This window comes from Flavobacterium sp. ACN2, assembly GCF_002303885.1.
Classification (GTDB): domain Bacteria; phylum Bacteroidota; class Bacteroidia; order Flavobacteriales; family Flavobacteriaceae; genus Flavobacterium.
This window is the reverse complement of the sequence record NZ_MRCM01000003.1, coordinates 57,672-288,357: the sequence shown is the minus strand read 5'-3', so window position 1 is coordinate 288,357 and position 230,686 is coordinate 57,672. Positions and strand designations below refer to the sequence as shown.

At 33.4% G+C, this 230,686-nt stretch carries 229 protein-coding genes and 2 tRNA genes (2 of these 231 only partly in view); 123 read left to right on the top strand and 108 right to left on the bottom strand.

Annotation, left to right across the window (positions count from 1 at the left end):
- Positions 1-422, top strand: the final stretch of a protein-coding gene (locus BSF41_RS05240; protein WP_095928459.1) for a glycoside hydrolase N-terminal domain-containing protein. It extends 1,975 nt beyond the left edge of the window; only the last 422 of its 2,397 coding nucleotides appear in the window; its start codon lies beyond the left edge, outside the window; the stop codon is at positions 420-422.
- A 184-nt stretch (positions 423-606) separates the two neighbouring features.
- On the opposite strand, the gene BSF41_RS05235 is transcribed toward BSF41_RS05240, so the two are convergent.
- Positions 607-1,158: a CvpA family protein gene (locus BSF41_RS05235; protein WP_095928458.1), complete on the bottom strand. Its 552-nt coding sequence runs from the start codon at positions 1,156-1,158 to the stop codon at positions 607-609.
- Between the two features lie 243 nt (positions 1,159-1,401).
- On the opposite strand from BSF41_RS05235, the gene BSF41_RS05230 reads away from it, so the two are divergent.
- The 4 genes from BSF41_RS05230 to BSF41_RS05215 all read left to right on the top strand — a co-directional run bounded on the left by BSF41_RS05230 (position 1,402) and on the right by BSF41_RS05215 (position 3,969).
- Positions 1,402-1,758 carry a hypothetical protein gene (locus BSF41_RS05230; RefSeq protein ID WP_095928457.1) on the top strand — a complete coding sequence of 119 codons (357 nt, stop codon included), beginning with the start codon at positions 1,402-1,404 and terminating at the stop codon, positions 1,756-1,758.
- A 108-nt stretch (positions 1,759-1,866) separates the two neighbouring features.
- Entirely contained in the window at positions 1,867-2,379 is a 513-nt protein-coding gene (locus BSF41_RS05225) for a hypothetical protein (RefSeq protein ID WP_371610880.1), read from the top strand.
- Positions 2,380-2,463: 84 nt separating this feature from the next.
- Entirely contained in the window at positions 2,464-3,483 is a 1,020-nt protein-coding gene (locus BSF41_RS05220; RefSeq protein WP_095928455.1) for a phenylalanine--tRNA ligase subunit alpha, read from the top strand.
- A gap of 78 nt (positions 3,484-3,561) precedes the next feature.
- A complete protein-coding gene (locus BSF41_RS05215; protein WP_095928454.1) occupies positions 3,562-3,969 on the top strand; it encodes a hypothetical protein in 408 nt (135 codons plus the stop codon).
- A 151-nt stretch (positions 3,970-4,120) separates the two neighbouring features.
- On the opposite strand, the gene BSF41_RS05210 is transcribed toward BSF41_RS05215, so the two are convergent.
- The 3 genes from BSF41_RS05210 to BSF41_RS05200 all read right to left on the bottom strand — a co-directional run bounded on the left by BSF41_RS05210 (position 4,121) and on the right by BSF41_RS05200 (position 7,576).
- On the bottom strand, positions 4,121-5,116 hold the full coding sequence (locus tag BSF41_RS05210) for an NAD(P)H-dependent glycerol-3-phosphate dehydrogenase (protein ID WP_095928453.1): 996 nt from the start codon (positions 5,114-5,116) through the stop codon (positions 4,121-4,123).
- Positions 5,117-5,470: 354 nt separating this feature from the next.
- Positions 5,471-6,628 (bottom strand): iron-containing alcohol dehydrogenase, encoded by a 1,158-nt coding sequence (locus tag BSF41_RS05205; protein ID WP_095928452.1) that lies wholly within the window; start codon positions 6,626-6,628, stop codon positions 5,471-5,473.
- A 186-nt stretch (positions 6,629-6,814) separates the two neighbouring features.
- A complete protein-coding gene (locus tag BSF41_RS05200; RefSeq protein ID WP_172426848.1) occupies positions 6,815-7,576 on the bottom strand; it encodes a type 1 glutamine amidotransferase domain-containing protein in 762 nt (253 codons plus the stop codon).
- Positions 7,577-7,662: 86 nt separating this feature from the next.
- Between BSF41_RS05200 and BSF41_RS05195 the strand changes: the two genes are divergently transcribed.
- The 14 genes from BSF41_RS05195 to BSF41_RS05130 all read left to right on the top strand — a co-directional run bounded on the left by BSF41_RS05195 (position 7,663) and on the right by BSF41_RS05130 (position 19,075).
- Positions 7,663-8,568: a LysR family transcriptional regulator gene (locus tag BSF41_RS05195; RefSeq protein ID WP_095928451.1), complete on the top strand. Its 906-nt coding sequence runs from the start codon at positions 7,663-7,665 to the stop codon at positions 8,566-8,568.
- 67 nt (positions 8,569-8,635) lie between these two features.
- Positions 8,636-8,992, top strand: coding sequence for a PKD domain-containing protein (locus tag BSF41_RS05190; RefSeq protein WP_095928450.1), 357 nt, complete (start codon positions 8,636-8,638; stop codon positions 8,990-8,992).
- 107 nt (positions 8,993-9,099) lie between these two features.
- The gene (locus BSF41_RS05185) at positions 9,100-9,792 is read left to right on the top strand and encodes an NUDIX domain-containing protein (protein ID WP_095928449.1); all 693 of its coding nucleotides are present in this window, start codon (positions 9,100-9,102) and stop codon (positions 9,790-9,792) included.
- A 74-nt stretch (positions 9,793-9,866) separates the two neighbouring features.
- On the top strand, positions 9,867-10,700 hold the full coding sequence (gene prs, locus BSF41_RS05180) for a ribose-phosphate diphosphokinase (RefSeq protein ID WP_095928448.1): 834 nt from the start codon (positions 9,867-9,869) through the stop codon (positions 10,698-10,700).
- Positions 10,701-10,717: 17 nt separating this feature from the next.
- Entirely contained in the window at positions 10,718-11,557 is an 840-nt protein-coding gene (locus tag BSF41_RS05175; protein WP_095928447.1) for an ADP-ribosylglycohydrolase family protein, read from the top strand.
- Positions 11,558-11,704: 147 nt separating this feature from the next.
- Positions 11,705-12,040, top strand: a complete 336-nt coding sequence (locus BSF41_RS05170; RefSeq protein ID WP_095928446.1) for a hypothetical protein — start codon at positions 11,705-11,707, stop codon at positions 12,038-12,040.
- Between the two features lie 2 nt (positions 12,041-12,042).
- Complete coding sequence (locus BSF41_RS05165) at positions 12,043-12,912, top strand: hypothetical protein (RefSeq protein WP_095928445.1); 870 nt, start codon at positions 12,043-12,045, stop codon at positions 12,910-12,912.
- 165 nt (positions 12,913-13,077) lie between these two features.
- The gene (locus BSF41_RS05160; protein ID WP_095928444.1) at positions 13,078-14,160 is read left to right on the top strand and encodes an adenylosuccinate synthetase; all 1,083 of its coding nucleotides are present in this window, start codon (positions 13,078-13,080) and stop codon (positions 14,158-14,160) included.
- Between the two features lie 10 nt (positions 14,161-14,170).
- Entirely contained in the window at positions 14,171-14,698 is a 528-nt protein-coding gene (locus BSF41_RS05155) for an NADAR family protein (protein ID WP_095928518.1), read from the top strand.
- A 48-nt stretch (positions 14,699-14,746) separates the two neighbouring features.
- On the top strand, positions 14,747-15,295 hold the full coding sequence (locus BSF41_RS05150; RefSeq protein ID WP_095928443.1) for an RNA 2'-phosphotransferase: 549 nt from the start codon (positions 14,747-14,749) through the stop codon (positions 15,293-15,295).
- Between the two features lie 66 nt (positions 15,296-15,361).
- Positions 15,362-15,922: a 2OG-Fe(II) oxygenase gene (locus BSF41_RS05145; protein WP_095928442.1), complete on the top strand. Its 561-nt coding sequence runs from the start codon at positions 15,362-15,364 to the stop codon at positions 15,920-15,922.
- Between the two features lie 3 nt (positions 15,923-15,925).
- On the top strand, positions 15,926-16,657 hold the full coding sequence (locus BSF41_RS05140) for a metallophosphoesterase family protein (RefSeq protein ID WP_095928441.1): 732 nt from the start codon (positions 15,926-15,928) through the stop codon (positions 16,655-16,657).
- 1 nt (position 16,658) lies between these two features.
- Positions 16,659-17,594, top strand: a complete 936-nt coding sequence (locus BSF41_RS05135; protein ID WP_095928440.1) for an ADP-ribosylglycohydrolase family protein — start codon at positions 16,659-16,661, stop codon at positions 17,592-17,594.
- An 11-nt stretch (positions 17,595-17,605) separates the two neighbouring features.
- Positions 17,606-19,075: a nicotinate phosphoribosyltransferase gene (locus tag BSF41_RS05130; protein WP_095928439.1), complete on the top strand. Its 1,470-nt coding sequence runs from the start codon at positions 17,606-17,608 to the stop codon at positions 19,073-19,075.
- Positions 19,076-19,267: 192 nt separating this feature from the next.
- Here BSF41_RS05130 and nadD read toward each other — a convergent pair whose 3' ends face one another.
- The 6 genes from nadD to BSF41_RS05100 all read right to left on the bottom strand — a co-directional run bounded on the left by nadD (position 19,268) and on the right by BSF41_RS05100 (position 22,785).
- Positions 19,268-19,849, bottom strand: coding sequence for a nicotinate (nicotinamide) nucleotide adenylyltransferase (gene nadD / locus BSF41_RS05125; protein WP_095928438.1), 582 nt, complete (start codon positions 19,847-19,849; stop codon positions 19,268-19,270).
- Positions 19,850-19,881: 32 nt separating this feature from the next.
- Complete coding sequence (locus BSF41_RS05120; protein ID WP_253251758.1) at positions 19,882-20,241, bottom strand: four helix bundle protein; 360 nt, start codon at positions 20,239-20,241, stop codon at positions 19,882-19,884.
- A gap of 39 nt (positions 20,242-20,280) precedes the next feature.
- The gene (gene gmk / locus BSF41_RS05115) at positions 20,281-20,856 is read right to left on the bottom strand and encodes a guanylate kinase (RefSeq protein ID WP_095928436.1); all 576 of its coding nucleotides are present in this window, start codon (positions 20,854-20,856) and stop codon (positions 20,281-20,283) included.
- A gap of 26 nt (positions 20,857-20,882) precedes the next feature.
- Entirely contained in the window at positions 20,883-21,479 is a 597-nt protein-coding gene (locus tag BSF41_RS05110; protein ID WP_095928435.1) for a hypothetical protein, read from the bottom strand.
- 2 nt (positions 21,480-21,481) lie between these two features.
- Positions 21,482-22,342, bottom strand: coding sequence for a YicC/YloC family endoribonuclease (locus BSF41_RS05105; protein ID WP_095928434.1), 861 nt, complete (start codon positions 22,340-22,342; stop codon positions 21,482-21,484).
- A gap of 95 nt (positions 22,343-22,437) precedes the next feature.
- Positions 22,438-22,785 (bottom strand): arsenate reductase family protein, encoded by a 348-nt coding sequence (locus BSF41_RS05100; RefSeq protein ID WP_095928433.1) that lies wholly within the window; start codon positions 22,783-22,785, stop codon positions 22,438-22,440.
- Positions 22,786-22,865: 80 nt separating this feature from the next.
- Here BSF41_RS05100 and BSF41_RS05095 point away from each other — a divergent pair, with 80 nt between their 5' ends.
- Positions 22,866-23,321 (top strand): DinB family protein, encoded by a 456-nt coding sequence (locus BSF41_RS05095; RefSeq protein ID WP_095928517.1) that lies wholly within the window; start codon positions 22,866-22,868, stop codon positions 23,319-23,321.
- 29 nt (positions 23,322-23,350) lie between these two features.
- Here BSF41_RS05095 and BSF41_RS05090 read toward each other — a convergent pair whose 3' ends face one another.
- The 14 genes from BSF41_RS05090 to uvrC all read right to left on the bottom strand — a co-directional run bounded on the left by BSF41_RS05090 (position 23,351) and on the right by uvrC (position 40,840).
- The gene (locus tag BSF41_RS05090) at positions 23,351-23,839 is read right to left on the bottom strand and encodes a septal ring lytic transglycosylase RlpA family protein (RefSeq protein WP_095928432.1); all 489 of its coding nucleotides are present in this window, start codon (positions 23,837-23,839) and stop codon (positions 23,351-23,353) included.
- A 91-nt stretch (positions 23,840-23,930) separates the two neighbouring features.
- Entirely contained in the window at positions 23,931-24,353 is a 423-nt protein-coding gene (locus tag BSF41_RS05085) for a hypothetical protein (protein WP_095928431.1), read from the bottom strand.
- A 108-nt stretch (positions 24,354-24,461) separates the two neighbouring features.
- A complete protein-coding gene (locus tag BSF41_RS05080) occupies positions 24,462-27,206 on the bottom strand; it encodes a TonB-dependent receptor domain-containing protein (protein ID WP_095928430.1) in 2,745 nt (914 codons plus the stop codon).
- Positions 27,207-27,527: 321 nt separating this feature from the next.
- Positions 27,528-29,171, bottom strand: a complete 1,644-nt coding sequence (pgi, locus tag BSF41_RS05075) for a glucose-6-phosphate isomerase (RefSeq protein ID WP_095928429.1) — start codon at positions 29,169-29,171, stop codon at positions 27,528-27,530.
- A 112-nt stretch (positions 29,172-29,283) separates the two neighbouring features.
- Positions 29,284-29,616, bottom strand: a complete 333-nt coding sequence (locus BSF41_RS05070) for a hypothetical protein (RefSeq protein ID WP_095928428.1) — start codon at positions 29,614-29,616, stop codon at positions 29,284-29,286.
- Between the two features lie 28 nt (positions 29,617-29,644).
- A complete protein-coding gene (locus BSF41_RS05065; RefSeq protein ID WP_095928427.1) occupies positions 29,645-30,265 on the bottom strand; it encodes a hypothetical protein in 621 nt (206 codons plus the stop codon).
- Between the two features lie 33 nt (positions 30,266-30,298).
- Positions 30,299-31,519: a peptidoglycan DD-metalloendopeptidase family protein gene (locus tag BSF41_RS05060; RefSeq protein ID WP_095928426.1), complete on the bottom strand. Its 1,221-nt coding sequence runs from the start codon at positions 31,517-31,519 to the stop codon at positions 30,299-30,301.
- A gap of 26 nt (positions 31,520-31,545) precedes the next feature.
- The gene (locus BSF41_RS05055) at positions 31,546-32,487 is read right to left on the bottom strand and encodes a tryptophan 2,3-dioxygenase family protein (protein WP_095928425.1); all 942 of its coding nucleotides are present in this window, start codon (positions 32,485-32,487) and stop codon (positions 31,546-31,548) included.
- Positions 32,487-33,257, bottom strand: coding sequence for a DUF3108 domain-containing protein (locus BSF41_RS05050; RefSeq protein ID WP_095928424.1), 771 nt, complete (start codon positions 33,255-33,257; stop codon positions 32,487-32,489). The genes BSF41_RS05055 and BSF41_RS05050 overlap by 1 nt, the downstream gene beginning before the upstream one ends.
- Before the next feature lie 297 nt (positions 33,258-33,554).
- Entirely contained in the window at positions 33,555-34,715 is a 1,161-nt protein-coding gene (hppD, locus tag BSF41_RS05045) for a 4-hydroxyphenylpyruvate dioxygenase (protein ID WP_095928423.1), read from the bottom strand.
- Between the two features lie 79 nt (positions 34,716-34,794).
- A complete protein-coding gene (locus BSF41_RS05040; RefSeq protein ID WP_095928422.1) occupies positions 34,795-35,154 on the bottom strand; it encodes a four helix bundle protein in 360 nt (119 codons plus the stop codon).
- A gap of 138 nt (positions 35,155-35,292) precedes the next feature.
- A complete protein-coding gene (locus BSF41_RS05035) occupies positions 35,293-36,450 on the bottom strand; it encodes a homogentisate 1,2-dioxygenase (protein ID WP_095928421.1) in 1,158 nt (385 codons plus the stop codon).
- A 318-nt stretch (positions 36,451-36,768) separates the two neighbouring features.
- Positions 36,769-39,039 carry a patatin-like phospholipase family protein gene (locus tag BSF41_RS05030; protein WP_095928516.1) on the bottom strand — a complete coding sequence of 757 codons (2,271 nt, stop codon included), beginning with the start codon at positions 39,037-39,039 and terminating at the stop codon, positions 36,769-36,771.
- 7 nt (positions 39,040-39,046) lie between these two features.
- On the bottom strand, positions 39,047-40,840 hold the full coding sequence (uvrC, locus tag BSF41_RS05025) for an excinuclease ABC subunit UvrC (RefSeq protein ID WP_095928420.1): 1,794 nt from the start codon (positions 40,838-40,840) through the stop codon (positions 39,047-39,049).
- A 137-nt stretch (positions 40,841-40,977) separates the two neighbouring features.
- Here uvrC and BSF41_RS05020 point away from each other — a divergent pair, with 137 nt between their 5' ends.
- The 3 genes from BSF41_RS05020 to BSF41_RS05010 all read left to right on the top strand — a co-directional run bounded on the left by BSF41_RS05020 (position 40,978) and on the right by BSF41_RS05010 (position 44,361).
- A complete protein-coding gene (locus BSF41_RS05020) occupies positions 40,978-41,955 on the top strand; it encodes a succinylglutamate desuccinylase/aspartoacylase family protein (RefSeq protein WP_095928419.1) in 978 nt (325 codons plus the stop codon).
- Complete coding sequence (locus BSF41_RS05015; protein ID WP_095928418.1) at positions 41,942-42,511, top strand: 5-formyltetrahydrofolate cyclo-ligase; 570 nt, start codon at positions 41,942-41,944, stop codon at positions 42,509-42,511. Before BSF41_RS05020 ends, BSF41_RS05015 begins: the two co-directional genes overlap by 14 nt.
- Positions 42,512-42,813: 302 nt before the next feature.
- The gene (locus tag BSF41_RS05010) at positions 42,814-44,361 is read left to right on the top strand and encodes a VWA domain-containing protein (protein WP_095928417.1); all 1,548 of its coding nucleotides are present in this window, start codon (positions 42,814-42,816) and stop codon (positions 44,359-44,361) included.
- 75 nt (positions 44,362-44,436) lie between these two features.
- Here BSF41_RS05010 and BSF41_RS05005 read toward each other — a convergent pair whose 3' ends face one another.
- From BSF41_RS05005 to BSF41_RS04965, 9 genes are all read right to left on the bottom strand, one after another.
- Positions 44,437-45,054 carry a hypothetical protein gene (locus BSF41_RS05005; RefSeq protein WP_095928416.1) on the bottom strand — a complete coding sequence of 206 codons (618 nt, stop codon included), beginning with the start codon at positions 45,052-45,054 and terminating at the stop codon, positions 44,437-44,439.
- 41 nt (positions 45,055-45,095) lie between these two features.
- A complete protein-coding gene (locus tag BSF41_RS05000) occupies positions 45,096-45,842 on the bottom strand; it encodes a tetratricopeptide repeat protein (protein WP_095928415.1) in 747 nt (248 codons plus the stop codon).
- A 102-nt stretch (positions 45,843-45,944) separates the two neighbouring features.
- Complete coding sequence (locus BSF41_RS04995) at positions 45,945-47,693, bottom strand: BatD family protein (protein WP_095928414.1); 1,749 nt, start codon at positions 47,691-47,693, stop codon at positions 45,945-45,947.
- Positions 47,694-47,801: 108 nt separating this feature from the next.
- Positions 47,802-48,563: a tetratricopeptide repeat protein gene (locus BSF41_RS04990; protein WP_095928515.1), complete on the bottom strand. Its 762-nt coding sequence runs from the start codon at positions 48,561-48,563 to the stop codon at positions 47,802-47,804.
- 39 nt (positions 48,564-48,602) lie between these two features.
- A complete protein-coding gene (locus BSF41_RS04985; RefSeq protein WP_095928413.1) occupies positions 48,603-49,637 on the bottom strand; it encodes a VWA domain-containing protein in 1,035 nt (344 codons plus the stop codon).
- A gap of 206 nt (positions 49,638-49,843) precedes the next feature.
- Positions 49,844-50,845 carry a VWA domain-containing protein gene (locus BSF41_RS04980; protein ID WP_095928412.1) on the bottom strand — a complete coding sequence of 334 codons (1,002 nt, stop codon included), beginning with the start codon at positions 50,843-50,845 and terminating at the stop codon, positions 49,844-49,846.
- On the bottom strand, positions 50,845-52,482 hold the full coding sequence (locus tag BSF41_RS04975; protein WP_095928514.1) for a hypothetical protein: 1,638 nt from the start codon (positions 52,480-52,482) through the stop codon (positions 50,845-50,847). Before BSF41_RS04975 ends, BSF41_RS04980 begins: the two co-directional genes overlap by 1 nt.
- Before the next feature lie 64 nt (positions 52,483-52,546).
- A complete protein-coding gene (locus BSF41_RS04970) occupies positions 52,547-53,410 on the bottom strand; it encodes a DUF58 domain-containing protein (RefSeq protein WP_095928411.1) in 864 nt (287 codons plus the stop codon).
- Positions 53,411-53,490: 80 nt separating this feature from the next.
- Entirely contained in the window at positions 53,491-54,495 is a 1,005-nt protein-coding gene (locus BSF41_RS04965; protein ID WP_095928410.1) for a MoxR family ATPase, read from the bottom strand.
- A gap of 212 nt (positions 54,496-54,707) precedes the next feature.
- On the opposite strand from BSF41_RS04965, the gene BSF41_RS04960 reads away from it, so the two are divergent.
- The 4 genes from BSF41_RS04960 to BSF41_RS04945 all read left to right on the top strand — a co-directional run bounded on the left by BSF41_RS04960 (position 54,708) and on the right by BSF41_RS04945 (position 58,215).
- Positions 54,708-55,583 (top strand): aldo/keto reductase family oxidoreductase, encoded by an 876-nt coding sequence (locus BSF41_RS04960; RefSeq protein ID WP_095928409.1) that lies wholly within the window; start codon positions 54,708-54,710, stop codon positions 55,581-55,583.
- Positions 55,584-55,601: 18 nt separating this feature from the next.
- Positions 55,602-56,108: a GNAT family N-acetyltransferase gene (locus BSF41_RS04955; RefSeq protein ID WP_095928408.1), complete on the top strand. Its 507-nt coding sequence runs from the start codon at positions 55,602-55,604 to the stop codon at positions 56,106-56,108.
- Between the two features lie 96 nt (positions 56,109-56,204).
- Complete coding sequence (locus tag BSF41_RS04950) at positions 56,205-56,960, top strand: SDR family NAD(P)-dependent oxidoreductase (RefSeq protein WP_095928407.1); 756 nt, start codon at positions 56,205-56,207, stop codon at positions 56,958-56,960.
- A gap of 109 nt (positions 56,961-57,069) precedes the next feature.
- Positions 57,070-58,215, top strand: a complete 1,146-nt coding sequence (locus tag BSF41_RS04945) for an ATP-binding protein (protein WP_095928406.1) — start codon at positions 57,070-57,072, stop codon at positions 58,213-58,215.
- Between the two features lie 128 nt (positions 58,216-58,343).
- Here the strand turns inward: BSF41_RS04945 and BSF41_RS04940 are convergent, their stop codons facing one another.
- The gene (locus BSF41_RS04940) at positions 58,344-59,087 is read right to left on the bottom strand and encodes a DUF3298 and DUF4163 domain-containing protein (protein WP_095928405.1); all 744 of its coding nucleotides are present in this window, start codon (positions 59,085-59,087) and stop codon (positions 58,344-58,346) included.
- A gap of 104 nt (positions 59,088-59,191) precedes the next feature.
- On the opposite strand from BSF41_RS04940, the gene BSF41_RS04935 reads away from it, so the two are divergent.
- Positions 59,192-60,334: a cystathionine gamma-synthase gene (locus tag BSF41_RS04935; protein WP_095928404.1), complete on the top strand. Its 1,143-nt coding sequence runs from the start codon at positions 59,192-59,194 to the stop codon at positions 60,332-60,334.
- A gap of 171 nt (positions 60,335-60,505) precedes the next feature.
- Here the strand turns inward: BSF41_RS04935 and BSF41_RS04930 are convergent, their stop codons facing one another.
- On the bottom strand, positions 60,506-61,297 hold the full coding sequence (locus BSF41_RS04930) for a glutamate dehydrogenase (protein WP_095928403.1): 792 nt from the start codon (positions 61,295-61,297) through the stop codon (positions 60,506-60,508).
- A gap of 327 nt (positions 61,298-61,624) precedes the next feature.
- Between BSF41_RS04930 and gdhA the strand changes: the two genes are divergently transcribed.
- From gdhA to recO, 3 genes are all read left to right on the top strand, one after another.
- Complete coding sequence (gene gdhA, locus BSF41_RS04920; protein ID WP_095928401.1) at positions 61,625-62,968, top strand: NADP-specific glutamate dehydrogenase; 1,344 nt, start codon at positions 61,625-61,627, stop codon at positions 62,966-62,968.
- 125 nt (positions 62,969-63,093) lie between these two features.
- The gene (locus tag BSF41_RS04915; protein ID WP_095928400.1) at positions 63,094-65,376 is read left to right on the top strand and encodes a T9SS type A sorting domain-containing protein; all 2,283 of its coding nucleotides are present in this window, start codon (positions 63,094-63,096) and stop codon (positions 65,374-65,376) included.
- Between the two features lie 125 nt (positions 65,377-65,501).
- Positions 65,502-66,215, top strand: coding sequence for a DNA repair protein RecO (gene recO, locus BSF41_RS04910; protein ID WP_095928513.1), 714 nt, complete (start codon positions 65,502-65,504; stop codon positions 66,213-66,215).
- 82 nt (positions 66,216-66,297) lie between these two features.
- On the opposite strand, the gene BSF41_RS04905 is transcribed toward recO, so the two are convergent.
- The gene (locus BSF41_RS04905) at positions 66,298-67,086 is read right to left on the bottom strand and encodes a T9SS type A sorting domain-containing protein (protein WP_172426847.1); all 789 of its coding nucleotides are present in this window, start codon (positions 67,084-67,086) and stop codon (positions 66,298-66,300) included.
- 300 nt (positions 67,087-67,386) lie between these two features.
- Between BSF41_RS04905 and ileS the strand changes: the two genes are divergently transcribed.
- The gene (gene ileS / locus BSF41_RS04900) at positions 67,387-70,788 is read left to right on the top strand and encodes an isoleucine--tRNA ligase (RefSeq protein ID WP_095928398.1); all 3,402 of its coding nucleotides are present in this window, start codon (positions 67,387-67,389) and stop codon (positions 70,786-70,788) included.
- Positions 70,789-70,794: 6 nt separating this feature from the next.
- Positions 70,795-71,175, top strand: coding sequence for a TraR/DksA C4-type zinc finger protein (locus BSF41_RS04895; RefSeq protein WP_012022792.1), 381 nt, complete (start codon positions 70,795-70,797; stop codon positions 71,173-71,175).
- 262 nt (positions 71,176-71,437) lie between these two features.
- Here BSF41_RS04895 and BSF41_RS04890 read toward each other — a convergent pair whose 3' ends face one another.
- Both BSF41_RS04890 and BSF41_RS04885 read right to left on the bottom strand, forming a co-directional pair.
- Positions 71,438-71,818 carry a hypothetical protein gene (locus BSF41_RS04890; protein ID WP_095928397.1) on the bottom strand — a complete coding sequence of 127 codons (381 nt, stop codon included), beginning with the start codon at positions 71,816-71,818 and terminating at the stop codon, positions 71,438-71,440.
- A gap of 35 nt (positions 71,819-71,853) precedes the next feature.
- Entirely contained in the window at positions 71,854-72,210 is a 357-nt protein-coding gene (locus tag BSF41_RS04885) for a roadblock/LC7 domain-containing protein (protein WP_091494460.1), read from the bottom strand.
- 180 nt (positions 72,211-72,390) lie between these two features.
- Between BSF41_RS04885 and BSF41_RS04880 the strand changes: the two genes are divergently transcribed.
- The 7 genes from BSF41_RS04880 (at position 72,391) to BSF41_RS04850 (ending at position 83,292) form a co-directional block, all read left to right on the top strand.
- A complete protein-coding gene (locus BSF41_RS04880; protein ID WP_095928396.1) occupies positions 72,391-72,606 on the top strand; it encodes a hypothetical protein in 216 nt (71 codons plus the stop codon).
- Positions 72,607-72,725: 119 nt separating this feature from the next.
- Positions 72,726-73,322 carry a lipoprotein signal peptidase gene (locus tag BSF41_RS04875; protein WP_095928395.1) on the top strand — a complete coding sequence of 199 codons (597 nt, stop codon included), beginning with the start codon at positions 72,726-72,728 and terminating at the stop codon, positions 73,320-73,322.
- 142 nt (positions 73,323-73,464) lie between these two features.
- Complete coding sequence (locus BSF41_RS04870) at positions 73,465-76,623, top strand: exodeoxyribonuclease V subunit beta (RefSeq protein ID WP_095928394.1); 3,159 nt, start codon at positions 73,465-73,467, stop codon at positions 76,621-76,623.
- Positions 76,624-76,704: 81 nt separating this feature from the next.
- Positions 76,705-77,898 carry a glycine C-acetyltransferase gene (gene kbl, locus BSF41_RS04865; RefSeq protein WP_095928393.1) on the top strand — a complete coding sequence of 398 codons (1,194 nt, stop codon included), beginning with the start codon at positions 76,705-76,707 and terminating at the stop codon, positions 77,896-77,898.
- Positions 77,899-78,011: 113 nt separating this feature from the next.
- Positions 78,012-79,493 (top strand): OmpA family protein, encoded by a 1,482-nt coding sequence (locus BSF41_RS04860; RefSeq protein ID WP_095928392.1) that lies wholly within the window; start codon positions 78,012-78,014, stop codon positions 79,491-79,493.
- 63 nt (positions 79,494-79,556) lie between these two features.
- Positions 79,557-82,319, top strand: a complete 2,763-nt coding sequence (locus tag BSF41_RS04855) for a PD-(D/E)XK nuclease family protein (protein ID WP_095928391.1) — start codon at positions 79,557-79,559, stop codon at positions 82,317-82,319.
- Between the two features lie 298 nt (positions 82,320-82,617).
- The gene (locus BSF41_RS04850; protein WP_095928512.1) at positions 82,618-83,292 is read left to right on the top strand and encodes an ATP-binding cassette domain-containing protein; all 675 of its coding nucleotides are present in this window, start codon (positions 82,618-82,620) and stop codon (positions 83,290-83,292) included.
- A 6-nt stretch (positions 83,293-83,298) separates the two neighbouring features.
- Here BSF41_RS04850 and BSF41_RS23690 read toward each other — a convergent pair whose 3' ends face one another.
- Entirely contained in the window at positions 83,299-83,442 is a 144-nt protein-coding gene (locus tag BSF41_RS23690) for a hypothetical protein (RefSeq protein ID WP_172426846.1), read from the bottom strand.
- A 273-nt stretch (positions 83,443-83,715) separates the two neighbouring features.
- Between BSF41_RS23690 and BSF41_RS04845 the strand changes: the two genes are divergently transcribed.
- Complete coding sequence (locus BSF41_RS04845; protein WP_250834922.1) at positions 83,716-84,051, top strand: hypothetical protein; 336 nt, start codon at positions 83,716-83,718, stop codon at positions 84,049-84,051.
- 24 nt (positions 84,052-84,075) lie between these two features.
- Positions 84,076-84,450, top strand: coding sequence for a hypothetical protein (locus tag BSF41_RS04840; RefSeq protein ID WP_095928390.1), 375 nt, complete (start codon positions 84,076-84,078; stop codon positions 84,448-84,450).
- 85 nt (positions 84,451-84,535) lie between these two features.
- Here BSF41_RS04840 and BSF41_RS04835 read toward each other — a convergent pair whose 3' ends face one another.
- Positions 84,536-85,312 carry an alpha/beta fold hydrolase gene (locus BSF41_RS04835; protein ID WP_095928389.1) on the bottom strand — a complete coding sequence of 259 codons (777 nt, stop codon included), beginning with the start codon at positions 85,310-85,312 and terminating at the stop codon, positions 84,536-84,538.
- 167 nt (positions 85,313-85,479) lie between these two features.
- Positions 85,480-86,283 (bottom strand): TIGR00266 family protein, encoded by an 804-nt coding sequence (locus BSF41_RS04830; protein WP_095928388.1) that lies wholly within the window; start codon positions 86,281-86,283, stop codon positions 85,480-85,482.
- Between the two features lie 177 nt (positions 86,284-86,460).
- Between BSF41_RS04830 and BSF41_RS04825 the strand changes: the two genes are divergently transcribed.
- Both BSF41_RS04825 and BSF41_RS04820 read left to right on the top strand, forming a co-directional pair.
- A complete protein-coding gene (locus BSF41_RS04825) occupies positions 86,461-86,817 on the top strand; it encodes a hypothetical protein (RefSeq protein ID WP_095928387.1) in 357 nt (118 codons plus the stop codon).
- 89 nt (positions 86,818-86,906) lie between these two features.
- Positions 86,907-87,425: a ferritin gene (locus tag BSF41_RS04820; protein WP_095928386.1), complete on the top strand. Its 519-nt coding sequence runs from the start codon at positions 86,907-86,909 to the stop codon at positions 87,423-87,425.
- Positions 87,426-87,770: 345 nt separating this feature from the next.
- On the opposite strand, the gene BSF41_RS04815 is transcribed toward BSF41_RS04820, so the two are convergent.
- Positions 87,771-89,063, bottom strand: a complete 1,293-nt coding sequence (locus BSF41_RS04815) for an aminopeptidase P family protein (protein WP_095928385.1) — start codon at positions 89,061-89,063, stop codon at positions 87,771-87,773.
- A 509-nt stretch (positions 89,064-89,572) separates the two neighbouring features.
- Here BSF41_RS04815 and BSF41_RS04810 point away from each other — a divergent pair.
- Complete coding sequence (locus tag BSF41_RS04810; protein WP_095928384.1) at positions 89,573-90,208, top strand: hypothetical protein; 636 nt, start codon at positions 89,573-89,575, stop codon at positions 90,206-90,208.
- Positions 90,209-90,307: 99 nt separating this feature from the next.
- Here BSF41_RS04810 and BSF41_RS04805 read toward each other — a convergent pair whose 3' ends face one another.
- On the bottom strand, positions 90,308-90,715 hold the full coding sequence (locus tag BSF41_RS04805; RefSeq protein ID WP_095928383.1) for a helix-turn-helix domain-containing protein: 408 nt from the start codon (positions 90,713-90,715) through the stop codon (positions 90,308-90,310).
- Between the two features lie 177 nt (positions 90,716-90,892).
- Between BSF41_RS04805 and BSF41_RS04800 the strand changes: the two genes are divergently transcribed.
- The 9 genes from BSF41_RS04800 (at position 90,893) to BSF41_RS04760 (ending at position 96,510) form a co-directional block, all read left to right on the top strand.
- On the top strand, positions 90,893-92,224 hold the full coding sequence (locus BSF41_RS04800; RefSeq protein ID WP_095928382.1) for a polymer-forming cytoskeletal protein: 1,332 nt from the start codon (positions 90,893-90,895) through the stop codon (positions 92,222-92,224).
- Positions 92,221-92,820, top strand: coding sequence for a hypothetical protein (locus BSF41_RS04795; RefSeq protein WP_095928381.1), 600 nt, complete (start codon positions 92,221-92,223; stop codon positions 92,818-92,820). Before BSF41_RS04800 ends, BSF41_RS04795 begins: the two co-directional genes overlap by 4 nt.
- A 23-nt stretch (positions 92,821-92,843) precedes the next feature.
- Entirely contained in the window at positions 92,844-93,296 is a 453-nt protein-coding gene (locus BSF41_RS04790) for a hypothetical protein (RefSeq protein ID WP_095928380.1), read from the top strand.
- A complete protein-coding gene (locus BSF41_RS04785; protein WP_095928379.1) occupies positions 93,280-93,546 on the top strand; it encodes a hypothetical protein in 267 nt (88 codons plus the stop codon). The genes BSF41_RS04790 and BSF41_RS04785 overlap by 17 nt, the downstream gene beginning before the upstream one ends.
- Before the next feature lie 16 nt (positions 93,547-93,562).
- Positions 93,563-94,003 carry a GNAT family N-acetyltransferase gene (locus tag BSF41_RS04780; protein ID WP_095928378.1) on the top strand — a complete coding sequence of 147 codons (441 nt, stop codon included), beginning with the start codon at positions 93,563-93,565 and terminating at the stop codon, positions 94,001-94,003.
- A 151-nt stretch (positions 94,004-94,154) separates the two neighbouring features.
- A complete protein-coding gene (locus tag BSF41_RS04775) occupies positions 94,155-94,895 on the top strand; it encodes a LytTR family DNA-binding domain-containing protein (RefSeq protein ID WP_095928377.1) in 741 nt (246 codons plus the stop codon).
- Between the two features lie 101 nt (positions 94,896-94,996).
- The gene (locus BSF41_RS04770) at positions 94,997-95,545 is read left to right on the top strand and encodes a hypothetical protein (protein WP_095928376.1); all 549 of its coding nucleotides are present in this window, start codon (positions 94,997-94,999) and stop codon (positions 95,543-95,545) included.
- A gap of 53 nt (positions 95,546-95,598) precedes the next feature.
- Entirely contained in the window at positions 95,599-96,087 is a 489-nt protein-coding gene (locus BSF41_RS04765; protein WP_141248117.1) for a hypothetical protein, read from the top strand.
- Positions 96,088-96,138: 51 nt separating this feature from the next.
- A complete protein-coding gene (locus tag BSF41_RS04760; RefSeq protein WP_141248116.1) occupies positions 96,139-96,510 on the top strand; it encodes a hypothetical protein in 372 nt (123 codons plus the stop codon).
- 556 nt (positions 96,511-97,066) lie between these two features.
- Here the strand turns inward: BSF41_RS04760 and BSF41_RS04750 are convergent.
- Positions 97,067-98,428, bottom strand: coding sequence for a hydroxymethylglutaryl-CoA synthase family protein (locus tag BSF41_RS04750; RefSeq protein ID WP_095928372.1), 1,362 nt, complete (start codon positions 98,426-98,428; stop codon positions 97,067-97,069).
- Positions 98,429-98,784: 356 nt separating this feature from the next.
- Here BSF41_RS04750 and BSF41_RS04745 point away from each other — a divergent pair, with 356 nt between their 5' ends.
- From BSF41_RS04745 to BSF41_RS04735, 3 genes are read left to right on the top strand one after another with little or no spacing between them, the layout of a single operon-like run.
- On the top strand, positions 98,785-99,450 hold the full coding sequence (locus BSF41_RS04745; RefSeq protein ID WP_095928371.1) for a succinate dehydrogenase cytochrome b subunit: 666 nt from the start codon (positions 98,785-98,787) through the stop codon (positions 99,448-99,450).
- Between the two features lie 11 nt (positions 99,451-99,461).
- Positions 99,462-101,462: a fumarate reductase/succinate dehydrogenase flavoprotein subunit gene (locus tag BSF41_RS04740; protein WP_095928370.1), complete on the top strand. Its 2,001-nt coding sequence runs from the start codon at positions 99,462-99,464 to the stop codon at positions 101,460-101,462.
- 51 nt (positions 101,463-101,513) lie between these two features.
- Positions 101,514-102,260 carry a succinate dehydrogenase/fumarate reductase iron-sulfur subunit gene (locus BSF41_RS04735; RefSeq protein ID WP_095928369.1) on the top strand — a complete coding sequence of 249 codons (747 nt, stop codon included), beginning with the start codon at positions 101,514-101,516 and terminating at the stop codon, positions 102,258-102,260.
- Positions 102,261-102,318: 58 nt separating this feature from the next.
- Here BSF41_RS04735 and BSF41_RS04730 read toward each other — a convergent pair whose 3' ends face one another.
- The gene (locus BSF41_RS04730) at positions 102,319-104,610 is read right to left on the bottom strand and encodes a family 20 glycosylhydrolase (protein ID WP_095928368.1); all 2,292 of its coding nucleotides are present in this window, start codon (positions 104,608-104,610) and stop codon (positions 102,319-102,321) included.
- 157 nt (positions 104,611-104,767) lie between these two features.
- Here BSF41_RS04730 and BSF41_RS04725 point away from each other — a divergent pair, with 157 nt between their 5' ends.
- Positions 104,768-105,544 (top strand): DeoR/GlpR family DNA-binding transcription regulator, encoded by a 777-nt coding sequence (locus tag BSF41_RS04725; protein WP_095928367.1) that lies wholly within the window; start codon positions 104,768-104,770, stop codon positions 105,542-105,544.
- Here the strand turns inward: BSF41_RS04725 and BSF41_RS04720 are convergent.
- From BSF41_RS04720 to BSF41_RS04705, 4 genes are all read right to left on the bottom strand, one after another.
- The gene (locus BSF41_RS04720) at positions 105,541-106,611 is read right to left on the bottom strand and encodes a dipeptidase (protein WP_095928366.1); all 1,071 of its coding nucleotides are present in this window, start codon (positions 106,609-106,611) and stop codon (positions 105,541-105,543) included. The genes BSF41_RS04725 and BSF41_RS04720 overlap by 4 nt on opposite strands.
- Before the next feature lie 12 nt (positions 106,612-106,623).
- Positions 106,624-107,715, bottom strand: coding sequence for a D-TA family PLP-dependent enzyme (locus BSF41_RS04715; protein ID WP_095928365.1), 1,092 nt, complete (start codon positions 107,713-107,715; stop codon positions 106,624-106,626).
- Between the two features lie 195 nt (positions 107,716-107,910).
- Positions 107,911-108,378, bottom strand: a complete 468-nt coding sequence (locus tag BSF41_RS04710; protein WP_095928364.1) for a RidA family protein — start codon at positions 108,376-108,378, stop codon at positions 107,911-107,913.
- Positions 108,379-108,382: 4 nt separating this feature from the next.
- The gene (locus tag BSF41_RS04705) at positions 108,383-109,702 is read right to left on the bottom strand and encodes a GntP family permease (RefSeq protein ID WP_095928363.1); all 1,320 of its coding nucleotides are present in this window, start codon (positions 109,700-109,702) and stop codon (positions 108,383-108,385) included.
- A 182-nt stretch (positions 109,703-109,884) separates the two neighbouring features.
- Here BSF41_RS04705 and BSF41_RS04700 point away from each other — a divergent pair, with 182 nt between their 5' ends.
- Positions 109,885-110,652, top strand: coding sequence for a nitrilase family protein (locus BSF41_RS04700; protein ID WP_095928362.1), 768 nt, complete (start codon positions 109,885-109,887; stop codon positions 110,650-110,652).
- Here the strand turns inward: BSF41_RS04700 and BSF41_RS04695 are convergent.
- Positions 110,649-112,337 (bottom strand): Ig-like domain-containing protein, encoded by a 1,689-nt coding sequence (locus BSF41_RS04695; RefSeq protein WP_095928361.1) that lies wholly within the window; start codon positions 112,335-112,337, stop codon positions 110,649-110,651. The two genes, BSF41_RS04700 and BSF41_RS04695, sit on opposite strands and share 4 nt — an antisense overlap.
- Positions 112,338-112,540: 203 nt before the next feature.
- Here BSF41_RS04695 and BSF41_RS04690 point away from each other — a divergent pair, with 203 nt between their 5' ends.
- The 6 genes from BSF41_RS04690 (at position 112,541) to BSF41_RS04665 (ending at position 117,855) form a co-directional block, all read left to right on the top strand.
- Complete coding sequence (locus BSF41_RS04690; protein WP_172426845.1) at positions 112,541-113,506, top strand: hypothetical protein; 966 nt, start codon at positions 112,541-112,543, stop codon at positions 113,504-113,506.
- Positions 113,466-115,826, top strand: a complete 2,361-nt coding sequence (locus tag BSF41_RS04685) for a hypothetical protein (RefSeq protein ID WP_095928360.1) — start codon at positions 113,466-113,468, stop codon at positions 115,824-115,826. Before BSF41_RS04690 ends, BSF41_RS04685 begins: the two co-directional genes overlap by 41 nt.
- Positions 115,827-115,836: 10 nt before the next feature.
- A complete protein-coding gene (gene mce / locus BSF41_RS04680; protein ID WP_095928359.1) occupies positions 115,837-116,241 on the top strand; it encodes a methylmalonyl-CoA epimerase in 405 nt (134 codons plus the stop codon).
- A 146-nt stretch (positions 116,242-116,387) separates the two neighbouring features.
- A tRNA-Ile gene (locus BSF41_RS04675) sits at positions 116,388-116,461 on the top strand.
- 393 nt (positions 116,462-116,854) lie between these two features.
- The gene (locus tag BSF41_RS04670; protein WP_095928358.1) at positions 116,855-117,292 is read left to right on the top strand and encodes a DUF3592 domain-containing protein; all 438 of its coding nucleotides are present in this window, start codon (positions 116,855-116,857) and stop codon (positions 117,290-117,292) included.
- A 143-nt stretch (positions 117,293-117,435) separates the two neighbouring features.
- Entirely contained in the window at positions 117,436-117,855 is a 420-nt protein-coding gene (locus tag BSF41_RS04665) for a very short patch repair endonuclease (protein ID WP_095928357.1), read from the top strand.
- On the opposite strand, the gene dcm is transcribed toward BSF41_RS04665, so the two are convergent.
- On the bottom strand, positions 117,852-118,838 hold the full coding sequence (gene dcm / locus BSF41_RS04660; RefSeq protein ID WP_095928356.1) for a DNA (cytosine-5-)-methyltransferase: 987 nt from the start codon (positions 118,836-118,838) through the stop codon (positions 117,852-117,854). The genes BSF41_RS04665 and dcm overlap by 4 nt on opposite strands.
- A gap of 467 nt (positions 118,839-119,305) precedes the next feature.
- Here dcm and BSF41_RS04655 point away from each other — a divergent pair, with 467 nt between their 5' ends.
- Positions 119,306-119,587, top strand: a complete 282-nt coding sequence (locus BSF41_RS04655) for a hypothetical protein (RefSeq protein ID WP_095928355.1) — start codon at positions 119,306-119,308, stop codon at positions 119,585-119,587.
- Positions 119,588-119,616: 29 nt separating this feature from the next.
- On the opposite strand, the gene BSF41_RS04650 is transcribed toward BSF41_RS04655, so the two are convergent.
- Positions 119,617-120,207, bottom strand: coding sequence for a riboflavin synthase (locus BSF41_RS04650; protein ID WP_095928354.1), 591 nt, complete (start codon positions 120,205-120,207; stop codon positions 119,617-119,619).
- A gap of 57 nt (positions 120,208-120,264) precedes the next feature.
- Between BSF41_RS04650 and pdxA the strand changes: the two genes are divergently transcribed.
- From pdxA to BSF41_RS04590, 12 genes are all read left to right on the top strand, one after another.
- The gene (gene pdxA, locus BSF41_RS04645) at positions 120,265-121,314 is read left to right on the top strand and encodes a 4-hydroxythreonine-4-phosphate dehydrogenase PdxA (RefSeq protein ID WP_095928353.1); all 1,050 of its coding nucleotides are present in this window, start codon (positions 120,265-120,267) and stop codon (positions 121,312-121,314) included.
- A 105-nt stretch (positions 121,315-121,419) separates the two neighbouring features.
- Positions 121,420-121,962 carry a DUF177 domain-containing protein gene (locus BSF41_RS04640; RefSeq protein WP_095928352.1) on the top strand — a complete coding sequence of 181 codons (543 nt, stop codon included), beginning with the start codon at positions 121,420-121,422 and terminating at the stop codon, positions 121,960-121,962.
- A 9-nt stretch (positions 121,963-121,971) separates the two neighbouring features.
- Positions 121,972-122,166 (top strand): 50S ribosomal protein L32, encoded by a 195-nt coding sequence (rpmF, locus tag BSF41_RS04635; protein ID WP_008465217.1) that lies wholly within the window; start codon positions 121,972-121,974, stop codon positions 122,164-122,166.
- Positions 122,167-122,340: 174 nt separating this feature from the next.
- A complete protein-coding gene (locus tag BSF41_RS04630; RefSeq protein WP_095928351.1) occupies positions 122,341-123,339 on the top strand; it encodes a beta-ketoacyl-ACP synthase III in 999 nt (332 codons plus the stop codon).
- Positions 123,340-123,362: 23 nt separating this feature from the next.
- Positions 123,363-123,848 carry an acetyl-CoA carboxylase biotin carboxyl carrier protein gene (accB, locus tag BSF41_RS04625; RefSeq protein ID WP_095928350.1) on the top strand — a complete coding sequence of 162 codons (486 nt, stop codon included), beginning with the start codon at positions 123,363-123,365 and terminating at the stop codon, positions 123,846-123,848.
- Between the two features lie 110 nt (positions 123,849-123,958).
- Positions 123,959-125,305, top strand: a complete 1,347-nt coding sequence (gene accC / locus BSF41_RS04620) for an acetyl-CoA carboxylase biotin carboxylase subunit (protein WP_095928349.1) — start codon at positions 123,959-123,961, stop codon at positions 125,303-125,305.
- 350 nt (positions 125,306-125,655) lie between these two features.
- Positions 125,656-125,952, top strand: a complete 297-nt coding sequence (locus BSF41_RS04615) for a hypothetical protein (RefSeq protein WP_095928348.1) — start codon at positions 125,656-125,658, stop codon at positions 125,950-125,952.
- 75 nt (positions 125,953-126,027) lie between these two features.
- The gene (locus BSF41_RS04610) at positions 126,028-126,324 is read left to right on the top strand and encodes a hypothetical protein (protein WP_095928347.1); all 297 of its coding nucleotides are present in this window, start codon (positions 126,028-126,030) and stop codon (positions 126,322-126,324) included.
- 28 nt (positions 126,325-126,352) lie between these two features.
- Positions 126,353-126,643, top strand: a complete 291-nt coding sequence (locus BSF41_RS04605; protein WP_095928346.1) for a hypothetical protein — start codon at positions 126,353-126,355, stop codon at positions 126,641-126,643.
- Between the two features lie 18 nt (positions 126,644-126,661).
- Positions 126,662-126,955, top strand: coding sequence for a PepSY-like domain-containing protein (locus BSF41_RS04600; protein ID WP_095928345.1), 294 nt, complete (start codon positions 126,662-126,664; stop codon positions 126,953-126,955).
- Between the two features lie 14 nt (positions 126,956-126,969).
- Positions 126,970-127,266, top strand: coding sequence for a hypothetical protein (locus BSF41_RS04595; protein WP_095928344.1), 297 nt, complete (start codon positions 126,970-126,972; stop codon positions 127,264-127,266).
- Between the two features lie 137 nt (positions 127,267-127,403).
- Positions 127,404-128,759 (top strand): sigma-54 dependent transcriptional regulator, encoded by a 1,356-nt coding sequence (locus tag BSF41_RS04590; RefSeq protein ID WP_095928343.1) that lies wholly within the window; start codon positions 127,404-127,406, stop codon positions 128,757-128,759.
- A gap of 37 nt (positions 128,760-128,796) precedes the next feature.
- Here BSF41_RS04590 and BSF41_RS04585 read toward each other — a convergent pair whose 3' ends face one another.
- Entirely contained in the window at positions 128,797-131,235 is a 2,439-nt protein-coding gene (locus tag BSF41_RS04585; RefSeq protein ID WP_095928342.1) for an ATP-binding protein, read from the bottom strand.
- A 176-nt stretch (positions 131,236-131,411) separates the two neighbouring features.
- Positions 131,412-133,313, bottom strand: a complete 1,902-nt coding sequence (locus BSF41_RS04580) for a S9 family peptidase (protein WP_095928341.1) — start codon at positions 133,311-133,313, stop codon at positions 131,412-131,414.
- 314 nt (positions 133,314-133,627) lie between these two features.
- Here BSF41_RS04580 and BSF41_RS04575 point away from each other — a divergent pair, with 314 nt between their 5' ends.
- Genes BSF41_RS04575 through BSF41_RS04565 form a run of 3 tightly spaced genes read left to right on the top strand, consistent with a single transcriptional unit; the run spans position 133,628 to position 136,477 of the window.
- Positions 133,628-134,743, top strand: coding sequence for an FAD-binding oxidoreductase (locus tag BSF41_RS04575; protein ID WP_095928340.1), 1,116 nt, complete (start codon positions 133,628-133,630; stop codon positions 134,741-134,743).
- Positions 134,740-135,531, top strand: coding sequence for a monofunctional biosynthetic peptidoglycan transglycosylase (mtgA, locus tag BSF41_RS04570; protein WP_095928339.1), 792 nt, complete (start codon positions 134,740-134,742; stop codon positions 135,529-135,531). The genes BSF41_RS04575 and mtgA overlap by 4 nt, the downstream gene beginning before the upstream one ends.
- On the top strand, positions 135,506-136,477 hold the full coding sequence (locus tag BSF41_RS04565; protein WP_095928338.1) for a lipid A deacylase LpxR family protein: 972 nt from the start codon (positions 135,506-135,508) through the stop codon (positions 136,475-136,477). Before mtgA ends, BSF41_RS04565 begins: the two co-directional genes overlap by 26 nt.
- Positions 136,478-136,692: 215 nt before the next feature.
- On the opposite strand, the gene tnpA is transcribed toward BSF41_RS04565, so the two are convergent.
- The 3 genes from tnpA to BSF41_RS04550 all read right to left on the bottom strand — a co-directional run bounded on the left by tnpA (position 136,693) and on the right by BSF41_RS04550 (position 138,995).
- The gene (gene tnpA / locus BSF41_RS04560) at positions 136,693-137,145 is read right to left on the bottom strand and encodes an IS200/IS605 family transposase (RefSeq protein WP_095928337.1); all 453 of its coding nucleotides are present in this window, start codon (positions 137,143-137,145) and stop codon (positions 136,693-136,695) included.
- Between the two features lie 198 nt (positions 137,146-137,343).
- Positions 137,344-137,928 carry an SMI1/KNR4 family protein gene (locus tag BSF41_RS04555; RefSeq protein WP_095928336.1) on the bottom strand — a complete coding sequence of 195 codons (585 nt, stop codon included), beginning with the start codon at positions 137,926-137,928 and terminating at the stop codon, positions 137,344-137,346.
- A 35-nt stretch (positions 137,929-137,963) separates the two neighbouring features.
- Positions 137,964-138,995 (bottom strand): oxidoreductase, encoded by a 1,032-nt coding sequence (locus tag BSF41_RS04550; protein ID WP_095928335.1) that lies wholly within the window; start codon positions 138,993-138,995, stop codon positions 137,964-137,966.
- Between the two features lie 336 nt (positions 138,996-139,331).
- Between BSF41_RS04550 and BSF41_RS04545 the strand changes: the two genes are divergently transcribed.
- A complete protein-coding gene (locus BSF41_RS04545) occupies positions 139,332-139,580 on the top strand; it encodes a SymE family type I addiction module toxin (protein WP_095928334.1) in 249 nt (82 codons plus the stop codon).
- Positions 139,581-139,641: 61 nt separating this feature from the next.
- On the opposite strand, the gene BSF41_RS04540 is transcribed toward BSF41_RS04545, so the two are convergent.
- From BSF41_RS04540 to BSF41_RS04530, 3 genes are read right to left on the bottom strand one after another with little or no spacing between them, the layout of a single operon-like run.
- On the bottom strand, positions 139,642-140,073 hold the full coding sequence (locus tag BSF41_RS04540; protein ID WP_095928333.1) for a DUF4440 domain-containing protein: 432 nt from the start codon (positions 140,071-140,073) through the stop codon (positions 139,642-139,644).
- A 28-nt stretch (positions 140,074-140,101) separates the two neighbouring features.
- A complete protein-coding gene (locus tag BSF41_RS04535) occupies positions 140,102-140,692 on the bottom strand; it encodes a hypothetical protein (RefSeq protein ID WP_095928332.1) in 591 nt (196 codons plus the stop codon).
- Positions 140,689-141,132, bottom strand: coding sequence for a hypothetical protein (locus tag BSF41_RS04530; protein WP_095928331.1), 444 nt, complete (start codon positions 141,130-141,132; stop codon positions 140,689-140,691). The genes BSF41_RS04535 and BSF41_RS04530 overlap by 4 nt, the downstream gene beginning before the upstream one ends.
- Positions 141,133-141,286: 154 nt before the next feature.
- Here BSF41_RS04530 and BSF41_RS04525 point away from each other — a divergent pair, with 154 nt between their 5' ends.
- Positions 141,287-141,508, top strand: a complete 222-nt coding sequence (locus BSF41_RS04525; protein WP_095928330.1) for a hypothetical protein — start codon at positions 141,287-141,289, stop codon at positions 141,506-141,508.
- 109 nt (positions 141,509-141,617) lie between these two features.
- On the opposite strand, the gene BSF41_RS04520 is transcribed toward BSF41_RS04525, so the two are convergent.
- Both BSF41_RS04520 and BSF41_RS04515 read right to left on the bottom strand, forming a co-directional pair.
- Positions 141,618-141,866 carry a GIY-YIG nuclease family protein gene (locus tag BSF41_RS04520; RefSeq protein ID WP_095928329.1) on the bottom strand — a complete coding sequence of 83 codons (249 nt, stop codon included), beginning with the start codon at positions 141,864-141,866 and terminating at the stop codon, positions 141,618-141,620.
- A gap of 66 nt (positions 141,867-141,932) precedes the next feature.
- Positions 141,933-142,006 (bottom strand) — tRNA-Ala (locus BSF41_RS04515).
- Positions 142,007-142,195: 189 nt separating this feature from the next.
- Here BSF41_RS04515 and BSF41_RS04510 point away from each other — a divergent pair.
- The 4 genes from BSF41_RS04510 (at position 142,196) to BSF41_RS04500 (ending at position 144,549) form a co-directional block, all read left to right on the top strand.
- Positions 142,196-142,960, top strand: coding sequence for an enoyl-CoA hydratase/isomerase family protein (locus BSF41_RS04510; protein WP_095928328.1), 765 nt, complete (start codon positions 142,196-142,198; stop codon positions 142,958-142,960).
- A 90-nt stretch (positions 142,961-143,050) separates the two neighbouring features.
- Entirely contained in the window at positions 143,051-143,227 is a 177-nt protein-coding gene (locus tag BSF41_RS23685) for a hypothetical protein (protein ID WP_008465178.1), read from the top strand.
- A 33-nt stretch (positions 143,228-143,260) separates the two neighbouring features.
- Positions 143,261-143,713 (top strand): 6-carboxytetrahydropterin synthase, encoded by a 453-nt coding sequence (locus tag BSF41_RS04505; protein WP_095928327.1) that lies wholly within the window; start codon positions 143,261-143,263, stop codon positions 143,711-143,713.
- Positions 143,714-143,805: 92 nt separating this feature from the next.
- Positions 143,806-144,549 carry a UDP-2,3-diacylglucosamine diphosphatase gene (locus tag BSF41_RS04500; protein ID WP_095928326.1) on the top strand — a complete coding sequence of 248 codons (744 nt, stop codon included), beginning with the start codon at positions 143,806-143,808 and terminating at the stop codon, positions 144,547-144,549.
- Here BSF41_RS04500 and BSF41_RS04495 read toward each other — a convergent pair whose 3' ends face one another.
- The 10 genes from BSF41_RS04495 to BSF41_RS04450 all read right to left on the bottom strand — a co-directional run bounded on the left by BSF41_RS04495 (position 144,550) and on the right by BSF41_RS04450 (position 153,557).
- Positions 144,550-145,758 (bottom strand): cytochrome c3 family protein, encoded by a 1,209-nt coding sequence (locus BSF41_RS04495; RefSeq protein WP_095928325.1) that lies wholly within the window; start codon positions 145,756-145,758, stop codon positions 144,550-144,552. It lies immediately after the preceding gene.
- A gap of 83 nt (positions 145,759-145,841) precedes the next feature.
- On the bottom strand, positions 145,842-146,198 hold the full coding sequence (locus tag BSF41_RS04490; protein WP_095928324.1) for a hypothetical protein: 357 nt from the start codon (positions 146,196-146,198) through the stop codon (positions 145,842-145,844).
- 140 nt (positions 146,199-146,338) lie between these two features.
- Positions 146,339-146,695: a hypothetical protein gene (locus BSF41_RS04485; protein ID WP_095928509.1), complete on the bottom strand. Its 357-nt coding sequence runs from the start codon at positions 146,693-146,695 to the stop codon at positions 146,339-146,341.
- A 161-nt stretch (positions 146,696-146,856) separates the two neighbouring features.
- On the bottom strand, positions 146,857-147,771 hold the full coding sequence (locus BSF41_RS04480; RefSeq protein WP_095928323.1) for an alpha/beta fold hydrolase: 915 nt from the start codon (positions 147,769-147,771) through the stop codon (positions 146,857-146,859).
- Positions 147,772-149,055: an MFS transporter gene (locus BSF41_RS04475; RefSeq protein ID WP_095928322.1), complete on the bottom strand. Its 1,284-nt coding sequence runs from the start codon at positions 149,053-149,055 to the stop codon at positions 147,772-147,774. It lies immediately after the preceding gene.
- Entirely contained in the window at positions 149,042-150,745 is a 1,704-nt protein-coding gene (gene recJ / locus BSF41_RS04470; protein WP_095928321.1) for a single-stranded-DNA-specific exonuclease RecJ, read from the bottom strand. The genes BSF41_RS04475 and recJ overlap by 14 nt, the downstream gene beginning before the upstream one ends.
- A gap of 15 nt (positions 150,746-150,760) precedes the next feature.
- On the bottom strand, positions 150,761-151,255 hold the full coding sequence (locus BSF41_RS04465; RefSeq protein ID WP_095928320.1) for a hypothetical protein: 495 nt from the start codon (positions 151,253-151,255) through the stop codon (positions 150,761-150,763).
- 26 nt (positions 151,256-151,281) lie between these two features.
- Positions 151,282-151,626: a HopJ type III effector protein gene (locus BSF41_RS04460; RefSeq protein ID WP_095928319.1), complete on the bottom strand. Its 345-nt coding sequence runs from the start codon at positions 151,624-151,626 to the stop codon at positions 151,282-151,284.
- Between the two features lie 118 nt (positions 151,627-151,744).
- Complete coding sequence (rsmI, locus tag BSF41_RS04455; protein ID WP_095928318.1) at positions 151,745-152,464, bottom strand: 16S rRNA (cytidine(1402)-2'-O)-methyltransferase; 720 nt, start codon at positions 152,462-152,464, stop codon at positions 151,745-151,747.
- A gap of 46 nt (positions 152,465-152,510) precedes the next feature.
- Entirely contained in the window at positions 152,511-153,557 is a 1,047-nt protein-coding gene (locus BSF41_RS04450; protein WP_095928317.1) for a hypothetical protein, read from the bottom strand.
- Between the two features lie 236 nt (positions 153,558-153,793).
- Here BSF41_RS04450 and BSF41_RS04445 point away from each other — a divergent pair, with 236 nt between their 5' ends.
- On the top strand, positions 153,794-154,384 hold the full coding sequence (locus BSF41_RS04445; protein WP_095928508.1) for a thymidine kinase: 591 nt from the start codon (positions 153,794-153,796) through the stop codon (positions 154,382-154,384).
- 42 nt (positions 154,385-154,426) lie between these two features.
- Entirely contained in the window at positions 154,427-154,846 is a 420-nt protein-coding gene (locus tag BSF41_RS04440) for a hypothetical protein (protein ID WP_095928316.1), read from the top strand.
- Positions 154,847-155,105: 259 nt separating this feature from the next.
- On the opposite strand, the gene rpoN is transcribed toward BSF41_RS04440, so the two are convergent.
- From rpoN to BSF41_RS04420, 4 genes are all read right to left on the bottom strand, one after another.
- Positions 155,106-156,566: an RNA polymerase factor sigma-54 gene (gene rpoN / locus BSF41_RS04435; RefSeq protein WP_095928315.1), complete on the bottom strand. Its 1,461-nt coding sequence runs from the start codon at positions 156,564-156,566 to the stop codon at positions 155,106-155,108.
- Between the two features lie 149 nt (positions 156,567-156,715).
- A complete protein-coding gene (asnS, locus tag BSF41_RS04430) occupies positions 156,716-158,161 on the bottom strand; it encodes an asparagine--tRNA ligase (protein WP_095928314.1) in 1,446 nt (481 codons plus the stop codon).
- A gap of 334 nt (positions 158,162-158,495) precedes the next feature.
- On the bottom strand, positions 158,496-159,026 hold the full coding sequence (locus BSF41_RS04425; RefSeq protein ID WP_095928313.1) for an STM3941 family protein: 531 nt from the start codon (positions 159,024-159,026) through the stop codon (positions 158,496-158,498).
- 37 nt (positions 159,027-159,063) lie between these two features.
- On the bottom strand, positions 159,064-161,430 hold the full coding sequence (locus BSF41_RS04420) for an RND family transporter (RefSeq protein ID WP_095928312.1): 2,367 nt from the start codon (positions 161,428-161,430) through the stop codon (positions 159,064-159,066).
- Between the two features lie 221 nt (positions 161,431-161,651).
- Between BSF41_RS04420 and BSF41_RS04415 the strand changes: the two genes are divergently transcribed.
- The 4 genes from BSF41_RS04415 to BSF41_RS04400 all read left to right on the top strand — a co-directional run bounded on the left by BSF41_RS04415 (position 161,652) and on the right by BSF41_RS04400 (position 166,255).
- Positions 161,652-162,413, top strand: coding sequence for a sensor histidine kinase (locus BSF41_RS04415; RefSeq protein ID WP_095928311.1), 762 nt, complete (start codon positions 161,652-161,654; stop codon positions 162,411-162,413).
- A complete protein-coding gene (locus BSF41_RS04410; protein WP_095928310.1) occupies positions 162,376-163,095 on the top strand; it encodes a LytTR family DNA-binding domain-containing protein in 720 nt (239 codons plus the stop codon). The genes BSF41_RS04415 and BSF41_RS04410 overlap by 38 nt, the downstream gene beginning before the upstream one ends.
- 163 nt (positions 163,096-163,258) lie before the next feature.
- Positions 163,259-165,529 carry a cation:proton antiporter gene (locus BSF41_RS04405; protein WP_095928309.1) on the top strand — a complete coding sequence of 757 codons (2,271 nt, stop codon included), beginning with the start codon at positions 163,259-163,261 and terminating at the stop codon, positions 165,527-165,529.
- A 285-nt stretch (positions 165,530-165,814) separates the two neighbouring features.
- The gene (locus BSF41_RS04400) at positions 165,815-166,255 is read left to right on the top strand and encodes an ankyrin repeat domain-containing protein (RefSeq protein ID WP_095928308.1); all 441 of its coding nucleotides are present in this window, start codon (positions 165,815-165,817) and stop codon (positions 166,253-166,255) included.
- A 73-nt stretch (positions 166,256-166,328) separates the two neighbouring features.
- Here BSF41_RS04400 and BSF41_RS04395 read toward each other — a convergent pair whose 3' ends face one another.
- The 3 genes from BSF41_RS04395 to pyrH form a co-directional block, all read right to left on the bottom strand.
- Positions 166,329-168,824, bottom strand: a complete 2,496-nt coding sequence (locus BSF41_RS04395) for a DUF5686 family protein (RefSeq protein ID WP_095928307.1) — start codon at positions 168,822-168,824, stop codon at positions 166,329-166,331.
- A 120-nt stretch (positions 168,825-168,944) separates the two neighbouring features.
- Positions 168,945-169,508 carry a ribosome recycling factor gene (frr, locus tag BSF41_RS04390; protein ID WP_095928306.1) on the bottom strand — a complete coding sequence of 188 codons (564 nt, stop codon included), beginning with the start codon at positions 169,506-169,508 and terminating at the stop codon, positions 168,945-168,947.
- 161 nt (positions 169,509-169,669) lie between these two features.
- Positions 169,670-170,377, bottom strand: coding sequence for a UMP kinase (gene pyrH / locus BSF41_RS04385; protein ID WP_057115131.1), 708 nt, complete (start codon positions 170,375-170,377; stop codon positions 169,670-169,672).
- Positions 170,378-170,509: 132 nt separating this feature from the next.
- Between pyrH and BSF41_RS04380 the strand changes: the two genes are divergently transcribed.
- The 5 genes from BSF41_RS04380 to BSF41_RS04360 all read left to right on the top strand — a co-directional run bounded on the left by BSF41_RS04380 (position 170,510) and on the right by BSF41_RS04360 (position 173,540).
- On the top strand, positions 170,510-171,178 hold the full coding sequence (locus tag BSF41_RS04380; protein WP_095928305.1) for a hypothetical protein: 669 nt from the start codon (positions 170,510-170,512) through the stop codon (positions 171,176-171,178).
- Between the two features lie 275 nt (positions 171,179-171,453).
- Entirely contained in the window at positions 171,454-171,810 is a 357-nt protein-coding gene (locus BSF41_RS04375; protein ID WP_141248115.1) for an SMI1/KNR4 family protein, read from the top strand.
- A gap of 20 nt (positions 171,811-171,830) precedes the next feature.
- Complete coding sequence (locus BSF41_RS04370; RefSeq protein WP_095928303.1) at positions 171,831-172,361, top strand: DUF4303 domain-containing protein; 531 nt, start codon at positions 171,831-171,833, stop codon at positions 172,359-172,361.
- A 12-nt stretch (positions 172,362-172,373) separates the two neighbouring features.
- Positions 172,374-172,823: a hypothetical protein gene (locus tag BSF41_RS04365; protein WP_095928302.1), complete on the top strand. Its 450-nt coding sequence runs from the start codon at positions 172,374-172,376 to the stop codon at positions 172,821-172,823.
- A gap of 99 nt (positions 172,824-172,922) precedes the next feature.
- A complete protein-coding gene (locus tag BSF41_RS04360; RefSeq protein ID WP_095928301.1) occupies positions 172,923-173,540 on the top strand; it encodes a thioredoxin family protein in 618 nt (205 codons plus the stop codon).
- A gap of 336 nt (positions 173,541-173,876) precedes the next feature.
- Here BSF41_RS04360 and truB read toward each other — a convergent pair whose 3' ends face one another.
- The 7 genes from truB to BSF41_RS04325 all read right to left on the bottom strand — a co-directional run bounded on the left by truB (position 173,877) and on the right by BSF41_RS04325 (position 180,694).
- Positions 173,877-174,566, bottom strand: coding sequence for a tRNA pseudouridine(55) synthase TruB (truB, locus tag BSF41_RS04355; RefSeq protein WP_095928300.1), 690 nt, complete (start codon positions 174,564-174,566; stop codon positions 173,877-173,879).
- Positions 174,566-175,363 carry an undecaprenyl-diphosphate phosphatase gene (locus BSF41_RS04350; protein WP_095928299.1) on the bottom strand — a complete coding sequence of 266 codons (798 nt, stop codon included), beginning with the start codon at positions 175,361-175,363 and terminating at the stop codon, positions 174,566-174,568. Before BSF41_RS04350 ends, truB begins: the two co-directional genes overlap by 1 nt.
- 103 nt (positions 175,364-175,466) lie before the next feature.
- A complete protein-coding gene (locus BSF41_RS04345) occupies positions 175,467-175,724 on the bottom strand; it encodes a DUF3098 domain-containing protein (RefSeq protein ID WP_095928298.1) in 258 nt (85 codons plus the stop codon).
- An 83-nt stretch (positions 175,725-175,807) separates the two neighbouring features.
- Positions 175,808-176,683, bottom strand: coding sequence for an ABC transporter permease (locus BSF41_RS04340; protein ID WP_095928297.1), 876 nt, complete (start codon positions 176,681-176,683; stop codon positions 175,808-175,810).
- Positions 176,684-177,047: 364 nt separating this feature from the next.
- Positions 177,048-177,554 carry a hypothetical protein gene (locus tag BSF41_RS04335; protein ID WP_253251757.1) on the bottom strand — a complete coding sequence of 169 codons (507 nt, stop codon included), beginning with the start codon at positions 177,552-177,554 and terminating at the stop codon, positions 177,048-177,050.
- Between the two features lie 12 nt (positions 177,555-177,566).
- Positions 177,567-180,122, bottom strand: coding sequence for a TonB-dependent receptor (locus tag BSF41_RS04330; RefSeq protein WP_095928296.1), 2,556 nt, complete (start codon positions 180,120-180,122; stop codon positions 177,567-177,569).
- A gap of 224 nt (positions 180,123-180,346) precedes the next feature.
- Positions 180,347-180,694 (bottom strand): winged helix-turn-helix domain-containing protein, encoded by a 348-nt coding sequence (locus BSF41_RS04325; RefSeq protein WP_095928295.1) that lies wholly within the window; start codon positions 180,692-180,694, stop codon positions 180,347-180,349.
- A gap of 250 nt (positions 180,695-180,944) precedes the next feature.
- Between BSF41_RS04325 and leuS the strand changes: the two genes are divergently transcribed.
- The 4 genes from leuS (at position 180,945) to BSF41_RS04305 (ending at position 186,030) form a co-directional block, all read left to right on the top strand.
- Entirely contained in the window at positions 180,945-183,809 is a 2,865-nt protein-coding gene (gene leuS / locus BSF41_RS04320) for a leucine--tRNA ligase (RefSeq protein WP_095928294.1), read from the top strand.
- A 313-nt stretch (positions 183,810-184,122) separates the two neighbouring features.
- Positions 184,123-184,968 carry an alpha/beta fold hydrolase gene (locus BSF41_RS04315; protein ID WP_095928293.1) on the top strand — a complete coding sequence of 282 codons (846 nt, stop codon included), beginning with the start codon at positions 184,123-184,125 and terminating at the stop codon, positions 184,966-184,968.
- A 5-nt stretch (positions 184,969-184,973) separates the two neighbouring features.
- Positions 184,974-185,447, top strand: a complete 474-nt coding sequence (locus tag BSF41_RS04310; RefSeq protein WP_095928292.1) for an RNA polymerase sigma factor — start codon at positions 184,974-184,976, stop codon at positions 185,445-185,447.
- Positions 185,434-186,030 (top strand): hypothetical protein, encoded by a 597-nt coding sequence (locus BSF41_RS04305; RefSeq protein WP_095928291.1) that lies wholly within the window; start codon positions 185,434-185,436, stop codon positions 186,028-186,030. The genes BSF41_RS04310 and BSF41_RS04305 overlap by 14 nt, the downstream gene beginning before the upstream one ends.
- 76 nt (positions 186,031-186,106) lie before the next feature.
- On the opposite strand, the gene BSF41_RS04300 is transcribed toward BSF41_RS04305, so the two are convergent.
- Positions 186,107-186,508, bottom strand: coding sequence for an MmpS family transport accessory protein (locus tag BSF41_RS04300; RefSeq protein WP_095928290.1), 402 nt, complete (start codon positions 186,506-186,508; stop codon positions 186,107-186,109).
- 167 nt (positions 186,509-186,675) lie between these two features.
- Here BSF41_RS04300 and BSF41_RS04295 point away from each other — a divergent pair, with 167 nt between their 5' ends.
- From BSF41_RS04295 to BSF41_RS04285, 3 genes are all read left to right on the top strand, one after another.
- Entirely contained in the window at positions 186,676-188,688 is a 2,013-nt protein-coding gene (locus BSF41_RS04295) for a sensor histidine kinase (RefSeq protein WP_095928289.1), read from the top strand.
- The gene (locus BSF41_RS04290) at positions 188,678-189,307 is read left to right on the top strand and encodes a response regulator transcription factor (protein WP_253251756.1); all 630 of its coding nucleotides are present in this window, start codon (positions 188,678-188,680) and stop codon (positions 189,305-189,307) included. The genes BSF41_RS04295 and BSF41_RS04290 overlap by 11 nt, the downstream gene beginning before the upstream one ends.
- 101 nt (positions 189,308-189,408) lie before the next feature.
- Positions 189,409-190,095 carry a zinc metallopeptidase gene (locus BSF41_RS04285; protein WP_095928287.1) on the top strand — a complete coding sequence of 229 codons (687 nt, stop codon included), beginning with the start codon at positions 189,409-189,411 and terminating at the stop codon, positions 190,093-190,095.
- Positions 190,096-190,319: 224 nt separating this feature from the next.
- Here the strand turns inward: BSF41_RS04285 and BSF41_RS04280 are convergent, their stop codons facing one another.
- The 3 genes from BSF41_RS04280 to BSF41_RS04270 form a co-directional block, all read right to left on the bottom strand.
- Positions 190,320-190,790, bottom strand: a complete 471-nt coding sequence (locus tag BSF41_RS04280) for an Lrp/AsnC family transcriptional regulator (protein ID WP_095928286.1) — start codon at positions 190,788-190,790, stop codon at positions 190,320-190,322.
- 234 nt (positions 190,791-191,024) lie between these two features.
- Positions 191,025-191,774: a uroporphyrinogen-III synthase gene (locus BSF41_RS04275; protein ID WP_008465120.1), complete on the bottom strand. Its 750-nt coding sequence runs from the start codon at positions 191,772-191,774 to the stop codon at positions 191,025-191,027.
- Positions 191,775-191,788: 14 nt separating this feature from the next.
- The gene (locus BSF41_RS04270; RefSeq protein ID WP_095928285.1) at positions 191,789-192,457 is read right to left on the bottom strand and encodes a DUF4271 domain-containing protein; all 669 of its coding nucleotides are present in this window, start codon (positions 192,455-192,457) and stop codon (positions 191,789-191,791) included.
- Positions 192,458-192,564: 107 nt separating this feature from the next.
- Here BSF41_RS04270 and BSF41_RS04265 point away from each other — a divergent pair, with 107 nt between their 5' ends.
- Genes BSF41_RS04265 through BSF41_RS04255 form a run of 3 tightly spaced genes read left to right on the top strand, consistent with a single transcriptional unit; the run spans position 192,565 to position 195,142 of the window.
- Complete coding sequence (locus tag BSF41_RS04265) at positions 192,565-193,290, top strand: polyprenol monophosphomannose synthase (protein ID WP_095928284.1); 726 nt, start codon at positions 192,565-192,567, stop codon at positions 193,288-193,290.
- Positions 193,291-193,300: 10 nt separating this feature from the next.
- A complete protein-coding gene (locus BSF41_RS04260; protein WP_095928283.1) occupies positions 193,301-194,641 on the top strand; it encodes a dihydroorotase in 1,341 nt (446 codons plus the stop codon).
- Between the two features lie 9 nt (positions 194,642-194,650).
- Positions 194,651-195,142: a DUF4296 domain-containing protein gene (locus tag BSF41_RS04255; RefSeq protein ID WP_095928282.1), complete on the top strand. Its 492-nt coding sequence runs from the start codon at positions 194,651-194,653 to the stop codon at positions 195,140-195,142.
- Here BSF41_RS04255 and BSF41_RS04250 read toward each other — a convergent pair.
- From BSF41_RS04250 to BSF41_RS04240, 3 genes are all read right to left on the bottom strand, one after another.
- On the bottom strand, positions 195,137-196,138 hold the full coding sequence (locus tag BSF41_RS04250) for an NAD-dependent epimerase/dehydratase family protein (RefSeq protein ID WP_095928281.1): 1,002 nt from the start codon (positions 196,136-196,138) through the stop codon (positions 195,137-195,139). The two genes, BSF41_RS04255 and BSF41_RS04250, sit on opposite strands and share 6 nt — an antisense overlap.
- A gap of 138 nt (positions 196,139-196,276) precedes the next feature.
- Entirely contained in the window at positions 196,277-197,512 is a 1,236-nt protein-coding gene (locus tag BSF41_RS04245; protein WP_095928280.1) for an outer membrane beta-barrel protein, read from the bottom strand.
- Positions 197,513-197,609: 97 nt separating this feature from the next.
- A complete protein-coding gene (locus tag BSF41_RS04240) occupies positions 197,610-198,845 on the bottom strand; it encodes an outer membrane beta-barrel protein (RefSeq protein ID WP_095928279.1) in 1,236 nt (411 codons plus the stop codon).
- A gap of 257 nt (positions 198,846-199,102) precedes the next feature.
- On the opposite strand from BSF41_RS04240, the gene tyrS reads away from it, so the two are divergent.
- Together tyrS and BSF41_RS04230 are read left to right on the top strand one after the other, a co-directional pair.
- Positions 199,103-200,398, top strand: coding sequence for a tyrosine--tRNA ligase (gene tyrS / locus BSF41_RS04235; protein ID WP_095928278.1), 1,296 nt, complete (start codon positions 199,103-199,105; stop codon positions 200,396-200,398).
- Between the two features lie 178 nt (positions 200,399-200,576).
- Positions 200,577-200,921 (top strand): hypothetical protein, encoded by a 345-nt coding sequence (locus BSF41_RS04230; RefSeq protein ID WP_095928277.1) that lies wholly within the window; start codon positions 200,577-200,579, stop codon positions 200,919-200,921.
- Positions 200,922-200,986: 65 nt separating this feature from the next.
- Here BSF41_RS04230 and BSF41_RS04225 read toward each other — a convergent pair whose 3' ends face one another.
- The 4 genes from BSF41_RS04225 to BSF41_RS04210 form a co-directional block, all read right to left on the bottom strand.
- On the bottom strand, positions 200,987-201,967 hold the full coding sequence (locus tag BSF41_RS04225) for an acyl transferase (RefSeq protein ID WP_172426850.1): 981 nt from the start codon (positions 201,965-201,967) through the stop codon (positions 200,987-200,989).
- A 121-nt stretch (positions 201,968-202,088) separates the two neighbouring features.
- Positions 202,089-202,427: a T9SS type A sorting domain-containing protein gene (locus tag BSF41_RS04220; RefSeq protein ID WP_095928275.1), complete on the bottom strand. Its 339-nt coding sequence runs from the start codon at positions 202,425-202,427 to the stop codon at positions 202,089-202,091.
- Between the two features lie 208 nt (positions 202,428-202,635).
- Positions 202,636-203,823, bottom strand: coding sequence for a hypothetical protein (locus BSF41_RS04215; protein WP_095928274.1), 1,188 nt, complete (start codon positions 203,821-203,823; stop codon positions 202,636-202,638).
- A 138-nt stretch (positions 203,824-203,961) separates the two neighbouring features.
- Complete coding sequence (locus tag BSF41_RS04210; RefSeq protein ID WP_095928273.1) at positions 203,962-206,709, bottom strand: TonB-dependent receptor; 2,748 nt, start codon at positions 206,707-206,709, stop codon at positions 203,962-203,964.
- 243 nt (positions 206,710-206,952) lie between these two features.
- Between BSF41_RS04210 and BSF41_RS04205 the strand changes: the two genes are divergently transcribed.
- From BSF41_RS04205 to BSF41_RS04195, 3 genes are all read left to right on the top strand, one after another.
- On the top strand, positions 206,953-207,636 hold the full coding sequence (locus BSF41_RS04205) for a response regulator transcription factor (protein WP_008465097.1): 684 nt from the start codon (positions 206,953-206,955) through the stop codon (positions 207,634-207,636).
- Positions 207,637-207,888: 252 nt separating this feature from the next.
- Positions 207,889-208,974, top strand: a complete 1,086-nt coding sequence (locus BSF41_RS04200; protein ID WP_095928272.1) for a cell wall metabolism sensor histidine kinase WalK — start codon at positions 207,889-207,891, stop codon at positions 208,972-208,974.
- A gap of 163 nt (positions 208,975-209,137) precedes the next feature.
- The gene (locus tag BSF41_RS04195; protein ID WP_095928271.1) at positions 209,138-210,448 is read left to right on the top strand and encodes a porin; all 1,311 of its coding nucleotides are present in this window, start codon (positions 209,138-209,140) and stop codon (positions 210,446-210,448) included.
- 149 nt (positions 210,449-210,597) lie between these two features.
- Here the strand turns inward: BSF41_RS04195 and BSF41_RS04190 are convergent, their stop codons facing one another.
- The 4 genes from BSF41_RS04190 to BSF41_RS04175 all read right to left on the bottom strand — a co-directional run bounded on the left by BSF41_RS04190 (position 210,598) and on the right by BSF41_RS04175 (position 216,237).
- On the bottom strand, positions 210,598-211,677 hold the full coding sequence (locus BSF41_RS04190) for a glycosyltransferase (protein ID WP_095928270.1): 1,080 nt from the start codon (positions 211,675-211,677) through the stop codon (positions 210,598-210,600).
- 176 nt (positions 211,678-211,853) lie between these two features.
- On the bottom strand, positions 211,854-212,408 hold the full coding sequence (locus tag BSF41_RS04185) for a hypothetical protein (RefSeq protein ID WP_172426844.1): 555 nt from the start codon (positions 212,406-212,408) through the stop codon (positions 211,854-211,856).
- A 63-nt stretch (positions 212,409-212,471) separates the two neighbouring features.
- The gene (locus tag BSF41_RS04180; protein WP_095928269.1) at positions 212,472-215,906 is read right to left on the bottom strand and encodes a hypothetical protein; all 3,435 of its coding nucleotides are present in this window, start codon (positions 215,904-215,906) and stop codon (positions 212,472-212,474) included.
- A gap of 103 nt (positions 215,907-216,009) precedes the next feature.
- A complete protein-coding gene (locus BSF41_RS04175) occupies positions 216,010-216,237 on the bottom strand; it encodes a DUF5808 domain-containing protein (RefSeq protein WP_095928268.1) in 228 nt (75 codons plus the stop codon).
- 93 nt (positions 216,238-216,330) lie between these two features.
- Between BSF41_RS04175 and BSF41_RS04170 the strand changes: the two genes are divergently transcribed.
- Together BSF41_RS04170 and BSF41_RS04165 are read left to right on the top strand one after the other, a co-directional pair.
- The gene (locus tag BSF41_RS04170; protein WP_095928267.1) at positions 216,331-217,389 is read left to right on the top strand and encodes an AraC family transcriptional regulator; all 1,059 of its coding nucleotides are present in this window, start codon (positions 216,331-216,333) and stop codon (positions 217,387-217,389) included.
- Positions 217,390-217,502: 113 nt separating this feature from the next.
- Positions 217,503-219,749 carry a TonB-dependent receptor domain-containing protein gene (locus tag BSF41_RS04165; protein WP_095928506.1) on the top strand — a complete coding sequence of 749 codons (2,247 nt, stop codon included), beginning with the start codon at positions 217,503-217,505 and terminating at the stop codon, positions 219,747-219,749.
- 4 nt (positions 219,750-219,753) lie between these two features.
- Here the strand turns inward: BSF41_RS04165 and BSF41_RS04160 are convergent, their stop codons facing one another.
- From BSF41_RS04160 to BSF41_RS04150, 3 genes are all read right to left on the bottom strand, one after another.
- Positions 219,754-219,945, bottom strand: coding sequence for a hypothetical protein (locus BSF41_RS04160; RefSeq protein ID WP_141248114.1), 192 nt, complete (start codon positions 219,943-219,945; stop codon positions 219,754-219,756).
- A gap of 144 nt (positions 219,946-220,089) precedes the next feature.
- Positions 220,090-221,349, bottom strand: coding sequence for an aspartate kinase (locus tag BSF41_RS04155; protein ID WP_095928265.1), 1,260 nt, complete (start codon positions 221,347-221,349; stop codon positions 220,090-220,092).
- A 187-nt stretch (positions 221,350-221,536) separates the two neighbouring features.
- Complete coding sequence (locus BSF41_RS04150; protein WP_095928264.1) at positions 221,537-222,025, bottom strand: GNAT family N-acetyltransferase; 489 nt, start codon at positions 222,023-222,025, stop codon at positions 221,537-221,539.
- 171 nt (positions 222,026-222,196) lie between these two features.
- On the opposite strand from BSF41_RS04150, the gene fbp reads away from it, so the two are divergent.
- A complete protein-coding gene (gene fbp, locus BSF41_RS04145) occupies positions 222,197-223,201 on the top strand; it encodes a class 1 fructose-bisphosphatase (RefSeq protein ID WP_095928263.1) in 1,005 nt (334 codons plus the stop codon).
- Between the two features lie 171 nt (positions 223,202-223,372).
- Here the strand turns inward: fbp and BSF41_RS04140 are convergent, their stop codons facing one another.
- Positions 223,373-223,804 carry a TerB family tellurite resistance protein gene (locus BSF41_RS04140; protein WP_095928262.1) on the bottom strand — a complete coding sequence of 144 codons (432 nt, stop codon included), beginning with the start codon at positions 223,802-223,804 and terminating at the stop codon, positions 223,373-223,375.
- A gap of 168 nt (positions 223,805-223,972) precedes the next feature.
- On the opposite strand from BSF41_RS04140, the gene BSF41_RS04135 reads away from it, so the two are divergent.
- The 5 genes from BSF41_RS04135 to BSF41_RS04115 all read left to right on the top strand — a co-directional run bounded on the left by BSF41_RS04135 (position 223,973) and on the right by BSF41_RS04115 (position 227,370).
- Entirely contained in the window at positions 223,973-224,566 is a 594-nt protein-coding gene (locus tag BSF41_RS04135) for a HupE/UreJ family protein (RefSeq protein ID WP_095928261.1), read from the top strand.
- 5 nt (positions 224,567-224,571) lie between these two features.
- Complete coding sequence (locus BSF41_RS04130; RefSeq protein ID WP_095928260.1) at positions 224,572-225,003, top strand: dCMP deaminase family protein; 432 nt, start codon at positions 224,572-224,574, stop codon at positions 225,001-225,003.
- Entirely contained in the window at positions 225,003-226,580 is a 1,578-nt protein-coding gene (locus tag BSF41_RS04125) for a S41 family peptidase (protein ID WP_095928259.1), read from the top strand. The genes BSF41_RS04130 and BSF41_RS04125 overlap by 1 nt, the downstream gene beginning before the upstream one ends.
- A 16-nt stretch (positions 226,581-226,596) precedes the next feature.
- Positions 226,597-226,962 (top strand): nuclear transport factor 2 family protein, encoded by a 366-nt coding sequence (locus BSF41_RS04120; protein ID WP_095928258.1) that lies wholly within the window; start codon positions 226,597-226,599, stop codon positions 226,960-226,962.
- Between the two features lie 90 nt (positions 226,963-227,052).
- Complete coding sequence (locus tag BSF41_RS04115) at positions 227,053-227,370, top strand: hypothetical protein (protein WP_095928257.1); 318 nt, start codon at positions 227,053-227,055, stop codon at positions 227,368-227,370.
- A 96-nt stretch (positions 227,371-227,466) separates the two neighbouring features.
- Here BSF41_RS04115 and BSF41_RS04110 read toward each other — a convergent pair whose 3' ends face one another.
- The 3 genes from BSF41_RS04110 to BSF41_RS04100 form a co-directional block, all read right to left on the bottom strand.
- Positions 227,467-228,072 (bottom strand): FAD-dependent oxidoreductase, encoded by a 606-nt coding sequence (locus BSF41_RS04110; RefSeq protein ID WP_095928505.1) that lies wholly within the window; start codon positions 228,070-228,072, stop codon positions 227,467-227,469.
- A gap of 1 nt (position 228,073) precedes the next feature.
- Positions 228,074-228,277: a hypothetical protein gene (locus BSF41_RS04105; protein ID WP_095928256.1), complete on the bottom strand. Its 204-nt coding sequence runs from the start codon at positions 228,275-228,277 to the stop codon at positions 228,074-228,076.
- A 107-nt stretch (positions 228,278-228,384) separates the two neighbouring features.
- The gene (locus BSF41_RS04100; RefSeq protein WP_008465051.1) at positions 228,385-228,963 is read right to left on the bottom strand and encodes a MarC family protein; all 579 of its coding nucleotides are present in this window, start codon (positions 228,961-228,963) and stop codon (positions 228,385-228,387) included.
- 291 nt (positions 228,964-229,254) lie between these two features.
- Between BSF41_RS04100 and BSF41_RS04095 the strand changes: the two genes are divergently transcribed.
- Both BSF41_RS04095 and BSF41_RS04090 read left to right on the top strand, forming a co-directional pair.
- Complete coding sequence (locus BSF41_RS04095; protein ID WP_141248113.1) at positions 229,255-230,034, top strand: DUF4412 domain-containing protein; 780 nt, start codon at positions 229,255-229,257, stop codon at positions 230,032-230,034.
- A gap of 88 nt (positions 230,035-230,122) precedes the next feature.
- Positions 230,123-230,686, top strand: the 5' portion of a protein-coding gene (locus BSF41_RS04090) for a DUF3109 family protein (RefSeq protein WP_095928254.1). Its footprint extends 6 nt past the window's final position; 564 of the gene's 570 nt are visible here — the first part of the coding sequence; its start codon is at positions 230,123-230,125; its stop codon lies off the right edge, out of view.

The following is a 230,686-nucleotide window of genomic DNA, read 5'->3' as shown; positions in this document are numbered from 1 at the left end:
TTTGGGACGGGAATCGTGCCTATAAAATGTATCGTGAATTACTTCGATATGTTGACCCCGACGGGAAAAAAACAGAAAAACCAAGAAGAGGAGGAGGAACGTATCCGAATTTATTCGATGCGCATCCGCCATTTCAAATTGATGGTAATTTTGGAGGAGCAGCTGCCGTTGCCGAAATGTTGGTGCAGTCAAATGAAAATGAAATTAGATTATTGCCTGCTTTACCAGACGCTTGGTCAGAAGGTTCTGTAAAAGGGATTTGCGCAAGAGGCGGATTTGAAATTGAAATGACTTGGAATGATAAAAAACCTGAAAAAGTGATTATTTCCTCTAAAAATGGAGGAAAAACAACTTTGATTTTCGGCGATAAAAAACAAGAAATTGTTTTGAAAAAAGGAGAAAGTATAGAAATCAAGTTTTAGAAAAGCTTCGGAGAAGCGAAATATTTATAGAAATTTAATAATCAAACCAAAAAGAGCTCCAGCGGAGCGACATATAAATTATTTAAAATCCAAATATGTCGCTCCGCTGGAGCTCTTTTATATCTTGAACGCTTGTTTTTTTCTATAAATATTTCGCTTCTCCGAAGCTTTTTTATATTTGAATTTATTTTTTTTCAGATTCAGAAGTTTCTTTTTCTTCATCTTTTTGAGTATGTTCTTTTTTAAAAGTCTCGTACCATTTTTCAATCGACGGATAAACAAAAGCAGCAACTTTCTTCACTGGATTATAAAAAATATAACTATCTAAAGTTTCCTTTTTAGCGAATGTATTATTGAAATTTATCTTTTCGAACAAAGCAATAAAAATACTTAAGATCAGAATGGTTTTTAAAACCCTAAAGAATCCGCCTCCGAGTTTGTTCATCCAGCCTAACATGGCAAGATCGGCAATTCCAGTTAAGATTTTGGCTAAAAAATAAACGCCAATTACAACTAAGATAAAAGTCAGGATAAAAGCCGTAATTTGAATATTGGTCGGATTCCAAGAAACGTGTTTTGAAATCATTCCCGTCATTAACGAAGAAAATTTAATCGCAAGATAAATTCCTAACAGCAAAGAAATGAAAGAGGCAACTTCTACAAAAAGTCCATTTTTAATGCCTTTGTACAAACTGTATCCTAAAAGCGCGGCTACAATAATATCAAAAAAACTCATGTTTTACAGGTGTTTAATAAAGGCGCAAAGATATGTTTTTTTAAGGTTCAGAGGTGCAGAGAGACAAAGGTTCATGGGGTTTATGGCAGATGTAATTTTATGTGTTTAATTTTTTTAGGCACATTGCGTTCGAACTCTGTATCTTTGCAAATCAAATTTAGAGTACAGATTGTAATTCTGCCCCCTTCAGAATTGAATTTTTGAGCAATCTAATATCTAAAATCAACAATCTAAAATCATATAATGTCTAGAGATACACAATTAAAAGAGCGCTGGGAAAAGCTCGTTGATATACTTTCCAATCAATTTTCGCAAGGCGAAGATTTAGATTTGGATGCCATAATTTACCTAATCGGAGTTCAAGAATACGGAAAAGTGCACCGCGAATACAAAAAAGACGAAAAACTGAATTTGATGCACATTGCAATCTGCCGATTGCTAGAACCATACGGATTTTATGAATTCGAATATTTCGATGAAGAAGGCTGGCCTCATTATAAAGTAAAAGAAAATCTGCCGCCGTTAAAAGCCGGTGAACAATCGGTTTTAATGAAAGAAGCGATTGTAAGTTATTTTTTGGAAAGAAAACTTATTGAATAGATTTTTTTTAGTGTTCAGTATTCAGTTGCTTAGTGTTCAGCGCTGTAAACGGAATATTGACCACTAAAAACCTGACCACTGACCACTAAAAAAATGTGCAGATACGCAATGACATCTTATAAGCCTCATTATGCTTGTTTTAATTGTCGAAAGACCTTTAAAAGAAGATTGATGGTTGATGTGAAAAAAGGAGAAACATCGGTTTTTGAAGCCAAATGTCCGCAATGCGGTGAATTTATGGCCAATATGGGACTAGATTTTGAATCGCCTAAGAAAGACGATGTTAAAAAGTGGGAACATATTAAAAGTTTATTTTCTGTAGGCATTACGTTTCACTCCTGCGGTTGTAGTGGGCCGGGCTATATTCCGAATTCAAAAGAAAAATTAGTGGAGTATTTTGAAGGGATAAAAAAAAGATATCTTGAAAATATGGGGTTTTGGCGCAGTAGAATTGAACCAACAAATAAACAAGAACGAGAACGGGATTTAAATAAAAACTGGCATAAACTCAGCAGTATTTCTTCTAATTACAAAAAGGAAATAGTAACCAATCAAGAAGGTTTAGATTATTGGCATGGAAAGATTAAACAAGTTGAAGAAAAGTTAAATCTGATAAAATAATTTACGGAAAACCTAAAACTGCGACAGTGACCGCACACTTTCAACTAAAAACACTAAATTTGTACTCTCAATTATCGAAGGAAAATGATAGATAAGATAAAACAACATATAGAGGAAGCTAAAGCCTTTAATGAGAAAAATAAAGAATCGTTAGAACAATTCCGTATTAAATATTTAGGAAGTAAAGGTTTGCTGAAAGAACTTTTTACTGAATTTAAAAATATACCAAATGACCAGAAAAAGGATTTTGGGCAGGTAATCAATACTTTAAAAGCGGTTGCTGAAGAAAAAGTAAGAGTTATTCAGGAAGAGCTTGAAAGCAAAGAAGAGTCTAAAGGAATTTTTGGAGATTTAACACGTGCGGCAGAACCTGTAATTATTGGTTCTCGCCATCCGATTTCTATCGTTAAAAATCAGATTATAGATATTTTTGCTAATATCGGATTCAACGTTTCTGAAGGGCCAGAAATTGAAGACGACTGGCATAACTTTACAGCATTGAACTTGCCAGAATACCATCCGGCGCGTGATATGCAGGATACGTTTTTCATTCAAACCAATCCAGATGTTTTATTGCGTACGCATACATCATCTGTTCAGGTGCGTTATATGGAAAATCATAAACCGCCAATTCGTACAATTTCTCCGGGACGTGTTTTCCGTAATGAAGCGATTTCTTCTCGTTCGCACTGTATTTTCCATCAAGTGGAAGGATTATACATTGACAAAGATGTGTCTTTTGCCGATTTGAAACAAACGTTACTTTATTTCACAAAAGAAATGTTCGGAAAATCTAAAATTCGTCTTCGTCCATCTTATTTCCCATTTACAGAACCAAGTGCTGAGATTGATATCTATTGGGGATTAAAAACAGAAACTGATTACAGAATTACAAAAGGAACGGGTTGGTTAGAAATTGGAGGTTGCGGAATGGTAGATCCAAACGTTTTGAAAAACTGTGATATTAATCCAGATGAATACAACGGATTTGCTTTCGGAATGGGAGTAGAGCGTATTGCAATGCTTTTATACCAAATTGGCGATATCCGTATGTTCTATGAAAACGATGTTCGTTTCTTAGAGCAGTTTAAATCAAGTATTTAAAAAAGTTATATAGTAAATAGTGATTAGTAAAGAGCTTTCTTTCTAATCACTATTTACTTTTTACTATTCGCTAAAAAAATGAAAAAAGATATAATAATCCCAGAAGTCGAAAACGTATTTCTTGCAGCGGTGCAGGAATGGAGCGACGATTTTATGGAAAAAGTGTGGTACGCTTACTTAGTTAATGACAGTGATTTTAACTTAGACAGCGTTATGGTAGTTTCAAAGGCATTTGGAACTATTGATGGCGAAATGAAAAAAACATCAATCTTGCGTCACGCTTTTGTTGAGGTTCCTTCGGTTTCTGTTGTGAAGATAGAATTGGTTGAAAAAAGCCTTTTAGTGCTTAATAACGAGTTCATGGTAACTTTCTTCATCGGAAATACTTTGTACGATAAGAAATTCATTTTTAAAGCCAATTCGCTTGACGAAAACAATACAGAAGAAGTGCCGATTTTGTTTGTTGAAGGAGTTATGGTGAAGTAGAGAATAAAGAATAAAGAGTATAGAAAAGAGACTTTGGAAAAATAGATAAATGAAAAGAGTCAAGACGAAATTTAAATTAGTCTTGACTCTTTTTTTATTCTTAAAGTAGAAATCTATTTTCTTTATTCTATTTTCTATCCTCTAAAAAAGACTAATCCAAAGACTCAGTCAATTTCCTGAAAACCGTTTTAGCGTCTTTTCCTTCGTATAAAACAGCGTAAACGGCATCTATAATTGGCGTTTTAGCACCGTAACCTTGATTTAGTTTATAGGCACTTTTTGTTGCGTAATAACCTTCGGCAACCATGCTCATTTCCATCATGGCACTTTTTACGGTATAGCCTTTTCCGATCATATTTCCGAACATTCTATTTCTAGAGAAAACAGAATATCCTGTAACCAACAAATCGCCTAGATAAGCAGAATCGTTAATGTTACGTTTCATACGGTGTACTTTTCTAATGAATTTCTTCATTTCGCGAATTGCATTACTCATAAGAACCGATTGGAAGTTGTCGCCATAACCTAAACCATGAGCAATTCCGGCAGCAATGGAGTAAATGTTTTTAAGCATTGCCGCATATTCAGTTCCGATGATGTCGTCTGAAATTTTGGCTTTAATATAATTTCCAGAAAGTGTTTTGGCTACAATTTTAGCTTTATCGGGATCGCCGCAAGCAATTGTCAAGTACGAAAGTCTTTCTAAGGCAACTTCCTCAGCGTGGCAAGGTCCTGTAATAACTCCAATATTGTAATATGGAATGTCGTACTGAATGTGGAAATGTTCGCCGACAATTAAACTCGTTTCAGGAACAATTCCTTTAATAGCAGAAAAAATGATTTTATCTGATAAAGAAACCGTCATGTTTTTTAACTCGGCATCTAAGAACGCAGAAGGAATTGCAAAAATAATGTAATCTGCATATTCTATCGCTTCATTTATATTGTTTGTTAATTTGAGTTTTTTGGTATCAAATTCAACAGAACTTAAGTAGTTCGGATTGTGCTTGAATTTCTCGATATGCTCAATAGCAGCATCATTGCGCATGTACCACGAAATTTCAGAAAGATTTACACATAACATTTTTGCAATTGCCGTTGCCCAGCTTCCTCCACCAATCACTGCAAATTTTAAGTTTTCGCTCATTATTTTAATAATTTAAAACAAAAGTACTTAATAATGTGCTAATAAAGCAAAATCTGTTTTAAGAAATTTTGAAAACAAGCTTTAATTGCAATGACTTTCAAGAAGTTTAAGAATAAAATATTTTTTTTAAATGTCTAAACAATAAAACTATCTGACTTACGTTATAACAAATTATAAATTAGAATTTTAATGAATTTAAAAAAAATTGAGTTAGTTAGTTTTGTTTTAGTATTTTGAAAAGGCGTTCCTAAACTTGTTAAGAACGCCTTTTTTAATGAAATTCCAATAAAAAAATTCCAAATTCCAATATACTAAGATTGGAATTTGGAATTTTAAAAATTTGGAATTTATCCTTTAATAACTAAGTTCAACAATAGATTTTACTTTATCTAAAGTTACTAATTGATTTTCTCCTAAGCCTTTCCAGCCTCTTTCTTCAAAACGATTTACGATAAAATCGGCAGTTTTAGAATAGTCTTCTGTATATTGAGAAAGTTTAGTGTCCATTCCCATTGTATGGAAAAATTCAACTGTTTTGTTGATGGCTTCTTTTGCAACTTCTTCGTCAGAGCCAGTTAGGTTGAAGATTCTTCTTCCGTATTGTGCCAGTTTTGCTTTTTTAGTTTCAAACATTACATGGTACAAACTTGGGCCAATTATCGCCAAAGTTCTAGCATGATCAATTTCGTAAAGCGCTGTCAATTCGTGACCAATCATGTGCGTTGCCCAATCACTTGGAACACCTTTCTGAATTAATCCGTTTAAAGCCATTGTACAGCTCCACATAAAATTAGAAGCCAAAGTATAATCAGTTGGGTTTTCTACGATTCCAGGACCAACTTCAATTAAAGTCTGAAGAACACCTTCTGCAATTCTATCCTGAAGAAATGCATCAGTTGGATACGTTAAATATTGTTCCATAACGTGCGTGTACGCATCTACAACACCATTTTCAATTTGTCTTTTCGGTAAAGACGAAATTACTGTAGGATCACAGATTGAAAATTGAGGAAATAAAGCACTTCCGCCAGAAGATAATTTTTCTTGAGTTGCTTCAATTGTTACCACATATCCAGAATTCATTTCGCTTCCTGTTGCCGGTAGCGTTAAAACTGTTCCAAATGGCATTGCATTTTCTTTAATTAAAATTCTTTTTTGAAGAATGTCAATCGGATTTCCTTCAAAATTAACTGCGCCTGAAATAAACTTCACGCCATCAATTACAGATCCGCCACCAACAGCCAAAATAAAATCGATTTTTTCTGCTTTGATCACATCAACAGCTTTCATCAAAGTTTCAAATCTCGGATTTGGTTCAATTCCGCCAAATTCTACAATTTCAAAACCTTTAAGGTTGTTGATTACTTGATCGTAAATTCCGTTTTTAAAAATACTTCCACCGCCATAGGCCAAAAGCACTTTTGCACCTTTTGGAACTAAAGTAGAAAGTTTTTCAATTTGTCCTTTTCCGAAAACTAAATTCGTCGGATTGTATAATTCAAAGTTGAGCATTTTTTTTAGAGTTTCTAAGATGTTAGGTTTCTGAGTTTCTAAGTTTTTTGCTTTAGAACATAAATTCTCAGAAACTTAACATTGTGATTTATTAATTTTTATTTTCCCATTTAGTGAATAAGAGATTGAGTTTTTAGATTTCTAAAGAAAACCTTAGAATCTTAGAGCCTCAGCCCCTTAGACCCTTTATTTTAACTCTTGTAACAATTTTGCAGCTACCAATTTAGACGAAGCTGGGTTTTGTCCGGTTATTAAAAGTCCGTCTGCAACTACATATGGTTGCCAGTTTGGACCTTTAGAAAAAATCGCTCCGTTGGATGATAAAGCATCTTCTAATAAAAACGGAACTACTTTTGTCAATCCAACTGCTTGTTCCTCTTCATTGGTAAATCCGGTTACTTTTTTGCCTTTTACTAGATATTCACCTTTTACTTTTACATTTTTCAAAACAGCAGGCGCGTGACATACAAATGCGACTGGTTTATTGTGCGTGTAAAAAGATTCGATTAAAGCAATTGAACTTCTATCTTCAACTAAATCCCAAAGCGGACCGTGACCTCCTGGATAAAATACAGCGTCGTAATCTTTTTGGTTAACTGTAGAAAGTTTCAACGTGTTTTTTAATTTTTCTTGTAAAACTTTATCAGCATCAAAACGTTTGGTGTCTTCAGTTGCCGAAGCAGGATCGGCACTTTTTGGATCAATTGGCGGTTGTCCTCCAAGTGGAGACGCAATTGTAATTTCAACACCTTGATCTAATAATTCGTAGTAAGGAGCAGCAAATTCTTCAGACCAGAATCCTGTTTTTTCTCCTGTATTGCCCAGTTTATCATTGCTGGTTACAACAAATAATACCTTTTTCATATTTTTCTTATTTGATTTTTGAGCTTCAGCAGAAATGCTTACAGCTGTAAATGCAGTTATTGCGAATAGTGCTATTTTCTTCATAAATATTAAATTTTGAACAAATTTACGGCGAAAGTGATATCAGTAAAAATAAAATAAACTATGTTTGTTATTATTAAATTTATATCATGGTAAATCTAGAATGGTACAGAACTTTTAAAGCAGTTTACAAAAACGGTAATTTTTCAGTGGCTGCGAAGGAATTATTTATGAGTCAGCCTGCCGTTAGTCAGCAGATTTCAATGCTTGAAGCACATGTGGGGAATAAATTGTTTAATCGGAAATCGAAAGGAGTTGAACCAACCGAATATGCTAAGTTACTGAATAATTTGATTATAGACGCTCTTGACAGGCTTGAAAGTGTCGAAACTAGTTTCCGGGCTAAAGCAGAAGATGCTAATCGATTAATTTCTGTTGGAATCTCTAAACATCTTTTTGACTGTGTTGGTAATCTTTTAATTTCAAAGTTTGATTTAATCGATTTTACTTTTGCAGAAAACGACGAACTTTTTGCTTTAGTAGACGCTAAAAAACTTGACTTTGCCATTACAACAAAAAGATTTGACACTTTTGATACCACTTATGAAATTGTTGGAAAAATCAAACTGATTTTAGTTGCTCCAACAAGTTTGGATATAACAGAGTTCCGTCAGAAATTAAAATCAGATAATTTTACTGAGATAGAGCAATGGCTCAATGCCCAAAAATGGTACAGTCACGATGCTAGAATTCCGCATATAAAATTATTCTGGTTGCATGCTTTCAATAAAAAGAGACCGTCGATGGTTCCAAATTACATTATACCTTCAGAATCAGAAATGCTAAGGCTTTTGGCTAAAAATGAAGGAATCGCAGCAACTTGGAATTGTAATGCCAGAAATTATATTAAGGAGAATAAATTGCAGTTAGTTTGGAATAGCTTTCATGTTCCAGAAGAATTTGTGTATTTGTTGGTGCCAAAAAATAATAATGTAAAGTCATTTTTTGATATTATTGAGAAAGAATTAAAGCTGTTTTTTGGAAATCGATTGTGATTTCAATCCTGTGTTCGTGTGTTTTAAAAGTTTAATTTTGATAAGTAAACCACTAAAATTTTCAAAAATGAAAAAGATTGCAACAGTGTTAATCCTAACTGCAGCTGTACTTATAAGTAATTCGTGCAGTAAACATGACGACGAAGTGATAGTAGATTGTTTAGCGGAATCAATTTTTGTTAAAATACATAATTCAACTGATGCTACTAATCCGAAGTTGATGAATTACTCATCTGAGTATACAGGAACAGGAACTTTGGTTTCTGTAAAATGGACATTTGGTGACGGATCTACAGGAACTGGTACGGCGGTAACACATACTTATGCGGCTGCAGGTATATATGAAGCTAAGGCTGAAGTTACGGTTAAAAAAGATGATGCAGAATGTACTTCTATACCTAAAAGAACTGTTACAGTTAACTAAGAAAAGTTAAGAGATATTGATGAGAGTCAATTTTATAGTTTAATGCAAGAGCATAGATTATAAAGTTGACTCTCATTCGTTATATTTGTTTGATATGATTTATGAATATGGAAAAGTTACAAAATATTAGAATTGCGGTTGATGCGATTGTTTTTGGTTATAAAAACAATGGTTTATATGTTTTATTAATTGAACAAAAGTTTGGTTCTTCAGATAAATATTGGGCACTACCAGGTGGTTTAGTGCAGAACGACGAATCTTTGAGCGATGCCGTTATTCGTGAATTGCATGAAGAAACCAATGTGCAATTAACGTTTATGGAACAGTTGTACACTTTTGGCGATGATATTTACAGAGATTCTAGAAACCGTGTTATTTCGGTGGCTTATTACGCTTTGGTTGATGCTTCCAACTTAGAAATTAAAGCAGATACAGATGCAGAAAGAGTACAATGGTTTAAAATTGATGAAATTCCGTCTTTGGCTTTCGATCATAATTTGATTTTAAAGAAAGGAATAGAAAGATTAAAAGCCAAACTAACTTACGAACCAATTGGTTTCGATTTACTTCCGGAGGAATTCTTATTCTCAGACCTCGAAAATCTTTATTGCACGATTTTAGAAAAAGAAATAGATCGCCGAAACTTCAGAAAAAAAATACTGAGCTATGGTTTTTTAGAAGAAACCGATAATTTTTCTCCAATAAGAAGCGGAAGACCAGCAAAATTATTTAAGTTCAATAAGTTTAAATACAATGAGTTAATTGATAAAGGCTTTCACTTCGAAATAAAGTTTGCGTAATTTTTACACAAAATAAATTGTTTATTTAAAATTAAATTCTACATTTGCGTATAATTAACGCAAACTAAAAAACTATGATACTAAATCTCGACCCAAAATTCGCTCCATTTCAAAATCAGGAAGAAATCAAATTTCAAAGTTTTACTTTCTCAGGAGGAGAACCACACATCAAAATCGCTCCAGATTTTGATCCAAATAGAAAAGTTACCATTACACACCGATTGAATTCATTCAACGATTTAGGTTTGTTGTGTGTTACAGTTGATGCGCTAAGAAGAATGGATGTTAAAATCATTGATCTTTTTATTCCGTATTTCCCAGCTGCGAGACAAGATCGTGTTATGATTCCTGGCGAGCCATTATCTGTAAAAGTATACGCCGATATTATTAATGCAATGCAATTGAACAAAGTTTTTGTTTTTGATGCGCATTCAGAAGTAACTCCAGCTTTGTTGAATAATAGTACCGTAATTCCGAATTACACTTTTATTAAAGAAGTTTTGAATAGAATTGGCGAAAACGTAAAACTGATTTCTCCAGACGGTGGCGCTTTGAAAAAAATCTACAAAGTATCTGAATTTTTAGGTGGTGTTGAGGTTGTAGAATGCAGTAAAAGCCGCGATGTAAAAACGGGGAAATTATCTGGTTTTAAAGTTTACAATGAGGATTTGCAAGGAATGGATTGCTTAATTGTAGATGATATCTGCGACGGAGGAGGGACTTTTGTAGGATTAGCCGAAGAACTAAAAAAGAAAAACGCAGGAAAACTGTACTTAGCAGTAAGCCACGGAATTTTCAATAAAGGTTTTGAAGTTTTAAACTGCTTTGATGGCATTTTTACAACCAATTCTTTTAAAGATTTTGAAGGCGAAAGCGTTCAAGTGATTGGATTAGATCAATTAATTTAACTTTTGAATCGTAAAAAATGATACTAGAAGCAGCAATAGGAGACGCTTACGGAGCAGGATTTGAATTTCAGGAGTTAGATTATATCATTAAAAATAATCATTTAACGCAATATCATAAACATGGTCTGTATACAGAAATCTATAAAAGATATACTGACGATACACAAATGGCCATTGCAATAACAGAACTTTTATTGGAAGATGACAATTGGAATGAAGTTAAAGTTGCCGATAAGTTTGTTGAAGTTTTTCATAGAGATAAAAGAAGAGGCTATTCAGATAGAGTTTATAACGCATTAGACGCTAGTAAAAACGGAACTGATTTTCTAAAAATTATCGATAATAGAAGCAGCGGAAATGGATCGGCCATGCGAGCTTACTCAATTGGACTTATAAAAGATGTTAATCAGTTATTGGATTTTTGTGAAATTCAAGCGAAAACATCTCATTTTACTGCAGAAGGAATTAGCTGTGCTAAAAGAATAGCTTTAGCAGTCCATTTTTACAAATATAAATTGGGAGACAAAAGCTCTTTGATAGATTTTGTAAATGATACTTTAAAAGAAAAAGAAGTATACAAAGTAACATCGCCAATTGACATGCACGGGTATTTTACAACTCAAGCTGTTATCAAAATGGTATCTGAAGCAGATTCTATGCAGGATTGTTTAAAAAGAGGAATCGATTATGGTGGAGATACAGATACCGTTGCAGCTTTGTGCATGGCGATTTTGAGTCAGAAAGAGAATTGCGAAAAAACACTGCCAAAGTTTTTATATGATGAATTAGAAAACGGCACATACGGAAAAGATTTTCTAATCAGTTTAGATCTTAAATTGAAAGAAAAGTTTCATTGAGATTAGAAGTTTCACGTTTCAAGTTGTTGTTGCGAGTGTGAAGCATGAAAAAAAAAATACTATTAACTTTTTCAAGTTTAAAACCAAATTTCAGGCCCAGCATACAACCTGAAACTTTAAACCTGAAGTAAAAACAACCAAAATATTATGAGCGACGATTTAAAACCAAGATTTATTGAATCTTTAAAAAGAAACAATGATCAGATAAGAGAAGACAGAGCCAAAGTAATTGGTGAGGATTCAGAATTAATATACAGAAGAAGAGTCGAAGATATCGAATTAAAAATCAAAAGACTCGAAAGAGAACAAGAAGGACTGATCGATATTAGTCCATTGGATAAAAACAGTTTGACTTTTGCCGATTTTCAGCCAGAAGCCTTTGTTCAGAAAGACATGGAGCTTTCGTTGACGATTAGAAATTTAAACATCCAGTTTGAGGTTACAAAAAAGAGATTTGAATATTTATTTGGTAAAAAATATTAGTCATGGGAGGTACAAGATATGATTTCGGTGCTCGTGAAGACAGAGCAAAAAAAGTAGGTTATGCTAGTAAATCAGCTAGCGAGATTTTTACACAGAATGCATTACGAATGGCTCATGAATCGATGAACCCAAACGGAGTGATTTTTAGAGAAGCAAGAGATTCAGATGTGCATCCCAATACAGTTCCGATTATTTTAGGATTGGACGTTACAGGAAGTATGGGACATATTCCACATGAATTGATAAAAGAAGGACTTCCGAAATTAATGGGAGGAATTATTCAGGGTGGCGTTCCAGATCCAGCGCTTTTATTCTTAGGAATTGGCGATCACGAATGCGACAGATATCCGCTTCAAGTTGGACAGTTTGAATCTGGCGATGAAGAATTGGACATGTGGTTAACAAGAACCTACATTGAAGGTGGAGGCGGAGGAAATGCTGGTGAAAGTTATCTTTTAGCATGGTATTTTGCAGCTTTTCACACCAAAACCGATGCTTTTGAAAAAAGAGGGCAAAAAGGATTGTTGTTTACTGTTGGTGATGAGCCAGGTTTAAAAACACTTCCAGCTTCAGCAATTAAAGAAATTATGGGTCAGGGACAACACACTTATACGCATCTTGAATTACTAGCAGAAGCGCAAAAAAAATACGATGTCTATCACATTAGTGTATTGCATTCAGGACAAGCCATCAATGCCGATGTAGAATGGAAAGAATTACTGGGGCAAAACTGTTTGTCTATAGAAGATCACAGAGAAATTCCAAACGTAATTAAAAAGATCATCTGCGATAAACATAAAAGTTCTGGCTTAGGAACGATACCCGTTTCTGATGCAAGTGATAGCAGTTTGGATGCTATAGAAATGCTTTAAATATTTTAAACACATAGAATCATAGATTTCTTTTTTTGAATTTGAGAGATTGAAAAAAGAAACTAGTTTCTAACACATAGCAACTATGTGAATTGAAATAAGTGAAACGCCTTTTAAAGTTTCCAAAAATCTATGTCTCTATGTGTTTAAATCAATAACAACAAAATGAAAACAGCGAAAATAGTTATAGGTTTAGGATTTGGCGATGAAGGAAAAGGCATAACCACAGATTTTCTGGCGAAACAAAATCCTGAATCAATAGTTATTCGGTTTTCGGGAGGACAGCAGGCCGCTCATACCGTCATGATTGGCAATAGAAAACACGTGCATTCGAGTTTTGCAAGTGGAGCACTTCGCGGTCTTCCGTCTTATTACAGCGAACACTGTACGATTCATCCACTTTTTTTATACAACGAAAGAGAAGAATTGAAAGAAAAAGAGGCTAATCTGGATTTGTACATTCATCCTTTAGCAAAAGTCACCACTCCGTTTGATGTCTGGCACAACAGAGGAAATGCTAGGAATATTGACCACGGAACTTGCGGAAAAGGCATTGGTTCAACCATGAAAAGAAATGAAGGGCCGTATAAATTATTTGCTATAGATTTGATTGCACCTCGAGAAATGCTTTTAGAAAAACTAAACCAAATCGCCTATTACTATGGTTTTTTAAACGAAAGCGAAATCGACGAAGAAGTCAATCAATATCTGGGAGCAATCGATAAATTAAAATGGAATATTGTTGATTATACGTTTCTTTCAAAATACGAAAATCTCATTTTTGAAGGCAGTCAAGGAATTCTGCTTGATATGGATCACGGTGTTTTTCCGAATGTAACCTATGCCAATACCACTTCAAAAAATGCAATTGAAATTTGTAATAAACTAAAGATTGAAGATGTAGCCATTTATTACGTAACCCGAAGTTATTCAACCCGCCACGGACACGGCTGGATGGCTAATGAAGGAGAAATTAAATTAAAAAATAACGAAGAAGAAACTTGTGTTTTTAACGAATACCAAAAACATTTACGTTTTGGAAAGTTGAATTACGAACTTCTGAATTATGCTCTAAAACTCGATGCCGCTTACAGCCCAATGGCAAAACGAAATTTGGTTGTAACCTGTATGGATCAGTTGGAGCAGGATTATGAGTTTGAAAGTCTCACAATAACGTTCAATGAAATTTATGGATCATTTTCACCCGATTCAAAAGATTTTAAAAACATTACTTCTTTGTTTCAATAAAATAGAAAAAATGAAATATAATATAGATACCATAGCTCCAGAAAGTAAGTTTGTATTTTTCTGGGGTCATCAACCGAGTAAAGACGGAAAAATTCTCAAAACCTGTTTCAGCCAATGGTGGTTGAGTTCTTTTAAAGTAGATAAAGTAACTTATAAAACTGCAGAACATTGGATGATGGCCAAGAAAGCAGAATTATTTAACGATCAAGAAATTTTAGAAAAAATCCTTGAAGCTGATTCTCCTGCCGAAGCTAAAAAGTTGGGTAGAGAAGTTAAAAATTATGTAGATACGATTTGGCTAGAAAATCGATACGAAATTGTAAAACAAGGAAACTTTCACAAATTCAGCCAAAATGTCGATTTGAAAACGTTCTTACTAAATACGAAAGAACGCGTTATAGTAGAAGCAAGTCCAGTTGATCCAATTTGGGGAATCGGAATGGCAGAAGATCACAAAGATGTCCTAAAACCAGAAGCTTGGAAAGGATTGAATCTTTTAGGTTTTGCTTTGATGGAAGTTAGGGATGAATTAAAATAATTAGAAATTATAAAAAAAAAGATGTTCCGTAGGAACATATCATAGGTAATGAATGAAAATATAGCAAAAAGCGTCAGCAAGTTTTTAAGTCTGGTGCTTAGACATTCGCCAGAAAAAATCGGATTAAAATTAGATGAAAACGGTTGGGCAGATGTTGAAGAATTAATTACAAAATGTAATAAAAAAGGACAACGCATGGACGCAGAACTTTTAGATTACGTTGTAGAAAATAACGATAAAAAACGTTTTGCTTACAATGAAGATAAAACCAAAATTCGTGCAAGTCAGGGGCATTCAATTTCGGTTGAATTAGATCTGGCAGAAACAGAACCTTTGGAATATTTGTACCACGGAACGGTTGGGAAGTTTATGGAAAACATTCGTGCAGAAGGTTTGAAAAAAATGAGTCGTCAACACGTACATTTAAGCAAAGACAAAGAAACGGCAACAAAAGTAGGAAGCCGAAGAGGAGTGCCACAAATTTTAACCGTTAGAAGCGGCGCGATGCATCGAGACGGATTCAAATTTTATTTATCCGAAAATAATGTTTGGTTGACCGATGAGGTTCCGGCGAAGTACATTGAGTTTGCATCATAATATAAAGATTGCTTTAGAGATCAGACTTTTCAAGAAACAATTTTAGTAATTCCTAAATACATAATCATGCTGAATATTATTAATGAAGAAAAGGAAATTTACACGATCGATAATTTTCTTACTGTTGAGGAGTGTAATGAGCTAATAGAGAGAAGCGAACAAATTGGCTTTGAAGAAGCTGAAGTAAATGTTGATGGCGCACAAAAAATGATGAAAATGGTACGCAATAACGAGCGTATCATGTATCAGGATGATGAATATGCCTCTTTGTTATGGCAGAAACTGGAACCATATGTTAGACCAGAAGTAGGAAACAGTACAGCTATTGGATTAAATGAAATGTTTAGGTTTTATAAGTATAATCCAAGTCAGCGTTTTAAAATGCATATCGACGGAAGTTATAAACGCAATGAATCTGAATCTAGCTATTATACATTTCTTATTTATCTGAATGATGGTTATGAAGGTGGAGAAACAAAATTTGCTTCGGGTGAAATTATTGAACCCAAAACAGGATCAGCTCTTATTTTTGAACATAAACAGCGTCATGAAGGAGCATCTTTGATTTCGGGAATAAAATATGTTTTAAGAAGTGATATTATGTATAAAAGTAAAGACAGTATTTAATTAATGAAAAGAACACTAGTTTTTGGAGATATTCACGGAGGATTAAACGCTTTGTTTCAATTACTGGAAAGAGTCTCGATATCTGAAAATGACAGATTGATTTTTTTAGGAGATTATGTAGATGGCTGGAGTGAATCGGCACAGGTTATTGATTTTCTGATGGATTTATCCAAAAAGCACGAATGTATTTTTATAAAAGGAAATCACGATGCTTGGTGTCAAGAATGGTTAATGAACGATGTTATAAATGATATCTGGTTTCTTCATGGAGGAAAATCGACAATAGAAAGTTATCAGAATTTTGGTCTTTCAGAAAAGCAGCAACATCAGGAATTCTTTAATCAGATGAAAGATTATTTCATAGATGAAAACAACAATCTTTTCATTCACGCTGGATTCTCGTCTATGCATGGACCAGAGAAAGAACATTACCAAACCAATTTTTCTTGGGACAGAACATTATGGGAAATGGCACTGACAATGGACAATCGAATCAAAAAAGATTCGATTTTATATCCAAAAAGATTATTGCTTTTTAATGAAATCTACATAGGCCATACGCCAACCCTTCATTACAATGTAGAAATCCCAATGCAAGGTTGTAATGTTTGGAATATTGATACAGGAGCAGGTTTTTATGGAAAACTTTCCTGTATTGATATAGAATCAAAAGAATTTTGGCAGAGTGATGTCGTACAAACCTTGTATCCTAACGAGAAAGGAAGAAATAAATAAAATGAAAAATACAATAGAATCTGGTTTATTTGGCCTGGCTGTTGGCGATGCTCTGGGAGTTCCGGTTGAATTTCAATCTCGAGCTTATTTAAAACAAAATCCAGTTACAGAAATGTTTGGTTTTGGAACACATCATCAGCCAATTGGAACTTGGAGTGATGACAGTTCACTAGCTTTTTGTTTGGCGGAGAGTTTATGTTCGGACTATGATTTGAATGATATTGCAAGAAACTTTGTGAAATGGTATAGTGCAGAATTGTGGACACCACACAGACAAGTTTTTGATATTGGAATAGCAACCAGAAATGCAATTTTAAATATTGCAAAAGGACATCAGCCCGATTTATGCGGAGGATTTTCTGAAAGCGATAACGGAAATGGTTCCTTAATGCGTATTTTGCCATTGGCTTTTTATCTTCAAAAAGAAAACAATATTGAAGTTATTTATCAAAAAGTAAAAGAAGTTTCATCAATAACACACGCGCATTTTAGATCTGTATTTTCTTGTTTTATTTACATGGTTTATTGTTTGGAAATTTTAAAAGATAAAGATAAATTCGAAGCTTATAAAAATACCCAACTTGTTCTTTCTAAATTTCTGGAAGATAAAAGTTTTAATCCTGTTGAAATCGGATTATTTGATAGAATTTTGAAAAATGATATTTCAAAATACAATGAAAACGAAATTCATTCTTCGGGTTATGTGCTTCATAGTTTAGAAGCGAGCATCTGGTGTTTTCTAAATTCGAATTCTTATGAAGAAACTGTTTTAAAAGCAGTCAATTTGGGACAAGATACCGATACAACTGGTGCAATTGCAGGAGGATTGGCAGGAATTTATTATGGAATCGAGAATATTCCGCAAAAATGGATTGAGAATTTAGTAAGAACAAACGATATAAAAGAGTTAGCACAACACTTATCAAATAAAATATAAATAACTTATATATGAACCCACTACTATTAACTGACGGTTACAAAGTTGACCACAGAAGACAATACCCAGACGGAACCACAATCGTATATTCTAACTGGACACCAAGAAAATCAAGAATTGAAACAGTTGATGAGGTAATCTTTTTTGGATTGCAATATTTCATTAAAAAATATATCATTCATGACTTCGAAGAGGATTTCTTCAAAAAGCCAAAAGAAGAAGTGATTAAAAAATATTCTCGCAGAATCAATAATTATTTAGGCGAAAATTTAGTTGGAACTAAACATATAGAAGATTTACACGATTTAGGATATATTCCGATGGTATTCAAAGCTTTGCCAGAAGGCGCAAGCGTTCCGCTAAGAGTTCCAATGTTTACGATGTATAATACGATTCCAGAATTTTTCTGGTTGACGAATTATTTCGAAACCTTACTTTCTGCAGTAGTTTGGTTGCCTTGTAACTCAGCTACCATTGCAAAAGAATACAGAAAAGTATTAGACAAATATGCAGCAGAAACGTCTTCTGTTCCAGAATTTGTAGATTGGCAGGCGCATGATTTCTCAATGAGAGGAATGGGCGGAATAGAAGCTGCTCTAACTTCTGCAGCTGGACATTTATTGAGTTTTACAGGATCTGACACGATTCCAGCAATTGATTTCTTAGAAGAATATTACAATGCCAATTCAGATCAAGAATTGGTTGCAGGTTCAGTAGCAGCAACAGAACATTCTGTTATGTGTATGGGAACAACAGAAGGCGAGTACGAGACATTCAAAAGATTAATTACAGAAGTTTATCCAAAAGGAATTGTTTCTATCGTTTCAGATACTTGGGATTTATGGAAAGTTTTAACGGATTATCTTCCAAGATTAAAAGAAGAAATCGTTTCAAGAGAAGGTAAAGTCGTAATTCGTCCTGACAGCGGTGATCCGGTTGATATTATCTGCGGAAATCCGAACGGAAAAACAGAACAAGAGAAAAAAGGCGTTATCGAATTGCTTTGGGATGTTTTTGGAGGAACTACAAATGCTAAAGGATTCAAAGAATTGGTTTCGCAAATCGGAGCTATTTACGGAGATAGTATTACGGTAGCAAGAGCGACTCAAATCTGCGAAAGATTAAAAGAAAAAGGATTTGCTTCTACAAATGTTGTTCTTGGAATTGGTTCTTTCACGTATCAATATAATACCAGAGATACATTCGGATTTGCGATGAAAGCAACTTACGGAGAAGTAAACGGAGAAGGAAGAGCGATCTTCAAAGATCCAATTACAGATGACGGTACTAAAAAATCGGCTAAAGGATTAATGAAAATCGATTTAATCGATGGCAAGTATCATTTAACAGATAATGTTTCTTGGGAAGAAGAAAAACAAGGTGAATTGAAAGAAGTTTTTAGAGATGGAAAACTTTTGGTTGATCAATCGCTGAGTGAAATCAGAACGAGAGTAAAAAGTGAAGTGAGTATCGAAGCTTAATTATAAATAGAAAGCCTGAATTTTAAATTCAGGCTTTTTTGTGATTTGAATTTTTTACGTTCTGTTTGTCAATTTCGACGAAGGAGAAATCTTCGCAAGTAGCTCCATACAGCAAATCGCCAATCTTTGTAGAGTTTCTAACGAAGATTTCTCCTTCGTCGAAATGACAATATTGTGGTATAATTTGTTTGTCTACTTCTTATAAAAATTATTATGATCAATATATTCCCAAACCTTTGGAGGCAATAAAGGCTGAATGTTTTTACCTTCTTTAATACTGTTTCGAATAAAAGTCGAAGAAATCTCTACAATTGGCGCATCAATAACATGAATTTTTGGATGCGATTTTAACTCAACATTTTCAGGTTCATCAGAAATTCTTGGGTAGACATAAATATCATGATTTTCCAGTATCACTTCATAGTTTCTCCATTTATGAAGCGTTTTCAGATTGTCTTCGCCCATAATTAAGGAAAACTCATGGGTTGGATATTTCTCTTGTAAATGAGCGAGCGTGATAACAGTATAACTCGGCTGAGGTAATTTAAACTCAATATCAGACGGTTTTATCTTTGTATAATCTTCTGTAGCCAGAAAAACCATTTGCAGACGCTGTTGGTCGTCTAATAAAGTCGATTTCTTTTTTAACGGATTGTGAGGTGTGACAACCATCCAAATCTGATCTAAATCTGCAAACTCGGCCATGTGATTCGCAATGATTAAATGACCAACATGTATAGGGTTGTATGTTCCGAAGTAAAGACCTATTTTCATAGTTGTAGTAACTAGTGCTTAGTAAAGAGTGATTAGTCTTTGAGTGTTTTTGAAAAGGCATTAATCATTTTTGATTCTTCCTCAATTTGATTTAAAATTTCTGCATAAAGACTTTGATTGGTTATAAAACCAAGGTCATTAGCAATTAATAATTGAGTTTCGATTTCAAACAAAGAACCTCTCGATATGTTTAAAAAATGACTAAAAGATTTATCAGTATTCCGGCCATAACCTTCTGCTATATTTGAAGGAATTGAAACGGAAGCTCTTTTTAACTGACTTGTTAAAGCGTATAATTCTTCTTGAGGAAATGATTTTACTAACTGATAAATTAAAGAAACTATTTTAACTCCTTTTTGCCAAACCAATAAATCTTTGTAGGACTTGATCATACTTATTTTTTAAGCTAATGACTAATTGCTATTCACTAATCACTTTTTAGAAATGAAATCTTTTACCAGTTGATGTGCTTCTTCAAGAGCAACTGATAAATCATAGTTTTTGATAATCACGTCGAACTGAGGCGCTGTTGCCAATTCTACAGAAGCTTTTGCGATACGCATATTGATTTTGTCTTCGCTTTCTGTAGAACGTTGTTTTAATCGACGTTTTAATTCGTCAACACTTGGAGGTTTAACAAAAACAGCCAAAGTTTCTTCTGGAAATTTGTGTTTAATACGAAGGCCACCAACCACGTCAATATCAAAAATGACATTTTTTCCTAAAGCCCAGATTCTTTCAATTTCCGATTTTAAAGTTCCGTAGAAGTTATCGCGGTACACTTCTTCCCATTCTAAGAAGTCTTCAGCTTTAATGTGCTTTTTGAATTCTTCCAACGAAATAAAATAATAATCCTTTCCGTGTACTTCTTCACCTCGTGGTGGACGCGATGCCGCCGAAATCGAAAATTCAAGATTTAAATCTTCTTGACCTAATAAATGTTTTACGATAGTTGTCTTTCCAGATCCAGACGGTGCCGAAAAAACAATTAATTTTCCTTTGTTCATTGTGTGTTTATGTGTGATCTGTCATTTTAGAAATCTAATTCTTTTTTTAAGACAGATAGTAATTCATTGTATGAAATTAATTCATCGACAGTTGGATAATCTTTTAAGTATATTTCTGGATTATCAAAGAAAAAACTGTTTTTACTCTTTCCGTTCCTAATATATACTTTATACCCAATTCCGTCTAAAGCAATTTTTTTGCGAGTTTTAATTTCAAATTCTCCTTTATAGGATGTAATTTCAGGCTTTCCAAATTTATATCTGATGTCTTCCATATTTGGAAGAAATTCAACATTTGTAATTAGTATCTTAAGCCAAATTAAATCTGCATTTACTGGTTTTAGCTTTCCACTGCTTTCCTTTGGAAAACTTGATTGGTCAATTTTGGTTACGCTTTTGAAATCTTTTTGATACCAAAATTTCTGAACTATCCACCCATCCGCTTTATCATTGAACATTCTAAAAAAAACAATTCTATTTCCAATAGAATAATCTTCGTAAATACGTATTTCTTGTTGATATTCTAAATTATCTGGTATTTCTAAAACCTTATTTACTTCAGATACTTCTTGACCAAAACATTTGAGAATTATGAAAAAGAAAAAGATTAAATAAGATCTCATATTTAGAGAACATTCAATACCTGCTCTTTAATCTTCTCCAATTCATCTTTCATCATCACGACCAATTTCTGCATTTGAGCATGATTAGATTTTGATCCCATTGTGTTGATTTCACGTCCCATTTCCTGAGTGATAAAACCAAGTTTTCGTCCATTAGCTTCAGTTCCATTAAGGGTTTCTATAAAGTAATCCAAATGATTGCCTAAACGAACTTTTTCTTCGGTAATATCCAGTTTCTCTAAATAATAGATTAATTCCTGTTCAAAACGGTTTTCGTCAACATTAACCTGCAATTCTGAAATTGCAGTCTGCAAACGATCTTTAATTGCTTGTACGCGTTCTGGGTCAAGTGCCAAGGTATCATTCATGAATTGGCGAATGTTTCCAATTCTTAAATTGAATTCTTTTTCAAGAGATTCACCTTCGTCTTTACGGAAGTTTAAAATGTTTTGAAGTGCCTCATCAATAATAACCTGAATCTGCTCCCAGTCATTCTCATCAATTTCTTCGCGTTCTGTCTTTAATGTGTCAGGCATACGAACAGCCATTTTCATTAATTCAGTTTCATCAGCATTTGGATTTACTTCTTTTAACTGCGCAATATAATTTTTTACGACAGGTACATTTACTTTAGTTGAAGTTTGTTCTGCAGTACTTTCTACATAGATTGCAAAATCAATTTTTCCTCTTTCCAACTTAGTCGAAATAAGAGTTCGTAATCCAAGTTCCATCTCACGGTAAACCGATGGCATTCTTACATTTAAATCTAAACCTTTAGAGTTTAGAGATTTTACTTCAACGGTGATTTTTTTTGTAGGCAATTGCAAAGAAGCTTTGCCAAACCCTGTCATAGATTGTATCATATAATTGAGTATAAAGGCGCAAAGATAAATAAAAGTTTGATGTGTTACGTTGTAAATTGTGAATCAGTTTTATAGATCAAAATTTGCGGTTATTCTTACGTTAGTGCATTTATAACTTCGGCTACATTTTTTTGGCTGTTGCCGATGTAAATTTTTCCGTCAATAATAAAAACCGGACGGCTTAAGAAAGTATAATGCTCTAAAATATATTTTTTAAAATCGGCTTCAGTTAAAGATTTTTCTTTTAATCCCATTGACTTGTACAATTGAGCCTTTTTGCTAAATAACGCTTCATAACTTCCAGAAAGTTTATACATTTCTTCCAGTTGTTCTTCTGTAATTGGATCTTGTCTAATGTCTTGAAAAACTAGATTGTTTTCTGGAAGACTTTTAATGATTTTGCGACAAGTATCGCAGGATGCTAAGTAATATATTTTGTTCATTATTTTATGAATTTGTTAGAATACAAAGAAAATCCATTTGAAGCTTAAAAATGATTAATTTTAGAAAAAAAAATAAAATTATGAGTTCAGTTTTTGATGTACAGAAGACTATTAGAGAAATTCTCTTGAAAATCTTAGACAGTCATTCGTTAGAGCAATTAAACAAAGTTCCAGATGGTTTTAGCAACAATATTATTTGGAATATAGGTCATTGTATTTCGTCGCAGCAGGTTTTGGTTTATAAATTATCGGGCCTTCCGACAATGGTTTCTGAAGAGTTCATTAACAAATACAGAAAAGGAACCAAACCAGAAGGGGATGTTTCTCAAGCTGAAGTTGATGAGATTCGAACATTGCTTTCTACAACATTAGAAAAAACAAAAAATGATTTTGAGAGCGGACTTTTTGTTGATTACCACGAATATACTACTAGTATCGGTTTCACGCTTCGTCATGTTCAAGGAGCCTTGGATTTTAATAATTACCACGAAGGGCTTCATAGTGGAGTCGCAATGGCATTAAGAAAATTGGTTTAAAAAAAGTCCCGCTTTAAGCGGGACTTTTTTTATTCAATTATGGTTTCAATGGTAACCTTCATAGCTCCGGCACCTTTGTGTTTTGTAATGTCCATAAAAGCTCTTTTAGACAAATCGATTTCACGAGTCTTTACAAAAGGTCCGCGATCTGTAATTTTTACAATAACGAATTTTCCATTGGCTTCATTGGTTACTTTAACTCTTGTTCCAAAAGGAAGTTTTTTGTGAGCTGCAGTATAGCTGTTGTTGTTAAATCTACTTCCATTAGCGGTTCTTTTTCCATTAAAACGATCTGCGTAGTAGGAGGCGTGAGCGTTTTTCTTGTATGGTCTTAGTTTTAAACCTTTGTCAGTAAAAACAGAATCCGGCAACGGAATAATAACTGGTTTTACATTTTTAACAGTGTCTTGAATAATTTTAGGTTCTGTTGTAGGTTTGGTCTGGCTTATGACATACGTAAAGCCGCTAATTAAGGTTAAAGCGATTGTGGCGAATAAAATGTTCTTTTTATTTCTCATGGGTTATTCTTTTTCAGACTTGGGGGGAGTTTGTACAAATAATATGCCGAGATAAAAAAAGCCCTGATTAAGGGCTTTTAATTGGTATTTTTTAGAACCAAAGGTTCCATGGAATTCTACTTAAAATAAGCAATAATCCTAATCCGTAAAAAATAGCAAAGGTTTTAAATTTAGCTTCGCTATTGATTAATTTTTTATGTTTAGACCATCCGATAGTAATCAAGATGATAGCAATAATATTAATTAGAGGATGTTCTAATGATGTTAATCTTAGTTCTGCATTAGACATTTGACCTAATACAGCAAAGCCTCTCGCAGAAACAAAATATAAGATTAAACCAATCAATAATTGAGTGTGTGTGCCAATTAAAGCAAATAAAGCGATTTTACGATCCTTACCAGTAAATTCTTTTTTTGAAGTTACTCCGATGATAGCGTTAACAACTGCAATTACTAAAAGAAGCAATGCTAAGTACGCCCAGCCAGAGTGAAATTTTTGTAGAAAATTATACATAAACTGTGTTTTTTGTTCAAAAACAAATATAACAAAAAAGGCTATAAAAAAACGGCATTAAACTTAAAAGTCAATGCCGTTTTTATTATTTATTTAGATTCTAAATTCTTAGAAATCGTAACGTAATGCGAAGTTCCAAGTTCTACCGAAACCAAAGTATACTTGGTTTGTAGTAGCAATACCTTTGTAAGTTGTAACAGTAGGAACATCAGCAGCAAATATATTTGTTTTTGCTTCAGCAATGTAAGTGTAATCAAAAAGGTTGTTTACATTTAATCTGAAACCTACTGAGTTGCTTTTGTTTTTACCAACTAACAATTTGTATGATAAACCAGCATCAGCAGTACCATAAGATGGTAATTGTAATGCACCTCTGTTATCTTCTTTAGTAAAGTTTCCTGCAGAAATCTGAGCATACAATTTATCAATATAGTTGTAATTTGCATCAACAGTAAAACGAGGCAAGATTTCGTAAGTTGCTCCTAAAGCAGCAGTTGTTTGAGCAGCATCTCCAACTCTTACACCATCAAGGAATAATGTTGAACCAGTTCCAATAGGATTGTTGGCTGAATCGTAACGGTTACTTGTACTTGTTCCTTCATATTGCCAATCTCCAAGAGATAACATTGCAGTAAGAGTAAGTTTGTCAAGTACTTTTGCAGTACCATCAATCTCGATACCTGAGTGGATTTCTGTGATTCCAGCGAAATCAAAGTAACCACCTGGGTTGTCTGCAGCATTATCAGTTTGTCTTTGGTATCTGTCTTTCCAAGAAGTACGGTATAAGTTTACGTTTGCAGTATATTTACTTGAACGGAAACCGTATCCAGCTTCAACAGCAAAGATTTTTTCGTTTGTTAAGTTACCAGCTACAATAGAACTGTTGTTTGGATAAACTGCATTAAAAAATGGCTGTTTTGAGTAGTATCCAGAGTTAACAAAAACGTTATGGTGCTCGTTGATGTTGTAGTTTACACCACCTTTTACGTTACCACCTAAGATATTTTCGTAATCTGTACTAGCTAACTCGCTTCCAGCTGGATATTTAAAATAATCCACTCTTTTGAATCCTTGTTGAGAAAGGGCACCTTGAACGAATGCAGTGAATTTATCTGAAGTATACTCTAATTGAGTAAAACCACCATACCATCTTACGTCACCATCATTGTTGAAGTTGATTTTTTCTTCTTTGTCAGTATCTTTAAATACATTCCAAGAAGCGTAAGTAGAATAAGTTCCGTATAAAACTCTATTTGGGTTGTTTACATCCAAATTGTCAATGTATGCATCTGCACCTAATCTATTGTTTACGTTTTGGTAGTGAAGACCTTTGTATCCTCTTACGTCAACTCCAAGATCCCATGTTAAGTTGTCTGTGAATTTTTTGTTGAAGTTAACAATCGCACCATACCAGTTGTGAGAGTTAACAGATGAAATCTGAGAGATACCAGATGTAGAGGTTGTTAAACTTCCCGTAGAAGAACTGTTTTGGAATTCTCCACTTGTACCGTTAGTTGTACGAGTGTAATTAGTGCCATTGATGCTTACTGTTTGTCCTGAGTTGTAAGCAACAATTTTATCATAATCAACTAAGCCGTTTGCAGTTCTGAATGCGTTATTAGCATAGTTAAAGCCTCTAATACCACCTGCTCCTCTAGATCCTCCTCCACGTCCGAAAGAAGCGTAAGCAACAGCAGATAATTTAGATGTTTCATTAATTTGGAAATCATAGTTTAATGAAGTAACAGGTTTGTGGTAGTAGTTTCTTACCATGTTGAAAGCCTGACCATCTTTGTATCCCCAATCAGAGTTATATCTAATGTTTGGATCAGATACTGAACCATATTGTTGATACTGTGCTATAGTGATGAATGTAGATCTTTGATCGTGCCATTGTGGAGCACCAGTAACTGTAAATTGGAAATCGTGCTTGTTGTTTTTTGTAGTATAACCAAGAGCTACATAGTAGTTATCTCCGTTAAATTGAGTTCCATCTACATATCCGTCACCTTGAGTGTGGCTGTATAATACAGAAGCAGAGAATCCGCTATCTAATTTTCCTGTGTTGTAAGCAACGTTAGATTTGAAGAAATTATCGTTACCAAAAGAAGTACCAACTGTACCACCTTGTTTTAAATCTGAAGCTTTAGTTACGTAGTTCATAGTACCTCCAACAGAAGCAATAGCTAATTTAGAAGAACCTAAACCTCTTTGTACTTGAATGAAAGAAGTAACGTCAGATAAACCTGCCCAGTTACTCCAGTAAACAGCACCATTTTCCATGTCGTTAACTGGCATACCGTTAACCATTACCGCAACGTTGTTTTGGCTAAATCCACGAATTGTGATTCTAGAATCTCCAAATCCACCACCAGATTTAGTTACATAAACAGATGGAGTGCTTTTTAACATTTCAGGAAGTTCTTGGTTTCCTAGTTTTGCCTGAATTTCAGAAGCTTTAATTGTTGATACTGCAACAGGAGTTTTTCTGTCTTTTGCAATATCTACTGTGCTACTTTTAACTACAATCTCGCTCAATTCGTTTGAGTTAGAAACCAAAGTGATAGTTCCTAAGTTTGTAGTTGCGCCGTTAGACACATTAAATTTCACAGTTTGGTTGTCATAACCTAAGAAAGAGATAACAATCTCTCCTGTGCTTGATGTTGAAGTAAGAGTAAATTTACCATCAAAATCTGTTGAAGTTGCTGTAGTAGATCCTTTGATCACTACATTTGCTCCTGGTAATCCACCTGTTCCGTCGGTAATTTTACCAGTAACTTTTCCTTGAGAAAATACGGTTGAAACTATCATAAAGAATAGTCCGGTCAGTAACCAATTTTTCATTTTCTTCATTTTGTTATTGAGTTTATTGTTTTTGGCAAAATTATAACAAATAACTCAGATAATGTTATCGAAATGTTAAGAAAAACAAGTTTTGCTTTTTGTGCTGCGCATTAAAATGAATTTTTCTCTTTTTATTAGAAAAAATATTGATTTATTGAATTTATGCAATGCTTTTTTGTTAAAACTGTAATTATTTCCATAGTCAAGCAATGTTAAAAATGTAAATTAGCGGATTTTTCTGTCTTTTGTCGGAATTTTATACAAAAAACGTCCTAATTTTACTAGTAATTAGGACGTTTCAAAAGTTATAGAATATTTAAGACAATGTTTCTATTTGTTTTTTAAGAAATGATTTAACAAAAATGAAGTCGAACTGTCGTGATTTTTAACAGTCTTAGAATTGATCTCATCTAAGATTGAGTTTGCTAATTGCTTACCTAATTCAACTCCCCATTGATCAAAACTAAAAATATTCCAGATCACACCTTGAACAAATATCTTGTGCTCATATAATGCGATTAAAGATCCTAAGCTTTTTGGAGTAAGTTTTTGAATTAAAATTGTATTAGTTGGTTTGTTTCCTGTGAAAACTTTAAACGGTAATAAGTATGAAGCTTTTTCAGCAGCAAGTCCTTGTTTGTCAAATTCTGCTTGAACTTGATCTGGAGTTTTACCATTCATTAAAGCTTCTGTTTGAGCAAAGAAGTTAGACATCAATTTATCGTGGTGATCTTCATTGCCATAAAGAGGTTTTACAAATCCGATAAAGTCTGTTGGAATTCTTTTTGTTCCTTGGTGAATTAATTGGAAAAAAGCGTGTTGAGAATTTGTTCCTGGCTCTCCCCAAATGATTGTTCCAGTTTGATAGTTAACAGGTTTTCCATCACGACCAACACTTTTTCCATTGCTTTCCATAAAAGCTTGCTGTAAATAAGGAGCAAGTTTGTGTAAATATTGTGTGTATGGAATCAAAGCTTCGCTTTCAGCACCATAAAAATTATTGTACCACACGCTTAATAAAGCCAAAATAACCGGAATGTTTTCGTCGAATTCTGCCGATTTGAAATGCTCGTCCATTTCATTTGCTCCAACTAACAATTGATTGTAGTTTTTAAAACCAATTGCTAAAGCGATGCTCAAACCAACTGCGCTCCAAAGAGAAAATCTTCCTCCAACCCAATCCCACATTGGAAAAACGTTGTCAGGATTAATTCCGAATTCTGTTACATTTTTAATGTTTGTAGAAACCGCTGCAAAGTGTTTCGCAATATCTTCCTGAGTAGCCGATTTTAAAAACCATTCTTTAATAGTTTCTGAATTCGAAAGCGTTTCTTGCGTTGTAAATGTTTTAGAAACAATCACGAAAAGTGTCGTTTCAGGATTTAGTTTTTTGATAACTTCATTTACGTGGTCACCGTCAACATTTGAAACGAAATGTGTGTTTAGGTGATTTTTATAAAATTGTAAAGCTTCAACCGCCATTACTGGACCAAGGTCTGAACCACCAATACCAATATTTACAACATCAGTAAAAGCTTTTCCTGTATATCCTTTTCTTTGCCCAGAGATTACTTCTTCTGTAAAGTTTTTGATTTTATTTTTTACTTCGTAAACTTCTGGAATTACATTTTCTCCGTCAACCTTAATAACTGCTGATTCTGGAGCACGTAATGCCGTATGTAAAACAGCACGATTTTCTGTCTGATTGATTAATTCTCCTCCAAAATATTGTGCGATCGCATCTTTCAGTCCGATTGAGTTTGCCAACTCTAACAAAAGAGAAACAGTTTCCTGACTAATATTGTTCTTTGAGTAATCTACTAAAAAATCATTCCATTGTAAATTGAATTTTTCAGCACGGGCACTATCTTGTTGAAACAATTCTTGTATTGTGGTTTCGTGAATTGCGTTATAGTGGTTTTGTAGATTTTTCCACGCTTCAGTCCCAGTTGGGTTTGTTGTGTTTAAAGCCATTTTATCTATAATTGAGTTTGTTTTCTGAAACACAAAAATACTGAAATAACTTTTAAAAGGGGAACGGTTTGCGATTATATAGCAATTAGTTACGAAAACGTTTTATGAATTATCACTTTTGATTTTTGGAAGTTATAATGATTGCTCCATCATTTTCCTTTTCGTTATAAATTATACGGCTGCTGTTTTTGTTTATAAAGTCTAAAGTAATGATGTCAAGTTTTTTAAGTGGCAATAAGATGGTATCGTGTTTTTTGTTGTATTTAAATGGAATTCCGTTTATTACGATCAAAGGTGATTCTCCAATTAAATCTTTTTCGAAGGCAGTGCTAACTAGTTGCTGTACAAAATATTTGCTTTCTTCTTTTTCATTTAAAATAAAAACTTTTGGATTGGAGCATCCTACGGCTAATAGTGATAAAAATATCAAAAAGGATTTTTGCATGAATAAATAAGAGTTTAAGAAATATTTTTTACCAGAACTTCCACCAAGGCTTTTTATTAATTTCTATAATTTTCTTCGAAACATCAACATCAATTCTTTTTGGAGATTCGATTTTAATTTTAGAATCGTCAAAAAATAATTGTCCGCTTTCGTCCATTCCGAGAGGAGATTTTGTTCTTTCTTTCCATTCTTCGGTTTGCAATTCTGGAACTAAAGGTAAATCGATTTTTTCGCGAAAGCGTTTTTGAGCTTTTTCTATAATTTCTTCCTCTAAGTTTGAAGATGAATTTTTGAAAAGCGAAATTGAATTGTCTGGAATATTCAAAAGAAAAATTTGAGTTTTATCTCCAATCTTCTGAATGTCTAATACTTTAAAATAGGTAATTGAATCTAATAGAAAATGACCAATTTTTGATGAGTCAGGATTGAATTTCGACAAGTCTTTTGCATGCGAACTGGCAATCAAATATCTAAGGTTGCTCGAAAGTCCTCCGCCAATCGAACTCATATCAGTAAAAGCTTTTTCCTGAATAATCTGTCCGACTTTATAATTTAAAATTAGACTTTCAGGAAGATTTGTATCTCTGTAAAATAATTTTAAACCAGAAAAAGTTTCATGATACATGGTTTTAAGGCGTTCATTTTTCATCGCTTTAAATCAAAAAGATTATAAAATGGGTTATTAAAGATTCCCAATACTATCTAATTCTCTTTTTAGAGGTTCAATCTGTTTCATGAAACGAGTTCTGTCGTTTCCTGTCAAAGATTCTCCAGTCGGTAAATTTAAACGAAGGGCATCGACTTGTATTCCATTTTTCCAAAAACGGTAACAAACGTGAGGGCCAGAAGCTAGGCCGGTGCTTCCTACCAAACCAATTGTCTGACCTTGAGTAACGCGCTGTCCGCGGCGAACCAAGATTTTAGACATATGTAAATATTGAGTAGAGTAGGTTCCGTTGTGTTTTACTTTTACAAAGTTTCCGTTTCCTGCAGTATATCCTGTAGCTTCAACAACACCAGAAGCGGTTGTAGAAATTGGCGTTCCTGTTGGAGCGGCGTAATCTGTTCCTTTATGCGCTTTCCAGGTGTGCTGTACCGGATGATATCTATTCATAGTGAATCTTGAAGTGATTCGGCTGAATTTAATTGGAGTTTTTAAGAAGAAGTTTTTAAGTGTTTTTCCTTCATCATCATAATATTCAACTTTACCAGAAGTGGTGTCTCTTGCAAAAGGGAAGGCGTAAATTATTTTGCCTTTATATTCAAAAAATGCGGCCTCAAGATCTTCAACGCCATCATATGTTTTTCCGTTGATAAATCTTTCAGTGAAAATTAATCCGTAGCGATCTCCTTTTTTAAGTTTAAAAAAGTCAATAGACCAAGAAAATACTTTTGTGATTCTGCTGGCCAAAGCTGTTTCAACACTTTCGTTTCCTAAAGTTTCAGATAATGAACTTTTAAGAACGCCACCAATCATTTTTCTTTTGAGAGAAACAGGTTTTATTTTTTTATATGCTTTTGCAATGCTATCTCTTAAATCAATAACATAATAACTTAAGGCGTCTGGCTGATAAACAAAAACTTGAAGATTATTCGTTTTGTTTTTAGAACGAAGTAAAGTAAAGGGTTTGCCATAACGAATGCTTCTGACATTGAACGAATCTTTTACCTGTTCTACAATATCATGTACTTTTTTATCTCCAATATTTTGACTTTGGAGTATGGAGCCAAAAGAATCTCCTTTTGAAATAGTATCATTAACAACATTAAAATCTGCGTAATTAAAACCGAATTCTATTTTTTTGGTTGCTGGTTTAGTAATTTTTGTTTCTACTTTTTCTTCTGCTTTTTTACATGAAAAAATAGAAAACAAGACAATTAAAATTACGACTGCTTTTTTCAAACTTTTAATATTTTTTTGTGGTGAAATTAAACTTCGGTTTCATTTCCCCAATTGGACAATTCTTCTTCGGTCCACAATTTAGGAAAAAAGATGCGTCTTTGGTATTTTGGGTGCATATATTTTTGCCAATCACTTCCTCCAGTAGCTTCTCCGTTACCTTTTCCGCTCTCCAAAATGTATTTTCTAGCCGTATTAAGGTGCTGCATTACCCAAGTAATGTTTACCGTTTTGTCGTAATGGCGCATTGCAGCAATTAGTTCTGTATTTTGTTGGTCTTCAATAGGTAATTGGATGAATTTTTGCCAAAGGTTTTTTGTTTTAAAAGAAGCCATTTGTCTTAAAAACTGCTCTTTGTACTTTTTCTCAAACTCATTTAGCAAATATGATTTTTCGCCAGTATGATAATCTTTTCCAGCAGCTTGCCAATAAAGATGTTCGAAGCTAGTTTCTAAATCGGTATTTTCGTCAAAGTTTGCTTTGTATCTGCGGTCTGTCAAATTGATCACATCAGTCGAAGCAAATTCGATCATTCTATATTGAGCACTTTGGAATCCGCTGGCAGGAGTAAGCGTATTTCTAAATTTCATGTATTGATCTACTTCCATACCATTTTCCATAATACTGAAAGAGTTGGTAAGCATGTCAAAATATCTTGTGATTCTTGACAGTCTTTCGCTAAAAAAATCAACTTGAATGTTTTCTGTTTCGGCAATCTGATCAATTTCCCACAGAATCATTTTAAAAATCAATTCGTTTACCTGATGGTACATTATAAATACCATTTCGTCAGGAAGTGTGGTGCGTTGAATTTGCAGATTTAAAAGAGCATCGGTCTGAATATAATCCCAATATGTGATAGGTTTAGCCCAAAGCAGTCCTTCTAATTGAACATCAGTTTTTTGATTTATGGCTTGAAATTTAAGATCAATTTCTTTTAAAAGTGCTTCAGAATTATCTGTAGGGTTCATTATTTTTTTACTTTAAGTGGACTTTTTAATCCTTTATAATCATCAAGATCTGCCTTAAGCGATCCGACGGCCAAATCTGCTTTAATTCTTATGGGAACTTTGTTTACATCATCTGTTATCCAGAGTGTTAAGCTCTCTTTTTCTTTAAATACTCTACCTGTCTGTACCAATGGCTTAAAGACCATCGTAGAAACGGTTCCAAATTTAGTCGTAATATCTTGACGGCCTACAAATTTTAACTTAAATTTTGTGATTTCTTCATCAAAAAACATGTCGATTGTAATGGCTTCGCCAGATTTAAGTTTATCGATATTGGGATGGTTTCTCAAAAAGTAAAATGCCGAAACAATATCTTGCACATCTTCTGATACTAGAATCGTTTTCTCTGATTTTCTTTTATAGTCTTTTACCAAAACTCTATTTTCTGCTTGATTGAAAAAACCTTCTTGATTTTTGGTATAGCCACCTTCGTCAATTTTTCTAACATAACGATAGGGTTTTCCTGTTTCTTTGTCAAAATAACTTTCGTATAAATCTTCTACTTTAAAGAAAAATTTAGACATTCCAGTTGTGTAACCTTTTCCAATAGAGTGGTATACCTTTTTGTTGTTTATCGTAGCATCTTTAATTTCAAGTGTAGCATAGCCGGCATTTACAATTCCGTAATGTATTCTAAATTTGAAATATTCTCCAGTATCGAAGGCATCTTCTTTTTGAGGCGCAAATGAGAGTGTTGTTAGTGCTAATATAGTGAGGATGAGCTTTTTCATAGTACATTCTTTACATTTTATTATAAAGATAGACAAATGCAAATTTTATTCCAAATGTACCAAAACAAAAAAACTCAGTCAAAAATGACTGAGTTTTTATGCTATTAACTAACCAAAAAACTATAAATTATGAAATTTATATCAATTCGGAAGGAAACCACCCCTTCCTGATTTGCGGTGCAAAGATAGATAGAAAGTTCAAAAATAAAATAGCAAAAGTCAAGTTTAACATAACATTTGCAAAAAAAGCATCGTTTTTCGGAGAATTATGTGGTTTTGTGCATCAAAATTAACATTTTACAGCGTTCCTCTCAATTCTTGCTCTCTTTCGATAGACTCAAAAAGGGCTTTAAAGTTACCTGCACCGAACCCTTTTGCCCCCATTCTTTGAATAATTTCGAAGAAAAGCGTCGGTCTGTCTTGAACGGGCTTTGTAAAAATCTGTAAAAGGTAACCGTCTTCGTCGGCATCGACCATGATCGCTAATTTTTCGATTTCGCTCAAATCCTCTTTCATCATGTCCATATGAACACCCAATCTTTCAGGAATTGCTTCGTAATATGCGTGTGGAGGAGCCGATAAAAATTCAACACCACGTGCTCTAAGTTGTGATACCGTTTTAATAATATCGTCTGTAGCAATGGCAATGTGCTGAATTCCAGGTCCGCCGTAAAAATCTAAATATTCTTCAATTTGAGATTTTTTCTTTCCTTCTGCAGGTTCGTTGATTGGAAATTTAATTCTTCCGTTTCCGTTAGACATTACTTTACTCATCAAAGCTGAATATTCTGTAGTAATTTGTTTGTCATCAAAAGATAAGAAATTCACGAATCCCATTACTTCTTCGTAGAATTTTACCCAAGTATTCATTTCGTTCCAACCTACATTTCCAACCATATGGTCGATGTATTTTAATCCAGTTGATTCTGGGTTAAAGTCAGATTTCCATTCTTTATAACCTGGCAAGAAAACACCATTATAATTTTTTCTTTCTACAAAAATGTGAACTGTCTCTCCGTAAGTGTAAATTCCAGAACGAACCACTTGTCCAAATTCATCTTCTTCAACCGTTGGTTCCATAAAAGAACGCGCACCACGCTTCATGGTTTCTTCGTACGATTTTGTAGCGTCTTCAACCCAAAGTGCAGCCACTTTTACTCCGTCGCCGTGTTTTTTCAAATGTTCGTTTATTGGAGAATCAGCTGTTAAAGGCGTCGTCAAAACAATTCTAATTTTATCTTGTTTTAAAACATAAGACGCTCTGTCTTTTACTCCAGTTTCTAATCCAGCGTAAGCTAATGACTGATACCCGAATGCAGATTTATAATAATGTGCAGCTTGTTTGGCATTTCCCACATAAAATTCTACATAATCTGTTCCTAATAATGGAAGGAAATCTTGTGCTCCTTCAAATATTTTCTCTAATCCGTATTCTACTAATTTTACTTCTTTGCTCATAATTAGATAATTTGATAATGAGAAAATGAGATAATTCTTGAAATGCATTAATTTTCTAATTGACACATTTTCTAATTTTCTAATTCCTCTTTGATGTTGATATTATTTTATTTAAAATTTTTAAAATTTCTGAAAGATCATTTAATAAACGTTTGCAATTTGGATATTCTCTATGAGCATCACATAAAAACAACCAATACTCTGTTTCGTCTGCTTCTTTAATTGCAATTTTTAATTTATGAATAAAATCTGCTTTGCTTTCTGCGTTTTGTGATTCTTTTGAGTTTGCTCCAATAGACGTTCCGCTTTTTAATAACTGATTTGCAATTACGAATTTCTTTTGCCCTTGAAGTTCAGTTGTGTAATCTATTATGTTTAAGGCGAAATTGAAAGTTTTAATTAAAAGAGCGTTGTCTTTATATTTTTCATTGAAAGTCATTTCTTGAATTAGTTAATTAGAAAATTTGATAATTTTTTTGTAGGTTTAAAATTACAATTAAATTATTTGTATTTTCTCATTTATGCGGTTTTAAAACCATTTTCTAATTTTCTAATTGACATATTGCCACATTAAAAATTACTCCGTCCAGGATTTGTAATATTTCCCGTCATCCAGACCCATAGCCTCTTCAGTAACCATTAATGGACGGAACGTATCCACCATTACAGCTAATTCCTGAGTTTCTTTATGACCAATACTTCGTTCCATTGCGCCTGGCGCTGGTCCGTGCGGAATTCCTTTTGGGTGTAAAGTAATATGACCTTGCTCAATATTATTACGGCTCATAAAATCGCCGTCTACATAATATAGAACTTCGTCAGAATCAATATTGCTGTGATTGTATGGCGCCGGAATTGCTTTAGGGTGGTAATCGTAAAGTCTTGGGCAAAATGAGCAAACGACAAAAGTTGCCGTTTCAAAAGTTTGATGTACTGGAGGTGGTTGGTGTACGCGTCCAGTTATAGGTTCAAAGTTATGAATTGAAAATCCGTATGGGAAATTGTAGCCGTCCCAGCCTACAACGTCAAACGGATGTGTGGCATAAACCACTTCATGAATCATTCCTTCCTTTTTGATTTTAATTAAAAAATCGCCTTTTTCGTCATGAGTTTCCAATTCGCTTGGCAAAATAAAATCACGCTCGCAAAACGGAGAATGTTCTAGATGCTGTCCAGATTGGTTTTTATAACGTTTTGGAGTGTAAAAAGGAGAATAAGATTCTACATAAAATAATCGGTTGTCTTCTGTTTCGAAATCGATCTGATAAATAATACCGCGCGGAATAATTAAATAGTCGCCATATTCAAACGGAATATTTCCTAACATGGTTCTTAATTTTCCTTTTCCTCTATGAATGAAAAGCATTTCATCAGCATCGGCATTTTTATAAAAATAATTACGAAGCGATTCTTTCGGCGCAGCCAAACCAATAATACAGTCTTTATTGACAAGCATTGCTTTTCGGCTGTCCAGAAAATCATTTTCGGGTTTTAATTCAAAACCTTTAAAAAGAAGTGATTTTATATTTTTTCCGATTGCAATTTTAGGTTCAACCGAATGAGAGTTTAAAATTTCTTTAACCTGAGTTGGTCTGTGTACGTGATAAGATAGCGACGAATGCCCGTGAAAACCTTCGGTTCCGAACAATTGTTCATAGTAAAAACCTCCGTTTGGTTTTTCAAATTGGGTGTGTCGCTTTTGCGGAAATTCTCCGAGTTTGTGATATAATGGCATGGCTTTTCAATTAGATAATTAGTAAATTAGATAATTCGAAAATTTGAATTGCAGAGTGAATAATCAGTCCAATTTTTTTCAATTGACTAATTATCTCAATTCGATAGAAGCATTATTCTGGATTTCTCTTAATAAGAAATTGAAGATACTCTAATAAACCTGTCCAATTTGTTTTCATTATAACAAATGTCGTAATTTTTTCGGAGTAAAAATAAAAATTATATTATTTATAACTATAAAATAACTTAGTTTTTTTGATTTAATTTTTGTGATGTAAAAAAATACACTGTTTTTATTGAAGTATTCTCTGTTATAATACTAAAATTGAAACCCGATACTAAACCACGTAAAGCTTTTGGACATTTCTGGAGACCAAGATTGTTTTACTTCGATAGGTCCAATTATGGTTTCTAAACCATAACCTATGGCATATCCTGTATACTTTGGCATAGAAACCCAATCTACAGAGGAAAAAATATCATCTCCTAAGTTGGCAAAATTTGCTGATACATTGATGTGATTTTTTTTGAAGATTTCGTAATCAATATTAATATCAGTTTTAATATAACTGTTGCCGGCAATGCTTAGAAAATCGTATCCGTAGAAATAATTGAAATTGTTTATTTTGTTGTAGCCATAACCACCAAATATAAAATCAAAAAACGGAACACTGTCGCTGCCAATATTAAACCCAGCATCGGCTCCAAATTTTATAGTTGCTTTTCTAAATAGCGGTCTAACAACTGATATTTCGGCTTTTGCAATCGAGAAAGGTTTAAATTGCTTTGTATAATCAGATGATGCCATATAGGTTTGCAGATCTGTAGAAAAATATAATCCAGAACTTGGGTAATATTTTTCATCTAGCGAATCGTATTTTAAATAGGCAAAGGCACTAAAATAATTGCTTTTTTCAATTATGTTATCTTCATTGGTAAGTGTTGGGGAGTTAATTTTTAGATACTTATATTCTAATCCACCGCCCATTAAAAATTTCTGGACAAAAATAGTCTGAAAATAAGCCTGATTGGTTATATCCATGAAGTCAACATTAATAAGGTTGACATTTGGATTCTCTTTAAGAACGCCACTCAAACTAGTCGTTACATTTCTATTAAATTGATTCAGTCTCGAACGGAAGCCAAAACTGATGTTAAAACCATTTTCGACATAATAGTTAAAATCATATCTAAAATTATCACCCAAAATGATATCTAAAGAAGTAACGTCGTTTTTTAAAAAAGTCTTTTTATGAGTTAGGTTTAATAAAACGGCACTTTTGTAAAGACCATCATAATGAAGACCAAGTTTTAGATACGTTTGCGTTGGATTTTCTCTTAAAACCAAATCCAAATCGTCCTTATCGCCATCTGGCTGAAGGCAATAGGAGATAGTGCTAAAGTTTTGTGTTGCATTTAAGTTGTTTATCCCAGCTTTAAGTCCGTCATAAGTTATGGTGCTTCCTGGTTTAAAACGTAGCTTACCGCGAATATATTCTTTGGTGTAATTTTCTAATTTATCAGTATTTATGTCTTGAATATGAAGTGTGTCTGTTTCAACTTTTAATTTTGGCTTTTTGTAAAAGTGGTTTTCATCACTCAAAGTTTTGATTTTTTCATAAACCGCAAAAGCGGCTTCTTCTCCTTTTCTAATGATTTCTTCTCCTCGGTCAAACGAAATAACTCCAAAATCACGAATATCGGGTCTGATGTAAACATCTGTGTCCTTTATTTTGCTTTTCATTTTTTCGATGGATTGCAGATTGGTAATCTGAACCAAGATTCGCGTGGCGTTTTTCAGGTTTTTTCTTTTCAGCAAATCGTCTTGAACATCTACACCAATAATAATATCTGCGCCGAGATTGCGAACTTCTTGTATGGGATAATTGTTTACAACACCACCATCAACCAACAAATTTCCGTCAATTTCAACCGGTGTAAACAGGGAAGGAAAGGCCGAACTCGCCATCATGGCCTGAACCAGATTTCCTTTATTAAGCAAAACTTCTTCGCCTGTTTCAATATTAGTTCCAATACATAAAAAAGGAGTTGGCAGTTTGTTGAAATCGCGAACGTGACGTACATTTCTAGTTAAACTGCTTAATAAATTATAATTATACATTCCTTTTGAAAGTGCTTCTGGAATGCCGACTCTGAAATTACTGAAAGGCAAGACAATCGCATATAACTCGTCATTCTTCTTACCATAAAAATTCTTAGAAGAACGCGGAATATAGTCGTTTATTAGTTCGTCGAAATTGGTTCGTTTGAAAATAGAATCGATTTGAGAAGCATTGTAGCCAGAGGCATAAAGTCCGCCAATTACAGATCCCATACTGGTTCCGCCAATATAGTCAATTTTGATTCCGGCTTCTTCCAAAACTTTCAAAACTCCAATATGTGCAAAACCTTTGGCGCCGCCGCCGCTTAAAACTAATCCTATTTTGGGTCTTTTAACACTATCTTTTTTTGTTTCCTGCGAAAATGATTTTGACGAAAACAAAAAGGTCAGCAATAAAACAAATGAGAATGCGTACGAAGAAGCTCCTTTGAAACAAATTTTTGAAATGTACAGTTGGAATGAACGCATAAAAACTTTAATTGGTTTTGTAAAAGTCGACAATTTTTTTGGCTTTAGAAACACCTATAACGTCTGAAATTTCTTTTTCTGTAGCCAATTTTAATCTTTTAACACTTTTAAAATGCTGAATTAAAGCAAGCATAGTTTTTTCTCCAATTCCAGGAATGCTTTCAACAGAAGAATTAAGTGCCGATTTGCTTCGTTTGTCTCTATGAAAAGTAATTCCAAATCGGTGTGCTTCGTTTCTTAACTGTTGAATCACTTTTAAGGTTTCTGATTTTTTGTCTAAATATAATGGAATCGAATCGCCTGGATAAAAAAGTTCTTCCAAACGTTTTGCAATTCCGATAATGGCAATTTTACCGCGTAAACCTAATTCATCAATACTTTTCAAAGCCGATGATAATTGTCCTTTTCCACCGTCAATAATTATTAGCTGGGGCAAAGGCTGATTTTCGTCTAATAATCTTTTGTAACGGCGATAAACAATTTCGGTCATCGAAGCAAAATCGTCGGGGCCTTCAACGGTTTTAACGTTAAAATGGCGATAATCTTTTTTGCTTGGTTTTCCGTCTTTAAAAACAACACAGGCCGCAACAGGATTTGTTCCCTGAATGTTCGAGTTATCAAAACATTCTATATGTCTTGGTTCAACAGGAAGACATAAATCTTTCTGCATCTGCGCCATAATTCTGTTCACATGACGATCTGGATCTACAATCTGTAATTGCTTTAATTGTTCGATTCGATAAAATTTAGCATTTCGAATTGACAAATCTAAAATCTGTTTTTTATCTCCAAGCTGAGGAACAGTTATTTTAATGTTTTCGCCCAAATCCATTTCAAAAGGAACAATGATTTCTTTTGATAATAACTGAAAACGCTCGCGAAGTTCTATAATCGCCAATTCTAATAATTCTTCATCACTTTCATCCAGCTTTTTCTTCATTTCTAAAGTGTGCGAACGAATAATTGAACCATGAGAAATCTGAAGGAAGTTGACATAAGCCGCACTTTCGTCAGAAATAATAGAGAAAACATCAATATTGGTAATCTTCGGATTGATAATGGTAGACCTAGATTGATAGTTTTCTAAAACTTCAATCTTTTCTTTGATTTTTTGCGCTTCTTCAAACTGTAAATTCTGCGCATAAGTGTTCATCAGTTTCTTGAAATCCTTTAAGCTTTCTTTGAAGTTTCCTTTTAAGATTTCGCGAATTGCATTGACTTGTCTTTGGTATTCTTCCAAAGGTTCCAAACCTTCGCAAGGGCCTTTGCAATTGCCAATATGATATTCCAGACAAACTTTAAATTTTCCCGAATTAATATTAGATGCGCTCAAATCATAATTGCAAGTTCGTAGCGGATATAATTCTTTGATTAAATCTAAAATAGTATGTACTGTTTTGAAACTGGTGTAGGGGCCAAAATATTCAGAGCCGTCCTTGATCATGTTTCGAGTTGAAAATATTCTTGAAAAAGGTTCTTTTTTGATGCAGATCCAAGGATACGTTTTGTCATCACGCAAAAGTACATTGTATCGTGGCTGAAGTGTCTTAATTAAATTATTTTCTAATAAAAGCGCATCGGTTTCGGTTGGAACGACGATGTGTTTTATCGTTACGATTTTTTTTACCAGTACATTTGTCTTGGCAGTATCGTGAATTTTATTGAAATAAGAAGAAACCCTTTTTTTTAAATTTTTAGCTTTGCCGACATACAAGATTTTCCCGTCTTTATCATAATACTGATAGACGCCAGGATTGTCTGGTAAAGTTAAAATTTGAAGATCTAAGGCTGGTTTTTGCATTCTTTTTTATGTGTGAAGATACTCGAAAAGCTTTTTTCAAAAACCATTCCGATTTCCAAATGAAGCTTAACATTGAATTAGTTTCAAATTTACAAAATCAAAAGAATAATTTCTATATTTAGATTTTATAATTCTACATGAAAAATAGTACTCCATTGGTTATTTTTGGCGAATCGATTTTGCCGGGAGAACACAGAACGATAAACGTCGAAATTGCTCGGCTTCATACTACAACAAAACTAAATATTCCTGTTATTGTTCGTCGTTCCAAGAACGAAGGTCCGACTGTTTTATTTTCTGCCGGAATACACGGAGACGAAATTAACGGTGTTGAAATTGTTCGTCAGATTATCAGTAAAAAAATCAACAGACCTGCACGCGGTACTATAATCTGCATTCCGGTGATTAATATGTATGGTTTTGTAAATAAATCTCGCGAGTTTCCGGACGGGCGCGACTTGAATCGTGTTTTTCCAGGAAGTAAAAAAGGTTCGCTTGCCAGCAGATTTGCCTATCATATTGTCGAAGAAATTTTACCAATTTTGGATTATGCAGTCGATTTTCATGCGGGCGGAGCAAGCCGATTTAACGCGCCACAAATTAGAATCACAGAAAACAATCCTGAACTTAAAGTTTTGGCCGATATTTTTAATGCGCCATTTACACTCTATTCTAAAAATATAAATGGTTCTTTTAGAAAAACTTCTGAAAGTGCCAATGTAAAAATGCTTCTTTTTGAAGGAGGAAAATCTTTAGATATCAATAATGAAATTGCAAATCAAGGTGTTTTAGGAACAAAACGTTTACTGCATTATCTGGGAATGTTAGATTCTAAACAAATTATGGAACCTGCCTTAACACCTTCAATTTACATTAAACAATCGGTTTGGCTTCGAGCAAAATGTTCGGGTTTGCTTCATGATTTTAACTTGATCGGAAAATTTGTAACCAAAGGCACTATCTTGGCTATTATTACAGACCCGTTTGGGAAGTTTGAACAAAAAATCAAAGCGCCGCACGATGGTTATGTAATCAATGCGAATCATTCGCCAATTGTTTATGAAGGCGATGCTATTTATCATTTATCTAAAACTCCAGACAATGCCGACGAGTAAAAAAGAACTTCGAATAGAATATAAAAATTTCCGTAAAGCACTTTCTTTTGATGAAGTAGAAGAGAAGAGCTTGGCAATTGCAAACCAATTGATTCAAATGCCAATTTGGGATAAAATTTATTATCATGTTTTTCTTCCGATTGAAGAGCATAAAGAAGTCAATACCGAATTTGTTCTACATTTGCTTTCTGGAAAAGACAAAGAAATCCTGATTTCTAAAAGTGATTTCGAAACCAGAAAAATGACTCATTTTCTTTTAACGGATAATACTAAAATCAAAAAGAACGAATACAACATTCCTGAACCTGTTGATGGAATTGAAGTTCCGTCTTCTAAAGTTGAAGTAGTTTTTGTACCACTTTTAGCTTTTGATGTTTTTGGAAATAGAATTGGTTACGGAAAAGGTTTTTATGATAAATTCCTTGCCGAATGCAAACCCGAAACCATCAAAATTGGTCTTTCATTTTTTGAAGCCGTAGACCAGATTGATGATGTTTTTGAGTCGGATATCAAGTTGGATTATTGCGTAACGCCAGAAAAGATTTATCAGTTTTAATTTAATAGCAAAAAAAATAATGCCACAGATTAAAGGATTTTAAAAGATTTTAAAAGATTAATCTATTTAATCATTTAATCTGTGGCAAGAAAATATTCGAATTTCACAAAAAAAATATTCTACACTAAATCCCTTTAAAATCAAGGTTTCTCATTTTATTTTTACGTAAGAAAAGGATTTTTAATTTTTTTGGCACGATTTTGCTTACTCGAAAAAATGCAAATAATCGCCTCTAGTACATCCGGAATGCTAGTCCTTATTTGAAGCCTATAACCTTTTATTAATTTTTAAAAATTTACTTTATGAGAAATCTTAATTTCTTTATGATGGCATTCCTTGTACTTACTATTTTCAGCTGTAAGAAAGCGTATGCACCAGACCAAAGTTACGAAACAGTTGATTCTGCTGCGGCTGTAACCGATGCAATTTCAGAGGAAATGTACATTGAACCGAATACGGAAAGCTACGCAGGATTGGAAGAAAATCCTTTTGAATCTCCCCTAAAAGAACCTCTTTCTACTTTTTCTATCGATGTTGATAATGCATCCTATACCAATATCCGCCGATTTATAAACGAAGAGCAAAAAGTTCCTAAAGATGCCGTTCGTGTGGAAGAGATGATTAACTTCTTTAAATACAAATATCCACAGCCAGAGGGTCAGCATCCGTTTTCTATTAATACAGAATACAGTGATTGTCCTTGGAATAAAAACAGCCGATTACTAAAGATTGGTTTGCAAGGAAAAGACATTCCTATGTCGAATCTGCCGGCTACTAATTTAGTTTTTTTGGTTGATGTTTCGGGTTCAATGGATGAACAGAATAAATTGCCATTGTTGAAAGAATCGATGAAAGTTTTGGTAAAAGAACTGAGAAGCATTGATAAAGTTTCGATTGTAGTTTATGCGGGATCTGCGGGAGTAGTTTTAGAACCCACTTCTGGAGATAATAAGGATGAAATTATGGATGCTTTTAATGATTTACATGCAGGTGGAAGTACGGCAGGAGGAGAAGGAATCGAATTAGCCTACAAATTGGCACAGCAGAATTTTATTAAAGAGGGCAATAATAGAGTGGTAATAGCTACAGATGGTGATTTTAATGTTGGTGCTTCTTCAGATGATGATATGCTGAAATTGATCGAACAAAAAAGAGAATCTGGAGTTTTCTTAACCGTTCTTGGATTTGGAATGGGAAATTACAAAGACAGTAAAATGGAAATTCTTGCCGATAAAGGAAACGGAAATTACGCTTACATTGATAACATTCAAGAGGCAAATCGTTTTCTTGGAAAAGAATTTAAAGGTTCTATGTTTGCTATCGCGAAAGATGTAAAAATCCAAATCGAGTTTAATCCGAATCACGTTCAGGCGTATCGATTGATTGGTTATGAAAACCGAAAATTAAATGCTGAAGATTTTAAAAATGATAAAATTGATGCAGGCGAATTAGGCAGCGGACACTCGGTTACGGCTTTGTATGAGATTGTTCCGATTGGTGTAGAAAGTGATTATGTTCCTTCAGATTTAAAATATACTAAAACGCAGAAAGTGGCTGAAAATCATAGTGATGAATTAGCTACAGTAAAATTTAGATATAAAAAACCTGATGGCAACAAAAGTATTGAAATCGTAAATGTAATTGCAGACCAAAAAACGGACTTAGAAAACAGTTCTCAAGATTTCAAATTCACAACTGCCGTTTCTTGGTTCGGATTAAAATTACGTGACTCAAAATATATAGCAAACAGTTCAAGTTCTGATATTAAAAGATTGGCAAAATCTGGTTTGTCAAACGACGAAGAAGGTTACAGATCTGAGTTTGTAAGATTGGTCGATGCAGTAAATTAATTTAAAATTTCAAAATAAGAAATCCCAAATTCCAGTCTTCTTTGGAATTTGGGATTTCTTATTTTTTAATGTAAATTATTGCAATTTAAAATATTGTAATTTTTGATTACTGCAGAACAATTCTGATATTCCGTTTTCATTTTCTTCTCCAATATAAAAAGCAATCAAATTACCCGAAGCCTCATCAATATAATAACGCCAAACTTCCTTGTTTGAATACACTATCAATAAAGGATCAGAAGTTAAACTTTCTTTATCTGAAAAAATGATTTTTTCTGTTTTGGCTAAATTCCAGTTTTTTGCTTTATCATAAAGTTCGTAAAACAATATTTGATCAGGATCGATAGTAATCATTCTCCCGACGATACTGTCAGAAGGATCTCTCATTGCCCAAGAGTCAGGAGTAAGCATTTTCCAATTCCCTATAATTTCTTGTCTTTGTTCTGCTCTTACGATGACTTTTAAGGAATCAGTTTTTTTTATCGATTTGCTTAAGATTTCTTTGTCTGGACTAAAACCGGTTTGAGCTAAGGAGAAAAAACCGTAGGCACGGTAAAAATTTTGTTCTTTTAAAGCTTTTAGTCCTTCTTCAAAAAAGTGTTTTTGGCGCTGTTCTGGTTTTAATTTTTCTTCCTGAGCATAGATTGTGCAGGATAAAGTAAATAGTATAATTAAGAGTTGTTTTTTGACCATTGAATGTAATTTTAAATTATTTCAATTGCATTCTAAAAAAACTATTTAACCTCTTTAATTGTTGAAGAGTCGATCCAACCTTGCGTTCCGTCTGTCAATTCGATTTTTTTCCAACCTGCAATACTTTCTAAAACATAAACTTTTGCTCCTTCATGCAATAAAATAATTCCAGTCGAAGATTTTTTAGGCTCATGTCTAACTTGGCTTAATTCAGAAAAAACAATGGCTACACGGTCGTTTTCAAAATGATTTTTTTCAGACATTCCCGCTGAAATGCTTAAAGCAAAAGCCACCAAAATGATAAACATTCCGACAAAATAAATTCTTTTTGCAAGTGTAGCGTTCGAAAAATAATACCCAATAAAGCTCAATAAAAACACAAACCCAAGCGCTATAGAAATTTTGGCCCAAGTATTATAGTCAAAAATAGAAGTAAAGTTTTGAATCAGTTTGGCAAAACCTACTTTTGGAACTTCTTTGATTTCATCAATCGTTAGTTTTTTGGCAAATTTTAAGTTGTTTAAAGTCTCAGGATCGTTTGGTTTAAGAACCAAAGCCTTTTCATAATTGTAAATTGAAGGTGCAACCTGATTTAGTTTGTAATAACAGTTTCCAAGATTAAAATACACTTCGGCAGAATGTAATTTGTCTTCTTTTATGATGTTTTCATAAACCTGCGCCGCTTCTTTATATTGTCCTTTTTGGTACAATGCATTAGCCGATTCAAAGCGACCTTGCGCAAAGAAAACCTGCGAGATGAATAAAAAGAGATATAGTATGTTTTTCATTTTCTATTATAATAAAGATTATCAACTTTGCGAACTTAAATTCGACTCAATCTAAATCAATTTTCTTAGCTCCCGATAGCTATCGGGATTGCGTAAAAAAAATTAAACAATCTGTTTTTCTAATTCAGAAATAATCAATACAGCCTTATCATAATCCTGCTGAATCGAAGCGCTCGATGCTGGTGCATAACGTGCAAATTCGCAGTTTTCAGTTAGAGCAATAAAATTCTGAACCGTTTCTTGATTTGCATTTCTAGATAGCAGCAATTCTCTAATATTATCTTTACTCATTTCTGAAGTTTCGATATGTAGTTTTGCTTTCAAGAAATTATGCATTGCTTTTTCAAGTGCAATATAGAAAGGTTCTTTGTTGTTAAGATGTTTCTTCGCTTGCGATAAATATTTTTTAGCCAGCTTATTGTTCATTCTAATTCTATTTCCAGTAACATCACTATCCATAGCTTCTTTTTTCTTTCTAGCCAGAATGATTATCGGGATAATGATAAATGGAGCAAACAATAATCCTAAATATAAGTTTGAGTCGTAAAAATCTTTTTTCTCAATAGGAATTAATGCTGTTCTAGATTTAATGTTTTTGAACTGATCTGCTTTTGCCACTGCATTTTTAGAAGCCGATGCTCCTGGATTTGCTTCAGCAGGCGTTGGACCGTCCAAAACATCAATCATAATTTCTTTTGAAGTGATGGTTTTATAAGTACCAGAACTCAAATCGAAATACGAAAACTGCATTGGTTTTATCGCATATTTTCCTCGGTATTGTGGTACAATAGTGTATTTGTCTGTAATTCTTCCAGACATACCGCTTAGAGAAGTAGTTACTTGCTCGTCATGAACAGGATCGTACATTTCTAATGCATTTGGAACAACTGGTTTTGGAAGCGTAAACAACTTCATATTTCCAGTTCCTTGCGCACTTACGATTAAGTCAAGGCCTTCGCCATTTTTAAGCGTTGTTTTTGATGGAGTAACAGTAAAATTCAATCTTCCGACAGCGCCAGTAAATCCTTCTGGTTTTGTGCTTTCAGGAAGAGGTCTAACATTGATTGTTTTTGCTCCAGCAGAAACTACTTTATTGTCTTCTGTAATAATCATTTGACCAAACATATCACGGCGATTTGTTGGCAATTGCACACCAATATCTAATGAAAGAGGTTCAATAGTAAGCTTTCCTGATTTCTGAGGATATAAAATGGTCTTTTTCAGGATAACATAATAACATTTTTGGCCTTGGAAATTTCCTTCTTCAATTGCCAATTGTTTGATATCGATGTTCTGATTCCAGAAATCATTGTATTTAGGTTTGGCCAATTCTTTAAATCCTGTAACTCCAATATTATTAAAATACAATTTGTAAACCGCTGTTATTGGTTCGTTTAGATACGGATTTGTTTTTGAAATTTCGGCAACAAGAGTCAATAATTCATTTCCTGATCCTGGAGGTCTATCGTTTGGATCTCTTTCTTGAGCCACGGCATTGGTCACAGTAACCTTAATCGGATTTGTTTTGTAAACCTGACCGTTGAATTCTATTGCGGCCTGCTTAATGGTGACAACTCCTTTTCTCTCAGGCTGCAAGATATAAGAATATATTTTCTGAAAAGAGCTTCGCCCATTTATCCAAGACTGACTAATCTGTTGGCTTGGTCCTGCGACCATTTTAAACCCCTCAAAAGAAGGTTGCTCGAAATTATCTCCGTCAACATTCATGATGAAGTCGATGCGAAGTCTTTCATTTATTCCAAGCGAGTTTTTGCTGACTCTGGCTTCAAACTGTACTTGAGCCATTAGTCCTTGAAAAGTGATTAGAAATAGAATTAAATATCTTTTCATTACTTGTTTAATCGTTGTTTTTAATGCTTAATCGTTTAAACGTTAATTTGTTTAATCGTATTGTTTGGATCAAATAAACAAATTAACGGTTAAACGATTAACCAAATTTTACCAGTCTTTTTCTGTTTTCTTAGGATTAGTTTTTACTTTTTGAGCATTTACTTTGTCCTGAATTTTCTTTTCCTCATTATTTACAGCGTCAAGCAAATTCTGAACACGTTCTTTTGATATTCCTCCAGGCTGTGGTTTTGGCTCTCCTTGATTATCAGATTTGTCACCTTTCTTAGGATCGTTTTTACCGTCTTTTTTGTCTTTATCCTGGTCGCCTTTATCGTCTTTTTTATCCTTGTCTTTATCTTTATTTTTGTCCTTGTCTTTATCTTTGTTTTTATCCTTATCCTTGTCTTTGTCCTTATTTTTATCTTTCTGATCGTTTTTAGGAGGATTCTCTTTTAATTTTTGTTTTGCGTAAGCATAATTGTAACGTGTTTCATCATCAGTCGGGTCGTTACGAAGTGCTTGTTTGTAAGCTTCAACGGCTTGAGAATAATCTTTCTCTTTCATGAAAGTATTTCCAAGATTATGATAAGCCTTGTGTTTTTCAGGTCTCGTTTTGGCATTTTTTATCGCTTTCGCGTAAGCAAATTTAGCTTCCGAAATCTGATTTTGTCTATAAATGGTATTTCCTAAATTATATGGAGCTGCTGATTTTTTAGGAAATTTTGATTCCGAAATTCTATAGTTTGCCTCAGCATCAGTAAATTTATTCTGTTTATATTCTTCATTACCAGAAGGCAATGATTTGTCCTTTTCTTGTGCAGCAGCTGCAAAAGAAACCGTTAGTAAAATATAAAGGATTAAATTTTTCATTCTAATTTTGTTTTCTGTTCTGAATTTCACTCTGAACATTTATTTCTTTTCATTAAATAAATCCAACTCTTTGATCCAGCTTGTTTTTCTTTCTAATAAGAAAATGTCTAGGAAAAGCAGTAAAAATGCAAATCCGATAAACCATTGGAACTGCGATTGAAATTCTGCCATTTGTGTAGCTTCAAATTCCGTTTTCTGAATATTGTTCAAAGCATTTTTTACATATTCTAAAACTTCTTTCGTGCTTCCGCCGTAAACATAACCACCTTTTGTTGCTTTTGCAATTGTTTTTAAACCTTCTTGATTTAATTTGGTAATAACTGTTTCTCCGTTCTGGTCTTTTTGATAGCCTCTTACAACGCCATTTTCTTTTAACGGAATTGTTCCTCCTCTTTCTGTTCCAACACCAATTGTGATGATTTTCATTCCTAACTTATTCGCTTCTTCTGCCGCAGCAGTTGCACCTTCAGAATGATCTTCACCGTCAGAAATCAGAATTAATAATTTACTGGTCTTACTCTTTTCATCAAAATAAGTAGAGGATAATTTAATCGCTTCATCCAAAGAGGTTCCTTGAGAGGAAACCATTCCTGGATTCATACTTTGCAAGAACATTTTTGCAACGCTATAGTCTGATGTTATTGGTAAAACGGGAAATGCACTTCCTGCGTATGCCACAATTCCGATTCGGTCACTTCCTAATTGGTTAATGATTTGAGAAACCAATTGTTTACTCTTATCCAAACGGCTTGGTGCAACGTCTTCGGCAAGCATACTTTTAGAAACATCGACTGCAAAAACAATATCTATACCTTCTCGTTTTACAGTTTCCATTTTAGTTCCGATCTTCGGATTAACCAGACCAATAATTAAGCAGGTAAGCGCCAAAAGAATCACCACTATTTTTAAAACAGGTTTAAAAACTGATTTCTCCGGACTTAATCTTTTGACCATTTCCAGATCACCAAATTCGCGTTGTTTTCTTCTTTTCCAATACATATTGAAAAGGAAAACACACACCACAATTGGGAGTAAGAATAAAAGGTATAAATATTTTTTTTCGTCTAATTCCATATAATTTTTAAATTCCAAAAATTAAATTCCAAATTCCAATTTTACTGTTGTCTGAAATCTTAATTTTTAAATTTCAATATTTTTAATTTTAAATTCCAATCCCAATTGTTGTGGGATAAATTCCAAATTCCATTTTTTTTTAAATTTTACTATTCCGTTTTGGATTTTGGAATTTAAAAATTTGGAATTTTTTAATTTTGAAAAAATTAAATAAAGCTTCTGTAAACCGTATTTCTTAATCCAACTTCAAGCAATAACATTAAACCTGCAAATAAGACAAAAAACCTGTATTTTTCGTCGTAATCGTAGAATTTCAGTTCCTGAATTTCTGTAGTCTCCAATTTATTGATCGATTTGTATATTTCTGCTAATTTATCGTTGCTTGTTGCTCTAAAATACGTTCCATCTGTTTTTCTAGCAATGTTTCTCATTAGCTTTTCATCGATTTCAACTTTCTGCATTTTAAATAAGAAACCGCCATTTGGAGCATATGCGTATGGAGATTCTGCCATTCCGTTTGTTCCAAGACCAATCGTGTAAACTTTAATTCCATACTGTTTCGCAATATCTGACGCTGTTTCTGGTTCAATAAAACCAGCATTGTTTACACCGTCAGTAAGGAGGATAATAACGCGGCTTTTTGCTTTGCTATCTTTCAAACGATTTACAGCAGTTGCCAATCCCATTCCAATTCCAGTTCCGTCTTGTAAAACCGTATCGTATTTAATTCCTTTTATAGCTTCAAGAATAATAGCTTTATCACTTGTAACAGGCGTTTTTGTGTAAGCTTCAGAAGCGTACAAAACCAATCCGATTCTGTCATTTGGTCTTTCTTCAACGAAATCGGCTGCAACTCGTTTTAAAGCTTCCATACGATTTGGCTTTAAATCTTTTGCCAGCATAGATCCAGAAACGTCAATTGCCATTACAATATCAATTCCTTTTGTTGTTTTAGTCTGGTTGCTAATATCTACAGTTCTTGGGCGTGCCAATGCTATAATTAATGAGCTTAAAGCGAGAATTCTGAAAACGTATAAAGCAGGTTTGAACTTGATCCAAAACGATTGATTATTTTGGAATCCTGCTGTCGAACTCATTTTTAAGGTAGCCGACTGCTGGTTGCGTTTCCAGAAAAACCAGATTATCGCAATCGGAATTAATAGAAACAACCAAAGGAACTCTGGATTTAAAAAAGTGATCTTGCTCATTAGTTGTTTGCTCTTTGAAGTTCAACAGAATTTAATATTCGGGTCGTGATTTCATTTGCATAAGTATCGCCTTCTTCGTGCAAAATCAGGATTTGCTGTAAACCTTGATCTTGTTTGAAAAGTAACAATTCGTAATATGCTTTTGTACTCGTTTTGGTTGCCGGATTCAAAACAGTCATTGTCCCGTAACCCTTTACTCCCTGAATACCTTCGTTTGTTTGAAAATCTTCTTGTTTTAATATAATATTTTGTCCGCCTTGAGCCTCGATAATTTTTAGATTACCCTCAAGAGTTTTACTTAAATCAATATCTGTTGGCTGTTTGAATTTAGATGTTGAAACCGTTACGTAAAAATTGTCAACCATACTTCCGTATGTAAAAAGTTGCATTTCTTTGATAAGTGCCATTGCTTCTTTTGGAAGTACTTTTTGCGCGTCCATTCTTTTTAAAACCTTTGGCGTTTCAATAAGAACAGCTGGATTTCCGTAAGCACTTTTTACCCATTCGCCTTCTAATAATTCTTTTGAAGGGTGGCCAATTACGTTATCTTTTACATAATTGAACCCTTTGGTAACCACAAAGAAAGTGGTTGTAGCAAACAATAAAAGTATGATAGCTGCAACCGCATAACCAATTCTAGCATTGCGCTGTTTTTTAAGCTGCGCTTGAATTTGTTTTTGTCTTTGCGCTTCGTTTAATAACTGATCTTCAATTTCTTCTGGAACTTCAGTTGGAATTGCATTATCAAGGGTTAAAATTACTTTCTGTATTTTATTTCTGTCGTCAGTAATTTCAAAATCAAGCGGTTTAGATTTAGCAAATTTTACCAAATCGGCCTGACGTAAAACGCGTTCTAAATTTTCGACCGTTTCCGGCGTAAGGGTCATTTTCTTTTTGGTCGAAGCTTCTCTAATTGCAGCAATTAACTCAGAAGTTGTACTTTCCATTGCTGGGATATGAATTGCTTCTTCAATATAATTTCTAGCAATATCGGTCAGTTCGCTATAGTATTCTTTAATTTCTCCTTTTTGAACCAGTTCTTTTTGTTCTAGATTGTTTAATAAACTAGTCGCTTTTTCGATAGGAGTTTTATAAACTTCTTCTTCGATTTTTTTCAGCTGGCGTTTTTTAACATACCAGTAAACGAAAGCACCAATTCCTAAAATTGCTAGAATTATTAAAGTGTAAATCCACCAATTTCCCATTCCTTCATCAACAGAAGAAATATCTTTAATGTCGTACATTTTCTGCTGTAAAGTATCAACTTTTACAGCGGCAACTTCAACTTTAATAGAATCAGAGTAAAAAGGTTTTTTATCAATTAAAATTTTGATTCTTGGAATCGTATAACGGCCAGAATCAAACTGCGTTAAACCATATTTTTTTATAAGTTCGTAATTAGTGGCATCTTTCTTAACCGTATCAATTGGATAAGACTGGATAACTTCTAACGGACCAATGTTTTTAAGTTTAGGAAATTCAACTTTTGATGTTGAAGTCACAACCGTTTTAAGCGTCAGTTTGAACTCAGCACCAATCTTATTTTTGGTGGTATCAATACTCGTTTCTACTGGTTTCTGCTGAGCAAAAATCATAGTAGAAAAAAGCAATAAAAATATATAAAGTTTAAATTTCATTTGATTAACGATTGTTGATTTTAGATTAACGATTTTTGATTTGTTAATCAAAATTGCCGGATTTTTATCGTGATTTGAAATAGCCTAATAGTTTAGTAACGTAATTTTCGTCTACTCTGGTATTTACAATTCCTGCTCCAGATTTACGGAATGTGTCTTTAAAGTAGTTCAGCTTTTCTTGATAATGTTTTTCATAATTCATTCGAACAGCTTTAGAACTTGTATCAACCAATTGTATTTTTCCGGTTTCGGCATCCAGCATGTTTACCATTCCTAAATTTGGTATTCTTTCTTCGCGAATATCGTATACACGAACACCTGTAATGTCATGTTTTTTTGAAGCAATCTTTAATGTATGCTCATAAGAATCAGACATAAAATCGGAAATCATAAAAATGATGGCTTTCTTTTTCTGGGTTCCAGATAAGAATTTCAAGGCTTGAGCAATGTCTGTTTTATGACTTTTTGGTTCAAATTCGATCAATTCACGGATGATACGAAGCACGTGAGAACGTCCTTTTTTAGGCGGAATATATAATTCTACAGTATCAGAAAATAAGATTAAACCAATTTTGTCATTATTTTGTGTAGCCGAAAAAGCCATCGTTGCCGCAATTTCGGTTACGATGTCTTTCTTGAATTGATTTTTAGAACCAAAAGATTCTGAACCCGAAATATCGACCATTAAAACCATCGTTAATTCGCGTTCTTCTTCAAATACTTTAACGTGAGCTTCGTTGTAGCGTGCGGTTACATTCCAATCGATGTTACGAATATCATCTCCGTATTGGTATTGACGCACCTCGCTAAACGTCATTCCTCGTCCTTTAAATGAAGAGTGGTATTCTCCCGAAAAGATATGATTACTCAGTCTTTTCGTTTTGATTTCTATTTTCCGTACTTTTTTTAAAAGCTCTTTTGTATCCATTTGATTTGTTTAAAGTTTAAAGTTTAAAAGTTTCAAGTTTGTCTTGCAACAACTTGAAACCTGAAACTTGAAACAAATTTTTAAGGTACCTCAATCTCGTTAACGATTTTGTTGATAATGTCTACAGAAGTGATGTTTTCTGCTTCTGCTTCGTAAGTGATTCCAACTCTGTGACGTAATACATCGTGAACAACTGCACGAACGTCTTCTGGAATTACATAACCACGACGTTTGATGAAAGCATAACATTTAGCAGCATTAGCCAAGTTGATACTTCCACGAGGAGAAGCTCCAAAACTGATAAGCGGTTTTAAATCGGCTAATTTGTATTTTTCTGGGTAACGTGTAGCGAAAATAATATCAAGAATGTATTTCTCGATTTTTTCATCCATATAAACTTCACGAACAGCTTCCTGAGCACGTAGAATCTGATCTACGGAAACTACCGGATTTACTTTTTCGTAAGTTCCTTTTAAGTTTTGACGAATTACGAAACGCTCTTCATCAATTTTTGGATAATCAATAACAGTTTTCAACATAAAACGGTCAACCTGTGCTTCAGGAAGTGCATACGTTCCTTCTTGCTCAACTGGGTTTTGTGTTGCTAATACTAAAAACGGACGATCTAATTTAAATGTAGTGTCACCAATAGTAACTTGTTTCTCCTGCATCGCCTCTAATAAAGCAGATTGAACCTTTGCTGGAGCACGGTTAATCTCATCGGCAAGTACGAAATTGGCGAAAATTGGTCCTTTTTTAATTGAGAACTCATTTGCTTTAATATTGTAAATCATGGTTCCGATAACATCGGCAGGTAATAAATCTGGCGTAAATTGGATACGGCTGAAAGATCCTTGAACCGCTTGAGAAAGCGTGTTGATGGCTAAAGTTTTTGCCAGACCAGGAACTCCTTCCAATAAAATATGCCCTTGTCCAAGTAATCCGATCAATAGACGCTCGACCATATGTTTCTGACCCACAATAACTTTGTTCATTTCCATTGTAAGAAGGTCTATAAAAGCACTTTCTCTCTCAATTTTTTCATTTATCGCTCTAATGTCTAAAGTCGTTGTATTTTCTTCCATATAAATATTTTTAAAACCTTGATTTTAACGCCTAATTTTTGAGAGTGCAAATTGAATATTTTTTAAGAAGTAAGATGTTAAAGAATGGTTAAAACTTCGATCAAAGACCTAATTTTAAGGACTAATTGTGAATCTATTTTTATATTTTTAAGAACTTTGATGATTATGTTTTAGTAAAGCATAATTATTACCAAAAATAACGCATAATTATTATGAGCAAAACAGTCTTATCGCCTATAATTTCGGGCACTATGAATTGGGGAGTTTGGGATAAAAACCTTACAACTAAAGAAATGGAAAACATGATACAGGTGAGTATCGAAAACAAAATTACGACTTTTGATCACGCGGATATTTACGGTTCGTATACGACCGAAGCCGATTTTGGAAAAGCCTTTCACGCAAGTAAGATTGCCCGTGAAAAATTACAATTAATTACCAAGTGCGGAATTCAGATGATTGCTGAAAAACGCCCTGAAAACAAAATCAAACATTACGATTATTCTAAAGACTATATTATTAAGTCTGTAGAAACATCTTTGAAGAATTTAAAAACAGATTATGTAGATGTTTTTTTACTTCACAGACCAAGTCCGTTAATGCAGGCTGATGAAATTGCAGAAGCGGTTGAGAAATTAAAAGGAGAAGGAAAAATTATTGATTTTGGACTTTCAAACTTTACAAGCTCACAAACTGAATTGATTCGTCAGAAAACAGAAGTAAGCTATAATCAAGTTCAGTTTTCTGCTACGCATTATGAAGCAATGATTGACGGAAGTTTAGATTATATGCAGACTAACGAAATTCGACCTTTATCATGGAATCCGCTAGGAACGGTTTTTAGAGAAGATACAAAACAAACTCGCCGTTTGAAAAAACTGTTTTCTACTTTATTAGAGAAATATCATTTAGGTGCAGATACACTTTTATTAGCATGGATTTTAAAACATCCAGCAAGAGTTATTCCTATTGCAGGAACTGTTAACGTTGCCAGAATTCAATCTCTGTCAAAAGCAGTTGAATTAGAAATGGATAAAGAAGATTGGTTTGCTATCTGGACAGAAAGTATGGGCGATGATGTGCCTTAATTTTGTACTATTCTGAAAATGATATACCTAGAAAAATTTGAGAGAAAAGATTACTTTGAATTGATTAATTCTGTCAAAAGTGCCAAAGATTTAATGCAATTTGGCGGACCAGAATTTACTTTTCCTTTAACAGAAGAGCAAATAGATAAAACGCTTTCTGATGAAAACAGAGTTGCTTTTAGAGTTGCAAATATTTCAAATGGAAATACGATTGGACACTGTGAAATTTACTTTAAAGATGATTTTGCGAAATTAGGAAGAATACTCATTGTTGATGAAAATCAAAGAGGAAAAGGAATTGGTGAGCAGATGGTGACTTTATTGTTGCAATATATTTTTGAAAACAGAAAAGAAAGAAACGTAGAATTAAATGTTTTTGATTTTAATATTGGAGCCCAAAAATGTTATGAAAAAGTTGGGTTTACTTTAAATCCCAATAAAAAATATTTAAGGGAAGTAGATGGAGAAACTTGGACAGCGCTCAATATGGTATTGAATTTAGAAGAATGGAAAGGTAAGAATTAAAAATATTTTGCCACAGATTAAAGATTTCTAGGATTTCAAAAAAATCATTTTAATCCTTAAATCTGTGGCAAAAAAATCTTTTTTAAAGAAAAAACAATGAAAAAAACAGTTTTAATTACTGGTGCTACAAGCGGAATAGGAAAAGCAACCGCTCAGATTCTGGCAAAAAACAATTATAAAGTTATCCTTTGCGGAAGGCGTAAAGACCGTTTAGAAGAACTCGAGAAAGAGCTTTCGGCTTTTACAGAAGTACATTCTTTAGAATTTGATGTTCGTAATAAAGAGGAAGTTTTAGAAAAAATAGGTGCTTTGCCAAACGATTTTTCTGCGATTGACGTTTTAATTAATAATGCAGGAAATGCCCATGGTTTAGATCCGATTCAAAATGGAAATTTAGACGATTGGGATGCGATGATTGACATTAATGTAAAAGGACTTTTGTACGTTTCAAAAGCGATAATTCCGCAAATGGTCGAAAGACAATCGGGACATATCATTAATATTGGATCAACAGCAGCAAAAGAGGTTTACCCAAATGGGAATGTATACTGTGGTTCTAAACATGCCGTTGATGCTATTACTGCAGGAATGCGAATAGATTTAAACCCGTTTGGAATTAGAGTTGGAGGAATTCATCCAGGAATGGTAGCAACTGAATTTAGCGAAGTTCGCTTTAAAGGAGATGTAGAAAGAGCGGCAAATGTTTATAAAGGATTTGATCCGTTACAGGCAGAAGATATTGCCGATATTATTCACTTTGTAGTTTCACGACCTTATCATGTAAATATTGCCGATTTGGTTGTTATGAGTACAGCACAGGCCTCTTCGACGATTGTTAAAAAGAATATTTAAAACTAGATTATTAGACTTCTTAGAAAGTCGGATCTTTAGTTTAACTTAGGAAACTGAAAATCAATCTGAGAAGTCTAAAAATTTAAGTCAGTCTAATAATCTAAAAAGAATGATTAATAAGCGCCTTTTAATTAAAAATCTCCTCGCTCATAATGACGAAAGCAGTTTTTATGATAAGAAAAGGCAGTTGAATCTTCATTCGCGCGAAGGGAAGGGCAAGTTTCTAAAGCACATTTGCGCGTTATCTAATTCCAACCCAAACAATAATTCTTATATCGTTGTTGGAGTAGAAGATCAAGATAATGAGATTGTAGGCGATGATTTCTTCGATGATAGCCGAATTCAGAATCTGGTCAATGCATTTTTAGAAAATCCTCCAAAAATTCAATACGAAAACGTCCCTTTTCCCAATCTTCCAAAAGACAAAGTAATTGGTCTGGTTACCATAAAGCCTAAAAGTAAAATCTCTTATTTTAAAAAAGGAATTCATACTATTCTTGCTAACAGTGTTTTTGTGAGACGTGGCAGTAATTCGATTCCTCTAGAAGAACATGAGATAATCGAAAAGAGCAATCAAAATACAGAAACGGTAATCGGAATAGAAAACAGCTCTCGCAATAGTATTCAATATACTTTAGACGGTGTTATCGATTTTATGAATTTCAGACATAAAGATATGTCGCCAAAATATCGTGTTTTTAAAGAATTATTCGTGATTTGTTGGGCTGGAGTTCCGAAAAAATTACGTGATAAAACGTATTTGTCTCGTGTAGATATCGAATTGATAAACGAACAAATTAAGCTTTTTTATTCGGCACAAGATGTTGTTACAATACAATATAATGATGATACTTTTACCATTACAGAATATGTTCCGTTGGGATTAAATGACAAAACGAGTTATTATCCGTTAGAAGAACAAACGATTCATTTCTTTGATAATGGTTATTATAAAATAGATCGCCAAATGCTTTTTCAGCCACCAGAGTTCAACCGAAAAATGTTGTATCATATTTATAATTCAAATATGGCTTTGCTCGGAAAACTTCAAAAAGAAATTGCATTGTCTGATCGTGAAATGAAAGATCTGGAAAATCTTCCTTCTACTTTTATGATTTGTCATTTGAATGGTTTCGAAGATGCTCGACAAAAATTAATAGATGCAAAATTGCTTTTAAAACCGTATAAAAATGTATACTCTTCTTTTAAAGAAGCTTTGAGGGTTTTAAGAAAGATGAAATATGATGTTCAGTGATTTAAGGTTCTGAGATGCTAAGGTTCTAAGTTTTTTCTTTAGAGATGCATTGTAGTGCGTCTACGTCCAGTATATCTACAAAGATTGTGCTAGATAGGGATAAATAAAAATGTCTTGATTTTATTTTTTTATTGAAAATTCAAATATTTCTTTATTTCTTCATATGGAAATATGAGCTCTTTTGGGCCATCTGCATAAGATGCAGCTTCATATGAGTTGTAATATAAAAGCAAACCTTCAGAGGTGTAAAAAATGTTTTGAGGCAGTTGAAATTTATCATTTTCAAACATTAAACCTGTAGCGTTGATATTAGCTTTTTCTGGGATTTTATATTTTGATCTGAATGTTTTCTCAGCGAAATTTTTAAACTCATTTTCGTTTTTAAACAACTGATTGTTGAAAATGGTTTTTCCTGTTTTTTTATCGAATAATAAAGAGCGATAACCTTGATAACCGTGAGCGCCGCCAGTAAAAGTATAATGGTCAATTTTAAGATTTAAAATTTGGTCAGATTCAAATTCGACATTTCCAATGATTTTTGCTTCCCAGCCAAAGGTATCGTTTGGAAATTTTTGATGCATTTCTTGATAGGAGGCAATAAAAGATTTCGCCAATGATTTGTAGCCATCAACTTTTACCGAATCGTCTTCAAAAAATACAATCTCTTTAATGACGGCAAATACTTTCTTGTTAATGCTGTCTGATGTTACTTTAACATTTTTAGCAATTGGAACTTCTATGGTGATTTTTGGGCAATCATTTTTGCATGGAACAGTAGATTTCTCTTCAAACGTTTCATTCTCAAATGAAAGCTCTTTTTTGCAACTTGTAAAAATCAAACACAAAAAGAGTATAAATAATGAATTTTTCATATCAAAAAGTGTTAATTATCTACAAAGGTAAGAAGTTGTGTCGCGATAAAATAAATTAAGCGGTAAATTTGTAAAAGAATTAAGGATTTAAAATTTATAACTATATGAAATTCAATACAAAAGTTATTCACGGAGGACAGCATCATGATCCAAGTACAGGCGCTGTTATGCCGCCAGTGTATCAAACTTCAACATTTGTACAAACAAGTCCAGGGAAACCTTTGGCAGATTACGAATATAGTAGAGCTTCAAACCCGACACGTACGGCTTTAGAAGAGGCGCTGGCTAGTATTGAAAACGGAACTCGAGGATTAGCATTTTCGTCTGGTCTTGCTGCGACTGACTGTGTTTTAAGATCTTTTAAAGCTGGAGACGAAATCATTGCGATGGATGATTTGTATGGCGGAACTTACAGAATGTTCTCTCGTGTTTATAAAGATTCGGGGATTAAATTTCATTTTGTTGATATGACGAATATCGAAAAACTGAAAAGTTTAATTAACGAAAATACGAAGTTAATTTGGGTAGAAACACCAACAAATCCGTTGATGAAATTGGCAGATATTCAAGAAATTGCAAAAATTACTAAAGAGAAAAATATTCTTCTTGCGGTTGATAATACTTTTGCAACGCCTTATCTACAAAAGCCTTTAGATTTAGGAGCAGACATTGTAATGCACTCTGCTACGAAATATTTAGGAGGTCATTCTGATGTTATTGCTGGAGCATTAATTGTAAAAGACGCAGCACTTGGAGATCAATTGCATTTTCAACAATTTGCAACAGGGGCGACTCTTGGGCCAATGGATAGTTTCTTGGTTTTAAGAGGAATCAAAACTTTAGCTTTAAGAGTTCAGAGACATTGTGAAAATGGGGAAAAAGTAGTTGAATATTTGAGCAACCATCCTAAAATTAAAACGGTTTATTATCCAGGTTTAAAGAATCATCCGTTTCACGAAATTGCTAAGAAGCAAATGAAAGCTTTTGGAGGAATGGTTTCTTTTGATTTTAAGTCTGGGAAGAAAGAAGATTCTATCGCATTTTTAGAAAAATTGAAAGTGTTTACTTTGGCAGAATCTCTTGGGGGAGTTGAATCATTGGCTAATCATCCAGCTTTAATGACTCACGCTTCTATTCCTGCAGATAAAAGAGTAGAAGTAGGCATTACAGATGATTTAGTTCGATTAAGTGTTGGTATCGAAGATGCAGAAGATTTAATTGCCGATTTAGAACAAGCTTTAGCTTAATATAAATTCCAAATAAGAAAATCCCAAATTCCAATTTTTATTCTGGAGTTTGGGATTTCTTATTTTAAAATTTCTTAGAAAGAAGGCGATAAAATGTCTAATGAAAAATCCCAAATTCCAATGAATAGTTTTGGAATTTGGGATTTTTTATATTTTGAAATTTAAACTTTTTTAGAATTCTAAATAGTAGATGTATCCAAAGTTAAACCAAACTTGCCAATCGTTATATTTGTTTTCTTTGTAAATATCTTTATTTGGGTTTAATCCGTCAATCCAGTCTGAGCTGTACATATGAAAACGAGTTTCAAACATTAAATCACTCATTTCAGTTAGTTTATAATGTACACCTACTGCTGCTGTTGCCGCTAAAGCTACACCAGTTTCTGTAGAAAAACCATGTGCACGTCCGTCAGATGGAGTTAAGTATTTTCCTGGGGTAATAGCAGGAAGTGTAATGTCTCCTAAATGTGACCCAACTTTTGCTGAATAATAGCTCACCTGAAACCCTACAGCTCCATACGGACTGAAGCTACCAACTGTGTTTTCGAAATCGTGGATTTTCATAAAAGGAGAAAATTCCATCTGTGCCCCCAAGCTTACTATACTAGAACTTGCATGCATGTTTCTTAATTGTGTTGCAAATAAACCATTGGGCTTATAATCAACCCATTTTCCATGATGTTTTAAAGTGGTTCTGCTGTAAGACAGATCAGATCTTATTTTAAAATGTTCTGTGAAAAAATTTTCTCTATTGTTATTGGCAGAAAAGTTTATAAAGTGCATGATTCCAATGCCAAAACCTGTGTTTCCGACATTATTATCAAAGTTGTTTCTTTCTCCAAAATCGGACTGTAAAGTTACAGGTCCTGCGTAGATTCCGATCTCTTGGGCTAATCCTTGTGCTGATACAGCAGTCGAGATGCCCAATAAGGCAAATAATGTGATAAATAGGTGCTTAGGCATTTTTTAGGGGCTTACAAATCTCGGCAAATATATAAAAAACATAATCGATTCAAAATATTAAATTGACGTATTGAAAAATAACTAGCAAAATACTTAATTTACTAACTTTTAAAAGGTGTTTTGCATGTAAACACCTACATGTAAAATGTGTTTTTTTCTATTGTTTGAAAAAAACACAAATCGCTTCAAAAAAGTGAAAAATGTAACATCGAATCATTATTTGATATATCTTTGTCAGTTAAAACGAAAACGTTTTCTTAAACATGATTTCTTATTTTTTATAAGAGTAAAAATTAAATCTAAATTATCTGAAAATTTATTTTAAAGATGGAACAAAAAATAAATGAATTTATGGCTCTTGTTGAGTCAAAAAATCCAAATGAGCCAGAATTTCTTCAAGCAGTTAGAGAATTCGCAGAAACTGTAATTCCGTTTATATCTGAGCGTAAAAAATACGATGGAAAGAATATTCTCTTAAGAATCGCTGAACCGGAAAGATCAATAATATTCAGAGTTCCGTGGGTAGACGATAAAGGGGAAATTATTGTAAATAGAGGTTTCAGAATTCAAATGAACTCTGCAATTGGACCTTACAAAGGAGGAATTAGATTTCATCACTCGGTAAACTTATCAGTTTTAAAATTCTTGGCATTTGAACAAGTATTTAAAAACAGTTTGACAACACTTCCGATGGGAGGTGGAAAAGGAGGTTCTGATTTTGACCCAGAAGGAAAATCTGATGCTGAAATTATGCGTTTCTGCCAGTCATTCATGACAGAATTATGCCGTCATATTGGTCCAGATCTTGACGTTCCAGCTGGAGATATTGGTGTTGGTGCACGTGAAATCGGTTACTTATTTGGTCAATATAAAAGAATTAGAAATGAATTTACAGGAGTTTTAACTGGAAAAGGTTTGGCTTACGGAGGTTCATTAATCAGACCAGAAGCTACAGGATATGGTGTAGTTTATTTTACAGATCAAATGCTTCGTACAATTGGTCACGAAATTAAAGGAAAAAGAGTTGCTATTTCTGGATTCGGAAATGTGGCTTGGGGTGTTGCTTTAAAAGTAAATGAACTAGGAGGTAAAGTAGTTACTATTTCTGGACCTGATGGTTATATTTATGATGAAGAAGGTATCTCTGGAGAAAAAATCGAACATATGGTTGAGATGAGAGCTACTGGAGATAATAGAGCAGAAAGATATTTAGAGAAATATCCAAATGCTATTTTCCACAAAGGAAAAAGCCCTTGGGAAGTAAAAGTAGATATCGCTATTCCATGTGCTACTCAAAATGAATTGAATGGTGACGATGCTAAGAAATTAATAGATAATGGCGTTTTGTGTGTTACGGAAGCTGCAAATATGCCTTCTACTTTAGATGCTATTAAACTTTTCTTAGATAGTAAAGTGTTATTCGCGCCAGGAAAAGCTGCAAATGCTGGTGGAGTTGCTGCTTCAGGATTAGAAATGACTCAGAACTCAATTCGTTTAAACTGGACTAGTGAAGAAGTAGACTTGAGATTGAAAGAAATCATGATCGGAATTCATAATCAATGTAAAAAATACGGTGCAGAAGAAGACGGATATGTTAACTACGTAAAAGGAGCTAATATTGCCGGATTTGTAAAAGTTGCCGATGCTATGCTTGCACAAGGTGTAGTTTAAGATTTAATTGCAATATTTAGAATTACCCTCGTTATCCTAATAAGATATCGGGGGTATTTTATTTGCGCTAAAAATTAAATAAAAACCCGATTGTATTATATTTGTCTATTCGAATACATTATATGATGAAAAAAGTATTTTTCTGCGGTTTGTTTTTACTTCTAATTCAGTTTTGCGAAGCGCAGAGCAAATTGTCTTGGCAGGGATATTTTTCATTTAATGAAGTAAAAGACATTTCAGAATCTGCCACAACTGTTTTTGCGGCTTCCGAAAACGCATTATTTTCAAAGAATACAGCAACAAATGTCCTTAAAACAACGACGACTATTGACGGACTTTCGGGCCAGACCATTTCGGCAGTTTATTACAGCGAAGCTTCTAAAAAAACAATCATCGGTTATGAAAATGGTTTGATGATCTTGATTAACGAAGTAGACGGAAGTATTCTAAAAGTTGTAGATATAATCAATAAGCAATTGCCAGCAAATACTAAAAAAATCAATCATTTTATGGAAAATAATGGATTGATATATGTTTCTTGCGATTTTGGAATTGTTCAATTTAATCTTAAAACATCTCAATTTGGCGACACTTATTTTATTGGAGATAATGGAGCAGAAATAAGCGTAAAGCAAACCACAATGTTTAACGGATTTATTTTTGCGGCAACATCAAGCGGTATTAGAAAAGCTGACATAACAAATGCTAATCTTATAGATTATAGCCAATGGTCAGTAGTCAATGGCGGAGATTGGTCGAGTGTTGAGGCTTTAGATTCAGAGCTTATTGCAATAAATAGTACAGGGTATATTCATAGATTTAATACCAATACCTTTGTGGGCTTTTTGCAACTGCCTCAAGCGTCTGTTGATACGCGAGCGAAAAACCATAATTTATTTGTTACGACTGCCAATACAGTATATGTTTATAATAATCAAATGACGTTGAGTCGACAAATTACAAATTCTCAAGTTTTAGATAATACCCTGAATTTTAGCTGTGCAACTGCAGTTGGAAATCAGATTTTTATTGGAACAAAAGAAAAAGGATTATTTGCATCTACTTTAAATAACGCAACAGCTTTTGAAAACAGTACGCCTAGCGGTCCCGTGCGTAATGATATTTTTTCTATAGATGCTGGTTCAAATGTTTTGTGGGCGGTGTATGGAGATTATGATGCGGTGTATAATCCGTACCCTTTGGATAGCTACGGAATTAGTCGATTTAATGCTTCGGGATGGTTAAATATTCCATATTCTGATGTTTATGATGCCAAATCAATAACGAGAATCTATATAAATCCTAATAATGAAAAACAGGTTTATGCCGGTTCTTTTTTCTCTGGATTATTAAAAATTGAAAGCGATATTCCAACTCATTTATATAATGAAAAAAATAGTGGTTTAGAGTCACTTAAAACAGCATCACCAGATTATGTAGATGTCCGAATCAATGCAACGGCTTTTGATAAATCTGGAAATCTTTGGGTGACCAATAGCAGAATCAATAATGGATTGAAGGTTTTAAAAACAAATGGACAATGGGGAAGTTATTCGATGACTTCTATATCAGACGATGTGGGAGAAGATAACTATTCAAGCATAGTGGTAGATCGCAACAATGTAAAATGGATTGGAACGTATAAAAGTGGAGTTGTAGGATTTAATGAAGCTACAAATACCTTCAAAAAAATGACTTTTGGAACCGATGCTGGTAATCTGCCAATTGCCGATGTTAGAGCAATAGCTTTAGATACAAAAAATCAGCTTTGGATAGGAACAACAAAGGGTTTGAGAGTTCTCTCTAATGTTTCTAGTTTTCAAACAGATAGTCAGTTAAAGGCAAATTCGATCATTATAACCGAAGACGATTTGGCTCAAGAGTTGTTATACGAACAGTTTGTAACTTCGATAGCAGTCGATGGTGCAAATAATAAATGGATTGGAACGGCAGATTCTGGAATATTTATGGTTTCGCCAAATGGCCAGGAAACAAAATATCATTTTACAATAAACAATTCGCCATTGCCAAGTAATTATATAAATGATGTTAAGATAAATGCTAAAACGGGCGAGGTCTTTATTGCAACCGACAAAGGGTTGGTTTCGTTTGGCGGAATTGCAACAGGGGCAAATGACGATTTAAGCAATGTGTATGTTTATCCAAATCCTGTGCGTCCGACTTATTCGGGAACCGTTAAAGTGGCCGGATTAATTGATAAGGCTAATGTGAAAATCACAGATATAGAAGGGAATTTAGTTTACGAAGTGACTTCTTCTGGCGGAACAATCGAATGGGACACAACTGCTTTTGGTAAGTATAAAGTAGCATCTGGTGTTTATATGGTTTTTATCTCGGCAGAAGATGGAGGAGAAACTAAAGTTAAGAAAGTGATGATTATACGGTAAGATCAGTTTCAGTGTTCAGTCTTTTTTAGTGTTAAGTTTATCTTCAATTTGATAAACTTGAAACCTGAAACCTGAAACTTGAAACCTGAAACTTGAAACTTGAAACAAAAAAAAAACAAAAATTTGTGCTCGTCAAAACAAAAGCAATAGTAATTTCGTCTTTAAAATTTCAGGAGAAAAGCTTGATTGTAAAATGCTTTACACTTTCTAGCGGACTGAAATCGTATTTTGTGCGCGATGCTTTTTCGAGTAGAAAGGCAAGTCAGAAAATTGCTTATTTTCAACCATTTTCTATTTTAGAAATTGAAGCTGTGCATAAGAATAAAGGAACTTTAGAGAATTTTAAAGAAATAAAAAGCGCTGTTCCGTTTCAGACTATTCATACTGATATTGTCAAAAGTACCATGGTGATGTTTTTGTCCGAAATGCTTCATCATTCTATTCAAGAAGAAGAGAAAAACGAACAGCTTTTCCTTTTTTTAGAAGCTGCGCTGACGTGGCTGGATCATCATGATGAAATTTCTAATTTTCATTTAATTCTTCTTTTAGAAATCACAAAATATCTCGGTTTTTATCCAGATATTTCTGAAATTGATTTTCCTTTTTTTGAAATGAATGAAGGCGTGTTTACACTTTTTCAAAAAGGAAATGTGCTTTCAGAACACGAGACCAACTTGTTTAAAAAGTTATTGGAATTAAAATTCGATAACGATCAAAAAGTCTTTCATGTTTTAGAAAGACAGGTTCTCCTGAAGATTTTAATTGATTATTACAGTCTGCATTTGGAAGGATTTAAAAGACCGAAATCTTTGGGCATTTTAAAAGAGGTTTTTTCTTAAGAGTATTTTTCTTTAAATTGTGTAAAAACAAAAAGGATCGAGTTTAACTCGATCCTTTTTGTTTTAGGTTATTTAACCTTAATTATCTGATGAATTTAACTGAAGTGCCAAAGTCGTTTAATTTCAATAAATAAACTCCGTTTGGTAATCCAGAAATTGCAATAGTTTCAGATGAGTTATTGTTGACTCTTTTTACTGCTTTACCATCGATAGAGTAAATTACATAAGAAGAATTTTTAAAATCACTGCTTAATTTTATTTCATCTTTAGACATAGATGCTATCGGATTGGTTTTTTTATCAAAATCAACAGTTCCTAAAGTGCCTTTTTTTGCTACTATCACATTGTCAAAATAAATTGGAGTGCCATCAAACATAGATCCAGCTGTAAAATATGTAGCTAAAGTTGTTGATGTTCCACCTGGAAAGAATAGTACTTTAAAATCATATGTGATTGTCTTCCAAACTCCAAACTCCTTTGTTAATAATGGAGGCATTTGAGCCGAAAGAAAAGCATTGTCACTAGTAGAAACCTTTGTGATTTCATATGTCAGATTTCCTATATTAAAAGGACTGTCTGGACCTGGAATATAATAGTCAAACTGTAAAGTGTAATCAGTAGCCTCAGATACGGTAAATTCTTGTTTTAATTGTATTGCTGGTGACATACCAGATGCTGCTACTGTTGTTCCTTTTAAACTTGAAGTTCCAACGTTTTTAATTGTTTCTTCTTTTGATGTAGCTCCGTAAATTATGGTCCATGAATCAGGAGCGTCAGCGGTAAATTGTTCAAAACTACCGTTTTGTAGAAGATTCTGGCTTTTTGCAAGACTTACTGTAAGTAAGCATAAGATAAGTAATTTTGTTCTCATACACATTTTTTAAAGTTGGGTATAAAACTACAATTATTAATCTTACAATTCCTAATAATAGATTTCATTATGTTAAAATTTAACAAAAATTCATGACAGTACATTGCAATGCTGTTAATCTTTTAGAAAAGTGTATTTGAATTAAGAATTTTTGAAAAAAAGCGACCTTAATTTCTTATTTTGATAATGATTTCTTTTTTACTCTTAAAAATTGTCTTAAAAGTGCCAACTTTTGGCTTTAGATATTCTACTTCTGACTTAAATTTACTACTTTCGCACCTCGTTTAAGAAAAGGATAAAATGAGTACAAAATTTACTGAATACAAAGGACTTGACTTGCCAACTGTAGCGTCTGAAGTTCTTGATTTTTGGAAGAAAGAAAATATATTTGAAAAGAGTGTAACAACTCGCGAAGGTGCTGAGCCTTTCGTATTTTTTGAAGGTCCGCCTTCAGCAAACGGATTGCCTGGTATTCACCACGTAATGGCACGTGCGATTAAAGATATTTTTTGCAGATATAAAACTCAAAAAGGTTTTCAGGTAAAAAGAAAAGCTGGATGGGATACTCACGGTTTACCTGTTGAATTGGGTACCGAAAAAGAATTAGGAATTACAAAAGAAGATATTGGTAAAACCATTTCGATTGAAGAATATAACGAAGCGTGTAAAAAAACCGTTATGCGTTATACAGACGTATGGAATGATTTGACCGAAAAAATGGGGTATTGGGTTGATATGGAAGATCCGTATGTGACTTATAAACCAAAATATATGGAATCGGTTTGGTGGCTTTTGAAGCAAATCTATGATAAAGGTTTGTTGTACAAAGGATACACAATTCAGCCTTATTCTCCAAAAGCAGGAACGGGATTGTCTTCTCACGAAGTAAACCAACCAGGAGCTTACCGTGATGTTACTGATACTACAATTGTAGCTCAGTTTAAAACATTGCCAGAAACATTACCTTCATTTTTGCAAGGTTTTGGAGATATCCACATTTTAGCTTGGACGACTACTCCTTGGACACTTCCATCAAATACAGCTTTGACAGTTGGGCCAAAAATTGATTATGTTTTAGTGAAAACATTCAATCAATATACTTTTGAGTCAATCAATGTTGTTTTGGCTAAAAACTTAGTTGGGAAACAATTCGGAAAAGGGTTTTTCTTAAGTGAAGACGACGCTGATTTTGACAATGTGAAAAACGGTGACAAAAAATTGCCGTACAAAATTTTAGCAGAAGCAAAAGGAGCAGATTTAGTGGAAATCCGTTATGAGCAATTATTGCCTTATGTATTGCCTTATGAAAATGCTGAAAACGCATTTAGAGTAATCGCAGGTGATTTTGTTACAACTGAAGATGGAACAGGAATTGTGCATACAGCTCCGACTTTTGGTGCAGATGATGCTAAAGTAGCAAAAGAAGCAAAACCAGAAGTTCCGCCAATGTTGGTTTTAGACGAAAACGGAACTCCAGTTCCATTAGTAGATTTACAAGGAAGATTCACTTCTCATGTAGGTGATTTGGCTGGTAAATACGTTAAAAACGAATATTACGATTCGGGACAAGCTCCAGAGAAATCTGTAGATGTTGAAATCGCTATTCGTTTAAAAGAAGAAAACAAAGCTTTTAAAGTTGAAAAATACGTGCACAGTTATCCACACAGCTGGAGAACAGACGAGCCGTTATTATACTATCCTCTAGATTCATGGTTCATCAAAGTAACCGATGTAAAAGATAGAATGTTCGACCTGAACGAAACTATCAATTGGAAACCTAAATCTACTGGTGAAGGACGTTTTGGAAATTGGCTTAAAAATGCCAACGATTGGAACTTATCTCGTTCTAGATATTGGGGAATTCCGTTGCCAATTTGGAGAACAGAAGATAAAACAGAAGAAGTTATTATCGGTTCTGTTGAAGAATTGTACAATGCAATCGAAAAATCAATTGAAGCAGGTTTCCAAAAAGAAAATCCGTTTAAAGGATTTGAAATCGGAAACATGTCTGAGTCAAATTATGATTTAATCGATTTGCATAAAAATGTTGTTGATGGACTTACTTTAGTTTCGGCTTCTGGAAAACCAATGAAGCGCGAAAGTGATCTAATCGACGTTTGGTTCGATTCTGGAGCAATGCCTTATGCACAATGGCATTATCCTTTTGAAAACAAAGAAAAAATTGATGGCAACAAAGATTTTCCAGCAAATTTCATTGCAGAAGGAGTAGATCAGACTCGCGGATGGTTTTATACTTTGCATGCAATCGGAACTTTGGTTTTTGATAAAATAGCCTACAAAAACGTAGTTTCAAACGGTTTGGTTTTGGATAAAAATGGAATTAAAATGTCTAAGAGTAAAGGAAATACTATAGACCCATTTAAAACCATTGCAGAAAACGGTCCAGATGCTACACGCTGGTATATGATTATGAATGCAAATCCGTGGGATAACTTGAAGTTTGACCTTGAAGGAATTGCTGAGGTTAAACGTAAATTCTTCGGAACACTTTACAATACCTATTCATTCTTCTCGTTATATGCAAACATCGACGGATTTAAATATGAAGAAGCCGAAATTCCATTAAACGAAAGACCAGAAATCGATCAATGGATTATCTCTGAATTACATTCGTTAATCAAATTTGTTGATGAATGCTATGAAGATTATGAGCCAACAAAAGCGACAAGAGCAATTTCTGACTTCGTTCAGGAAAACTTAAGTAACTGGTACGTTCGTTTATGCCGTCGTCGTTTCTGGAAAGGAGAATATGGAAAAGATAAAATTGCAGCTTACCAAACGCTTTATACTTGTTTGCTTACAATCAGTAAATTGAGCGCTCCAGTAGCTCCATTTTTTATGGATAAATTATACCGTGATTTAACAACTTCGACGGGAACCGAGGATTTTGCTAGTGTTCACTTGGCTGAATTTCCAAAATTTGTCGAAAACTTTGTTAATAAAACGTTGGAAAGCAAAATGCAGAAGGCGCAAACGATCTCTTCTTTGGTGTTGTCACTACGCAAAAAAGAGATGATTAAAGTTCGTCAACCTCTGCAAAAGGTAATGATTCCAGTACTTGACGAGAATCAGCGTGCTGAAATCGAAGCAATTTCTGATCTTGTAAAAGCCGAAGTAAACGTTAAAGAAATCGAACTTTTAGACGATGCTTCTGGTATTTTGGTTAAGCAAATTAAGCCTAATTTTAAAGCTCTTGGGCCACGTTTTGGTAAAGACATGGGCTTGATTTCTAAGGAGATACAAGGTTTTTCTGCAGATCAGATCAATCAGCTGGACAAGCAAGGAACGCTAGATATTGTTATTGCAGGAAATAGTGTAACTTTATCATTAGAAGATGTGGAAATAACATCACAAGATATCGAAGGATGGTTAGTTGCTAATTCAAACGGAATAACAGTTGCGCTTGATATTACTCTTACCGAAGAATTAAAAAATGAAGGTATCGCTAGAGAGTTAGTAAATAGAATACAAAACATTCGTAAAGATTCAGGATTTGAGGTTACGGATAAGATTAAAGTACAAATAAAAAGAAACGGTATTTTAGAAGATGCAGTTTCAAAAAACGAAGACTATATTAGGTCTGAAACATTAACAGACGAACTGGTTTTTGCTGACACGTTAGAAAACGGCACAGAAATTGAGTTTGATGATATTAGAACCATTATATTAATTTCAAAATAGTAGAAAATGATAGATGAAATTACAAGATACTCTGATGCAGATTTAGCAGAGTTCAAAGAAATAATCCAAGCAAAAATTAAAAAAGCACAAGAAGATCTTGATTTGATCAAAAGTGCCTATATGAACGATTTGAATAACGGTACCGACGATACTTCTCCAACTTTTAAAGCTTTTGAAGAAGGAAGTGAGACCATGTCAAAAGAAGCAAACTCTCAGTTGGCTATCAGACAAGAGAAATTCATTCGTGACTTAAAAAATGCTTTATTCCGTGTGGAAAATAAAACTTACGGTATCTGCAAAGTAACAGGTAAATTAATTAGCAAAGAAAGGCTTAAAATCGTTCCTCATGCAACAATGAGTATCGAAGCTAAAAACTTGCAAAGATAAAATTGCGTAGAACTACGTAAGAGAAAAAGCGCTCCTTTAAGGGGCGCTTTTTTTGTTTAACATTTAGCTATAAGAGAGTTCATTGCTAGGTTTGTGCTTTGAAAGAAATTATTTATAATTAATCAAAATAATTTTAAAGAGAGGGTATTGGTTTTTGTAAGAACTATTTGGTTTGACTCTTTTTGGTTTTTTGTTTGCTATTCAAATAAAAAAAAACCGCCTTTATAAAGACGGTTTTTTCAGTGTATTGTATTTTAAGAAGTTATGCTAGATTTTTTTCAACATCAGCTTTGTGTTTTCTTAAAATAGCTCTTGTCATACCTAAATTCGCTTTTGAAGCATCAGCAGCAAGATAGATCATGAATTTTTTGTTTGGAGAAATATCGATAATGTGAATTTGATTAGAAAGAGTAATCAAAATATCTTCGATGTCCTGGTTTAGGTTTAGTGCTTTTACGGCGCTCAATTTAGCTTTTACAACTTCTAAGTTATAGGCTGCTGCAAGTTCAGGATCAAAACCTGGATCTACAGTTAAATTTCCAAAGCTTAATCCAGATTCAATTTCTGTTACTGCTACAGCGATAAAGCCATTTACGTTGCTTTTCATTTCGTTCAAAAACACGTTTAAAAAATCATTGCTCATAGTTCATTTGGGTTATTTGTTAATAGAATTTTATGTTATTTCAATAGGGAATTTTTGCTTAATTCTGCAGAAACTTCTTCTGTAGAGCGCATCAATAATGCTAGGTTACTTCCTTCTTTAGAGAAAGCAACGATAAAGTTAGAGCCGCTTATTTTGTTTCCAACAATAACGCCTTCGGCACTTTTTAGATATAATTGTTTTAGAGAGCCTTTTTCCAAATCAATTAAGAATTTTTCGCTCATAGATAAAATAGCTGCACTCATTGCGGCAATACTGTCGCCGTAATCAAGATTTAAGGAAGTGATAAGTTTTCCTTTTCCATTTAAAATTAATGCAGCAGTAGATTTTGTGCTGACAAGAAAGTCATTTAGTGTGGTTGTGATTTCATTCATTTTTTGTAGGATTTTGGGAGGAATGTTAAATTCAGTTTGTGTTGGTATTCGTTTTTAAAAATTAATTCAAGTTATCCTAAACAAGTGTTAATTTTTATTAACAAATATAAATTAAATTATGTATCATTGTAGTACCAAATCAGTAATAATTTAAATTATTTACTACAAAAAACTTACATTATGGCTAAAGTATTGAAATTCAAAGAAGTAAACTCTGATGTAGAGCGCAGAATGAAAGAATTTGAAAAACTGCGTGTTAAGTTTAAAGCTGATGTAAAAAAGGGAGAAGCTAAGAAATTGGCGGCCGGAAAAGAAAGCAAAGGGATATTCAAGTCCATTTCAGAATTTTTTTCCGACAGTCCAAAGACACCAGCAAAAGCTGCCGTAAAAAAGTAAACTTTACTCGGTTTAGATTAGCAGATAAACTTGTTTAGTTTGTTACAAAACAATTAACGCTCCTTTGGGAGCGTTTTTTTTGATTAAATTGTTATTTTTGCGCATCAAAAAATTATAAAATGTCATTACGAAAAGCGTATTTCCTTATATTCTTAGTTTTAATTGTTGATCAGCTTTCTAAAATTTATGTCAAAACAAATTTCGTTTTAGGCGAAGAATTTGTGATTGCTGATTGGTTTAGAATTCATTTCATTGAAAATGAAGGAATGGCTTGGGGAACAAAAATTCCTGGAGAGTATGGAAAATTAATTTTGACCGTATTCAGAATCTTTGCAGTTGTTGGAATTGGCTGGTGGCTTTCTGATTCAGTAAAAAAGCGTCATTCGAATTATTTGATAGCAGCTATTGCATTAATCTTTGCTGGAGCAGCAGGAAATATTATTGATTCTGTTTTCTACGGGGTTATTTTTGATGATAGTACACATAACTTAGCGACTATTTTTTCTCCAGTTCCATACGGAACATGGTTTCACGGTCTGGTTGTAGATATGTTTTACTTTCCAATTTGGGAAGGAGAGCTTCCAAGTTGGCTTCCAATATTTGGCGGAAAACACTTTGCTTTCTTTAATGCGATTTTTAATGTAGCCGATGTGGCAATTTCTACAGGTGTAGGTATACTGTTAGTTTTTAACAAAAGAGCTTTCCCAAAACACTAATTATTTTTAAAAATACAACATAAAAAATTCCAAATTCTAATATTTGTTTGCAATTAGTGCTTCAAAAATTAGAATTTGGAATTTTTCATTATTGGGATTTAATATTTAATTGTGCTATTTTTACAATACTAAAACTAAACTTATGCAAAGTCCGTCTTTTTCCATTTATGATGCTTCTGCGGGATCAGGAAAGACGTATACTTTGGTAAAAGAATATTTAAAGATTATTCTTTCTTCTCCAAAAAACGATGCGTACCGAAATATTTTAGCCATTACTTTTACCAACAAAGCGGTTCATGAAATGAAAAGCCGTATTGTTGGGAGTCTGTCTGAATTTGCAAAAGACAACCCGTCTCCAAAAGCCGCCGATTTGATGGAGGACTTATCGCGCGATACTGGACTTTCGATTATTAAAATTAAAACCAAATCGCAGCAAATCATTAAGCACTTAATTCATAATTATGCCGCTTTTGATATTTCTACAATTGATAAATTTACCCATAAAGTTATTCGTGCTTTTGCTCATGATTTGAATCTTCCGATGACTTTTGAAGTTACTTTGGATACCGAAAATTTATTGGTTGAAGCTGTTGATGCTATTATCGCACAAGCTGGAGAAGACGAAACATTGACCAAACTGCTCATTGATTTTACAATGGAAAAAACCGATGATGACAAAAGTTGGGATGTTTCTCGAGAAATTCTCGATACAGGAAGATTGGTTTTAAATGAGAACAATAGAAATGAAATTCTGCATTTTCAAGATAAAACTATTGAAGAGTTTGTTGAGATTAAAAAGAAGATGCAAGTGCTTTGTAAAGAGCTAGAAGATGTAAATGAAGGTCTTGCAACGAAAGCAATTGAATTGATTGATAAAAACGGAATTGATCCAAAATCATTTTCGAGAGGGACTTTTTCAAATCATTTGCAAAGTATTCGAGATGGAAAATTCAATCCAAAAAATAAAACCTTTCATGAGTTTGATGATATTGCGATTAACAAAACGGCAAAAGACCGAGCGTTAATTGAAAATATTATTCCAGAATTGCTTCAAATATTAAAAGAGGTTTATCAAAACTTTGAAAAAAGAGATTTTTATAAAGCTTTTTTAAAAAATATAACACCACTTTCTTTGCTGAATACTGTGAGTAACGAGCTTGCAAAAATTCAGTCAGAACAAAATGTCTTGTCGATTTCAGAATTCAATGCGATCATTCATCGCGAAATTCAGAATCAGCCAGCACCTTTTATTTACGAACGTTTGGGTGAGCGTTATCGTAATTTTTTTATCGATGAGTTTCAGGATACTTCAGAAATGCAATGGCAGAACTTGATTCCGCTTATTGATAATTCGCTTTCTGGTCTAGATGATTACGGAAATAAAGGAACTTTGATGATTGTTGGAGATCCAAAACAATCTATTTATCGCTGGCGCGGAGGAAAAGCAGAGCAATTTATTGAATTAAGTAAAGAAGAGGTGGCTTTTTTTCATCATGAAAAAGTAGTGAAGCATTTAGATACCAACTATAGAAGTTATAGTGAAGTTATTGAATTCAATAATGCTTTCTTTAAATTGATTTCGACTGAATTTACAAATGAAGATTATAAGGATTTATATGAAAATCACAGTTTTCAAAATACGAATTCAAAAAAAGGCGGTTATGTAAATATTTCTTTTCTTCCGATTGCTGAGAAAAATGAATCTGTAGATGAAGAAGAAGTGGTAGAGAAATCTGATTTGTATGTTTTGGCAACTTTAAATACAATTCGAGAAGTTGTTAAACAGGGTTTTGAATATAAAGATATTGTAATTCTGACCAGAAAAAGAGATCAAGGAATTGCGGTTGCAAATTATTTGACGGAGCAAGGCGTTCCGCTTCTTTCTTCAGAGACATTAATGATTCAAAATGCATCAGAAGTTCGTTTGATAATTCATCTTTTGAGATATTTAAACAATAGTGCTGATTTAGAGTCGAAAGCCAACTTTTTGCATTTTCTTTCGTCAACAAAAGATTTGTCAATGCCTGTGCATGATTTCATCGCATTGGGAATGAGTCAAAGATTTGAAAAAGAATTTGAAGAATGGCTTATGACTTTTGATGTTTCTTTTTCGTTTGAAGATGTGCGAAAGAAATCTTTGTATGAAGCGGTAGAAATCATCATTTCTAAATTTATTCTTCCGTCGGAAGGAAATGCTTATGTGCAGTTTTTTCTAGATATTGTTTTAGAAAGAGATATTCGAAATCAATCTGGTGTTGCAGACTTTTTGATTTTCTGGGATAAAAATTCCGAGAAATTTAGTATCCCGTCTCCAGAAGGAAATAATGCTGTTCGTATTATGACCATTCATAAATCTAAAGGATTGGAGTTTCCGGTTGTAATTATGCCTTTTGCAGACGAAGATTATAACAGAAAACCCAAAGATAAGTTGTGGTTAGATACGGAGGAAATCGATTTGGGAGTTCCAAAAGCTTTGGTCGATAATAGTAGCGCTGTTGAGGGTTTTGGCGAAAACGCTTCGGCAGTTTTCAATTTGAAAAAACAAGAAGAGCTTTTAGATAATATAAATGTGCTATATGTTGCGCTAACTCGTGCTGAAGAACAGTTGTATGTAATTTCTCAATCGCTAAAAGCTAAAAGCGATGGCGAATATCCGAATAATATGGCTTCTTTTTTTATTAAATTCTTGATCAACGAAGGGGTTTATGAAGAAGAAAAATTGAATTACGAGTTTGGAAATAAAACCAGATTGTCAAAAAATACAGAAACGGTAGATACAGTCAAGTCGATTCCTATTGTGAGGGAGGTTTTGAATCCGAAAAATATTAAAATCGCGCAACGAGAAGCTTTGATGTGGGGGACGCATCAGCAGGAAGCTATTTCATATGGAAATATTGTTCATGAGATTCTGGCTTATGTGAAAGATAAATCAGATGTTGATTTGGCTGTAACAAAATCTATCGAGAATGGTTTGATAACTTACGACCAAGTAGATCAGGTTTTGAAAACTCTAAAAGAGATTGTCAACCACCCCGAATTAAATGTTTGTTTTGATGGAAAAGATAGAGTTCTAAATGAGCAGACCATTGTGCAAAAAGAAGGAAGGATTTTAAAGCCAGATAGAGTTGTGTTTTTGGAAAATAAACAAGCCTATTTATTGGATTATAAAACTGGAGCTGTTAATGCAAAATATCAGCAGCAAATTCAGGAGTATCAAGATGCAATTGAAGATTTAGGATACACGGTTCTAAAAAAGGCATTAGTGTATATAGGAACCGAAATTGAAGTGGTAAATTTGTGAAAAAATTAATCAGATGTTAAAGAAAAACGAAGCTTTATTTTTGTTAAGCTGTTAATTTTTAACGTTTTAAATAAATATAAAATGTACGGTAAAATAAAAGAACATCTGCAAAAGGAATTGCAGACAATTGAGGAAAATGGAATTTTTAAAAAGGAACGTATTATTACGTCTCCTCAAGGTGCAGAAATCACAATTTCGACAGGCGAAACAGTGTTGAATTTTTGTGCTAATAATTATTTAGGACTTTCTTCTCATCCAGAAGTGGTTCAGGCTGCTAAAGATGCAATGGATACGCATGGTTTCGGAATGTCTTCTGTTCGTTTCATTTGCGGAACACAAGATATTCATAAAACATTAGAGAAAAAGATTGCTGATTTTTATGGTACAGAAGATACCATATTGTATGCGGCAGCCTTTGATGCAAATGGAGGAGTATTCGAACCTTTGTTAGGAGAAAACGATGCAATTATTTCAGACAGCTTAAATCATGCTTCTATTATAGATGGTGTTCGTTTATGTAAAGCGGCTCGTTATCGCTATGAAAACAATAATATGGAAGATTTGGAGCAGCAATTAATAAAAGCAAATGAAGCAGGAGCTCGTTTTAAATTAATTGTTACTGATGGAGTTTTCTCTATGGACGGTCTTGTAGCGCCATTAGATAAAATCTGTGACCTTGCTGATAAATATGATGCAATGGTTATGGTAGACGAATGTCACGCGGCTGGTTTTATTGGAGCAACAGGAAAAGGAACTCTTGAGGCAAAGGGAGTAATGGGAAGAGTAGATATTATTACGGGAACTCTGGGTAAAGCCTTAGGAGGAGCAATGGGAGGATATACTACTGCGAAAAAAGAAATAATCGAATTATTGCGTCAGAGATCTAGACCTTATTTGTTTTCAAATTCATTGGCACCTGCAATTGTTGGGGCTTCTATAAAGGTATTTGAGTTGTTAGAAAAAGACACTGCGCTTCGTGATAAGCTAGAATGGAATACCAACTATTTTAAAGAAGGTATGAAAAAAGCAGGTTTTGACATTATTGATGGAGATTCTGCAATTGTGCCTGTTATGTTGTATGATGCAAAATTGTCTCAAACGATGGCAAATGAACTTTTGAAACAAGGGATTTATGTTATTGGGTTTTTCTTTCCGGTGGTTCCAAAAGATAAGGCTAGAATACGAGTACAGTTGTCTGCGGCGCATGAAAAAGAACACCTGGATAAAGCTATAAATGCCTTCACAGTTGTCGGTAAAATGTTAAAAGTTATATAATTACCACTTACGTTAAATTTTTGTAGGTTTTTTTTAACATTTCATTTTGTATTTAAAAAATTTGGTGTTACTTTTGCTTGTAATTAACTAAATTGTAATTAAAAAAATTAAGTATGAAACATCTTAACAAACTTTTAGTTGCTGTATTGATGGCGATGGGTTTAAGTTCTCACGCGCAAGACAGTAACAATCCATGGGCGATCTCTTTCGGGGTTAATGCTGTGGATACTAGAACAAGTTCAGGAGCTGGTCATGGGTTTTTTGATCAACACTTCTCTCAGCCATTCGCTGTAAAAGACAATTGGAACATCCTTCCTTCTCTATCTTACATTGGAGTAAATAGATACATTGGACATGGTTTGTCAGTTGGTTTACAAGGATCTGTAAACAAAATTGATAAAGCTGTTTATTTCGCACCAACTGCTCCAGGACATGATGGAAGAGGTAACGTTGTAACTAATCCTGGTGACTTAATGTACTACGGAATTGATGCTACTATCAAATACAGCTTCCAAGAATTAATCAAATCTAAAGTGGTTGATCCTTCGTTATCTATTGGTGGAGGTTATACTTTCTTAGGAGATGACAGTTTTGGAACTGTTAACCCAGGTGCTGGAATCACTTTCTGGTTTACAGATGCTATTGGTCTTGAGCTTGCTACAAGATACAAATGGGCTGTTGCTTCAGGGTCTGGAGATAATCCTGGAAGAAATGACTACAATGGAGAAATTGATACTCCATCTCACTTCCAACACACTGCAGGTTTAATCTTCAAATTCGGAGGTAAAGATACTGACGGAGACGGAATCTACGACAAAGATGATGCTTGTCCAGATGTTGCTGGTTTAAAACAATTCAACGGATGTCCTGATACTGACGGTGACGGAATCGTTGATGCTTCTGATGCTTGTCCAGATGTATTTGGTTTAGCTGCATTAAACGGATGTCCTGATACAGACGGAGACGGAATTGCTGATAAAGATGACGCTTGTCCAGATGTTGCTGGTTTAGCTGCTTTAAAAGGTTGTCCTGATACTGACGGAGACGGAATCGCTGATAAAGATGACAAATGTCCTACAGTTGCTGGTCCTAAAGAAAACGGTGGTTGCCCATTCTTAGATGCTGATAAAGACGGTGTAGCTGATAAAGATGACGATTGTCCTACAGTTGCTGGTCCAGCTAGTAACAGAGGATGTCCAGAAGTAACTTCTGAGGCGTTAGAAGATCTTAAAGTTCAAGCTAGAGCGGTATACTTCAACTCAGGAAAAGCTACTTTCAAAACTGGAGATAAAGAAACTCAAGCTAGATTAGATGCTATTAAAGAAATCCTTAAAAACTATCCAAACGCGAAATTCTCTATTGAAGGACACACAGATAGTACAGGTTCTGCTAAAATCAACCAAAAACTTTCTGAAGACAGAGCTAAAGCTGTCTTAGATGCATTAGTTCAAAGAGGTGTTAACCCAGAGAACTTAGAGTCTAAAGGATTTGGAGCTAGCCAACCAGTTGCAAGTAACAAAACTGCTGCAGGTAAAGCACAAAACAGAAGAACTGAAATTAGACACATTGGTTCTAAATACCAAGGTAAACTATAATTAGTTTTCTAAATAAACAGGAAAAGCCATTCTTAATTGAATGGCTTTTTTTATTTTTATCCTATGGTAAATACTTCTTTTCTTCAAAAAATTGCCTCTATTGTAATTCAGGACTTTGCAGGCAAACTTTCTGAAATAACAATAATACTTCCTAATAAAAGGGCAAAAGTTTTTTTGATCGAAGCTCTTAAAAAAGAGACTTCAAGAACTATCATTGCTTCAGAGATTACAAGTATAGAAGATTTTGTTCAAGATGTAGCTTCAATTCGTTCGGTTGATTCGATTGAGCTTTTGTTTGAATTTTATGAAGTTTATTTATCTATTACAGAACAAAAACAACAACAATCTTTTGAGCTATTTGCAAATTGGGCAAAAACGCTTCTACAGGACTTTAATGAAATTGACAGATATCTTCTGGATCCTTCGCATGTTCTGTCTTATCTGAAAGATATTGAAGATATAAAAAGATGGGGACTGGAAGTAGATCAAAAAACAAAGCTTCTTGAAAACTACATAAATTTCTGGAAGTTACTTCCGTTGTACTACGAGTCGTTGTACAATCATTTGCTTTTTAAGTCAATTGGATATCAAGGTTTGATTTACAGAGAAGCGGTAAATAATCTTAATCATTTTTCGAATACTATTGGAAATCGTACATTTATTTTTGCCGGTTTCAATGCTTTGAATGCTGCCGAAGAAAAAATAGTACAGCATTTACTAGCTTTAGATCAAGCTAGAATTTATTGGGATGCCGACCAGGCTTTTCTAAATGATCCATATCATGATGCAGGACTTTTTTTAAGACGATTTAAAGAAAGTTGGAAACATTATAAATCAAATGTTTTTGAATGGATTGTTGATGATTTTTCACAGTCAAAAAACATTCAAATAATAGGAACTCCAAAAACAATTGGCCAAGCAAAATTGGCTGGAAGTATTATTGAGAATTTAATAGATCAACACCCTGATGCTTCGTTGGATAAAGTTGCAGTTGTGCTAGGTGAGGAAAACTTATTGGTTCCTGTTCTATACTCGCTTCCTTCATCTGTTGGGGCATTAAATATTACGATGGGATATTCTGGGAAAAATAATCCGTCGCAGATATTTGTTGCCAAATTATTTAAAATGCACACCAATGCGCTTTCTCGAAAAGGAGGCAGTTATGTTTTTTATTATAAAGACGTGCTTGATATTTTGACGCATCCTTTGGTGGAGCCCTATGCGAATGCACATAGATTGGTACGAATTATAAAAGAGAATAATTATACTTTTATTACGCATCAGAAAATTTTAGAACTTCATCCAGAGTCTTCAAATTTTTTTAATTTGTTGTTTGAAAAATGGGAAAATGGTTCTATTGCAGTTTTAAAGAATATTTCGACTTTATTGATCGCAATTAAAGATCATTTTAGCAATGATAATGAAGAAGAAAAAATTGCGAAAGCTTTTGTTTATGGCGTTTTTAAAGTAATCAATAAGCTAATAAATTATTATTCAAAACATCATCATATCGACAATATCGATACCCTGCATTCGATTTACAAACAGATTATAGATTTAGCGGAAGTATCTTTTGAGGGTGAGCCCTTACGAGGTTTACAGATCATGGGGGTTTTGGAAAGTCGTGTTTTGGACTTCGATACTGTTATTATAACTTCTATGAATGAAGGTAAATTTCCAGCTGGAAAATCGCAAAATTCATTTATTCCTTATGATGTAAAAAGAGAACTTGGCCTTCCAACTTTTAAGGAAAAGGATGCTATTTATACTTATCATTTTTATCACTTATTACAGAGGGCTAAAAATATTTATTTGATTTATAATACTGAAAATGACGGATTGGATGCTGGAGAACGAAGCCGTTTTATTACGCAACTAGAAGTCGAGAAGAAACCACAGCATAATATTACTTTTGATATTTATAATCCTGATCTTCCCAATACAGCTTACGAGCCTATTTCTGTTCCTAAGTCTGAATTGGTAATGGAGCGATTGAAGGAGATTGCTGTTAATGGTTTTTCGCCCTCAGCGTTGACTAGTTATATTCGGAATCCGATTGAGTTTTATTTTCAGAAGATTTTGAGAATTCGGGAAGTGGAAGAAGTGGAAGAAAATATTGCTTTGAATACTTTAGGAACAATTATTCACGAAACATTAAAAACGCTTTATGAGCCTTTTATTGGGAAATTTATTTTTGAGAACGATCTTTTAAATTGTTTTAAATTACTGGATGATGAAGTGCTTAAGCAGTTTAAGTTAGTTTACAAAGAAGGTGAAATCAAGAAAGGGAGAAATCTTTTGGCTTTTGAAGTCGCAAAACGAAATGTGGCTAATTTCTTGAGAATGGAATTAGAATCGGTAAAAAACAATGAAGCGATTCAGATAATTGCTTTAGAGCAGACTTTTGAACGCGAGTTTGTTCATCCAAAATTGCCGTTTCCTGTTTTAATTAAAGGAAATGTCGATCGAATTGAACGTCGAGATGGGAAAATCCGAATTATCGATTATAAGACCGGAAAAGTAGAAAAGTCTAATGTTATATTGAAATCTTGGAATGGATTAACACAAGAGCTTAAAAACGACAAAATCATTCAGGTTTTGGCTTATGCATTCATGTTTGAGAAACATGCAGGCGGACTTCCGATAGAAGTTGGAATTATATCATTTAAAAATTTAAAATCGGGTTTTTTGCCTTTTGGCTTTAAAGAAGAAAAGGATCTAGATGTTATAGTGTCACCTCAAATCTTGAATTCTTATTTGGAAGAAATTGCTAATTTGCTAGCGGAGATTTTGGATATTAATATTCCTTTTGAGGAAAAAATCTAGAACATCTTATCAGGAAATTTAGAAACATATTCGAATTTTATAAGACGACTTTGATTGTGAATTTAGCCGTTTCTGCCATTGCATTTCTTTTTGGAGGATTTAATCATTTTTTATTGATGATAGCTACACTAGGTTTTACTTCAAGCATTGGATTTAAAGAAATATATCGCCAAAACGAATATTTGTTTTATAGGAACAATGGTCTTTCAAAAAGAAGGCTTGTGTTTTGTAGTCTTTTGCTAAATTTTGGTTTTGTATTTCTGTGTGCGGCGATTTGGATTTTAATTCAAAAAATATCTTGAAAAAACATATTCTTGAAGTCAGCGGAATTCAAAAAAGCTTTAATAATAAATTATTGCTTTCGGATATTTATTTGAAGTTGGAAACAGGTCAAGTAATAGGCTTGTTTGGCAGGAATGGTTCTGGAAAATCTACCTTGTTGAAAATTATATTTGGAATAGTGCCAGCTTTGGATAAAAGTATTTTTGTTAACGGAATTTCAAAAAATAACGCCTCTACTTTGTTAAATGAAATTGGTTATCTACATCAAAACCAATTTATTCCAAATCATTTTTCGGTTTTGCAAACCATTTTGTTATCTGTCGATAAACAAAAAGCCCACTTTGTTTGTGAAGATGATTTTTTAAAATCTCTTTTAAATCAAAAAATTAGGGATTTGTCTTTTGGAGAATTGCGATATCTTCAAGTTAAATTAATACTTTCTAATCAGTCAAAATTTGTATTATTAGATGAGCCGTTTAGTGGTTTGTCTCCTAAAATGATAGAAATTGTAGCTTTATTAATTAAAGAAAATTCTCAAGAAAAGGGAATAATTGTTACAGATCACAATTATAGAAGTGTTATAGAAATTGCAACAGATTTAAGAATAATGAATAATGGTAAGTTGCAGATAATCAATGAAAAAGCCGAACTTATGCAGAAAGGTTATCTGATAGATTCGGCAATTTTTTAGATGCTTTTAGCTGAATATTTTTTTGAAAAAACCTTTTTTAGATTTTTCTTCAGAAGTCGAGTTGTTAATGTGTCCGTTTTCAATACGAAATCTTCTAAACTTCTCCAGTTTTACATTTAAGTCAAAGCGTAATTCGTCAACAGTTTTCATTTTATTAAATTTTTTTGCAAAGCTATAGAAAAACTTTTGTCAAATGCAACAATCTATAAATGTTAATTTTAGAAATGAGTTTTGTTAAGTAAAATGTTACGTTTTTAGTGTTATTTGCTTTTTATGTTAGTTTTTTTTGCAGATTTTTTGCAAAAAAATAGGATTAATTAAGTGATAAATAAAAGTGCGTCAGTACGTTATACTGCATCTTTTTTTAACAAGTGTTTATCGCACAATTACCAATATTAAAATATCTTTGGCGCTTCCAAAAACATGACAAATAAGAAAATGATTGATTTACAAACACTAGTAGAAGAGACTGGCGCAGAGTCTGGACTAAGTTTTAATATTGATGGAATCTTGAATGAGTCTGTTAATTTAGAATACGACGGGAATGTTGCAGCAATGATCGGAATGATTTTAAAGATGTGCCTAGAAATGTCTGAGGACGTTAACAATGGAGATCTTAAACAAGTTATGATAAAAAATAACGACGGAATTGTTGTAGCGAGCAAAAATCAAGATGATAATTGCATCGCGTTGCTTTCTAAAGATTTAAGCAAAATGGGTCTATTGCTAAGAAAAATGGATTCTATTTTTAACAACTAATTTAAAACCAAAAATTTAATACACATGTCAGATTTTTTGCAAAATTTTCAAAACGATTTAAAAGAGAATGTTAACGGATTCATCGCTGTTTCGGTTACAGAAGTTGAAACAGGAATGTCTTACTGCTCTCTAACAGTAAAATCTGATTTTGATCCAGAATTGGCTTCAGCTTATAATTTAGAAGTCGTAAAAGCTAAATTAAATGCACTTAGAGCTTTAGGATTAAATCAAAAAATTAATGATATTTTAATTACCCTTACAGATCAGATTCATATTATTGATGTTTCTGAAGATGGAAGATATTTTATCTACTTAGCTGTAGATTCTACTAAAGCAAATCTTGGTTTAACAAGAGCGACTTTATCTAAATACAAGAAAGACATTACTTCAAAGTTATAACGATATTTTGCCCCCAAGAATGAGAAAAAGGCTATTTCAACCCTAGGTTAGAAATGGCCTTTTTTGATCCTGATTGTTTTGATTTTTATTCGAAGAAATCTAATAAAATAGTTTTTAGAGCTTCTTTGTTTTCAATCTGGCTCATATGCCCGTCTTCAAAAGAAACCAATTCTGCTGTCGTATCTTCGATTTGTGAAAGACTTTCTTCGTAATTTAAAACAGGATCTTTTTTTCCTAATATCAATAAAATCGGAAATAAATTTTTGCGAACCAGTTCTTCTCGGTCTTTTCTAATTTTCATTCCTTCCTGAGAAGCGATAATTCCCTGCAAAGGCGTTTTTAAAGCTTCCGTTTTTACTTTTTCGATTTCTTCTGCTAATCGAATTCTGTTGTTTTCACTGAATAAATTTGCAATCGCTAAACTTACAAAATTGACATAATTTTGTTTTACAGCTTTAATAGCTCGGGTTCTGTTTAATTTTTTCTCCGCGCTGTCTTCTTTTGAAGTGGAGTTTAGTAAAACTAATTTCTGAATTTTTTCTGGATATAGTTCGGCGAAAGCCAAACCAACATAACCTCCCATTGAATGCCCGACAATTGTAACTTTTTCAATATTCAAATGCTCTAAAACTTCATTTACAACGCCTGCATTATCTTCCATTTTATGGACATATCCTAAACAATCAGATTCACCATGACCTAATAAGTCGATTGCTACAACACGGTACTTTTCAGAAAACAGATTACTATATTCTAACCACATTTTTTTGTTTTCAAGAAAGCCGTGAAGTAAAACTATTGTGTTTCCAATTCCAGAATCTGAGTATGATATTTTAGTATTTTTATATAAAATCGTTTTCAAAATGAAGATTTTTTTGTGAAAGCACAAAGTTAAGAAAGCTGAAGTAAAATATCATGATGTCTTGATTTAATTGGGAAATCTTTAAAATAGTTATAAAATTATTTATAGCATTGTTTAGTTTGTGAAATAATAAAAAATGGCTTCCATTTCTGAAAGCCATTCTAAAATTAAAATCGGTTATCACCATCCAAAAGATTTCCTAGCCCGCCAAGAAGACTTCCTTCGTCACGACTGTTTCCTCCAGATCGTGGTGCCGATGCAATAATGCGATCTGCTAATCTCGAGAAAGGTAACGATTGTATAAAGACTGTTCCCGGACCTTTTAAAGTGGCATAGAATAATCCTTCGCCACCAAAAATGGAATTTTTAATACCACCAATAAATTCAATATCATAATCTACATCTTTGGTAAAACCAATGATGCATCCCGTATCTACTTTTAAGACTTCGCCAGGAGCTAATTCTTTTTTAGCCATAGTTCCTCCAGAATGTACAAATGCCATTCCGTCTCCTTCAATTTTCTGCATGATAAAACCTTCACCGCCAAATAAACCGCGACCTAGTTTCTGAGAAAATTCAATTCCGACAGAAACGCCTTTGGCTGCGCATAAAAAAGAACTTTTTTGACAGATAAATTTACCTTGAAATTGAGTTAAATCAATTGGAAGAATTTTTCCAGGATATGGAGATGCAAATGAAACTTTACTTTTGGTGTTACCCTGATTTAAAAACGCCGTCATAAACAAGCTTTCGCCAGTAAGAACTCTTTTACCTGCATTTAAAAGTTTGCCAAACAAACCCGAACCTTGTTGTTGAGAACCGTCTCCAAATATAGTTTCCATCTGGATATTGTTTTCCATCATCATAAAACTGCCTGCTTCGGCAATTACAATTTCCTGTGGATCCAATTCTATTTCCACATACTGCATTTCTTCTCCAAAAATCTGATAATCTATTTCGTGTGCCTGCATAATTTCTTAGGTATTTGTTTTTAAAATTAGACAAAAAATGCTGTAGAATGTTACAGTGTTTAATGCACTTCGACTGTTTTTAAGAACTTTAAATGATTTTGTTATTTTAAATTAGTCTTAATTACGTGTTTATTTGCTTTAAATTCTATATTTTTGCATCGTTATAATTTTATCAGAATGTCATTAGTTAGCGATTTGACCACCAAAGTATTATTTGAGACCGAAAAAGGATACAGTTACCAATGTGATTTGACCAATAGTATAGTTATTAATTTTGTTGATACTATGTCAAGTTATAAAATTCAGGATTTTTTGATTTTTCAAAGAAAGGTTAATAGTGTTGATATTCTTAACATGCTTTATGACTTATCTGATCAATCAGATGCACAGCTGATTGAAACTACCAAAAGAAACTTTTCTAGAAATCTTACTATCTGCGAAATAGTGCAGTTAAGAGATTTACTAAACGGAACAAAATTTACCCTCAACCTGCATTCTATGCTTTGCAATATGGTAAACGTCGAGCTTATTTAGATTCTTACTTAGATTAAATCCAAATTTTCAAGGGGTTACGATCGGCTTCTTTAATTTTTGTAATTTTACACGTATAAAAATTAAAGGTTATGAAAGATTTACTAAGAACACGTACTTCATTAGTTGAAGGTGTAGAAAATATATTGAATTTACAAGCAAAATTAGAAAGTGACGCTTCTAACAAATATTTAGCTATGGCTGCATGGTTGGATAGAAATGGTTATGCCAATACAGCATCGTATTTGTATAAGCAAGCAGAAGAAGAAAGAGAGCATTTTCTAAAAATTTTCAAATTCATTACAGATATGGGAGGGATTGCAATTACGCCATCGGTTCCAGAAGTGCAGCAAGAATTTGCTTCTTTTAAAGAAGTATTCGAAATTGCTTTGCAAAACGAAATTGCAGTTACTCAGGCGATCAATAAAGTAATCGCAAAATGTAGAGCTGAAAATGACTACGCTACAGAAGATTTCATGATGTGGTATGTAGCAGAACAAAGAGAAGAAGAGAAAAATGCAAGAAGAGCGTTAGAGCTTTTTGATCTAATCAATGGAAATGAAGCTGACGGTAAATTCCAATTGGATGTACAAATCTCAAAAATCGGATAATTAACCGATTTATATAATTTAAAAAGCCCTTAATACACTATTAAGGGCTTTTTTATTGTTTACAGATTGGTAAACGGTTTTGAAAGTATAAGTTTTTTGAAACCTTTTTGGGTTTCTAAACCAGCTTCGGAGAAGAGAAATATTTATAGAAATTTTGTGTGTTATTCCTGTTAGAGCTCCGGCGGAGCGACATATGCTTTTTTATAATATTATGTGTCGCTCCGCTGGAGCTCTTTTACATCAATACGATTGAATGGCTATAAATATTTCGCCCCACTGGGGCTTAAAAAAGAAACACTTATAAAACAAAGGCTGTCCGAAAATATTGGACAGCCTCTTTTTTATTTATGAATTCATCAAAGTTTCAATCTCATCTGCTTCAACAGGAATGTTACGCATTAAGTTGAAAGGTTCTCCTTTTTCCTGAACCACAACGTTATCTTCTAAACGGATTCCGAATTTTTCTGCTGGAATATAAATTCCTGGCTCAACCGTGAAAACCATGTTCGCTTTCATTGGTTCGTGAAGCAATCCGTAATCGTGCGTATCAAGACCTAAGTGGTGAGAAGTTCCGTGCATGAAATATTTTTTGTAAGCAGGCCATTCTGGATTTTCATTCTGAACATCGGCTTTGTCAATTAAACCTAAGCCAAGTAATTCAGAAGTCATGATTTTACCCACTTCAACATGGTATTGTTTCCAAAGTGTTCCAGGCGTAAGCATTTTTGTCGCTTCGTATTTAACTCTCAAAACAGCATTATAAACCGCTTTCTGACGATCTGTAAAACGTCCAGAAACTGGAATTGTTCTCGTCATGTCGCTTGAGTAATTTGCATATTCAGCCGCAACATCCAACAAAATCAAATCTCCGTCTTTACATTGCTGATTGTTTTCGATATAATGCAAAACATTCGCATTGTTTCCAGAAGCAATAATTGGCGTGTAAGCAAAACCTTTAGAACGGTTTCTGATGAATTCGTGAGCTAATTCGGCTTCGATTTCATATTCTGTAACATTTGGTTTTACGAATCCTAATAATCTGCGGAAACCTTTTTCTGTGATATCACAAGCGTGCTGAATCAAATCGATTTCTTCGCTTTCCTTTACAGAACGAAGTCTTTGTAAAATTGGGTTGCTTTTTGCAACATTGTGTGCTGGATAACGCTCTTTCCACCATTTTACGAAACGAGCTTCACGAGTTTCTGTTTCAACAGTTGCGCGATAATGTTCGTTTGTATTGATGTACATCGTATCGGCATACGTCATCATTTCGTTCAAAACTTTATGAAAATCCTGTAACCAATAAACTGTTCTAATTCCAGAAACCTGAAAAGCACGTTCTTTAGTCAGTTTTTCGCCTTCCCAAACTGCGATATGATCGTTTGTTTCTCTTAAGAAAAGAATTTCTCTCTGACTTTCATAAGGCGCATCTGGAAACAAAAGCAAAACGCTTTCTTCTTGATCTACACCGCTCAGATAAAAAATATCTCTATGCTGTGCAAACGGTAAAGTACTATCAGCACTAACTGGGTAAATGTCGTTTGAGTTGAATACTGCAACAGAATTAGGTTTCATTTCAGCCATGAACTTTCTGCGATTTTTTACAAAAAGTGCGCTGTTTATTTGATGATATTTCATAATTATTTCGTTTTTGAACTTCGAATTTCAAAATTACTAATTTTTGAATTAGTGGCGTATAGCAGATTTATTAAAGTTTTCTTATTTATTGTTTTTGCCACGAAGGCGCAAAGTTTTTTTAACGCAGAGTGCGCTAAGATTTTTCGCAAAGAACGCAATGATTATTTTTTTGTTGAAAAAGAAAAGAAAGAACACAAAGTTTAGATTCTGTTTTGTCATTCTGAGGAACGAAGAATCACACTCGAAACTCCACTAAGATTGGTGATTTTTTCTCACGCAGATTTAGCAGATTCGGCAGATTTTTTTCTTTTTTAAAACTGCAGGTAACCTCAATCTTGTCATTTCGACGAAGGAGAGATCACACTCGAAATTCTACAAAGATTGAAAAATCTTAGCAACTCCCGTTCATCCCAATAGCTATCGAGAGATATGTGGTTTTTAAAAGAAAAAGCATTTTATAGATTCTGGTATTTTGTATATTGGTATTCTACTATAATTTAAAATGATACATGGAAAAAGTTAATGATTTGATTTTAAACAATTTTCTGGAAATTGAAAAAGAGGCAAAAGAAATTATTGTAACCGATTTACAAGATTCGGAAAATGAAGCCTATAATTCATTTTATAATTTATGGAAAAACCAAAATAGGGAAGAACATGAAAATTTGATGATTGAGGAACTAAAGATAAATATTGAAAAATACTGGCTTGCAGAGAAATATAATAGTGATATTGGTAAAAGTTTCAATATGATTTATTTTGAACATGGAGGTTTGTATGGTGGGGAGTTAGAAGCTTTTGCCATTGATTTTGATGATTCAGATCGAAAATTATCTGAATTTGAAATCGATGAGGATCAGATGGAATATTTGGATAATATTTCTTGTCTGCCAGCTTTTATTTCTCCAACTTTATATCACTTAACTGAAAACATACAGGGAGAGGAAGATAATTTTGATGATTTTATAGATGTAAATAATATTTATAAACTATTTGAAGCTACAGCATTAATAGAAATGAATAAATTATTTAAAAGGGCAGATGAAGAAAATGTATTCGAAAAATTAAATTTGAAAAAGCCTTTTTATTTAGCTGTTGCAGAACATGATGCTGGCCCTCCTATATTAATTTATGTCATTGAATAAATTAGAAATTCTAGTTTGTTTGCTATGTAGCGAAACATAAAAAAACCGAAGCTTTGAAATTTCAAAACTTCGGTTTTTTTTCTTTTATAAAATAAATTTCTATTTATCATCAAGCAACTTCTCCAAAAGTGCCACTTTCTCTTTTTCGGCTTCAACCAATCTTTCATAAAGTTTTTCATTCTTTTCAATAACTTCCAAAAGTTTATCAAGCGGATTAAAAGTACAATTATAGTTTTTTATAGATGAAGAATCATCATTATAGGTATTCCCAATAATATTAAAAACAGCGTCCTCAGAAAAATTTTTAATAGCTTCTGTTGAAACACCCAAAGCTTCTGCAATTCTGGCTAGTTTTTCGTCATCAACGCTTTCACTTCCTTCGAGATTAGAAACAGATTGCTGACTAACACCAAGTGCAATAGCAAGCGCTTCCTGCTTCATATCTCTCAGTTCTCTAATTCGGCTAATGTTTCTGCCGATGTGTCTTGGTTTTATTGCTGTGCTCATGATTCAAAGATATTTAAAATTCTTTTACCTTTTTTGGTTTATGCAGAAAACAAGTTTGCTGTTGCAAGTTCTTTTTTGTGGAGTAAAAATACAATTTTTCTGACTATCGAATTGGTTTTGAATTTAGAATTGTGTAATCTTGATATTCAAAAAATCAACTTCGAATAATACCATAAAATGCAGACTTTCAATTTTAAGTTAATTACTATAGCCGAAATTAAAACCAAATATCCTTTTTTAACTGAGGATGAAAAGTTTGATTATTTTGATGAATGGGAAGACGGATATTTTTTTCTCACGGCAGACGAAGATGTCAATTTTGAAGGAAATTTTTATTTAGATCTTTATGAAGATAAAGAGAAAAAATGGTTAGCCAATTTGCTAAATCTTCCAGCCAAAAAGATAGAAGAAATAAGAATTGAAGGTATTTTTATATATGGAAATCTTTCTGTAAGCGGTTCAATTATTAATGCCGAAGGCGATTATGGCCCGTATGTTTTCATTAGCGGAAGCGTAAATTGTCAAAGTCTTTTGCTTGGTGGGGCGAATGTTGAAGTAAAAGGAAATGTTACAGCACAAGAAGTCGTGATGACGTATTATAATCATGGAAGTTTTAATTGTTCGGGTTCTATAAATTCTCCAGTTTTTATCGTTACAGATCATAATACAGTATTTGCAGAAAGAAAAAATGATTTGTTTTATTATAATGATAGAGATGAAATTGATCCTAAAAATGAATGCGAATATGACGATGAAACTGACGAAGAAATTATTTCAAATGAACTCCGAAAATTACTCGATAATCAGTTAATTGAAACTTTTGAAGAATTGGAACGTGATTTGGCAAGAGGAGAATGGGTTTTAAAACAAAATAATCCGCCCGCTAAAACTTATGAATATTGGCGTGATCGCGTTTTGGCAAATTACAGAGATCTTAAACTCGTTCCGAAGCAATTTAAAACTGAAGAACTTTGCAATTTGGCTTTAAATATTACATTTCATGCTTTGCCTTTCATTGGTCAGGATTTGATAACTTCTGAGCTTTGCGAAAAATTAGTCAGTAAAGATGGTTTTGCGATTCAGGTAATTCCTGATGAATTTATTACAAAAGAATTTTGTTTTAGAGCAGCTCAAAGCGGTACAATGCTGAGATTAATTCCGTCAGCATATTATTCGGGAGAATTGGTTCTATTGGTTTTCAAAAACGGAAAACATGAACCCGATATTAATGATGTTCCTGCTCAATTTATAACAGAAGATCTTCTAATAGAATATGTGAAAATTGGAAAAGGATTATGGCTGGATAAAGCCTGCAAACAAAACGGAATTGATAAATTGCAGGTTTTAAAACTAGTAATCGATTCTGGAATTAAATATTTAGATAATATTTTTGGAAATCATTTCAGCAAAGAAACCGTTGATTATGCTTTTTCGGTTTATAAAAATCAAGAGGAGTGGGGTAAATATATTCAAAAATACAAACAGAAATTTGAACGACTTGAGAAATGAAAGAGCTATTAATTGAAAGTAAAGGGATAAAAACTAGCGAGTATTTTATACCGCCTTTTGAACTTAGAAAAGGAGAACTGCTTCTCATTCACATATACGGAACAGCTTACTTTTATGAAATGAAAGCTGAGTTAACAGATATTTTTACAGGAAAAATACAACATGAAAATGTAAAGGTAGTAAAGCCCTTAACTTTTGCAGAGAATTTTAAAGAGTCAAGATTTGAACGTATTTTTAGTTCTATAACAGTAAGTAGATACTTAAAAAGAAATACAAATTTGAATGAAGACTCAGAGCCAAAAATCTTTGAAGAAAATGGTATTTCTAAAAATGACAAAGTAAAAAACCTTGATTATAGTCAAAAGAAGTTACTTTCTTTATATTCAGTTTTTACGAAAACAAAAAATATAGTTTTTGATTTAAGTGGAGAAGGTCCTGTTGGATCTATAAAAACATTTGATTTTGTTAAAGATCAAATTAAAAAAGATGGTGCCGCAATTTTAATTGATTGGGCGGGAAGTGATGTAAAAGATAAATGTTCAAAAGTTATTACTATTGAATGGCTTATTGAGCCTAGAAACAGGAATAAAAATTAATTAATAACAACTTTAATTCAAAGATGAAATTTAAAACAGCACTACTTTTGTTGATTTTAATAATTTTTGTGAGTTGCAAAAAAGATTCTTTTGCATCTATAAAATTAAAAGTTGAGTTTGAAGATAAAACAAATAAAGAACTTCCCAGAATATATTGGATTTCAGTTTATAAAGATGAAAAACTATTTAAGAAATATGGGAGATTTAAAAAACCTTACATTGAAAAAGAACTCGTAATTGATAGTTTGTCAAATGGAACTTACAGATTCGTATATGAAAATTTTCTAAATCAGCAGATGCAGAAAACAATTGAAATAACCGAAAGTAGAGTTTATCAGGTTTCAATTCATCCCGATTATTCAAAATATACTGATTTTATTAACGAATCGTTTGTTAAGAATTTAAAGGACAATCAGAAAGTGGAATTATGTTTTGAGAGTTTGGGATGTTTTCATTGCTATGGCAACTATTGTTGAAATAAGAAAAGAAGAAGAAAAATATTATTTTATCAGTAGAGGAATCGAAAAAAAACTCAGCCAAAAAGAAGTAGATGCGATTGTTAAAATGGAATGCGAGTTAAATCTATTGCAATCAGGAGGTTGTACGACAAAAGATCACTATATAATTAAATTTGAAAATCAAAAAAAAGAATATTTTGACAGAACTTGCGCTTGGTATGGTTGGAAAAATATGTTTGAACAGATTGATTTGAAGAATAAAATCTAATTAACTCATAAGTTGAATGGAAAAGCTTGAATGTAAAATCAGAAAAATACAAAACGGCGACCTAGACTTCGTTTACAAAGCAATCTGCGAACTCGAAAATGAAGTTTTAGATTTTGAAGTTTTCGAAATGATCTTCAATGAAAATATTTCAAACCCAAAAAATCTGTATCTCATTGCTGAAAATGAAAATGTAGGTTTAGGTTTTATTAGTTTTCACACCCAAAATCTGCTGCATCATTGCGGATTGGTTGGTGAGATTCAGGAGTTTTTCATTCATAAAAAATATCGCGGACAAGGCGTTGGACGATTATTGATAAATGAAATTTTAAATTATTCAGAACAGCATAATTTAAAAAGTATTGAAGTAACGACAAATAAAAAGCGAGTTGAGAATGTAGCGATTTATGAGAATCTTGGTTTTAGTTTGAGTCATAATAAGTTTACGATTTATAAATAATTTATAGAATTATCAGTCTAGTTTGTCATTTCGACCGAAGGGAGAAATCTTCGCGAGAAGCTCGACAAAGATTGGCTTGTTGGAACGGAGTTACTTGCGAAGATTTCTCCCTTCGGTCGAAATGACAAGATTGTGAAAAAAAAACAGTAGAATGTATAAACTAAATCCATCAATAAAGCATCATTTAGTAATTGCCATTCTAATAAGTTTATGGCTTTTTGTTTTTGCTTTCATTATAAGGCCTTTTGACGACGGAACTATAAATTTCAGAGCGTGGTTTTTAATCAGTTTTGGGTTTAGTGTTATGGCTTTTTTATGTTATGGTCTTTTAGCTGTTATTCAAAAAAACTTTTACAAAAGAATAGGGAAGTGGAATATTAGTTTAGAAATAACAGCCATTTTTCTGTTTCATGTACTGTATTTAATTGGAGTTTTCGCTTTTTATAAAAGTCCAATTTTAAGTGGCGGATATACTTTTTCAGAATTCTTTTCGATAATATTTATAAAAGTCGCTCTAATTATAACCCCTGTAATTATTCTCGCAAGAAGATATGTAATCAAACTCATTCCAATAAAAGAAGATGTTCTACTATTTAAAGGCGAAAACAGATTAGACATTCTAAAAATCAATAAATCCGATTTAGTCTGTATTTCGAATGCGCAGAATTATGTTGAGATTTTTTATCTCGAAAATGAGAAACTTCAGTCGAAACTTATTCGGTCTTCGCTCAAAAAAGTTCAGGACGATTTTGGTTTTTTAGTGCAAATTCATCGTTCGCATTTAATAAATCCGTCGCATTTTAAATCTTGGAGAAATGCAAATACAATTATATTGACTCAAATAGAACTTCCGGTTTCCAGAAATTATAAAGATGTTTTATTGGCATTGTAATTTTGTACCTAAAACAATGCATTTCGTACCTAAGTCAGTAGAATAAGGCTTTCAGGTGAATTTTCATTTTAGTTTTGCTTCATCAATTTTAAAAATAAATTATGAAAACAAAACATCTTTGCCTGCTTGGACTATTATTTTTCCTGATCAGTTATTTATTCTTTGCTAAAATTTTACCCAATTTTCAAAAACCAATTGATCTAGCACATTGGTTTAATTTAATCGGCGCTTGTTTGTTATTGTCATTTAATGACGTTTTTCCGAAATTCACTTTGAGTTTTTTTGCTTCAATTGTAACAGCTTTTGGAGTTGTCGCACACATTGGACTTTGTACAATTGATTTTGTAATGTCGAGTTACGGAAATAATGAAATTGCAAAAGAAGTACTAAGCCATCAAATAAGTAATTCACCAGAAATTTTCTATCCTTTTATTGCAATTGGGCCTTCATTACTTTTTATTGGTTTAACGATGCATGCTTTGCGTTTTATTAAAACACATTTTGTTATTGTTTTAATGATTATTTTGAGTTCAGCATCAATTGGATTTTCATTTTTTGTTTTGAAAGATGGAATTTATATGTTTTTGAGTTGTCTGGTTTTTGTTTTCGGATTGGGATTTTTGCTTTTTGAGAAGAAAAAGTTATTGTGAAAGACTAAATATTAAACATAGGATTTGTATATTGTCTTTATTTTATGAAAATTATGAATAAACGTTCAATTGCTGTCTTTTTTATGTTGCCTTTAATAGGAATGCTTTCTTGTAATTCAAATAAAAAAGAAGAGAATAAGGATTTGCAGTGGGACGATATTGAAATTCAGACTAAAAATCAAAAAATAGTTATTTATAAAGAATGTGATACAGCAACTTTTGATGAGGCGATTTACGAAAAAGTGAAGCGTAAGGGCTATTCATCCGCTTATAAATTAGATACGATTCAAAAGAAAATATTTGTAATGACTGTTTCAGAACGAGATAGTGTTTACAAATACGCACACCGAATAATATCTAAGCCTGTTTTTACTGATGTAATGGCAACTTGTTATGCAGGATGTATTTTGGTAAAAATAAGAGATAGACGAACCACTTTAATGTGTGAATACGAATCAGTAGGAGAATGGTCAACGGTCAATAATGATACAAAGAAATTATATGATTTGTTAAAAACAAAAATCGATATTGCAAAACAGTAATATTTTTGATTATTGAAGTAAGCAAGTAATTTATAAATTGATAAAAGTAAATTGAAAAAACATATAAAATACTTAATCGCACTCTTTCTGACTTTTGTCGTGATTGCGGGCGATGGTACTTTAAATTCTCAATCTAAATCGGCAGAGTATTACGAGTCTTCGTTTGTAGTTTTAAAAAGAGAATTAAATTTTAAAAGCTCTCGTTTTTATAAATTCGGACAAGCTGTTTCTTGGAATGAAATAAGATTTTCAATTGTTTTGAATTTTCTCAAAACCAAAAATGTCTTTACTTTCCAAATCAAGAAATTGTTGAAACTTCAAAACCTGCTTTATCAAAACCTAACTTCATTTATAAAACAATGTGTTTTTATAAATGAAATAATCACTTCAAAAGACTTCGGTAAAAGTTTATACAGCGCTTAAAGAAATTTATTTCTGAGCATAGATGATTCAATAATGTCTAATCATTTATCATTTTCAAAATGTATAAACAAAATAAAAATTCTCGCTTGGAGCAATCTAGGCGACCGCTTCTTAATTGGATAAAAAGAAAATTTATAATCGTAATTACAGCCTTTATGCTAGGAATGGCAAACGGAATGCATACGGAAGATACCAGAATTAAAGGAAACCAAAATTATACTGAACAGCATAAAAAAGATTGATTTTTTAATTAGAAAATATGTCAATGAGATAATTAGAGAATTTCTTGTTGGAATTTAAATAATTAATCGGTTTAAATTTTAGCCGTGACCTTTGTCAAAGTTTTAAACTTTGACAAAGTTTTTTTTGCGCAATCTTGTCATTTCGACGAAGGAGAAATCTTCGCAAGTAACTCCGCAACGAAAATCAATCTTTGTAGAGCTACTAACTTGTCCTTCGACTTCGCTCAGGATGACAAACGGTATGGTATAAAAACAAAAAACCGAAGCAAGTGCTTCGGTTTTTATTTGGAATTTGGAATTTCAAATATTGGAATTTAATCCACCCATTTATAATATCTCGCTCCAATCAAAACAGGAATTTCTTTTTCGATTCTGTCTAAAACCCATTCGTTTTTAGGAGTTCTTACGCTTTGTTTTTGTTCTTTTTTATGAAGACTTTCGTAAGTATTGAAATCAATTTCAACGCTTTCAGCTAAATTTTTAAAAAGCTTTACATTCTCCAAAGCCGATTTCCATTCTGGCTGGATCGTTCCTTCAAAAACTTTCGATTTCGATCCGCTTCCGTAAGCTAAGAAACCGAATTTAGTTCCGGCAACTTCTTTGTTTGTATCATAAAAATGAGCCAAAGTCGATAACAATCCCATAAAGATAGAACCAGTGTAAAGATTTCCAATTAATGATGAAGCCAATTCTGCAGGTTGTAATTTCTCAGTTACAAAACTTCTGTAATCATCCGATTTTGCTACTTCTTTAATTTTTGTCTGATAATCTGCTGGCGCAATATCATCGGCAATAATTTTTTCGGCACTGTCTAAAGCGTAGATTTCAGATAACATTCTTCTTCCTTGGAAAGAATAGGGCAAGTGCATCACGATACTATGCCAAGTGTTATATAACGTTTCGGTTGTGTTTTTTAATTTTTTGAATGAAAAGTAAGCATTTCGCGTACGATCCATATAACATTGATTCGAATATTGGCCGTCAAAAACTGGCTGATCTTTATGAATTTCAATTTCAGCTTCTAAATTATCAAACCAAGAATCGTTGTTTGCGTTTTTAGTGATTTCTTCTTTAGCAATCGTTCTGTATGGTTTAAAGAAGTCGAAAACACCTTTTGTGCTTGTTGCCCAATTATCATCAAAAGCAATAATTTTCGGATCTGCAGTGATCAGCATTGCCACCGCTCCAGCACCTTGTGTGTATTCCCCCCCAGAATTTAAATCGTATTTTGCAAAATCAGACGTAACTACAATGGCTTTTTTAGTTGGATTTAATTTTACAAAATCAAGACAGTTTTGCAAAGCGTCTACACCACCAATACAAGCAAAAGTAAAATCCACAACATCGCATTCTGATAATGAATCTTCACCAAATTTCTGCTCCATTAAGCTAATTAAATAAGAAGCAATGGGTTTAGAACTGTCAATGCCGCTTTCGGTACCAACATAGATTCGACTGATTTCTTTTAAGTCAATTTTATTATCAATGATAAGTTTTGTTAAAGCATTTGCTCCAAAAACAACCGCATCCTGATGTGCGTCTGGGAAAGTCATTTTTATTAGACCAAGACCTTTTTCTAGTTTATCGGGTTCAATATTTCTGGCAACAGCCAAAGTTTTTATGGGTAAATGTATGTTTGCTACGTCAAATGAAATAGCATCAATTCCTGTTTTCATTCTTATTTTTTTGAGCCGCTAAAGGTAAAACTATGTTGTGGAATGACAATTTTTTACTTTGATAAAATTTTGATGACCCTACACTTTTGAAGAAAACAAATCAAAACTTCCAATAAAATAATAATATCATAAATTTTTGGTAATCTACTTAGAGTCGAAATCCTTGATTCTGTTTTACAAAACAATGATTTGAGGTTTTCTATAGTGAATTATTTTTTATCAGTTTTAATTTTGTACGTAAAAATACGTAGAATTGCGCTATTTTAAAATCATTATAAATAACAGCGAAATGGTTGTAGTTCTTTTGTAATTGAGTTATTTTTGTCTAATTTTTTAAAACAAACTACTTAACACTTATGGCACAATCTGCACTATTGAATGCTTCCATCTTAAAGAAAGTAGCTATGGCTCTTTCGGGAATATTCTTAATCACGTTTTTAGCGCTGCATGTTTCCTTAAATTTTATTTCTATTTTGAGTGAAGATGTTTTCAACGAAGCTTCTCACTTTATGGGATACAATCCGCTGATACAATATGTAATGCAGCCAGTTTTGGCATTCGGAGTAATTTTCCATTTTGTAATGGGATTTATTCTTACCGCTCAAAATAGCGCGGCACGACCAATTGCGTACGCTAAATACAACGGAGCTGCAAACGCTTCTTGGAGTTCTAGAAATATGATTATTTCTGGATTGGTTATTTTGGCTTTCTTAGGATTGCACTTTTATGATTTCTGGTTTCCTGAAGTTAGCTATAAATATATAGCTGGTACGGCACCAGATGCTACGAGGTATTATGGTGAGTTAGTTCACAAATTTCACGATCCAATTCGTACGGCATTGTACTGTGTGTCATTTGTCCTTTTAGGATTCCACTTGTGGCATGGGTTTGCATCTTCTCTTCAATCTGTAGGGATGCACAACAAGTACTCTAGATTTTTATCAAAAGTAGGTTACTGGTTCGCAGTTGTAGTTCCAGCGCTTTTTGTAATTATCGCTTTATTTCATCATTTCAATAATTAATATCAATTATAATGGCATTAGATTCAAAAATTCCAAATGGTCCTATAGCGGACAAATGGACAAATTATAAAGATCATATTAATTTAGTAAACCCTGCTAACAAACGTAATTTAGATATTATTGTAGTTGGTACAGGTTTAGCTGGAGGTTCGGCTGCGGCTACTTTAGCGGAGTTAGGATATAACGTAAAAGCATTTTGCTTCCAAGATTCTCCACGTCGTGCGCACTCTATTGCAGCACAAGGGGGTATCAACGCAGCAAAGAACTATAAAGGTGACGGTGACTCGATTTACAGATTGTTTTACGATACTGTAAAAGGTGGTGATTACCGTGCTCGTGAGGCAAACGTTTATCGTTTGGCTGAAGTTTCTGGTAATATTATTGACCAATGTGTGGCTCAAGGGGTGCCATTGGCTCGTGAATATGGCGGACTTTTAGATAACCGTTCTTTTGGAGGAACTTTGGTTTCTCGTACATTTTATGCACAAGGACAAACTGGACAACAATTATTGTTAGGAGCTTATTCTGCAATGAACCGTCAAATTGGTCGTGGAAAAATTAAAATGTACAACCGTCACGAAATGCTTGACATTGTAATCGTGAACGGAAAAGCGAGAGGTATTATCGCTCGTGACTTAATTACAGGAAAAATAGAAAGACATTCTGCTCACGCGGTAGTAGTTGGTTCTGGAGGATACGGAAACGTATTTTTCCTTTCAACAAATGCTATGGGAAGTAATGCAACAGCAGCTTGGAAAATTCATAAAAAAGGAGCATTTTTCGCAAATCCTTGCTACACACAAATTCACCCAACATGTATTCCGGTTTCTGGAGATCATCAGTCTAAATTGACTTTGATGTCTGAGTCTTTACGTAATGATGGTCGTATTTGGGTACCAAAAAACCTTGAGGATGCAAAAGCTATCCGTGAAGGAAAGAAAAAAGCAACAGATTTATCTGAAGACGAAAGAGATTATTTCTTAGAAAGAAGATATCCAGCTTTTGGTAACTTAGTACCTCGTGACGTTGCATCTCGTGCGGCTAAAGAGAGATGTGATGCTGGTTTTGGAGTTAACAAAACTGGAGAAGCAGTTTACTTAGATTTCGCAGCAGCTATCAAACGTTACGGAACTGAAGATGCTTATGTAAAAGGTTTAGATGATAAAGATGCTGCTTTGGTAACTAAATTAGGAGCTGCAATCGTGAAAAGTAAATACGGAAACTTATTCCAGATGTATTACAAAATCGTCGACGAAGATCCTTATACAACACCAATGATGATTTACCCAGCAGTTCACTACACAATGGGTGGAACTTGGGTTGATTATAACTTAATGACGACAATTCCTGGATGTTTCTCTATTGGAGAGTCTAACTTCTCTGACCACGGAGCAAACAGACTTGGAGCTTCTGCTTTAATGCAAGGTTTAGCTGATGGATATTTCGTATTGCCATATACTATCGGAGATTATTTAGCTCCAGATATTAAAATGGGAGAAATTTCTACAGACTTGCCAGAATTCGTTGAAGCTGAAAAAGCGGTTGTAGATCAAATCAATAAATTTATCAATAACAACGGTAAACATTCTGTAGATTATTTCCATAAAAAACTTGGAAAAATTATGTGGAATAAAGTAGGTATGGCTCGTAACGCTAAAGGTTTAACTGAAGCTATCGAAGAAATTGCTGCTTTACGTGAAGAGTTTTATAAAGATGTAAAAGTGCCAGGAAGCGCTTACGAATTTAATCAGGAATTAGAAAAAGCAACTCGTGTTGCCGATTTCTTAGAATTAGGAGAATTGTTCGCGAAAGATGCTTTACACCGTAACGAATCTTGTGGAGGTCACTTCCGTGAGGAATACCAAACAGAAGAAGGAGAAGCACTTCGTGATGACGAAAACTTTGCATATGTTGCAGCTTGGGAATACAAAGGAAAACCAAGTGATGCAGTATTACACAAAGAACCTCTTAACTACGAAAACATTAAATTAGTTCAAAGAAGCTATAAATAGTATTTAGAAAAGTCTTAATACTTTTTTCTTAATACTTAATACTTATACAAAATGAAACTTACATTAAAAATATGGCGTCAAAAAAACGCTCAAGATAAAGGAGGGATTGTAGAATATCCTATTGACGGAATCGAGCCGGACATGTCTTTCCTTGAAATGTTAGATGTTCTTAACGAAGGTCTAATTAACAAAGGAGAAGAACCAGTAGCATTTGACCACGATTGTCGTGAGGGAATCTGCGGAATGTGTTCTTTATTCATCAACGGAGAAGCGCACGGACCAGACAGAGGTGTTACAACTTGTCAATTACACATGCGTATGTTTAAAGATGGAGATACAATTTTTATCGAGCCATTTAGAGCAAAAGCTTTCCCTGTAATTAAAGATTTAGTGGTTGATAGAAGTTCTTTTGACAGAATTCAACACGCAGGAGGATTTATCTCTGTAAATACTTCAGGAAATACAATCGACGCGAATACTATTCCGGTTAACAAAGACGATGCAGATAAATCATTTGATGCTGCCGCTTGTATTGGTTGTGGAGCTTGTGTTGCGACTTGTAAAAACTCTTCAGCAATGTTATTCGTTTCTGCAAAAGTTTCTCAATATGCATTATTGCCACAAGGTAAAGTTGAAGCAACGGATCGTGTTTTACACATGGTTCACCAAATGGATTTAGAAGGTTTCGGTAACTGTACAAATACAGGAGCTTGTGAAATCGAATGTCCAAAAGGAATTTCGCTTGAAAATATCGCACGTATGAACCGTGAGTATTTAGCAGCAAGCTTGAAAGGATAATACGCAATTTAGTATATTTTAAAAACGCTTCCGTTACGACGGAAGCGTTTTTTTGTTTCTATTCATAATACAATTGCGAAGCGCTTATTTCTTCTTTCTTTTGACCTTCTTTCTGAATGAAACAATTTAAAATTGTGCCTCCAGTTAAGTCAAAATAACTAATGTTGAGCTTGTGAAAACCTTTTTCTAGTTTAACAGCGCCATAAGCTTCATTTGCCCAATGAATGTTGTCATTATTTACAATGAGCTCATCATCTATAAAAAGCTTCGATCCGTCGTCTGAAAGTGTCGAAAAAGAATAATTTCCTGTTTCTGGAATAAAGATATATCCATTAAATTTTAAGCCTATATAACGCTCTAATTTCGTTTTCCATTTTTCAGCATTTATTTTTCCTTCTAAAATTCCTGAAGAAACAGGTTTTGAAAGTTCTAAATCTTGAACCTGCGAAAAATTCCCAGTAAAATATTCATATTTCAAACCATTCTTTTTAGGTTGAATTTTCAAAGCAGGTTTTAAATCTGGATTTCGAACAATGATTTTATTGATAGAACTTCTTTTGCCGTTTTCGCTAATTTGAATCGTTTTGATGATTCGATATTCTCCTTTCGGAATATTTATGGTGACAGGGTTTTGATACCAATTGGCTGTTTCATCAGGATTATAACCATCAATCGTATAAAATATCTTTCCGTTTTTGATGGTTGGTTTTAAATCTAAAATATATTTTGATGCAATTAAAGCCGATTCATCAGCACCAAAAGGAGTTGGAACTTTATACAATCTATTTTGAAATTCCAATTTTTCTAAATGATAAGGCAGTTGATTTTGAAGAAAATGATCGTAATTTTTGTTTTGAGGTTCTGTCCAAGCAATTTCTGCTAAAGCCAAAACACGCGGATAAAGCATATAATTCAATTTTGCTGGGCTAGTTAAATATTCAGACCAAAGATTGGCTTGAACTCCGATAATATATTTTTGTTCTTCAACAGATAAACTATCAACAGGAGTTGGATTGTAATTGTACACTTTATCCAAAGTGCTCAATCTGCCTACGGTAAGCGGTTCGTTTGGCGAATAACCTTGATTGTAATCAAAATAAACCGTTCCTTCTGGAGTCATTACAACCGGATGTTTCAGTTTTGCTGCGTGAATTCCGCCCGATTCTCCTCTCCAAGACATAACAGCTGCGTTGGGTGCGAGTCCGCCTTCGAGAATTTCATCCCAACCAAAAATCTGTCTTCCATTTGCATTCAAGAATTTTTCAATTCTTTTGATGAAATAACTCTGCAGTTCATGCTCGTCTTTCAAACCTAGATCTTTGATTCGTTTTTGACAATTTGGACAAACTTTCCATCTTGTTTTTGGACATTCGTCTCCGCCAACATGAATATTTTTACTTGGAAACAAAGCCATAACTTCTGTTAAAACATCCTCTAAAAAAGTAAAAGTTTCTTCTTTTCCTGCGCAGAAAACATCTTCAAAAACTCCCCAAGATTCTACCACTTTATAATTTCGATCTGGAAAGCAAGCCAAATTTGGATAAGCAGTAACCGCCGCCGACGCATGCCCTGGCATTTCGATTTCTGGAATTATATTCACATAATTCTCTTCGGCAAATTTTACAACTTCCTTGATTTCTTCTTGCGTATAAAATCCTCCATAAGGATTTCCGTCAAAGAAAAAAGGAGTTCTTTCGAATTTATTTCCGACTAAAGTCTGATTTCTTTTCGATCCGATTTCAGTTAGTTTTGGATATTTTTTAATCTCAATTCTCCAACCTTGATCGTCGGTTAAATGCCAATGAAAATTATTTAATTTATAACTGGCCATTTGTGCAATAAAATCTTTTATAACATCAACGGAGAAGAAATGACGGCAGACGTCTAAATGTAAGCCTCGGTAAGAATATCGAGGGGAATCTTCGATAATTACGCATGGCAATTTTATTTCGGTAGAAATTTTGTTCGGAAGGAGCTGCAATAAAGATTGAACGGCATAAAAAAGTCCTTCTTCTTGACCAATAATTGTAATTTTATTCGAAGTAATTTCAATTTTATATCCTTCTTTGGGCGAAAGATTTTTGCTTGAATCAAATTCAATTTTAAGATTCGATTTTTTCGAATTGGCTTTCGCATTCAATACTGATTCTAAAATTTTAGCCGATTTTAATTCCTTTTCACTATAATTTTTATTTTTAAAATTAATCTGTACTTTTCCATTTATCCGAATGCTATCTCCAGTCAATTTGTACAAATTTGGAGCGGGGATAATAGAAATGTTTTGTTGGGAGTTTTGTGCTTTTCCGTTTAAAAAAGAAAGAACAAAAAATAAAAAAAGGAATTTTTTCATAGGAGAAAAACTTTAGATTTTTATTAAAAACAGTTTTAAAAACATTAAAATGCTTTTAAACTAATTTATTGAAAATTTTTATTGCCAATACGGCTTTTGGTTTCGATGAATTATTTGATGAAATGTTTATTTTTGTAATTAGAAAAAAACAATCGGCATGAGCACTGAAAATGAAGTTTTAAATTACAGTAAAGAAGAACGTAAAAATCATATTCTAAAAGAGATCAATTTGCACACGCGTGTGAGTTTTGAAACTCTTTCGGCTAAACTTGGTGTTTCCGAAGATACTGTTCGTCGTGATATTAATGAACTTGACGCTGACGCACTTTTAATTAAAGTAAAAGGCGGCGCCATGACAAAAGGATATCACTATTCTTCATCAAACCAGACTTATGCTGTCGAAGCTAAACAAGTTATTGCACAAAAAGCGGTTGGCCTTCTTCATGACGGAATGGTTTTAATTGTTGATGGCGGAACTACCATTCGAGAGTTCATCCGATTAATTCCAAACGATCTTAATTTAACTGTTTTTACGATTACGGCTTTAACTGCGGTTCAGCTTTTAGACAAACCTAATATTAAAACGATCATGATTGGCGGAAGCATTTCTTCTTATAGTCAGATGTGTGTGAGCGGAGAAGCTTTTCATCAATTGGCCAACATAAAAGCAGATCTTTTGGTTTTAGGAACAAATGCTTTAGACGTAGACGGCGGTTATTCTGATTCTGATTGGGAAACCGTTCAGGTAAAAAAAGCAATGATTCAGGCTTCTAAAAAAACGGCAGTTTTGACTATTACAGAAAAATTAAATACAGTTCTTAAAATGAAAATTGCTAATTTATCTGAAGTGAATTATGTAATTACCGAAGAAGAACCCAATCACGAAAAATTACAGAAATACAAAAGCGCCGTTCCAAGTCTGATTGTGATCTAATCCCAATGTTTTACTAAAAAATCAATCCAATTTTGATGAAAGATCTTTTTTAAATCTTCATCAGAATAACCATGATTTTTAAATATCAGAACCAATTTTTGTAAATCAGCAATCGTATCTAAATCATACGGACATTGTTCTGTTCCAAAAGCGCCATCCAAATCAGAACCAATTCCGATATGATTTGCATTTCCCGCAAGCTGGCAAATATGATCCATGTGCTGAAAAGCAGTTTCTAAGCTGCAATTCATTTTTTTAGGATCAGAAATTCCTCTTTCCCAATTTGGAACCATCATCCAAGCATCTAAAGCACCGCCAATAACGGCTCCTCTTGAAACTAAAGCTTGGATCATTTCATCGCTATATTGCCTATTATGATCAACTAAAGCCCTGCAATTGTTGTGGCTTGCCCAAACTGCGCCGTTAAAATGATTCAAGGCCTGCCAAAAAGCATCGTCGCACAAATGCGTTGCATCGAGAATAATATTTAAACGCTCCATTTCTTTCAACAAATCAATTCCGTTCTGATTCATTTTTCCAGTTGCATCCGTTCCGTTTGCATATCGGCCTGGACCATAATGTGCAGGACCAACAGCTCTCAATCCGTAATGATAAGCTTTTTCGAGATAAGAAACATTAATAATAGAATCGGCTCCTTCCAAACTTAATATATATCCAATTGGTTTTTTGTCGTTTGGAGTTCCATCATTCCATACATTAAAATGATTTAAAAGCGATTTTTTGTCTGTAATCTGCGTCATTTCTCCTGCTTCTTCCATGCTTTTATACCACGCAAGTTGACCTTGTGTTTGTGCCCAAGCTTGTTCTGGAGAATTCCACCCCGGAATTATGCTGTCAGGTTTTACAAATCGTGCAATTTGAGTGGCGACCACAATTCCGATATTTCCTTTTCTAAGATCAGGAAAAGAAACCGTGGCGCGTTCGCGATCTGGTTTGTCGGTCATTCCTTTTTCTAAGTTTCGTAAAGTCGGAACATCGTTTCTCAGATCTCGATTCCATTCCATTGCATTCATGCTGAGATCTAAGTGGGCATCTAGTATAAACATAGGATTTAAAATTTAAATAGTATTTTTTCGGCCTCGGGCGCCAACTGGCCATTGCGCGTAAATTTGCTGTTTTTTGTTTACTGCCTGAAGATTATCGTACAAAGCAACAGTCGGGCAGACATGATAAGGTCCAGCATAAATAATGTCGCCAATTTCATATTCGTTTTGGCCTTTATTTTCAAGAATCAAATGTTCTTCTGAATGTGCGGTTGGAATCAAATTTTCATCATTTAGAATGGTCAATCTTTTGTCAATCGGATTTTCAGATGAAACGGCTTTATAACCAATATCTACGCAAAATGTGTTTTTAGTTGGTTTAGAAATAATAGTTCCAACGATTACTAAAGCAGGTTTGAAATCTTGTTCGGATAAATGAATTTGATAATTCGAATCCCAAAAAACAAAAGTTCCCGGACTGCATTCTACATTTTCCTGCGCTGCATAAAACGGAAAAGTATTAGAACCGCCAGCGACAATTTTAAAGTTTTCTGCTTTATTAATAATCTGTTCAAAAGACTTAGAAGCTTCTGAATTTCTTTCTTCAACAGTTCCTTTTATATGGCCGTCATAAATATGGATTCCTTCAAATTGAATGTTTTTTAATTGTAAAATGGAATCAATTAACCCTGTCCAATTTTCTGAAATCGAAAAACCAGTTCGGTTCATTCCTGTATTTAAATCCAAATAAACGGAAAGAACCAGATTATTTCTTTTGGCAATTTCATTTAAATCTGAAGCTGTTTTCAGATTGTCTACAATAGTTGAAAAATGAGTTTCAGGGAATTTTTTAATTAATGAAATCCATCTTTCCGCTTTTAATCCAACAGGCTGATACGCTAAAAGAATGTCTTCAATTTGCTGATTTGCAGCAAGCTCTGCTTCCGAAATTGTAGCGCATTTTATTTTCTTAATGTTGTAAATTTTAAAAAGCTCTAAAACTTCGGCATTTTTATGTGTTTTTATATGCGGACGCAATCTTTGCGTGTCGCCTTTCACATAAGAAATCAACTTTTCGATATTTTGACGTACTCGATCTTCGTAAACTGCTAAAAACGGAGTGTCGATAAGAGTTTCGGATTTTATTTCCCACCAGTTCTTTTGCATGGTTCTTGGTTTTTAGCTAGTTGTAAAACATTGAGTTTTATTTAAGCACATAGAAACATAGATTTTGGAGGCTGTTTAAGGCGTTTCACTTTCCATTAATAAGAAAATGACTTGTCTCATTTATTTCAATCTTTAAAAATTCAAATAATATAAACCTATGTTTCTATGTGTTTAAAATAATGTGTTAGGAAAAAATTAGTGCAATTCAAAAAGAGCTTCAACTTCGACAGGAATATTATCAGGAAGCGAACCAAATCCGACTGCGCTTCTTACTCCGATTCCGTTTTCTTGCCCCCAAACTTCTACAAATAATTCGCTGCATCCATTAATTACATACGGATGTTTTAAGAAATCAGAAGTGCAATTCACCATTCCGAGAACTTTGATCACTCTTTTTACTTTGCTTAAGCTTCCAAAATTGGTTACGATGGTAGAAAGCATAGTTAGTCCAACTTGTCTTGCTGCTAATTTTCCTGCTTCAATATCCATATCTTCTCCAATGCGTCCGATGATTAATGATTTATCGTCTTGTACAGGTCCGTGTCCTGAAAGATACAAGTATTTGCCGTCTACTAAATAGGGTTTGTAAATTCCTAAAGGCTGTGGAGCAGGGGGAAGTGACAAACCTAGGCTTTCGAATTTTTCTTGCGGATTTAAACTCATGATTTTAATGTATTAAAGCGTTTAAAATAAATATAAATACAATTCCTAAAACAGAAACCAAAGATTCCATTACGGTCCAGGATTTAAAAGTGTCTTTTAGACTGATATTGAAATATTCTTTGAACATCCAGAAACTCGGATCGTTTACATGCGAACACATTAAACTTCCGGCACCGACAGAGAGTACAAAGAGATTGGGGTCGAGATCATTAGATTGTAGTAAAGGTAATAAAACACTCGCAGTCATTAAACCTGCAGCAGTTGCCGAACCAACACAAATACGAATGATGGCGGCCATCATCCAGGCTAATAAAAACGGATGAATATTGACTTGGTTTAAAGTAGCAACAATGGTTTCGTTTACGCCACTTACAATCATAACTTCTTTTAAACAGCCCGCGCCACCAACAATTAGGACAATTAAAGCAACATCTTTTATCGCTTGTGTATAATCGTCCATAACAGATGACATGCTTCTGTTCATTTTAATTCCTAAAGTATAAGTGCATAAAAGAAGTGATAAAAGCATAATAATGCTAGGGTCTCCAATAATTTTGCAGATAGCGATTAGTTTTTCATTATCTGAAATTAATGGTAGTAGAGAAGTAATCGTTAATCCGAAAACGGGAAATAAAGCAGAGAATAAACTCAAACCAAAACTTGGTAATTTTCCTTGATTGGTTATTTCTTCAACATTTAAAATTTCATGATCCGATTCGGTTTTGATGTTTTTAAAACGAGTTGAAAACCATAATCCTGCAATTAAAATGGTTGGAATGGCGACTATGATTCCGTAAATTAAAACCAAACCGATATCTGCTTTTAAAATACTGCTCAATGCCATTGGTGAAGGATGAGGCGGAAGAAAACCATGTGCCACAGAAAGTGAAGCCAGCATTGGAATCCCTAAATATACTTTTGATAATTTAAATTGATGCGCAACAGAAAAAATCAGCGGAACTAAAAGTACAAATCCAACGCTGTAAAAAAGCGGAATTCCGATTATAAATCCGGTAATCATTAAACCCAAACGAACGTATTTTCTTCCCGTCCAATTCATAACTGTTTTGGCGATTACATTTGCGGCTCCAGACGAAACGGCCAATTTTCCGATACATGTTCCAAAAACAATAATTAAAGTAATAGATCCGAGCATTTCGCCAAGACCTTTTTGCAAAACTGGAGAAATCGTTTCTATTGGCAAACCAAGAAAAAGTGCAGCCAAAAGGGAGGTAATGATAAACGCGATAAACGGATTAATTTTGAACCAAGCAATCTGTAAAATCAAGAAAATAATGCATGCAGTGAGTATGAGAATGCTCATGATTGGTGGTTGGTTTTTAGTTAGTTATAATTGTGGTTGGAATTCCAAATATATAAAATAATTCCACATGTCGCATTTTTTTTGCAAAAACTGCATTTTTTTTGCAATTGTAATGTTAAAATTATTGAGAGATAAAGGATGGATAAGCTTATGTTTTCTACCTTTATATAAAAATTGATAAGATGAAAATTGCTTTAATCCAAGCCGATCTTTTTTGGCAAGATGCCAGTAAAAACAGAGAAAATTTTGATTTGAAAATTGATGAAATTCAATCGGAAGTCAATCTCATTGTCCTTCCTGAAATGTTTTCGACCGGATTTACAATGAATGCTTCTGAAGTTGCCGAAACGATGCAAGGAGAAACGATTGAATGGATGAAATTGAAAGCAAAACAAAAAAATGCTGCCGTAACAGGAAGTGTTGTCATCACAGAAAACGAGAAGTTTTATAATAGAATGTTTTTTGTTTTTCCGTCAGGCGAATTTCAGTATTACGATAAAAGGCATTCCTTTTCTCTCGCTGGCGAAGACAAAGTGTATACCTGCGGAAATAAAAAGGTAATTATAGATTATCTAGATTGGAAAATATGTCTGCAGGTTTGTTACGATTTGAGATTTCCAGTTTTTGTGCGTAATGTAGAAAACTACGACCTTATTTTGTATGTTGCCAATTGGCCAAAAGTACGTACCAATGCTTGGGATGCTTTGCTAAAAGCACGTGCGATAGAAAATCTTTCTTATGTGGTTGGGGTAAACAGAATTGGTAACGATGCTCACGATTACGAACATATTGGCCATTCTCAAGCAATAGATTTTTTGGGCAATTATATTTTAGAGCCACAAGAAAAAAATGGTGTCTTTGTCGTAGAATTAGACAAAAACACCATGTATGAAACGCGTAAAAAATTAGACTTTTTAAGCGATAGAGATCAGTTTGAAATTAAGTTTTAAAAAGCTTTTCGTTTCTTTTCTGCTTCTTTTTTCTTTTTATCGTCTTCTTTCTTCTCCACTTCTGGATTAAAAGGAATGCCCAAGTCGATTGTTTCGTTCCGATCCCAATTGGCTCGGACATCAAATTCTTCTTGATTATAAAATACTTCTTCTGCGTATTTCTTTTCTAAGAAATTACCAGTGTCGTATTGTTTGTTTTTATTGTCGTCATAAATAATGCGTACAGTAAAAACATCAGGTTGCAATAGGTTGAATTCTAAAGTAGTTGCCCCTTCCGAATATCCGTCGGCCAACACTACATCTCCTTTTTTATTGGTCAATTCAACAATTATAGGAAAACGTTTGACATTTTTAAGAGTCAATATCAGATTTCCGTAATCGGCATGTTCTTTAGTGCTGAGTTTATAAGATAAAGTATCATTTGTTTTTTCATAAAAATCGGTCAAAGCACCTGGTAAGAAAGTGAAACTATATTTGTCCAAAGGCTCTTTCTTGAAATCGAAATATAATTTCTGTTCAAATTCGTCATATTCTGTTGTATAAGGAACAGCAACAGAATCTTTATTAACCAAAGCGATTTTAGATTTGTCAAATTTTACCAATGGAGTTTCGGTTTCCAAAGTAAAACGTTCTCTAAAATTAATTTGGCCGTTTTGTACCGCTTTAATATTTAGAGTATCTTTTTTCAAGGCTTTAATCTTGAACGAAAATCTTTTTTTATAATCTCCTTTTTCAACTTCCATTGATAGCGAATCGGCTTTTATTGGTTTGTACCAAACTTGAAGCGAATCTTTTTTAGGAAACTGCGTTACGATAGTTTCAAGAACTTCGTCACCATTTTTAAGTGTAATTTTTGGTTTTGAATTTTTGAAATCCTGTTTTCCTTCATAAGGAAGAAACAAACGGTTTCCTGAAGCCTGAATAGGTTTGAAGGCTTTTAATGGCAACGTTTCTTTAAATAGCTCCACCTCATAAACCGTGTCCGACGGAATTGTGATGTAGCTTTTCAAAAATCCAATTTTATCATCTTTTGGATTAAATTTATTATTTGAACCTTTATCTTTTAAGGCTACCAAAAGATATTTTCCTTCTCTTAAATTTTCAAACTGAAAAGTTCGCATACTGTCCAAAGTATTCGTAATGTAGCGCGGAAACTCTTTGTAAATGGTAGAATCTTTAAATTTATCATTTACTTCATATAACATTACAGAAACGAAATTGTCAACATACTTTCCGTACGAATCTTTGATCTTTCCGTTTAATTTAAGTGAATCAATGTGCGATCCTGTTGAGAAAATATACTTGAACTGATTTAAAGCATTTCCTTCGTTGTTATCCTGAATGGCTTGCCCAAAATTTAAACTATAAGTTGTGTTGGGCTGTAAAGTGTCTCGAAGCTCAATCTTTATAAATTTGCTAACATTCTGAGGCGTGATTAATGGCTCATTTTTTAAAGGAGGAGAAATAATTAGCTGTTTATTGGTGTTTTTAAGTTTGATATATTCATCAAAATTTAAAGTAATAGTGTTTCCTTTAAAATCGGTTGTAAAGTTTTTAGGAAAACTAGATACCAAAACAGGAGGTAACGTATCTTTTAAACCGCCGGTAATGCTGCCTCTTTTGGCGCAGCTTATCATGGATATTAGAATTACAAATGCAATGTATTTTAAGGTGTCTTTCAACATAACGGTTTTTCAATTTGATTGCACAAAATAACGATTATATTTGCTTTAATTGAAATTTTTTATCCATTTATTAGGATTTGCGACTTTTGGAAATCTTCAAAAATTTTAGTGTTTAAAATGCTATAATTTCTTACTTTTGAATTAAAATGTAATTTTCCTAAGTTTTGTTCAAGCGATTTTTCCCAGTTTTGTTTCTCTTTTTAATGTTGTCATGCACTAAAAGTGAAAAACCCGTAATCTCCTTTTATTACTGGAAAACAATCTTCAAATTTTCTGAAACGGAAAAAGAAGCATTGAAGGAAAACAATGTACAGAAACTTTATGTAAGGTATTTTGATATTGGAATTCATCCAGAATCTAATTTTCCGATTCCCATCAGTCCTGTTCGTTTTGAAGAAAATCCAAAAGAATATGCTATTGTTCCAGTTGTTTTTATTCAGAACAAAGTCATGCTCCAGCCTAATCTTGATGTAAAGGATTTGGCGCAAAAAACCTTTGATTTTATAGAACAAATCAATTCTAAAAATAAAATTGCGTGTCAAGAAATTCAAATTGATTGCGATTGGACTTTAAAGAGTAAAGAGAATTATCTGAAATTTATAGAAGTTTTTAAAAAGCTTTCGCAGAAGAAACTTTCAGCCACCATTCGATTGCATCAGGTGAAATATTTCAAAAAAACAAAAATTCCAAATGTCGATTCTGGAGTTTTGATGTATTACAATATGGGATCAATTGCGCCCGATTCTCTAAATTCTATTTACGATAAGAAAGTGGCAGACCGATATCTTAAAAGTTTAAAAAGATATCCGCTTCATTTAGATTTTGCCTTTCCAATTTATTCTTGGGGAGTTCATATTAGAAATAATAAAGTGATCGGACTTCGTTCTAAAATGAATAGTAGAGAACTAGAAAAAAATTCCAATTTTGAAAAAACAACTCCGATTTTTTTCAGGGTAAAACATTCCAATTATAAAAATGGTGTTTTTTATGAAGAAAACGATCTCTTGAAAATAGAGGAAATAAAACCAAAAGATTTAAAAGAAATGGCAGAAGATTTGCAAGATAATCTTGTTGAAAAGCCAAACGAAATTATATTTTACGATTTAGACGAATTCAATTTAAACACTTATGAAAAAAATACTTTTAAGCAGATTATTTCTTGCTTCTAGTGCCGTTTTGCTTTCTGCATTCGGAATTATATATGCCTGTGCAGACGGAGATTGGGATTATTTAGGATCTTATAATTCAAATTTTACCCCAGAAACTTTTGCCGATAAATCGTATTCGCCTTTGTTTTTATCTGGTGGTATTTTTTACGGAATTGGTTTTGATACCCAGCATAATTCTCGTTTTAATAAAAATATAAAATCAGATTGGGCAGATTATTTAAAAGGAAAAGTTGATACCACAACTGTCAATTATTTTTTGATTGGTGATGAAAAGCCTAAATATTATTCTGATGACAAAAATACCATCAAAAATAAAGAAGAAATAGAAGGTTTGCATGTTTATTATAAAACGAAAAAAGAAAATAAAAGCACGCAAAAATGGGGTAAAAAGTTGAATCTGAAAGATGAGAAAGTAAAAAACTTTGTTGAGTTTCTTTATTTGGCTCAAAAAATAGAAACAGTATCTATTGGAGACGATTATTGGAGCTACGATCCAGTTGTGGCAAAAACTTTCAATGATGCTAAAATGATTCAGTCGATAGAAAATGTATACAATACTTTATCAGATCCGTTTTTGAAAAACAGATATTGGTTCTTGACCATGAAAGCACGTTTTTATAGTAACGACAAACAAAAAGCAATTGATTTTTTTAATAAAACAGAAAGTTCTGTTGCCAGAAATACTTTGTATTATCGCGCTTTAGCGTATGTTGCCGGAATTAATTATAAACAAAAAAAATACGCGACTTCGAACTATTTATATGCTCAGGTTTTTGATAAATGTCCAGAATTAAGAGTGGTTACAGCGTATAGCTTCAAGCCAAAAAACGAATCAGATTGGACTAAGGCTTTAGCGTTGGCAAAAGATAATAAAGAAAAAGCGGCGCTTTGGGCAATTCACGGATATTATAAAGATGAAAAACAGGCAATTGAAAAAATCTACGAATTAGATCCTAAAAGCGAACATTTAAATTATCTCGGAACAAGATTGGTTAATTCGCTAGAGCAAAAAATAAACAATTCGTTTCAGACGGACGGGCAAGGAGAAAATCAGAAACCAAAACCACAAACTGTTGCTGAAAATAAAACAGAAAATAAGACGAAAGTGGATAATAGCGCTGTCGATTTAATTGCAAAAATTTCTGCTGCAGGAAATACCGATAAGCCTTATTTATGGGATATTTCACTTGGGTATCTTCAAACGCTAAAAGGCGATTATGCCAATGCAGATAAAAATTACAGCAAAGCTGAAAAAACACTTCCGAAAACAGAATTGGCGGGAATGCAGCTTCGTTTATTGCGTTTTGTAAATAATTTAAGCAAGATTGATAAGCTGACAGATAAAAATGAGAAAACCATTCTAGCCGATTTAAATTGGCTATACACAGAACTTCCTAAAAATTATAAAGGAGACACGTTTCGTTATCAAAATGCTTCTTCATGGAGCAGAAGCTATTTATCGCGTTTGTATAAAGAACAAGGCAATTTGGTTATGGCCGAGATTTACGGAGAATCACGCTATAGCTATTGGAATGATGGAAATGCATATTATGACAATGAAAAGAATTTGCTGGGAATAAAAAGCTTTTTGGAAAAATCGAATAAATCTGAAATCGAGAAAATTGGCGCAAGAATTTATAGTTTAAAACTGAAGGATATTAATAATTTTCAAGCAATTCAGTCTACTTTCAAAAACAAAATTCCTGAAGCAATTACTTTTATGCAGCAAACAGATTCTGTTCAATATTATAAATTCTTAGGAAATCCGTTTAACGGAAATATAAAAGATTGCCACGATTGCGAGCATGCGGCGTATCAGAAAAGAAAATATACTTTTATGGATTTCTTGACTACAATAAAAGAAATGCAGGATAAATTGGCTCAGAAAGAAGATGTTTACACCAACAGCCTTTTATTAGGAAATGCGTTTTATAATATTTCTCATTTTGGAAACGGAAGAACTTTTTACGAAATGAGCATTGTGGGGTACGGGTCGGGCCCATATTCATTTAGAGATTCGATGAAAGAAATGATTACGAATAATTCAGTTTCTAAAATGTATTATCAGAAAGCTTTTGAGGCAGCTTCGAATAAAGAACAAAAAGCAAAATGTTTGTATCTGATTTCGAAATGCGAACGAAATGATTATTACAATAAAAAATACAATAAGATAAACAGCTATTGGGAAATTCAAGATGATAAAGTTAATTTTATCGCTTGGAACTCGTTCAAAGCTTTAAGAAAAGACTATTCGGATACGAAATACTATCAGGATGTAATTGCTGAATGCGGTTATTTTAGAACATATGTAAATCAATAATTTCGAAAAGATGGTAAATAAAATAGAACATATTGGGATTGCGGTAAAAAATATGGACGATGCTAATGTTTTGTTTGAAAAAATGCTTGGTGTTCCGTCTTATAAAATGGAAGCAGTAGAAAGCGAAGGGGTGTTAACGTCCTTTTTTCAGACGGGAAATAATAAAATCGAACTTTTAGTAGCAACAAATCCCGAAAGTCCTATTGCTAAATTCTTGGAGAAAAAAGGAGAAGGAATTCATCATATCGCTTTTGATGTTGATGATATCGAAGCCGAAATTGCACGTTTAAAAAACGAAGGTTTTGTCTTGATTAATGAAGTTCCCAAGAAAGGAGCAGACAATAAATTGGTTGTTTTTTTGCATCCGAAGAATACAAATGGCGTTTTAGTGGAGCTTTGCCAAGAAATTAAATAAAAAAATGTCATTTTAATTTTTGAATAAGATGTTGAAAATCAATTTCGATTTTGAGATTCGGAGAAAGATTTAAAATTAAATTAAAATGATGTCTTAAAATATTTGGAGTGAATGAAAAATAGTAGTAATATTGCATCCTCTAAACCGGTCCTATAGCTCAGCTGGTTAGAGCACCTGACTCATAATCAGGTGGTCCCTGGTTCGAGCCCAGGTGGGACCACTCTTTTAGAACAGAAGCCTTTACAGAAATGTAAGGGCTTTTTTGTTTTTGTGATGAGTATTTGACGACCTTCAAGCCGTGTCAATTAGTAAAAAAATCTATATCCTATTCCATTTTTTATTCTTTGCAAATATCCGATGTTATATATTTTGGTAATTTAAACAATGGGCTAATTTATATTAACACAAAAGGTAAAAAAAAATCATAGAAACGATGTTCTTGCCTGTGATTTTATTACAGCGAATAAAAATTTTAAAACTTTATCGAAGTAAAAAAAGATAAATTAGGTTATAAAATATTAGCGATATAATTTTACTTACGCGCTGATTGGTATTATTAAATATGTCAAAATAAAATAAATATTCACTTTTGCTAAGGTTTAATTTGAAAACGATGAATAAAAGACAAATTCTTGCTGTCATATATATTTTTTTTATACCCGGTTTTGTACTATTATCTGGGGCTTTTTATCTTTTTCAGCAGAAATCAAGTTTTATTGAAAAGTCAAATAGTGTTTATGGTACAGTTATAAAATCCATACCTCTTGCTGGAAATAAAAATGGATCGCTCTATTATCCCTACGTTTCATTTGTTACAGATTCAGGTAAACAAATAGAGTTCACGTCTAATGAGGGTACTTCTCTTCCAGGTTACATTGAAGGAACTCGGGTTAAGGTTTTGTATGATCCAACTAATCCGAATGAAGCTGAGATTGCTGGGGTGAACGGCTATTTTGTTCATCCGTCATTTTTGGTCTTTATTGGGGTGTTTTTCGTTTTAATGGGTTTCTGGAAAATTTTGAATCAGTATTTTAAAATAAGAAAAGTATAGAGGCTTTTGCAGAAATGTAAAGGCTTTTTTGTTTTTGTTTTTTTTTTGAAGTGTGAAAATTGAAATTTTGGCTCATATTATTTAAACATCTATTTCTGTAAAATGCCTTAACTTTATCCGTCCAAAACAAATTTAATCTTCAGATGGATAGATTAACTCCCGAACAAAGGAGGAAAACTATGCAGGCGATAAAAAGCACTGCTACAAAAGGCGAAGTAAGGCTTGCTAAAGCATTATGGAAATTGGGTCACAGATACCGAAAAAACAATAAGAAAGTATTTGGAAGGCCTGATCTTACTTTTGCTAAATATAAAATTGCCATTTTTGTTGATAGTGAATTTTTTCATGGAAAAGATTGGGAAACGCAACAGCTAAGAATTAAATCAAATCAAGAATATTGGATTCCGAAAATTGAAAGAAACATACAGCGTGACGAAGAAGTTAATGCTTTTCTTATTTCTGAAAATTGGACGATTTTAAGATTCTGGAGTAAAGAGATTGAAAAAAATCTGGAAGTTTGTCTGGCAAAAATTGAAGGAACAATTATGCTTTTAAGTATTTAAACTTTTTCAGCTTTTAGCTGTCTAGCTTCAGCTTTCTCAATGCATTTGAATATTTCAGAAGCTAGCCTTTCTATAACAGGCATGCTTACAGAATTTCCAGCTTGTTTGTAAAGACTGGAATTTGAAATTTTGGGTAATTTGTAATGATCTGGAAATCCTTGAAAACGAAAACATTCTCTTGGGGTTAATTTTCTAAAGCCAAATTCAGTTGTAATGATTGGAACATTGTGGCCGCCGGTTCCCATGTTTGCAGTTAAAGTAGGGCAAACTTCTTTTTTGTTTTCTCGCACATACTGCCTCCTAAATTGATAAATTCTGTCTTCTCTCACAACGGCTTCCTTTAGCATGTTGTACATGTATTTGTCTTCGGTGTAATAGAATTTTTTATCGACTTTTTCTTTTGTAATTAAGTCGGTTACCTTTTTGGTTAATACTTCTTTCTCTGGGAAATTAAATCTAAACCCTTTTTTTACAAATTTTTTGTCAAAAGCAACCATGAAAATTCTCTCTCGATTATGCGGAATATTTCCAAAATCTCTAGTGTTTAAGATAGCACTGTCAAAAGTGTAGTCCCGTTTTTTAATCTCGCGCTGAATTACTTTCATTGTGTTTCCTTTGTCATGTCCTTTTAGGTTTTTGACATTTTCAAGAAACACTACTTTAGGACGCATTTCGTCAATAAAATCTAATATTTTAAAAAAATGATTTCCTCTACTGTCTTTAAAACCTTTTCGGTGCCCAGCTAGAGAAAAGGGTTGGCATGGAAATCCTGCTGTAAGAATGTCAATTTTATTGAGATCTTTTACGTCGAGCTGCATTACATCTCCTTCAATAAGAGTGTGCTTGAAATTGTTTCTGTATGTAACACAGGCTTTTTTGTCAAATTCATTTGCCCACTCTAATTTAAAACCTGCATTTTCAAAACCTAAACAAATACCGCCGACACCTGCGTATAAACTTCCGACTGTATATGGGTTTTTCATTTGATTAGTTAAAATTAAAAATAGATTTGAATTTGAATTTGTAAATCTTTTGGAATTGAGATGTATACGTACTTTGATTTTACAAATATATTAATTTGAGAACATTCTCTTGAATGTAATTAAAATTGCATCCAAACTTCTTTTTTTGACGTATATTCGATGAAAGACATTTTTTGAGAAAAAAATACTTTTTTAAGATAGGTAAATTCTTATAGACTTTTGAATGTTATGAATAATGTTGAAAATGAACGTTGTTCTTCTAGAACGTTTTCTGAAAAGGATTAGAAGTGTTTTTAAGAAAAATGTTAAAATTTGTTCTGGATTTTTGGTTTTAAAAGTTGGTTTTGTTTAAAAAACTTATACTTTTGTCCAAGATTTTGGAGATAGAAAAGCGTTTGTGCGAAATTTCTATTAAAGAATATTTGTCAATAATTATCTAGAATTGCTGTTTGCAATAGCTTGAATTTATGAAAAATCTAAAAGCCCCATTTTTAGTAATTGCCTTATTTTTAAATGTTTTATTAATGACTGCAGGACCTGCGCATCCGCCAGTTCCAGAAACTTCAGGAAGTACAGCCAAAAGCGCGAATGCTATGTCTGCTACTGCTTGTGATGAGCCAGGTTCGCCTAGTTGTAATGATCAGGCAGAAATGCCAATAAATCAACATGCTGTTTTTCTGCTATTAGGTGGTTTAGCTTTGGGCGCTACTGTAATATATAGAAATCAAATAAAAAAAGCTTCAATTTAATTGAAGCTTTTTTTGTGGGATTCTAAACGTTACTTGTTTATTGAGTAAAGTCTAGAGATGTATTTTCCAACTACATCAAATTCAAGGTTGATTTTTGTTCCGACTTTGAAATCTTTAAAATTAGTGTGTTCATAAGTATAAGGAATAATTGAAACGCTAAATTCATTCGTTTTAGAATTTACAACCGTCAGGCTGACTCCATTTACTGTAATCGAACCTTTTTCGATTGTGATATTGTTTAGGTTTTTATCGTATTCAAAAGTATAATTCCAACTTCCGTTTGCTTCTTCAATTCTAACACAGGTTCCAGTTTGATCTACGTGGCCTTGTACAATATGTCCGTCTAAGCGGTCGCCAAGTTTCATTCCTCTTTCCAGATTTACAATGTCGCCAGTTCTCCAATCGCCAATATTGGTTTTTAGAATAGTTTCGTCGATTGCCGTTACGGTGTAAAGAGAATCTTTAATAGCTACTACTGTAAGACATATTCCGTTGTGCGAAACGCTTTGGTCTATTTTTAATTCGTGGGTTATTGATGAGTCAACTGTTATATGAAGATTGTTTTGATCTTTTTGAATTTCGTGAATCCTTCCGAGTGTTTCTATAATTCCTGTGAACATTGTGGTTTTATTTTACTAAATTTGCACATCAAAATTAGTAATAAATAAACTGAGCTCATGAATAAAAAAGCAGAAAATATAATTGTTGGAATTTCAGTTGGAGATTTAAACGGTATTGGAAGCGAAGTTATACTGAAAACATTCGAAGATTCTCGGATGTTGGAATTGTGTACGCCGGTTATTTTTGCAAATGCTAAAATTCTTTCATTCGTTAGAAAAAACTTTACGTCGACGATTCAATTTCATGGAGTTGATAAATTAGATCAAATTATTCCAGGTAAAGTAAACGTTCTGAATCTTTGGAGAGAAGGAGTTGATATAAACTTTGGAGTAAATGATCCTAAAATAGGAGAATATGCAATTAAATCTTTTACAGCAGCAACAAAAGCGTTGAAAGATGGTGAAATAGATGTTCTGGTAACAGCTCCTATTAATAAATACAATATACAGTCTGAGGATTTTAAATTTCCGGGTCACACTGATTATTTGAATCAGGAATTAGAAGGTGATGCGCTAATGATGATGGTTCAAGATAATTTACGAGTAGGCTTAATTACAGACCATGTTCCGTTAAACGAAGTTGCTTCCCATTTAACAGAAGAACTGATAACAAAAAAAATAGAAACTATTAGAAAATCTTTGATTCAGGATTTTAGTGTAGTGAAACCAAAAATTGCAGTTTTAGGACTAAATCCGCATGCTGGTGATGGCGGTGTGATTGGAAAAGAAGATGATCTGATTTTGAAGCCAACTTTAAAGAAAATCTTCGATTCGGGAACAATGGTTTTTGGTCCATTTCCTGCCGATGGTTTTTTTGGAAGCAGTCAATATGAAAAATATGATGCTATCGTGGCAATGTATCACGATCAAGGGTTAATTCCGTTTAAGACATTGTCTTTTGGAAAAGGCGTGAATTATACAGCAGGTTTAAATAAGGTTAGAACCTCTCCAGATCACGGTACAGCTTACGATATTGCTGGGAAAGATATGGCAGATTACAATTCTTTTAAAGAAGCTGTCTATCTTGCGATTGATATTTTTCGCTCGCGTAATCAGTATGAGGAGATTAGCCAAAAACCTCTTAAAATAAAAGAAAAACAGTTATAAACAAAAAAAGGTCAATAAGATTATTAGATTTGTAATAATTTTATATCTTTGCACCCCAATTCAGATATCTAGTTTTAGAATCGAATTGATCAAATTGATGTTGAAATGAGCAAAACAAAAGAATTTTTAATTCCTTTCGTAGGATTAAAACTAGGAAAACACCATTTTGAGTATCAAATAAATAACGAGTTCTTTAAGAATTTTGAATACGATGAGTTTCAAAGTTCGGATATTAAAGTTAATTTACTTTTCGAAAAGAAAAGTACCATGTTAGAGTTAGAATTCAAACACAAAGGAGCAGTAAATGTGCCTTGTGATCTAACAGGCGAAGATTTTGATTTACCTATAAAAGGGAAAATGAAGTTAATTGTTCGCTTTGGAGACGAATTTAATGATGATAATGAAGAATTGTTGATTTTGCCACATGGTGAGCATGAGGTAGATATAGCGCAATATATTTATGAAATGATCGCGCTTTCTGTACCTCACAAAAGAATTCATCCAGGTGTTAAAGACGGAAGTCTACAAACAGAGGCTTTGACAAAACTGAATGAGTTAAGTGTAAAAGAACAAAAGGAAGAGAGTAACAAAGAAGAAGATATTGACCCGCGTTGGGAAAAATTAAAGAAACTATTAACGGATAAATAATATAGTAAAATGGCACATCCTAAGAGAAAAACCTCGAAAACAAGAAGAGATAAGAGAAGAACACATTACAAAGCTACTGTAGCTCAAATCGCTACATGTCCTATTACAGGTGAGGCGCATTTATACCACAGAGCTTACTGGCATGAAGGTAAAATGTACTACAGAGGGCAAGTTGTTATCGATAAATCTGAAGCGGTTGCTTAATACGTTTTTGTAAATTATACTAGAACTCTCACATAGTGAGAGTTTTTTTTGTTGATTATAATTTTCGTTTTTTAGGAAAATATAGACAAATTCGTTACGTTTTTTTTTGTAATTTTCGGGTCTTTTAAAAATTTTTCAAATTAATCATAATTTGAAAATAAATAATAGAATATAATGAATACAATCACAGCCGCCATTACCGCTGTTGGAGCTTATGTTCCTGACTTCGTTCTTTCGAACCAAGTATTAGAAACAATGGTTGATACCAATGATGAGTGGATTACCGCTCGAACAGGAATTAAAGAAAGAAGAATTCTTAAAGATGCTGATAAGGGTACATCTTACCTTGCTATACAAGCAGCAAAGGATTTAATTGCAAAAGCAAATATTGATCCGCTTGAGATTGATATGATTATAATGGCAACTGCGACACCAGATATGATGGTGGCTTCTACAGGAGTATTTGTTGCAACAGAAATTGGAGCCACAAATGCATTTGCTTACGATTTGCAAGCGGCATGTTCAAGTTTCTTATACGGAATGTCTACAGCTGCAGCATATGTTCAGTCTGGACGTTACAAAAAAGTACTTTTAATTGGTGCCGATAAAATGTCATCTATTGTAGATTATACTGATAGAGCAACTTGTATTATTTTTGGAGATGGAGCTGGAGCAGTTCTTTTCGAACCAAATTATGAAGGTTTAGGTTTACAGGATGAATATTTAAGAAGTGATGGTGTAGGGCGTGACTTCCTTAAAATACCAGCAGGAGGTTCTTTGATTCCGCCTTCTGAAGATACTGTAAAAAACAGACAGCACAATATTATGCAAGACGGTAAAACTGTTTTCAAATATGCTGTAACTAATATGGCAGATGCCAGTGAATTGATTTTACAAAGAAATAATTTGACAAATCAAGATGTTGACTGGTTAGTGCCACACCAAGCTAATAAACGTATTATTGATGCTACTGCTGGGAGATTAGAATTGGAAGATTCTAAAGTTCTAGTAAATATCGAGAAATACGGAAATACTACTTCTGGAACTTTACCATTAGTATTGGCTGATTTTGAAAATAAGCTTAAAAAGGGAGATAACATTATCTTTGCCGCTTTTGGTGGTGGATTCACTTGGGGATCTATCTATTTAAAATGGGCTTACGATAAAAAATAAATTAAAACTAAAAACGAATCATTATGGATTTAAAAGAAATTCAAAACCTAATCAAATTTGTTGCAAATTCGGGCGTTGCAGAAGTGAAGTTAGAAATGGATGATGTAAAAATCACGATCAGAACAACTTTAGAAACAAATGTAACTGAAGCAACTTACGTACAGCAATTACCTGCTCAGGCAGCTTTACCTCAAGCGGCAGTTCCACAAGTTACGGCTCCAACAGTTGTAAGTGTAACTCCAGAAGCACCAGCTGCTAACGATTCTAAATATATTACTATAAAATCTCCAATCATTGGTACATTCTATAGAAAACCATCTCCAGATAAACCAGTTTTCACAGAAGTTGGAAGCACTGTTTCTAAAGGTGATGTTCTTTGTGTAATTGAAGCAATGAAATTATTCAACGAAATCGAATCTGAAGTTTCTGGTAAAATTGTAAAAATTCTTGTTGACGATATGTCTCCAGTAGAATTTGATCAACCTTTATTCTTAGTAGATCCATCATAAATAAATTTAGATTTTAGATTTTAGATTTTAGATTGATCTGGCAGAATTAATACATCAGACATCTAAAATTATCTAATTATCAAATTGTCTAATTATCTAATTAAAATAAGATGTTTAAAAAAATATTAATTGCGAATAGAGGAGAAATTGCACTACGTGTAATTCGTACATGTAAGGAAATGGGAATCAAAACTGTTGCAGTTTACTCTACAGCCGATGCAGAAAGTTTACATGTTAAATTTGCTGATGAAGCGGTTTGTATTGGCCCTCCTCCGAGTAACTTATCGTATTTGAAAATGTCAAATATCATTGCTGCTGCAGAAATTACAAATGCAGACGCAATACATCCAGGTTATGGATTTCTTTCTGAGAATGCTAAATTCTCAAAAATCTGTCAAGAGCACGGAATTAAATTTATTGGTGCTGCTCCAGAAATGATCGACCGAATGGGAGATAAAGCTTCTGCTAAAGCTACAATGAAAGCAGCAGGAGTGCCTTGTGTGCCAGGCTCAGACGGATTGTTAGAGTCTTACGAACATGCACAAAAAGTAGCTAAAGAAATTGGTTACCCAGTTATGATGAAAGCTACTGCTGGAGGTGGTGGAAAAGGAATGCGTGCGATCTGGAAAGAAGAAGAGCTTTTAAAAGCTTGGGAAAGTGCGCGTCAAGAAGCTGCTGCAGCATTTGGAAATGACGGGATGTACATGGAGAAACTTATTGAAGAGCCACGTCATATCGAAATTCAAGTTGTTGGAGATTCTTATGGAAAAGCATGTCACCTTTCTGAAAGAGACTGTTCTGTACAACGTCGTCACCAAAAACTAACTGAAGAAACACCTTCGCCTTTCATGACAGACGACCTTCGTGCAAGAATGGGAGAAGCTGCTGTAAAGGCTGCTGAATTCATTAAATATGAAGGAGCTGGAACTGTAGAGTTTTTAGTGGACAAACACAGAAACTTCTATTTCATGGAAATGAATACTCGTATTCAGGTTGAGCACCCAATCACAGAACAAGTTATTGATTATGATTTGATCCGTGAGCAAATTATGGTTGCTGCTGGAATTCCAATTTCTGGTAAAAACTACCTTCCACAATTACATGCTATCGAAGTTCGTATTAATGCTGAAGATCCTTACAACGATTTTCGTCCTTCACCAGGAAAAATTACTACACTTCATATGCCAGGAGGACACGGAGTTCGTTTAGATACTCACGTGTATTCAGGATATAGCATTCCGCCAAACTACGATTCTATGATTGCTAAGTTAATTACAACTGCGCAGTCTCGTGAAGAAGCTATCAGCAAAATGCGTAGAGCTTTGGATGAATTCGTAATCGAGGGTGTGAAAACTACAATACCTTTCCACAGACAATTAATGGATGATCCAAAATATATTGCAGGTGATTATACAACTGCATTTATGGATACATTTAAAATGAATAGTCCAGAATAATTATAAAGGCTTCCAAATTTGGAAGCCTTTTTTATTTTGTAAAGTTTTTATAAAATTCCAATCCTAAAGCTTCAGAATAAATTCCCAATTTTAGAACTTCTACTCCTCAATCTTGGAATTTGTGATTTTAAAATTTGGAATTTCTTTCGAAAGGTTACACTAAAAGTGTTTACTTATTACACACCTTTTTTCTCATTTACACACCTTTCGCGTTTTGTCTTTTTTTGTTATATTTGATGTAAAGTCTTTTAATACAGGTTTTTACGATCTTTGGCATGGCTCTTTTCTTTTACGGCATAATAATTTCATTACTTAAAGCGTAAACAACTATTAATTTAAATATATACGTTATGAAAAATTTATTTTTATCAGCCGCAATTGTTTTAGGAAGTTTAACTTCATTTGCTTCAACTACTCCAATTACTCATACAAATGTAAAAGTAGTATCTATCGCAGACGATTATACAGAAATCAAATTAGAAGAATTACCAGCTGCGATTAAAGAGTCTTTGAAAAAAGCATATCCAGAAGCAGTAATTACTAAAGCATATAAAAACGAAAAAGCACAGTATAAACTTGATGTAACTGTTGGCGACAAAGTAGGAAACTTATTTGCTAATGCAGACGGAACTTGGATTACACAATAATCTGAAAATGAAGTCTTGTGAAAATCCGGATCAAGAATACTAAGATCAAATTAACTATATTAAAAAACAACTATCATGAAAAATTTATTTTTATCAGCCGCAATCGTTTTGGGAGGTTTAACATCATTTGCTTCAACTTCGCCAATTGCAAATACAATCGTAAAAACAATCTCTATCCAAGATGATTATACAGAAATTAAATTGGAAGAAGTTCCAGCAGCAATTACAGATGCTCTTAAAAAAGCGTATCCAGATGCTGTGCTTTCTAAAGCATTTAAAAATACAAAATCTGAATACAAGCTTGAAGTAACTGTTGGAGATAAATCAGGAAATCTTTTTGCTAACGCAGATGGAACTTGGATTAAAAAATAATTAAGTCTAACCCTTAAAAACTATTACTATGAAAAAGTTAATCTTATCGGCAGCAATTGTTTTAGGCAGTTTGTCGATGAACGCAGAAACCCCTGCTGCAACCAATTTAATGGTGCAGACAGTAAATGATCAGGATGGATACAAAGAAGTAGATGGAGTTCCGGCAGCCGTGAAAAAAGGCTTAGATGAAGCTTATCCTGGTGTAGTGCTTGAGAAAGCATGGGTAAATGATAAAAAGGAGTACAAAATTGAGATAACCGTTCGAGGTGAAAAATCGATCGTTTATACAGACGCTTCTGGTAACATTCTTAAAAAATAATTTAAACCACTAAATATTATGAAAAAGTTAATCTTATCAGCAGCGATTGTTTTAGGAAGTTTTACCGTAAATGCTGCGGTTCTTCCAGCAATTTCGATTTCTCAATCAGTATTCGCTCAAAGTGAGTTTACTGAAGTAGCTATAGATGCCGTTCCGGCCGCTGTAAAATCTACACTTGAAAAATCTTTCCCGAATACTAAGCTAGAAAAAGCTTATAAAAACGAGAAAAATGAGTACAAACTTGAGATTTCAAGTGGAGAAAAGAAGTATACTATTTTTACAGATGCTTCTGGAAATATCATTAAAAAATAATTAAAATCAGCATCATGAAAAAACTAATCTTATCAGCAATAGTGGTTCTAGGAACTTTGTCAATGCATGCAAATGTATTGCCTGTTTCTCTAAGCACTAAAGCAACTGTAGCTATTCAGTCAGAATATACAGAAGTTACAGTAGATGCTGTGCCTGCACCTGTGAAAACAGCTTTGCAGACAGCTTATCCAGGTGCAAAACTGGATAAAGCATTTGTCAATGACAAAAAAGAGTACAAACTAGAAATATCAGTTGGAGACCAAAAGGCTACTGTTTACTCAGATGTCAATGGTAACTGGTTGAAGATATAATTAGGTGAATTTAGATTTATGTTTTTGGTGAAAAAGAGATTGCATTGTGCAATCTCTTTTTTTTTTACATATTTTGCATAATTTTATGAAATAACAAGTTTAATAATATTATTTTAGCAAAAAGACCCTACAAACAAATGCCGAAGATATTACTGATAGAAGATGATATTGTGTTCTGTAAATTATTAGAGAAATTTCTAATCAAAAAAGCGTATGAGGTAACCACTACTTTCTCAGCAACAGAAGCGCGTGAAGCAGTTAAAAACGAATCGTTCGATTTGATTTTGACCGACCTTCGCTTGCCTGATTCTGATGGTATCGGACTTATGTCTGAATTTAAAAATTCTCACCCACATATTCCAGTTATTTTAATGACAGGATATTCTGATGTAAACACTGCTGTTAAAGCCATAAAAAATGGAGCGGCAGATTATATTTCTAAACCATTTAATCCAGACGAAGTTCTTCTTGTAATTACTAATGCACTACAAGCTCCAAAAGAGGAAGAAGAGCAAGCTCCTGTAAAAGAAAAAAAGACAGTAAAAAAACAGTCTTCATCAGGAGAAAATGAATTCGTGAAAGGAATTTCTGTTGCATCCAAAAAACTTTTAGATCATATTCACTTGGTGAGCCCGACAGATATGTCTGTTTTAATAATTGGTGAAAGTGGAACAGGAAAAGAAATCATTGCTAAAAGCATTCATCAGCAAAGCAGAAGAAAAGACAATAATTTTATTGCAGTAGATTGCGGAGCCATTCCAAAAGAATTGGCTGCAAGCGAATTTTTTGGACATCTAAAAGGATCTTTTACTGGAGCAATCAATGATAAAAAAGGATATTTTGAAGCTGCCAATGGCGGAACTTTATTTTTGGATGAAATAGGAAATCTTTCGTACGAAAATCAAATCCAGTTGTTAAGAGCGCTTCAAGAAAGAAAAATTAAACCGGTAGGAAGCAATAAAGAAATAAACGTCGATATACGCATTATTACGGCAACGAATGAGGATTTACGTGAGGCAGTAAAAAACGGCGATTTTAGAGAAGATTTATACCATAGAATCAATGAATTTTCAATTCAGTCACCATCTTTAAAAGATCGAGGCGAAGATTTAATGGTTTTTGCAGATTATTTCTTAGAAAAAGCCAATCAGCAATTGCATAAAGATGTGATTGGGTTTTCTCCAGAAGTGGTTTCTATTTTTCAGAACTACTCTTGGCCAGGAAATTTACGAGAATTGCAAAACTGTGTAAAACGTGCCACTCTTTTAACTCGTGGTGATTTTATCGAAAGTGATGTGCTTCCAGCAGAATTTTTTCAGATCCAAAATCAGCCTGCCGCAACTGCCGAAGTTTTCTCATTGTCTGAAAACGAAAAAGAAACTATTATTAGTGCCTTGTCAAAAACTCAAAATAATAAATCTGAAGCAGCAAAACTGCTAAAAATTACGAGAAAAACACTTTACAATAAATTGAAACAATATAATATCGAATAAAAAAAAGCAGTCTAATTTTAGACTGCTTTTTTATTACTTAAATCTCTTGTTTTAATTCCTTAAAAAGGATTTCTATTTTTTCGGATAAATCGGCGTAGGTTGCTTTTATATCGATTGTATTTAAATCTTCTTTTTCTAAATTTTTTAAAATTTCGCCAATCTCATTTGCTTGAATTTGCTTGAACATGGGAGCAATACGATGCGCAATAGATTTTATTTCCTCATGATTTTTCTCTTGAACAGCAGCGTTTAAAAAACCTAAATTTTCGATCGATGTTTCTATAAAAGACTTCAAAACTTCTTTCAAGGCCGATTCATCCTGACCTAGAAAATCTTTCAAAGTTTCTAAAGAATATATTTGAGAAGCATTTTCGTTTGTATCCTCCGTAGATTCAGTTATCGGAATTTCTTCATGATCTAAAATATGCTGAATCGTTTCGAGCAAAATTTTTGGCGAGTAAGGTTTCTTTATAACGGTAGTAAAACCAGCATTTTTATAAACTGAAAGATCCAAATCGGTGCGGCCAGTCAATGCGATTACAGGCTGATTTTTGAAAATGGTATCCGGAAGTTCACGAAGTTTTTCTAAAAACAGAAATCCGTCGATTTCCGGCATTTGAATATCAGTAATAACAAAATCAAAAGGCGTGGTTTGAATGGTTGCTAAAGCTTTTGCTGGATTAGTAAAAGAATAAACCCTATGTTGTTCTTGTTTTAAAACCCCGCTTGTTAGATTCAAAAGATTAATGTCGTCATCAACAACAATAAAAGTTTGTGTTTTACTGCTTTTTGCCGTCTTAGGTTTTAGTTCGGTTGCAGTAAAGTTTTGGCTATTATCGAATAATAAAGGCAGTTTAATAATGAATGTGCTTCCTTTTCCAAAAATACTATCTAAAGTTAAATTACCGCCCAGAATAGAAATGATCTTCTGACAAATTGATAACCCTAAACCAGTTCCGCCATATTTCTTTTCAATGTTTTCATTCGCTTGGGCAAATTCTTCAAAAACCAATTTCTGATTTGCTTTTTCAATTCCAATTCCAGTATCTTGAATTGAAATGGTAAAAAACTGATCGTCATTTATGTAAGCTGCAATTCGAATATGGCCTTCCTCAGTAAATTTATAAGCATTTCCGATAATGTTAGTCAAGATTTGTTTTAAACGAAATGGATCGCCAACAATACGTTTCTGAAATTGTTCGTCTACATTTATAATAAGATCAATGTCTTTTTGCTTGTAAACCGTTTGAATATTTCTGGCAACATCTTCAATGATTTCTGGCAACGAAAATGGAACTTTTTCTATAGAAATTTTCCCTGCTTCGATCTGCGAAAAATCGAGTAAATCCTGAACCAATTGTGTAATATATTCAGACGAGTTTTTAATGTTTTTAATAAAATAGGATTGCTTCGTATTGATGTCTGAATTTCCTAAAAGTTCAGAATAACCAACAATGGTGCTCAAAGGCGTTTTTAAATCGTGACTCACTGTCGAGATTAATTGTTCACGGCTTTTTAGCAGATTTTTGGTTTTGAAATTCGCGATTTCGAGCTGTTTTTTATACAATTGAGATTTTGAATAATCGCTTACAATTAGAATCGAGAAAAAAACCGTCAGCAATAAACCGATAACTGCCGAAGCCGTTACAATTTCGTTGACTCTTTTTAATGATTTTTCTTTTAATGAATTGTTTTTGATCGAATTGATAATGATTTCTCGCTCAATAATTCGAAGTATTTTTCTAAGCTGATCTGAAATTGCAATTTCATTCTGAAGCAGTTTATTTTCTTCAAAATTTAAAGATTCTTTTTTCTTTTCGGCTTTTATTTTTACAGAACTCAAAAGCTTTTTAGAATTGGCCAAAATAGAATCGGAAGCTTTTTTGCTAAGTGTATTGGTGCTGTCGTCTGGAATATTCGAATTTAAATAATCAACATATTGCTGTAAAACACTTCGCTGATAACTCCCCAACTGATTTGGGTTTTTAGTGAAATCCTGAAGTTCGAGTTTTCTCAAATTAAACTCCATTTTCGTGATTTCATCAATAGCATTATTTACAGAAGTTTCATCGTCTGCTTTATTCTTGATTTCTCTTAACTGTTTAATGTTTTCTGTCTTTTCAGACAAAAAATATGTTACGCTATCTAGAAGTGTTTTCTGATATTCGGTAGTAACAACTTGTTTTAAAGTATCGATACGTTTGCGAAGAGAATCGGTTTCGATAAGATAATTTTTAAAATCTTTTTCGGAGTTGTTCTGAATTGTTTGCCTTGCTAAACTTTCGGTTTTATAAACATTAGAATACAATCTGCTGACTCTGATGATTTTGTTTTTTTCTAAAGCAATCTTGTCTTCCAGTTTGTTATAAACTACATTTTCAGAATAAAGAAACCATCCAACTGTAACAACCAAAGCTAATAATGCAACATAGCTGAATAAAACTTTAATTGCGGTGTAGCTTCTTTTTGTTTCCATATTTTGCTTGAAAGATTTGAGGGAATGGGGTATTATTAAAACATTGCAATTTATCTAAAAAAATCTGTTTTACGAAGCGTAAATCTACCCAATATGTTACATAATTGTAAGGTTTACAAAGAAAAACAGCCGTAGATTGTGTAAATCTACGGCTGTCAAAATATTCTTTTTATGAATTACAAAGTTTCATCTAACCATTTGAAGAATTCGCCTTGCCAAACCTGAGCATTCTGAGGTTTTAAAACCCAGTGATTTTCATCTGGGAAATAAACAAATCTACTTTTGATTCCTCTTAATTGAGCTGCTTGGAAAGCTTCCTGTCCTTGCCCGATTGGCACACGGAAATCTTTTCCTCCTTGGAAAATCAAAATTGGTTTGTTCCAATTCTGAACCAGAGTTGCAGGATTAAAAGTTGTATAAGCCTTTTGTGCTACAGCATTATCTTTTTCCCAATATGGCCCACCAAAATCCCAATTGTTAAAGAAAACTTCCTCAGTAGTTCCTAACATAGAAACAGTGTTGAAAACTCCATCATGAGCAATAAATGTTTTGAAACGGTTTTTGTGAATTCCAGCTAAATAAAATACAGAATATCCTCCATAACTAGCTCCAACGCAACCTAAACGGATTTTGTCAACATAACTTTCTTTTGCCACATCATCGATTGCAGAAAGGTAATCGTCCATAACTTGTCCGCCCCAATCTTTACTAATTTGTTCGTTCCACTCAACACCGTGTCCTGGCATTCCACGGCGGTTTGGAGCAACAACTACATAACCTTTAGCAGCCATTAGAGAGAAATTCCAACGGAAAGAATATGATTGTGTCAACGGACTTTGTGGTCCGCCTTGGCAGAATAATAAAGTTGGATATTTTTTTGAAGCATCAAAATTTGGAGGAAGAATCACCCAAACCAACATCTTTTTACCGTCAGTTGTGGTAACGTAACGTTTTTCTGTTTTGCTTAACGATAAAGTTTTATAAGTATCTGTATTTACATTTGAGATTTGTTTCCAAGTATTTTTCTTTAAGTTGAAAGAATAAATCTCACCTGCATGATTCATATCCGTTCTTGTAACAATGATCTCATCGCCAGCCAAACCAACTAAATCATTTACGTCAAAATCTCCGTTAGTCAATTGACGAACATTGATCGCGATTTTAGTTAAACCAGGAAAATTAACCGAGAAAAGTTGTTTAGTTCCATCAACCGGAGCCACAAAAAATACCGTTCTTCCATCTTTACTCCAGATAAAATTATCTACAGTTCCGTCCCAGTTTGCAGTTAAGTTAGTTTTGATTCCTTTAAACTCGACAATAATATCGTTTTTATCAGACTCGTAACCGTCGCGTTTCATTTGTAGCCAAGACAAATTTCCTGTTGGCGAAAATTGTGGAGCAGTATCGTAACCTAAATTACCTTCGGTTTTATTGGTTGTTTTTTGAGTTTCTAAATTGTACTCATAAATATCTGTGTTGGTAGAAATCGCATAAGCAGTTCCTGCTTTTTTCTTGCTCACATAAAAAATGCTTTTGCTGTCTGGAGACCAGATGTAATCTTCGTCGCCACCAAAAGGCTTTTGCGGAGAATCGAAAGTTTCACCTTTCATGATGTCGGTTCCTTTTGCTCCGTCTTTGTTTTCTTTATAAAAAACGTGATTAAACTTTCCTTCGTTCCAAGTATCCCAATGACGGTAATCCAATCCATCATAGATTTGAGCGTCAGATTTATCAAGGCTTGGGTAGAAATCTTTACCTAAAACTTTGTCGATTTTTACTTCATCATTGTAAACAACAAATTTTCCGTCAGGAGAAATATTTTTGTCTTTTAAAACGTCTTTAGTGTCTTTAATTTCAGTTGCATTACCTCCGTTTACTGGAATAATATAAAGTTTAGAAGTCGATTTGTTATCGGCTACAGAAGGTGTTGAAACCTTGTAAACAATATTTTTTTCATCTTTCGAAAGTCCGAGTGGAGTTACTCGTCCTAATTTCCATAACAATTCCGGAGACATTACATTCTGTCCGATAGCATTTAAACTCATCATTATTAAGGTTGTTACTGCTACTTTTTTCATAATCAAATTATTCTTTTTTTTGTGGTGCTAAAAATACAACATTTAAAGGCCAAGTTGTTAAAATCCAAATCCCAAAAAATGTTAAAATTCCAATGTGAAGAAATTCCTATTTTGTCACCCTGAGCAAAGTTGAAGGGCTTATCGAGATGTGGTTTCGACTTCGCTCAGCCTGACAGTTCGAGTAAAATTGTAATTAATGAAGTTTTTGGAATTTGGAATTTCATTTAGTTTTGGATTTTAAAAAATTGTAATTTAACCCAAGATTGGAATTTGGAGTTTAAAATTTGAAATTTATTTTTTAAAATAAAAAATTTATGGAACTAAGCTATTGGGAACTCAAAAATTGGTTTACGAATATAGATTATACTATTGTAGGTAGCGGAATCGTGGGTCTACATTCCGCGTTACGCTTGCGCGAAAGATTTCCTGTTGCAAAAATTCTGGTTCTTGAACGCGGAATGCTGCCTCAAGGAGCAAGTACCAAAAATGCTGGTTTTGCCTGTTTCGGAAGTCTGTCTGAAATTATGGATGACTTAAAAACAAATTCAGAAGAAGATGTTGTAGCACTTATAGAAAAACGATGGAAAGGTTTGCAATTGCTCCGAAAAAGATTAGGAGACGTGGCAATCGATTTTAAACCTCACGGGGGCTATGAATTATTTTTGAAAGAAGATGAATTTGGGTTTAATGAATGTATTTCGAAAATTCCGTTTATCAATGAAATTTTAAAACCACTTTTTAAAGCTGATGTTTTTTCGAAAGAAATAGACCGTTTTGGATTTGGAAATAGTAACGAGTATTTAATTTTTAATCCATTTGAAGGACAGATCGATACTGGAAATATGATGCAAGAATTGCTGAAGCAAGCCATTGCAGCAGATATTTTAATCTTAAATCAGCAAACGGTAAAATCGTATATCGATGCAGGAAATCAGGTCGAAGTTGTAGTGAACGATTTTAGTTTTAAAACCCAAAAACTGCTTTTTGCCAACAACGGTTTTGCAGGAGAATTAACAAAAGGTGCGGTAAAACCGGCGAGAGCGCAAGTGCTTATTACAGAGCCTATTCGCAATTTAGACATCAAAGGAACGTTTCATTTAGACCGAGGCTATTATTATTTCAGAAATATTAATGACCGTATTTTATTAGGCGGAGGAAGAAATCTTGATTTTGAAGGAGAAACAACTACTGAATGTGGACAGACGAAAATTATTCAAAATAGATTGGAAGATTTACTGAAAAATGTAATTTTACCAAATCAGGATTTTCAGATTGCGCACCGATGGAGCGGTATCATGGGAATCGGAAATAGTAAGAATCCTGTCGTATCCCAACTTTCTGAGAATGTATTCTGTGGAGTGCGTTTGGGCGGAATGGGAGTAGCGATAGGCAGTTTAATAGGAACAGAATTAGCAGATTTAATAGAATGAAAGTAACCAAAAAACCGGCACCAAAAACAACTACAAACAAACCAAAACCTAAAACTTCAGCTTCAAAAAAAACGAATCGTTCTTTTGGAGAAAAAGTGAAATGGTTTTTTATCAAAGCCGCTTTATGGTTTTTTGGAATTTCAATAGGATCGGTTGTGTTTTTTAAATATGTTCCTGTGCCGTTTACACCATTAATGCTGATTCGTGCAATCGAAAATAAAATGGGAGGAAAAGAAGTTTACTTTGACCACGACTGGGAACCGATTGAAAAAATCTCAATGAATTTGCAAAAAGCAGTTATTGCCAGTGAAGACGGAACTTTTTTAACTCACAATGGTTTCGATTTTAAAGCATTGCAAAAAGCGTATAAAAGTAATGAACGCGGACGCCGAATTCGAGGTGGAAGCACCATTTCGCAGCAAACAGCCAAAAATGTCTTTTTATGGCAAGGAAAAAGTTATTTCCGTAAAGGTTTAGAAGCGTATTTTACAATTTTAATTGAAATTATTTGGGGCAAAGAACGCATCATGGAAGTTTATTTGAACAGTATCGAAATGGGAGATGGAGTTTATGGTGCTTACGCAGCAACAGAACATTGGTACCGCAGAGATGCTTCGAGTTTAACACCAATGCAGGCAGCAGGAATTGCAGCGATTCTTCCAAATCCAAGAAAATTTAAAGCTACAGGATCTTCAAGTTATATCAATAGAAGAAAAGAACGAATTGTACGTGAGATGCGTTACGTCGGAAAAATCAATTATAATGGAAAAGAAGAAAAGAAGAAGTAAAAAATCGCTTGTTGCTTTTCTAATATTGACCGTAACGCTCACTTTTGGACAAGGAAAAACTGCAGAAATAGGCTTTATATCTGATAACGATTTATATACATCGTCTAAATATGATATGTATTATACCAATGGTCTAGAGCTTTTTTATCGTTTTTTATCAAAAAATGACAATCCAAAAATCAATAAAGAAATTACCGAATTTAGAATTGGGCAATATCTTTACAATCCAAGATTTTTAAACAAAGAAGCCGTTACGGTAAACGATCGTCCTTTTGCAGGTTATCTTTTTGCTGAAGTAGGAAAAAGCTTTTTTTATCAGAGCGAATCGGTTTTAAAGACCGATTTTCAAATTGGTTTTCTTGGCCCGAATGCTTTGGGTGAGGAATTACAGGAAGGTTTTCATAAAATAATTGGCTACAAAAAAGTATATGGCTGGGAAAATCAGATTCATAATGCTTTAGGGGTTCAGGCTCACGCTATTTATTCTAAAAAAATGTTTCCTTCAAAACATAATGATTTTATAGATCTCCATTGGCAGTCAGAAGGCAATCTGGGAACTATATTCTCAGGAGTTTCAACAGGATTTATGGCAAGATTCGGATTTAAAAAATTATTGCCAATTTATGACTCTAATATGCACGATGCTTCGATAAGTACACAAACTCAACCAAACATTAGAGAATTTTATTTCTACGCAGCGCCAAGTGTCAACTATCAGTTTTATGATGCTACAATCGAAGGAAGCATGTTTAATGACACAAGTCCGATTACTTTTGAGTTGGAGCCACTTCGTTTTAATGCCGAAGCGGGTTTAAAATACCGACACAACAATTTCAATATTTCGTATTGTTTTCTTTATCGAGGAAGAGAATTGAATGATCCTGGAATTGATACTAATTCGGGATATTTTTATGGTTCGATAAGGATGGGGTTTTTATTGAGATAACGATATCTCATAGCGCTATGAGATAGTTATGTGGGGTAGTGCTATGAAATAGTGCGTTGCACTATTTTGATGTCTTTTAGGCTTTCAGCCTATAACTAAAAATAGCTCTGAAAGAGCGAAACCAATAGAATAGCGCAACGCGCTATTAACTATTAACAATAGGCCCAACCCAACCTGATATGAATATAGAGAGTTAGCCCTGAAAGGGCGAAAGTCTAATCCCAAAGATAACGTTCGTCATATTCAACATTATATTTGTTTAGAAAGGCTAAAAGTTCTTTTTTGAATGTCTTTTTTCTATGATGTTCTTCTTGGTTTTTAATGTACTTTATCACTATATCTAATTGAGAAGGATTAACAGAAAAAATACCATAACCGTCCTGCCAGTAAAAGTTTGCATAACGCGAATCTACTGTTTTTACCCATTTTGATGATTGTTTTTTTACTTCTTCAACCAATTTCATTTGCGTAATTTTTTTAGACAGCAGACATAAAATATGAACATGGTCAACATGTCCTCCTATTTGAATAGGGTTGCATTCCAAACCTTTGCAAATCCCTCCAAGATAGGCCCATAATTTTTCTTTCAGATTGTCATCAATAAATGGATAACGCTTTTTTGTGCTAAAGACTAGATGCACATATACTTTGTATAATGATTGTGGCATGTTTTTCTCTTTTGTAATTACATTTGATGAATTTTAAGCAGAAAGGTGATGATTTGAAATGCAAATATTGGATGCCTAAATATAGAATTTGGATCTTAAAAGTTTTATTTATGACACAATAGGGCATAATGTAAACTAGAACAAAAAGCCACTTCTGTTTCCAGAAATGGCTTTTTGTTATAATGAATAGATTGGCTTTTAATCCCAACGGCTCAAATTTCCTTCGGCACGTTCAAATAATTCTTCCAAAACATTTTCCAGAGATCTTTCGGGAAGACCAGATTCTAAAAAATCCAGTAATTGATCTGTAGTAGCTTTAATATTATCCTGATGACAATAAATGTTGGTAAAGTTTCCGTTTCGATCAAAAATAACATATTCGCTGCTCTCCTCTATATCTTCTTCAGATGTCATCCAGCCAATACATTGAAAGTTTGAATTTATTTTTTCAGTTTCTTCTGGAGTAAGCAATTTGTATTTCTGAAGTTCTGGTCTGTCATTTCCCCAATAAGCAATAATCATATCGATAATACCTGTAGAATTATGGGCAAAATCGGCTCTTTGCTTCATGTATCGGGTTAGATTTTCAGCAGAAGAAATACAAAAAATCTCATCAGATTCGATACCGCCAATGGTTTTATAAAAGTTTATTAATTCTTCGGGTAAAGGCAGAGAAAAATAAGAAGTCAATTCTTGTATTTCTTCGTCTGAAGCTGGAGACGACTCTTTTATTTCATCGTATTCAAGTTCACACTCGGCGATGCGTGTTTTTATTTGTTCCATGGTTGTCTTAGAATTGATGTTGTTGCAAATGATTATTAATGACGATTATCGCATTGCAGAAAAATCTCCTCATTAGATTTGTCAATAATTGAAATATTTGGGCAGCCGAAAGACATATATTCGAAACCAAAAACAACTTCAGGTTTATTTTTAAAAAGTTTCCCTGTCCATTGGTCGATAGAATCTTCTCCATTTTCATAATTTAATGGAGAAGGAGATGTGCCTTCGCTTTGGCTGAAAAGTTTTTCGATTATAATATCTTTCGTTTTAGAATCGAGAACCAAAAGACGTCTGCCATAAATTATTTTATTGCTATCTAAGTAGTCTTGTAAAAAATATTCATAGCTTTCTGTTTTGTAAAAATACGTATTCCCTGTTACTGTGTTCTTTAGCAAAGTACGGTCGTTATTTTTCATTGCTTTTGATGGATAATCCTTTTTTGCAATTTTTTCCCACTTAATAGGCTTCAAACGTTCTTTTGAAAACGGATTTTCTTTCCCTACATATACCAAAGCATCTCTATAATATTCGCTGAACCCGCTTAAATATTTTTTGCTGATTTCAAACCCAATCATAAAATCATAATTTTGGTAGGGCCAATCTTCTTCAGAAGAATAACCATTTAACATCGCGGCGGTTTTTAGGTTTTTTACAGCAAAAGAAACGTGTTTGTTTTTAGCATAATCGATTATGAAAACAGAATCGGTTTCTGATATGTTTGTTTTAGACAAAAATCTTTTTCTGTAGTTTTTATCAAAAGTGAAATACACAGCATTGTACTTTCCTATTTTTTGGATGTTTGGTAAAGCAAGAGTATCTTTTTCGTCGTTTACAGGATAAATATCTGAAAGAGAAACAAAAGCAACATCGCTGCTGTCTTTTGGAGTAATTGTAAATAAATTGATGCTTTCTTTTCTTGTAGCATCTTCGGTTTGAAGAGTATCGGTTTCAGTTTCTGCGTGTTCTGTCACTTCAGGAAGTGCAGTTGTTGTGGTATTTTCTTTTTTATTGCAGGCAGATAATAGAATTAAAAAAGTGGTTGATAAAAAAAACGATCTTGTTGTCATTATTTAAATTTGATTTTGGATTTCGCTATGTACGAAAGTACTTTAATTTGTTTGAATTTGAAAATCAAAAGTTTAACGCTTGGATAAGTTTTAAAACTTGTTTTTATCTTTTTTCTTACAAATAAAAGGAAGCTTTTTCGTTACATTTGTTGCGACTTACATCTTTTGTAGGGCGATTACTTTGCCACAATAAGGCGGATTTTTTATCTGCCCTAATAAATATGCGGTTTTCGGTACCCCCGTGTGGTGCGTTAATGCGCCCACTGCCCTCTAAAGGTGTAAGTCAACGGGAAAGGCTGAAACCGTATTTTTTTGGCCGGCTAAAAAATTTCTGAAATGACTTACACAGAAAAAACAAGCAGTAAAGAGGTAGGAACTACAACTTCTAAAATCGAAAAAACCTCAAAAGTATTATCAATTAGGCGAATGAAAACTTATGCATTTTATAGGCTTTCGCGCTCTATAGGCATGTATAAAACTCAGCCTGTAATTGTACCGCAGATACGTTTGTGCGGTAATTGGCTCAAAGAAGCTGGATTTTTAATAGATGAACCTGTTGCGGTAACAGTAATGAAGGAAAACTGATTATACAGCCCATGCAAAAAGAATAAATAATAAAGCCGCTCAACTGAGCGGCTTTATTATTTTATCCCGAATGGTCAACATACAAATACCAAACGCCATTTATTTTTCGCATTATTCCTGAAAAGTTACCAGAACTGTTTTTGCCATTTGGAGCTTCGACATTAAATTTTGCGCTTACAAAAGCATCTTTTTTAGAAAGTGGTTCAACAACAAAATCGGTCATAGTTAATTTTCCCATTCTCTCTTTCGGCCAGTGTTTTTTGAAGAAATCGGCAATATTGTTTTTTCCGTATACCACACCAGCACTGTAAATCATTCGAACAGAATCTACGAGAGCATAAAAATCGAGGTAACCTTCGAGATCGCCATTGTTCCAAGAGGTTTGCTGTGCTTTTAAACGTTCGAGTACTTGTTGTGAAATTTTGTCTTGGCAAATGCCTTTAAAAGAAAGTATTAGCAAAAATGCAAGAAATAGAAATTTTAAGTGACGCATATAGTTAGTTTTTTAAGTAATTATAAAATTAATTGTTTTTTACTGCAGTAATTTTTCCTGTGTTTTTATCAAAAGTAACGGTTTTGTTTGGTCCTCCGTAAAATAAAGTGAGCGTTATTGTCGTGGCATTTTCACTTCTAAAAATGATATCTTTTGCCGTTCTGATTTTGATGTTCAAATTATCATTCATAAGCTGAGAGTCGGTGCATTTGATAATTCGTTTTTCGAATAATCCTTTCTTCTCAATTACTTCCAGCCACGGATGGCCCATCGCACTGTAACCCACAATTTGCGCTCTGTAATTTTTATTCAAATCTTTATTTTGGTACAAACCTAAAGATGTGCTTGAAAGCAATAAGGCGAAAAAAGGAAGCATCATAGCAATAATGCTAATAGCAAATGTTACAATTATTGTTGCCAAAAGAAGTTTTGCCAAGAGTTTTTTCCAAAAAACAATAATTATTACAAAGTTGCTTATCAGCCAGAGCCATGATAAAACTACATCGCTATAATAACCACGAAGACTAATTTCTTTAAAGTAATATAAAAGGCAGTCCAGCAAAAAAAGTGCCCAGATAATGAAATAGATTCGTAAAAGTATTTTTTTGCCAGAACTCATAATTTTCTTGAGATATAGTTTAAAGTAAATACTGTAACAATAGATAAAATTGAAATAGGAAGGAAGGAAAATTTAAAAGTATACCTTATTTCTTCTTTAAATAGATAAGTGCTCCAAGCAGATTCTCGATCTACAAAAATGGTGTAATTCCAGAAAAACCAAACAGTAATTAAGATTAGTAATTGAAGTATAATTTTTAGATTACTGTTTTTAATAAATGAAAGAGCCAGAAAAACTATGGATAAGAAAACAGTAGAAAATAAAGTCATTAAATAAGCATCGTCAAAAAAAGAACAATCTAAACAGCCACTTGATATTTTGTCAGAAAAGCTTCCCATTGCCCAATATATTTCAATTAAAGTAAAAACGAAAAGTAAAACTGCAATTATAAGAGGTTTCTTTATGAATGAGAATATTTTGTGTTTGAAGGTTTGATCCATTTGGAAATGTTTGATAAACTATTAAAAATAGCGTGTTTTGAATTTTGTCTCATGCAAAAATAGAAAACAGTTTTTTAAAGAAATATCTTTCAAAGAATATAATTGCATCAAAATAGGTTCTATTAAAAAATAAAATACTTAACTGTTTGATAACATGAAAGATATTTTTAATTATTTACTTTTAATTAAAAATTTAATTATGGATATCAATTGGAACATAATAGCGATTGTAGCAATATTGGTAGTTATTCTTGTTGTGCTAACAATCAGAAAAAATCAGTGGGAGAAAAAGAAATTGGAAAATTTGCTGAACAACGATTTTAAAAAAGCTGAGAAAGATAGAGTTGATGCAGATGATGCTGCGAATGAGAAATAAATTAGAAAATCTAAAAATGAACCCCTTGTAAAATTAAATTTACAAGGGGTTTTTATTTGTGGAGAATACCGGATTCGAACCGGTCACCTTCCCGATGCATCGGGATACTCTAGCCTTTTGTTTCTATTAGGGTTTCAATGTATTTCCGACTTTTCATTTTTTTTATTTGTAATTCTCTTTGATAAGCTTCACTTCTGGTAGCAAATGTTTCTGAATATTTTAATACCCAATCTTTGACAACTTTTGTGAATTTACTTCTGCTATTTAAATGATCTTTTAAACGCTGTTCAATATTTTGGCAGGAACCAACATAGTATTTGTCTAAGGTTTTTGAATATATGATGTAGATATAAAACATAAAATGTGTACTAAAAAAAATACCCAAACAGAATCAGTATCTGCTTGGGTATTTTTAAATTATTTGTGGAGAATACCGGATTCGAACCGGTCACCCCTTGCCTGCCAGGCAAGTACTCTAGCCAAATGAGCTAATCCCCCGTTTATTTGTGAAGAATACTAGATTTGAACTGTCACCCTCCCGATTCCTAATGGGGATATTCTAGCCAAATGAGCTAATCCCCCAAAGTGCTAACAAATAAAGTCAATTAATTCTCAAAAAACAAATTTCCAGAAGTTTCAAAAGAATTATTTTTCAAAAGCGTAACTTTACCTTTAAATGTAATTTTTATGAGCCTAGAAAATACAAATGGAAGCTTAGAAACTTCTTTTCAAAATAATATTGCAACTGTGCAATTTGGTCATCCTGCAAGTAATTCTTTTCCGCGTGAATTATTAAATAGACTTACAGCTGAAATTAATTCTTTAAGTCGAAATGAAGAAGTTTCGGTTATTATTTTAAAAAGCGAAGGAGAAAAAACGTTTTGTTCAGGAGCTTCTTTTGATGAACTTTTAAAAGTTGAAAATGAAGAACAAGGAATTGAATTCTTTTCAGGTTTTGCTCATTTGCTGAATGCGATGCGAAATTGCAACAAAATTATAATTGGACGCGTACAAGGAAAAGCTGTTGGAGGCGGTGTCGGAATTATTTCGGCTTGCGATTATGTATTTGCAACTTTTCAAAGCGATATTAAACTATCAGAATTAGCAATCGGAATTGGACCATTTGTAATTGAACCAGCAGTTTCCAGAAAAATAGGAAAAACAGCAATGACGGAAATGACATTAGCGGCTCATGAATGGAAATCGGCAAATTGGGCTTTTGAAAAGGGACTTTTTTCGGTTTTATACAACGCCGAAAATCTGGATGCTGAAGTAGAAAGTTTTGCGAAAAAGCTAAGTTCATATAATCCTGAAGCTTTGTACGAAATGAAAAAGATTATTTGGGAAGGAACAGAACAATGGGAATCTCTTTTGTTTGAACGTGCTGCCATTACAGGTAAACTCGTTTTGTCTGATTTTACTAAAAACGCTTTGTTGCAGTTTAAAAAATAGGTATGATATAAGTCATTGATTTTAGAAAAATAGGGGCATAGCTTTGAAAAATATTTTAAAATCAAATTTTCACTATATAAATTATTGAACATGACTATTATTTCGTTAATGCAAAAAGTTGACATTGCAGAGAAAATTAAAGATGCTCCAGACAGCGGTTATCAAATTGGCGTTGTCATTGGATCTTTCATTCCGTTTCTAGTTTTGGGCGGAATTGCTTTGTGGATGTATACTCGTGCTAAAAAAAGAGCTAAAAACGGCAATTAATTTGTAAATTTGCAAGCTTAAAATTAAAAATCGATGAGTAATATCAGAATTACAAAACAATTTAGTTTCGAAACCGGTCACGCTTTGTACGGTTACGACGGAAAATGCAAGAACGTTCACGGACACAGTTATAAATTATCGGTAACCGTTATTGGTTCGCCAATTACAGATCGATCGAATGTGAAGTACGGAATGGTGATTGACTTTTCTGATCTAAAGAAAATTGTAAAAGAAGAAATCGTCGATCAATTTGATCATGCAACTGTTTTTAATCAGACCACTCCACATATCGAATTGGCAAATGAATTGAAAAACCGCGGGCATCACGTTATTTTGGTAGATTATCAGCCAACAAGCGAAAACATGGTGGTTGATTTTGCTGAAAGAATTAAAAATCGTCTTCCTGCCGGAATTTCTCTTTTCTCATTAAAACTTCAGGAAACAGAATCGTCTTTTGCAGAATGGTACGCATCGGATAATATCTAAAACTCCAATTTTTTTAAATTCCAAACTCTTCGACTTCGCTCAGAGAGACAAAAGTCTAAAATTCTAAGAAGTCTAGTAATCTAAAACTCTAAATGAAAAAAATATATTTTGCTTCAGATCAGCATTTTGGTGCGCCAACCCCAGAATTGAGTTTGCCGCGTGAAAAGAAATTCGTGGCTTGGCTTGATGAGGTTAAAGAAGATGCAGAAGCAATTTTTCTATTGGGAGATTTATTTGATTTTTGGTTTGAATATAAAACAGTTGTTCCAAAAGGTTTTGTTCGAATTTTGGGCAAACTGGCTGAAATTCGCGACAGCGGCATTCCGATTTATTTTTTTGTCGGTAATCATGACCTTTGGATGAATGATTATTTTGAAACCGAATTGAATATTCCGGTTTATCACGATAATAAAGAATTTACCTTTAACGGAAAAACCTTTTTAATTGGTCATGGAGACGGAAAAGGTCCTGGTGATAAAGGTTATAAAAGAATGAAAAAGGTATTTACGAATCCGTTTTCAAAATGGCTTTTCCGTTGGTTGCATCCAGATGTTGGCGTAAGTTTGGCGCAATACTTGTCGGTCAAAAATAAACTTATTTCTGGTGACGAAGACGTGAAGTTTTTAGGAGAAGAAAACGAATGGCTGGTTTTGTATGCCAAACGAAAACTAGAAACCAAACATTACAATTATTTTATTTTCGGACATCGCCATTTACCCATGATTATTCCAGTTGGAGAAAACTCCGAATATGTTAATCTTGGCGATTGGATCGGATATTTTACTTATGGTGTTTTTGACGGCGAAAAATTCGAACTTAAAAAATTCGAAAAGTAATTAGTTCGCATTCGGATAAATTCCGATTTTATGCGTTCGCAGAATATATTCTGAAAGTTGTTTACTGTTTGAAAGCTGAAATTTAATTGCTCCTGATGCTTTTTTCGGCATATGGCATTCTACACAATTGCTCGCTAATAACTTCTCTGGCATTGTTTTTAAAGTCGTTTCTTTATGTTTTAAGCCTTGATGACAGCTCATACAGATTTTAGAATAGGAAGCCAAGTTTTTAGAAGCATTTTCATGCGGATTATGACAGGTAATGCAATCCATTTTATCGCTTTTTATAAAACATTTACTTTGTGCCATCAATCGATACTGATTGCCGTGAACATCAAAATTTGTTGTGTCATTAATGCTTTTGGTTTCACGAAAGAACTCCGATAAATTATCTCCAGGTTTAAACTCAAAACGAGATTTTAGTTTCATTCCGTCATTTCCGGCATGGCATAATGCGCACGCATCAAGTTTTTGCTGTCTGTTTAAGGTTTTAAAACTCGTGATGCTATTGGCAACTTTTACGTTTGGATTTTTAAGATGAAAGTCAACATGTTTTTTAGCAGGACCGTGACAACGCTCGCAGTCAATTCCGTAAACAATTGTTTCTTTTCTGATGATATCTTCAACATCCATAGACATCATATTTCTTTCTTCAGAATTTTGATTCACGCTTCGACTGCTGGCATTTGAGGCATGGCACGAATAGCAATCTTTTACTACCATGCGGTCAAAATACGGCTTGTCTGCAGGAAAACCTGGACTTGTTGCCCAATTGTTTATGGAGTGATAAAAAGAAACTGGCAGCTCATAAGTATTATTGTCTTTCCAGTAAACAGAAGTTTGCGCGTGTTTGGTTCCAAATACAATTTCAAATTTATATTTAGCCGTTTCTTTACCGTTTTTATAAACAACTTGGTATAAACTGTCGCCACGTTTTTCCATGACTAGTTTGGTGTCTTTATCGTAAATGAAGGTGTGATTTTTAGAATCGAAATCTCCTGAAACATTTTCTAAAATTGCTGGAGAGGTCGCTTTAAAATGTGAACTTTTGAATGCCATATCTGATTGCACTTTATGACATTGTATACAACTTTCTGAACCCGCATAATCGGTTCCGCGCGGATCAATATATTCCTCTGATTTGTTGTTGCAACTGACAAAGAGAATTGCCAGAAGTGATAAAGTAAATAGAAATGCAGCTTTTTTCATTGCTGTAAATATACTTTTTTTTGAATTGAATCAAAATATATTTCAATAATGAAAAAATGGTGTTAAAATATTTAGAATGCTTCTTAATTCATGCCAACTCCGTAGACATATTCATCTAATTCGATTTTGAACAAAGAACCTTCAACCAAATCTTTAATCGATTTTAATTCGGTCATGTTTACAGCTAAGTCTATAGAATTGCAAGGTGTTTTCAATAAAAACTTATGGCAAGAGTATTTCATTTCGCATGCTTCGCAACATGCATTTTCTATCATGCTGTCTTCAATCAAATCGCAGAAAAGATTCAATTCCTGAACCGTAAAGTAAAAGCCAGTTTCTTTAAAAACCAATTGCACTTTGTCTGAAATTGTAGTGTTATGATCTTTCCAGTAAAAAGCTATTCCAAAGTTATTATGATATATCTGTTCAATTTCTCTCATCGTAAATCCTTTTATTTCAACAAATATAAATATTATTTATATTAATTCTAAATAAAAAAATCATAAAAGTTTGAAAAAAATCTTTCTCAGCTGATCGTAATAAAAGTTAGGATTTGCCTCTTGAAATAGTTAGAAATGCTTTAGTTCATGCCCGAACCGTAAATGTATTCATTGAGATGAAGTCGAAATAAAGAACCATCAACTAAATCTTTTATAGAATTTAATTCAATTGGAGATATTTCTAAGTCCAACGCAACATAAGGAGTTTTCAATAAAAACTTATCGAAGGCGCGTTTTACACCACGTGTATCATAATCATTGTGGTCTGTTACGCAGTCTTCAATTAAATCGTGAAATTCATTTAATTCTTCAACTGAAAAATAGAATCCCATTTGTTTAAAAAGCAGTTGGATTTTATCTGATATAATTTCGTTGCCTTCTTTCCAATAAAATGAAATTCCAAAATCGTTTCGGTATATCTGTTCGATATCTTTCATGGCAATTTTTTTAGGCCACAAAGATACGCACTCTTTGTATTAATACTTGACTAAGAAAAGCATAAAAAAAAGCTAAAAAACCAATATGACTATTTGATTTTTAGCTATTTATGTAGTGTTTGTGATTTTTCTTTTTTATGAAATTCTATCTCATAATAAGATTATTTCAGCCAATTTTCTAGCTTAGAAATAAATGATGCCTGTTGGTCAACAAATAAATAATGCGAGCAATTATTAAGGAAAGCAAAGTGATTTTCTCCAGTAATTGCCTTAAGAGAATTAATTTGTGCCGATGAAAAAATTCCATCATCTTTTCCGTAAATTCCATAAATAGGAACTCCAGCAGATTTGATTTTCTTTAAAATCGCGCGCGTATCGATGTTGTTTTGTTTTTCATTTTGATAAAAAGCTAGCGGCGCATTTTTATTTCGAATATTCGTTTTGTAAAATTCTCCAGCTTCATAATCAGAATAAAGCTTTTTAGATTCTGCTGTCGGATTTGGCATTTTAAAGAAGCCATTTTCACCAGCAAGTTCAAAACATCCTTTTCTATATTCGGCTGAATTTTTATCTAAGTTTTCTACAACATCGATTCGCTTTAATTGTTCAGAATCGTTGCTGTATTTCTTTTTTAAAGTGTTTAAAATGTGATCGTAAGTTTCTTGTTGTGAAAATAAAGCGCCAGCCAAAACCAAAGCGCTTACATTTTCAGGATATTTATTGGTATAAAGTGTCGCAACTAAACCGCCAAAACTATGACCCAGAATAACAGCTTTTTTTAAATGGTAAGTTGCATAAATAGAATTTAAATCCTGAAAAGCTTCTTCGTAAGTAAATTTCGCATTAGAATCTGTTGATCTTCCTTCGCCTCTTCGGTCGTAAACGATAACATAAAAACCTTGATCGGCCAGTTTTTGAGCTGTTGTTCCTTCAAATAAAGTGGCATTGCCGCTTGGTCCGCCATGAATAAAAATGATGGTTTTATTCTTTTCGTTTCCGTAGGTTTTGATGTAAAGATTTTGCCCTATGGCGAAAAGGGAAAATATTAAAAAGAAAGAGACTAAAAAAGCTTTCATTTATTCCAATTTATGGTGTTCGTCCATATCTTTTTTCAAATCTAAATTTCTAAAAGTTGGCGATTTTAATGCCGTAAAAATTACGGTTAAAAGTGTAACACTTCCTCCAAAAACAACAGAAGTTACAGCTCCCATCAATTTGGCAGTTGCACCACTTTCAAAAGCGCCTAATTCGTTAGAAGATCCAACAAAAATCGAGTTTACGGCACCCACACGTCCACGCATATGATCAGGAGTTTTAAGCTGTAGAATAGTCTGACGGATTACTACTGAAATTCCATCAGCTAATCCGCTTAAAAATAAGGCGAAAACAGAAAGCCAGAAATAAGTCGATAATCCAAACAAGATGATGGATAGACCAAAAACAAAAATGGCAATTAAAAGTTTCTTTCCTGCATTTTCATACAACGGCACATAAGCCGAAATAAGCATCGTGATAAAAGCACCAACAGCAGGAGCGGCTCTTAAAATTCCGAAACCTTCAGAACCCACTTTTAAGATGTCTTGTGCAAAAACGGGCAATAATGCAACGGCACCTCCAAAAAGGACCGCAATCATATCGAGTGATAATGCGCCAAGAACAATTTTGTTTCTGAATACAAATGTCAATCCTTCCATAAGACTATCTTTTATAGATTCTCCCATTTTTGGGTTTACAATCGGTTTTTGGTCAATTTGTGATAAGGCAATTAACGAAAGAATTGAAAATCCAAAAACCAAACACATGGACCAGTGAACACCAATCCAATTAATAGAGAATCCAGCTAGGGCAGGTCCCATAACGGCTCCAATCTGCCAAACCGAACTACTCCAAGTTGCAGCATTTGGATATACTTTTTTAGGAATGATTAATGAAAGAAGCGAGAAAATAGTCGGTCCCATAAAAGAACGGACGATTCCGCCAAAAAATACTAAAGCGTAAATCGAATACAAAATAACATGTGTAGACCAGCCTCCAACAACTTTTGGCCAAGTCAATAAGAAAAGTCCAAAACTAATTACTGAAAATCCTAAAATACACTTTACCAATAAACCTTTCTTTTCTCTTTGATCGACAATGTGTCCTGCAAACAAAGACATTGAAACGGCAGGAATAATTTCCATTAAGCCAATAATTCCTAAAGAAAGCGGGTTTTTGGTTAAACTATACACTTCCCATTCAATAACAATAAATTGCATAGACCAGGCAAAAACCATTGCAAAACGCAATAATAAAAATACGTTGAATTCTTTATATCGAAGCGCCTGATAGGGATCGGGTTTATTGGATTTAATTTCTTCCATTTGTTCTAATGTCTTTCAGCATAAGCTGTGTTGAAACAGTTCCGTTCCATTCGTTTTCGGCAATGCAATATGCCAACTGAAACGGATTTTGATTTTTTACAATATTCAGTTTTTTTCCTAATCCGAAACCAATTGCGGCGATTCCGTCTGAGTTGTTTTGTTTGGCAAAAAGCCTTAAATGTTCTTCTTCTGCACCCAAAGTTTTAGCGTAACCTGTATCAATAGCATTTTCAGTCATAAAAACAGGCGTCATATTCTGAGGGCCGAAAGGTTCGAATTGTTTTAGAATTCGAATTAATTTGGGTGTTATATCAGAGAAATTAATTTCGGCATCGATCTCAATTTCTGGAGTAAGCATTTCGGGTAAAATAGTTTCAGAAACCTGTTTTTCGAAAGCATTTTTAAAAGTTTGATAGTTTTCTGCTTTCAAAGTCATTCCTGCAGCGTACATGTGGCCTCCAAATTGTTCCAAATGTTCGGCGCAGGCGTCTAAAGCATTGTAAACATCAAAACCTTTTACAGATCGGGCAGAGGCTGCATATTTGTCGCCGCTTTTAGTAAAAACCAAAGTCGGACGATAATACGTTTCAATCAATCTTGAAGCGACAATTCCGATTACGCCTTTGTGCCAATCTTCTTGAAAAACGACTGTTGAAAAACGTTCTTCTTCGTTGTTTTCTATAATCTGCTGAAAAGCTTCTTTGGTGATTTTTTTATCTAAATCTTTTCGATCTGCGTTGTATTGCTCAATTTCCGAAGCAAATTGTTGTGCTTGTTCAAAATTGAATTCAGTTAACAATTCAACAGCGTGATTTCCGTGTTTGATTCTTCCGGCAGCGTTAATTCTTGGTGAAATAATAAAAACAACATCGGTAATATCGAGAACTTTCTTTTTTACCTGATGTGTTAAAGCTTTAATTCCGGGTCTTGGTTCGCTATTAATAACTTTCAATCCGAAATGTGCTAAAACACGATTTTCTCCCGTAATAGGAACAATATCTGCAGCAATTGCTGTAGCTACTAAATCTAGATAAGGAACTAAATCTTCAATCGTTTCATTTCGATTTTGTCCTAAAGCCTGAATCAATTTAAAACCAACACCGCAGCCACATAATTCATCGTAAGGGTAGGAGCAGTCTTCTCTTTTTGGATCTAGAACAGCAATGGCATCTGGAAGGAATTCTCCGGGGCGGTGGTGATCGCAAACAATAAAGTCAATGTTTTTTGCTTTCGCGTAGGCGATATGATCAATCGATTTAATTCCGCAGTCTAGAGCGATAATTAAAGAAATTCCGTTGTCATCTGCATAATCAATTCCTTTGTAGGAAACGCCATAACCTTCGGCATAGCGATCGGGAATGTAAGTGGCAATGTTGGGATAATGCGATTTTAGATATGAAGAAACCAAAGAAACGGCTGTTGTTCCGTCAACGTCGTAATCGCCAAAAACTAAGATGTTTTCTTCGTTCTGAATGGCTTGTTCAATTCGGGCAACAGCTTTATCCATATCCTTCATCAAATACGGATCATGTAAATGTTCTAAAGAAGGACGAAAGAAATTCTTCGCCTCATCAAAAGTTTCAATGCCACGCTGAATCAAAAGCGTTGCTACAAAATCTTCTACATTTAAGGCTTGTGCCAAATGTTTGACTTTTTCTTCAGAAGGTTTTGGTTTTAAAGTCCAACGCATTGTCGATTTTAGATTTTAGATTGTTGATTTTAGATTGTCGAAGCTATTGTTTATTAAGATTACCAAATCTTCAGGATTTTTATTTTGACTTTTTAAGTTGTGAAATTGATTATTTATTGATTCGTCCACTGCTTTTCCGTTACAGATTTTGATTAAATAAGGAAATCCTTTTCGATCGGAAACATTAAATAGCATATGAGAAATATATTCTCGATTGTATTCATTTTTAATGCTTCTACCTTCAAGAAAAACCAGTTCAATATCATCTTTAAGATTTGGAATAATATTTTTTTCTATATAATGATGATTATTTTTTCGATTATTATAACAGAAGAATTTCTTTCCTTCAATCGATACTAAATAATTACTATATCTTTTTTTGAACCGTTTTTTTTGAAAGAATTCAAAAACCGAAAAAACTATAATTAAGGGAAGAAATAATATAAACAAAGGAATTCCAATTATAAACAGAAAGAGTATAACCGCAATTTCTTTTAATTTTTCCTTCATAGATAATTAAGAATTTAAAAATATTTTTATTTCAATTCCAAAGCATTTCCTTCAAAATGAATTCCGTCCCAACCTAAATTGATGAAATTTCTAATGTTTTGGTGGTTTGTTCCATTTGGATCGCCTAAAACTTCTTCAAAATAAAATGCTCCAAAACACGCTAATGTTTCTTCTTTACTTAGATTCTGCAATTTCGCGAAAGAAAACAATTTGCAAGAACCTGAATTTTCGCCAGCTGCATTATGTTGTGTTCCGTTTTGAAAAGCGGTTGGAGTAAAGTTGTAATTTTCTTCGATTACTGCAATCGTTTCAGGAAATGTGATTTGTGTTGGAGTTTGTTTTACTTTTTCTAAAAAGGCTTGAATGCTCATGATTTATTCTTTATTTATATTTTTTGGTTCATATTTGTCACATCGAGCGGAGTCGAGAACCAAACGTGCATCTCGACTCCGCTCGATGTGACAAATGGAATTGAACTAATATTATTTTTTATTCTTCTTCGTCCTTAGAATATTTACTTTTCTTCGCTTCTTTTTCTATTGTTTTTCCAGCAACGACAACTACAATTTCGCCGCGTGGTGCTGTTTTTTCAAAATGCGCTAAAACTTCTTTTGCAGTTCCGCGTACATTTTCTTCGTGTAATTTTGATAATTCTCTCGAAACACAAACTTGTCGGTCTTCTCCAAAATATTGTACAAATTCGGCTAAAGTTTTAACGAGTTTATGCGGAGAAACGTATAAGATCATCGTTCGAGTTTCTTCGGCCAAAGCCAAAAAACGAGTCTGACGTCCTTTTTTATCAGGCAGGAAACCTTCAAAAATGAATTTATCATTTGGAAGTCCGCTGTTTACCAATGCAGGAACAAAAGCCGTTGCTCCAGGAAGACATTCTACATCGATTTTATTTTCTACGCAAGCGCGCGTCAATAAAAATCCAGGATCTGAAATGGCGGGAGTTCCAGCGTCTGAAATCAAAGCGATAGTTTCGCCAGCTTTCAAACGTGCAATTAAGTTTTCGGTAGTTTTGTGTTCGTTGTGCATATGATGGCTGTGCATGTGCGTGCCAATTTCAAAATGCTTCAGGAGTTTTCCGCTTGTACGGGTATCTTCCGCCAAAATCAAATCGACTTCTTTCAAAACCCGAATGGCTCTAAAAGTCATGTCTTCAAGATTGCCAATTGGCGTTGGAACGATATATAATTTTGACATATTTTGTTATTCGTGAAATGTAAAATTTAAATTTTGAAAGGAAATGTTATGAGAATTTTTTCTCGATAATTCCCATAAAACGCTCTGCGTAATCGTCTTTTCCTTCCCAGTTGTTATAATCTGGTTTTACCATGTTTTCGATAAACTCGTTTGCTTCTGCATAGGAATCAAAAGTTAAAAGCTGATTTAAAACACGGCTGTAATCTTCTGTGCTGTTGCCAAAAAGATTTTTAGTAAAAGCAATTCTGTCATTCAAATCAATATGAAAACCTCTTGCCAGTTTTTCGTTCAAACTTACCGATTTTGGCTGTGCAGGAGTTTCAAGTATAGCCGTTTCCACTTTTTTAGGTTCCTTAAAATCACTGATTGAAGGAGCTTGCGTTGACGGAACAGTTTCAAAACTTTCCACTTTTACAAATTGTGCATCGGCGTAATTAATGCCGAAATCTTCAAATTGAATAGTTGGCTGTGCAGGAGTTTCTGCTTTTGGCTCTTCTTTAATTTCTTCTTTGATATCTTCCTTTATCGCCTCGGTTTCTAATTCAAAAGCAGGTTTGAAATCAGGAATAGGCTTTAACTCATTAACAGTCGTAAAAGAAAGATCATCGATAGGTTTTTCAGTTTCTTCTACTTTTTCAGCAATTGGTTCAACAATTTCTTCGACAATTGGCTCTTCAATAACTGCTTCTTCAATTTCGGCAACAATTGGTTCAACAGTTTCTTCAATTACAGGTTCTTCAACTTCAACCACAGATTCAATGGCTTCGGTAATTTCTACTGGTTCTTCTTCCGAAATTTCAGGTTCATAAGATTCCTCAAGCGCAATAACTTTTTCTTCAGCAGGAGCTTCAAGTTCAATTATTGTTGGAACTGCATCTTCTTTTTCGAAAATAGTTTCCAATTCAGAAGTAATATCGCTTTGCCCAATTGTTGGTTTTGCAGAGTCGAAATTCTCTTCTACAAATTTTAATACCGTTAATTTCTCGTATAATTTCTGAGTTTCAAGGTACAATTGATTGATATCGGATTTATTTTTAAGTTTTAAAATTCGATGTGCAATGCTAATTAAATCAGCTTCCAATTTTTTTTTCATAACTGTTGAAAATTATAGTGAATAAGGTATTTTAGTGTATTTGATGTCTGAATGTTTCTATTCTCAAGGAAATTCAAAAGATAATTTTTTATTTCTGTTAATACGCTGTCGCGAATTTAAGGTTTGATAAAAATTTTCTACTTTTGAAAAAATGTAAAACAGTACATTTTTACATCAATTTATTGCCAGTACAAAGTAATAAAAACTATTCATTTTTAAAGGTAGAAAAATACAAAATGTTTCTCGAAAATACAGTAAATCACAAAGAACAATTTGGTTGGATTGAAGTTATTTGTGGATCAATGTTTTCGGGTAAAACCGAAGAGCTGATCCGAAGATTAAAGCGCGCCCAATTTGCCAAACAAAGAGTCGAAATTTTTAAACCCGCTATTGATACCCGTTATCATGACGAAATGGTTGTGTCGCATGATGCCAACGAAATTCGTTCTACGCCAGTTCCTGCGGCGGCTAATATTTTAATTTTGGCCCAAGGATGCGATGTGATCGGTATTGATGAAGCTCAGTTTTTTGATGACGAAATTATTACCGTTTGTAACGATTTGGCAAATCAAGGAATTCGTGTAATTGTGGCTGGATTGGATATGGATTTTAAAGGAAATCCGTTTGGACCAATGCCAGGGCTTATGGCAACTGCAGAATATGTAACGAAAGTTCATGCTGTTTGCACGAGAACTGGTAACTTAGCAAATTATAGTTTTAGAAAAACGGCTAATGATAAATTGGTAATGTTGGGTGAAACCGAAGAATACGAACCACTTAGCCGTGCAGCGTATTTTAACGCCATGAAAAAAAATCAGGAAAAATAGATCCGTTTTCCTTGTACAAGCCTTAACAAAACAATATAAAATATGAGAAAATCGACTGGTTTATTGTTATTATTAATTGGAATTGCAGTTGCTTTGGTGGCTTATTTTCAATTTTATCTTGGCGTAAAGGAAGATGAAGTAAATACTGAAGTTAAAGAACTAGTTGTAAAATACAATAAAAGCTGTCCGCTAAATATTCAAGAAGGAATTCGTTTAGACAGCGTGACTTTGCCTCAAGAAAGAACAGTTCAATATAATTTAACCTTGATAAAGGTGGTTAAAGAAACTGCAGAGATCAGCGTAATTCAGGAAGAAATTAGAAAAAGTCTTTTAAGCACTGCGAAAGCAAATCCTGGACTTCAGGTTTTTAGAGAAAACGATTATACTTTAGTGTACAGTTACAGTGACAAAAAGAGAACTTTTTTGTTTGATGTAAAAATTTTGCCAGACGAGTATAAATAATTTAACGTCTTCGTAGATGTTGTTAAACCCGACAGGTTTCAAAAAACCTGTCGGGTTTGTTGTTTTTGAAAACAATTGTCAGACTGAGCGGAGTCGAAGTCCTATCTAACGTAAATGAGCTTCGACTTCGCTCAGCCTGACAAAAGGTAAGCGTTTTGAATTTATCAAAAATTAGTATAAAATAAAACCCGACAGTTTTTTAAAATCTGTCGGGTTTGCTATTTAAATGAACTTATATTTTTTATGAGGTTAGAAAAAACTAAATTTTCTTTCTCATTCTCGCCACTGGAATATCCAACTGTTCACGGTATTTTGCAATAGTTCTTCTTGCAATCGGATATCCTTTTTCTTTTAAGATTTCTGCCAATTGATCGTCTGGAAGCGGTTTTCTCTTATCTTCTTCCTCAATAGTATTTTGAAGAATTTTTTTGATTTCTAAAGTCGAAACGTCTTCTCCTTGATCATTTTTCATGGCTTCAGAGAAAAATTCTTTAATAAGTTTCGTTCCGTATGGCGTTTCTACATATTTGCTGTTCGCCACACGCGAAATAGTCGAAATGTCCAAACCAACCATATCTGCAATATCTTTTAAGATCATTGGTTTTAGTTTCGTTTCATCGCCGTCTAAGAAATATTCTTCCTGATAATGCATAATGGCATTCATGGTTACAAAAAGAGTTTCCTGACGTTGTCTGATGGCATCGATAAACCATTTAGCAGAATCCAGTTTTTGTTTGATAAACTGAACGGCATCTTTCTGTGCAGTCGATTTATCACGGGATTCTTTGTATGTCTGCATCATTTCCTGATAATCTTTAGAAACGTGCAAAGAAGGAGCATTTCTTCCGTTTAGGGTCAATTCTAATTCGCCATCTACAATTCTGATGGCAAAATCTGGAACAATATTTTCTGTAACTTTATTGTTTCCGGTAAAAGAACCGCCTGGTTTTGGGTTCAAACGTTCAATTTCGTGAATTGCTTTTTTAAGCTGTTCGTTAGAAATGCTGTATTTCTGTAATAATTTATCGTAATGTTTCTTCGTAAAAGCATCAAACTGATTTTCGATAATATCAATTGCTAAATCAACATATTCAGTTGGAGTTTTATGTTTTAGCTGAAGCAATAAACATTCTTGTAAATCACGCGCGCCAACTCCCGAAGGTTCAAGCTCATGAATTACAGTCATCATTTTCTCGACCATTGCTTCATCAGTATAAATTCCCTGAGTAAAAGCCATATCGTCTACAATATCTGGAATGCTTCTACGGATATAACCCATGTCATCAATACTTCCAACAAGGAATTCAGCGATTTCGCGCTCTTCATCATTCAAAATAAAAGTATTCAACTGATTGATTAAGTCTTGATGAAAACTGATTGGAGCTGCAAAAGGCGTTTCGCGTTCTTCGTCGTCACTGTAATTGTTTACCTGAGTTTTGTAATCAGGCATATCGTCGTCGCTTAGATATTCGTCAATGTTAATGTCGTCTGCTTCGATTCTGTCAGATTCTGCATCATCATAATCGTCATAGTCTTCATTAGCGTATTCATCAGCTTCGTAATCGTCTTCTTTTCCAGCTTCAAGAGCCGGATTTTCGTTCATTTCTTCTAATAAACGCTGTTCAAAAGCTTGCGTAGGCAATTGAATTAACTTCATCAGCTGAATTTGCTGTGGAGATAATTTTTGGGATAATTTTAAATTTAAAAATTGCTTTAGCATTTGATTTTGTTAAAAGTTTCAAGTTTCAAGTTTCAGGTTGAGAACGTGCCGCAACTTGAAACTTGAAACCTGAAACAAATATTATTATTTTAGTTCACGCTCCAAATAACTTGAAACATGAAACCTGAAACTTTTTTAAACTAAATCGATTAAAACTCCGCGCTTCCAGGAGTTCTTGGGAAAGGAATTACGTCTCTAATGTTTGTCATTCCGGTTACAAACAATACCAAACGCTCAAAACCTAAACCAAAACCTGCGTGAGTTGCCGATCCGAATCTTCTAGTGTCTAAGTACCAGTATAATTCTTCTTTATCAATTCCAAGTTTTTCCATTTTCTCAACCAAAACATCGTAACGTTCTTCTCTTTCAGAACCACCAACGATTTCTCCAATTCCAGGGAAAAGGATATCCATAGCACGAACTGTTTCTCTTCCTGGTTCAGTGTTGTCGTTTAGACGCATGTAAAACGCTTTAATGTTTGCTGGGTAATCGTATAAAATTACAGGGCATTTAAAGTGTTTTTCAACCAAGAAACGCTCGTGTTCTGACTGTAAATCAGCTCCCCATTCGTTGATTAAATATTGGAATTTCTTCTTTTTATTTGGAGTTGAATCTCTTAAAATGTCAATTGCCTCAGTGTAAGAAACACGTTTGAAGTTGTTTTCTAAAACAAAGTTTAATTTCTCTAATAAAGGCATTTCGCTTCTTTCTGCCTGCGGTTTAGATTTTTCTTCTTCAAGAAGTCTTCCTTCTAAAAATGCCAAATCATCTTTACAGTTATCTAAAGCATATTTAATTACATACTGAATAAAATCTTCAGCCAAATCCATGTTGTCATCAAGGTCGTTGAAAGCAACTTCTGGTTCGATCATCCAGAATTCTGCCAAGTGACGAGAAGTATTTGAATTTTCTGCTCTAAACGTTGGCCCAAAAGTATAAATCTGACCCAAAGCCATTGCGAACGTTTCACCTTCTAATTGTCCAGAAACCGTCAAGTTGGTATGTTTTCCGAAGAAATCTTTTTTGAAATCAATGTTTCCCTCTTCATTTTTTGGAAGATTATCCAAAGGCAAAGAAGTAACTTGGAACATTTCTCCAGCACCTTCAGCATCAGCTCCAGTAATGATTGGTGTGTTTACGTAAACAAAACCTTTTTGCTGGAAATAGCTATGAACAGCATAAGACAATACCGAACGCACACGCATAATCGCACCAAAAGCATTTGTACGTACACGCAAGTGAGCGTTTTCACGTAAAAATTCTAAAGAGTGTTTTTTAGGCTGCATTGGGAATTTCTCCGCATCAGAATCTCCAAGGATTTCAAGTTTGTTCACCTGAATTTCATATTTCTGACCAGCACCTTTACTTTCAACCAAAGTTCCAATTACAGAAACCGCAGCTCCAGTAGTGATTCTTTTTAAAGTCTCTTCTGGTGTATTTTCAAAATCAACAACACATTGAATATTATTAATGGTAGAACCGTCATTTAAAGCGATGAACTGATTATTTCTAAAAGTTCTCACCCAACCTTTTGCATTCACTTCCTGTAACGTCGTCGTACTGTTTAATAAGTCTCTAACTTTTGTGTGTTTCATTTTTATATATAATTGATATTAAATAATATTCGTTTTGAACAACTGCAAATATAATCGATAATAATTAATTTTTGAAGCTGTTTCCCGCTCTTCGCTATATCTTTCTATTTTTAAAGGAAAAATAGAAAGGATGTCGCTTCGATCGGGGCTAGGGCATTTGGTTTCATGAGAGCCCAATCTTTTATATGAATATATGATTTATTCTCATTTTTGTCATTCCGAGGAACGAGGGATCTCCGTAAGTAGCTCTACAAAGATTAGCGATCATTGGAGCGGAGTTTCTTGCGGAGATTCCTCGTTCCTCGGAATGACAAACTATGTTTGACTTCCTAGTTTAATTCTTGTATTTCTTCAAATTTTGATTTAATACTTTCATAAGTTCAGCATGATTTATTTGCATTGAAACTGCTGAAAGGCAAAATGGTGAACCGTAATTGGTAAAATTAAATTGCGTTAATTTTTTCAGTATTAGATTCTTTTCATTTTCAATCCAATAATCGGGATTATTAATTTTAATAAGAACCATTTTTTGGCTTTGAATTTTTAGTTCTGAAAATCCTTCAATATTGTTCCATTTTATAAATTCTGATGAATTCTTTTCCGGATTAACATTGATTCCACTTTTATCAATAATAAGAAAAAGTTTGTTTTTTATTAATTGCCTAATAGCTATGTAAACACCTAAGCCACAAAATAGGATCAAAATAATTCCTATTCCTTTTATAAACATTAGACTTTTAAATTTATAGGAAAGATAATGTTCAGCATTAATAAATAATTCGAAACCTAAAGCAGTGAACAGTGCACCAATAATTAACAATAAAGACGTCTTTTTTCTACTTGAATAAATTTCTATTCTCTCCATTTATTTTTAATTCGTGCCAATTAGTGAAATTAGTGTTTTACTTCTCCAATCCCTCCAATTCCTCTTTCTTAGTTTTCTTCTTCTCAAAAGTCAAAACCAACGAAGGTAAAACCACCAAATTAGCAAACATAGCAAAAACCAAAGTACAAGAAATTAATCCTCCTAAAGCAATTGTTCCGCTGAAGCTTGATAATGTAAAAGTTGCAAAACCTAAAATCAAAACTACAGAAGTATAGAAAGTACTTACTCCTGTTTCTCTCAAGGCGCTGAAAACAGATTTTTTTACTTTTCCTTTATTTTGAAGTAGATCATGTTTGTATTTCGCCATAAACTGAATCGCATTATCAACCGAGATTCCGAAAGCGATACTAAATACCAGAATCGTTGAAGGTTTTAATGGAATTCCGAAATAACCCATTAATCCAGAGGTAATGCAAAGCGGTAAAATATTTGTAATCAAAGAAGCTGCTACCATTTTGAACGAACGGAATAAATACAGCATCAAGATTGCAATAGTCAAAATCGCAAACAATAACGACTCGATTAAGTTGTGCGCTAAATAAGTTGTTCCTTTTTGGAATACTAAAGCTTTTCCTGTAATCGTAACTTCGTATCGGTCTTTAGGGAAAATTTCATCAATTTTTTTGCGTAGTTTTCCTTCTACTTTTGCCATTTCATCTGTTCCAATATCTTTCATGAAAGTAGTGATTCTGGCATATTGTCCAGTCGAATCAACATAGGCTTTCATTAGGTTTTCTTTACTGTTTTTGGTTGCATTTTTAGCATAACCCAAAATAAAAGTCTGTTCCTGAGAAGTTGGCAATTGGTAATATTCAGGATTTCCGTTATAAAAAGCCTGTTTTGCATATTTAACCAAGTTTACAACAGAAACTGGTTTTGCCAGTTCAGGAATTTCAGAAATGGTATTTTGTAATTCATCCATTTTACGAATTGTCGCCGGTTTCATAACACCCTTTTTCTTTTTGGTGTCAATCATGATTTCCAGAGGCATTACACCGTTGAATTCTTTTTCGTAAAATAAAATATCTTTAAAGAAAGAGGCTGTTTTAGGCATTTCGCCAATCAAACTTCCTGAAACTTTCATTTGTCTAACTCCATTCAAACTCACAATAAATAGAACAGCGTAAATGCAATAAACAATTGTCTTTTTACCTTTTACAATAGTTGTAACTGTGTTTAAAAGTGTCGAGATATAAGTTTTGTCTAAATGATATAAGTGTTTTGCTTTTGGCAATGGCATAAAACTGTAAATAATCGGCACGATAAAAAGTGTCAAAGTATAAACAGAAAGCACGTTGATAGAAGTTACCAATCCGAACTCAAAAAGCAATTCGTTTCCAGTAATCATCAAGGTTGCAAAACCAATCGCAGCGGTTAAATTGGTCATCAATGTCGAAGATCCAATTTTTGAAATCACACGTTGTAAAGCTTTTGCCTGATTGTTATGCAGTTTAATTTCCTGCTGGTATTTATTAATCAGGAAAATACAGTTGGTAATTCCGATTACGATAATCAGTGGTGGAATAATTGCCGTTAAAATCGTGATTTTATAACCAAATAATCCAAGCGTTCCAAAAGACCAAGTTACACCGACAATTAAAATGCAAATAGAAATAAAAGTTGCTCTGAACGAACGGAAAAAGAAAAAGAAAATTAAAGAAACGGTCAATAAAGACGCTCCAATGAAAAGTCCAATTTCGCCTTTCATATTATCCGCATTGATCGTACGGATATACGGCATTCCTGAAACTTTAAGATCGATTCCAGTTTCTTTTTCGAATTTATCGATTTTCGGAACTAAATCTTTTAAGATAAATACCTTTCTTTCGGCTGTATTTACCAGCGCTTTATTCATGTAAATCGCTGAGCGAACGCTTCCGCTTTCTTTGTTAAACAACAAGCCTTCGTAAAAAGGCAGATTGTGAAACAAATCATATTGTACACTTTTTAAATAAGCAGCGTCCAATACTTTGCTTTCGTCAATAAATGGCGCTAGAACAAATTTTTGGTTTACGGTATCTTTTTCAAGTTTCTTTAGGTCATTTAAAGAAATTACTAAATCAACTTCTTTGGCTTTTTTTAAACCGTTCATTAATTCGGTCCAAGCCACATAATTTTTTGGTGTAAAGAATTTAGAATCTTTAAAACCAATAACAATTAGGTTTCCTTCTTCACCAAACTTATCAAGGAATTTTTGATAATCTTTATTTGCAATATGATCTTTTGGAAGCAGGTTAGCTTCGGTATAAGTCATAGAAAGATTCTTCCACTGATAACCAAAGAAAATAGTTAAAGCAGAAAGTATAACCAGAATCGTAATTCGGTTTTTAAGTATGATTCGGGCTAACTTTTCCCAAAATCCAACTTGGATAGCGTTTTTCATAAAATCTTTAAAAATGGATGCAAATGTAGTGAAAAGTGCTCGAAATCATAAATATTCGATTCTATTTTACTTTATGTTAACACAAAATGCAAGATTTTTAAAAATGGGATAATTTACATGCTTTTTGCCAATTAGTCGTTAGCTTTTGCCATATTTGCAATTAGTTTTACAGAAAAAAATACTGTTATTGTAATTTTGCACTAAAAAATAGATCAGCAACAATGCAACAAAATAATACTACAACTTTCATTTTTCTAACCATTCTTTTGCTTTTAATTGTTATTATTTGCTTTATGATTTATCAATTAATGCAAACCAAAAAAGCAAAAGAAGATGCAGAAAAAAGTTTTTATGCTTTAGAATCTAAGGTAAACGATTTGCAGTTGGAGAATTTAGAATCCAAACTAAATCCGCATTTGTTTAAGAATATCTTAAATTCAATTCAGTCGCATGCTTATCAAACTTATTTTGCTCTGGATAAATTGGCCAATGTTCTGGATTATATTTTGTACGAAAGCAAAAAGAAATTTGTAACGGCCAAAGAAGAAATAGATTTTGCATTGAATTTAATCGAAATCAACAAAATCAAAATTAGTCCGCTTTTTGAGCTTAAGGTTAAAACCAATATCAATCAAGAAGACAAATTGTACGATCAGCCTTTGCTAGCGCCTTTAATTTCGATTGATCTAATTGAAAATGCATTCAAACATGCCGATCTTCAAAGTGCAGATGCTTTTATTTCGGTAGTTTTTGAATTTAAAAACAATGCTTTTTTTATGACGGTTTCGAATAAAATATCAGATAAAAAAGTACTGAAAAAAGAACGAAGCGGTTTTGGCCATACAACGCTCGAACACCGTCTTCGCATTATTTATAAGAATAATTTTAAACTCGATAGGTTTATAGAAAACGATGTTTATATTGCCCATCTAAAAATTGATTTACTTGAATACAAAACTGAAATGCTTGCTTCTGGACGATGAACTTCCAGGATTGACTTACCTAAAAATGCTTTGCGAACAAATTCCGGAATTGGAGATCGTAAAAACATGTAATGATCCAGAGAAACTCCTGTCTGATTTTTCGAATCTTGATTTTGATCTGTTAATTTCGGATATCGAAATGCCCGGAATTGATGGGTTGCATCTGGCTGAAAAACTGCAAGATAAATTGGTGATTTTTTGTACGGCGTATAAAGAATATGCGGCCGAGGCATTTAATATCGATGCCGTAGATTATATTACAAAGCCTGTAAAATTGGAACGTTTGCAAAAAGCAGTCGCAAAAGCTTTGGAGCGTTTTGAAAAATCAAATTCAGATAAAAAATTCATTCAGCTGAATACAGACAAAGGGAAAACGCTGTTGTATTTTAATAAAATTCAGTACATAAAAACGGCCGCAAGTGATAGTCGAGACAAAACGGTACTGCTTACCGATGGAAGTTTTTTGAATTTGAAAAATGTAAAATTCGATACCCTTTTAAACGAATTGCCAGATGCTGATTTCTGTCGAGTTAATAAAAAAGAAATCGTGGCGGTAAAAGCAATTAAGTTTTTTAATCATAACGAAATTGTGCTGCACCATGTTGAAGAAAACGGCAAAAACACGACGCTAATCTTAAGCGAAACCTATAGAGCTGATTTTTTGAAAAAGGTGAAATTATAGCCATTTGCAATAAATTTATTTCTGTTAGGCTGACTATCATTTCTAAAACTTATTACAATTTTTTCCTGACTTGTTACATGTGATTGAAATTAACAAGTGAATTACTTTTTCACTAAATTCACAGTGCTGATATTTGCGTTAATTAAATCTAAAGAACGAGTTTATGAATAACGTTAAGAACTCTCTATTCTACATAACAGTTATTGGTGGTTTTACAGCGCTAATATATTGGGTAATTTCAAAAGGAGCTTCATTGGAAGTTGGGCGCAATATTGTAAAGAAAAGTGTTGAAAGCAATCATTGGAAAGACTTTCTTCATTCGATGGTCGAAAATCTACAGCATCCTTTGGCTATTTTATTAGCACAAATCGTAACCATCATTTTAGTTGCTCGTTTGTTTGGATGGTTTTTTAGAAAAATAGGACAGCCGTCGGTAATTGGTGAAATGATTGCGGGAATTGTGTTAGGGCCATCTTTGGTCGGAATGTATTTTCCAGAGTTTTCGGCTGCTTTATTTCCAAAAGAATCTTTAGGTAATCTACAGTTTTTAAGCCAAATCGGTTTAATCCTTTTTATGTTTGTTATCGGAATGGAACTGGATTTAAAAGTGCTAAAAAACAAAGCGCATGATGCAGTTGTAATCAGTCACGCCAGTATTGTAATTCCGTTTGCTTTAGGTTTATCATTGGCATTTTTTATTTATGAAACCTATGCTCCATTGGGAGTTGAGTTTTCTTCTTTCGGTTTATTTATGGGAATTGCCATGAGTATTACAGCTTTCCCGGTTTTGGCTAGAATAGTTCAAGAGCGTGGCATGCAGAAAACAAGATTAGGAACGATTGCTATTACTTGCGCGGCTGCAGACGATATTACGGCTTGGTGTATTTTGGCAGTTGTTATTGCGATTGTAAAAGCGGGTTCGCTTTCGAGTTCACTTTATGTAATCGGAATGGCGATTTTGTATGTAATTATCATGCTAAAAATCGTTCGTCCGTTCTTAAAAAGAGTAGGAGATTTAAATGCAACGAGAGAAAGTTTAAATAAACCAGTTGTTGCCATTTTCTTTATAACACTTTTAATTTCGGCTTATGCGTCTGAGTTAATTGGAATTCATGCTTTGTTCGGTGCTTTTTTGGCTGGAGCGATTATGCCAGAAAACAATAAGTTTAGAAACATATTTATCGAAAAAGTTGAAGATGTTGCCATCATTGTTTTATTGCCATTGTTTTTCGTGTTCACAGGTTTGCGTACACAAATCGGATTGTTGAATGATCCTGAATTATGGAAACTTACCGGTTTGATCATTTTGGTTGCTGTAGTTGGTAAATTCTTTGGGAGTGCTTTGGCAGCGAAATTTATGGGACAGAACTGGAAAGACAGTTTAGCCATTGGAGCCCTGATGAATACAAGAGGTTTAATGGAGCTGGTTGTTTTAAACATTGGTTACGATCTAGGGGTACTATCAACAGAAATCTTTACTATGATGGTAATTATGGCATTGGTGACTACTTTTATGACGGGCCCGGCTTTAGATTTTATTGGATTCATTTTTAAAGATAAAATCACAGCCGTTCCAGAGGAAATTGGCACTAAAAGTAAGTACAAGATTTTACTTTCGTTTGCTACTCCAGAAAAAGGGAAAAAATTACTCAAAATTGCCAACAGCCTTGTTAAAAAGCAAACGGATAATTCGGTTGTAACAGCAATGCATATTTCTTTAAGTACAGAAATACATTCTTTTGATGTTAAAGAACATGAACGTAAAATGATCGGGCCAGTGGTGGAAGAATCGCAATTGTTAGATCAAAATTTAGAGAGCTTGTTTAAAGTTTCGAGTGATATTGATTCAGATATTATTGATACGGCAAACCATGGAGAATATGATTTATTATTGGTTGGTTTAGGACAATCTATTTTTGATGGAACTTTATTGGGGAAAATTCTCGGATTCACAACCAGAATTGTAAATCCAGATCGTTTGATCGATAAGTTCACAGGAAAAGAAGGTTTGTTTGAAAACAATCCGTTCGATGAGAGAACACGACATATTATTACTAAAGCGAAAATGCCAGTTGGTATTTTTATCGATAAGAATCTAGAAGAAGTAAACCAGATTTTTATGCCCGTTTTTAGTAAAGAAGATGCTTTTTTAATTGATTATGCTAAAAAGCTAATCAATAATAATGGTTCTCAGATTACAGTTTTAGATGCTGGAGGAGAAGTTAAAAATACAAGAGAAATTCAGGAAACAATTCGTTCTATCGAGCAGATTGCGCCAAATCATATCATGATAATGAATGATAGAACACTGAAGAAAGAATTTTTAGAAAGCCAAAATCTAATGATTATCAGTTTAGATAGCTGGAAAAAACTAATAGAATCTCAAAGTATTTGGCTGAATAATTCGCCATCGGTTTTAATTCTTAAACCATAAAAATTTTAAAATTTCAATATTAAAATTCCAAATTCCAAATTCCAATTGATTGTTGGAGTTTGGGATTTTTTATATATCCCTTTTTTTGTCATTTCGACGTAAGGAGAAATCACACTCGTAAATCAATAAAGATTAGCAATTTTCTATGCGGAATTTTTAGTGCGATTTCTCCTTACGTCGAAATGACAAACTTTGCTAATAACTAAAATTATAAAGTCATAATTCGAATAATATTCAAATGAAAATTTTTAAATTTGTAAGATTTTATTTTAAAAATTTATAGTTATGAAAACTTTTGACGACACCCAACTTTATAAATTATTATATGGGAAAGATTTTTCTAAAATTAAAGATTTCTTAGAAAAATATGGTTTAGATAGTGTAGATAGAGACGGACGTACATTTTTAATGTCAGCCGTTTTAGATGGTGACGCTTCTATCATCAAAAACCTTTTATTACTAGGTTGCGATATTAATAAACAAGATGAACAAGGTTTAACCGCATTACATTTGTCTGCAATGAATAATAAAATTGATTCGGTTAAAATTTTACTTGATTTTAAAGCAAATATTAATCTTGTAGATAATATTGGAAATTCAGCTTTATGGCGTGCTGTGATGGAATTGGAAAGTGATTCAGAGATTATTAAGCTTCTACTAGAGAATGGAGCAGATATTAATTTAGAAAACCAAAATGGAGTTTCTACAAAAGACCTTTTAGAATAAACTTTGACAAAGATTTTACGTTCAAAGAGAAAATTGGAATTTGGAATTTAAAAAAGATTTGGAATTTAACTTTTTATAGTCCCAAATCAAGAATATAAGAAATCTTAACCGCGATATTGTCTTCAAACTTCAATAACTGATTTGGTCCATATCTATAGAATCCGCCTAAACCAAAACCTTTAAAGATTCTGTTCAATTCGATTCCTGATTCAAAATAACCTTTATCCAAAGTTTTATAATCTGGGCCAACATGTTGTTCTGGATTTTCCATACTTCCCCAAGCCATTCTAGTAACTAAAACCAAAGATGGGCGAACTTTTCTCATAATTCTAATTCGGTCAAAACCGTGCTTAATTTGAAACATCAAATATTGGCTTGAGAAGAACTCGTTAAAATACATGGTTTCAAAAGCATTTCTTCCGGCAAAAGTGATACGCTGAATAACGGTTTCCTTCGTTAAGTTATTCGGAGAGGTATTGTATAAATGTGTAATAGGAACATCTCCCATTGCATAACCAGCCTGTAAAAGCAAACTTGTTTTTTGGCGGTTTAAATACTGTTTTTCGTATTCGGCTTTAAAATCTATTTTGCTAAAAGTAAAATCATTATCAAAAACATTCGGTAATGACTGTGTGTATTGAAAAGTAAATCTTGGAAACTTTTTATCGCTTTCAGTTCTTCCTGTTGGAGTCTGCATATAATTGCTGAAAGGTGCCCACACAATAGAAAGCATTGCTGTGGTCATGATATAATTCGAATATAAATTCCCGTTTAGATTAAAAAGATAATCAAATTTTGGCTCGATATAATTTCGCGATAGTTCCAAAACGGCTTCGGTTTTCGGAATAAATTTGGTTTGAACATTGGCGCGCCATCCTATATATTCATAAAATGTACTAATGTTTATCGGACGCGGGTCGTAAATTTTAAAAACACGTTTATCAACAGAAAAAACGGTACTTGCAATTTCTCGCACATCATCGGTATAATAGCCATTAAACCAAGTATTGGTGTATTTGTCTAATAAAACGCCACCTCCAACACTGTATTTAAAAACACCATCTTTTGTTCCGTATGCGGTGTAGCCTTCTAGACGGAAGTTTTTAGATAATCGATCGTTTGTAATTCCACCTACGCCAAGACGAAAACCTTCGTAATTGTTATAACTTATGATTTTTTTTAAATCTAAATCGACAGGGCCAATCGGGTAGAAGCCATTAATGATTTTTCGGCCAATTCCTAAGCGTTTTTCGATTCGATTTCGAATTGAAAGGCTATCTAATAGCAAATAAGTTTTTTGGCTTTTTAAATCAAGATTTTCCTTTCGGTAGGCTTCCCAGAAACTTTCAGGTTTTTTGGCTGCATCATCTTTAATTTCGATATAAAGCGAAGGGTTTTTTATTGGACTGTCGGTGTTTACACGAATATCAAAACTATTACTTTCAGAAAGGAGATAGGTAAAATCTGAAGCCACTTTTTTTCTGGTTTCGAAATTCTCTTCAACATCTCCGTCAAATTGAATTGTACCGCCCAAAATTCGAATATCATCATCATTTTTTCCTTTTACGATTTTAAAAGTGGTATTGCTCTGAAACCAGATTTTTTCTTTTGGAATATATTCAAACTCATGAATTCCGCTGATGTCCAAAACACCTTTAATTCGCATTACTGCTTTTGCGACAGCATAATTTTCTTTGTCGATATACAAAACCCCTTCCAGTCCAGAAGTTCTATGTTTTGATTTGTTTTTGAAATAAATCATGTACGTGTCGCGACCTCGTACACTAACGGTGTCTAACAGTTTGTAATTATAGCTTGAAGGAGCATTTTTCGAAATCGGATTTTCATATTTAGTTTCGAATAATTCATAATTAGAATCATAAATCGAAATAGATTGAAGATTGAAAGCCAGAACTTCATAAATAGGCTGTTTGAAACCGGCTATTTTTGTTCCTAGAACTGTTTCTTTCAGCTTGTTATTTCCAAACTGATATTGAGAAACTTTCTCTGTTTGAAACAAATGCTGTTTGCTTACAATCTCTTTAAACTTATAATCGGAAGAATCGATGTTAATGATTTTTTTATTTAAATCTTTATACGCCGCTGAAGTGTCTATACGGCCATCAATCGAATCGGGATTGGCGGTTACGATAAGTTTGTTGTAAGTTTTGTATTCAAAATTATTGAGCTTTTTCTGCGGATCATTTATCGATTTATTAGCAATAACTTTTTTGATTATGGTTAAAGCTGGATTTTCATTAGAAACAACAACTTCTTTTAAGTCATCTGTCTGCTGTAAAAGTGCTACCGAATAAAATGTTTTGTTGTTAATTAAGGCAATAGTTTTGGTTTGGAAACCTATGTATGAAACTGTAAGTGATGTAGCTGAGCTGCTAATTTTAAAAATAAATTTTCCGTCAACATCTGTAATCGTGTTATTGTTTTCTGAAGTGGTAATGGTGGCAAACGGAAGAGGTTTGTTGTTTGAATCAGTTACGATTCCGTTTATTTGAATTTGCGCTTGAAGAGTAAGCGTAAAAAACAAAGTCAAAAAACAAAATAGCTTCATACAGAATGATATAGTTTCAAAAACGAAAAGTATTTACTTTTCGTATGCAAAAATAGCAATAAAAAAATCCGTCTGGCTAAATAAACCAAACGGATTTTTTTATTTTATCTCAATCTCAGGTTACACCTTCATGATTTCGGCTTCTTTTGCAGCCAATAACTCATCAATTTTTTTGATGTAAGAGTTTGTTAAGTTCTGAACTTCTTCTTCAGCAGATTTGCAAATGTCTTCAGAAGTTCCTTCTTTTTCTAATTTTTTGATATCAGTATTAGCATCTTTACGAGAGTTACGAATACCAATTTTAGCATCTTCGGCTTCAGATTTTGCTTGTTTCGCTAAATCGCGACGACGCTCTTCTGTTAATGGCGGTACGCTAATGATGATCATATCTCCATTATTCATTGGGTTAAAACCAATGTTAGCGATCAAGATTGCTTTTTCAATTGCTTGCAGCATATTTTTTTCAAATGGCTGTAATGTAATTGTTCTAGCATCTGGAACACTGATTTTAGATACTTGAGAAAGCGGAGTTGCAGATCCGTAATAATCTACAAAAACACCTCCAAGCATAGCTGGAGAAGCTTTCCCTGCACGAATATTAAGAAATTCTTTCTCTAAGTGTGCAATAGTACCATTCATTGATTCCTCAGTACTTTCTAAAATAAAGTCTATTTCTTCAGTCATTTTGTTTAGATTTTTTGTCCCGAAGTTTCGGGATAGAAGATTAGATTTTTAGACTATAAAAATAATTTCTTCTAATTTACTAACTAATATTATTTTGTTTTTTGATTGCCTAAAGGTTGTGGAGAATTTAGAAAATCTAAAATTCTAACCATCTAAGCAGTCTAAATATTTACTACAGTTCCAATATTTTCGCCTTCGCAAATTTTCAATAGGTTTCCGATTTTGTTCATATCAAAAACAACGATTGGCAATTTGTTTTCTTGGCTTAATGTAAATGCAGTTGTGTCCATTACATTTAATCCTTTTTTGATTACATCATCAAATGAGATAAAATCAAATTTTACTGCAGAAGCATTTTTTTCTGGATCAGAATCGTAAACACCATCAACACGAGTACCTTTAAGGATAACATCAGCATTGATTTCGATACCTCTTAAAACGGCAGCTGTATCAGTTGTAAAATATGGATTTCCAGTTCCGGCACCAAAAATTACAATTCTTCCTTTTTCAAGGTGGCGATCTGCTCTTCTTTTTATGTATGGTTCTGCAATAGATTCCATTTTTAAAGCAGTCTGCAAACGCGTTTTCATTCCTTTATCTTCAAGAGCGCCTTGTAAAGCCATTCCGTTAATTACAGTTGCAAGCATTCCCATGTAATCACCTTGAACTCTATCCATTCCAGAACTTGCTCCGGCAACGCCTCTAAATATATTTCCTCCTCCAATAACAATTGCAATCTCTACTCCTTTACTGTGAATCTGCTTAATTTCATCAGCATATTCGGCTAATCTTTTTGGGTCTATACCGTATTGTAAATCACCCATTAGCGCTTCGCCGCTAAGTTTTAGAAGAATTCTTTTATATTTCATGTGTGTGTCGCGTTAATTTGTGCAAATATAGACATATTCTGATTTTTAAAAATAATGTTTGCAAAATAATTTTAGGTTCTCTTTATTAATTGATTTTTTTAAATTTGTAAGAAATTATTTTCTTTAATTGTCATGAAATTTAAATTATTAACATTAGAAGTAACGAGTTTAGCAGATCTTCCTGCTAATGCAATACCCTTTAGATTTAAGGTATATTTTATTAAAGAAATATTTATGGCATTTTTACCAGCTATAGAAATTAATAATAGTAGCAAAATAGAAATTACATTTGGCCCCAAGGGGAATGACAACGAATTTGATGGAGCTTTAGGTTGTACAAATGTTTATATTGAAGATTTTAATTTTAAGGAGTTTTATAATTATAATTTGGAAAAACAACAAAATGAAATTTTAGAAATTATTGTTTTTCAATTAATAAAATTAATTGAAAAACAGGGCAAAAATTTTGTTTTAACTGATATAATAAGAGAAACAGCGAAAAGAGTTATTGAATCTAAGTTTGACTTAAAAATTTCTATAAAGAGACTTTCAAAAATAACACCAAATAAATTATACAAAATAAATGTATATCGTTGTTTAAATGCAAAAGTTGGAGAAAGTTGGATTTGTGAAAAAGAAAATAGAAAAAATAAATTGATTATGGAAAGTTTGATGACAAAAGTTCCAGGTTTTTTATATAGAAGAGATTTTTTTAAAGTTGCTCAAATTAGTAATACAGGATATATTGTTTATAATAGATTTGAAATAGCTGTGTTTAATCTTAACCTACAGGAGCTGTAATTTTTTTATACTGCATTATTAGAAATGGTTTTTATGAAAAAAAGAAAAATGTTCTGCCATCGCGTGCTTTTCGTTTTAAAAATAATGTTTGCAAAATAATTTTAGGTTTGCGTATTAAGTTATTTTTTTAAATTTGTAAGATTTTTAGTTAATTTTATTTTAAGTGATACTAAAGAATAAAAAGATAGAGATGAGAGACATTAACAAATTACGAGATAGATACATTAAATTATTTGATGATAATGATGGGATTTCTAAAGAAGACTTAAAAAAGATTGAGGGAGGAACTCCATGTAAAATTGCCATCTGACTTTTGTGAGATTTCAAACTTCTTTAACGGGAGTATTTGGATGCATTCTTTTTTATTTGACGATCCAACTAATCTCATTGAGGAAACTTTAAGAATTAGAAAAGCTGTAGGTATACCAGACAGATTTATTGTATTAGCCGAACATGATATGAGCGTATTTGTAATGGATACTGAAAATAAACCTTCAATTATATGGCTAGATTCTATAGAAATTAGCCTATTAGATACACTAGAAGCTATATCTGAACCAGATATTTGGAATGATTTTTCAGATTTTTTCGAATATTTATTAGATGATGAAGAAGAAGAACGAAATTATTAAAAGTTGCTATATTTAAATAAATGAAAGATGAACTTATTTTATTAGCAAAAGAAATTGCCCTAGCTGCTGAAAAATCATTCTTAAGCTTATTTAAAAATCATGAAAGTTATTATTATTGCGTATTAGTAACTACTGGAGAAGCTTTGCCTCCATTTATTTCTGCGTGGTCTGTAGAAGCTTTAGAAGTTTTTGCTCAACAGACTTCCAAAGAAGATGCAGATTTGTCAAAATGGTTTTATGGAGATTCGCCTTATTTTGATTTTGGAGAAGAAAATTTTAAAACTGTTAGGGAATTATTTTATGCACGTGAAAAGGATTTGGAAAAGGATTTTTTTAAAGAAACTAATTTTCGTGTCGAAGCAATGGCTTTAGCAATGGAATTATTGGATAAAAAAGGAATTTTTTCTTTAAATCAACCAAGAAATAAAGTTTATATAAATGTTGAAGTTGTTCCTCCAGATAGTTCTAATACTACAAGAGCATTACGTTTGAACAAAAAAGAAAATATACTAGATTGGTTTAATGAAGCGGCTGAAGATGATGTTTATTAAAAGATTAATTTTATGAGTAAGCAAACAGAATTCTTAGTCAATAATTCTAAATTAAATTTAATTAAGAATTACATATTGGAAAAAATGGATTCTCCAGTTATTCTTTCTCGAATTGAAACAGATGTTAAAGATTCTTTTTATTTAATAAATAATATTAATGAAATGGAGTTTGATTTTGTAAAAAAGCTTGGAACAAATTACTATAGTAATAGTGGAGTATATTGGAGTATACTTTTGACTGAAAAAAGTCTAATTGATAACTTGGTCTATTATAAAAATCCATATTTAAATGAAACAATATTAGACATTAGACAATCGCCTGTTTTTGAATTTTCACCGTCAATAATGAGTGAGACAATTAAGTTTGCAGGAAGAGTTGCGTTGTTTTATAAAGGAGAGAATAAAGTCTTTATTTCAAAATATAATGATATTTCAAAGTACTTAAAGAAGAAGATTTTGTAAGTCTTAAGAATTAAAACTCTTGAAATACTCAAATGTGACAAATGTCATTTCAGCATCTTTCTAAAATTCGTATTTTTATACATCCTAAAAATTGAAAATATGAAAAGCATCGTAGCCAAAGCATTATTCAATACTCATTCTTATGCTGAATACCGAAAATTAGTAACCGATTTATTATCTGAAGGAAAGTCAACTGGAAACGAACAATCGGAGAGTTTGACGAATTATTCCAAATTGAATGAAGCCAGAATGAACAGGCTGGAAAAGACCATAAAAATTTCTGAACCTATTATCGAAAAACTTCAAAATTTAGACAATCATTACATTTGGCTGGTTTTGTCTGAAGGTTGGTGCGGAGATGCAGCCCAGATTCTTCCAATTTTAAATAAAATGGCTTTAGTTTCTCATAAGAAAATCGATTTAAGAATTGCATTTCGCGATGAAAATGACGATTTGATGAGCCATTATCTGACCAATGGCGGAAGAGCAATTCCTAAAGTAATCGTTATTTGTAAAGAAGCCGGAATCGTACGTGCAGATTGGGGACCAAGACCAAAAGGAGCGACCGAGTTAATGGCCAAACATAAAAGAGAAGTTGGCGCTATTGATGAAAAAATTAAAACCGATTTGCAGTTATGGTATTTAGCAGATAAAGGAATTTCAGTTCAGGATGAATTGGTTGAAATTATGGAAAACATCAAATATAATCGCCTTTAATCGGATTAATGTGTTGATAAACAGATTATTTGTTAATAAAATTATCTTAAAGTCTTTTTGACTTCAATAGAATTTCGTAACTTAGTAAAACTAATCCCACATCTATTATAGCTTTCAGATTTACTCTTTTTATTGGTGTTTATTTAATGCTTAACAATTAAAAGTACACTATTATGAAAAAGTTATTCGAAAGATTTTATGATTTCTTTTCTACATTCTTATTTGGAGGGAAGAATGTGCCTCACTATTAATTTGAGATGAGTATGGAACAACATTACTTGTTTTAGGAGCTTGGCACATTACTTTCAAATTTGTAATGTGCTTTTTTGTTTTTAATTATTTAAAGCTTTCTTCAAACAAAGTGATATCAATCGCATTTTTTACATCGTAATCGCCAATTTTAGTTCGACGTAAAACGGTTAAATGTGAACCCGAATTCATTGCTTTTCCAAAATCATAAGCCAGAGAGCGAATGTAAGTTCCTTTAGAGCAAACTACTCTAAAATCTATTTCAGGCAATGCAATTCTTGTAATTTCAAATTCGTGAATCGTAGTTTTTCTGCTTTCGATTTCGATAGATTCTCCAGCACGAGCGTGTTCGTACAAACGAACGCCGTCTTTTTTAATAGCCGAGAAAATAGGCGGTTTCTGATCGATTTCGCCTAAAAATTGTTTTACCGTTTCATGAATCAAAGCTTCATCGATATGATCGGTTGGAAAAGTCTGATCGATTTCGGTTTCCAAATCATAAGATGGAGTAGTGGCACCTATATAAAACGTACCCGTATATTCTTTTGCCTGACCTTGAAGTTCTGAAATTCTTTTAGTGAATTTTCCTGTACAGATTAATAAAAGTCCAGTTGCTAAAGGATCTAAAGTTCCTGCGTGACCAATTTTGAACTTTTTTGGAAGTCCAACTTTATTAATTAAAAGGTATTTTAATTTATTGACAGCTTGAAATGAGCTCCATTTTAAAGGTTTATCTATCAATAAAACCTGTCCTTCTAGATATTCTTCAGGTGTCATTATATAATCGTAAGCGGATGAATAAAAAAGTGAATCAATAATAAAATGATTCCGGCAATAATTCGATAGTAACCAAAAACTTTGAATCCGTTTTTAGTCAAAAATCCGATGAAAGTTTTAATCGCTAAAAGCGCTACAGCAAAAGCAACAATATTCCCAATAACCAACATGTTTACTTGGTCGTGAGATAATTCAAAACCAGCTTTGTAATAATCGTAGCATTTTTTTGCAGTTGCCCCCAACATAGTGGGAACAGCTAAGAAAAATGAAAATTCTGCAGCTGTCGTTCTTGATAATTTTTGAGACATTCCCCCAACGATACTAGCTCCGCTTCGAGAAACTCCAGGAATCATAGCAATACATTGAAACAATCCGATTTTGAAAGCTTGTAAATAACTGATTTCTTGAGAGGTTTCAGCTGTATTTGGATTGTTAAACCATTCGTCAACTTTCAATAAAATAATTCCACCGATTAAAAGTGAAATTGCGACAGTTACCGGATTTTCTAATAAGCCATCAATAAAATCGCTTAATAATAATCCTAAAACAACTGCTGGAATAAAAGCAACAAGAAGTTTAAAGTAAAAATCAAAAGTTTGAAAGAAACGTTTGAAGTATAAAATAACAACGGAAAGTATTGCGCCAAGCTGAATTACAATAGTAAAAAGTTTAGTGAAATCGTCATGAGCGATTCCAAAAAAAGAAGAGGCAATAATCATGTGACCTGTAGAAGAAACAGGCAAAAACTCTGTAATTCCTTCAATAATAGCAAGAACAATAGCTTGTAGTGTATTCATTTAATTTAGATTATTAGATTTTTAGACTTCTTAGACTTTTTAGATTTAAAAAGATTAATTTAATAATCTAAAGATCAAAGAAGTCTAAGCTGTCTAAGAAAGTCTATTTTGATTTTTTGAATATAGAATAAATCGTGATTCCGAAACCGATTAAAACAGTTGTCGGTGCTAAACGAATACGTCTAAAGTTAAAAATATCTTCGTTAAAAACATTTGGATCTTTACTTCCTCCGCCAGACATTAAAATAAATCCTAGCGCAATTACAGCAATACCAATCAATAAAATTTTATAATTGATGCTGTCAAAAAGGAATTCTTGTTTTTGAACTTGTTGTTCTTCTTTATTATTGTTGTTTTTCATTTTTATATGTTTGTCAGCCTGAGCGAAGTCGAAGGCATTTTTTTTAAATCTAAAATCTGCAATCTAAAATCTGCAATCAAAAATTAATAAAGATCGTCGGTTCTTAAATTCAAGAAACGTTGTGTTGCAAAATGCGTGCTAACCCAAGTAATTAAAACTCCTAATCCGAAAACGGCAACCAAGACTAAACCAGTTAAAGCTTTGTCTTCTAGAATTCCTAAACCAGGGAAATTAGTATCTACGTAAAGCAACAATGCTATTAAAGCAATAATGGCCAAACCTGCGCCCAGCATTCCAAGTTTTACACTTCGCATTACAAAAGGTTTACGGATAAACGCTTTTGTCGCTCCAACCATTTGCATGGTTTTGATAATAAAACGATTTGAATGTATAGATAAACGTAGCGAACTGTTGATTAATAAAACAGCAATTACAGTCAAGAAACCGCTGATAATCAAAATCCACATACTTACTTTTCTGATGTTGTCATTTACCAGATTTACCAATTGTTTGTCGTAAACAATATCTGAAATCATAGTATTTTTGCGGAAGTTACTTTCGATCTTAACGATGCTGTCTCTTTCTACGTAATCTGCTTTTAAGTGAATATCGTATGAATTCAATAATGGATTTTCTCCCAAAAAGGTTAAAAAGTCTTCTCCAATGATGTCAGTATGGTCTTTTGCCGCTTTTTCTTTGGTTACATAAACAAAAGATCTCGCAAAAGGAGCTCTTTTAAGTTCTGTATTAAATGCTTTGATAACACTGTCGTTTGCTTCGTTTTTAAAGAAAACCGTCATAGCGATTTTTTCTTTAAAATCGTCCGCCAGCTGTTTAGAATTAATAATGAATAATCCTAGTACTCCCAAAAGGAATAAAACCAAGAATACACTTAATACGACCGAAAAATAAGAGGAAATTAACCTGCGTTTTTGAAATTTATCAAAGTTAGAACTCATAGTTTGCTTAAATTATGTGGTAAAAATAATAAAGAATTTCTTTATTTAAAGTTAATAACAAACTTTTATACTTAAAAGTACAATTTAAATCTTGAATAAATTTGTGTTTAACCGCAAAGCACGCTAAGATTTTTTAATATTTGACTTTATAACAACGCAAAGTTCGCAAAGCTTTGTATTGATGAAGCCTTGCGAACTTTGCGTTTGTAAATATATCTTTTGGTTAAAAACTTAGCGTGCTTTGCGGTTAAAAATCTTAGTAACTCAGAATCTCAGAGCCTTTACTTAACCTTATAAACTTCAATGCTTTTTAACCAATATACGTGGCGTGGTCCAGTTCTGAAATCATTGCTGCAAATCGCAATTATCTCTCCGTTTTTAACTGGTTTTCCATTTTCTTCAAAAAGGATATAAGCATTTTCTCCCGTCGGATTATTGAAAAGTTCTGCCATGAAAAAGTAGCTTTGTAATCATCTGAAGCTCTTGCTACGATATAGAAGTTTCGGTCTTTATGATCTTCCTGCTTGATTTTGGCTTTTTCGAGAATATCTTTCAAAAGAACGCCTTTACAAGCTTTAATTACTCTTTTTACTTCTCCATTTTTTCCAGTAATTTTAAAATTGTCAAGGGTAACAACTTTCATTTTTTTAAGAGAATCGACTGTTAATTGTAGCGGAAATTCAACCTCGCCTTTTAGTTCAATTTGACAATTGACTAATTTCAAGCTGTCTTCTGCCGTAAGCGTTTCGTGTTCATGTTTTTTAGTTTCAGAATTTTTTTCAGTTGAAATTTTTTCTTCTTTTTTAGATGAATTGCACATGGAGCATGAAAATGCAATTAAAAGAACGAGAATGTAATTTTGTGTTTTCATAAGAGTTGTGATTTAAATTTTACTGCTTTCCCAAACCAATGACAAATAATATAATCCGCCAATTGATGGTCCGCCGAGAATTGAAGTGTAGGGTTTGTTAAGAATATTTGTTCCGCCCAATTTTGCCGAAATTCCTTTTTTGAAAGCATAATTTACCTGAGCGTCCATTGTCCAATATGCAGGAACGGTTCCGCTGACTAGAAAAGAAACATAATCAAAATTATTTTGATAACGTGCGGTAACACTCGCTCCGAGATTTTTCCAGATATTTTGGGCAATCAAAGTTCCGTTTGCATTAAATTCGGGTGTATTGAAACCGTCTTCCAAGCCATCTTTATCATCGGTTCTATCCAATTTGGTATAAGTTAAATTGGTAAGTGCACTAAAAGTGTTGTCAAAACGGTATTTTAAACCTAAACTTCCGCCATAATTGTAAATTTTACTTTTAGAATTGGTCCAAAGTCTGTAGCGATTTTGAGTGTTTTTTGAATATAAAGCAGTCGGAATCAAGTTTGGATCTGTTGTATTCGAAATGCTGGCTTCAACTTGTGCGATGAAATTTTTATAAGAGTTATAATAGAAATCGGCATCAATAAAAAGGTTTCTATTTAAAGTTATTCCTCTAAAACCAACTTCAAACGATTTGACAAATTCGGGTTCTAAATAGGTGTATGGATTTTTTTGAATCGTATTTTTATTTTTTTCGATAGCCTGCACTTGAGTCAAGCCATTTGTGTTAACATCTGTATTTACCTGCGCCTGAAATTTATCAATTGAAGCTTTGGTATAAGAGTTTTCGAAAATTCCGTCAGACATAATTCGAAGTCCGCCCACACGTTTTACGCCGCCTGAATTTACATTCGAAAACCCTTCAAAAATACTCGGAAAACGATACCCGTTTTGATACGAAGCTCTAAAGTTTAAACTTTCTTTTGGTGAATAAACTGCTGTGAACTGAGGCGTAAATTTCGCTTCAAAATAATCCGCTTTGTCCATTCTAATAGTTGCACCCAATCTTAATTTATCTGAGAAAAAATCTTTGGTTAATTGCGTGAAAGCACCAGTTTTTTGATACGTCAGATTTTCGTCAGCATGAACGGGATTAATAAAATAGTTTCCGTCGGGAACAATAATGTAATTTCTGTAATCGACACCGCTCAAAAGTTTCGCATCAATTTTTTCGAAAAAAGAAACAAAAGCTTTATCCCAATTTATCAATCCTTCGCCATGAACCAAAGTCGATTTAACTCTCAGAGCGGCACCAATATCCCAATTATTAATATTAATCAATTCGTTTTTCTTTTGTTCGTAAGTTTCCGTTCCAGGTAAAAATCTTCCTGCATCAGATTGCGTTCTGGCAATTCTGTGTGCGTCAGCAACGCTTGCTCCGCCTGCAACAGCATTTTTATAAGCTGTGCTGTAATCGGTAAACCATTTATCATCCGATTTATATCCACGATCCATATTTTCTGCCAGCGAACGCATATTGTATGAATCGCCAGTATTTTCGGTTGTAGCATAGGCTTTTACCTGAAAAACAGGAGTATGATAATCGGCAGAAAATTGATTTAAAGTATAATTATCTAATCGAAATCGGTTCGAACGCTGATAAATAGTATTGATTAAAGCTGTTTTGTAAGTCAGAGAAAGTTCGTGATCTTTTTTTGGTCGAAAATACAATCCGAAATCAGCTTTGTAATTTTTAATGTCATAATCAGAAATGTCTGTTTCTCTATAACCTGTTCGGGCAACAACATAATTTTTGCCATTTAAGTTCAACGTTTTTCGATTGGCGGATTCGTTTCCGTAGCCGTTTACTTCATCATACGCTGGATTATCTGCACCAAATAAACCTGTCGAAGCATTAGCATTTGGAGCCAAATCAGTTCTGTCATCTGCAACCCAGTCTGTTCCGCCTGTAGTTGATGCATTGATTTTAAACGCTAATTTTTCATTGAAAGCTTTAGCCAATCTTAAATTAAACTGCGAATATACTTTCGGTGAAAACCGATCAATATTCCCTACATGATTTACGCCAGTTAATTGTTGAATGGCGATTCCCTGATATTCAAAAGGATTTTTGGTCTGAATATTGGCTAAACCATTAATCGCATTCATTCCATACAAAGCGGCTGCAGTTCCGGGGATGATTTCGATTTTATCAATATCCAAATCATTTGCGCCCAAAGCGTTTGCAATTGGAGCGCCCAAATGCGGAGCCTGATTGTCGATTCCGTCTACCAATTGAGCAAATCTTACATTGGTAGAATTGGCAAAACCTCTTGTATTAATGACTTTAAAACCCAAACTTGGCGTAATAATTTGAACGCCTTTTACATTTTCTAGTGCTTCGTAAATACTTGGCGATCCCATTGCTTTGGCTTCCGCCGATTTCAATTGCTCAATACTAATTGGCGAATGCATTAATTTTTCAGAACGACGAGATGCTGTAATCACGATTTCATTTAATTCTTCTTTTTTAATGTTTTCTTGTGTTTTCGAATTTTGGACTTGAGAAAAACTTTTCAGGCTTATAAAAACAAAGAATAAATACAGTTTTGGGTTCATGGTTTTTGGCTGTTAAATTCAGTATGTTTTAAAATGAATACTGATAGTTTAAAAAAAATGGTTTTGGTTTAAATGCTTAATCTGCTTTGGGGTTTTATTAGTCTCGCAAAGACGCAAAGGTGCAAGGTTTTTTTCTTTTTTTTAAGTTTTAAAATTATTCTCTTTGCGACTTAGCGTCTTTGCGAGATTAAAAACATAAACTTTGCGAGTTGGTTTCTTTAAAATTAAAACTTCAAATTCTGAGTTTCTTTTTGAGCAAACTCTTTAATACGTTTTTCAACTTCATAAAAAACAGCAATAGCTCTTTCTCCAGCTTCTGTTAATCGTGCACCTCCGCCACCTTTTCCTCCAAGAAGTTTTTCAACTAATGGACTTTCGGCACGCTGATTCATTTCTTCGACCAATTGCCAAGCTTGACGATATGCCATTTTCATTTCTTTTGCAGCATTGGTAATCGATCCCGTTTTCTTGATGTTTTCAAGAAGCCAGATTTTGCCAATGCCAAGAAATGCGCCTTCAGCTTCCTCAATCCAAACACGAACTTCAACATTGTATTTTTTACTGTCGGCCATTTTAATTTTTTAAATGCTATTCAAAAATAATTCTTTTCTGATAAAAATATTCTGTCTTTGCTATATATTTTCTAAGTATTAAAATGTAAATATAAGTATTTTTACGTAATTAAAAATACGTATTTTGTTATTTTATTTGTTTGTCAGTGAAATAGCTTTGCTACAATGCGCAATAAATGTAAATTTGCGGCTAAATTAATTTAGTGAAAAGCTTAGAACCTTAGTAACTTAGAATCTTAGTCACTTAGAAATGAAGTACAATCCAAACGAAATTGAAGCCAAATGGCAAAAATATTGGGCAGAAAATCAAACTTTTGCAGCAAAGAATAACTCTGAAAAACCGAAACATTATGTTCTCGATATGTTTCCTTATCCGTCTGGAGCAGGACTGCATGTTGGGCACCCGCTGGGTTATATAGCTTCAGATGTATATTCTCGTTTCAAAAGACATCAAGGTTTCAATGTTTTGCACCCAATGGGATACGATAGTTTCGGATTGCCAGCAGAACAATATGCGATTCAGACTGGACAACGTCCAGAAGATACAACGCGCGTAAATATTGATGGTGGAGTAGACAAAGAAGGAAAACAAATTGCGGGTTACAGGAAACAATTAGACAAAATCGGATTCTCATTTGATTGGGCTCGTGAAGTACGTACATCAAATCCTGATTATTACAAACATACACAATGGATTTTTATCCAATTGTTCAACTCTTGGTATTGCAGAAAACAAGGACAGGCTTTTGATATTTCAGAGCTTGTAACTGTTTTTGAAGAAAGCGGAAATGCATTGGTTGAAGCAGTTTGCGACGATAATGTTACGATTTTTACGGCTGATGAATGGAAATCTTACTCTGACGATCAAAAAGAAAAAATCTTGTTGCAATACAGAATGACGTATTTGGCAGAAACCGAAGTAAACTGGTGTCCAGGCTTAGGAACTGTTTTGGCAAACGACGAAATTGTAAACGGAGTTTCAGAACGTGGCGGCTTTCCTGTTATAAGAAAAAAAATGACACAATGGAGTATGCGAATTTCTGCTTATGCCGAGCGCTTACTTCAAGGTTTAAATGATATTGACTGGAGTGAGTCTATCAAAGAATCTCAAAGAAACTGGATCGGGAAATCGGTTGGGGCTTTGGTAACTTTTAATGTGAAAAATCACGATGAAGTAATCGAAGTATTTACAACAAGACCTGATACTATTTTCGGAGTTACTTTTATGACTTTGGCACCAGAACATGATTTGGTTGCTAAAATTACAACTCCAGAGCAAAAAGAAGCTGTTGAAGCTTATATCGAAAAAACAGCAAAACGTTCGGAGCGTGAGCGTATGGCCGATGTAAAAACCATTTCTGGAGTATTTACAGGAGCTTATGCAGAACATCCTTTTACAAAAGAAGCTATTCCGGTTTGGATTGGTGATTATGTTTTAGCTGGTTACGGAACTGGTGCTGTAATGGCGGTTCCTTGCGGAGACGAAAGAGATTATGCTTTCGCTAATTTCTTTAAAGGTCAGAGCGGAATGCAGGAAATCAAAAATATCTTCGCTAATGTTGATATTTCTGAAGCTGCATATGGATCAAAAGACAATGTTGAAATCGCAGCTTCTGATTTCTTAAATGGATTAAACTACAAAGATGCGACGGCAAAAGCGATTTATAAGTTAGAAGAAATCGGACAAGGAAAAGGAAAAACAAATTACCGTTTGCGTGATGCTGTTTTCTCTCGTCAGCGTTATTGGGGCGAACCATTCCCAGTTTATTACGTGAATGGATTACCTAAAATGATCGATACGCAGCACTTGCCAATTATTTTACCAGAAGTAGAGAAATATTTACCAACAGAAGACGGATTGCCACCATTAGGAAACGCGGCTGTTTGGGCTTGGGATACAAAGCAAAATAAAGTTGTTAATACAGACTTAGTTGATAATGTTTCGATTTTTCCTTTAGAATTGAACACTATGCCAGGTTGGGCGGGGAGTTCATGGTACTGGATGCGTTATATGGATGCACACAATGAAAATGAATTTGCAAGTAAAGAAGCATTGGCATACTGGGAAAATGTAGATTTATATATTGGAGGAAGCGAACACGCAACAGGTCACTTATTGTATTCTCGTTTCTGGAACAAATTCTTAAAAGACAAAGGTTTTGCTCCAACCGAAGAGCCATTCAAAAAACTGATTAATCAGGGAATGATTTTAGGTACAACGGCTTATGTTTACAGATTGGAAGGAACAAATACTTTTGTATCTAAAAATAAAATTGAAGGTCAAAATGTACAGCCAATTCGCGTTGATGTTCATTTTGTTAATTCATCTGATGAATTAAATATCGAAAAGTTCAAAGCTTGGAGAGAAGATTTCAATACAGCAGAATTTATTTTTGATGAAAACGGAAAATATATTGTAGGTCGTGAAGTAGAAAAAATGTCTAAGTCATACTACAATGTAGTAACTCCAGATGATATTTGTGCTGAATACGGTGCTGATACATTGCGTTTATACGAAATGTTCTTAGGACCATTAGAGCAGGCAAAACCTTGGAATACTGCGGGTATTTCTGGAGTGTTTGGTTTCTTGAAAAAATTATGGAGATTGTATTTTGATGATAATGGCTTAATCGTAAACAACGACGAACCAACAAAAGACAACTTGAAATCATTGCACAAAACAATCAAAAAAGTAGCAGAAGACATCGAGAATTTCTCTTTCAATACTTCGGTTTCTCAGTTTATGATTTGTGTAAACGAACTGTCTTCTCAAAACTGTCATTCAAGAGCGATTTTAGAACCGTTAGCGATTTTGGTTTCGCCTTATGCACCTCACATTGCAGAAGAATTATGGGCGCAGTTAGGACATACAACTTCGATTTCTGAAGTTGCTTTCCCGATTTTTGATGAGAAACATTTAATTGAAACCAATAAAGAATATCCAGTTTCTTTCAACGGAAAAATGCGTTTCACAATCGAATTGCCTTTGGATTTAACCAAAGAACAAATCGAAGAAATCGTAATGAAAGACGAAAGAACACAAAAACACTTAGACGGAAAAACGCCAAATAAAGTGATTATTGTTCCTGGGAAAATTATCAATTTGGTAGGATAACCAAATAAATTCCAATATAAAAATTCTAAATTCCAATTTTACGATTGGAGTTTGGGATTTTTTTTGTGCGTATTTTTTTCTGCCACGAATTCACGAATTATTTTTGACAATCTTTGGAAGAAAAATTCGTGAATTCATGGCGGAAAATTACCCGAATCAGTTTGGAATTTGGAATTTTTATATTGGAATTTCCCAAGTAAACATTGGAATTTGGAATTTTTATATTGAAATTTTAAATTAAGTTGTAACATTTTAATAGTTGTCGTATCAAAAGCATGGATCCGATTTAATTAACAACTTAAAACTATTAAAAATGAAAAAGTATATCATCTTAATTATCGCATTCTTATTCTCAGCATTATGTTTAAATGTTTTTGCGCAAACGAAACAATTTCCGTTTGAAGTTTTAAAAACTGGAAATGGAGATCAGTCTATTATATTTATTCCTGGTTTTGCATCTTCTGGAGATGTTTGGAATGAAACCAGAGCTACATTCGAAAATCAATTTACCTGTTATACACTTACAATGGCTGGTTTTGCTGGAAGAAAACCACAGCCGAATGCTTCGTTCGATAACTGGAAGAATGGAATTGCCAATTATATCAAAGAAAATAATATTGAAAAACCAATCTTAATTGGCCACAGCATGGGTGGAGGGTTAGCGCTTGCCATTGCAGCAGATTATCCAGATTTGATCAGTAAAATTGTAGTAGTAGATGCGCTTCCTTGTTTGGCGGCGTTAAGTGATCCTGCTTTTAAATCAAAAATGAATAATGATTGTTCTTCAACTGTAAATCAGATGACAGGAATGACCAATGATCAGTTTTATGATATGCAAAAAAAGACCATGCCAAGACTTTTGGCTGATGCGTCTAAGCTTGATATAGTTGTAGATTGGAGTGTAAAATCAGATAGAACAACTTTTGAGCAAATGTATTGTGACTTTTATAATATTGATTTAAGAGAAAGAATTGCACAGATTAAATGCCCAGCTTTAATTTTATTAGAATCTTATTTTATAAATTTAAAACCAGCTATAGAAGATCAGTATAAAAATTTGAAAACGGCCAATTTTCAGTACGCCACTAATGGACTGCATTTTATTATGTACGATGATACAGCTTGGTACTTAGAACAATTAAGCACTTTTTTAAAATAGAAAGAATGGAATTTGAACAAATCTACAAAATGTATTGGGATCGAATTTTCAGGCTTTGCATGGGTTTTGTGAATGATTATGATGCAGCACAAGATTTGACTCAGGAAACTTTTATAATTGTTTGGCAAAAGTTGGAAACCTTTAGAAACGAATCTTCTATTGGAACTTGGATTTTTAGAATAGCTTCCAATAACTGTCTAAGGCAGATAGAAAAACAAAAACGTTTTCCGAAATCAGAACTTCCTATTCATCTTTCAGAAGAAAAACAACATTCTATAGAACCTCAGATTCAATTCTTGTATAAATGTATTGCTGAGCTTCCCGAAACCGATCGTATTATTATTTCATTAGAATTGGAAGACATCAAACAAAATGAAATCGCAAAAATTGTCGGACTTTCTGAAGCCAATGTTAGAGTGAAAATTCATAGAATAAAAGAAAAACTGACTCAAAAATTTAAAGAAAATGAACAACGATAACAATATAGATTTTAAAGATTTATGGAAAAAACAATCCGTAAGTCAGCCAGACCTAACCGATTTGCTGGCGCGATTAAGTAAATTTAAAAAAGCGGCTTTGCGCAGTTTATGGATGATCAATATTTTGCTTTCGGTAACAAGTGTCTTTATTGTTTTTATTTGGATATATTATCAGCCACAATTTGTTTCGACTAAAATCGGAATTGTGCTTACCATTCTTGCTATGGTCGTTTATGTATTTGTCTATAATAAGTTAATGAGTGACTATAAAAACATAGATGCTACACAGCCTAATCAGGAATACCTTCAAAAACTGATTTCGATAAAAAAGAAGCAACAGTTTCTGCAAACCAAAATGATGAGTTTTTACTTTATAGCACTAACACTTGGAATTTGTTTGTATATGTACGAATACGCTAGTAGAATGAGTGCTTTAGGAGCGAGTTTAACGTACGGAATCACTTTGCTTTGGATGTTGTTCAATTGGTTTTACATTCGCCCGAAACAAATTAAAAAACAGCAAGAAAAAATAAATACTTTAATTGAAAAGTTTGAAGAAGTCAATAATCAATTAAAAGCATAAAAAAAAAAGAAGCTTCGTAAAATCTTACGAAGCTTTCTTTTTACCAAAAACTTAAATCTAAATTCTAAACTAATTTTTAAAGAGGAAAAACGTACGGTGTAAGAGATAATACAATTATTCCGTCGCTATTTGCTGTTGCAGTTAATTCATTCTCTAATTTTCCTCCAATGTAAAGTTTTCCAGTTAAGGTTTGTCCAGCAACTCCACCGTATCCACTTGCGCTTAATGATGCTCCCATAGATTTTGCTTCAGCAGTAAATTCTTTAGTCCAAGGAAGTTTGGTCATATCTTCATTTAATGCATTACCTCCTTTTTCAAAATAAGTAACTGAAGCTGTTCCTGTATAATTTCCAGTTATTTCATATTTAACATCTCTTGATGCACTTCCTGAACCATTATCATCATTATCGCTGCTGCAAGAAACTGCTGTAAAAGCAAGAGTCATTACAATTGCTAAGGTTTTCAAAATTGATTTCATAATAAAATTCTTTAATTAAAATTCATAACTTAACAAAGTTAGACGCTTATCTTACGGACGGCAATACCTGATAAAATGTATTTTTTATTACCTGATATCAGGTAAAAGCAAGCGATTTTTTTTTGAAAGTCGTTAAGCTTTAATAACTTTGAGTAAATGCCACATTTATGAAGAAACTCTACGCCTTATTCTTTTTTTTATTTTTCACTGCAATTTCCAGTTCGCAAGTAATTCTTTCATTAGATGATGATACGGTTTATATTGACAGTATTGTTAAAATGACAAAAAACACAAAATCCGACAGTGTCAAAAGTTTGAATAGTTTCAGATTGTCAAAACTATTTTTAATGGCCCAAGATGCAGAAAAATCAAAGGAATACCTTGATCAAGCGAATCGTCTAAAAATTAAATTTCCTTTTTTAAAAGACGCTTCTATTTTTTATAATGCGTACAGCTTTATAGAAAAAGGTGATTTGGAAGGTTTTGAAAAAGCTTTACTAGATGCAAACGCGAAACTTAAAAAGTATCGTAATAAAGAAGCCTATAAACTTCGGGCTGTTATACTTCAGAACTACGGCATTATGCAGCAAAGGAAGAATAATGAAAACGCTTATATGAAATTGCTAGTCAACGAAGCGATTCCTATTGCTAAAAAAAGTGGTGATTACGAATTGATAAGTGCTTTAAATAAAGCCGTTGCAATTATTTTTATGAATAATGATGAACGCGAAAAAGCGGCAGAATATCTAGATCAAGCGCAGAAATATATTGAAAGTGCTACGAAAAAATCGGCGACTTTAGCGGAGTCTAAGATGGAGACGTATATTATAAATGCAGAAAATTTAGTTGAGCTAAAGCATTTTTATGATGCTAAAGAAATTCTGGACAAAGCTTATGCGACATTAGAAAAATACCCAGAATCTAATCTAAATGATTCTTATTTTTATTCGGAAGGACTTTATTATGCGAAACAAAATAAGCATAATGAGGCATTGCAAAGTTTTGATAAAGGAATTAAATCGGCAGAAAAGCATCATAATGCGATAGCGGTAAATAGATTGAAGTTTGCAGAATATGAAGTGCTCTTTAAACTTAAAAATTATGATAAAGCCAAAAGCAATTTAGAATATTTAATAAAAAATACTCCTTTTATTGTAGACAAGAAAAACTATTATAAAGAGTTGTCAAAAGTTTATAACGCCACAAAAGAATATCCGAAAGCCTATTATTATTCAAACAAATATAATGTCATTAATGATAGTCTAAATGATGCAAAACTGAAAAATGAAATTGTAGAGCTTGAAGCCAAATATAAAAAAGCAGAAAGCGAAAAGAAAATTGGTTTGTTGCAATCTGAAAATGAAAAAGCAGTTTTGCAGGTTAATAATAATCGCTTGAATATGATGCTTTTTGCAGTGCTTTCGTTTGTATTGTTTTTGACTGTTTTGTTTTTGTGGAGCTGGAATAATTATCAGAAAAAAATCAGTTTTCAAAAAGAAGTAAACCATAAACAAGAACTTGAAGCATTAGAAAATCAGCAGAAATTATCTGTTTCAAATGCCTTGATTGAAGGGGAAGAAATCGAACGAAAAAGAATTGCAAGAGATTTGCATGACGGACTCGGAAGTATGCTTTCTGGATTAAAAATTCATTTGAATCTTGCTGAACGTGAAAACAATGAAAACGTTTCTAATATAAACGGAATGCTGAACGATTCGATAAAAGAACTTCGCAATATTTCTCAGAATTTAATGCCTGAAAGTTTAATGAAATTAGGGCTCGAACATGCGCTGAGAGATTTGTGTGCATCGCATTCAACACCAGAGACTGCAATTGAATTTCAGTATTTGATTAAAAAAACAACTTTACCGCAGCATTTTAAAATAATGATTTTCAGGATTATTCAAGAACTTTTAAATAATGCTTTAAAATATGCAAAAGCTTCTCAGATTTTAGTTTCCTGTTCTCAAAATAAAGACGTATTTTTTATAACAGTTGAAGACAATGGAGTTGGTTTTAATGTAGAATATGCAGAAAAAAGAGATGGAATGGGCTTGCGAAATATTAAAAACCGCGTGGCTTTTTTAAACGGAAAATTAGAAATTGATTCTGTCCTTGATAAAGGGACTTCAACTTATATCGAATTAAAATATAACCCAAATCATGATTATGAAGTATAAAACGGTAATAGTAGACGACCATCCAATTGTGATTTCTGGAATTGCGGGCTTACTTTCAGAGTTAGATAATATAGAAATTGTAGAAAAATTCGAATCGGGAATTGCGCTTTTAGATTATATAGAAGACAATAAAGTGGATTTGATTTTAATGGATATTTTTCTGCCTGTAATAAATGGAGTGGATCTGTGCAAAACAATCAAGCAAAAGCATCCTAAAATTGTAATTATAGGGATGAGCAGCCAGTCTGAAAGAAGTTTGGTTATGCAGTTTATCCAGAATGGAGGAAACGGATATATTCTTAAAAATGCTTCTTTCGATGAATTTAAAAACTGTATTTACAAAGCAATTGACGGCGAAATTGTTTTTAGTGAAGAAGTAAAAACGATAATAAGTCAGCCTTTGTCTGAAGATTTGGAACGAATTCCAGGATTGAGTCGAAGAGAAAGAGATATTGCATTGCTGCTTTCGCAAGGAAAATCGACTCAGGAAATTGCTGATGATTTATTTTTGAGTTTTTTAACCGTTCAAACACATCGACGCAATATTCTTCAGAAATATAAAATGAAAAATGTGGCAGAATTAATTGCTTTTCTACTTAAAAACAACATGTTGAATTAGGTCAAAAGTGGTAAAATAATGTCAAAATGACATTTTGTTAAAATGGTTCGCAATTTGCAGTTTGTTTTGTAAATTTAAAAATCAATCTAAAAACACAAAAAATGGGATCAGGATATTTAATTATTGCTGGAGCTATCATGCTGTTCAGCTGGCTGGTAAGCTCGCAGCTGAAAAGTAAATTCGAATTGTATTCGAAATTGCAATTGAGAAACGGAATGAGCGGAAGAGAAATTGCTGAAAAAATGCTTGCCGATAACGGAATCACAGATGTTCGTGTTATTTCGACACCAGGTCAGTTAACAGATCATTATAACCCTTCAGATAAAACAGTGAATTTAAGTGAAGCTGTTTACAACCATCGTAATGCAGCTGCGGCTGCCGTTGCAGCGCACGAATGCGGTCACGCAGTTCAGCATGCAATTGGTTACGAATGGCTGACTATGCGTTCTAAATTAGTACCTATTGTAAGCGTTGCTTCAAATTATGTACAATGGATTTTAATTGCAGGAATTTTAATGATTAAAGTTTTTCCTGGATTATTATTAATCGGAATCATCATTTTTGCTGCAACGACTTTGTTCTCGGTTATTACGCTTCCGGTGGAATATGATGCAAGTAACCGTGCTTTGGCTTGGCTAGAAAATAAACACATGCTTACGCAAGAAGAACAGGCTGGAGCAAAAGATGCTTTAAAATGGGCAGCAAGAACGTATGTAGTAGCTGCAATTGGTTCAATCGCAACGTTGTTGTACTATATATCAATTTATTCTGGAAGCAGAAGGAACTAATTAGTTAATTGAGATAATTAGTCAATTAGATAATTTATAGCAAACCCGACAGATTTTTAAAATCTGTCGGGTTTTGTTTTATAATGACTCTTTGATCAATTGTCAGGCTGAGCGAAGTCGAAGTCCTTATGTCTAATTAAGCCTTCGGATGATAGTAGTATTACAGTAGGATATTATTCGTTTTCAAGAATTATCTAATTATCAAATTGAAACATTATCTAATTCTAAAGTTGAATCTGTCTATCAATCTGCTGATCTAGTGAGATAAAAGTTTCTGTTCTTGAAACCCCTTCAATTGCTTGGATTTTGTTGTTCAAAAGCTGCATTAAATGTTCGTTGTCTCGACAGATAATTTTGATCAGAACCGACCAGTTTCCTGTGGTATAATGACATTCTAAAACTTCGGGTATTTTTCTAAGCTCTTTTACGGCTTCTGAGTTTCTGGAAGCTTTATCTAAATAAACTCCAACAAATGCCATTGTATTATAACCTAAAACTTTTGGATTTACAGTAAACTTAGAGCCAGAGATTACGCCTGATTGTTCCAGTTTTTTTAATCTCTGATGAATCGCGGCTCCAGAAATTCCGATTTTATTAGCGATTTGCAAAATCGGTTTTCGAGCATCTTCCATTAGGTATCGAAGAATTTCTTTATCGATTCCGTCAATTTCAATTAAGAGGGAGTTGATTTTCATAACTTACAATTTGAAACTATTTTTGTGATTTGGGTTTTGAATAGAAATCAAATGTAATTAAAATGCTGTAGAAATGGAAATTCCAAATTCTAATTCTAAAATTTTAAATTCAAAACATTGCCCTTTGGTTTCAATCACGGGATACGAATCGAGGAAGCTCCAAAAACAAAAAATCCAAATCCCAGTGATTAGTTGGAATTTGGATTTTCAAATTTGTATATTTTTATTCTTAGGTTATTTTCCTTTGTTGGCTTCTGCTACATATTTTTCTAAAGCCATTGTCATAGAAGGAGTTTCAGGAGTTGGAGCAAGAATGTCAATTCTTAAACCATGATCTAAAGCTTCTTTTTGCGTTGTGCTTCCAAATACGGCAATTCTGGTGTTGTTTTGTTTAAAATCTGGGAAATTTTTAAACAATGATTTAATTCCTGTTGGACTGAAAAAAGCTAAAACATCATAATAAACGTCAGCTAGATCAGATAAATCGCTCATTACAGTTCTGTAGAAAATAGCTTGTGCCCAATCTACTTTTAAACTGTTTAAGGTAACAGGAGCATCTGCATTTAATTGGTCAGATGCAGGAAGTAAAAACTTCTCGTCTTTGTACTTCTTAATTAGCGGAGATAAATCTGCAAAATCTTTTGCTCCAACGTAAATTTTACGTTTTCTGTACACAACATACTTTTGAAGGTAAAACGCAACAGCCTCAGATTGACAAAAATACTTCAATCCTTCAGGAACTTTGTAACGCATTTCATCAGCCACTCTAAAAAAATGATCTACAGCATTTCGACTTGTTAAAATGATCGCAGTGTAATGATTAAGATCGATTTTTTGTAATCGAATCTCTTTTGCGCTAACCCCTTCTACATGAATAAATGGTCTGAAATCAATTTTTATTTTGTGTTTTTGTTGGAGCTCAAAGTAAGGAGAATTCTCCACTTTAGGTTCAGGCTGTGACACCAAAATTGTTTTCACTTTCATATTATAAATATTTACTAAGCACTCCCTTTTGCTATCCAATAATAGAGAAAATAATAAGGGGCTATTTCAAGAGCGCAAAGATACAAAATAAAATAAAATAACTTACCGATTATTACGTTTTGATACGTTTTAATTGAAATAAAGTAAGAGTATACACTAATACACAGCGAAATACCTATGATTGCTAGCGGAATAATCTGCGGAATATTGTTGTAATAGAACAAAATAGCATTGATTGGAAGGATTAAAACGCCAATATAAGTCCTGTAAGTTACTTTTTGTAGGTTAAATAGCTCTACAAAATCGTCAATATTGAATGAAGCAGCTACAATTTTTTCGATTAAATACTTTCCTAAAATGAAATAAAGCAAAAAAGTGGCAATCTGAATAAATAGAACCCAGTCGGTTTTTGAAGCGTAACCAAAAGCATTCATGGTAAGCAGAATAAAAAAGGCAAACGATACAATTTGTACAAAAAATAAACCAACCGTAAAGCTGTTTTTCATGTGGCTGTTGTCGCGATAAATTTTAGCGTATTTATCAGAAAAAATAAGTTTACTAAACTCACTAAATCTTGTTTCGTAAGCAGATTTTGTCATGGCAACAACGGCAAAGGTCACCACAAATAAAAGTGTTGCCCAGTCCTTGTTTTCGATTATTCGAGGATGAAGTTGTTCAATCATAGCGATACAAAATTAGTAATTTTTTGATGCAATACTTTTATTATATATTTATTATGAATCAAATGCTATAAAAAGTTTACTTTTGCGATGAAATTACCGAGAAAAAAATGAATGATAGTATTGTCATAATTCCCACTTATAACGAAATTGAAAACATAGAAAGTATAGTAAGAGCTGTACTTTCGCAGCATAAATCTTTTCATCTGCTGATTATTGATGATAATTCTCCAGATCATACTGCTAAAAAAGTGATCGCTTTACAGGAAGAATTTCCAGGAAAACTTTTTTTAGAACAAAGAACAAAAAAGTCTGGATTAGGAACTGCGTATGTTCATGGCTTTAAATGGGCTTTGGAGCGCGATTATCAATTTATTTTTGAGATGGATGCCGATTTTTCGCATAACCCAAATGATTTAGAAAAATTATATGATGCTTGTCATTTTGGCGGAGCAGATCTTGCAATTGGATCTCGTTATGTAACGGGTGTAAATGTGGTAAACTGGCCTCTTAGCCGAGTTTTGATGTCTTACTTTGCATCTGTTTATGTGAAATTTATCACCGGAATGAAAATTCATGATGCTACTGCAGGTTTTGTTTGTTATAAAAGAGAAGTTTTGGAAAAAATTAATCTTAACAAAATAAAATTTGTCGGATATGCGTTTCAAATCGAGATGAAGTACAGAACTTATTGTGCTAAATTTCAAATTACCGAAGTCCCAATTATTTTTACAGACCGAACAAAAGGAGTTTCTAAAATGAGCAATGCCATTATTAAAGAAGCGATACTTGGAGTAATTTCACTTAGAATAAGAAAATTAGTCAATTCATTATAAACCAACCAAAATGAACAGGATTTTAATAAAGAATGCCAAAATTGTAAACGAAGGGACAATTGTTGAAGGTGATGTTTTAATTGAAAATGATCTGATTGTTGAAATTGCAGACAGCATTTCATTAAAAACTTCAGATTGTATTGTAATCGATGCTGAAGGAAATTATTTAATGCCTGGCGCGATAGACGATCAAGTGCATTTTAGAGAACCAGGTTTAACACATAAAGGAGATATCGAATCGGAATCTCGTGCTGCTGTTGCGGGAGGAATTACTTCTTTTATCGAACAGCCTAATACAGTTCCGAATGCGGTTACTCAGGAAATTTTAGAAGATAAATACCAAATTGCTTCTCAAAAATCATTTGCGAATTACTCGTTTATGATGGGAGCAACAAATGATAACTTGGAAGAAGTTTTAAAAACAAATCCAAAAAATGTTGCTGGGATTAAAATTTTCTTAGGTTCATCTACAGGGAATATGTTGGTGGATAATGAAGCTGTTTTAGAAAAGATTTTTTCAAGCACTCCAATGTTAATTGCAGTTCATTGTGAGGACGAGACTACGATTAAAAATAATCTTGCTGCTTTTAAAGAGCAATATGGAGACGATGTTCCAGTTACGGCACATAATTTAATTAGAAGTGCAGAGGCCTGTTACATTTCTTCTTCAAAAGCAGTAGCTTTGGCTAAAAGAACTGGAGCAAGATTGCATATTTTCCATCTATCAACTGCGAAAGAAATGGAATTGTTTACTAATAAAATTCCATTAGAAGATAAAAAAATTACCGCTGAGGTTTGTGTGCACCATCTTTGGTTTACTGACGAAGACTATAAAACAAAAGGAAATTTCATTAAATGGAATCCTGCGGTTAAAACTGCCGAAGATCGTGCAGAACTTTGGAAAGCCTTAAACGACGGAAGAATTGATGTAATTGCGACAGATCACGCTCCTCATACAAAAAAAGAAAAACAGCAGTCTTATTTGAATGCGCCTTCTGGGGGACCGCTTGTTCAGCATGCAGTTGTAGCAATGTTTGAAGCACATCATCAAGGAAAAATTAGCGTGGAGAAAATTGTGGAGAAAATGTGCCACAATCCAGCTAAGATTTTTAAAATTGAAAAAAGAGGTTTTATTAAAGAAGGATACCACGCCGATTTGGTAATCGTAAATCCAAGTTTGCCTTGGAGCGTGAAACCAGAAAACATTTTATACAAATGCGGATGGTCTCCATTTGAAGGTTTTACTTTTAAATCTAGAATCACACATACTTTTGTAAACGGTGAATTGGTTTATAATAACTTTAAAGTAAAAGATACCAAAGCAGGTAAAAGATTATTGTTTGACAGATAAAAAGCAACTATGAAGAATTTTATAGTAATAATATTGGTTATATTTCTTTCTATAAGCTGTAAAAAGGATGTTGTAAAACAGCCTGCAAAGCTTATTGAGAAAGATAAAATGATTGATATTATGTATGATTTATCTCTTTTGGAAGCAATGAGATATCAGAAACCATTGTCTTTAGATTCTATAGAAAATGATCCGACGAAATTTATTTTGAAAAAATACAAAGTAGATAGTCTTCAATTTGCTCAAAACAACATGTATTATGCTTCAGATTATGAGAATTATAAAGACATGTTTGATCAAGTGAACAAAAGGATTTCTGTAAACCAGCGAGCGGCAGATTCTTTAGCTAAAATTGATGAGAAAAAAGCAGCTAAGGAAATTAAAAAGAAAGCTCAAGAAGTTTCAATAGATTCGGTGAAGAAAGTAAATCCTAAGGTTAATATCGATTCTATAAAAAGAGCTCACATGCAAATGCAAGACAGAAGAAAAAAACGACTATAGTTTAGAGCTGTCTTTAATATATTGATGAATATTAGTAAAAACCGTTCCTAGAGCGGTTTTTATTTTTTCATTGCTATACAGATTTTTTGAGTATGAAGCTTTTGCTGTTGCTTTTGTAATGCTTCTTTTTCTAAAGAATAAAGCAGAAAATAGCCCATCAGTAATCCACAAGAAATTCATTAGAAAAGGCTTTGCATGAATGTGTGGTCTTTTTACTTTTAAAGCATCAGAAACGGTGTCTAAAAGATCTTTAAAAACAATATTGTCTGAGATGAGCGTGAAACGTTCGTTTTTTATTTCGCTTTTCATCAATTCAAAACTTATTTTTGCAACATCGTCAACCGAGATAAAACCAGTGCTTCCAAGTGTGTAGAATGGAAGTCCTTTTGAAACTTTTCGATAAATTTCACTACTGCCTTCATCAAAAATATCCATCATTTTTGGCGGTCCTAAAATAACTCCTGGATTTACAATAATAACATTTAAGCCTTCTTGATGCCCTCGCCAAACTTCCATTTCGGCACCATATTTAGAAATGGCGTAATCGCTGTGCGGTTTTTCAGGATTCCAATCTGTTTCTTCGGTAATGTGTGTTTCGTGAGGAGCAATATCGCCTAAAGCGGCAATCGAACTGATGTAGCAAAATTTTTCTACTTCTTTGGCAATGGCAAAATTAACCATATTGGCAGTTCCTTCGATATTGGTTTTTCTAAGGATTTCTTCGTCTTTGGGTTCAAACGAAATAAATGCTGCGCAGTGATATACTTGTCTAATATCGATAAAAGCAGTTTCAAGGGAAGGTATGTCTAGAATATCAGCTTCAAGCCAATTGATTTTTTCAAACAAATCTGCTTTTTTATAAAAATCAAAAACCGATTTTGTTTTCTGAATGTTGTTTTGGGTTCTGTAAATTGCCCGAACATTTTCTCCATTTTCAATTAAATGAAGCAATAAATGTGCGCCTACTAAACCAGTTCCTCCAGTTACTAATATCATGTTGTAAAGATAGTACTTTTGTATAAATGAGGTTTGGTTACAAAGGGAGTTGTTAATAAAATTAGATAAAAAAAACAGTTTATAGAAATCATTAATTTCTGTAAACTGTTTAATTATTAAGTCGTGAAAAAAATTGGCTTAAAAAATCGTGTATGAAAAGATAAAGTCAACAGAGCCATAGTTTGCAGCAAGATCGCTATACTCGTTCATTAGATTTTTTTTGGTATTTAATCTTGCTTCCACACCAAATTTATCTTTAAAGTTATATCCAAAACCAAAGGCTAGATTAGATCCCGCTGTACTTTCGCTAACTCTATCTTTATCATAGACAACTTTGCTTTTGCCCGCATCGAAAGTAAATCCTGCGTTGATAAAGAATTTTGAACTTTTGTTCAAGAAAAGGTAGTGACGAATTCCCATCGGAATCTGTATTCCGCTGTATTCTACATCTACTTCATGTTCCTCTAAAGGAGATGTAGGGAAAAGACCGGGAATGCTATAGCTTTTTTCATTTTTGTACTTCTGGTATGTCGGATTTAAAAATACGCTCCATTTATTTTTGTTGAATGGAAGAATATATTCTGCTTCAAGACCGATTTTAAAATTGGTTTTATTGTCTAATTTTATATTGCGGTACGGAAGACTTTTGCTGTCCATGGATAAAGAAATTAAGCTTATTCCAGGAGTAATTTTAATATGGAAAATGTTTTTCTCTCCATCAGCCGATGTTTTCTTAGTTTCCGTAGCAGGAGAAATATTGTTGAATTTTATAAAATATTTCGTCAAATCAGATTTTGTGTAAGACAAGTTTTTAATATCGTTCTCAGTAATGTTTGACGATCTTACATTTAGATTTAACTGTTGCTTATAATAAGTGTTCTCCTTAATATTTTTGCTAGCGTTTTCATTTTGTGTTTCAATGTATCTAAGGTACACAAGCTGTTCAAGAGGCACTTCTTTTGTTTCATAAAAGTATCTGAAAAGATTGGCTTCTCTATAAGAATACAATGACGCTTCGCCCGTAACTAAAACGCGAAGAAAAAGTGTGCTTTCTTCCCAAACTGGTTTTCCTGTTTGTGATATTTTAGATAAGTCATCAGTTGAACGATCTATCTTTACTTTTGCTCTTTTGAAGGCAATACTGTTTCCAATTCCAAATTCAGAAACGTTTGCAATAGTTTCGGTTACATAGTCCTTGTCATTTGGATCTATTTTGTATCTAAAATCGGTTGGGTTGTCTTTCCAGTCTAAGTTTCGGATTAAACATTCTGTTCGATTTCCATTGTTGGAAATAAAGTATCCTTTTTCAAAAGTAACCTGTGCATTGATGAAAGTGCAACAAAGAAAAAGAATAAGTAAAAAAGTTTTTTTCATTATTGTAGTTTTTTTGGGAGGCGAAACTAAAGAAAAAACAAAATACTTCTTTACGGGTTTCCGTAAATTGATTTATTTAACATGTTCCGGATGTGTATTAGAAAATAGAATAAGCAAAAACCAAATCAATTGCTTTATACTCAAGAGAAATAGTATTGAAATCGCCTAATAATTGTTTTTTAGTGTTTGTTCTAATTTCAGCACTAAATTTATTTTTAAAGTTATAACCTGCTCCAAAAGCAAAATTGGATCCTGATTTGCTTTCAAGTTCTACATTTTTATCAAAAGATAAACTTGCTTTGCCATTTATATCAAAAGAATAAGCAGCATTTATAAAAACTTTTGAATTACTATTGATTAGGAAATAATAGCGTAATCCTATAGGCACTTGTATACTAGTGTATTTAACGTCTATATTTCGAGTTGTTGCAGGAGATCCTGTAAAAGGACCTGGTCGGCTATATTGTTTGCTGGTTTGATAATTTTGGTAAACTGGGTTCAAAAATAGGCTCCATTTGTTTTTATTATAAGGCAGGAGATATTCTGCTTCCAAACCTATCTTGAAACTACTCTTGCTGTCTAAATTTACATCTTTTAAAGGCGTGTCTCCATCATTCATAGACCCTGAGATAAAGCTAATTCCAGGTGTTATTTTTAAAAGAAAATGATCCTCACTTGTTTTTGATAGTACACCGTTTTTTGTTTTGTTGTCGGTATTATTGTATTTTAGGAAGTATCTTGTAAGGTCAGATTTTTTATATTTTATATTTTCAATATCGCTGTCAGTTGTATTTGCTGATCTTACATTGTTATTTAATTGTTGTTTGTAGTAATTGTTTTCTTTTAAATCTCCTGTTGATTTACCATCTTTTGTTAAGATATATCTTAAGTGTACAAGCTGTTCTAATGGAGTGCTTTTTGTTTCATAAAAATATCGGATAAGATTTCCTTCTCTAAATGAATAAAGTGTTGCTTCTCCTTGAACTAACAACCGAAGAAAGAGGTTGTTTTCTTCCCATACGGGTTGTCCAGTTTCTGATAGTTTACCTAAATCATCGCTGGAACGATCCATTTTTACTTTTGCTCTTTTGAAAGTTACAGTATTATCGATTCCAAATTCTTGAACATTTGCAATGGTCTCTGTTTTGGAATCATCACCATCAATTGGGAATTTATATTTGAAATCAGTTGGATTGTTTTTCCAGTCTAAATTTTTTATTAGACATTCCGTTTTTTTTCCGTCATTGGAAATAAAGTATCCTTTTTCAAAAGAAATCTGTGCATTGATAAAAGTGCAACAAAGAAAAAGAAGGATTAAAAAGGTTTTTCTCATTTTGGTAGTTTTTTGGGAAGCGAAACTAAAGAAAAAACAAAATACTTCTTTACGTGTTTACGTAAACGGATTTTATTTAATACACTCCGGTCTTCTTTTTAGAAAACAAAGTATCCAAATAAATGCATTTAATATACACTTTGCTTAAATGATTAAATTTTATAGAAATAAAAAACTTTGTGCCTTAGTGTCTTCGTGGCAGACTTTTTTGATATTGCCATTGACATTGATTACATTTGCGCAAATTATTTAAAAAAATGAAGAATCTAGTTGAAGAATTAAAATGGCGCGGGTTGTACCATGATAGTATGCCTGGAACGGAAGAACAATTGCTAAAAGAAGCAACCACTGCCTATATCGGTTTTGATCCAACGGCAGATTCACTGCACATCGGAAGTATGGTTCAGATTATTTTATTGGTTCACTTAAAGAATTTTGGTCACAGACCGATTGCTTTAGTGGGTGGAGCAACAGGAATGATTGGAGATCCTTCTGGTAAATCTGATGAAAGAAACTTGCTTGATGAAGTAGCTTTGGCTAAAAATGTAGCTGGAATCAAAAGTGTTTTGTCTCGTTTCTTGGATTTTAATTCAACCGAAGCAAATGCGCCAGTAATGGTGAATAACTACGATTGGATGAAAGAATTCTCTTTTATTGATTTTGCACGTGAAGTTGGAAAAAGAATAACTGTAAATTATATGATGGCTAAAGATTCTGTAAAAAAGAGATTTAGCGGAGAAGGTGAGGGAATGTCTTTTACAGAGTTTACATACCAATTAATTCAAGGTTACGATTTTTATCATTTATATAAAAACAATAATTGCATTCTGCAAATGGGTGGTTCTGACCAATGGGGTAATATTACCACAGGAACAGAATTAGTGCGTAGAATGGGAGGAGAGAATGCTAAAGCTTATGCTTTAACAACGCCTCTAATTACAAAAGCAGACGGATCTAAATTTGGAAAATCTGAAGGAGGAAATGTTTGGTTGGATGCTGATAAAACTTCTGTATACAAATTCTACCAATTTTGGGTAAACACAACAGATGTTGATGCAGAGAAATACATTAAAATCTTTACTTTCTTAGATAAAGAAACTATCGATGGATTAATCGAAGAGCACAAAGCGGCTCCTCATTTGAGAGTTTTACAAAAGAAATTGGCAGAAGAAATTACTGTTTTTGTTCATAATAGAGAAGAGTTGGAAAAAGCAATTCAGGCTTCGAATATTTTGTTTGGAAATTCAACTGCAGAAGATTTGAAGAAATTGGATGAAGCGACTTTTTTAGAAGTTTTTGACGGAGTTCCGCAAGCTGAAATCACGAAAACGGATTTAGAAAACGGATTGGATATCATCACGGTTTTAAACGAAAAAACGGGTTTCTTTAAATCAAATGGAGAAGCGAGACGTGCTTTGACAGCAAACTCAATTTCTGTAAATAGAGAAAAAATAAAAGAAGATTTTGTCTTAACGGCAAATGATTTAATTAACGATCAATTTGTGTTGTTGCAAAGCGGAAAGAAAAATTATTTTGTAATTCGCGTTGTTTAAAAACGTTTAACTCTTTAATTGGTTAATTGTTTTAATCAATCTGTAAGAATCTTGTGAATTAAATATATAAATCCCAATGTTCAGAAAGAATGTTGGGATTTTTTATTTTAATTCGTTGACAATGAAAATGTAAAGCTTTTTTTATTAAGTTTATTCCCTAAAAACTAACAAAACGATTATGATTGGAATTTTACTTATTTATTGGATTTGGAAAGGATATACCAATTTGGCTCTTGAATATGATAAGAACAAATGGGGGTATTTTGGAATTGGAATAGCGTCTTATTACGGAGGCACTCTCGTTTCTGGGTTTGTTGTTGGACTTTTATCCGTTCTTATCAGCGGCGTTGAAAATGTAAACGATGACAGCTTTAGTAATCCAGGATGGAATATACTTTTTGTGCTTTTTGGCGCTTTGGCTTGCTATGGAGTTTATAAGCTTTTAGAAAGTAAAGGTGAAAAAGAAAAAGCGCTTCAAAAAAGAGAAGGGATTGAAAGTATCGGTGTAATAGAGGAGAATTAATTTTTTTTGTTTAACTGTTTAATCGATTTTTTTTGCGATTAAATAAGTCAACGATTAGACTTTTTTTACAAAACCATCAAATTACAGCCGCGAATATCAGAATTATCAAAACGTCCCAATACTTCAAAAGAGTTGTTGGGATTTTTTTTGCCTAAATCCTGCGTGGCAATAAAAGAACAGGAATTGATGTTGGCTAAATCAATTACATTGATTCCACCAGTTTTTCCGTCTTTCACGTAAGTGAGGGCATCTTCGGGATCTCGAACCAAAATATGCATCCAAGGAGGGCATTCAAAGACACCTTCGCCTAAAGAATAGGCTTGCGCTAAAAGCTCGGTCATTCCGTATTCTGAATGAATAGAAGAAACTCCGAAGCCTTTACAAAGTATTTCATGTAATTCTTCACGAATCATTTCTTTACGTTTTCCTTTCATTCCTCCAGTTTCCATAATAATGGTATTTTGAAGGTTGAATTGGTGTTTTTCGATCAAATCTAATAAAGCGTAAGTTACCCCAATTAGAATTACATTTTGACCCGCTTCGTCCAATTCAAGAAGTTTTTTGATTAAGTCGTTGTGGTTGTGTAAATAAAACCCACTTTCAGGCTGATTAGAGAGTTTTATTAAATCTTCTACCATGTAAATTAAAGAAGAGCCTTCACGTTCTAAATAAGATGGCAAAAGAGCTAAAACAACGTAATCTTCGATATTGCCGTAAAATTGCGAAAATCCTTTGCGGTAACTTTCCTCATATAGGGAAATATCGGTCACTAAATGTCTGCTTGTAATCATTCCAGTTGTTCCACTGCTGGTAAAAGTTACTTGTGTCGGATCTGTATTAGAAACTACATCATGACTTTTGAAAAACTGAATGGGTAAAAAAGGAATTTGCTGCAGTGATTTTACTTGTTGCGGATTAACATTTAAAAAATCACAAAAATCACCATAAACTTTGTTGTTCTCGTGCTGAAAACGAAACACTTTTAATGCTATTTTTTCAAATTGTTTCTGACTTGAAATGGTAAAGATATCGTTGGCTGTGATCAAAACTTTTTTTTGCAAAGATATTGTTTTTTAGTGTTCAGTTGCAGTATTCAGTCACAGTTTTCAGCAAAGTATGTAAACTGAAAACTGCTACTGAAAACTAAAAAAAGCTCCAAAGGAGCTTTTATCTTATAATTAGTTTTCGGGTTGCCGATGCGTTTTGTTCGCTTATTTTGATGATATAAACACCTGGCGGTAATTCTGCAACACTTAGCTCTCTTGATACTAAATGAGCTTGCAATACTTTTTTGCCTAAGATGTCAAACACAATAATTTCTTTCTCTAAATCGTTTTTAGATGAGATATAGACTTTTCCGTTTGTAACGGGATTAGGATACAAGCTAAGACCCTCGATAGAAGTAGATTCTTGAGTTTTTGGTAATTGCTTGCTGTCCTGAGCCGAAACGCTTACAGTGAAGAAAAATGCCAATAAGAAAGTAATATAAAAGTAGTTTTTTGCCATCGCGTGTATTTGATTAATGTAAATATACAAAAAAAAAATACAAAAAGTACGCCAAAAAAAAACATCCTAAAGAATTAGGATGTTTTTAACATTATGTTTTCGAAGCGATTAAGAGATTACATTACTTTAGAGGCGATCTACATTACTAAAAAGCAAAAAAAAACACCCTAATAAAATTAGAGTGTTTTTACTATTTTTTGTTTTCTTATTATAGACCTTTTGTCCATCCAGCAGCCCAAGTTGGAACTCCTGATCCGTTTCCTGCTCCAGTTGCAGTTGTAGATTCTGTGTAAACTTTAGATACATCAGCAGTAAGTTTTCCTGTAGTTGTACCTTTTGATTTAGTAGGAACGTCTTCAAATTTAACGTTAGTAGCTAATAAGTCAGCTCCAACATATGAGATAGTTTCGTCATGTTCTACGTCAAATCCAGTTTTCCAACCTTTTAATACAACGTTATCAAATTTACCTTTTGTACCAACTCTTAATTTGAAAGCTTGAGACTCTGCACTTGTGTCAGTAGATCCGAAACCAATTAAAGTAAGGTTTTTGATAGTTGGGAAAGAAATTGGTGTAGCTAAGTGGTTGTTAGAGTTGTTATCAGCTTCGATACCTCTGTTACCAGCGTTAGTTCTGATTCCGTAGAAGTTTTCTCCTGTTCCACTCCATCCTTCAGTCCAGTCAAATAAATCATCACCTACAGCTGTATTGTCTTTATTAGAAACTACTAAGTGAGATGCATTTACAGTTCCACCAAACCACTCGAATCCGTCGTCAGAGCTTTCGTAAATTTGTACATAATCAATAACAGTTCCGTTTCCAACTCCAAATAAAGAAAGTCCGTTGAATTCTTTGTCACTGCTGTAAGAGAAACCTGGGTACTCAATTCTTAAATATTTAATTGATCCAGAGTTGTCGTTAGCTACAGTTCCACCGTAAGTTAACTCAGAAACTTCAGCACTAGCAGTAGTTCCTTTGTTGATAGGTGCTTTTCCACAGATTACTAAACCACCCCAAGCAGCTGGTTTTTTAGTTTCTGAAGTCATAATAACTGGACTAGCAGCAGTTCCTTGAACGTCGATTTGTCCTCCTTGTGCTACAGCAATATATCTTACTGCTTGTAATTGGTCAGCTGCTACTGCAGTTGCTTCAATGATAACTCCAGGTTTGATTGTAAGTTTAGCAGTGTTTTTAACTACTAATTTCCCTGTTAGTTTATAAGTTCCAGATTCTAATACTACCTCTCCGCTGTTGATTTCTCCTTGTAAGTTATCTCTAACTACTACGAAATCAGATTTTGGTCCCTCGTTTTTGTTGTCATCACTTGAGCAAGAAGTTGTAAGTGTTGCAAGCGATAATGCAGCTAAACCGAAAATTGTTGAAATTGTTTTTTTCATTACTTTTTTAATTAGTTTGTGTTTATGCAAAGATTAGAACTTAAGCTTTAATCAACGTTAAGCCGTTGTCATCTATTTGTTATGTGTTTTTTATTCTAACGTTAAGGAATTGATAACTCAATATTTCCAGTATGTTTCTTAGAATTGGTAGTTCATTCCCAATCCGAATGTCAGACCTTTTTTGTAGTTGAAAACCAATACGTCTCCACCTGCATTTTCTTGAACTCTTTTGAATTCTGGATTCAATAAGTTTCTTGCTCCAAAATCAATTCCAAAGCTTTTAGTCAATTTTGTTTTTAAAATAAGGTCTAAAGATCCCATTGCTTTGTCAACTAAATTTCCTTTTCCTTCGTTTCCAATTGCGTAAAGCTTATCAGAATAATGGTTGTAAGCAAGAGTTGCCATAATTCCAGAGTCGTTTTTGAAGTTTTTAGTATACGATAAATCAGCATTTAAAATCAAATCTGAAGCTCCTGTAAATCCTGAACTACTATCTGTAGTGTTGATGTTTAATCTTCCGTCTGTTTCATTTCTAACTTTTTCCGCATCAATGTCTTGATGTGTTTTCATTAAAGAAGCATTAAATCCAACAGAAAGTTTGTTAGTGTATTCTCCTTCAATTTCAAAAATATTCTTTCTTGCTTCTAACTCAACTCCATATGCGTAACCTGTATCTCCAATATTAACAAAAGAAATATCATTTGTAGAAGAAGCAATAATGATTTGGTTGATTGGGTCCATGATATATTTTCCAAAAGCAGTAACAGATAATAACTCATCGCTTTTTGGGAACATCTCCCATTTTAAATCAAGATTGTAGTTTTGTGAAGGATATAAGCTTGGATTACCAATTACAGATTCCATTACATCTTCATAGATAAACAAAGCACGTTCTTTAAACTGTGGCAATGTGTATGTTTTACTAGCCGCTAAACGAAGATTTTGTTTTTCGTTTAATTCATATTTTAAAACAGCACTTGGTAAAAATTCATTTCTTTCAAAAGTATTTGTTCCTCCACCTGCATCAAGCTGTGTTCTCCAGTTAACTGTTTGAGAGATTCTTTCGTATCTTACGCCAATAACAGAGCTTAATTTGTCAGTGAATTTATATTCGAAATTACCAAAACCTGCGTGTATATCTTGTTTTCCATCATAAGTTTGAGGAGCCATTCCTGCAAAAGATGCAGTTGAGAATAAACCACTTTCGTAATTTGCTTGGTTAAAAAAAGCATCTAAATTGTTTGGATCTACACTTGTGTTTTGACCAGTTTGGCTAATGTTGAAGTTGAATTGAATAGCTTCAAAATCACGTTTTTTAAATCTTCCGTTATAACCTGCAGTGATTTTTCCTTTAGAAGCCCCATCTTGATCTTGTAACTTGTATGAGAAGGCAAGATTGGCGGCTGCTTCATTTTCTGTAAGATCTTGGAAATATCTTTGGTTATCGGTAGTGGTTCTTTGAGCAAGTGTATAAATGTCAGTTGTTGGATTGTAGAACATTTTGTTTTGGGTTCTATCTGGCATATTACCTTTCACGGTATTGTATGAAACACCCCAATCCAAATCAATTTTATCAGTTATTTTGTCATTTCCTAAAAGCTGATTGATCATTACAGTGTTTTGTGTAAACGTACCTCTTTGAACTAAAAGACTTGCATCAGCATTGTCAAAATCACGATCACTTCCAAAATAAGTATCTCTAGTTTGCTCAGATGAGTTAACATACAAGAAGTTGTATCCAATTTTATGGTTTTTGTTCAAACGGTAGTTAGCATTGAACATTCCAGTAGTATTGGTGTTGTACGTAAATTTTTCTTGTTGGAAAGATTTTAATGAAGCACCCTGAGCATTTACACTTTGGCTAAGCCCTTCTCTATACTCGTAACCATTTCCAAAACCTGCAGTAGCAAAAAGGCTTAATTTTCCTTCTTCACCAATGTTGAAAGTTTTACCTGCTTTTAGATTGAAGTTTCCGCCAAAAGGAGATTCTTTTTTAGGATTTAAACTGTTTTCAAAACTAAAACTGGTTAAAGGATTGTTTGGAACTCCGTAAGAAACAAAACCAGATTTGTTTGGGCCTTGTTGTAATAAGAAATTGCTAGAATTTGATACTGCATTAGTGTTAACTTTTGATCCTAATGAGATTTCGAACATTCCTTTTCCGCGGTAATCTTTAGATACTATATCTACATTTCCTCCAGCAAAATCTCCATACATTTTTGCGCCGTATGATTTGTCAATTGAAATGTACTCAACAATGTCAGTTGAGAAAAGATCTAGAGCAATGTTTTTTCTTTGTGGATCATTGGATGGAATTGGTAATCCGTTCATCGAAGTCGAGTTGTAACGGTCACCCAATCCTCTTACGTAAACGCTGTTGCTTCCTTCTTGTTTAGAAACTCCAGATGTTTTTGCAACAGCTGCAGCTACATCGCCCACACCTTTTCTAGAAAGTTCCTGCGCGCCAATAGTTTGTTTAATATCTACAGCATTTTTTTGTTCCAAAAGTAATGCAGTTTCTTTTTGTTTGCTTACTGCACTTGCTTGAACGACTACATCTTTAAGAGTATAACTTCCTGCTGAAAGCCCTTGATTAACCGTTACAGTTTCGTTTGCTTTTACAGCTACAGGAGCTTCTACAGATTCATATCCTAAAAAACTAAAAATTAAAGTATAATTTCCAGGATTTACGCTTAAGGAATATTTTCCATCTACGTCCGTATTTACGCTAATATTTGTACCTTTAACTAAAACATTAGCAAATGGTAACGATGCGTTGTTCATATCTTTGTCAGTCAGAACTCCAGAAATCGTACCTTTGTTTTGCGCGATCGAAATCGTACAGATAAATAATGCAATAAAGAGAAATCTTAAATTGAATTTCATTTTTTTTCAGTGTTGTGTTTGTGTCTTATTATTTTTGTGCAAAGAAAGAACCGCTCTGTGAAGTCCATGTTACCGACTTGTTATGTTTTTGTGTTGTTAAGATTATCAAATTGTTACGAGATTAAATTACGGTTAACACCATTTTTTAAAGGTTCTTTTGTTAGTATATTTACCCTGTGAAATAAGAAATATCGAATGTTTAATGAAGAAGTTTCGATATAAAAATCTCAATTTTTGCTATTTATGAAAAAAACACAAACTAAGATTTTATTAGTTGACGACGAACCAGATATCTTAGAAATCGTTGGCTATAACCTTGCTCAGGAAGGCTATCAGATTGTTACAGCTTCTAATGGAAAAGATGCTATAGCAAAAGCACAGAAAGAGCTGCCAGAATTAATCATTATGGACGTGATGATGGCAGAAATGGACGGAATGGAGGCTTGCGAGCATATTAGAAAAATTCCTGAATTAAATAATGTTATCATAACATTTCTTACAGCAAGAAGCGAAGATTATTCTCAAGTAGCTGGTTTTGATGCAGGTGCCGATGACTATATTACTAAGCCAATTAAACCAAAATTATTGGTCTCAAAAGTAAAGGCGCTGTTAAGAAGGTTAAAAGAACAAGAAGTTGTTACAGATACTTTAAATGTAGGCGGAATCGAGATTAATCGTGAAGAATACAAAATCATAAAAGGCAATGTAGAAATTGCTTTGCCAAGAAAAGAATTCGAATTATTTTATCTATTAGCTTCAAAACCAGGGAAAGTTTTTAAAAGAGACGAAATTCTGGATAAAGTTTGGGGTAATGAAGTTGTGGTTGGAGGTAGAACAATCGATGTTCACATCAGAAAACTGCGCGAAAAAATAGGCGAAGACCTTTTTAAAACCATAAAAGGTGTTGGTTATAAATTTGAGGTTTAGATTTTAAGATGCTAAGGTTCTAAGATACTAAGTTGCTAAGTGATTTTAGAATTTTGGCAAAGATTTAAACCCTTTCAAATTCTTTTAAAAATATTCAATACATTTAAACCATATAAGAATTGAAGCTGTACAATCTTCATTTTCTTATATGGTTTTTGAGTTATTCCTTTTTTGTTTTTTGATTTATTCAAAAGAAAATAACTTAAAAGCAAAGCTTAATTTTCTTAATTTCTTAATGGCTCAATTTTTTCAATGAAAATTAATTTTAAAAAAACATACAAATTCGCCATAAAATCGGCATTATATATCAGTCTCTTTACAACAGCATTTGTATTGATGTTAATGTCATTATTTTATAAAAATCAATTAAAACATCAAGTTGCGTTTGGAATAATTTTCATTATCGTAATCTATATTTTCTCTTTTCTGGTTTTGCAATATCGTGTAGAACGATTTATTTACCGAAGAGTAAAGAAAATTTATGATGAGGTTTCGCTGTTAGAATCAACAACATTAATCAATCAGCCGATTAATACCGATATGGAAACGCTTTCGCGTGAAGTAAAAAAGTTTGCCACCGATAAAAAACTCGAAATCGAAATGCTCGAAATTCGTGAACAATATAGAAGAGAGTTTTTAGGAAACGTTTCGCACGAACTAAAAACCCCTTTGTTTACCGTTCAAGGCTACGTCTCAACTTTACTTGACGGAGCAATGGATGATAAAAATATCAGAAAGAAATATTTAAAACGCGCCGAAAAAGGAGTAGAGCGTCTTATCTATATCGTAGAAGATTTGGATATGATTACCAAATTAGAATCGGGTGATTTAGATTTGAATATGACTGATTTTGATATTGTCGAATTAATTCAGAATGTCTTTGAATTGCTTGAAATGAAAGCTGATAAAAAGAAAATTAAATTGGCTTTTGAAAGTAAAAATGTGCAGTCGGTAATGATTAGAGGAGATCAGGATAGAATACAGCAAGTGCTGGAAAATCTGATTGTAAATTCTATTAAGTATGGAAAAGAAGGCGGTCTGACAGAAGTTGGCGTAGTAAACCTAACCAAGAAAAAAGTCCTTATACGTATTAGTGATAACGGTGAAGGTGTTGAAAAACAAAACATTCCGAGGCTTTTTGAACGTTTTTACCGAGTGGATAAAAGCGGAACAAGATCGGAAGGTGGTTCTGGTTTAGGATTGGCAATTGTAAAGCATATTATTGAAGCGCATAAAGAGAAAGTTTATGTAGAAAGTGAGTTCGGAATTGGTTCGGAATTCTCTTTTACGCTCGAAAAAGCAAATAAAGCATCAAAAATCGACGTTAAAAAATCGTAACGGCAGTTTTGCTGAAAGCCCTAAAGCAAAGGTGTTTAACAATAAATAAACATAGTAATTTAGGTCATAACATTAAATTTTTATTATAGTAACATCTGGTTAATGATTTCTTAACATAGGTGCTCCATCTTTGCATCCTGAAATTAAGGGAATTACAGAACTAATGATAAAAAGAAAACTTTTAGCCGTTTTATTACTGTTAGCTTGTGCTGCGAATGCACAGGAAACAAATAAGCAAGAATTAAATAAACAGGATGTAAAAAACGAAGTAATGCGTATTTTAGATTCTATAAACAAAGCTAAACTTCCAGAGACAAAATCTGGAGGAGGAGTTGAAGAACATTGGTACGATAGAATCTCCTTAAGAGGTTACGCACAAATTAGATACAATGGCTTGCTTTCTACAAACGATAAAGTGTCTTGCGAACAATGTGATAGATCTTGGGGAACAACTTCTACAGCTCCAGATGCAAAAGCAAACAACGGACTTTTTATTCGCCGTGCCCGTTTAGTGTTTTCTGGTCAAGTTCATCCGAATATATTTTTTTATTTTCAGCCCGATTTCGCGAGTTCACCTTCTAGTGGAATTAATAATTTCGTACAGATTCGTGACTTGTATTTTGATCTTTCTTTTGATAAAAAAAGAGAATATCGTGTGCGTGTAGGACAAAGTAAAATTCCGTACGGATTTGAGAATATGCAGTCAAGTTCACAGCGTTTAACTTTAGACCGTGCTGATGGAATTAACTCTTCAATTTTAAATGAACGTGATTTAGGGATATTCTTTTATTGGGCTCCGGCCGAAATCAGACAGCGTTTTGAAATGCTGGTTAGAGATGGTTACAAAGGTTCTGGAGATTTTGGTGTTTTTGCTTTAGGTGTTTACAATGGTCAAATCGCAAATAAATTAGATGGGAACAGAGACTTAAATGTGGTGGCTAGAGTAACCTATCCTTTTGTTATTGGAAGCCAAATTATAGAACCTGGAATTCAGGCTTACACTGGTAAATGGGCTTTTACAGGAGAAGTTTCGCCTGGGGTTACGGTTAACGATCCTCAATATGTAAAAGATCAGCGCGTTGGAGCGACTTTCGTTTTATATCCAAGACCATTCGGAATCCAAACCGAATACAACATTGGTACTGGACCTCGTTACAATACCATTACCAATTCAATAGACCAAACCGATTTGAACGGAGGTTATGTTTTGTTAAACTATAAATGGGATATTAAAAAACAGCATATTTATCCTTTCGCCAAATTTCAATATTATGACGGAGGAAAAAAATACGAAAAAGATGCTAGAAGTTATGTAGTAAGAGATTTTGAATTTGGTGTAGAATGGCAACCAATTAAAGCCCTAGAACTAACTGCAGAATATGTAGTAGCAGACCGAACTTTTGAAGACAGTGTCTTGCCAGTAAACAGACAGCAAGGAAATGTACTTAGAATGCAGGTCCAGTTTAATTTCTAAAATCAGTACGCAGATAAAACAAACTCGCTTTCGCGAAGACGCGGATAAAAACTGATTTTTTATTTGAGAAAAAATTCAATTGCCTCCAGCTTTAGCTGGAGGTTTTTTTATTGTAGTAATAAGGCTGTAGCCAAATTAGTTTGTTGCAATTATGCTGTTTTGTCTTCAAAAACCTTAAATAAAGAATCCCAGTCAATATTATTTTCAAATTGAGACAATCCTTGAAATGACTTTACTTTTGATAAATCTTCAATGCTAAAGTCGTCCTGCATGGCATAAGGTACAAGATTTTCATCCTGAAGTTTTATGGCCAAATATTCCTGCTCATATTGACCAGGTGTTGGAATAAAGAAGGCTTTTTTACCCAACTTTGCCAAGTCCATTACAGTCGTATAACCAGATCGGCACAAGACAAACTCACTTTCGTTAAAAGTCTGCTCCAACTGTTTCGAGTTCATGAAATTATAATAGGTAACATTTCCAGCCTGCCATTTTTCTTGCGATTTTTCTACAATTCCTTGTACAAACACCACTTTGCCAGGATAGTTTGCCGCTTCTTTCTGTAGTTTTTCATCCAAAAAAGTACGCTGAGGTTCAGGTCCAGATAATATAATCATCAAATCATATATTTTCGGAGTATCCTTTTTCTTCATGCGGCTCAACGGCCCAATATATTTTAGATTGAGTTCATTCGATTTTAAATGGCCTAAATCTCCCGTTAAGTTAACTTTTCCGTTCGTGTCAGGAACCCAGCATTCATTGTATTTTTTAATGAAATACTGATGACATTTACTCGTAAACCAAGTAGTATTTCCTGTCATTACATTCAATTGATGCGTCATAAAAACCGAAGGCACTTTTTTGCTAAAAACTCCTAATCTATTGTCTGAGATTATGCCATCAATGCCATGTTTTTTGATCCAATGATTAATCATTTTTTTCTCATCCAAAACGGCAGTAATCATTTTCGGAAGATTCTTAATCAGCTTCCATTTAAAGTTTTTACCATTCTTGGCATATTCAATATGATAAGAAGGCAATTCTAAGGTTTGTATATAAGGAAATTCTTTTCGTAATAGAGCCAGCGCAACACCATCTGAGGCGATAATCGGAATGTAATTATTCTCTTGAAGCGCTTTGATAATTGGAATGCAGCGAGTGGCATGCCCAAGTCCCCAATTTAATGGAGCTACTAAAATAGTTTTATTCGCAGAATAATCTATGCTCATTTTTAACACGTTTTAAAAACGAAGATAGACAAATATGTTTTCTGTGTTATTTCGAGGGTATTACTAAATTATTAATTTAAGGTTCTAAATTTTTGAGTTGCTAAGCTACTAAGATGCTAAGTCTCTAAGCTCAAAGATTTTCTATTTAAAAAAGAAAGCCGAACTATAAGTTCGGCTTAATCTTGAATATACGTTTTATTTCCATTTTTGTTAATATAGTATTTACCGCCTCTTGGTCCAGTATATACTTTTTTACCATTGTATTCGCCAGTTACTTTGTCTGGAACAGACGGTGCTTTTTCGTTAGTTTCTTTTAAAGTTTTTGTGGCCGATTTTTTAGCAGCAGTCGCATCTTTTTTTGCAGCGTCAGCTTTTGCGGTCGATTTCTTGGCGTCGGCTTTGGCTTTGTCAGCGGTAGTTTTTGCTTTATCAGATTCTACAGTAGCTTTTTTTGCATCGGCTTTAGCTTTTGCAGCTTCCTTATCAGCGGTTTTTTTTGCAGCGTCAGCAGATTCTTTCTTGGCTTTTGTTGAAGCAGCTTTTGCATCATCAGCGGTCTTTTTCGATTTTGTGGCTTCTTTTTTTGCGTCAGCCGAAGCTTTGTCCGCACTTGCTTTGGCTTTTTTTGCCGAAGTTTCTGTTTTACTTTTTGTAGTCTTTGCAGTTGTTTCCTGAGCATAAAAATTAGAAGAGAAAGCAACCATTAAACAGAACAATACTAATTTTTTCATAAGGCTAAAAGTTTAAATTTCAATTAAAATTAAACAATTTATTATCATCTTTTTCGTGTTACATTAAAAATATGCACGAAGCTGAACGTTTCCTGTATGAATCGTATTTCCGGTTTCACTTTTTCTTCCTTGATAATTTAAATTAACATCCAAAAAAGATGTAATGTTCTTTTGCAGAAGCAGTTTCCAAACCAAATTTGATCCCGCTTGAAGTCCTTCCAGCATCTGAAAACCGACTGATGAAAATTCATTTCCGTTAAATTTATTTTCATAAAAAGAGAATTCCCCATTAACCGTAACTTTCTTTTCGCCTGCATAAGAAAAAGAAGTTCCAAGTCTGTTTTGGTCTAAAGTTTCCAGATTTCCAATTTGATTTTTTTTGTTTTGAAGTTCGTAAAAGAAATCCAATTTAGTGTTTTTAGAAAATAAATAACTGATTTTTGGCGCCAGCTGCCAGCCTTGAATATCATAATTTTTCTCTGTAAAATCTTTAGAAACCAAATCGGTTTTAATGGTTTTGGTAAAGAGATTAAACAGCCAGCTTTTTTGATACAAATGGGTGTATTGAATTTGATGCGAATAATTCTGTACGTTTTGCGAACCAATAGAAAGCAGGCTTTTGCCTTTATTGACCAAATAGGAATAGATTACCGAATGTTTTTGTTTGCCTCGATTGTAAAACAAACTGTTTCTAAAACTGGAATTCAAGCCTAAAATATTTTCTTCTGAGGAATCAAACGGATTGAGTTCTAATTTTTCGCCTTCGCTTTTAACCTTTCGATCCATTATAAAAGAGGTCTGGTTATAGAAATAAGACAGCAGTTTTTTGAAGCCTTTTTCATTCTGCCATTGCAGCGGATTCAAAGTTAAAGACTGCGAAAACTTATTTTGGTTGGTTTTTATATAAACCTGATTCGGTAAAAAGACTCTAACATATCTCGCCTGATCTTGGTAAACTGCAACTTCAAATTCTTCCAATTCCTGAATTCCGTTCCCGTTATAATCATTCCAAGTGTAAACTCCTTGGCCAGTTGGAACTTCTACATATGTAAATTCTTGTTGAGCAATAGTTCCAGAACTCGTTTCGTAAGCTGTTCCAATTTGCATGAACTGATTAAAAAAACGATCGTTATACAGAATTCTCGAATTTAAAGAAGGTTCGTTCTGTCTCGATTTGTCTGTAAAATCTAAGTTTCGATAACTTGCATAAACTGCTAAATCGGTCTTTTTGGTCTGAATTAATTTCGACTTTAAATAATACGTCTGCGAATTGTTTACATGTTGCAATAATCCGTTTTGCAAACTATCGTTGCGTCTTTGCAGAAAACCAACTTCAACGAAAACTTTGGTGCTGTCGCCACGTCCCGTAAATACGCCATATTCTGTAAATCTTTGGCTTAAAGCCGAAAACTGATTGGTCACTTTGTCTTTTTCCTGATTGTTTTCTAGTTGCATAGTGCCACCAATCCAGTTTTTACCAAAATGATATTTGGTTCTGGTCTGGTTTCTAATAAATTTTGAAGTCGAAGCTGTAGCATCAGAATTCAGGAAACTTCCGTTGTTTTCTATCGTCCAATTTTTCAATTTGAACAAAGCATTTGTGGTATGTCGAATGCCTGTGTAGCTTTCGCTAAAATCTAATTTTTCAAATTGATACGTTAGCAAACCGATATTTGAAGTCTTATTTTTAGAAAATAAATCAAAATTTAATCCCGTAACCAAAAGGCTCTGATTGCCATAAAGTGTTCCAGTTAAATTCCAATCGCGATTAAACTCAATATTGTATAAACGTTCAACCGATTTAAAATTCTGCTGCACGTATTGATAATTTGCGAAAGCGTCTAAACTCCAGTCTCTAGAAAAAAGACGTTTTTTAAGATTGGTTTTAAAAGCCACTCCTTCATTATTAGCATCATCAATTGTAGAAAATAAATTCTGGTCATTATTACTAACCGCTAATTCAAAATCAACCAACGTTTTTTCATCAGGATTGTATTTTCCTAAAAAAGTAGCCACCTGAAGTTTCATTGGCGCGACAAGCTTTACAATTGGCTCATAATTTCCTTGCAGAATTCCGTTAACAGGTTCCACATATTGATAAATTCGTTCAACAGAATTATTATTTTGAATAATATAATTTCCAGCATTTGCACCAACTTGACTAAATCTTACATTGTACAAAACATCGGCAGAATTATTCGAATATTCATAAACTTCAACAGAATTGACGAGTATTTTTCGATACAAAATTTTATTTTCGGCATAAGTATCTTCGTAAGCAGAAGGCGCTTTCATTAAATTGATGTCATCACCCGCCTGACTTAATATCTGAACTTGTTCTGAAGAAAGATTTTGCTGCAAAGGCTGATTTTTCATATCATTTTCAGAATATAAATAACCGCCAAAACTCCAGTTTTTGTTTTCGTGAGTCGCGCCTGCGTAGGTAACTAATCGGTTATAATTTCGTTCCGAATATTGATATTCCACATTAATACGCATTTCTGAAGTAATGGTAAAAAGTGAAGTAAAGACAATTTCTCCTGCATTGTAATCAATCACATAATCGTTGTTTTCGCCTCTTTTTAATAAAACCCCGTTTACATAAACGCGTTCTGAACCCGAAATAACGAGAACATACAATTCGCCATTCTGGCCTTTTAGTTTATACGGACCTTGATTTCCTTCCTGACCCGTAAAAGTGCTTTTGGCATATTGCCCTTTTACAAAAGCGACCGAAGCAAAAACATTGGTCTTGCTTTTTCCGGTATCAAAATCAAAGTTGGCAGACAGTCCCTGAACCTTTTTATTAAAACCCAAAAATTGAGTTTTTCTGTTTTCTAAAAATACATCGCCGGCGCGAATGTTCCAATCATCACTAAAAAGTTCGATGAAAATATTGTCAAACTGATCAAGTTTTTGCGAATAACCGCCATCTTGCAACGGAATATTATTGTCTTGCAACGAAGCTCTCAAACTTACCTTGTCTGAAAGTTTTCCTGTAATCTGCAAATCTAAATTGGAGTTTAAAACCGTACTTTGATTATTACCAACCGTAATGCCTCGAGTAATGCTTCCAGAAGTTTCCAGGCCGTCAAAAGGAGTTACTTTTTTGGCGTTTGAATTGTTGTCTATTCGGTAAAGTTTTTCTGTTCCAACATCGCCACTTACAATTTGTTCCGATTTGTAAAGACTGTATTCTTTGGTTAAGAGCTCGGGATAATTAAGATAATTGACAATTAAAGTATCTGAAACCGATTGGAAATTTTCATTTAAAAGCAAATATCCTTTTTGAAAATCGACTTTATAAGATGTCGAATCGATCGGTTGGTTTTTTGTGTTTAGAATTTGAAAAAATCCAGAATTTATAGAGACTTTTTCCAGACGAATAGTGTCTTTTGAAACGATTACTTTTTTGGTTTTGTACAGTGATTCAGTTTCCTGAGCCTGAAGCGCAGAAAACCAGAAGAAAACCGTCAAAAACAGTAATTTTTTCAACATAAATACTTTAACTCTAAAAAGTCAAAAGTAGTATTTATAATTGGGAATTGTGGTTTGTCCAACTTTAGTTTTAAGTTCTTAAATAACTCTAATTTGTGACCTATTAGCGAAGAAACAGTATGAAGATTAACAATACTAAAATTAAAATTATCATCACAGTTACCGAATTTGGGTTTGCAAAGTTTGTAGTCCATCCAAATTCTTTAATTTTTTTGGGAGGAAAGAGCCTTGGATCCTCTGGATTATAATAAAACATTCCCCAAACCCAATTCTCAGGATCATTATGCCATCTGTTTTTTGTTTCTTCACTTGGTTCGTTAGTGTTTTTCATAATTTTTTGTATTAGTTGGCTATTATAAAGTTAATTGATTTTCATTTAGAAATAATCTTTTTAGCTTTGTTAGTGATATGACAAATTTAAATTATGGATACTGGCAAAGAACTTTTATTCTTTTTTAGTGCTTTAGGAGTTTTCAACGGAATTATTCTGGGCGTGTATTTCTTCTTTTTTACTAAGAAAAAATACCTGACGAATTATTTTCTGGGGGCGCTTTTGTTTGCTCTGAGTATTCGTATCGGAAAATCTGTGTTTGTTTATTTTCATCCCGAACTTCCAAAAATGTATCTTCAGTTTGGACTTACGGCTTGTTTTTTTATCGGGCCATTTTTGTATTATTTCATCAAATCTGCAGTTGAAGAAGTGCACATAATGCCTAAATCATGGAAATTGATTCTGGCATTTTGGGGAATATTAATCGTTGTGGTTGGCATTTTATATCCGTACGAAGCGTATTCAAAACTTTGGGGAGGTTATTTAATAAGAATCATCTATTTTCAATGGTTTGTTTATATTGCTTTTGCTGGTTTTGAACTTCGCAGCGTTTTGAAAAAAATCCTCGGTCGAAAAGAAAAAACAACGCCAGCCGAAATGTGGTTCGGAATGCTTTTTTTAGGTAATTTTCTCTTGTTTCTATTTTATTTTCTAGCCATTATGGGAGCGCCAGGAGCTACCTATATAAGTGGAGCGGTTGTTTTTTCGTTTATTTTATACTTGGGAATTTCGATTCTTTTGTACCGAAAAAAAACAGACGATTTGTTTTTATTAAATGGAAAGATTTCGAATAAAAAAATAGAATCAGCAGATGCAAGAATGTGGTCAGAAAAATTGGAGAACGCGATGTTTGAAAAAAGTTTATATAAAAATCCAAACCTGACACTTCAAGATTTATCTCAAGAAATTAATATATCAAGTCATCAATTATCGCAGTTTCTAAATAATAATCTAGGAAAGAATTTTACCAGTTATGTAAACGAATTTCGAATTAACGAAGCGTGTAAAATTATCACTTCTTCCGATAAATTGACACTAGAATCTGTGGGTTATGATGTTGGATTTAATTCTAAATCAACCTTTTTCGCAGCATTCAAAAAACATACGGGAACAACTCCGCTTAACTATCAGCTTCAAGCTTTACAATCCTAATTGGGTATCGATTTATAAATTCGTACTCCTGATTTCGCTTTTTGCAATCTCATTTATTGATTTTCAGATGACTTTTGTTTCAAATAAAAGTCAAACTGCTAATGTCAAAATTTATGAGATTTCTAAAATTGGTTACCCTTAATGTTTTTCTTCTGATTTTTTCATCAATAGAAATAAAAGCGCAACGCTTCAAAAATGTTAAAGACAAAAGTTATTATAGCGATGATGTAATCCTTGGAAAAAAAACATTAAAGTCTGCTCAAGATACTGTAATTATTAAAGACAAAGAGAAAGAGCACAATGAGCTAAATGAAGTGGTTATAAAGAGCCAAGTTTCATTATTAAAATACGGAGCCAACGGTAATATTGATGTCAATGTAAACGGAACTGTTCTGGCAACAAGCAGTTCGGTAAATGAATTGTTAGGAAGAGTGCCCAATGTTGTAGTTGCAGATGGAGAAATTAGTGTTGTCGGAAAAGGAGAAGCTATAATTTATCTCAACGGAGTTTTGATTAATTATGAACGTTTTGCTGCAATTCCTGTTTCGCAAATTCAAAAGATAGAAGTTATTTCTAATCCTTCTGCGAGATACGATGCCGAAGGAAAAGCGGTCATCAACATTGTAACCAAAAAAAATATAGAAAGCGGTGTAATAGGAACCGTCAATCAGCATGTAACCGTTTCTAAATTTGGTGGAACCATTTACAATACGCTTGTTGATTTTAATTATTCGAAAGGGAAATTCTCGTTTGTAACCAATTACGGTTTGCAGTTAGGAAGAAATCGCGAGTTGTTGTACACCACAAGAACGCGCCCAGATCCTGATGATTTTATGAAATCTGAATTGACAACCGACTGGAAAAGACGTTTTAACAATTATTCTAATTTCGGATTCGGACTTCAGTATAGTTTTTCTCCAAGCAATTATATTTCATTGGCTTACAGCGGAAATGTAAATGATCTGGGCGGAATTACAGAAAGCAGAAATTCGATAACCAATAATTTTGGAAATAGTTTTTATGCCACAGATGTTGATCGAAAAGATGTTTTGTTAAATCAGTTTGTTAATTTGAATTATAATTGGACAACTGCAAAAGGTTCGACATTATTTATTGGATCACAATTTTCAAATTACAATCAAACTGTAAGAGATTTTATTGAAGAAAATAGTCTGATTGAGGAAACAGATTCCGAAAGATTTTTAAAGAATAATGTAGGTAGCCGTATTAATATAATTACAGTTCAAGCCGATTATTCTAAGAAAATAAATGAAAAAACAAAACTCGAAATAGGAGCGAAGTTTAGCCACGCGACAATAAATTCTGGAACAGATTTCTTGATTTCTGATGATGAAGTAAATTTTGAGCTGGATGGTGAACTTTCAAGCGATTTTGAATACAACGAAAAAATTGCTGCTGCGTACTTTAATTATATCGGAACATTGAACGAAAAGATTCATTTTTCGCTTGGCGTAAGAGGCGAAAAAACAAGTTATGATTTATTTACAAATGCCAATGGAATTCAGAAATTTGATAAATCGTACGGCAATTTTTTCCCCAATGCACTTTTAAACTTTAATCTTTCAGAAGATTGGAAAGGACATTTCTCTTATGTTTCCAGAATCACAAGACCGAGATATCAAGCTTTAAATCCGTATGTGATTTATCAGGATCCGTTTACGACGATTGAAGGAAATCCGAATTTGCTTCCAGAAAAAACACACGCTTTTGAAATAGGAACGATGTACAAAAAGTTCGATTTTAAAGTTGGCTATACTTATAGAATAGATCCTATTTCTGCGGCGGCTTTGCGCGGAGATACCCCAAACAGCTACATTTTAAGAGCACTGAATCTTGAAAAAGGACATACTTTTTTTACTTCACTTTCCAGAGCTTTCAATGTCAAGTGGTGGAATTCTGTTAACACAGCAAGCATTACCTGGCAGAAATCGGTAGACAATTATTATGAATTTGCTTTTAGTCCGGTAGAGCCTCAAATTTATTTATATACTAATAATACATTTACAATCCCGAAGCTTTTCAAATTGCAACTTTTGGCTTGGTATTTAAGTGATCGAAGTTATGGGTTAGGAAGCGAAAACGGTCGTTCGACAGTAACTCTAGGAATAGAGCGAAACTTTTTTAAAGATGCGCTAAAAATCAATTTCACAGCCAATGACATCTTTCATAAATTTATGGTTTCTGGCGATTATAATGTCGGGCAAACCCAAATTTATTATCACCGAACGTATAGCACTGATTATTTTAAATTAGTTGCAACGTATAGTTTTGGAGATTCAAAAAAGACGACTTATAAAAAATCGGAAGTTGAGCAGTCGGAGAATAATAGAGCGAGGTAAATAATTAATTTTTTCTTCTTTTCAATTGTGTATAGGTAATGAGAATAGCAACTGTAGAAAGAAAAGGACCAATTACTAATTTAAAATCGGAGTAAGAAATGTCTTTGATGTTTTTTGTAAACAATGGACTTAAAGATATACCGATGTATAATAAACCAAGGATAATGAAAACGAATAAAAAGCTCTTTTTGCTCATTTTAAGTTCTTTAGAAAGAAAAGTAAATGTAATCAAAAAACAAACTAAATAGAGAAAATTCTTTCGAAATAAAAAAGGCTTCACAATTAAGTGAAACCTTTCCAATAATTTTTGAATTAAATAATTACCTTTTATAAAGCAATATTAGATTAATTCTTTAGTCACAATCTGCATCGTTTCGCGGCTAACTTGTTTCAATAAAACTTCTTTGTTCGCTTCAACAGTCTGCGCAGCCTCTTCTGTAAAGTGACGGATTGTGTATAAGGTTACATTTTCGCTGTATTCTACTTTGAATTTTTTAGAAAGAATTGAATTCAATTCTGGGAAATTTCCAAATTTATCTTCCACACAAACAGAGAAACTAATAGCAGAATTCTGAATTAAGTTTACTTTGATTTTGAATTCGTGGAATAAACCGAAAATCTCACTGATGTTTTCCTCCATAATGAAAGAGAAATCAATTGATGAAAGCGAAATTAAAAGCTGTTCTCTTTTTACGATAAAACATGGATATTGTGGTTCCAAATCGACTCCTTTAGAAACGCAAGTTCCTTTTAATAACGGATTGATAAACGATTTTACGTATAATGGAATTTCTTTTTTCTGTAACGGCTGTAATGTTTTTGGGTGAATAACCGTTGCTCCGTAAAATGCTAATTCGATAGCTTCACGATATGAAATCTGGTTTAACAGACTTGCGTTTTCAAAATAACGCGGATCGGCATTCATAACTCCAGGAACGTCTTTCCAGATCGTTACACTTTCGGCATTTAAGCAATAAGCAAAAATTCCGGCAGTATAATCAGAACCTTCACGGCCAAGAGTTGTAGTGAAGTTATTTTCGTCGGCACCTAAGAATCCTTGTGTAATATTTAATTGTTTTCTAGGTACATTTTTGCTGATGTTTTGTTGCGTTGTTTCCCAATCAACTTCTGCATCTCTGTAATTTGCATTGGTTTTGATAAAATTACGAACGTCAAGCCATTGCGTCTGAATTCCCATGAAATTCATAAAATGACTTAAAATATTAGTCGAAATCAACTCACCAAAACTAACAACCTGATCGTAAACAAAGTTGTAATTTGGAGATTTATTATGTGCTAAGAAATATTCTAGTTCAGCAAACTGTGCATTTACAGCTGCAAAAACCGCATGATTTTCATCTTCAAACAAATCCAATAAGATCTGATTGTGGTATTTTTTGATTTCCTGAACAGAAGAATTCAATTCTGTCGATTTTTCAAAGTAATTCTTGATTACTACTTCAAGAGCATTTGTTGTTTTCCCCATAGCCGAAACTACAAGAATTACGTCTTCGTAACCTACTTTTTGTAAAACGTCGTATACGTTTTTAATTCCATCTGCATCTTTTACCGATGCTCCTCCAAATTTAAATACTCTCATTTTTTAATTAATAGATTTTTAGATTTTAGATTTCAGATTCAAATCGAAACCTATGTATTTTGTTTTTTTGCCACGAATTCACGAATTATTTTTTTCTAATCTTTACGAATAAAAATTCGTGAATTCGTGGCGAATTGCCAAAGACTTTAAAATCATCTTAATCCTTATAATCTGTGGCTAAATATTTTTATAATTTTTCTAAGAACGAATTAACGCCTGCTTCATCCATTTGAACCACTTGCCAATCTTCTAGAATTCTGGCACCAGAATTCTTGTAAAAATTAACCGCTGGCGTGTTCCATGCCAAAACATTCCACTCCACTCTTCTCACATTATCTTTTTTTCCTTGTTTCATGATTTCACCATAAAGAGCAGAACCCAAACCTGTGCCACGCATCTTTTCTTTTACAATCAAATCTTCAAGATGAATTGTCTTTCCTTTCCAGGTAGAATAGCGGTAATAATACAATGCAATTCCAACAATTTCTTTCTGTTTTTCTTCGTTTTCGATTTCTGCTACAAAAACGTGAAATAATGGCTTTTCGCCAAAACCATCACGTATTAAATCTTCTTCAGTAATGACAACCGCATCGGGCTCTTTTTCGAATATAGCCAGCTCCTGAATAAGCTCTAATACCGATTTCATGTCTTCAGGATTTCCTTTTCTAATATTCATATATTCCTATTTTTAACTGTTTAATATCTAAAAAAGCTTCAATTTATTGGTCGCTTTTTGCAGATTATTAGCAAATATACAATAGTAACAAACTAACAAAATAATTTTTAAATCATTCTCACAAAATAGACGATATTTGTGACTTAAAAATAAAACTATAACGATTTAGCAATGGAAGAACGCAATAAAACACTGGGAGAGTTTATTATTGAGCACCAAAAAGCATTTCAGTATTCGTCGGGAGAACTTTCCCGAATTATTAACTCGATACGTTTGGCAGCAAAGGTTGTCAATCATAAAGTTAATCAAGCAGGTTTAGTAGACATTATTGGCGCCGCAGGCGAACAGAATGTTCAAGGAGAAGACCAGCAAAAATTAGATGTCTATGCAAACGAAGTATTTATCCAGACGTTAATAAACCGTGAGATTGTCTGTGGTATTGCTTCTGAAGAAAACGACGATTTTATTACAGTTCAGGGGAGCGACAACTGTCATAATAATAAGTACGTGATCTTAATGGATCCGCTTGACGGATCTTCAAACATTGATGTGAATGTTTCTGTCGGAACTATTTTTTCTGTTTTCAGAAGAATTACTCCAATAGGAACTCCGGTAACTAGCGAGGATTTTTTACAGCCGGGAATCAATCAAGTTGCAGCAGGCTATGTAATTTATGGAACTTCTACAATGCTGGTTTATACAACTGGACATGGGGTGAATGGTTTTACACTAAATCCTGCGATTGGTACATTTTACCTTTCGCACCCAAACATGAAATTTCCAAAAAATGGAAATATTTACTCGGTAAACGAGGGGAATTATGTTCATTTTCCGCAGGGGGTAAAAAATTACATTAAATACTGCCAGCGGGAAGAAGAAGACAGGCCGTACACTTCGAGATACATCGGAAGTTTGGTAGCCGATTTTCACCGAAATATGATTAAAGGTGGAGTTTATATTTATCCAACAAGTTCAAAAGCTCCAAAAGGGAAATTACGTTTGTTGTACGAATGTAATCCGATGGCGTTTTTAGCAGAACAAGCAGGAGGAAAAGCAACAGATGGTTTTGGAAGAATCATGGAAATCCAGCCAACTGAACTGCACCAAAGAGTTCCTTTTTTCTGCGGAAGCTATAATATGGTAGAAAAAGCAGAGGAATTTATGGCGGCTGAGTGAAAGTATTCAGTATTCAGTTTTTAGTGATCAGTCACAGTCGCAGTTTTCAGTCTGGACTATAAATAGCAAACCCGACAGGTTTTTAAAACCTGTCGGGTTTTTCTTTTTTAATTTTCATTCGCAGTCAAGTTTCAGTATAAAAACGGAATACTAAAAACTGATTATTGAATATTATTTATGCATGTGCTGCATTTCATAGATAAAAGTATCTGCATCCACTTTTTTGTCAACCAATGACAATGCTTTTGCAATAATGTAATCTACGTTGCTTGGTGTGAATCCTAGCGCAACACTTATTTTTTTCAATAATACTTCTTGTTTATCTTCAAGATGATGATCAACATGAACCATTCTTGTTAAATCATATAAACGCTCTAAACGTTGAACATATGAATAAGGTGGATTGATAGGATATTTTAATGGATCGCTAAGAATTTCTTCGTATTCCGATTCTGTAATTTCTAAACGAGAAGCAAGTTTGTCCAAAAAGGCTTTTTCCTCTGGATATACAACTCCATCTGCTAATGCTACACGAACGATAGCAGAAAAGTGTCCTTTGTTTCTTTGCTTGAATTCGCTATCAAATAATTCTGAAAATGACATAATTATTAAGTTTTTATATCACAAATATAAATTTTATTTTACATTAACGATTTTAAATTTCTCATAAAATTTAACTTATTTTTATTGCAGGAATTGGAAACTTGAATCTTTAATTTTGAAAATTAATCGTAAGTTTACAACCCCTAATTATTTAATTACAATATACCTATGTCACAATTTTGGATTTATTTTCAAATAGGATTAAAACACGTTTTAGATATCAATGCTTACGATCACGTTCTTTTTTTAATCGCCTTAACCGTTCCGTATCTTTTTAAAGACTGGAAAAAGATTTTTCTTCTGGTTTCTATTTTTACAATTGGTCATACTTTGGCTCTAGTGCTTTCTGTTTACGGTATCATTGCCATAAAAGTAGATGTTGTAGAATTTCTGATTCCGATTACAATTCTCGTAACCGCTCTTTATCATTTGTTTACGGCTGGAAAGACCTCAAAAAATGATGGCGTAAATCTGGTATTTTTCATAACTTTATTCTTTGGAATTATTCACGGACTAGGTTTTTCTAATTATTTCAAAACAATTTTAGGCGGTTCTGCAACCTCAAAATTGTTACCTTTGGGAGAGTTTGCCTTAGGAATAGAAGCTGCTCAGCTTGTAGTGGTTTTTGTTGTTCTGGTAATTTCATATATAGTGCAGACGGTTTTTCGTTTTTCAAAACGCGACTGGGCGCTTGTAATGTCGGCTTTCATTATTGGAGTTGTAATTCCGATGATTATTGAAAGTCCAATTTGGAACAGATAAATTAAATGGAAGTAAAAAAGCTGAATAAATACGATAAAGCATATCTGCGAATTGCAAAAGAGTGGAGCCTGCTTTCTTACTGTAAACGTAAACAAGTTGGTGCAATTATCGTAAAAGACAGAATGATCATTTCTGATGGCTACAACGGAACGCCGTCTGGATTTGAAAATTGTTGTGAAGACGAAGACGGATTAACACGCTGGGATGTTTTACACGCCGAAGCAAATGCGATCCTGAAAGTAGCCAGATCAACGCAGTCTTGCGAAGGCGCAACATTGTATATTACGCTTTCGCCTTGCAAAGAATGCAGCAAATTAATACATCAGTCTGGAATAAAAAGAGTGGTGTATAAAGATGGATATCGTGACGATTCTGGAATTCAATTTTTAATAAAAGCAGGCATAGAAGTAGAGCATATTCCTGTTTTAGAAGAGTAATGAAATTTAACTCAAAATATTTACCCATAGTCATAGGAGCCACTTTTGCTCTTGGAACAATTGCAGGAAGCGTTATGAATGCTCCCGCAAACGACCAGCTTTTGGCTAAAAATTACTCAAAAACCAAGCTTAACAAGCTTATTGATTTTATTAATACAGAATATGTTGATAGCGTCAATACCGATTCGATTGTAAATCTTACGGTCGATAATATTCTTTCAAAATTAGATCCCCATTCGGTTTATATTCCGCCAAGCGAACAAGCTGAGGTTGCCGAAAGCATGAAAGGAGATTTTGTCGGAATCGGAATCAATTTTTATATGTATAAAGATTCGGTTGCCATTATAAAACCAGTTGAAAATGGACCTTCGGCAAAAGCGGGAATAAAATCTGGCGATCGTATTTTATTTGCTGGAAAAACGAAATTATACGGTAGAAAACTGCCTTCAGATAGTTTGTTTTCTAAATTAAAAGGGCTTCAGGGTTCAGAAATTGAGCTGACTGTTTTTAGAAAATCAGAACAAAAGAAACTCAAGTTTAAAGTAAAAAGAGATATTATTCCAATTAAAAGCGTAGACGCGTCTTTGCTAATTGGCAATAATGTAGGTTATATCAAAATTAACCGTTTTGCAGAAACTACTTTTAATGAATTCAAAACGGGTTTAACAAGATTAAAACAAAAAGGAATCCAGTCGCTTGTAATTGATCTTCGTGATAATGGCGGTGGTTATATGGAAGAAGCTATTGCTATTGCCGATGAATTTTTGAAAGACAAACAGTTGATTGTTTTTACAAAAAGTAAAAATGGTTCGACCGAAAAGACATACGCTACAAAAGCAGGAAGTTTTGAAACTGGAAAAGTGTATGTTTTTATTAATGAAAATAGTGCTTCTGCAAGCGAAATTTTAGCAGGTGCTATTCAAGATAATGACCGCGGAACTATCGTTGGTCGCCGTTCTTTCGGAAAAGGGTTAGTGCAACGCGAAATGGATTTTAACGACGGATCAGCCGTGAGATTGACCGTAGCGCGTTATTATACACCAACAGGAAGATCAATTCAGAAACCATATAAAAAAGGAAACGAAGAATATTTTAAAGAATCTGAATCTAGAATTGCTACTGGAGAATTTTATGCAAAAGACAGCATAAAAGTGGCAGATTCTTTAAAATTCAAAACTCCAAAGGGTAAAATAGTTTACGGCGGTGGCGGAATTGTTCCAGATGTTTTTGTGCCTTTAGAAGCAGAGCACGGGAATGAAAATGTTGCTTATTTGCTGCAAACAGGAATTGTGGGGCATTTTGTTTTTGAAGAATTAGATAAAAACAGAAATGCTTTTGCAGGGGATAGTTTTGCTGATTTTTTAGCTAAAATGAAAAGCTCAGACCTATATTTCAAAAAATTTAAGAATTATATCTTGATGACGGGTCTGGATTTGAAAATGGATAAAACAAAAGCACTTGTCAACCGTCATATTACGGCTGAATTTGCCCGACAGCTTTATGGAGAATTGTACTATTATGATGTAATCTTAAAAGAAGACGCCATGATAAAAACAATTCTGACTCCGAAGAAATAACTTCAATCTTTATATCATGAAAATAGAAACCGTTGTTAATGCAGAAATCGAACTTTTAACTGCCATTAAAAAATCGGATGTTTTGGCTTTGGATACCATCCTTCATGATGATTTATTATTCAACATGCCAGACGGACAAACCATCACTAAAGATTTTGATTTGCAGACCTATCGTTCTGGAAAGATTAAAATAGATTCTTTGGAAGGTTCTGATCAAATCGTTAACATAATTGGTGATTCGGCTGTAGTGACTGTTACAGTCGCTTTAAATGGGACTTATGATAACACCCCGATTAATGGCGTTTTCAAATACATAAGAGTTTGGAAAAAAATTGGGAAAAATCTAAAAGTTATTGCAGGAAGCTGTGTTCAGCTGGCATAAAGTTTGAAGCTGGAAAAATAATATTAACTTAAAACGTAATTAAGTAATCTGAGTGTAAATAAGAGCTTAATTTGCGGTAAAATAAATTATATGAAAAATCTAAAAAGAATAAGTTTATTAGTGATTTTAATGACTTTTGTAATCTCTTGTAAAACAATGAAAAATGATCCCAATACTGCAGTTTCTGGAAAAGTAGATTCTATTGAGGCAGGAAAAGACGGTTACACAGCAAAAATTACTACAGATGCTAAAGAAGTCTATTTTGCAACAATTAGTATCGTAAACGTTGGCGGTCCTCAAAACTACAAACAATTAAAAATTGGAGATGTAGTATCTGTAAAAGGAGAAAAGTGGAAAAGTGAGGACGAAAATCATATTAAAGTAACCCAAATCGTGTCGGTTAAATAAAACTAGAAAAAAATTAACCATATAAGTGATATAAGTTCATTTAGTCTATACGCAAGATATAATATGAACTTATATCACTTATATGGTTTAATAATTTTATCGAATACTATCGTGAGCGTGAGTTTGTACGCCGTTATTCCATAAAGTAAGAATATCTGTTGCTACTGCAGCGCCGCTTCCGGCAGCAATTGCCAATTGACTTCTCCAGCCCGCTAAAGTTCCGATTACATAAATGCCGTCAGCAACTTTATGGTCTTCGTTTTTAAGCTGAATACGCTGTTTTTCTGGTAGTGCTTTTTTATGTGGTTCAATGTATTGCATTAAACCTTCAATGTCGAAAGTATTGGCAGAACCAATTCCGACTACGATATTTTTTGTTTGGTATGAATTTTTGTTGGTTACAACAGTAAATTCAGGATAACTGCCCTCAATTTTCATTACTTTTTCATTTGGAATCTGAGTAATGTGTGGGTAAGTTGTAGCTAAATCCTGTGTGCTTTCAGTTAAAAGTTCAGAACCTAATTTTCCTGGTGTAATTCCGTAAGCGTTATAAAATATTGCTTCTTGTAAAGAAGAATTTTTCTGGTGGGTAAAAATTCCGATTTTTTTATCAGTAACAAAAGTTTTGTTTTTTGCGGACCCTAAGACAAGAGCACATGACATTCCTGATACTCCTCCTCCGATAATTAAAACATCAAACATATTATCTGTTGTCATTCATTTTTTCTTCAATTCTTTTTGAAATTCTAAAAATCAAAAGAATCAAAACAGCGCAAAATGAAGCGGCGATTCCAATAAAAGCTACCATACTATCTCCTTGAAAAGGGTTCTGAAAGTCTAATAGCGTAATATTAAAAACAATTAAAGCTAGTGCCAAAAGCACTAAGATTGAAGTGAAAATTTTCATAAGGTTGTTTTGTTTTTGCCTAAAATAATAAAGTAGAACTTTAATGGGGAAAATGCCTTAAAGTTGTATTTTAGAAATTTTACGGGGTAAATTTATAAAAATAAAATTTAGACAAACAAACCTTTAACATTAGCAGCGAATAATTTAACAGCAATCGCCAAAAGTATTACTCCAAATGTCTTGCGAACTACTCCAAGTCCGTTTTCTCCCAATAGATTTTCGATTTTTTTAGAAGACTTCAAAACGATGTAAACCAAGATAATATTTAGAACAATCGCGATGATGATATTAATGGTGTGAAATTGAGATCGAAGCGATAACAAAGTCGTCATTGTTCCTGCTCCAGCAATTAGCGGGAAAGCCAAAGGAACGATAGAGGCAGATCCTGGTTCTTCGTCACGGTAGATTCTGATTCCTAAAATCATTTCTAGCGCCAAAAAGAATAAAACGAAAGATCCGGCAACGGCAAACGAGTGAACGTCGATACCAATTAAGTTTAGTAAACCTTCTCCAACAAAGAGAAAAACAATCATAATAGCTCCTGCAACAATAGAAGCTTTTTCAGATTCGATGTGTCCAACCTTAGCTCTTAAATTCACAATAATCGGAATTGAACCAACAATATCAATTACGGCAAAAAGCACCATACTAACAGTAATGATTTCTTTAAAATCGATTTCTAACATATCGCTTTGATTTTTAGGGTTTAAAAAACTGCTGCAAAAGTAGTTAATAAAGTTAGGTGTTTTTTCGTTACAATGTATTTTTGTTATAAAAACATCTTTTACGCATGTAAAATGTGATATTTGTAACAATATGGTGTTTGAGTTGTTGATTTAAGGAAAAAAGCACGTTTTATTTTTGAACTTAATTTATTTGCATTCTCCATTTTGTAAGGATCATGAAATCAAACGTTAAAAAGTATAACTTACTGAAAATCAATTGCTAAATTTGTTGTAATTTAAAAAGGAGGGATTATGAAAAAGAGGATGTTTGTTATAGTTTTCTTGTGTTTGTTGGTTTACAATAGTTCACAAGCCCAAATTTGGCAGCAAATTAAAAAAGCAGCAGAACAAAAAGGGCAAAATAGTAGCGGAAGTGCGGATAAAAATGCAAGTATGGAAAATGCTGTTTTAAATTATGGAAAAAACAAGGTTGATCCGTCGGGGGTTCCAGATTCTTATTCTTTTAGCTGGAAATATATTATGGAAATTAAAACAGATGAAGGTAAGACTATGAATGCAAATTATTTTCTAGAACCTAATGCTTCTTATTTTGCAATGAATATTGATCAGGGAAAAGGCCAAAATATGCTGATGATTATGGACTCTAAAAATAGCATAACGGTGACCGGTTTTGGTGATGGTAAAAGTAAAATGGCAACGGCTTCAAAAATGCCTGATTATTCATCAATGGCAAAGAAAGAGGCAGAAAAGTCAAAATACACGATTAAGACATTGCCAAATAAAACTTTTTTAGGATACAATTGCAAAGGAATACAAATGACCAATGACGAACACGATATTATCTGTTATTACACAAGTGAAGCAAAAGTGAGTTTTGGCGATATGTTTAAAAATCAAAAAGGCTGGAAAATGCCAGACGAGTTTCTTAATTATTTCAAACCCGATGAACGCACTTTGCTAATGGATATGACTATGAAAGATCTAAAAAGCAAAAAAGTAACAACGATGAAATGTGTTAGTTTAGAAAAGAGCGCTTTTATCTTTAATAAATCAGACTATAAATTCATGTAACAAGGAGTTTGTAAGTCAAGTTATTTAGACTAAGAACATATATTTGGTAGCGGTTTTTATTTCCTGAATCTTTAGTTACCTTTGCAAAATGTTTCAATTAGGAAAAACCATAGTATCAGAGGATATCCTCGAAAAAGAATTTGTGTGTAATTTATCAGCGTGCAAGGGAGCTTGTTGTGTTGATGGAGATGCCGGCGCGCCCTTAAACGAAGCCGAAACAAAAATTTTAGAAGAAATTTATCCAAAAGTAAAGCCTTTTTTAAGAAAAGAAGGAATCGAAGCAATCGAAGCTCAGGGTACCTGGGTAAAAGGAACCGATGGAGATCTCGAAACTCCGCTTATCGATAATAAAGATTGTGCTTACGTAATTTTTGACGGAAAAACTGCTCTTTGCGGAATCGAGCAAGCTTATAATCAAGGACTCGTTGATTGGAAAAAACCAGTTTCTTGTCATTTATATCCAATTCGTGTAAAAGACTTCACAGAATTTGCTGCGGTTAATTATGATAAATGGGATATTTGTGATGATGCTTGTTCGTTAGGTAAAGAATTAGAAGTTCCAGTTTACAAATTTGTAAAAGAAGCGTTGATTAGACGCTTTGGCGAAGATTGGTATTTGGAGCTGGAAAAAGTAGCCGAAGAACTTAAAAAT

Coding starts and splice junctions, on each gene's coding strand:
- BSF41_RS05235 (WP_095928458.1), bottom strand. CDS start 1,158: ATGAGTTTTTTTGATATTATTGTAGCCGCGCTTTTAGGATACAGTTTG.
- BSF41_RS05230 (WP_095928457.1), top strand. CDS start 1,402: ATGTCTAGAGATACACAATTAAAAGAGCGCTGGGAAAAGCTCGTTGAT.
- BSF41_RS05225 (WP_371610880.1), top strand. CDS start 1,867: ATGACATCTTATAAGCCTCATTATGCTTGTTTTAATTGTCGAAAGACC.
- BSF41_RS05220 (WP_095928455.1), top strand. CDS start 2,464: ATGATAGATAAGATAAAACAACATATAGAGGAAGCTAAAGCCTTTAAT.
- BSF41_RS05215 (WP_095928454.1), top strand. CDS start 3,562: ATGAAAAAAGATATAATAATCCCAGAAGTCGAAAACGTATTTCTTGCA.
- BSF41_RS05210 (WP_095928453.1), bottom strand. CDS start 5,116: ATGAGCGAAAACTTAAAATTTGCAGTGATTGGTGGAGGAAGCTGGGCA.
- BSF41_RS05205 (WP_095928452.1), bottom strand. CDS start 6,628: ATGCTCAACTTTGAATTATACAATCCGACGAATTTAGTTTTCGGAAAA.
- BSF41_RS05200 (WP_172426848.1), bottom strand. CDS start 7,576: ATGAAGAAAATAGCACTATTCGCAATAACTGCATTTACAGCTGTAAGC.
- BSF41_RS05195 (WP_095928451.1), top strand. CDS start 7,663: ATGGTAAATCTAGAATGGTACAGAACTTTTAAAGCAGTTTACAAAAAC.
- BSF41_RS05190 (WP_095928450.1), top strand. CDS start 8,636: ATGAAAAAGATTGCAACAGTGTTAATCCTAACTGCAGCTGTACTTATA.
- BSF41_RS05185 (WP_095928449.1), top strand. CDS start 9,100: ATGGAAAAGTTACAAAATATTAGAATTGCGGTTGATGCGATTGTTTTT.
- prs (WP_095928448.1), top strand. CDS start 9,867: ATGATACTAAATCTCGACCCAAAATTCGCTCCATTTCAAAATCAGGAA.
- BSF41_RS05175 (WP_095928447.1), top strand. CDS start 10,718: ATGATACTAGAAGCAGCAATAGGAGACGCTTACGGAGCAGGATTTGAA.
- BSF41_RS05170 (WP_095928446.1), top strand. CDS start 11,705: ATGAGCGACGATTTAAAACCAAGATTTATTGAATCTTTAAAAAGAAAC.
- BSF41_RS05165 (WP_095928445.1), top strand. CDS start 12,043: ATGGGAGGTACAAGATATGATTTCGGTGCTCGTGAAGACAGAGCAAAA.
- BSF41_RS05160 (WP_095928444.1), top strand. CDS start 13,078: ATGAAAACAGCGAAAATAGTTATAGGTTTAGGATTTGGCGATGAAGGA.
- BSF41_RS05155 (WP_095928518.1), top strand. CDS start 14,171: ATGAAATATAATATAGATACCATAGCTCCAGAAAGTAAGTTTGTATTT.
- BSF41_RS05150 (WP_095928443.1), top strand. CDS start 14,747: ATGAATGAAAATATAGCAAAAAGCGTCAGCAAGTTTTTAAGTCTGGTG.
- BSF41_RS05145 (WP_095928442.1), top strand. CDS start 15,362: ATGCTGAATATTATTAATGAAGAAAAGGAAATTTACACGATCGATAAT.
- BSF41_RS05140 (WP_095928441.1), top strand. CDS start 15,926: ATGAAAAGAACACTAGTTTTTGGAGATATTCACGGAGGATTAAACGCT.
- BSF41_RS05135 (WP_095928440.1), top strand. CDS start 16,659: ATGAAAAATACAATAGAATCTGGTTTATTTGGCCTGGCTGTTGGCGAT.
- BSF41_RS05130 (WP_095928439.1), top strand. CDS start 17,606: ATGAACCCACTACTATTAACTGACGGTTACAAAGTTGACCACAGAAGA.
- nadD (WP_095928438.1), bottom strand. CDS start 19,849: ATGAAAATAGGTCTTTACTTCGGAACATACAACCCTATACATGTTGGT.
- BSF41_RS05120 (WP_253251758.1), bottom strand. CDS start 20,241: ATGATCAAGTCCTACAAAGATTTATTGGTTTGGCAAAAAGGAGTTAAA.
- gmk (WP_095928436.1), bottom strand. CDS start 20,856: ATGAACAAAGGAAAATTAATTGTTTTTTCGGCACCGTCTGGATCTGGA.
- BSF41_RS05110 (WP_095928435.1), bottom strand. CDS start 21,479: ATGAGATCTTATTTAATCTTTTTCTTTTTCATAATTCTCAAATGTTTT.
- BSF41_RS05105 (WP_095928434.1), bottom strand. CDS start 22,342: ATGATACAATCTATGACAGGGTTTGGCAAAGCTTCTTTGCAATTGCCT.
- BSF41_RS05100 (WP_095928433.1), bottom strand. CDS start 22,785: ATGAACAAAATATATTACTTAGCATCCTGCGATACTTGTCGCAAAATC.
- BSF41_RS05095 (WP_095928517.1), top strand. CDS start 22,866: ATGAGTTCAGTTTTTGATGTACAGAAGACTATTAGAGAAATTCTCTTG.
- BSF41_RS05090 (WP_095928432.1), bottom strand. CDS start 23,839: ATGAGAAATAAAAAGAACATTTTATTCGCCACAATCGCTTTAACCTTA.
- BSF41_RS05085 (WP_095928431.1), bottom strand. CDS start 24,353: ATGTATAATTTTCTACAAAAATTTCACTCTGGCTGGGCGTACTTAGCA.
- BSF41_RS05080 (WP_095928430.1), bottom strand. CDS start 27,206: ATGAAGAAAATGAAAAATTGGTTACTGACCGGACTATTCTTTATGATA.
- pgi (WP_095928429.1), bottom strand. CDS start 29,171: ATGGCTTTAAACACAACAAACCCAACTGGGACTGAAGCGTGGAAAAAT.
- BSF41_RS05070 (WP_095928428.1), bottom strand. CDS start 29,616: ATGCAAAAATCCTTTTTGATATTTTTATCACTATTAGCCGTAGGATGC.
- BSF41_RS05065 (WP_095928427.1), bottom strand. CDS start 30,265: ATGAAAAATGAACGCCTTAAAACCATGTATCATGAAACTTTTTCTGGT.
- BSF41_RS05055 (WP_095928425.1), bottom strand. CDS start 32,487: ATGAACCCTACAGATAATTCTGAAGCACTTTTAAAAGAAATTGATCTT.
- BSF41_RS05050 (WP_095928424.1), bottom strand. CDS start 33,257: ATGAAAAAGCTCATCCTCACTATATTAGCACTAACAACACTCTCATTT.
- hppD (WP_095928423.1), bottom strand. CDS start 34,715: ATGAGCAAAGAAGTAAAATTAGTAGAATACGGATTAGAGAAAATATTT.
- BSF41_RS05040 (WP_095928422.1), bottom strand. CDS start 35,154: ATGACTTTCAATGAAAAATATAAAGACAACGCTCTTTTAATTAAAACT.
- BSF41_RS05035 (WP_095928421.1), bottom strand. CDS start 36,450: ATGCCATTATATCACAAACTCGGAGAATTTCCGCAAAAGCGACACACC.
- BSF41_RS05030 (WP_095928516.1), bottom strand. CDS start 39,039: ATGCGTTCATTCCAACTGTACATTTCAAAAATTTGTTTCAAAGGAGCT.
- uvrC (WP_095928420.1), bottom strand. CDS start 40,840: ATGCAAAAACCAGCCTTAGATCTTCAAATTTTAACTTTACCAGACAAT.
- BSF41_RS05020 (WP_095928419.1), top strand. CDS start 40,978: ATGAAAAATAGTACTCCATTGGTTATTTTTGGCGAATCGATTTTGCCG.
- BSF41_RS05015 (WP_095928418.1), top strand. CDS start 41,942: ATGCCGACGAGTAAAAAAGAACTTCGAATAGAATATAAAAATTTCCGT.
- BSF41_RS05010 (WP_095928417.1), top strand. CDS start 42,814: ATGAGAAATCTTAATTTCTTTATGATGGCATTCCTTGTACTTACTATT.
- BSF41_RS05005 (WP_095928416.1), bottom strand. CDS start 45,054: ATGGTCAAAAAACAACTCTTAATTATACTATTTACTTTATCCTGCACA.
- BSF41_RS05000 (WP_095928415.1), bottom strand. CDS start 45,842: ATGAAAAACATACTATATCTCTTTTTATTCATCTCGCAGGTTTTCTTT.
- BSF41_RS04995 (WP_095928414.1), bottom strand. CDS start 47,693: ATGAAAAGATATTTAATTCTATTTCTAATCACTTTTCAAGGACTAATG.
- BSF41_RS04990 (WP_095928515.1), bottom strand. CDS start 48,563: ATGAAAAATTTAATCCTTTATATTTTACTAACGGTTTCTTTTGCAGCT.
- BSF41_RS04985 (WP_095928413.1), bottom strand. CDS start 49,637: ATGGAATTAGACGAAAAAAAATATTTATACCTTTTATTCTTACTCCCA.
- BSF41_RS04980 (WP_095928412.1), bottom strand. CDS start 50,845: ATGAGCAAGATCACTTTTTTAAATCCAGAGTTCCTTTGGTTGTTTCTA.
- BSF41_RS04975 (WP_095928514.1), bottom strand. CDS start 52,482: ATGAAATTTAAACTTTATATATTTTTATTGCTTTTTTCTACTATGATT.
- BSF41_RS04970 (WP_095928411.1), bottom strand. CDS start 53,410: ATGGATACAAAAGAGCTTTTAAAAAAAGTACGGAAAATAGAAATCAAA.
- BSF41_RS04965 (WP_095928410.1), bottom strand. CDS start 54,495: ATGGAAGAAAATACAACGACTTTAGACATTAGAGCGATAAATGAAAAA.
- BSF41_RS04960 (WP_095928409.1), top strand. CDS start 54,708: ATGAGCAAAACAGTCTTATCGCCTATAATTTCGGGCACTATGAATTGG.
- BSF41_RS04955 (WP_095928408.1), top strand. CDS start 55,602: ATGATATACCTAGAAAAATTTGAGAGAAAAGATTACTTTGAATTGATT.
- BSF41_RS04950 (WP_095928407.1), top strand. CDS start 56,205: ATGAAAAAAACAGTTTTAATTACTGGTGCTACAAGCGGAATAGGAAAA.
- BSF41_RS04945 (WP_095928406.1), top strand. CDS start 57,070: ATGATTAATAAGCGCCTTTTAATTAAAAATCTCCTCGCTCATAATGAC.
- BSF41_RS04940 (WP_095928405.1), bottom strand. CDS start 59,087: ATGAAAAATTCATTATTTATACTCTTTTTGTGTTTGATTTTTACAAGT.
- BSF41_RS04935 (WP_095928404.1), top strand. CDS start 59,192: ATGAAATTCAATACAAAAGTTATTCACGGAGGACAGCATCATGATCCA.
- BSF41_RS04930 (WP_095928403.1), bottom strand. CDS start 61,297: ATGCCTAAGCACCTATTTATCACATTATTTGCCTTATTGGGCATCTCG.
- gdhA (WP_095928401.1), top strand. CDS start 61,625: ATGGAACAAAAAATAAATGAATTTATGGCTCTTGTTGAGTCAAAAAAT.
- BSF41_RS04915 (WP_095928400.1), top strand. CDS start 63,094: ATGAAAAAAGTATTTTTCTGCGGTTTGTTTTTACTTCTAATTCAGTTT.
- BSF41_RS04905 (WP_172426847.1), bottom strand. CDS start 67,086: ATGAGAACAAAATTACTTATCTTATGCTTACTTACAGTAAGTCTTGCA.
- ileS (WP_095928398.1), top strand. CDS start 67,387: ATGAGTACAAAATTTACTGAATACAAAGGACTTGACTTGCCAACTGTA.
- BSF41_RS04895 (WP_012022792.1), top strand. CDS start 70,795: ATGATAGATGAAATTACAAGATACTCTGATGCAGATTTAGCAGAGTTC.
- BSF41_RS04890 (WP_095928397.1), bottom strand. CDS start 71,818: ATGAGCAATGATTTTTTAAACGTGTTTTTGAACGAAATGAAAAGCAAC.
- BSF41_RS04885 (WP_091494460.1), bottom strand. CDS start 72,210: ATGAATGAAATCACAACCACACTAAATGACTTTCTTGTCAGCACAAAA.
- BSF41_RS04880 (WP_095928396.1), top strand. CDS start 72,391: ATGGCTAAAGTATTGAAATTCAAAGAAGTAAACTCTGATGTAGAGCGC.
- BSF41_RS04875 (WP_095928395.1), top strand. CDS start 72,726: ATGTCATTACGAAAAGCGTATTTCCTTATATTCTTAGTTTTAATTGTT.
- BSF41_RS04870 (WP_095928394.1), top strand. CDS start 73,465: ATGCAAAGTCCGTCTTTTTCCATTTATGATGCTTCTGCGGGATCAGGA.
- kbl (WP_095928393.1), top strand. CDS start 76,705: ATGTACGGTAAAATAAAAGAACATCTGCAAAAGGAATTGCAGACAATT.
- BSF41_RS04860 (WP_095928392.1), top strand. CDS start 78,012: ATGAAACATCTTAACAAACTTTTAGTTGCTGTATTGATGGCGATGGGT.
- BSF41_RS04855 (WP_095928391.1), top strand. CDS start 79,557: ATGGTAAATACTTCTTTTCTTCAAAAAATTGCCTCTATTGTAATTCAG.
- BSF41_RS23690 (WP_172426846.1), bottom strand. CDS start 83,442: ATGAAAACTGTTGACGAATTACGCTTTGACTTAAATGTAAAACTGGAG.
- BSF41_RS04845 (WP_250834922.1), top strand. CDS start 83,716: ATGACAAATAAGAAAATGATTGATTTACAAACACTAGTAGAAGAGACT.
- BSF41_RS04840 (WP_095928390.1), top strand. CDS start 84,076: ATGTCAGATTTTTTGCAAAATTTTCAAAACGATTTAAAAGAGAATGTT.
- BSF41_RS04830 (WP_095928388.1), bottom strand. CDS start 86,283: ATGCAGGCACACGAAATAGATTATCAGATTTTTGGAGAAGAAATGCAG.
- BSF41_RS04825 (WP_095928387.1), top strand. CDS start 86,461: ATGTCATTAGTTAGCGATTTGACCACCAAAGTATTATTTGAGACCGAA.
- BSF41_RS04820 (WP_095928386.1), top strand. CDS start 86,907: ATGAAAGATTTACTAAGAACACGTACTTCATTAGTTGAAGGTGTAGAA.
- BSF41_RS04815 (WP_095928385.1), bottom strand. CDS start 89,063: ATGAAATATCATCAAATAAACAGCGCACTTTTTGTAAAAAATCGCAGA.
- BSF41_RS04810 (WP_095928384.1), top strand. CDS start 89,573: ATGGAAAAAGTTAATGATTTGATTTTAAACAATTTTCTGGAAATTGAA.
- BSF41_RS04805 (WP_095928383.1), bottom strand. CDS start 90,715: ATGAGCACAGCAATAAAACCAAGACACATCGGCAGAAACATTAGCCGA.
- BSF41_RS04800 (WP_095928382.1), top strand. CDS start 90,893: ATGCAGACTTTCAATTTTAAGTTAATTACTATAGCCGAAATTAAAACC.
- BSF41_RS04795 (WP_095928381.1), top strand. CDS start 92,221: ATGAAAGAGCTATTAATTGAAAGTAAAGGGATAAAAACTAGCGAGTAT.
- BSF41_RS04790 (WP_095928380.1), top strand. CDS start 92,844: ATGAAATTTAAAACAGCACTACTTTTGTTGATTTTAATAATTTTTGTG.
- BSF41_RS04785 (WP_095928379.1), top strand. CDS start 93,280: ATGGCAACTATTGTTGAAATAAGAAAAGAAGAAGAAAAATATTATTTT.
- BSF41_RS04780 (WP_095928378.1), top strand. CDS start 93,563: ATGGAAAAGCTTGAATGTAAAATCAGAAAAATACAAAACGGCGACCTA.
- BSF41_RS04775 (WP_095928377.1), top strand. CDS start 94,155: ATGTATAAACTAAATCCATCAATAAAGCATCATTTAGTAATTGCCATT.
- BSF41_RS04770 (WP_095928376.1), top strand. CDS start 94,997: ATGAAAACAAAACATCTTTGCCTGCTTGGACTATTATTTTTCCTGATC.
- BSF41_RS04765 (WP_141248117.1), top strand. CDS start 95,599: ATGAATAAACGTTCAATTGCTGTCTTTTTTATGTTGCCTTTAATAGGA.
- BSF41_RS04750 (WP_095928372.1), bottom strand. CDS start 98,428: ATGAAAACAGGAATTGATGCTATTTCATTTGACGTAGCAAACATACAT.
- BSF41_RS04745 (WP_095928371.1), top strand. CDS start 98,785: ATGGCACAATCTGCACTATTGAATGCTTCCATCTTAAAGAAAGTAGCT.
- BSF41_RS04740 (WP_095928370.1), top strand. CDS start 99,462: ATGGCATTAGATTCAAAAATTCCAAATGGTCCTATAGCGGACAAATGG.
- BSF41_RS04735 (WP_095928369.1), top strand. CDS start 101,514: ATGAAACTTACATTAAAAATATGGCGTCAAAAAAACGCTCAAGATAAA.
- BSF41_RS04730 (WP_095928368.1), bottom strand. CDS start 104,610: ATGAAAAAATTCCTTTTTTTATTTTTTGTTCTTTCTTTTTTAAACGGA.
- BSF41_RS04725 (WP_095928367.1), top strand. CDS start 104,768: ATGAGCACTGAAAATGAAGTTTTAAATTACAGTAAAGAAGAACGTAAA.
- BSF41_RS04720 (WP_095928366.1), bottom strand. CDS start 106,611: ATGTTTATACTAGATGCCCACTTAGATCTCAGCATGAATGCAATGGAA.
- BSF41_RS04715 (WP_095928365.1), bottom strand. CDS start 107,715: ATGCAAAAGAACTGGTGGGAAATAAAATCCGAAACTCTTATCGACACT.
- BSF41_RS04710 (WP_095928364.1), bottom strand. CDS start 108,378: ATGAGTTTAAATCCGCAAGAAAAATTCGAAAGCCTAGGTTTGTCACTT.
- BSF41_RS04705 (WP_095928363.1), bottom strand. CDS start 109,702: ATGAGCATTCTCATACTCACTGCATGCATTATTTTCTTGATTTTACAG.
- BSF41_RS04700 (WP_095928362.1), top strand. CDS start 109,885: ATGAAAATTGCTTTAATCCAAGCCGATCTTTTTTGGCAAGATGCCAGT.
- BSF41_RS04695 (WP_095928361.1), bottom strand. CDS start 112,337: ATGTTGAAAGACACCTTAAAATACATTGCATTTGTAATTCTAATATCC.
- BSF41_RS04690 (WP_172426845.1), top strand. CDS start 112,541: ATGTTGTCATGCACTAAAAGTGAAAAACCCGTAATCTCCTTTTATTAC.
- BSF41_RS04685 (WP_095928360.1), top strand. CDS start 113,466: ATGAAAAAAATACTTTTAAGCAGATTATTTCTTGCTTCTAGTGCCGTT.
- mce (WP_095928359.1), top strand. CDS start 115,837: ATGGTAAATAAAATAGAACATATTGGGATTGCGGTAAAAAATATGGAC.
- BSF41_RS04670 (WP_095928358.1), top strand. CDS start 116,855: ATGAATAAAAGACAAATTCTTGCTGTCATATATATTTTTTTTATACCC.
- BSF41_RS04665 (WP_095928357.1), top strand. CDS start 117,436: ATGGATAGATTAACTCCCGAACAAAGGAGGAAAACTATGCAGGCGATA.
- dcm (WP_095928356.1), bottom strand. CDS start 118,838: ATGAAAAACCCATATACAGTCGGAAGTTTATACGCAGGTGTCGGCGGT.
- BSF41_RS04655 (WP_095928355.1), top strand. CDS start 119,306: ATGAAAAATCTAAAAGCCCCATTTTTAGTAATTGCCTTATTTTTAAAT.
- BSF41_RS04650 (WP_095928354.1), bottom strand. CDS start 120,207: ATGTTCACAGGAATTATAGAAACACTCGGAAGGATTCACGAAATTCAA.
- pdxA (WP_095928353.1), top strand. CDS start 120,265: ATGAATAAAAAAGCAGAAAATATAATTGTTGGAATTTCAGTTGGAGAT.
- BSF41_RS04640 (WP_095928352.1), top strand. CDS start 121,420: ATGAGCAAAACAAAAGAATTTTTAATTCCTTTCGTAGGATTAAAACTA.
- rpmF (WP_008465217.1), top strand. CDS start 121,972: ATGGCACATCCTAAGAGAAAAACCTCGAAAACAAGAAGAGATAAGAGA.
- BSF41_RS04630 (WP_095928351.1), top strand. CDS start 122,341: ATGAATACAATCACAGCCGCCATTACCGCTGTTGGAGCTTATGTTCCT.
- accB (WP_095928350.1), top strand. CDS start 123,363: ATGGATTTAAAAGAAATTCAAAACCTAATCAAATTTGTTGCAAATTCG.
- accC (WP_095928349.1), top strand. CDS start 123,959: ATGTTTAAAAAAATATTAATTGCGAATAGAGGAGAAATTGCACTACGT.
- BSF41_RS04615 (WP_095928348.1), top strand. CDS start 125,656: ATGAAAAATTTATTTTTATCAGCCGCAATTGTTTTAGGAAGTTTAACT.
- BSF41_RS04610 (WP_095928347.1), top strand. CDS start 126,028: ATGAAAAATTTATTTTTATCAGCCGCAATCGTTTTGGGAGGTTTAACA.
- BSF41_RS04605 (WP_095928346.1), top strand. CDS start 126,353: ATGAAAAAGTTAATCTTATCGGCAGCAATTGTTTTAGGCAGTTTGTCG.
- BSF41_RS04600 (WP_095928345.1), top strand. CDS start 126,662: ATGAAAAAGTTAATCTTATCAGCAGCGATTGTTTTAGGAAGTTTTACC.
- BSF41_RS04595 (WP_095928344.1), top strand. CDS start 126,970: ATGAAAAAACTAATCTTATCAGCAATAGTGGTTCTAGGAACTTTGTCA.
- BSF41_RS04590 (WP_095928343.1), top strand. CDS start 127,404: ATGCCGAAGATATTACTGATAGAAGATGATATTGTGTTCTGTAAATTA.
- BSF41_RS04585 (WP_095928342.1), bottom strand. CDS start 131,235: ATGGAAACAAAAAGAAGCTACACCGCAATTAAAGTTTTATTCAGCTAT.
- BSF41_RS04580 (WP_095928341.1), bottom strand. CDS start 133,313: ATGAAAAAAGTAGCAGTAACAACCTTAATAATGATGAGTTTAAATGCT.
- BSF41_RS04575 (WP_095928340.1), top strand. CDS start 133,628: ATGGAACTAAGCTATTGGGAACTCAAAAATTGGTTTACGAATATAGAT.
- mtgA (WP_095928339.1), top strand. CDS start 134,740: ATGAAAGTAACCAAAAAACCGGCACCAAAAACAACTACAAACAAACCA.
- BSF41_RS04565 (WP_095928338.1), top strand. CDS start 135,506: ATGGAAAAGAAGAAAAGAAGAAGTAAAAAATCGCTTGTTGCTTTTCTA.
- tnpA (WP_095928337.1), bottom strand. CDS start 137,145: ATGCCACAATCATTATACAAAGTATATGTGCATCTAGTCTTTAGCACA.
- BSF41_RS04555 (WP_095928336.1), bottom strand. CDS start 137,928: ATGGAACAAATAAAAACACGCATCGCCGAGTGTGAACTTGAATACGAT.
- BSF41_RS04550 (WP_095928335.1), bottom strand. CDS start 138,995: ATGACAACAAGATCGTTTTTTTTATCAACCACTTTTTTAATTCTATTA.
- BSF41_RS04545 (WP_095928334.1), top strand. CDS start 139,332: ATGACTTACACAGAAAAAACAAGCAGTAAAGAGGTAGGAACTACAACT.
- BSF41_RS04540 (WP_095928333.1), bottom strand. CDS start 140,073: ATGCGTCACTTAAAATTTCTATTTCTTGCATTTTTGCTAATACTTTCT.
- BSF41_RS04535 (WP_095928332.1), bottom strand. CDS start 140,692: ATGAGTTCTGGCAAAAAAATACTTTTACGAATCTATTTCATTATCTGG.
- BSF41_RS04530 (WP_095928331.1), bottom strand. CDS start 141,132: ATGGATCAAACCTTCAAACACAAAATATTCTCATTCATAAAGAAACCT.
- BSF41_RS04525 (WP_095928330.1), top strand. CDS start 141,287: ATGAAAGATATTTTTAATTATTTACTTTTAATTAAAAATTTAATTATG.
- BSF41_RS04520 (WP_095928329.1), bottom strand. CDS start 141,866: ATGTTTTATATCTACATCATATATTCAAAAACCTTAGACAAATACTAT.
- BSF41_RS04510 (WP_095928328.1), top strand. CDS start 142,196: ATGAGCCTAGAAAATACAAATGGAAGCTTAGAAACTTCTTTTCAAAAT.
- BSF41_RS23685 (WP_008465178.1), top strand. CDS start 143,051: ATGACTATTATTTCGTTAATGCAAAAAGTTGACATTGCAGAGAAAATT.
- BSF41_RS04505 (WP_095928327.1), top strand. CDS start 143,261: ATGAGTAATATCAGAATTACAAAACAATTTAGTTTCGAAACCGGTCAC.
- BSF41_RS04500 (WP_095928326.1), top strand. CDS start 143,806: ATGAAAAAAATATATTTTGCTTCAGATCAGCATTTTGGTGCGCCAACC.
- BSF41_RS04495 (WP_095928325.1), bottom strand. CDS start 145,758: ATGAAAAAAGCTGCATTTCTATTTACTTTATCACTTCTGGCAATTCTC.
- BSF41_RS04490 (WP_095928324.1), bottom strand. CDS start 146,198: ATGAGAGAAATTGAACAGATATATCATAATAACTTTGGAATAGCTTTT.
- BSF41_RS04485 (WP_095928509.1), bottom strand. CDS start 146,695: ATGAAAGATATCGAACAGATATACCGAAACGATTTTGGAATTTCATTT.
- BSF41_RS04480 (WP_095928323.1), bottom strand. CDS start 147,771: ATGAAAGCTTTTTTAGTCTCTTTCTTTTTAATATTTTCCCTTTTCGCC.
- BSF41_RS04475 (WP_095928322.1), bottom strand. CDS start 149,055: ATGGAAGAAATTAAATCCAATAAACCCGATCCCTATCAGGCGCTTCGA.
- recJ (WP_095928321.1), bottom strand. CDS start 150,745: ATGCGTTGGACTTTAAAACCAAAACCTTCTGAAGAAAAAGTCAAACAT.
- BSF41_RS04465 (WP_095928320.1), bottom strand. CDS start 151,255: ATGAAGGAAAAATTAAAAGAAATTGCGGTTATACTCTTTCTGTTTATA.
- BSF41_RS04460 (WP_095928319.1), bottom strand. CDS start 151,626: ATGAGCATTCAAGCCTTTTTAGAAAAAGTAAAACAAACTCCAACACAA.
- rsmI (WP_095928318.1), bottom strand. CDS start 152,464: ATGTCAAAATTATATATCGTTCCAACGCCAATTGGCAATCTTGAAGAC.
- BSF41_RS04450 (WP_095928317.1), bottom strand. CDS start 153,557: ATGAAAAAAAAATTGGAAGCTGATTTAATTAGCATTGCACATCGAATT.
- BSF41_RS04445 (WP_095928508.1), top strand. CDS start 153,794: ATGTTTCTCGAAAATACAGTAAATCACAAAGAACAATTTGGTTGGATT.
- BSF41_RS04440 (WP_095928316.1), top strand. CDS start 154,427: ATGAGAAAATCGACTGGTTTATTGTTATTATTAATTGGAATTGCAGTT.
- rpoN (WP_095928315.1), bottom strand. CDS start 156,566: ATGCTAAAGCAATTTTTAAATTTAAAATTATCCCAAAAATTATCTCCA.
- asnS (WP_095928314.1), bottom strand. CDS start 158,161: ATGAAACACACAAAAGTTAGAGACTTATTAAACAGTACGACGACGTTA.
- BSF41_RS04425 (WP_095928313.1), bottom strand. CDS start 159,026: ATGGAGAGAATAGAAATTTATTCAAGTAGAAAAAAGACGTCTTTATTG.
- BSF41_RS04420 (WP_095928312.1), bottom strand. CDS start 161,430: ATGAAAAACGCTATCCAAGTTGGATTTTGGGAAAAGTTAGCCCGAATC.
- BSF41_RS04415 (WP_095928311.1), top strand. CDS start 161,652: ATGCAACAAAATAATACTACAACTTTCATTTTTCTAACCATTCTTTTG.
- BSF41_RS04405 (WP_095928309.1), top strand. CDS start 163,259: ATGAATAACGTTAAGAACTCTCTATTCTACATAACAGTTATTGGTGGT.
- BSF41_RS04400 (WP_095928308.1), top strand. CDS start 165,815: ATGAAAACTTTTGACGACACCCAACTTTATAAATTATTATATGGGAAA.
- BSF41_RS04395 (WP_095928307.1), bottom strand. CDS start 168,824: ATGAAGCTATTTTGTTTTTTGACTTTGTTTTTTACGCTTACTCTTCAA.
- frr (WP_095928306.1), bottom strand. CDS start 169,508: ATGACTGAAGAAATAGACTTTATTTTAGAAAGTACTGAGGAATCAATG.
- pyrH (WP_057115131.1), bottom strand. CDS start 170,377: ATGAAATATAAAAGAATTCTTCTAAAACTTAGCGGCGAAGCGCTAATG.
- BSF41_RS04380 (WP_095928305.1), top strand. CDS start 170,510: ATGAAATTTAAATTATTAACATTAGAAGTAACGAGTTTAGCAGATCTT.
- BSF41_RS04370 (WP_095928303.1), top strand. CDS start 171,831: ATGAAAGATGAACTTATTTTATTAGCAAAAGAAATTGCCCTAGCTGCT.
- BSF41_RS04365 (WP_095928302.1), top strand. CDS start 172,374: ATGAGTAAGCAAACAGAATTCTTAGTCAATAATTCTAAATTAAATTTA.
- BSF41_RS04360 (WP_095928301.1), top strand. CDS start 172,923: ATGAAAAGCATCGTAGCCAAAGCATTATTCAATACTCATTCTTATGCT.
- truB (WP_095928300.1), bottom strand. CDS start 174,566: ATGACACCTGAAGAATATCTAGAAGGACAGGTTTTATTGATAGATAAA.
- BSF41_RS04350 (WP_095928299.1), bottom strand. CDS start 175,363: ATGAATACACTACAAGCTATTGTTCTTGCTATTATTGAAGGAATTACA.
- BSF41_RS04345 (WP_095928298.1), bottom strand. CDS start 175,724: ATGAAAAACAACAATAATAAAGAAGAACAACAAGTTCAAAAACAAGAA.
- BSF41_RS04340 (WP_095928297.1), bottom strand. CDS start 176,683: ATGAGTTCTAACTTTGATAAATTTCAAAAACGCAGGTTAATTTCCTCT.
- BSF41_RS04335 (WP_253251757.1), bottom strand. CDS start 177,554: ATGAAAACACAAAATTACATTCTCGTTCTTTTAATTGCATTTTCATGC.
- BSF41_RS04330 (WP_095928296.1), bottom strand. CDS start 180,122: ATGAACCCAAAACTGTATTTATTCTTTGTTTTTATAAGCCTGAAAAGT.
- BSF41_RS04325 (WP_095928295.1), bottom strand. CDS start 180,694: ATGGCCGACAGTAAAAAATACAATGTTGAAGTTCGTGTTTGGATTGAG.
- leuS (WP_095928294.1), top strand. CDS start 180,945: ATGAAGTACAATCCAAACGAAATTGAAGCCAAATGGCAAAAATATTGG.
- BSF41_RS04315 (WP_095928293.1), top strand. CDS start 184,123: ATGAAAAAGTATATCATCTTAATTATCGCATTCTTATTCTCAGCATTA.
- BSF41_RS04310 (WP_095928292.1), top strand. CDS start 184,974: ATGGAATTTGAACAAATCTACAAAATGTATTGGGATCGAATTTTCAGG.
- BSF41_RS04305 (WP_095928291.1), top strand. CDS start 185,434: ATGAACAACGATAACAATATAGATTTTAAAGATTTATGGAAAAAACAA.
- BSF41_RS04300 (WP_095928290.1), bottom strand. CDS start 186,508: ATGAAATCAATTTTGAAAACCTTAGCAATTGTAATGACTCTTGCTTTT.
- BSF41_RS04295 (WP_095928289.1), top strand. CDS start 186,676: ATGAAGAAACTCTACGCCTTATTCTTTTTTTTATTTTTCACTGCAATT.
- BSF41_RS04290 (WP_253251756.1), top strand. CDS start 188,678: ATGAAGTATAAAACGGTAATAGTAGACGACCATCCAATTGTGATTTCT.
- BSF41_RS04285 (WP_095928287.1), top strand. CDS start 189,409: ATGGGATCAGGATATTTAATTATTGCTGGAGCTATCATGCTGTTCAGC.
- BSF41_RS04280 (WP_095928286.1), bottom strand. CDS start 190,790: ATGAAAATCAACTCCCTCTTAATTGAAATTGACGGAATCGATAAAGAA.
- BSF41_RS04275 (WP_008465120.1), bottom strand. CDS start 191,774: ATGAAAGTGAAAACAATTTTGGTGTCACAGCCTGAACCTAAAGTGGAG.
- BSF41_RS04270 (WP_095928285.1), bottom strand. CDS start 192,457: ATGATTGAACAACTTCATCCTCGAATAATCGAAAACAAGGACTGGGCA.
- BSF41_RS04265 (WP_095928284.1), top strand. CDS start 192,565: ATGAATGATAGTATTGTCATAATTCCCACTTATAACGAAATTGAAAAC.
- BSF41_RS04260 (WP_095928283.1), top strand. CDS start 193,301: ATGAACAGGATTTTAATAAAGAATGCCAAAATTGTAAACGAAGGGACA.
- BSF41_RS04255 (WP_095928282.1), top strand. CDS start 194,651: ATGAAGAATTTTATAGTAATAATATTGGTTATATTTCTTTCTATAAGC.
- BSF41_RS04250 (WP_095928281.1), bottom strand. CDS start 196,138: ATGATATTAGTAACTGGAGGAACTGGTTTAGTAGGCGCACATTTATTG.
- BSF41_RS04245 (WP_095928280.1), bottom strand. CDS start 197,512: ATGAAAAAAACTTTTTTACTTATTCTTTTTCTTTGTTGCACTTTCATC.
- BSF41_RS04240 (WP_095928279.1), bottom strand. CDS start 198,845: ATGAGAAAAACCTTTTTAATCCTTCTTTTTCTTTGTTGCACTTTTATC.
- tyrS (WP_095928278.1), top strand. CDS start 199,103: ATGAAGAATCTAGTTGAAGAATTAAAATGGCGCGGGTTGTACCATGAT.
- BSF41_RS04230 (WP_095928277.1), top strand. CDS start 200,577: ATGATTGGAATTTTACTTATTTATTGGATTTGGAAAGGATATACCAAT.
- BSF41_RS04220 (WP_095928275.1), bottom strand. CDS start 202,427: ATGGCAAAAAACTACTTTTATATTACTTTCTTATTGGCATTTTTCTTC.
- BSF41_RS04215 (WP_095928274.1), bottom strand. CDS start 203,823: ATGAAAAAAACAATTTCAACAATTTTCGGTTTAGCTGCATTATCGCTT.
- BSF41_RS04210 (WP_095928273.1), bottom strand. CDS start 206,709: ATGAAATTCAATTTAAGATTTCTCTTTATTGCATTATTTATCTGTACG.
- BSF41_RS04205 (WP_008465097.1), top strand. CDS start 206,953: ATGAAAAAAACACAAACTAAGATTTTATTAGTTGACGACGAACCAGAT.
- BSF41_RS04200 (WP_095928272.1), top strand. CDS start 207,889: ATGAAAATTAATTTTAAAAAAACATACAAATTCGCCATAAAATCGGCA.
- BSF41_RS04195 (WP_095928271.1), top strand. CDS start 209,138: ATGATAAAAAGAAAACTTTTAGCCGTTTTATTACTGTTAGCTTGTGCT.
- BSF41_RS04190 (WP_095928270.1), bottom strand. CDS start 211,677: ATGAGCATAGATTATTCTGCGAATAAAACTATTTTAGTAGCTCCATTA.
- BSF41_RS04185 (WP_172426844.1), bottom strand. CDS start 212,408: ATGAAAAAATTAGTATTGTTCTGTTTAATGGTTGCTTTCTCTTCTAAT.
- BSF41_RS04180 (WP_095928269.1), bottom strand. CDS start 215,906: ATGTTGAAAAAATTACTGTTTTTGACGGTTTTCTTCTGGTTTTCTGCG.
- BSF41_RS04175 (WP_095928268.1), bottom strand. CDS start 216,237: ATGAAAAACACTAACGAACCAAGTGAAGAAACAAAAAACAGATGGCAT.
- BSF41_RS04170 (WP_095928267.1), top strand. CDS start 216,331: ATGGATACTGGCAAAGAACTTTTATTCTTTTTTAGTGCTTTAGGAGTT.
- BSF41_RS04165 (WP_095928506.1), top strand. CDS start 217,503: ATGAGATTTCTAAAATTGGTTACCCTTAATGTTTTTCTTCTGATTTTT.
- BSF41_RS04160 (WP_141248114.1), bottom strand. CDS start 219,945: ATGAGCAAAAAGAGCTTTTTATTCGTTTTCATTATCCTTGGTTTATTA.
- BSF41_RS04155 (WP_095928265.1), bottom strand. CDS start 221,349: ATGAGAGTATTTAAATTTGGAGGAGCATCGGTAAAAGATGCAGATGGA.
- BSF41_RS04150 (WP_095928264.1), bottom strand. CDS start 222,025: ATGAATATTAGAAAAGGAAATCCTGAAGACATGAAATCGGTATTAGAG.
- fbp (WP_095928263.1), top strand. CDS start 222,197: ATGGAAGAACGCAATAAAACACTGGGAGAGTTTATTATTGAGCACCAA.
- BSF41_RS04140 (WP_095928262.1), bottom strand. CDS start 223,804: ATGTCATTTTCAGAATTATTTGATAGCGAATTCAAGCAAAGAAACAAA.
- BSF41_RS04135 (WP_095928261.1), top strand. CDS start 223,973: ATGTCACAATTTTGGATTTATTTTCAAATAGGATTAAAACACGTTTTA.
- BSF41_RS04130 (WP_095928260.1), top strand. CDS start 224,572: ATGGAAGTAAAAAAGCTGAATAAATACGATAAAGCATATCTGCGAATT.
- BSF41_RS04125 (WP_095928259.1), top strand. CDS start 225,003: ATGAAATTTAACTCAAAATATTTACCCATAGTCATAGGAGCCACTTTT.
- BSF41_RS04120 (WP_095928258.1), top strand. CDS start 226,597: ATGAAAATAGAAACCGTTGTTAATGCAGAAATCGAACTTTTAACTGCC.
- BSF41_RS04115 (WP_095928257.1), top strand. CDS start 227,053: ATGAAAAATCTAAAAAGAATAAGTTTATTAGTGATTTTAATGACTTTT.
- BSF41_RS04110 (WP_095928505.1), bottom strand. CDS start 228,072: ATGTTTGATGTTTTAATTATCGGAGGAGGAGTATCAGGAATGTCATGT.
- BSF41_RS04105 (WP_095928256.1), bottom strand. CDS start 228,277: ATGAAAATTTTCACTTCAATCTTAGTGCTTTTGGCACTAGCTTTAATT.
- BSF41_RS04100 (WP_008465051.1), bottom strand. CDS start 228,963: ATGTTAGAAATCGATTTTAAAGAAATCATTACTGTTAGTATGGTGCTT.
- BSF41_RS04095 (WP_141248113.1), top strand. CDS start 229,255: ATGAAAAAGAGGATGTTTGTTATAGTTTTCTTGTGTTTGTTGGTTTAC.